The organism is Pseudomonas sp. Y5-11 (assembly GCF_022368695.1).
Taxonomy (GTDB): domain Bacteria; phylum Pseudomonadota; class Gammaproteobacteria; order Pseudomonadales; family Pseudomonadaceae; genus Aquipseudomonas; species Aquipseudomonas parakoreensis.
In genome coordinates, this window is sequence record NZ_CP058974.1 from 5,968,315 (window position 1) to 6,134,307 (window position 165,993).

General features: G+C 60.4%; 156 protein-coding genes, 2 tRNA genes, 1 other RNA gene and 1 riboswitch (1 of these 160 only partly in view). Of the genes, 74 read left to right on the forward strand and 85 right to left on the reverse strand.

The window, feature by feature from the left end; genetic code table 11:
• Both HXW87_RS26800 and HXW87_RS26805 read left to right on the forward strand, forming a co-directional pair.
• Positions 1-768: the 3' portion of an alkaline phosphatase D family protein gene (locus HXW87_RS26800; RefSeq protein ID WP_239778063.1), read on the forward strand. 1,152 nt of this gene lie to the left of the window's left edge; the window shows 768 of its 1,920 coding nt (coding positions 1,153-1,920); its start codon lies off the left edge, out of view; its stop codon occupies positions 766-768.
• Between the two features lies 1 nt (position 769).
• On the forward strand, positions 770-1,183 hold the full coding sequence (locus HXW87_RS26805) for a hypothetical protein (protein WP_239778064.1): 414 nt from the start codon (positions 770-772) through the stop codon (positions 1,181-1,183).
• A 237-nt stretch (positions 1,184-1,420) separates the two neighbouring features.
• Here the strand turns inward: HXW87_RS26805 and HXW87_RS26810 are convergent, their stop codons facing one another.
• Entirely contained in the window at positions 1,421-2,593 is a 1,173-nt protein-coding gene (locus HXW87_RS26810; RefSeq protein WP_239778066.1) for an aspartate aminotransferase family protein, read from the reverse strand.
• 102 nt (positions 2,594-2,695) lie between these two features.
• Between HXW87_RS26810 and HXW87_RS26815 the strand changes: the two genes are divergently transcribed.
• Positions 2,696-3,601, forward strand: a complete 906-nt coding sequence (locus HXW87_RS26815) for a LysR family transcriptional regulator (RefSeq protein ID WP_239778068.1) — start codon at positions 2,696-2,698, stop codon at positions 3,599-3,601.
• 54 nt (positions 3,602-3,655) lie between these two features.
• On the forward strand, positions 3,656-4,060 hold the full coding sequence (locus tag HXW87_RS26820) for a GNAT family N-acetyltransferase (RefSeq protein ID WP_121187099.1): 405 nt from the start codon (positions 3,656-3,658) through the stop codon (positions 4,058-4,060).
• 10 nt (positions 4,061-4,070) lie between these two features.
• Here the strand turns inward: HXW87_RS26820 and msrA are convergent, their stop codons facing one another.
• Genes msrA through msrB form a run of 3 tightly spaced genes read right to left on the reverse strand, consistent with a single transcriptional unit; the run spans position 4,071 to position 7,128 of the window.
• Entirely contained in the window at positions 4,071-4,775 is a 705-nt protein-coding gene (gene msrA, locus HXW87_RS26825; protein WP_047296370.1) for a peptide-methionine (S)-S-oxide reductase MsrA, read from the reverse strand.
• Between the two features lie 15 nt (positions 4,776-4,790).
• Positions 4,791-6,566, reverse strand: a complete 1,776-nt coding sequence (locus HXW87_RS26830; protein ID WP_239778069.1) for a cytochrome c biogenesis protein DipZ — start codon at positions 6,564-6,566, stop codon at positions 4,791-4,793.
• 43 nt (positions 6,567-6,609) lie between these two features.
• Entirely contained in the window at positions 6,610-7,128 is a 519-nt protein-coding gene (msrB, locus tag HXW87_RS26835; RefSeq protein ID WP_086791664.1) for a peptide-methionine (R)-S-oxide reductase MsrB, read from the reverse strand.
• Between the two features lie 151 nt (positions 7,129-7,279).
• On the opposite strand from msrB, the gene HXW87_RS26840 reads away from it, so the two are divergent.
• From HXW87_RS26840 to HXW87_RS26850, 3 genes are all read left to right on the forward strand, one after another.
• Positions 7,280-7,990 carry a response regulator transcription factor gene (locus HXW87_RS26840; RefSeq protein WP_041071765.1) on the forward strand — a complete coding sequence of 237 codons (711 nt, stop codon included), beginning with the start codon at positions 7,280-7,282 and terminating at the stop codon, positions 7,988-7,990.
• Positions 7,987-9,507 carry a HAMP domain-containing sensor histidine kinase gene (locus tag HXW87_RS26845; protein WP_239778071.1) on the forward strand — a complete coding sequence of 507 codons (1,521 nt, stop codon included), beginning with the start codon at positions 7,987-7,989 and terminating at the stop codon, positions 9,505-9,507. The genes HXW87_RS26840 and HXW87_RS26845 overlap by 4 nt, the downstream gene beginning before the upstream one ends.
• 119 nt (positions 9,508-9,626) lie before the next feature.
• Positions 9,627-10,331, forward strand: a complete 705-nt coding sequence (locus HXW87_RS26850) for a hypothetical protein (RefSeq protein ID WP_047296374.1) — start codon at positions 9,627-9,629, stop codon at positions 10,329-10,331.
• 66 nt (positions 10,332-10,397) lie between these two features.
• Here the strand turns inward: HXW87_RS26850 and HXW87_RS26855 are convergent, their stop codons facing one another.
• The 11 genes from HXW87_RS26855 to hmpA all read right to left on the reverse strand — a co-directional run bounded on the left by HXW87_RS26855 (position 10,398) and on the right by hmpA (position 20,023).
• Positions 10,398-10,889: a RidA family protein gene (locus HXW87_RS26855; RefSeq protein WP_041071759.1), complete on the reverse strand. Its 492-nt coding sequence runs from the start codon at positions 10,887-10,889 to the stop codon at positions 10,398-10,400.
• Positions 10,890-11,087: 198 nt separating this feature from the next.
• Positions 11,088-11,402 carry a helix-turn-helix domain-containing protein gene (locus HXW87_RS26860; RefSeq protein ID WP_047599259.1) on the reverse strand — a complete coding sequence of 105 codons (315 nt, stop codon included), beginning with the start codon at positions 11,400-11,402 and terminating at the stop codon, positions 11,088-11,090.
• Positions 11,399-11,743 carry a toxin gene (locus HXW87_RS26865; RefSeq protein WP_239778072.1) on the reverse strand — a complete coding sequence of 115 codons (345 nt, stop codon included), beginning with the start codon at positions 11,741-11,743 and terminating at the stop codon, positions 11,399-11,401. Before HXW87_RS26865 ends, HXW87_RS26860 begins: the two co-directional genes overlap by 4 nt.
• A gap of 126 nt (positions 11,744-11,869) precedes the next feature.
• Positions 11,870-12,757, reverse strand: coding sequence for a heme o synthase (cyoE, locus tag HXW87_RS26870; protein ID WP_003227980.1), 888 nt, complete (start codon positions 12,755-12,757; stop codon positions 11,870-11,872).
• Positions 12,758-12,767: 10 nt separating this feature from the next.
• Positions 12,768-13,103 (reverse strand): cytochrome o ubiquinol oxidase subunit IV, encoded by a 336-nt coding sequence (gene cyoD / locus HXW87_RS26875; RefSeq protein ID WP_041071757.1) that lies wholly within the window; start codon positions 13,101-13,103, stop codon positions 12,768-12,770.
• Positions 13,103-13,726 carry a cytochrome o ubiquinol oxidase subunit III gene (gene cyoC / locus HXW87_RS26880; protein WP_003227982.1) on the reverse strand — a complete coding sequence of 208 codons (624 nt, stop codon included), beginning with the start codon at positions 13,724-13,726 and terminating at the stop codon, positions 13,103-13,105. The genes cyoD and cyoC overlap by 1 nt, the downstream gene beginning before the upstream one ends.
• A 3-nt stretch (positions 13,727-13,729) precedes the next feature.
• On the reverse strand, positions 13,730-15,757 hold the full coding sequence (cyoB, locus tag HXW87_RS26885) for a cytochrome o ubiquinol oxidase subunit I (protein WP_047296376.1): 2,028 nt from the start codon (positions 15,755-15,757) through the stop codon (positions 13,730-13,732).
• A 3-nt stretch (positions 15,758-15,760) separates the two neighbouring features.
• A complete protein-coding gene (gene cyoA, locus HXW87_RS26890) occupies positions 15,761-16,702 on the reverse strand; it encodes a ubiquinol oxidase subunit II (protein ID WP_027612162.1) in 942 nt (313 codons plus the stop codon).
• 826 nt (positions 16,703-17,528) lie between these two features.
• Positions 17,529-18,038 (reverse strand): disulfide bond formation protein B, encoded by a 510-nt coding sequence (locus tag HXW87_RS26895; RefSeq protein WP_025109264.1) that lies wholly within the window; start codon positions 18,036-18,038, stop codon positions 17,529-17,531.
• Positions 18,039-18,063: 25 nt separating this feature from the next.
• Positions 18,064-18,624 (reverse strand): ester cyclase, encoded by a 561-nt coding sequence (locus HXW87_RS26900; protein WP_239778074.1) that lies wholly within the window; start codon positions 18,622-18,624, stop codon positions 18,064-18,066.
• A 217-nt stretch (positions 18,625-18,841) separates the two neighbouring features.
• On the reverse strand, positions 18,842-20,023 hold the full coding sequence (gene hmpA / locus HXW87_RS26905; RefSeq protein ID WP_239778075.1) for an NO-inducible flavohemoprotein: 1,182 nt from the start codon (positions 20,021-20,023) through the stop codon (positions 18,842-18,844).
• A gap of 162 nt (positions 20,024-20,185) precedes the next feature.
• On the opposite strand from hmpA, the gene norR reads away from it, so the two are divergent.
• The 5 genes from norR to HXW87_RS26930 all read left to right on the forward strand — a co-directional run bounded on the left by norR (position 20,186) and on the right by HXW87_RS26930 (position 24,661).
• Entirely contained in the window at positions 20,186-21,739 is a 1,554-nt protein-coding gene (gene norR, locus HXW87_RS26910; RefSeq protein WP_239778076.1) for a nitric oxide reductase transcriptional regulator NorR, read from the forward strand.
• A 243-nt stretch (positions 21,740-21,982) separates the two neighbouring features.
• Positions 21,983-22,885 carry a chemotaxis protein gene (locus HXW87_RS26915; RefSeq protein WP_239778078.1) on the forward strand — a complete coding sequence of 301 codons (903 nt, stop codon included), beginning with the start codon at positions 21,983-21,985 and terminating at the stop codon, positions 22,883-22,885.
• Positions 22,886-22,912: 27 nt separating this feature from the next.
• Complete coding sequence (locus HXW87_RS26920; RefSeq protein ID WP_095668362.1) at positions 22,913-23,374, forward strand: N-acetyltransferase; 462 nt, start codon at positions 22,913-22,915, stop codon at positions 23,372-23,374.
• A gap of 127 nt (positions 23,375-23,501) precedes the next feature.
• Positions 23,502-23,825 carry a hypothetical protein gene (locus tag HXW87_RS26925; RefSeq protein ID WP_047296388.1) on the forward strand — a complete coding sequence of 108 codons (324 nt, stop codon included), beginning with the start codon at positions 23,502-23,504 and terminating at the stop codon, positions 23,823-23,825.
• An 86-nt stretch (positions 23,826-23,911) separates the two neighbouring features.
• Positions 23,912-24,661, forward strand: a complete 750-nt coding sequence (locus HXW87_RS26930) for a YkgJ family cysteine cluster protein (protein ID WP_095668360.1) — start codon at positions 23,912-23,914, stop codon at positions 24,659-24,661.
• Between the two features lie 114 nt (positions 24,662-24,775).
• Here the strand turns inward: HXW87_RS26930 and HXW87_RS26935 are convergent, their stop codons facing one another.
• On the reverse strand, positions 24,776-26,365 hold the full coding sequence (locus tag HXW87_RS26935; protein ID WP_239778079.1) for a PAS domain-containing methyl-accepting chemotaxis protein: 1,590 nt from the start codon (positions 26,363-26,365) through the stop codon (positions 24,776-24,778).
• Positions 26,366-26,514: 149 nt separating this feature from the next.
• Positions 26,515-26,754, reverse strand: coding sequence for a hypothetical protein (locus tag HXW87_RS26940; RefSeq protein WP_047296393.1), 240 nt, complete (start codon positions 26,752-26,754; stop codon positions 26,515-26,517).
• A gap of 730 nt (positions 26,755-27,484) precedes the next feature.
• On the opposite strand from HXW87_RS26940, the gene HXW87_RS26945 reads away from it, so the two are divergent.
• The 7 genes from HXW87_RS26945 (at position 27,485) to HXW87_RS26975 (ending at position 37,530) form a co-directional block, all read left to right on the forward strand.
• A complete protein-coding gene (locus HXW87_RS26945) occupies positions 27,485-28,642 on the forward strand; it encodes an efflux RND transporter periplasmic adaptor subunit (protein ID WP_239778080.1) in 1,158 nt (385 codons plus the stop codon).
• The gene (locus tag HXW87_RS26950; RefSeq protein ID WP_095668357.1) at positions 28,639-31,740 is read left to right on the forward strand and encodes a multidrug efflux RND transporter permease subunit; all 3,102 of its coding nucleotides are present in this window, start codon (positions 28,639-28,641) and stop codon (positions 31,738-31,740) included. Before HXW87_RS26945 ends, HXW87_RS26950 begins: the two co-directional genes overlap by 4 nt.
• Before the next feature lie 7 nt (positions 31,741-31,747).
• Positions 31,748-32,425: a heavy metal response regulator transcription factor gene (locus HXW87_RS26955; protein ID WP_007916978.1), complete on the forward strand. Its 678-nt coding sequence runs from the start codon at positions 31,748-31,750 to the stop codon at positions 32,423-32,425.
• Positions 32,415-33,779, forward strand: coding sequence for a heavy metal sensor histidine kinase (locus tag HXW87_RS26960; RefSeq protein ID WP_095668356.1), 1,365 nt, complete (start codon positions 32,415-32,417; stop codon positions 33,777-33,779). Before HXW87_RS26955 ends, HXW87_RS26960 begins: the two co-directional genes overlap by 11 nt.
• Before the next feature lie 288 nt (positions 33,780-34,067).
• A complete protein-coding gene (locus HXW87_RS26965; RefSeq protein ID WP_027612176.1) occupies positions 34,068-34,289 on the forward strand; it encodes a hypothetical protein in 222 nt (73 codons plus the stop codon).
• A gap of 198 nt (positions 34,290-34,487) precedes the next feature.
• Complete coding sequence (locus HXW87_RS26970; RefSeq protein ID WP_121187122.1) at positions 34,488-35,804, forward strand: OprD family porin; 1,317 nt, start codon at positions 34,488-34,490, stop codon at positions 35,802-35,804.
• A gap of 220 nt (positions 35,805-36,024) precedes the next feature.
• Entirely contained in the window at positions 36,025-37,530 is a 1,506-nt protein-coding gene (locus tag HXW87_RS26975) for a sensor domain-containing diguanylate cyclase (RefSeq protein ID WP_239778082.1), read from the forward strand.
• A 149-nt stretch (positions 37,531-37,679) separates the two neighbouring features.
• On the opposite strand, the gene lpxC is transcribed toward HXW87_RS26975, so the two are convergent.
• The 18 genes from lpxC to rsmI form a co-directional block, all read right to left on the reverse strand.
• Complete coding sequence (gene lpxC / locus HXW87_RS26980) at positions 37,680-38,591, reverse strand: UDP-3-O-acyl-N-acetylglucosamine deacetylase (protein ID WP_007961638.1); 912 nt, start codon at positions 38,589-38,591, stop codon at positions 37,680-37,682.
• 112 nt (positions 38,592-38,703) lie between these two features.
• Entirely contained in the window at positions 38,704-39,900 is a 1,197-nt protein-coding gene (ftsZ, locus tag HXW87_RS26985) for a cell division protein FtsZ (RefSeq protein WP_025109282.1), read from the reverse strand.
• Positions 39,901-39,968: 68 nt separating this feature from the next.
• Positions 39,969-41,228, reverse strand: coding sequence for a cell division protein FtsA (ftsA, locus tag HXW87_RS26990; protein WP_003228014.1), 1,260 nt, complete (start codon positions 41,226-41,228; stop codon positions 39,969-39,971).
• A gap of 15 nt (positions 41,229-41,243) precedes the next feature.
• On the reverse strand, positions 41,244-42,110 hold the full coding sequence (locus tag HXW87_RS26995) for a cell division protein FtsQ/DivIB (protein ID WP_041073143.1): 867 nt from the start codon (positions 42,108-42,110) through the stop codon (positions 41,244-41,246).
• Between the two features lie 4 nt (positions 42,111-42,114).
• On the reverse strand, positions 42,115-43,089 hold the full coding sequence (locus HXW87_RS27000; RefSeq protein ID WP_041073145.1) for a D-alanine--D-alanine ligase: 975 nt from the start codon (positions 43,087-43,089) through the stop codon (positions 42,115-42,117).
• Entirely contained in the window at positions 43,086-44,546 is a 1,461-nt protein-coding gene (gene murC, locus HXW87_RS27005) for a UDP-N-acetylmuramate--L-alanine ligase (RefSeq protein ID WP_007961634.1), read from the reverse strand. The genes HXW87_RS27000 and murC overlap by 4 nt, the downstream gene beginning before the upstream one ends.
• Positions 44,539-45,609: an undecaprenyldiphospho-muramoylpentapeptide beta-N-acetylglucosaminyltransferase gene (gene murG, locus HXW87_RS27010; protein ID WP_145593180.1), complete on the reverse strand. Its 1,071-nt coding sequence runs from the start codon at positions 45,607-45,609 to the stop codon at positions 44,539-44,541. Before murG ends, murC begins: the two co-directional genes overlap by 8 nt.
• Complete coding sequence (ftsW, locus tag HXW87_RS27015; RefSeq protein WP_171061850.1) at positions 45,599-46,810, reverse strand: putative lipid II flippase FtsW; 1,212 nt, start codon at positions 46,808-46,810, stop codon at positions 45,599-45,601. Before ftsW ends, murG begins: the two co-directional genes overlap by 11 nt.
• Before the next feature lie 2 nt (positions 46,811-46,812).
• The gene (gene murD / locus HXW87_RS27020) at positions 46,813-48,159 is read right to left on the reverse strand and encodes a UDP-N-acetylmuramoyl-L-alanine--D-glutamate ligase (protein ID WP_095668353.1); all 1,347 of its coding nucleotides are present in this window, start codon (positions 48,157-48,159) and stop codon (positions 46,813-46,815) included.
• A gap of 5 nt (positions 48,160-48,164) precedes the next feature.
• Positions 48,165-49,247, reverse strand: coding sequence for a phospho-N-acetylmuramoyl-pentapeptide-transferase (gene mraY / locus HXW87_RS27025; RefSeq protein ID WP_025109289.1), 1,083 nt, complete (start codon positions 49,245-49,247; stop codon positions 48,165-48,167).
• Complete coding sequence (gene murF / locus HXW87_RS27030) at positions 49,247-50,614, reverse strand: UDP-N-acetylmuramoyl-tripeptide--D-alanyl-D-alanine ligase (RefSeq protein ID WP_182402417.1); 1,368 nt, start codon at positions 50,612-50,614, stop codon at positions 49,247-49,249. Before murF ends, mraY begins: the two co-directional genes overlap by 1 nt.
• Positions 50,607-52,070 carry a UDP-N-acetylmuramoyl-L-alanyl-D-glutamate--2,6-diaminopimelate ligase gene (locus tag HXW87_RS27035; protein ID WP_047296423.1) on the reverse strand — a complete coding sequence of 488 codons (1,464 nt, stop codon included), beginning with the start codon at positions 52,068-52,070 and terminating at the stop codon, positions 50,607-50,609. The genes murF and HXW87_RS27035 overlap by 8 nt, the downstream gene beginning before the upstream one ends.
• A complete protein-coding gene (locus tag HXW87_RS27040; protein ID WP_174376919.1) occupies positions 52,070-53,809 on the reverse strand; it encodes a penicillin-binding protein 2 in 1,740 nt (579 codons plus the stop codon). The genes HXW87_RS27035 and HXW87_RS27040 overlap by 1 nt, the downstream gene beginning before the upstream one ends.
• Positions 53,809-54,102 (reverse strand): cell division protein FtsL, encoded by a 294-nt coding sequence (gene ftsL, locus HXW87_RS27045; RefSeq protein ID WP_003228022.1) that lies wholly within the window; start codon positions 54,100-54,102, stop codon positions 53,809-53,811. The genes HXW87_RS27040 and ftsL overlap by 1 nt, the downstream gene beginning before the upstream one ends.
• On the reverse strand, positions 54,099-55,040 hold the full coding sequence (gene rsmH / locus HXW87_RS27050; protein WP_086791932.1) for a 16S rRNA (cytosine(1402)-N(4))-methyltransferase RsmH: 942 nt from the start codon (positions 55,038-55,040) through the stop codon (positions 54,099-54,101). The genes ftsL and rsmH overlap by 4 nt, the downstream gene beginning before the upstream one ends.
• 2 nt (positions 55,041-55,042) lie before the next feature.
• On the reverse strand, positions 55,043-55,498 hold the full coding sequence (gene mraZ, locus HXW87_RS27055; protein WP_003228026.1) for a division/cell wall cluster transcriptional repressor MraZ: 456 nt from the start codon (positions 55,496-55,498) through the stop codon (positions 55,043-55,045).
• A 399-nt stretch (positions 55,499-55,897) separates the two neighbouring features.
• Positions 55,898-56,251, reverse strand: an RNA gene (rnpB, locus tag HXW87_RS27060) — RNase P RNA component class A.
• A 73-nt stretch (positions 56,252-56,324) separates the two neighbouring features.
• Positions 56,325-57,230, reverse strand: coding sequence for a 16S rRNA (cytidine(1402)-2'-O)-methyltransferase (gene rsmI / locus HXW87_RS27065; protein WP_239778083.1), 906 nt, complete (start codon positions 57,228-57,230; stop codon positions 56,325-56,327).
• A gap of 177 nt (positions 57,231-57,407) precedes the next feature.
• Here rsmI and HXW87_RS27070 point away from each other — a divergent pair, with 177 nt between their 5' ends.
• The 4 genes from HXW87_RS27070 (at position 57,408) to HXW87_RS27085 (ending at position 60,854) form a co-directional block, all read left to right on the forward strand.
• Positions 57,408-59,219, forward strand: coding sequence for a penicillin-binding protein activator (locus HXW87_RS27070; protein WP_047296427.1), 1,812 nt, complete (start codon positions 57,408-57,410; stop codon positions 59,217-59,219).
• Positions 59,219-59,581, forward strand: coding sequence for a YraN family protein (locus HXW87_RS27075; RefSeq protein WP_007961623.1), 363 nt, complete (start codon positions 59,219-59,221; stop codon positions 59,579-59,581). Before HXW87_RS27070 ends, HXW87_RS27075 begins: the two co-directional genes overlap by 1 nt.
• A gap of 104 nt (positions 59,582-59,685) precedes the next feature.
• Complete coding sequence (locus HXW87_RS27080; RefSeq protein WP_025109297.1) at positions 59,686-60,279, forward strand: phosphoheptose isomerase; 594 nt, start codon at positions 59,686-59,688, stop codon at positions 60,277-60,279.
• Positions 60,276-60,854 (forward strand): BON domain-containing protein, encoded by a 579-nt coding sequence (locus tag HXW87_RS27085; protein ID WP_041073173.1) that lies wholly within the window; start codon positions 60,276-60,278, stop codon positions 60,852-60,854. The genes HXW87_RS27080 and HXW87_RS27085 overlap by 4 nt, the downstream gene beginning before the upstream one ends.
• A gap of 152 nt (positions 60,855-61,006) precedes the next feature.
• Here HXW87_RS27085 and HXW87_RS27090 read toward each other — a convergent pair whose 3' ends face one another.
• From HXW87_RS27090 to rplM, 7 genes are all read right to left on the reverse strand, one after another.
• The gene (locus HXW87_RS27090; protein WP_027612189.1) at positions 61,007-61,420 is read right to left on the reverse strand and encodes a ClpXP protease specificity-enhancing factor; all 414 of its coding nucleotides are present in this window, start codon (positions 61,418-61,420) and stop codon (positions 61,007-61,009) included.
• Between the two features lie 16 nt (positions 61,421-61,436).
• On the reverse strand, positions 61,437-62,054 hold the full coding sequence (locus tag HXW87_RS27095; protein WP_003228048.1) for a glutathione S-transferase N-terminal domain-containing protein: 618 nt from the start codon (positions 62,052-62,054) through the stop codon (positions 61,437-61,439).
• 146 nt (positions 62,055-62,200) lie between these two features.
• Entirely contained in the window at positions 62,201-62,983 is a 783-nt protein-coding gene (locus tag HXW87_RS27100) for a cytochrome c1 (RefSeq protein WP_007961619.1), read from the reverse strand.
• On the reverse strand, positions 62,983-64,194 hold the full coding sequence (locus HXW87_RS27105; protein ID WP_095668348.1) for a cytochrome bc complex cytochrome b subunit: 1,212 nt from the start codon (positions 64,192-64,194) through the stop codon (positions 62,983-62,985). Before HXW87_RS27105 ends, HXW87_RS27100 begins: the two co-directional genes overlap by 1 nt.
• Positions 64,194-64,787, reverse strand: a complete 594-nt coding sequence (petA, locus tag HXW87_RS27110) for a ubiquinol-cytochrome c reductase iron-sulfur subunit (RefSeq protein WP_003228055.1) — start codon at positions 64,785-64,787, stop codon at positions 64,194-64,196. Before petA ends, HXW87_RS27105 begins: the two co-directional genes overlap by 1 nt.
• A 269-nt stretch (positions 64,788-65,056) precedes the next feature.
• Positions 65,057-65,449 (reverse strand): 30S ribosomal protein S9, encoded by a 393-nt coding sequence (gene rpsI, locus HXW87_RS27115; RefSeq protein ID WP_007961615.1) that lies wholly within the window; start codon positions 65,447-65,449, stop codon positions 65,057-65,059.
• A gap of 14 nt (positions 65,450-65,463) precedes the next feature.
• Entirely contained in the window at positions 65,464-65,892 is a 429-nt protein-coding gene (gene rplM, locus HXW87_RS27120; protein ID WP_003228062.1) for a 50S ribosomal protein L13, read from the reverse strand.
• 244 nt (positions 65,893-66,136) lie between these two features.
• Here rplM and HXW87_RS27125 point away from each other — a divergent pair, with 244 nt between their 5' ends.
• Entirely contained in the window at positions 66,137-67,177 is a 1,041-nt protein-coding gene (locus tag HXW87_RS27125) for an NADP(H)-dependent aldo-keto reductase (protein WP_239778085.1), read from the forward strand.
• Between the two features lie 104 nt (positions 67,178-67,281).
• On the opposite strand, the gene HXW87_RS27130 is transcribed toward HXW87_RS27125, so the two are convergent.
• Positions 67,282-68,418, reverse strand: a complete 1,137-nt coding sequence (locus tag HXW87_RS27130) for an acyl-CoA dehydrogenase family protein (RefSeq protein WP_108183751.1) — start codon at positions 68,416-68,418, stop codon at positions 67,282-67,284.
• A 250-nt stretch (positions 68,419-68,668) separates the two neighbouring features.
• On the opposite strand from HXW87_RS27130, the gene HXW87_RS27135 reads away from it, so the two are divergent.
• Positions 68,669-69,565, forward strand: coding sequence for a GlxA family transcriptional regulator (locus HXW87_RS27135; protein ID WP_179295013.1), 897 nt, complete (start codon positions 68,669-68,671; stop codon positions 69,563-69,565).
• Positions 69,566-69,704: 139 nt separating this feature from the next.
• On the opposite strand, the gene zapE is transcribed toward HXW87_RS27135, so the two are convergent.
• The 3 genes from zapE to HXW87_RS27150 form a co-directional block, all read right to left on the reverse strand.
• Positions 69,705-70,799, reverse strand: coding sequence for a cell division protein ZapE (gene zapE, locus HXW87_RS27140; RefSeq protein ID WP_041074841.1), 1,095 nt, complete (start codon positions 70,797-70,799; stop codon positions 69,705-69,707).
• A 90-nt stretch (positions 70,800-70,889) separates the two neighbouring features.
• Positions 70,890-72,245: a tryptophan--tRNA ligase gene (locus HXW87_RS27145; protein WP_047296436.1), complete on the reverse strand. Its 1,356-nt coding sequence runs from the start codon at positions 72,243-72,245 to the stop codon at positions 70,890-70,892.
• A 24-nt stretch (positions 72,246-72,269) separates the two neighbouring features.
• Positions 72,270-72,899 (reverse strand): alpha/beta fold hydrolase, encoded by a 630-nt coding sequence (locus HXW87_RS27150; RefSeq protein WP_121187824.1) that lies wholly within the window; start codon positions 72,897-72,899, stop codon positions 72,270-72,272.
• A 144-nt stretch (positions 72,900-73,043) separates the two neighbouring features.
• On the opposite strand from HXW87_RS27150, the gene HXW87_RS27155 reads away from it, so the two are divergent.
• Positions 73,044-73,478, forward strand: a complete 435-nt coding sequence (locus HXW87_RS27155) for a DUF1043 family protein (RefSeq protein ID WP_121187138.1) — start codon at positions 73,044-73,046, stop codon at positions 73,476-73,478.
• A gap of 260 nt (positions 73,479-73,738) precedes the next feature.
• Here the strand turns inward: HXW87_RS27155 and HXW87_RS27160 are convergent, their stop codons facing one another.
• Together HXW87_RS27160 and HXW87_RS27165 are read right to left on the reverse strand one after the other, a co-directional pair.
• Positions 73,739-74,473, reverse strand: coding sequence for an OmpA family protein (locus HXW87_RS27160; protein WP_007961595.1), 735 nt, complete (start codon positions 74,471-74,473; stop codon positions 73,739-73,741).
• Positions 74,474-74,587: 114 nt separating this feature from the next.
• Positions 74,588-75,232, reverse strand: a complete 645-nt coding sequence (locus tag HXW87_RS27165; protein WP_239778087.1) for an MBL fold metallo-hydrolase — start codon at positions 75,230-75,232, stop codon at positions 74,588-74,590.
• Between the two features lie 204 nt (positions 75,233-75,436).
• On the opposite strand from HXW87_RS27165, the gene HXW87_RS27170 reads away from it, so the two are divergent.
• Complete coding sequence (locus HXW87_RS27170) at positions 75,437-77,506, forward strand: reprolysin-like metallopeptidase (protein WP_239778088.1); 2,070 nt, start codon at positions 75,437-75,439, stop codon at positions 77,504-77,506.
• Between the two features lie 95 nt (positions 77,507-77,601).
• Here the strand turns inward: HXW87_RS27170 and HXW87_RS27175 are convergent, their stop codons facing one another.
• The 5 genes from HXW87_RS27175 to HXW87_RS27195 form a co-directional block, all read right to left on the reverse strand.
• On the reverse strand, positions 77,602-80,334 hold the full coding sequence (locus HXW87_RS27175; RefSeq protein ID WP_239778090.1) for a LuxR C-terminal-related transcriptional regulator: 2,733 nt from the start codon (positions 80,332-80,334) through the stop codon (positions 77,602-77,604).
• A gap of 203 nt (positions 80,335-80,537) precedes the next feature.
• Positions 80,538-81,902: a DUF1329 domain-containing protein gene (locus HXW87_RS27180; protein WP_047296448.1), complete on the reverse strand. Its 1,365-nt coding sequence runs from the start codon at positions 81,900-81,902 to the stop codon at positions 80,538-80,540.
• A gap of 28 nt (positions 81,903-81,930) precedes the next feature.
• Positions 81,931-83,820 carry a DUF1302 domain-containing protein gene (locus HXW87_RS27185; protein ID WP_239778092.1) on the reverse strand — a complete coding sequence of 630 codons (1,890 nt, stop codon included), beginning with the start codon at positions 83,818-83,820 and terminating at the stop codon, positions 81,931-81,933.
• A gap of 338 nt (positions 83,821-84,158) precedes the next feature.
• Positions 84,159-85,841, reverse strand: a complete 1,683-nt coding sequence (locus HXW87_RS27190) for a fatty acid--CoA ligase (protein WP_239778093.1) — start codon at positions 85,839-85,841, stop codon at positions 84,159-84,161.
• Positions 85,842-85,988: 147 nt separating this feature from the next.
• Complete coding sequence (locus tag HXW87_RS27195) at positions 85,989-87,173, reverse strand: MFS transporter (protein ID WP_239778095.1); 1,185 nt, start codon at positions 87,171-87,173, stop codon at positions 85,989-85,991.
• A 100-nt stretch (positions 87,174-87,273) separates the two neighbouring features.
• Between HXW87_RS27195 and HXW87_RS27200 the strand changes: the two genes are divergently transcribed.
• The gene (locus tag HXW87_RS27200) at positions 87,274-88,038 is read left to right on the forward strand and encodes a helix-turn-helix transcriptional regulator (protein WP_095668340.1); all 765 of its coding nucleotides are present in this window, start codon (positions 87,274-87,276) and stop codon (positions 88,036-88,038) included.
• 94 nt (positions 88,039-88,132) lie between these two features.
• Here HXW87_RS27200 and HXW87_RS27205 read toward each other — a convergent pair whose 3' ends face one another.
• Complete coding sequence (locus HXW87_RS27205; protein ID WP_047296457.1) at positions 88,133-88,762, reverse strand: LysE family transporter; 630 nt, start codon at positions 88,760-88,762, stop codon at positions 88,133-88,135.
• 275 nt (positions 88,763-89,037) lie between these two features.
• Here HXW87_RS27205 and HXW87_RS27210 point away from each other — a divergent pair, with 275 nt between their 5' ends.
• From HXW87_RS27210 to HXW87_RS27220, 3 genes are all read left to right on the forward strand, one after another.
• Positions 89,038-90,003 carry a 2-hydroxyacid dehydrogenase gene (locus HXW87_RS27210; RefSeq protein ID WP_239778096.1) on the forward strand — a complete coding sequence of 322 codons (966 nt, stop codon included), beginning with the start codon at positions 89,038-89,040 and terminating at the stop codon, positions 90,001-90,003.
• 33 nt (positions 90,004-90,036) lie between these two features.
• Positions 90,037-91,035, forward strand: coding sequence for a class I SAM-dependent methyltransferase (locus HXW87_RS27215; protein ID WP_047296460.1), 999 nt, complete (start codon positions 90,037-90,039; stop codon positions 91,033-91,035).
• Positions 91,036-91,075: 40 nt separating this feature from the next.
• Positions 91,076-91,212: riboswitch (yybP-ykoY riboswitch) on the forward strand.
• Between the two features lie 75 nt (positions 91,213-91,287).
• Entirely contained in the window at positions 91,288-91,872 is a 585-nt protein-coding gene (locus HXW87_RS27220) for a TMEM165/GDT1 family protein (protein ID WP_047296462.1), read from the forward strand.
• Positions 91,873-92,061: 189 nt separating this feature from the next.
• Here the strand turns inward: HXW87_RS27220 and HXW87_RS27225 are convergent, their stop codons facing one another.
• Entirely contained in the window at positions 92,062-92,880 is an 819-nt protein-coding gene (locus HXW87_RS27225) for a M48 family metallopeptidase (RefSeq protein ID WP_025109318.1), read from the reverse strand.
• Positions 92,881-93,143: 263 nt separating this feature from the next.
• Between HXW87_RS27225 and HXW87_RS27230 the strand changes: the two genes are divergently transcribed.
• Entirely contained in the window at positions 93,144-95,285 is a 2,142-nt protein-coding gene (locus HXW87_RS27230; protein ID WP_239778098.1) for a methyl-accepting chemotaxis protein, read from the forward strand.
• An 88-nt stretch (positions 95,286-95,373) separates the two neighbouring features.
• Here HXW87_RS27230 and HXW87_RS27235 read toward each other — a convergent pair whose 3' ends face one another.
• Genes HXW87_RS27235 through HXW87_RS27245 form a run of 3 tightly spaced genes read right to left on the reverse strand, consistent with a single transcriptional unit; the run spans position 95,374 to position 96,486 of the window.
• Positions 95,374-95,997, reverse strand: coding sequence for an SOS response-associated peptidase (locus HXW87_RS27235; RefSeq protein ID WP_047599203.1), 624 nt, complete (start codon positions 95,995-95,997; stop codon positions 95,374-95,376).
• Positions 95,998-96,033: 36 nt separating this feature from the next.
• Positions 96,034-96,294 (reverse strand): DUF2007 domain-containing protein, encoded by a 261-nt coding sequence (locus tag HXW87_RS27240; protein ID WP_047296466.1) that lies wholly within the window; start codon positions 96,292-96,294, stop codon positions 96,034-96,036.
• A 9-nt stretch (positions 96,295-96,303) separates the two neighbouring features.
• Positions 96,304-96,486 (reverse strand): CPXCG motif-containing cysteine-rich protein, encoded by a 183-nt coding sequence (locus tag HXW87_RS27245; protein WP_239778100.1) that lies wholly within the window; start codon positions 96,484-96,486, stop codon positions 96,304-96,306.
• 142 nt (positions 96,487-96,628) lie between these two features.
• Here HXW87_RS27245 and HXW87_RS27250 point away from each other — a divergent pair, with 142 nt between their 5' ends.
• Complete coding sequence (locus tag HXW87_RS27250; RefSeq protein ID WP_179294961.1) at positions 96,629-97,792, forward strand: 1-acyl-sn-glycerol-3-phosphate acyltransferase; 1,164 nt, start codon at positions 96,629-96,631, stop codon at positions 97,790-97,792.
• A 144-nt stretch (positions 97,793-97,936) separates the two neighbouring features.
• Here HXW87_RS27250 and HXW87_RS27255 read toward each other — a convergent pair whose 3' ends face one another.
• Complete coding sequence (locus HXW87_RS27255; protein ID WP_007967709.1) at positions 97,937-98,215, reverse strand: hypothetical protein; 279 nt, start codon at positions 98,213-98,215, stop codon at positions 97,937-97,939.
• Positions 98,216-98,409: 194 nt separating this feature from the next.
• On the opposite strand from HXW87_RS27255, the gene HXW87_RS27260 reads away from it, so the two are divergent.
• Positions 98,410-98,616: a hypothetical protein gene (locus HXW87_RS27260; protein WP_047296561.1), complete on the forward strand. Its 207-nt coding sequence runs from the start codon at positions 98,410-98,412 to the stop codon at positions 98,614-98,616.
• Positions 98,617-98,793: 177 nt separating this feature from the next.
• Here HXW87_RS27260 and HXW87_RS27265 read toward each other — a convergent pair whose 3' ends face one another.
• Entirely contained in the window at positions 98,794-99,378 is a 585-nt protein-coding gene (locus HXW87_RS27265; RefSeq protein ID WP_025109324.1) for a YajG family lipoprotein, read from the reverse strand.
• 203 nt (positions 99,379-99,581) lie between these two features.
• Here HXW87_RS27265 and HXW87_RS27270 point away from each other — a divergent pair, with 203 nt between their 5' ends.
• Positions 99,582-99,815, forward strand: coding sequence for a hypothetical protein (locus HXW87_RS27270; RefSeq protein ID WP_041072422.1), 234 nt, complete (start codon positions 99,582-99,584; stop codon positions 99,813-99,815).
• Between the two features lie 707 nt (positions 99,816-100,522).
• On the forward strand, positions 100,523-102,031 hold the full coding sequence (mqo, locus tag HXW87_RS27275; protein ID WP_239778101.1) for a malate dehydrogenase (quinone): 1,509 nt from the start codon (positions 100,523-100,525) through the stop codon (positions 102,029-102,031).
• A 161-nt stretch (positions 102,032-102,192) separates the two neighbouring features.
• Here mqo and HXW87_RS27280 read toward each other — a convergent pair whose 3' ends face one another.
• The 3 genes from HXW87_RS27280 to HXW87_RS27290 form a co-directional block, all read right to left on the reverse strand.
• A complete protein-coding gene (locus HXW87_RS27280; RefSeq protein WP_041072426.1) occupies positions 102,193-102,480 on the reverse strand; it encodes a PA4642 family protein in 288 nt (95 codons plus the stop codon).
• Between the two features lie 63 nt (positions 102,481-102,543).
• Complete coding sequence (locus HXW87_RS27285; RefSeq protein ID WP_239778103.1) at positions 102,544-103,029, reverse strand: hypothetical protein; 486 nt, start codon at positions 103,027-103,029, stop codon at positions 102,544-102,546.
• A 134-nt stretch (positions 103,030-103,163) separates the two neighbouring features.
• Positions 103,164-103,721 carry a hypoxanthine-guanine phosphoribosyltransferase gene (locus HXW87_RS27290; RefSeq protein WP_041072430.1) on the reverse strand — a complete coding sequence of 186 codons (558 nt, stop codon included), beginning with the start codon at positions 103,719-103,721 and terminating at the stop codon, positions 103,164-103,166.
• Between the two features lie 162 nt (positions 103,722-103,883).
• Here HXW87_RS27290 and upp point away from each other — a divergent pair, with 162 nt between their 5' ends.
• Entirely contained in the window at positions 103,884-104,522 is a 639-nt protein-coding gene (gene upp, locus HXW87_RS27295; protein ID WP_041072432.1) for a uracil phosphoribosyltransferase, read from the forward strand.
• A gap of 2 nt (positions 104,523-104,524) precedes the next feature.
• Positions 104,525-105,799 (forward strand): uracil-xanthine permease family protein, encoded by a 1,275-nt coding sequence (locus HXW87_RS27300; RefSeq protein WP_007951684.1) that lies wholly within the window; start codon positions 104,525-104,527, stop codon positions 105,797-105,799.
• A 111-nt stretch (positions 105,800-105,910) separates the two neighbouring features.
• On the opposite strand, the gene hemH is transcribed toward HXW87_RS27300, so the two are convergent.
• Positions 105,911-106,936, reverse strand: coding sequence for a ferrochelatase (gene hemH, locus HXW87_RS27305; protein ID WP_182402442.1), 1,026 nt, complete (start codon positions 106,934-106,936; stop codon positions 105,911-105,913).
• 13 nt (positions 106,937-106,949) lie between these two features.
• Positions 106,950-107,852, reverse strand: coding sequence for a TIGR01777 family oxidoreductase (locus HXW87_RS27310; protein ID WP_047296476.1), 903 nt, complete (start codon positions 107,850-107,852; stop codon positions 106,950-106,952).
• Between the two features lie 197 nt (positions 107,853-108,049).
• Between HXW87_RS27310 and HXW87_RS27315 the strand changes: the two genes are divergently transcribed.
• The 12 genes from HXW87_RS27315 to HXW87_RS27370 all read left to right on the forward strand — a co-directional run bounded on the left by HXW87_RS27315 (position 108,050) and on the right by HXW87_RS27370 (position 118,120).
• On the forward strand, positions 108,050-109,036 hold the full coding sequence (locus tag HXW87_RS27315) for an FAD-dependent oxidoreductase (RefSeq protein ID WP_239778104.1): 987 nt from the start codon (positions 108,050-108,052) through the stop codon (positions 109,034-109,036).
• Complete coding sequence (locus HXW87_RS27320) at positions 109,033-109,248, forward strand: TIGR02450 family Trp-rich protein (protein WP_239778106.1); 216 nt, start codon at positions 109,033-109,035, stop codon at positions 109,246-109,248. The genes HXW87_RS27315 and HXW87_RS27320 overlap by 4 nt, the downstream gene beginning before the upstream one ends.
• Positions 109,249-109,414: 166 nt before the next feature.
• Entirely contained in the window at positions 109,415-110,377 is a 963-nt protein-coding gene (locus tag HXW87_RS27325; protein WP_041072444.1) for a DUF523 and DUF1722 domain-containing protein, read from the forward strand.
• A complete protein-coding gene (locus HXW87_RS27330) occupies positions 110,377-111,318 on the forward strand; it encodes a MerR family transcriptional regulator (RefSeq protein WP_047296481.1) in 942 nt (313 codons plus the stop codon). Before HXW87_RS27325 ends, HXW87_RS27330 begins: the two co-directional genes overlap by 1 nt.
• A gap of 11 nt (positions 111,319-111,329) precedes the next feature.
• Positions 111,330-112,775 (forward strand): deoxyribodipyrimidine photo-lyase, encoded by a 1,446-nt coding sequence (gene phrB, locus HXW87_RS27335; protein WP_239778108.1) that lies wholly within the window; start codon positions 111,330-111,332, stop codon positions 112,773-112,775.
• Entirely contained in the window at positions 112,768-113,190 is a 423-nt protein-coding gene (locus HXW87_RS27340; RefSeq protein ID WP_047296486.1) for a nuclear transport factor 2 family protein, read from the forward strand. Before phrB ends, HXW87_RS27340 begins: the two co-directional genes overlap by 8 nt.
• Complete coding sequence (locus HXW87_RS27345) at positions 113,187-113,969, forward strand: SDR family NAD(P)-dependent oxidoreductase (protein WP_182402446.1); 783 nt, start codon at positions 113,187-113,189, stop codon at positions 113,967-113,969. Before HXW87_RS27340 ends, HXW87_RS27345 begins: the two co-directional genes overlap by 4 nt.
• A complete protein-coding gene (locus HXW87_RS27350; RefSeq protein WP_239778109.1) occupies positions 113,966-115,213 on the forward strand; it encodes an FAD-dependent oxidoreductase in 1,248 nt (415 codons plus the stop codon). The genes HXW87_RS27345 and HXW87_RS27350 overlap by 4 nt, the downstream gene beginning before the upstream one ends.
• Positions 115,210-116,025 (forward strand): DUF1365 domain-containing protein, encoded by an 816-nt coding sequence (locus HXW87_RS27355; RefSeq protein ID WP_182402450.1) that lies wholly within the window; start codon positions 115,210-115,212, stop codon positions 116,023-116,025. Before HXW87_RS27350 ends, HXW87_RS27355 begins: the two co-directional genes overlap by 4 nt.
• A complete protein-coding gene (locus HXW87_RS27360; RefSeq protein ID WP_239778111.1) occupies positions 116,012-117,277 on the forward strand; it encodes a cyclopropane-fatty-acyl-phospholipid synthase family protein in 1,266 nt (421 codons plus the stop codon). Before HXW87_RS27355 ends, HXW87_RS27360 begins: the two co-directional genes overlap by 14 nt.
• Positions 117,270-117,761, forward strand: coding sequence for a DUF2878 domain-containing protein (locus HXW87_RS27365; RefSeq protein WP_239778113.1), 492 nt, complete (start codon positions 117,270-117,272; stop codon positions 117,759-117,761). The genes HXW87_RS27360 and HXW87_RS27365 overlap by 8 nt, the downstream gene beginning before the upstream one ends.
• Before the next feature lie 53 nt (positions 117,762-117,814).
• Positions 117,815-118,120: a YkgJ family cysteine cluster protein gene (locus tag HXW87_RS27370; protein ID WP_047296498.1), complete on the forward strand. Its 306-nt coding sequence runs from the start codon at positions 117,815-117,817 to the stop codon at positions 118,118-118,120.
• Between the two features lie 93 nt (positions 118,121-118,213).
• Here HXW87_RS27370 and HXW87_RS27375 read toward each other — a convergent pair whose 3' ends face one another.
• The 6 genes from HXW87_RS27375 to hemA form a co-directional block, all read right to left on the reverse strand.
• Entirely contained in the window at positions 118,214-118,732 is a 519-nt protein-coding gene (locus HXW87_RS27375) for an acyloxyacyl hydrolase (RefSeq protein ID WP_047296500.1), read from the reverse strand.
• Positions 118,733-118,844: 112 nt separating this feature from the next.
• Positions 118,845-119,636 (reverse strand): glutamate racemase, encoded by a 792-nt coding sequence (gene murI / locus HXW87_RS27380; protein WP_239778115.1) that lies wholly within the window; start codon positions 119,634-119,636, stop codon positions 118,845-118,847.
• On the reverse strand, positions 119,629-120,384 hold the full coding sequence (locus HXW87_RS27385) for a molybdopterin-synthase adenylyltransferase MoeB (RefSeq protein WP_086791597.1): 756 nt from the start codon (positions 120,382-120,384) through the stop codon (positions 119,629-119,631). Before HXW87_RS27385 ends, murI begins: the two co-directional genes overlap by 8 nt.
• Positions 120,378-121,208 carry a peptide chain release factor N(5)-glutamine methyltransferase gene (prmC, locus tag HXW87_RS27390; protein ID WP_239778116.1) on the reverse strand — a complete coding sequence of 277 codons (831 nt, stop codon included), beginning with the start codon at positions 121,206-121,208 and terminating at the stop codon, positions 120,378-120,380. Before prmC ends, HXW87_RS27385 begins: the two co-directional genes overlap by 7 nt.
• Complete coding sequence (gene prfA, locus HXW87_RS27395; RefSeq protein ID WP_027612234.1) at positions 121,209-122,291, reverse strand: peptide chain release factor 1; 1,083 nt, start codon at positions 122,289-122,291, stop codon at positions 121,209-121,211.
• Positions 122,288-123,574: a glutamyl-tRNA reductase gene (gene hemA, locus HXW87_RS27400; RefSeq protein ID WP_041072472.1), complete on the reverse strand. Its 1,287-nt coding sequence runs from the start codon at positions 123,572-123,574 to the stop codon at positions 122,288-122,290. Before hemA ends, prfA begins: the two co-directional genes overlap by 4 nt.
• Before the next feature lie 182 nt (positions 123,575-123,756).
• Here hemA and HXW87_RS27405 point away from each other — a divergent pair, with 182 nt between their 5' ends.
• The 8 genes from HXW87_RS27405 to ychF all read left to right on the forward strand — a co-directional run bounded on the left by HXW87_RS27405 (position 123,757) and on the right by ychF (position 130,677).
• Positions 123,757-125,481 carry a tetratricopeptide repeat protein gene (locus HXW87_RS27405; RefSeq protein ID WP_047296508.1) on the forward strand — a complete coding sequence of 575 codons (1,725 nt, stop codon included), beginning with the start codon at positions 123,757-123,759 and terminating at the stop codon, positions 125,479-125,481.
• Between the two features lie 3 nt (positions 125,482-125,484).
• Positions 125,485-126,102: a lipoprotein insertase outer membrane protein LolB gene (lolB, locus tag HXW87_RS27410; protein WP_095668328.1), complete on the forward strand. Its 618-nt coding sequence runs from the start codon at positions 125,485-125,487 to the stop codon at positions 126,100-126,102.
• 3 nt (positions 126,103-126,105) lie between these two features.
• Positions 126,106-126,957, forward strand: coding sequence for a 4-(cytidine 5'-diphospho)-2-C-methyl-D-erythritol kinase (gene ispE, locus HXW87_RS27415; RefSeq protein ID WP_047296513.1), 852 nt, complete (start codon positions 126,106-126,108; stop codon positions 126,955-126,957).
• 37 nt (positions 126,958-126,994) lie between these two features.
• Positions 126,995-127,069 (forward strand) — tRNA-Gln (locus HXW87_RS27420).
• A gap of 45 nt (positions 127,070-127,114) precedes the next feature.
• Complete coding sequence (locus tag HXW87_RS27425; protein ID WP_003171603.1) at positions 127,115-128,056, forward strand: ribose-phosphate pyrophosphokinase; 942 nt, start codon at positions 127,115-127,117, stop codon at positions 128,054-128,056.
• A 141-nt stretch (positions 128,057-128,197) separates the two neighbouring features.
• A complete protein-coding gene (locus HXW87_RS27430) occupies positions 128,198-128,800 on the forward strand; it encodes a 50S ribosomal protein L25/general stress protein Ctc (protein WP_007967646.1) in 603 nt (200 codons plus the stop codon).
• A gap of 169 nt (positions 128,801-128,969) precedes the next feature.
• On the forward strand, positions 128,970-129,554 hold the full coding sequence (pth, locus tag HXW87_RS27435; RefSeq protein ID WP_003228164.1) for an aminoacyl-tRNA hydrolase: 585 nt from the start codon (positions 128,970-128,972) through the stop codon (positions 129,552-129,554).
• Positions 129,555-129,576: 22 nt separating this feature from the next.
• The gene (ychF, locus tag HXW87_RS27440) at positions 129,577-130,677 is read left to right on the forward strand and encodes a redox-regulated ATPase YchF (RefSeq protein ID WP_041072487.1); all 1,101 of its coding nucleotides are present in this window, start codon (positions 129,577-129,579) and stop codon (positions 130,675-130,677) included.
• Between the two features lie 183 nt (positions 130,678-130,860).
• Here ychF and HXW87_RS27445 read toward each other — a convergent pair whose 3' ends face one another.
• Complete coding sequence (locus HXW87_RS27445) at positions 130,861-132,078, reverse strand: MFS transporter (RefSeq protein ID WP_047296514.1); 1,218 nt, start codon at positions 132,076-132,078, stop codon at positions 130,861-130,863.
• Between the two features lie 442 nt (positions 132,079-132,520).
• Between HXW87_RS27445 and HXW87_RS27450 the strand changes: the two genes are divergently transcribed.
• Positions 132,521-134,578: a methyl-accepting chemotaxis protein gene (locus HXW87_RS27450; RefSeq protein WP_239778118.1), complete on the forward strand. Its 2,058-nt coding sequence runs from the start codon at positions 132,521-132,523 to the stop codon at positions 134,576-134,578.
• Here the strand turns inward: HXW87_RS27450 and HXW87_RS27455 are convergent.
• Positions 134,571-135,473 (reverse strand): LysR substrate-binding domain-containing protein, encoded by a 903-nt coding sequence (locus HXW87_RS27455; RefSeq protein ID WP_047296518.1) that lies wholly within the window; start codon positions 135,471-135,473, stop codon positions 134,571-134,573. The genes HXW87_RS27450 and HXW87_RS27455 overlap by 8 nt on opposite strands.
• A gap of 227 nt (positions 135,474-135,700) precedes the next feature.
• On the opposite strand from HXW87_RS27455, the gene HXW87_RS27460 reads away from it, so the two are divergent.
• From HXW87_RS27460 to HXW87_RS27485, 6 genes are all read left to right on the forward strand, one after another.
• Positions 135,701-136,819 carry an ABC transporter ATP-binding protein gene (locus tag HXW87_RS27460; protein ID WP_239778119.1) on the forward strand — a complete coding sequence of 373 codons (1,119 nt, stop codon included), beginning with the start codon at positions 135,701-135,703 and terminating at the stop codon, positions 136,817-136,819.
• A gap of 15 nt (positions 136,820-136,834) precedes the next feature.
• Positions 136,835-137,755 (forward strand): ABC transporter permease, encoded by a 921-nt coding sequence (locus HXW87_RS27465; RefSeq protein ID WP_182402469.1) that lies wholly within the window; start codon positions 136,835-136,837, stop codon positions 137,753-137,755.
• Positions 137,755-138,561, forward strand: a complete 807-nt coding sequence (locus tag HXW87_RS27470) for an ABC transporter permease (protein WP_047296524.1) — start codon at positions 137,755-137,757, stop codon at positions 138,559-138,561. The genes HXW87_RS27465 and HXW87_RS27470 overlap by 1 nt, the downstream gene beginning before the upstream one ends.
• A 27-nt stretch (positions 138,562-138,588) precedes the next feature.
• Positions 138,589-139,635 (forward strand): extracellular solute-binding protein, encoded by a 1,047-nt coding sequence (locus HXW87_RS27475; RefSeq protein ID WP_239778121.1) that lies wholly within the window; start codon positions 138,589-138,591, stop codon positions 139,633-139,635.
• Positions 139,636-139,696: 61 nt separating this feature from the next.
• The gene (locus tag HXW87_RS27480; RefSeq protein WP_095669286.1) at positions 139,697-141,151 is read left to right on the forward strand and encodes an amidase; all 1,455 of its coding nucleotides are present in this window, start codon (positions 139,697-139,699) and stop codon (positions 141,149-141,151) included.
• An 86-nt stretch (positions 141,152-141,237) separates the two neighbouring features.
• Positions 141,238-141,314, forward strand: a tRNA-Met gene (locus tag HXW87_RS27485).
• A gap of 96 nt (positions 141,315-141,410) precedes the next feature.
• Here HXW87_RS27485 and HXW87_RS27490 read toward each other — a convergent pair.
• Positions 141,411-142,511: a DUF2817 domain-containing protein gene (locus HXW87_RS27490; RefSeq protein WP_121187172.1), complete on the reverse strand. Its 1,101-nt coding sequence runs from the start codon at positions 142,509-142,511 to the stop codon at positions 141,411-141,413.
• Positions 142,512-142,775: 264 nt separating this feature from the next.
• On the opposite strand from HXW87_RS27490, the gene ggt reads away from it, so the two are divergent.
• Positions 142,776-144,608: a gamma-glutamyltransferase gene (gene ggt / locus HXW87_RS27495; protein WP_239778123.1), complete on the forward strand. Its 1,833-nt coding sequence runs from the start codon at positions 142,776-142,778 to the stop codon at positions 144,606-144,608.
• 90 nt (positions 144,609-144,698) lie between these two features.
• Here the strand turns inward: ggt and HXW87_RS27500 are convergent, their stop codons facing one another.
• The 3 genes from HXW87_RS27500 to HXW87_RS27510 all read right to left on the reverse strand — a co-directional run bounded on the left by HXW87_RS27500 (position 144,699) and on the right by HXW87_RS27510 (position 148,210).
• The gene (locus tag HXW87_RS27500; RefSeq protein ID WP_239778125.1) at positions 144,699-145,298 is read right to left on the reverse strand and encodes a flavin reductase family protein; all 600 of its coding nucleotides are present in this window, start codon (positions 145,296-145,298) and stop codon (positions 144,699-144,701) included.
• A 170-nt stretch (positions 145,299-145,468) separates the two neighbouring features.
• Entirely contained in the window at positions 145,469-146,785 is a 1,317-nt protein-coding gene (locus HXW87_RS27505) for a PAS domain-containing methyl-accepting chemotaxis protein (protein WP_182402477.1), read from the reverse strand.
• Between the two features lie 111 nt (positions 146,786-146,896).
• Positions 146,897-148,210 carry an MFS transporter gene (locus HXW87_RS27510; protein WP_182402479.1) on the reverse strand — a complete coding sequence of 438 codons (1,314 nt, stop codon included), beginning with the start codon at positions 148,208-148,210 and terminating at the stop codon, positions 146,897-146,899.
• Between the two features lie 340 nt (positions 148,211-148,550).
• Here HXW87_RS27510 and HXW87_RS27515 point away from each other — a divergent pair, with 340 nt between their 5' ends.
• Entirely contained in the window at positions 148,551-149,969 is a 1,419-nt protein-coding gene (locus HXW87_RS27515; RefSeq protein ID WP_239778127.1) for a TIGR00366 family protein, read from the forward strand.
• Positions 149,970-150,011: 42 nt separating this feature from the next.
• Here HXW87_RS27515 and HXW87_RS27520 read toward each other — a convergent pair whose 3' ends face one another.
• Both HXW87_RS27520 and HXW87_RS27525 read right to left on the reverse strand, forming a co-directional pair.
• Positions 150,012-150,350, reverse strand: coding sequence for a DUF86 domain-containing protein (locus HXW87_RS27520; RefSeq protein WP_182402484.1), 339 nt, complete (start codon positions 150,348-150,350; stop codon positions 150,012-150,014).
• Positions 150,347-150,637, reverse strand: a complete 291-nt coding sequence (locus HXW87_RS27525) for a nucleotidyltransferase family protein (RefSeq protein ID WP_041074825.1) — start codon at positions 150,635-150,637, stop codon at positions 150,347-150,349. Before HXW87_RS27525 ends, HXW87_RS27520 begins: the two co-directional genes overlap by 4 nt.
• Positions 150,638-150,785: 148 nt before the next feature.
• Here HXW87_RS27525 and HXW87_RS27530 point away from each other — a divergent pair, with 148 nt between their 5' ends.
• From HXW87_RS27530 to HXW87_RS27540, 3 genes are all read left to right on the forward strand, one after another.
• The gene (locus HXW87_RS27530) at positions 150,786-152,480 is read left to right on the forward strand and encodes an acid phosphatase (protein WP_239778128.1); all 1,695 of its coding nucleotides are present in this window, start codon (positions 150,786-150,788) and stop codon (positions 152,478-152,480) included.
• Between the two features lie 116 nt (positions 152,481-152,596).
• Positions 152,597-153,763 (forward strand): hypothetical protein, encoded by a 1,167-nt coding sequence (locus HXW87_RS27535; RefSeq protein WP_239778130.1) that lies wholly within the window; start codon positions 152,597-152,599, stop codon positions 153,761-153,763.
• Positions 153,764-153,939: 176 nt separating this feature from the next.
• Entirely contained in the window at positions 153,940-154,455 is a 516-nt protein-coding gene (locus HXW87_RS27540) for an SET domain-containing protein-lysine N-methyltransferase (protein ID WP_095668319.1), read from the forward strand.
• A 1-nt stretch (position 154,456) separates the two neighbouring features.
• Here HXW87_RS27540 and can read toward each other — a convergent pair whose 3' ends face one another.
• Positions 154,457-155,101: a carbonate dehydratase gene (gene can, locus HXW87_RS27545; RefSeq protein WP_041074817.1), complete on the reverse strand. Its 645-nt coding sequence runs from the start codon at positions 155,099-155,101 to the stop codon at positions 154,457-154,459.
• Positions 155,102-155,240: 139 nt separating this feature from the next.
• Here can and HXW87_RS27550 point away from each other — a divergent pair, with 139 nt between their 5' ends.
• Complete coding sequence (locus HXW87_RS27550; RefSeq protein ID WP_047296546.1) at positions 155,241-155,645, forward strand: hypothetical protein; 405 nt, start codon at positions 155,241-155,243, stop codon at positions 155,643-155,645.
• A gap of 191 nt (positions 155,646-155,836) precedes the next feature.
• Here the strand turns inward: HXW87_RS27550 and rimI are convergent, their stop codons facing one another.
• Positions 155,837-156,289, reverse strand: a complete 453-nt coding sequence (gene rimI / locus HXW87_RS27555) for a ribosomal protein S18-alanine N-acetyltransferase (RefSeq protein WP_041074813.1) — start codon at positions 156,287-156,289, stop codon at positions 155,837-155,839.
• The gene (locus HXW87_RS27560; protein ID WP_239779190.1) at positions 156,282-157,028 is read right to left on the reverse strand and encodes an energy transducer TonB; all 747 of its coding nucleotides are present in this window, start codon (positions 157,026-157,028) and stop codon (positions 156,282-156,284) included. The genes rimI and HXW87_RS27560 overlap by 8 nt, the downstream gene beginning before the upstream one ends.
• 233 nt (positions 157,029-157,261) lie before the next feature.
• On the opposite strand from HXW87_RS27560, the gene mksB reads away from it, so the two are divergent.
• The 3 genes from mksB to mksF are packed head-to-tail and all read left to right on the forward strand — an operon-like array spanning position 157,262 to position 162,073.
• Complete coding sequence (gene mksB / locus HXW87_RS27565; protein ID WP_047296550.1) at positions 157,262-158,545, forward strand: Mks condensin complex protein MksB; 1,284 nt, start codon at positions 157,262-157,264, stop codon at positions 158,543-158,545.
• Positions 158,535-159,236, forward strand: a complete 702-nt coding sequence (gene mksE / locus HXW87_RS27570; protein WP_047296552.1) for an Mks condensin complex protein MksE — start codon at positions 158,535-158,537, stop codon at positions 159,234-159,236. Before mksB ends, mksE begins: the two co-directional genes overlap by 11 nt.
• Positions 159,233-162,073 carry an Mks condensin complex protein MksF gene (mksF, locus tag HXW87_RS27575; RefSeq protein ID WP_047296553.1) on the forward strand — a complete coding sequence of 947 codons (2,841 nt, stop codon included), beginning with the start codon at positions 159,233-159,235 and terminating at the stop codon, positions 162,071-162,073. Before mksE ends, mksF begins: the two co-directional genes overlap by 4 nt.
• 215 nt (positions 162,074-162,288) lie before the next feature.
• Here the strand turns inward: mksF and HXW87_RS27580 are convergent, their stop codons facing one another.
• From HXW87_RS27580 to HXW87_RS27590, 3 genes are read right to left on the reverse strand one after another with little or no spacing between them, the layout of a single operon-like run.
• The gene (locus tag HXW87_RS27580) at positions 162,289-164,592 is read right to left on the reverse strand and encodes an MlaD family protein (RefSeq protein WP_047296555.1); all 2,304 of its coding nucleotides are present in this window, start codon (positions 164,590-164,592) and stop codon (positions 162,289-162,291) included.
• Entirely contained in the window at positions 164,585-165,208 is a 624-nt protein-coding gene (locus HXW87_RS27585; RefSeq protein WP_239778132.1) for a paraquat-inducible protein A, read from the reverse strand. Before HXW87_RS27585 ends, HXW87_RS27580 begins: the two co-directional genes overlap by 8 nt.
• Complete coding sequence (locus HXW87_RS27590) at positions 165,195-165,854, reverse strand: paraquat-inducible protein A (RefSeq protein ID WP_239778133.1); 660 nt, start codon at positions 165,852-165,854, stop codon at positions 165,195-165,197. Before HXW87_RS27590 ends, HXW87_RS27585 begins: the two co-directional genes overlap by 14 nt.
• Positions 165,855-165,993 lie beyond the last annotated feature (139 nt).

Sequence of the window (165,993 nt, forward strand, 5' to 3'; positions counted from 1 at the left end):
GACAGCCCGGTGCAGGACGCGCTGATCGATAACTTGCTGCGTTTTCAGCATTGGCATTTCGTGTTGCCGAGCAGCCCGGCGCTGGTGGTGCTCGACACCCGCACCCGGCGCTGGCGCAGCGAGATGGCACTCAAGCAACCCTCGGGGCTTCTGGATTGGGAGGCGCTGTGCGAGCTGCAGCAGGACCTGCTGGATCATCCGTCAGCGATCATCGTGTCCCCCGCGCCGATCTTCGGTGTGAAGCTGGTCGAGACCGTGCAGAAGGTTTTCAGCTGGTGCGGTTATCCGCTGCTGGTCGACGCGGAAAACTGGATGGCCCATCGCGGTGCGGCGCAGGTGATCCTGAACATTTTCCGACACACCCGCACGCCCGGAAACTACGTGGTGCTGTCCGGTGACGTGCATTACTCCTTCGTCTACGAAGTGCTTATCCGACACCGCAAGGCCGGGCCACGGATCTGGCAGATCACCAGCAGCGGGATCAAGAACGAGTTTCCGAAAACCCTGCTGGAATGGTTCGACCGCCTCAACCGCTGGCTCTATTCGCCGCGCTCGCCGTTGAACTGGTTCACCAAACGCCGGCGCATGCGCATCGTGCCCTATACCCCGGAACATGCCGAAGCGGGTGAACGGCTGTGGAATTCAGCCGGGATCGGCCAGGTGTTTTTCAATGTGCAGGGGCAGCCGAGCGAGATCATTCAGCACAATTCGAACGGGGCGGTGAAGACGCGGATGCTGGCGCCGGAGTTGGGGGATTATCCTGATTGATATGGCCTCTTTTGCCCACAGTGAGATTGCAGTGACGATACCTTCGCGATTACTTATCACCCGCGACAGCGTACATGCCGGCGATGATTGCGAGGCTCCCCATGCGCGCTGGATCAACCTGCAAGAAATTGAAACCCTGGAGGCCGCCCTGCGCCTACTACTTCACAATGGTTATCTGCCAAGCATTGCTGGTGGATGTGCGACATGGATCGTACGCGGGCCTCAGGCCCTTGCTGTAATTGCCCAGCAATGGCAGGAGCCTCGTTGTCTGGTCAATGCCCAGTCGACACTGGTCAATTTGGAAGAGTTGAGGTTTGTATATTGGTGCCAGGTAGATCCGGAGCTTGTTTTCGACTGCCTGCTAACAGGCGCCGAACTTCCTGACAAATACAGCGGATTTAAGACGTCAAAGTAGTCGGAAGGGGACTACAGTTTTTAAGGAAACATCTCTGGAATCGCTGATTCATACTCTGCTTCCCTTACACAGGAAGCAGAGCCATGCGAAAAAGAAAGCCAGACCCTTTAGAAATCGATACAACGACTTACCTTTTAAGCTCCCCGGCCAATGCTAGAAGACTGCTGAGATCTATCGCAGAAATGCACAATGGAATTCGTGCAAATACGGACGCCTCTTCGTTCAATTTCCTGCCTCTCAGTCAGTTGAGACCGCCAGCCCCACACCTCTGACAATCATCCCCACCTCCCGCTCATCAATCGTCAGCGGCGGCAGCAGCCGTATCGTCTTGCCCCGTGTGACGTTGATCAGCAACCCATGATCCCGCGCCGCAATCAGCGTCAAATCGCGAATCGGCTGTTTCAACTCGATTCCAATCATCAAGCCCTGCCCGCGAATCGCCAGCACATTGGGGTTTTCCGCCAGCTCGGCGCGCAGACGAGTCAGCAGGCGTTCGCCCTGCACCCGGACATTCTCCAGCAGCCCCTGTTCTTCGATGATGTCCAGCACCGTGCAGCCGACCCGACAGGCCAGCGGATTACCACCAAACGTGCTGCCATGGCTGCCGGGAGTGAACAGGTCCGCCGCTCTGCCCCGTGCCAGACAGGCGCCAATCGGCACGCCGTTGCCGAGGCCTTTGGCCAGGGTCATGACGTCCGGCACGATGCCTTCATGCTGGAACGCAAACCACTGGCCGGTGCGGCCGATGCCGGTCTGGATTTCATCGAGCATCAGCAGCCAGGCGTGCCGATTGCACAGGTCACGCAGGGCTTTGAGGTAGCCGGGCGGCGCCAGTTGCACACCGCTTTCGCCCTGGATCGGCTCGACCAGAATCGCCACGATGCGCGCGCCGTGCTTTTGCTGCAGCTGATCCAGCGCCGCCAGATCACCAAAGGGCACTTTGGCGAAATCCCCCGGCAGATCATTGAAACCCAACCGCACCGCCGGGCCATCGCTGGCCGACAAAGTGCCCAACGTGCGGCCATGAAACGCGTTTGCCATGACCACCACCAGCGGCTGTTCGATACCTTTGCGCCAGCCGTATAACCGGGCCAGCTTCAGCGCGGTTTCATTGGCCTCGGCGCCGGAGTTGTTGAAGAACGCCCGCTCCATTCCCGACAGCTGCGTGAGTTTCCGCGCCAGTTGTTGCTGCCAGTCGATGCTGTACAGGTTGGAGGTGTGCAGCAGCATTGCGGCCTGTTCGCTGATGGCAGCAACGATGCGCGGATGCGAGTGCCCGACATTGGTCACCGCGACACCCGCGACGGCATCCAGGTATTCACGACCGGCCTGATCCCACAGGCGAGTGCCCAGGCCTCTGGTGAAACTCAAGGCCAGCGGTTGGTAGGTGTTCATCAGGGCGGCGGTCATGACTTCAAACTCCAGTGAAGGTCGGTGTGTTTGCAGTATGGTTAGCCACCAGAACTGGATAAACTCGGCAAAACTTCAATCATTTAACAGCAGAGCTTGATAATGGACCTGTTGCAGGCGATGGGCGTTTACGTGAAGGTCGTGGAAGCCGGAAGCATGACGGCGGCCGCGTTGCAGTGCGAAATGTCCACCACCATGGTCGGAAATCACCTGCGCGCACTGGAGCAACGGCTCGGCGTGCAGTTGCTGCAGCGCACCACTCGCCGCCAGCGGCTGACCGAATTCGGCAGCGTTTACTACCAGCGCTGCCTCGACGTTCTGGGTTTGGTGGCCGACTCCGAACGTCTCGCCGAACAGGCCCTTGATGAACCCCGTGGCCTGCTGCGCATCACCGCGCCGCTGACCTTTGGCGTCGAACGTCTGGCCCCGGCACTCAGCGAGTTTTCCCTGCAATACCCGCAGGTGAAAATGGATGTGGTGCTGACCAACAGCCGACCGGACCTGCTGGAAAGTGGCCTCGACGTGGCATTTCGGCTGGGGCATTTCGAGCAGTCGAACCTGATCGCCCGGCCGCTGATCGACTACACCCTCACCGTCTGCGCCTCGCCGGCCTATGTCGCCCGGCGCGGCATGCCGATCACCCCGAACGACCTGCAACAACACGACTGCCTGTCGTTCGCCTACCCTGCCGGCGACGACTGGCAATCGGTGGAAAAACGCTGGCGCCTCAGCGGCCCGCACGGCGAGATTCTGGTCGACGTCAGCGGCCCGATGCTGATGAACACCTCGGCCGGCCTGCATCAGGCAGCGCGCACCGGCATGGGTATCGTCATGCTGCCGGACGCGCTGGTGGAACAGGACCTGCGCGACGGCAAACTGGTGACGGTGATCCCCGATTACCAGCCACCGAGCCGTCCGTTGCATTTGCTGTACGCGCCGGATCGTTATCGTTTGCCCAAGCTGCGGCGCTTCGTCGAGTTCGCGATGAAAACCTGGGGCAGATCCTGACCCGGTTGCTATCGACTACGCTCCGATGATTGCCGACAAGGATGCTGCCACGCGATGAAGAACGACCTTACCGTACGCGATCTGTTGCCCGACGAAGTGGAGCCAGTTCGGCTGTTTCTTGGGCAAAATGGCTGGAGCCACCGAACAGGCTCCAGCGACTACTTCGCTCAACTCATCGAGAACTCGCAACGCACTGCCGTCGCACTGAGCGGCGAGCAGATCATCGGTTTCGCCCGAGGCATCACCGATGGTTTGTCCAACGGCTATCTGTCGATGGTCGTGGTCGATGACCAGCATCGACGCGCCGGCGTCGGCCGCGCGCTGGTCGAGCATGTCATGGGTGACAACCCGGAGATCACTTGGGTCCTGCGCGCCGGGCGCGAAGGTGCGGAGGCGTTTTTTGCCAGTTTGGGGTTTGAAACATCGGTGATTGCCATGGAGCGCCCGAGGCTCAAGTAACACGTGAGAATCAACTCCCGCTTTTCACCAACACCGGCTTCTCCTGATAACGCTGCGCAAACAACTGCTTCAACTGCGCGACCTTCGGCATGTCGTTGATCACGATGTACGGATAAGTTGGATGTTCGGTCAGGAAGTCCTGGTGGTAGTCCTCCGCCGGGTAGAAACCGTTGTAGGTTTCCAGTTTCGTAACGATCGGTTTGCTGTAGGCATGCGCCGCGTCGAGTTGGGCGATGTAGGCCTGCGCCACCCGTTGTTGATCGGCGTTGACCGGGAACAATGCCGAGCGATATTGCGTACCGCTGTCCGGCCCCTGGCGGTTGAGTTCGGTCGGGTTGTGAGCCACCGAGAAGTAGATCTGCAGCAGGCTGCCGTAGCTGACTTGCGTCGGATCGAAGGTGACTTGCACTGACTCGGCATGACCGGTGTCGCCTGCGCTGACCCGTTCATACTCCGCCGTATCCGCCGCGCCGCCGGCATAACCCGAGACGGCTTTCTGCACGCCTTTGACGTGCTGGAAAACCCCTTGCACGCCCCAGAAGCAACCACCGGCGAACACCGCCGTTTCGCTGTGCGCCTGAGTGGTTTCGTCGAGGGCTGGCGGCGGGATGACCACCGCGTCCTCTGCACCGAAAGAGAACGCCGAGCATTGGCCGATCACACCCGCCATGGCGACACCGAGCAACACACGGCGCCAGTTGTTTTGAGCTTTCATGTTGCGCACTCCCGATCAGCCGAAGGTGAAGGCGTAAGCCGATACGCCCGGGTCAAGAAATTCGATGGTGAAGGTCCGATCCTTCACCGCATCGGTTTGCCGCACCAATTGGTACAGGCGCTGCTCGGTCACACGGCCGCTGCCATCCGCGGCGACATCGACACCGTGGGCATCACCTGGCGCCTGACCGTCAATCGAGACTTTGAAACGCACCGGTTTGCCATCCGCGCCCGGGCCCAGCACCAGATGCAGGTCGCGGGCATGGAAGCGATAGACGATGCGGCTGGCCGGCGCGCTGGCGGTAGCGCGTTCGGCACCGACGGCCCACTGGCCACCAAGGCTCCAGTCATTCAGCGTCAGGTTGACCGGTGGGTTATAGGTCGCCACCTTGTCAGGCACCAGGCCGGTTTCCGGTACGAAATGTTCCGCACGCTGGTAGCCGACATAGGTTTCCGGTGACAGCACCTGATTCATGTCCGGCGCCTGTTGCACGCCTTGGGCGTCAGCGTTGATCAGGCCGTCGGCGACGGTTTTCGCCCCGGCTTCACGCAGTAACTGCTGGATGACCCGCTCCGATTCGGCGTAGTCGCCTTCGCCAAAATGGTGGTAACGAATCCGTCCCTGAGCATCGGCAAAATAATGCGCCGGCCAGTATTCGTTGTTGAAAGCGCGCCAGATCTTGTAGTCGTTATCGATGGCCACCGGGTAGTTGATGCCCAGCTCCTTCATGGCCTTAGTGACATTGCCCACATCGCGCTCGAAAGCGAACTCCGGGGCGTGCACGCCGATCACCACCAGGCCTTGATCGCGGTACTTCTCGGCCCACGCTTTGACGTACGGCAGCGTGCGCAGGCAGTTGATGCAGGAGTAGGTCCAGAAATCCACCAGCACCACTTTGCCCTTTAATGCCTGAGCGTCCAGCGGTGGCGAATTGAGCCATTGCACGGCGCCGTTGAGCGGCGGTAACTGGCCTTCGACTGGCAATGTACCCGGAGCCTTGTCGGCGACTTTCATGGCTGCGCCCGCCGCGGGAATCTGCGCCATCATCGTGCCGTTGCCAGCGGGAGATTTGCCGGAGAGTTGTCCCACCAGTGCCTGTTCAATGCCGCCCGTGGACGCCGTCGACAGCCGCGCCAACAGCCCGGTATCGAGGCCCAGCGCAATCGCCGCGACACCCGCGAGCATCGCCGCCCCCAACCCGCGCCGGATCCACTCCCCCGTACCGATCGAGCGCTTCATCAGCGCAAAGACCTTACCGCCCAGCAGCAGCGCCGCCGCCAGTGAAGTCGCGGCGCCCGCCGCGTAGGCGAGCAACAACAGCGTGGTGGCGATGCTTGCCCCTTGCAGCGCGGCGCCGGTCAGAATCAAACCGAGGATGGGCCCGGCGCATGGCGCCCAGAGCAGCCCCGTGGCGACGCCGATCAGAAACGAGGCGCCGGGACGCGGACGATTGTCCTGGCCGGCGGCCTCGGACAGCCGACTGCCGGCCGAGACCAGCGGTCGCGTCAGGCGCTCGGCGAGGCGCGGCAGCAGCAGCGTCAGCCCGAACAGTGCAACGAACAGCAACGCGAGACAGCGCCCGTACTGATTGACTTGCACCACCCAGCCGCCGCCCACCGCCGCCAGTGTGGCGACGAGGGCGAAAGTCAGCGCCATCCCGGTCAATAGCGGCAAGCCACTCTTGATAAACGGCTGCCCGCTGCGAGCGAAGACAAAAGGCAGAACAGGCAGGATGCACGGACTGACGATCGTCAGCACACCGCCCAGATAAGCGAGAACCAAGAGCCACATGGTGTCGTCCTGTAGAAAGTGAAGATCGAAAAAGTGCCATGGCTCATGCCGCCACGGGTTTGAACGTCATCGCCAGGCCATTCATGCAATAGCGCAGGCCGGTCGGTTTCGGGCCGTCATCGAAGACATGCCCCAAGTGCCCGCCGCAGCGCCGGCAGTGCACTTCATTGCGGACCATGCCGAAGGAACGGTCCTGACGCGTGGCCACCGCCTGTTCCAGCGGTGCCCAGAAACTCGGCCAACCGGTGTGGCTGTCGAACTTGGTTGCCGATGAAAACAGCGCCAGGTCACAGCCCGCGCAGGCGAATGTGCCGCTGCGATGTTCGTTGTTGAGCGGGCTGGTGTAGGCCCGTTCAGTGCCTTCTTCGCGCAGGATGGCGTATTGCTCATCCGAGAGCAGCGAGTGCCATTCGCTGTCGCTATGGGTCACCTCAAACGCCTCATCCGCTTGCGCCTGCTCGACCAGCGCGGTGCCCGGGGACAATTTTGGCAATACACCCGCTACCAGGGCTGCGAGCCCCAGCCCGCCGCTCGCTACGAGAATCTGTCGCCGTGAAAACATGGCCGTCTCCAAAAATTCCAGGTGCCTGTCATGGAACACAGCCTAGGCTTGGGTTGATCGCCAAATCCTCACGGGAAGTTAACGAATTCGTGATAACTCGCCCCGAGGAAAACCCGCACAATGCACTCATTGCGCCGAAGGATTGAGCTTGATGGAACCGACCAGACGCATCCTCGTGGTCGAGGATGATCAACACATCGCTGACCTGATTTGCCTGCACCTGCGCGACGAGCATTACGACGTCGTGCACAGCGCCGACGGCGATGAAGGCATGCGCCTGTTGCAGCAGGGGCAATGGGATGCGCTGATCCTCGACCTGATGCTGCCGGGCGTCGACGGCCTGGAAATCTGCCGCCGCGCCCGGGCGATGGCGCGCTATACGCCGATCATCATCACCAGCGCGCGCTCCAGCGAACTGCACCGCATTCTGGGTCTGGAACTGGGGGCCGACGATTACCTCGCCAAACCGTTTTCCATGCTGGAGCTGGTGGCCCGGGTCAAAGCCTTGCTGCGCCGGGTCGACGCCATGGCGCGCAACCTGAAGATGGACGCCGGCAGCCTCAGCCTCGATGGTCTGAACATCGACCCGATCACCCGCGACGTCACCCTCAATGGCGCACGTCTGGACCTCACTCCGCGAGAGTTCGACCTGCTGTATTTCTTCGCCCGGCAGCCGGGCAAGGTCTTCTCACGCATGGACCTGCTGAACGCGGTGTGGGGCTACAGTCATGAAGGTTACGAGCACACGGTCAACACCCACATCAATCGCCTGCGGGCGAAGATCGAAAGCGATCCGGCACAACCGACCCGCATCCTCACCGTGTGGGGTCGCGGCTATAAATTCGGCACGGAACAACCATGAGACTGAACCTGTCGCAGCGCCTGTCGCTGGTGTTCGCCGTTTTGCTGCTGGTGTGCTGCGGCACCTCGGCATGGCTGCAAGTGCGCTCGAGCAAGATGCATGAACTGGAAGTGGTGCAAGGCCTGTCGCGGGATCTGGCGCAGCACATCGCCCATGACACGGTGCTGATGGACAGCAATGGCCTGATGCCCGGCGCCGTGCGCGAACTGTTCAGCAAGCTGATGCTGGTCAACCCGAGTGTCGAGGTGTACCTGCTCGACAGCGAGGGGCGGATTGTCGGCAACGCGGCGCCGGAAGGCCATCTGCGCCGGGAAACCGTCGATCTGGCGCCGATCCGCCGCCTGCTCAATGACCAGCCGCTGCCGATCCTCGGTGATGACCCGCGCAGTGCCGACGGGCGCAAGGTGTTCAGTGCCGCGCCATTGAAGGTCAACGGCAAATCCGCCGGTTATCTGTACGTGGTGTTGCTCAGCGAAGAACACGATCGCTTCGCTGAACGGGGCGCGACCAGTGCCGCACTCAATACGGCGCTACTGTCGATCGGGCTGGTGGCGCTGTTGTGCCTGATCGCGGGGCTCACGGCGTTCAACCTGATTACCCGCCCCTTGCGCCGGTTGACCGAAACCGTCAGCCGCTTTGACATTGATGGCACGCCGCAACCGCTGCCCGCTCCTTCAGCAGTTGTGGATAAAAGCGCTGACCCGGATGAGATCGCCGTGCTTGATGGCGCCTTCCGCCAAATGCAAAAACGCCTCGGTGAGCAGTGGCGCTCATTGACCCGCCAGGATCAGGAGCGACGCGAACTGGTGGCGAATATCTCCCACGACCTGCGCACGCCACTGGCCTCGCTGCACGGTTATCTGGAAACCCTGTCACTCAAGGACGCTACGCTCACCGCCGAAGAACGCCGCCGCTATCTGGGCATCGCACTGGATCAGAGCCGCAAGGTCGGCGGGTTGGCGCAATCGCTGCTGGAGCTGGTGCGTCTGGAACACGGTTTCGTGCAACCGGTACTGGAACGCTTTTCGCTGATCGATCTGCTGCAGGACATCTTCCAGAAATTCGAACTGGCGGCCGAAGCCCGCCATGTCGAACTCAAGGCCAGCTTTGTGCCCAACCTGCCAACGGTCTGCGCCGACCTCGGATTGATCGAACGGGTGCTCACCAACCTGGTGGATAACGCCTTGCGCTATACGCCGGCGGGCGGTGAAATCGAGCTGGATGTGAAACCCCTGGGCGTCTTGGTCGAAGTCACCGTCAGCGACACCGGCCCCGGCATCGCTCCGGAGCTGCGCGAAGGTCTGTTCCTGCGTCCGTTCAATATTGGCGGGGCGCGACGTGACGGCGGACTGGGTCTGCGCATCGTCCACCGTATCCTGCAACTGCACGGGCGTGAGATTCAGTTGATCGATGTCGCCGGGCGCGGGGCGACTTTCCGCTTCACGCTGCCGACCGATCAGCAAACCGCGGAACAGTGGATGGTGCGCTCGATGAACCTGAACACGCCGGACAAATAATCCGCACCACCGGACTGTTGTTCCGTGACAACGCCGCCCCGCTCCCCTAAATTAACCGGCCTGAAAAAGACCTCGCGCTTTCTCGTTTCCACTCAAGTTAAAAAAGTAGTGAAATTTCAATGTCCGATTTCAACACCGCTGAATCCGTAGTCACCGAATCGTCCAAAGCGGAATACGAAAACTCCATCAATCTTTCACAACACCTCCCACAAGCCAAAATCATCAGCGAGATGGTGCTGGACGCTTTCCAGTCGACCCGCGAAAGCGACCAGATCCGCGAGCTGCGCGCCGCGATCCGTCAGGCACACGACAGCTTCGACGACGACAAGGCCTATGAGCTGATGGGCCAGCTCAAGGCGCTGAAAGACGCCGAAGCCGCCGACCTCGCCGCCCTTGAAGACCTGAGCAGCAAGTTCTCGATCGGCCGCATCCTGTCCTGCTTCAAGGACGATCCGGCGTTCCAGGAAATCGTCTACGGCCTGGCCCTCAAGGTGCTGAACCAGACCCATCAGGCGATCAGCAACCCGAGTGGCGGCAAGGGCAAAGCCGCTCGCGCCAAGAAAGAAGTCGAAATCTTCACCATCAGCAAGGACGGCAGCAGCGTGACCCTGCCGCTGCGCACGCCGCGCTCGCGCATGAACGTTGACCGTGAGGCGCTGGAGTTCCTCGGTTTCACTTTTGTCGGTGAAGGCGAAGAAGCCGAGCTGGAAGGCGAAACCTTTGTCGACAACGCCGGCACCGAACACGCAATCAACCGCAAGAACATCATCACCGCACTGCAACAGCAGACGGCGTTCGAGGGTTACAGCATCGCCGCGCAGTAAATCCGGCGCCGACAAAAAAGCCCCGCTCTGAGATTCAGGCGGGGCTTTTTTTGGGCGTTGCGGCGGTCAGACTTCCGGCTGTACCGCAACGATCATGTCGACCTCGATCGCAGCATTCTTCGGCAACTGATAGACACCGACCGTGGTGCGGGTGTGCCGGCCAGCATCGCCGAGCACATGGCTGAACACGTCCGATGCGCCGTTGGCCACCTCGCTCAGGTCAACAAAGTCCGGGGTCGACTTCACATACACCGTGACCCGCAACAAGGCGCGGATCTTGTCCAGCGAACCGACCGCATCGACGATCAGTGCCAGGCAGCGCATGGCACTGATGCTCGCGGCAGCCTGGGCATCCTTGAGCGTCAACTCCAACCCCACGCGACCGGGATACAGAATCCTGCCATTGACCCGCGGCACCATGCCGCTGATGTACAACTCATCGCGATGACGGATCAGCGGCGCGTAATTGCCGCCGGCAGTGTTCTCGCCATAGATGTCGTAGTTCAGCTCTTGTGCCAGGGCAATGAAGCGTTCGTCGCAGGTCATCCTCTCAGTCATTTCGCCCAGCCTTTTGATCGATGCATGAAAAATCGCGGAGTGGAACAGTTGAGCGCCGAGAGAGTGGCATGGCGCTATCACTGAAGACTGGATCCAAATCTAGGTGGTTTGCAACGATACCGCAACCTGTCGCTCTGAACGAAAAACCCCGCGACTCTATCGAATCGCGGGGCTTGATGACGTATATCAACGAACGATCTACACAGCGCCCAAGCGCTCAACCATATCAGGGAATTTCTCCACCAAGCGGATCAACAGTGCCGCCTGAGCATTGGGCTTGGACTTCTCCTGCTCCCAATTCCTCAATGTGCTCGGGCTGGTCCTGATTCGCTTGGCAAATACCGCTTGTGACATGTGCAATTTTTCACGCAGTGCAACGATCTCTTGTGCACCGACCTCGGGAACCGGTTTGTCCTCGACGACCGTATTGCGCAGCGTAATTTTACCTTCGCGATGGGCGGCCATCTCTTCAACGCCCTGCATCAATTCCGCAAACAGGTCGCGTTTTTTCATGGGGCACCTCTTTTTCTCAACTCTATCTCAATGGCTTTTTTGAGCGCCTTCTCTTGCTCGGCGGACAGATTCTCAAGCTCATCTTTGTCATAAATCGCAAACATCCAGAACTGACGATCATTCATAAGCCAATAGTAGATGACCCGCAAGCCACCTCGTCGGCCCTTGCCACGTCGTGTATCAGACCAGCGTACTTTTCGGAAGCCACCAGTCCGCGGTATTACGTCGCCCGCCGCTGGATTGCACTGCAGATAATTCTGCAACTCCCGATACTCATTGTCCGTCAGGTAACGACCAACGCTCGCAGTGAATATTGTGGTTTCAAAAAATACGGTTCGCATGGGCAAACTATAGGCAACTTGCCTATAGACAGACTATCAACAAATTCGACCATTGATAAACATCCGATCAACAAAAAACCCCGCACATCTCTCGATCTGCGGGGTTTTTCGTGAAGCCATCGAGCCTTACGGCGCGTACGTCAGCAGCAGCTCGGCCGGCACCTTGAAGTCCAGGGACATCATGACGCTCAGGGCGGTGATGGTGAAGATCGAGAACACGAACAGCTTGCGTGCCCAGACCGTGTCATCCACCGCCTTGTAGCCGGTCCAGGCCATGTACAACCAGTACATGCCCATGGCCGCGGCAACGGCGAGGTAGCTCATGCCGGCGTAACCGCTGAAAGTCAGCATCAAGGTCGCCACGAGGAACGCCAGGATGTAGAGCAGGATGTGCTTCTTGGCCACTTCGATTCCGCGCTTGACGGGCAACACCGGAATCGATGCGGCCAGGTAGTCGTTGAAACGGAAGATCGCGATGGCGTAGGAATGCGGCATCTGCCACAGGCTGAACATCACCAGCAGGGTCAGTGCGGCCATGTCGAAGCTGTTGGTCACGGCAACGTAACCGATCACTGGCGGCATGGCGCCCGACAGACTGCCCACCAGCGTGCCGTGAACCGACTTGCGCTTGAGGTACAGGCTGTAGAAGCCGACGTAGATGATGAAGCCGATTACCGCGAACAGGGCGGCCAACGGGTTGGCCACCTTGTACAACAAGGCAACGCCGAGAACACCCAGGATGGTCGCGTAGACCAGGGCCAGTTTCAGGGAGATCAAGCCCTGCACCAGCACCCGGTTCTTGGTGCGTTCCATCTTCAGGTCGATGTCGCGGTCGATGCAGTTGTTGAACACGCAACCGGAGGCCACAACCAGGGAAGTGCCGATCATGGCGGCCAGGAACACCGCCAGATCTACATGCCCTTTCGAGGCCAGGAAGAACCCGCCTGCCACAGAAAGCACGTTACCGAAAATGATCCCCGGTTTGGTGATTTGGATAAAGTGCTTGAGCGACATCGGGTCTACCTCACTTCGCCATCATGTACGTGTGGATGCTGAACATGATCCACAGCGACAGGCCAACCAGCAGCAGGATCACGATGGCCGTAAAGACAAACGCGATCACGTTGTTACGTTGTGCAATCGAACGGTCCAGGTGCAGGAAGTAGTACAGGTGAACGATCACCTGGATTACCGCGAACAGCAGGACGATTGCCAGCGTCGTGGACTTCGGCAAGGTCGGGTACATCACCAGGCCGAACGGGATGACGGTCAGGATCACCGACAGGATGAAGCCGATGGCGTACGACTTTACGCTGCCGTGGCCAGCATCATGGCTGTCATGGGAGTGTGCATTAGCCATTACAGGGTCCCCATCAGGTAAACAACGGTGAATACGCAGATCCACACCACGTCCAGGAAGTGCCAGAACAGGCTCAGGCAGCTCAGACGGGTCTTGTTGGTCGCCGTCAGGCCGTGCTTGTTGACCTGGTACATCATGATGCCCATCCAGATCAGACCCGCGGATACGTGCAGACCGTGGGTACCGACCAGGGTGAAGAACGCCGACAGGAAGCCCGAACGGCTAGGACCGAAGCCCTCGGAGATCAGCAGGTGGAACTCGTTGATCTCCATGGCGATGAAGCCTGCGCCGAGCAGGAAGGTCATGAACAACCAGCCCAGAACCTGCTGCTTCTTGCCTTTGTACAACGCCAGCATGGCGAAGCCGTAGGTGATCGAACTGAACAACAGCAGAGCGGTTTCGCCCAGCACGTATGGCAGTTCGAAGATGTCGTGGCCCGAAGGGCCACCGGCAACGTTGTTTACCAGTACTGCGTACACCGCGAAGATCGACGCAAACAGAATGCAGTCGGTCATCAGGTAGAGCCAGAAACCGTATACGGTCATCTCGCCCGAGTCGTGGTGATGGTCATCGTGCCCATGGTCACCATGGGCGTGTCCAACATTGGTCACTAAGTTCGACATGGTTTAAGCCTGTTCCAACGAGGTTACACGGGTGGCATTGGCCGGGATTTTCCCTGCCGCGACCAGACGCTTGTGCTGCTCGGCTTCGATGCGCTCGATCGTTTCAACCGGAACCATGTAGCCCTGGTCGTCACGTGCCGCGTGGATCACGAAGTAGATGACAGTGCCGGCCAGGCTGGCGATCGCCAACCACCAGATGTGCCAGATCATCGCGAAACCGAAGACGGTCAGCAGTGCGCCCATCACCACGCCAGTGGCGGTGTTGTTCGGCATGTGGATCGGCTCGTACTTGGCCGGAGCCTGGTACGCAGTACCGTTTTCCTTGGCTTCAGTGAACGGGTCGATGCAGTCAGCCTTAGGCAGCACAGCGAAGTTGTAGAACGGAGGTGGCGACGAGGTCGACCATTCCAGAGTGTGGGCATTCCACGGGTCACCGTGTTCGCACATGTTCTCTGGCTTGTTGCGGTCACGCACACTGACGTACAGCTGGATCAGCTGGCAGGCGATGCCCACGGCGATCAGGATCGCACCGAACATGGCCACGTACAGGTACGGTACCCACTCAGGGTTGGTGGTGGCGTTCAGACGACGGGTCATGCCCATGAAGCCCAGTGCATAGAGCGGCATGAACGCGACGAAGAAGCCCGAGATCCAGAACCAGAACGCTGCTTTACCCCAGCCTTCGTGCAGCTTGAAGCCGAACGCTTTCGGGAAGTAGAAGCCGAAACCTGCGATGTAGCCGAATACCGCGCCGCCGATGATCACGTTGTGGAAGTGCGCAATCACGAACAGGCTGTTGTGCAGAACGAAGTCAGCACCCGGGATGGCCAGCAGTACGCCGGTCATGCCGCCGATGGCGAAGGTCACCATGAAGCCCAGGGTCCACATGACCTGGCTGGTGAAGCGCAGACGGCCCTGGTAGATGGTGAACAGCCAGTTGAACAGTTTCACACCCGTCGGGATGGAAATCAGCATCGTCGCCAGACCGAAGAAGGCGTTGACGCTGGCACCCGAACCCATGGTGAAGAAGTGGTGCAGCCAAACCATGAAGCCCAGTACCGAGATCGCGCCCGAAGCGTAGATCATCGAGTGGTGGCCGAACAGTTTCTTGCCGGTGAACGCCGAGATCACTTCCGAGAAGATGCCGAATGCCGGCAGGATCAGGATGTAAACCTCAGGGTGGCCCCAGGCCCAGAACAGGTTGACGTACATCATTGGATTGCCACCAAGTTCATTGGTGAAAATGTGGAAATCCATGTAACGGTCGAGGGTCAGCAGTGCCAGGGTAGCGGTCAGGATCGGGAACGAAGCCACGATCAGGACGTTAGCCCAGGTGCAGGTCCAAGTGAAGATCGGCATGTCCATCAGTTTCATGCCAGGGGTACGCATTTTCAGCACGGTGGCGAGGAAGTTGACCCCCGTCAGCGTCGTACCCAACCCGGATAGCTGTAGCGCCCAGATGTAGTAGTCCATCCCCACGCCAGGGCTGTATTGCAGACCCGACAGCGGCGGATAGGCAACCCAGCCGGTCTTGGCGAATTCGCCGACGCCCAGGGACAGGTTGATCAGCACAACGCCGGACACCAGCAGCCAGAAGCTCAGGGAGTTCAGGAACGGGAAGGCAACGTCACGCGCGCCGATCTGCAGCGGCACTGCAAGGTTCATCAGGCCGGTGAAGAATGGCATCGCCATGAAGATGATCATGATCACACCGTGAGCGGTGAAGATCTGGTCATAGTGTTCAGGTGGCAGGTAGCCAGGCGAACCCTCGGTGGCCATGGCCAGCTGGGTACGCATCATGATGGCGTCGGCAAAGCCACGCAGCAGCATGACCATGGCAACGATGATGTACATCACGCCGATTTTCTTGTGGTCGACCGACGTCAGCCACTCGGTCCACAAGTAGGTCCACTTCTTGAAGTAGGTGATTGCAGCGAACAACGCCAGACCACCGAGCGCGATCATCGAGATGGTGACCATCACGATCGGCTCGTGGAAAGGGATCGCTTCCCAACTTAATTTACCAAACATCGTTTACTCCTCTGCCCCGGCAGCTGAATGCGAATTCGAGTCCATGTCCGTTGCCGCCACTTCTTTCTCTTTCTTCTCGTGCTTCAGCGGCTTGCCCGGTTTCATGCCTTCGTACTTGTCGACGATGGTCTGGAACAGGTTCGGCGTGACCGAGGAGTAGAGCTCGACTGGATTGTTCTGGCTTGGCTTGGCAAGGGCTGCGTATTCAGCTTGTTCAAGCTGTTTAGGTGCCTTTTTGACTTCACTTACCCAGGCGTCGAAATCTTCCTGAGAAGTTGCGATCGCTTTGAATTTCATACCGGTGAAACCAGCGCCGCTGTAGTTGGCGGAGATACCGTCCATTTCAGCGTTGCGGTCAGCGATCAGGTGCAGTTTGGTGGTCATGCCCGCCATCGCGTAGATCTGGCCGCCCAGGCCCGGGATGAAGAACGAGTTCATCACGGCGTCGGAGGTGATCCGGAAGTTGACCGGGGTATGCGCCGGGAACACGATCTTGTTGACCGTGGCAATGCCTTGTTCCGGGTAGATGAACAGCCACTTCCAGTCCAGCGCAACGACTTCGATGGTCACCGGCTTGACGTCGGATTCAATCGGACGGTACGGGTCCAGTTTGTGGGTCGAAATGTAGGTGATGTAACCCAGGGCGATGATGATCAGAACCGGGATGGTCCAGACCGCCACTTCGATTTTGGTCGAGTGCGACCATTTCGGGGTGTAGACGGCATCCTTGTTGGACGCGCGGTACTTCCAGGCGAACAGGAAGGTCATGACGATAACCGGCACAACGACCAACAGCATCAGCAGCGTGGCGGTGATGATCAGGTTGCGCTGTTCCAGGCCGACCTGGCCCGTTGGATTGAGCAGGGTCATGTTGCAGCCTCCCAGCAACAACGTGCCGAGCAGCGGCACTAGGCCTAGTAATCTGGGGTACCTGTTTTTACTCATCTCACGACCTCTAAAGCAGCTTGCGCAATGCAGTTGGGTTTTGATCGCCAACACTTCACCCTGCCAAGGGTTGGCATTTTCTTTGGATTGAATAAGGGCCGCCCGTCGCGCGTCAGACGCTCGACAAAACCTTGGGACAGCGGTCAGTTCTTATTCGAATTCGTGGTCAAAGGCCTTGTTACAGACCAATTCCATTTGGTGCGGAAAGTTGGAAGGCACCGACACCTGGGTGTCTCGAAAGCCTTTCGGCCGGCTCGACACCCGACTTCCTGTCCAGTTCCTTAATAAAGGTTGAACAGTGCCGGGAATTCAGTGCGGGCGATTGTAGATAGGTAGCGCCCTATACACCATGTCTTATCCCGAAATAATTTTTATCGCTCAGAGCAACAATCCATCACCGTTTTTGCAAAAGTTCCGCATGTTATCGAAATCGATTCTCAACAAAAACACCAAAAAATGTAGGCCTATACACCTCAGTTCAGACAGCTCCGAAGGCTTTTTCCCGACACCGAATTGGCGCAAAGCCCGATATTCAAAGGCCTCTGGCCATCTGCCAGAGCCTGTTAAAACTGCCTGATCTGGCACCTGCGTGCAAAACCAGAAAAATGCCGAAACAGACCAATCCTTTTTTGTAACATTACGCCAATCCGGGTTGCTGAAACGCCCTGCGACAGGATGTGTGTGACAACATGTCGCACACCTGTCGCACGCTCCATTGCCGTTCGTCACGGTGATTTCACAAACTCTCTGAAATGCAAAACGCCCCGCGCGGCTGATCCGCAAATCGGGGCGTTTTCTGTATCGGCCAATCCGTCGAAGAGTTGACTCAGCGCAGTGCTTTTCGGTTACGCGAGGTCAGCAGCGGCACCAGGATCACCACCAGTACGAAGGCCACCAGTGCCCATTGCGCCAGCGACAGGCCGAGGATCGGCGGGTACGGCGTCGAGCAGAAACCGTCGACCTGGAAGCCCAGCGGGAAGATCTTCGCCAGCGGCAGGTCGTCGACAATCGGCTGCAGCACGTCGATGCCGCAGCTCACCGCCGGATAGAACTGGGTGTACACATGATGCCCGGCGACACCGGCACCGGCGATCGCGCAGATCACCACCAGCACCTCAAACACTGTGATGCTGCGGCGGGTGCGCATCGCCGCGCCGATAAACGCGAACAGCGCAATCAGCAGCAATGCATAACGCTGCAGGATGCACAGCGGGCATGGCGCCTCGCCCAGCACGATCTGCATGTACAGCGCACCGCCGATCAGTGCCAGACAGATGATGCCCAGCAGCACCAGAAAGCGCCGCTCACGTCCCAGTCGAATCGTTTCCTCGCTCATCGCGTTTCCCTTGTATGCCCATGGTTCAGCTGGCTGGCGGCTGCGCTTGCAGTTGCGCCATCAGACTGATGTTGTCTTCGATATGCCAATTGGCCGCGATGCGACCGTTGTCGATCTGATAGATATCGGTTGCCCGGAAGTCTACACGCTGGCCCTGCCCTTTGAGAGTCTTGAACGTACCGCTGAAGTGGCCGCGAAAGTGCAGGTGCACCACCACGCGGTCACCGGCAATGATCATTTGCTCGATCTCGCAGCTCAGGTCTGGCACCGCCGTGCGAAAGAACTTCGACGCCAGCAACGGCCCGCTCGGGCCCTGCACCCGCCCTTCTGGCGGGGTCTTGTCGACAAACTGCGGCGACAAGGCTGCCGTGGCCATGGCCTCTTCCCCACTGTTCCAGAAACTGCCGTAACGCCGCGCCGTCAGTTCCATTGCGTCGCGCTGAGCCTTGGGCAGGCTCTGATCGACGATCAGGGTCTGTGGTGCGATCAACGCCGATTCGGCCGAAGCAAACGGACTGGCCAGCAAAGCAGCCGACAGGCCAAGCATTGCCAGGCTCGAACGAGAGGAGAAGATGATGTGCGACATGGGGCGATCCTGATCAGTTAAACGAACGAGCGCCTATCATCAGCATCAGGGAATAAACGATAAACCGGTTAAGAAACGATTAACCTTTAAACAGAATTTAAGAATCGAGACCGCTTAACGGCCTTCGCGAGCAGGCTCGCTCCCACACTGGACCTGCGTTGAACACAAGTCCTGTGGGAGCGAGCCTGCTCGCGAATGAGGACAACCCGGTTTCAGATCACTCCAAAGCCGCCGCCGGCCCGAAGAACTCATAACGGCTCTGCTGCTCCGGCACACCCAGCGCCTTCAAATGCCGCTTGATCGCGCCCATGAAGCCCTTCGGCCCGAGGAAGTAAGCGTCGACATCCCGTTGCGCCGGCAGCCATTCAGCCAATTGCTCTTGGCTGAGCATTCCGACCTTGTCCGCCGCCGGACTCACGCCGTCATCTTCGGCGTAGCAATAGAAGCGCTTGAGCTGCGGATGACGCGCCGCCAGCCCGTCGATCCAGTCGCGGAACGCATGCACGCTGCCGTTGCGCGCGCAGTGGATAAAGTGCACCGGGCGCTCGGTTTGCAACGCCGCTTCGAGCATCGCGAGGGTCGGGGTAATGCCGACACCGCCGCTGATCAGCACCAGCGGTTTGTCGCTGGCAGTCAGGGTGAACTCGCCCGATGGCGGGAACAGTTGAATGCTCGCGCCGACGTGCAATTGATCGTGCAAATGGTTGGACGCACGACCACCCGGTTCGCGTTTGACGCTGATGCGGTACTGACCTTTATTGGCCAGTGCCGACAGCGAGTAATTACGGCGGATTTCTTCGCCATCGAGGATCAGCTGCATGCCGATGTACTGACCCGGCTCGGCGGCAAGAATCGGCCCCTTATCCGCCGGTTCGAAGTAGAACGAGATGATTTCCGCGCTTTCCTCGACCTTGTCCACCACGATGAACTCCCGCGCCCCGCGCCAGCCGCCGAGCGCTTGTTCCTTCTGGTCGTAGATCGCCGCTTCAGCGCCAATCAGGATCTCGGCCAGTTGCCCGTACGCCGCGCCCCACGCGCTCATCACTTCCGGCGTAGCGATTTCGTCGCCAAGCACTTCGGAAATGGCGCGCAGCAGGCAGGTGCCGACAATCGGGTAGTGCTCAGGGAGGATTTGCAGGGCGACGTGCTTGTTGATGATCTTCGCCACCAGATCGCCCAACTGGTCGAGCTGGTCGATGTGTCGAGCGTACATCAACACGCCATTGGCCAAGGCACGTGGCTGGTCGCCGCTGGCCTGATGCGCCTGATTGAACAACGGGCGGACTTCAGGGTATTCGGAGAGCATCATGCGGTAGAAGTGGGTGATCAGCGCTTCACCGCCGCTTTCCAGCAGAGGCACAGTGGATTTGACAATGGCACGATCCTGAACGCTAAGCATAAGAGTGACTCCAGAGCTTTTTTGAGAATTGCCTTAGGCTTATCAGCTTTCATGCCAGATATTTTATCCTTATAAATCAAAAGCTTAATTTTTACGTAGTCATTTAGACACGAAGCACTTTATAGTCATATCGACCACATCGAGTCTCTTTGACTACATACCATGACCGCCAAATCCCTGCTCACCGCTTTACTGCCGCTGGTCTCCGACCTGTCCCGCGAACTGCCCGAAGGCGAACGCTATCGACGCCTGCTCGAAGCCCTGCGCGCCCTGCTGCCGTGCGACGCCGCCGCGTTGCTGCGCCTGGACGGCGAATGGCTGGTGCCCCTGGCGGTGGATGGCTTGAGCACCGACACCCTCGGCCGGCGCTTCAAGGTCAGTGAACATCCTCGTTTCGAGATCCTGCTGGGCGGCGCCGGGCCGACGCGGTTCGCCGCCGACAGCGACCTGCCCGATCCCTACGACGGCTTGGTCGATGGTCTGGGCGATCACCTCGAAGTGCATGACTGCCTCGGCTGCCCGCTGTTCGTCGATGAAAAACTCTGGGGCCTGATCACCCTTGATGCGCTCGATCCGGAGCGTTTCGAGCCGATCGAACTCGACGCCCTGCAAGCGTTCGCCAGCCTCGCCTCGGCCACGGTCAACGCCGCTGAACGTATCGAACGCCTGGCGCTGCGCGCCGAAGACGAGCATCAGCGCGCCGAGGTCTATCGCCAGGCCAGCGGCCAGCAGCAGCGCGAAATGATCGGCCAGAGCAAGGCGCACAAACGGCTGGTGGAGGAAATCAATCTGGTCGGTGGCAGCGACCTGACCGTGCTGATCACTGGTGAAACCGGCGTCGGCAAGGAGCTGGTGGCGCAAGCGATCCACGCCGCCTCGCCGCGATCCGACAAACCGCTCATCAGCCTCAACTGCGCGGCCCTGCCCGATACGCTGGTCGAAAGCGAACTGTTCGGCCATGTGCGCGGCGCCTTCACCGGTGCCACCAGTGACCGTCGCGGCAAGTTCGAACTGGCCAATGGCGGCACGCTGTTTCTCGATGAGGTCGGCGAACTGTCGCTGACCGTGCAGGCCAAGTTGTTGCGCGTGCTGCAAAGCGGCCAGTTACAGCGGCTTGGTTCGGACAAGGAACATCAGGTCGATGTGCGCCTGATCGCCGCAACCAACCGCGATCTGGCCGAAGAAGTGCGCAGCGGCCGTTACCGCGCCGACTTCTATCACCGCTTGAGCGTGTACCCGCTGCGAGTCCCGGCGCTGCGCGATCGCGGGCGCGATGTGTTGCTGCTCAGCGGCTTTTTTCTGGAACAGAACCGCTCGCGCATGGGCCTCAACAGCCTGCGCCTGAGCAGCGACGCCCAGGACGCGCTGCTCGCCTACACTTGGCCGGGCAACGTGCGTGAACTGGAACACTTGATCGGGCGCAGTGCGCTGAAGGCGCTGGGCAACTGCAAGGTCAGGCCGAAGATTCTCAGCCTGAGCGCGGCGGATCTGGATTTGCCGCGTGAGGTTGTGGGTAACTCGCCAGCGCCTGCCTCTGCAGTACCGGCGATACCGTTGATCAGCGGTGATTTGCGCAGCGCCACCGAGCAATATCAGCGGCAGTTGATCAGCGCTGCGCTTGAGCGTAACCAGGATAACTGGGCCAGTGCGGCGCGGGAGTTGGGGCTGGACCGGGCGAATCTGGGGCGGATGGCCAAGCGATTAGGCATGAAGTAATCACTTCATCCAGTTTGAGTGGATTCCTTGTGGCGAGGGGATTTATCCCCGATGTGCTGCGCAGCGGCACCAAGAAATGGGACTGCTGGGCAGTCCATCGGGGATAAATCCCCTCGCCACAGATGATTCTTGCCCTACCCGATAACCGACCTAAAGCCCACCCCGTTAACGCCGATAACCCGGCATCAATAGTTTCTGGCGATTTGCACCCTCGCCCATCACCTTTTTCCACAGAAGGTTTATATGTCTTCCACCAAAGCCCGCGCAGATTCACTTTCGCTTCTTCTGTTTACCTTGCGCAGCGGCAAGCTGATGGCGATCAACCTGCTGAAAGTCAGTGAAATCATCCCCTGCCCGCCGCTGACCAAAATGCCCGAGTCACATCCGCACATCAAAGGCATCGCCACCCTGCGCGGCGCGTCGCTGTCGGTGATCGACCTCAGCCGCGCCATCGGCGAGCGACCGCTGGAAGACCCGAACGGCGGCTGCCTGATCGTTACCGACGTCAGCCGTTCCAAGCAGGGACTGCACGTGCAGGCGGTGAGCAAAATCGTCCATTGCCTGACCACCGACATCAAGCCGCCACCGTTCGGCTCCGGCGGTTCGCGCGCCTACATCACCGGCGTGACCTCGGTCGACGGCACGCTGGTGCAAGTGCTCGACATCGAGAAAGTCATCCACAGCATCGCCCCGGCACAGATCGAAATGGCCCCGACCGACCTGAGCATGGAAGATGCCGAAGTGCTGGGCAATGCACGGATTCTGGTAGTCGACGACAGCCAGGTAGCGCTGCAGCAATCGGTGCACACCCTGCGCAACCTCGGCCTGCAATGCCACACCGCGCGCAGTGCCAAGGAAGCCATCGACTGCCTGCTGGATCTGCAAGGCACCGCGCAGCAGATCAACCTGATCGTCTCCGACATCGAAATGTCCGAAATGGACGGCTATGCCTTCACCCGCACCCTGCGCGAGACGCCGGACTTCGCCAACCTCTACGTGCTGCTGCACACCTCGCTCGACAGCGCGATGAACAGCGAAAAGGCCCGCCTGGCCGGGGCCAACGCGGTGCTGACCAAGTTCTCGTCGCCGGAACTGACCCAGCGCCTGATCGAAGCCGCCAAACACGTCGCTGCCAACGGTCATTGATTCTTGAGCCAGACGTACTGCTTTCTGATGCGGCGCGACCTTCGTCAAGACGTGCCGCCGCCGCACTGGCCGGAAGGCATTGAACTGAGTACTTACCGCCCGGAACTGGCGGCGGCCGTGCATCAACTGATGCAACGCGGTTACCGCGAGGGCGGCGGCCGCGTGCCAGTGCTGAAAGAGTGGCAACAGCGCTTTGAAAGCGATGCCGAATACGATCCCGAGCTGTGCTGGATTGCCACAGACGCCGAAGGCGTGATCGGTGTGGCGCAGTGCTGGACCAGTTCCTACATCAAGAATCTGGTGGTGCATCCACGCGCTCAGGGTCGTGGACTGGGTCGGGCGTTGCTGTTGAATGCATTCAAGGTGTTTCAGCAAAGGCGCGAAGGATTTGTCGATCTGAAGGTGCTGGAAGACAACCTGCGGGCGCAGCGGTTGTATGAGAGTGCCGGGATGATGGTGGTTCGCCGGGAATTGGTGCCAGCCGAATAAAAGTCAAAAGATCGCATTTCTCTGTAGGAGCTGCCGCAGGCTGCGATCTTTTAGCGGCTCATCAGGCAACAAAAGTCTTTAGGCATACTCCAACCTTTGGACTCTCAAGACCAAGGACGCCGCCCCCATGAAAACCCTCACTCTGAGCCTGCTCTGCCTCACCGCCCTCGCCTCCCAGGCCCACGCCTCCAGCCCCGATGCCTGGGCCGCTTACGACAAAACCGTGCTCGCCAGTTGCACCAAGGCCAGCGGCCTGAAAGCTGCGAAACCGGTCGGCAGCCCCGCGCAGTTCGATGACCGCGTCGGCTATACCGCCGTGCTGCTGCAAGGCCAATACCCGCAAAAACACATGAAAGGCCAACAAGGCACCGAACTGTGCCTGTACAACAAAAAGTCGAAAACCGCGTTCGTCACCGAATGGGACTCGATTCATCCGACCGCCAAGCCTTGAGGACTGGCGCACAACTTGCTTCGATCAGCCTCAGCCTGGCGACTTTACGTCGCTGTTTCACACCCTGATTGAAGATTGATCGTGCAATGAATACGACGTTTTCCTGCGTTGGCTGCGGCAAATGCTGCACCGACCACCATGTGCCCCTGACCCTCGCCGAAGCCCGCATGTGGGCGGCGGACGGTGGTCAGGTGATCGTGCTGGTGGAGGCTTTTCTCGGCAACGGCCTGGGCCTGCCGGCGCAGCAGCGTGAACACGCTGAACGACGTTCAGCGGCCGTGCGCAGCGGTACCACCGAGGCCCACGTGGCAATCACTTTCGCCGCCTACAACGTCGGTCGCTGCCGGAATCTTGACGAAGACAACCGGTGCCGCATCTACGAGCGCCGACCGTTGGTGTGCAGGATTTATCCCGCTGAGATCAATCCGCACATCCCGCTCAATCCGGCCGCCAAGGATTGCCCGCCAGAGTCGTGGCAGCAGGGGCCGCTGCTGATTGCCGGCGGGGAGTTGGTTGACCAGGAGCTGTTGGAATTGATCCAGCGCTCACGCCAGGCTGATCGCGACGACATCCGGATCAAGGACGCGATCTGTGCCGCTCTGGGAATTCGAACCACAGCGCTCAAGGGCGATGGGTTCACCGCGTATTTACCGCAGATGGACGCTTTTGCGTCTGTGATCGATCAGGTGTCTTCCCAGCCACTGAACACAGCATCCAGTGAATGGCTGTTTCATTTGTCCGGAGACGACGTGGCCGGGCAATTGCTGGCGGCTGGGGCGCAGGTGGTGACGGAGCCGGCGCAGACGTATGCGTTCATTTCGCTGCGGGCGGCTTGATCCGGAATTTCCGTCAGGGCGAATGGCCCCTTCGCGAGCAGGCTCGCTCCCACAATGGATTGCATTTCAAATGTGGGAGCGAGCCTGCTCGCGAAGAGGCTGGCCCAGGCAACCTCAATCCCGAACCTGTCGCCGCCCCCAGAACTCCCGCGCCAGCAAGCGCAAATCCCCCGCCAACCCCGCCACATCCTCAGAGTTGCGCTGACTCAGCCGCCCCTCATCCACCGTCAATTCGGACGCCGTGCGAATGCTGACGATATTGCGATGGATGTCTTCGCTCACCGCGCTCTGCTGCTCCACCGCTGCGGCAATCTGCAGGCTCATTTCGGTGATCTGCTCGACCCGCTCGCTGATCCCGTCCAGCGCCCGCGCCGCACGCTGTGCCTGTTCGACGCTGTTATCCACATGCTCACTGCTTTGCTGCATCACCAGCACCGCATCGCGCGCGCCGTTTTGCAAGGTGCTGATCATTCGTTGAATCTCGTTGGTCGATTGCTGCGTGCGCCGCGCCAACCCGCGCACTTCATCAGCCACCACTGCAAAACCGCGCCCGGCATCACCCGCGCGCGCCGCTTCGATCGCCGCGTTAAGCGCCAGCAGATTGGTCTGCTCGGCGATGCTGCGGATCACCTCCAGCACCCCGGAAATCTCGCTGCTATGGCCTTCGAGCTGATGGATCACCTCGGTCGCCCGCCGCAATTCCTCGGCCAGACGCAACACCGCACTGCGACTTTCACCGACCAGCCAATGCCCTTCACGGGTTTCCGTATCGGCCAGGTCCGCCGCCACCGACGCCTGCTGCGCATGGCTGGCGACCTGCGCGACACTCGCGGCCATTTGGTGAATCGCTGCCGCCACCTGATCGGTTTCCGCCTGCTGCGCCAGCGAACTGCTGTGGCTTATTTGCAGATGATCAACCAGTTGCGCCGCATGCCCGGCCAACTGTTGCGATGCGTCACCCATACGCCCGACCACCGCGCCGACCTGGGCTTCGAGCATCTGCAGGGCAAACTCGATCTGGCCGAACTCATCGCCGCGCCCGGTGTAAATGCCCTGGCTCAACGGATTGTCCGCAACCTGCCGCGCCCGCTCGCTCAGCCGTTCCAGCGGACGCAGAATCCAGCGCACGCCTAATGCACAAACACTGCTGCCGACGACTAATGCCGTGCCATCGATCCACGCCGACTCCGGACGCAACCAGGCCTCGATCCCCAACACCAGACCCAGCAACGCACTGGCCAACGCCGTGATCCGGCCGCGCAAACCTAACCTGAGCAGCGGCCGCCGTCCCTTCACGTCGCCACGCAACTGCGCATAAACCCGCTCCGCCGCGGCCACCCACCGCGGATCAGGCCGGGTGCGCACCGACTGATACTCCACCGCCACGCCGTTCTGCGTGACCGGCGTGACATAGGCGCTGACCCAATAATGGTCGCCATTCTTGCAACGATTCTTCACCAGCCCCATCCACGAACGACCGCTCTTGAGCGTCTGCCACATATGGGCAAACGCCTGCGCCGGCATGTCCGGGTGACGCAACAAGTTGTGTGGCGTGCCGAGCAATTCGTCGCGGCTATAACCGCTGATCTGAATGAAATCGTCGTTGGCGTAAGTGATCGCGCTGGTCAGATCGGTGGTCGAAAGAATGTTCGCATCCAGCGCCACATCGACGTTACGGCCGGTTACCGAGAGATTGATCTTCATGGAAAGCGCGCTCGTTTTATGGGAAGAGTCGGCAGGGCTGCTGACTCTAAGCGCACCAATTGGTCAAATATTGATCTGGCTCAGGGGATGAGCACTTAGCCATCACTGCGACGGAAAATCGCAGTCGATGGCTGAAGGCGGGATGAAACTCAGCGCTTGCCCATCGAACGGCGGGTACCCGGCGGGGCCATGCCCGGGGTCTTGGTGTGGCCATTCTTGGCGCCGTTCTTATACCACGGCTGATTCGAACCCTTGGCGGCCGCCAGTTCACCCGGTTTGAACGGGAACTTGAACGCCGGGATCTCGGGTTTGGTCTCGCTGGCGTCAGTCAGCTCGGCCGGGACATCGCTCACAGCGTCGTCAACCGGCGGTTGGATCGGGGAAGTCATAAAAGCTCCGCAAAGCAAAAAGTCCGGCCCGAACAGTGAGCCGTGAAGGCGCGCAGTATACCTGCGCGCCCGGACTCGGCACCTGGAGATTTGCAGCGGCTGTCAGGCCGTCTTCGCGAGCAGGCTCGCTCCCACAGGTGGACCGAGTACACCCGCCAGAGATTGGTCAGCTGGCAAGCCGCCATCGCTGGCAAGCCAGCTCCCACAAAAGAGCAAAAGCAAAAGCAAGATCGAAAGATCGCAGCCTGCGGCAGCTCCTACAGGGAAAATTAAGTACAACCCGCACGCGGCGCATGCCGCCCCACTCAACAGGATGAGCGTTAGCTCGGCTGCAGCTCTTGATCTTGATCCACGGGCGACATCGGAAGGCTGAGCGGAGGGATTGATCCGGGCGTGGGAGCGCAGCGACCGTTTGGCGCAGCCAAACACAGCGAGAGGAGGTGCAGCGAAGCAAACCGTAGGCGCTGCGCCCGGATCAATCCCGGAGCGAAGGGACCCCGAGCCCCAGCGAGCGGGCCGAACGCAGGAGCAAGCCTTTTTGGTTACTTTTTCGGCGTCTGGAAAAAGTGACTCGCCGTAAGGGCGAAACCCTAATCAGCAACACCCGCAGAAACGGATATACACCCCGGCGAAACTGACAGCGCTGACAGCCAGCCGTCACCCTCCTGACCCCCAAACAAGTTTATAAAGACCCAACCTGCCCAAACTCCAGCCCTTGGCGCCCCATTTCATGCGAATCAAGAAAAACCAAGCCCTGCTAGCCCTAGTGATCGCCCTGGCCGCCGCAGGCACATGGTGGGCAATGAAACCCACCCCGACCAAACTGGCCATCCCAACCGCCATCCCGGTCCGCGTCGTCACCGTCAGCGAAAAAGACGTCCCCCGCTACACCAGCGGTATCGGCTCGGTGCTCTCATTGCACAGCGTCGTAGTGCGCCCACAAGTCGATGGCATCCTCACCAAAATCCTCGTCAAGGAAGGCCAACTGGTCAAAGCCGGCGACCTGCTGGCCACCATCGACGACCGCTCGATCCGCGCCAGCCTCGACCAGGCCCGCGCGCAACTGGGCGAAAGCCAGGCACAACTGCAAGTCGCCCTGGTCAACCTCAAGCGCTACAAACTGCTCAGCGTCGACGACGGCGTCTCTAAGCAGACCTACGACCAGCAACAGGCACTGGTCAACCAACTCAAGGCCACCGCCCAAGGCAACCAGGCCTCGATTGACGCGGCGCAGGTACAACTTTCCTACACGCAGATCCGTTCACCAGTCACCGGCCGCGTCGGTATTCGTACAGTCGACGAAGGCAACTTCCTGCGCATGACCGACACTGCCGGCCTGTTCACCGTGACCCAGATCGACCCGATCGCCGTGGAATTCTCGCTGCCGCAGCAAATGCTGCCGACCCTGCAGGGCCTGATCAACGACCCGCAGCACGCGCAGGTCAAGGCCTATATCGGCGCCGACACCGACGGCGAAACCGGCAACCTGCTCGGCGAAGGTCACCTGACCCTGATCGATAACCAGATCAACGCCAACACCGGCACCATCCGCGCCAAGGCCGAGTTCGACAACTCCAGCCAGAAGCTTTGGCCGGGCCTGCTGGTGACGGTAAAAATTCAGACGGCGCTGGACAAGGGCGCGCTGGTGGTGCCGCCCACCGTCGTCCAGCGCGGTCTCGATCAACACTTCGTCTATCGCGTGAACGGCGACAAGGTCGAAGCCGTGCAGGTGCAGATGGTTTATCAAGGCAGCGGCCAGGACATCATCAAAGGCGTGAAGGCTGGTGATCAATTGGTCAGCGACGGCCAGTCACGGCTCAAACCCGGCTCTACCGTGCAGGTCATGAGCGAGCCGCCGCAGGTGGTGCAAGCGGAGCCCAAGCCATGAAGCAGCACACAGGCGTCTCCACCTGGTGCATCGATCACCCGGTCGCGACCATTCTGCTGACCATCGCGCTGGTGCTGGTCGGAGTGATTGCCTTCCCGCGCCTGCCGATTGCCCCACTGCCGGAAGCGGAATTTCCGACGATTCAGGTCTCGGCGCAGTTGCCTGGCGCCAGCCCCGACACCATGGCCTCGTCCGTGGCCACACCGCTGGAGGTGCAATTCAGCGCCATCCCCGGCATGACCCAGATGACCTCCAGCAGTGCGCTCGGCTCCAGTCTGCTGACCCTGCAATTCACCCTCGACAAGAGCATCGACACCGCCGCCCAGGAAGTCCAGGCGGCGATCAACACCGCCGCCGGCAAACTGCCCAAGGACATGCCGACGCTGCCGACGTGGAAGAAGGTCAACCCGGCCGACAGCCCGGTACTGATCCTCAGCGTCAGCTCGACGCAAATGCCCGGCACCGAACTCAGCGACCTGGTGGAAACCCTGCTGGCGCGTCAGATCAGTCAGATCGACGGTGTAGGCCAGATCAACATCACCGGTCAGCAACGTCCGGCGATCCGTGTGCAGGCCTCGGCGGACAAACTGGCGGCGATCGGCCTGACCCTCGCCGACATTCGTCTGGCGATCCAGCAGACCAGCCTCAACCTCGCCAAAGGTGCGTTGTACGGCGAGTCGAGCATCTCGACGCTGTCGACCAACGACCAGTTGTTCCACCCCGAGGACTACAGCCAACTCATCGTTTCCTACAAGGACGGCGCCCCGGTTCACCTGCGCGATGTCGCCAAAGTCGTCAACGGTTCGGAAGATGCCTACGTGCAGGCCTGGGCCGGTGATCAACCCGGAGTGAACCTGGTGATTTCGCGCCAGCCCGGCGCGAACATCGTCGAAACTGTCGACCGCATTCAAGCCGCCCTGCCCGGCCTCGAAGCCATGCTCCCGGCCTCGGTGCAGGTGAAAACCCTGATCGACCGCACCCAGACCATCCGCGCCTCGCTGCATGAAGTCGAGATCACCCTGTTGATCGCGATCCTGCTGGTGGTGGCGGTGATGGCGCTGTTTCTGCGCCAGTTGTCAGCGACCATGATCGTCTCGGCGGTACTCGGCGTGTCGCTGACCGCCAGTTTCGCCCTGATGTACCTCTTGGGCTTCAGCCTGAACAACCTGACGCTGGTGGCGATTGTCGTGGCCGTCGGGTTTGTCGTGGACGATGCGATTGTCGTGGTGGAGAACATCCACCGGCATCTGGAGGCCGGCGACAGCATGCGCGAGGCGGCGGTCAAAGGTGCCGGCGAAATCGGCTTCACCGTGGTCTCGATCAGTTTCTCGCTGGTGGCGGCGTTCATTCCGCTGCTGTTCATGGGCGGTGTGGTCGGGCGGTTGTTCAAAGAATTCGCCCTGACCGCAACCTCGACCATTTTGATTTCGGTGGTGGTGTCGTTGACCCTCGCACCGACGCTGGCCGCGCTATTCATGCGCAAACCGGTGCACCATGCCCACGACAAACCGGGCTTCAGCGAACGCTTGCTGGCCTGGTACGAAAAGGGTCTGCGCCGTGCCCTCGCCCACCAGAAACTGATGATTGGCGTGTTCGGCCTGTCGCTGGCACTGGCGATTGCCGGTTACATTTTTATCCCCAAGGGATTTTTCCCGGTGCAGGACACCGGTTTCGTCCTCGGTACCACTGAAGCCGCTGCGGATATCTCCTACGGCGACATGGTGAAAAAACACCTGGCGATGGCCGAAATCGTCGCCGCCGACCCGGCCGTGCAAGCGTTCTCGCACTCGGTCGGCGTGTCCGGCAGCAACCAGACCATCGCCAACGGCCGCTTCTGGATTGCCCTGAAAAAACGCGGCGACCGCGACGTCTCGGCCAGCCAGTTCATCGACCGCATTCGTCCGCAACTGATGAAAGTCCCGGGCATCGTCCTGTACCTGCGCGCCGGTCAGGACATCAACCTCAGCTCCGGCCCGAGCCGCGCGCAGTACCAATACGTGCTCAAGAGCAATGACGGCGCGACCCTCGCCACCTGGACCCAGCGTCTGACGGAAAAGCTGCGCAGCAACCCGGCGTTCCGCGACATTTCCAACGACCTGCAACTGGGCGGCAGCATCACCCACATCAGCATCGACCGCAGTGCCGCCGCGCGTTTCGGCCTGACCGCCAGTGACGTCGACGAAGCGCTGTACGATGCCTTCGGGCAGCGCCAGATCAACGAATTTCAGACCCAGGTCAATCAGTACAACGTGATTCTGGAACTGGACACCAAGCAACGCGGCAAGGCCGAAAGCCTCAATTATTTCTACCTGCGCTCGCCGTTGAGCGGCGAGATGGTGCCGCTGTCGGCGCTGGCCAAATTCGATGCGCCGACCATCGGCCCGCTGTCGATTGCTCATGACGGCATGTTCCCGGCCGCCAACCTGTCGTTCAACCTGGCGCCCGGCGTGGCGTTGGGTGATGCGGTGATTCTGCTCAATCAGGCCAAGGCCGAAATCGGCATGCCGACCGCGATCAGCGGCAACTTCCAGGGCGCGGCGCAGGCGTTCCAGAGTTCGCTGGCCAGTCAGCCGTGGCTGATTCTCGCGGCGCTGGTGGCGGTGTACATCATTCTCGGCGTGCTTTATGAGAGCTTCGTGCATCCGCTGACGATCATCTCGACCCTGCCGGCGGCCGGTCTCGGTGCGGTGATCATGCTGTGGATCTGCGGCCAGGACTTCTCGATCATGGCGTTGATCGGCCTGGTGTTGCTGATCGGTATCGTCAAAAAGAACGGCATCCTGATGATCGACTTTGCCCTCGAGGCGCAGCGCAATCGCGGCTTGCCGCCGCAGGATGCGATTTACGAGGCGTGCCTGACGCGATTCCGGCCGATCATCATGACCACTCTCGCCGCCCTGCTGGGTGCCCTGCCGCTGATGCTCGGTTATGGCACCGGCGCCGAACTGCGCCAGCCGCTGGGGATCGCGGTGGTGGGCGGCTTGCTGGTCAGCCAGATGCTGACGCTGTTTACCACGCCGGTCATATACTTGTGGCTTGAGCGGCTGTTCCACAGGCCCAAACCAATGCCCACGACGGCATTGGCGACTACAGACTGAGGCGGTCATGCGCGTTCTGATTATCGAAGACGAGGAAAAAACCGCGGACTATCTGCACCGCGGTCTGACGGAACAGGGTTACACCGTGGACCTGGCCCGCGACGGCGTCGAAGGCCTGCACCTGGCGCTGGAGAGCGACTACGCGGTGATCGTCCTCGACGTAATGCTACCGGGCCTGGATGGCTTCGGCGTGCTGCGCGCATTGCGTGCGCGCAAGCAGACCCCGGTGATCATGCTCACCGCCCGCGAGCGCGTCGAAGACCGCATCAAGGGCCTGCGCGACGGCGCCGATGATTACCTCGGCAAGCCGTTTTCCTTCCTCGAGCTGGTGGCGCGCCTGCAAGCGCTGACCCGACGCAGCGGCGGGCATGAACCGGTACAAGTGAGCATCGCCGACCTGTGGATCGATCTGATCAGCCGCAAGGCGACCCGTGCCGGCACCCGGCTGGACCTGACCGCAAAAGAGTTCTCGCTGCTCAGCGTGCTGGCGCGCCGGCAAGGCGAAATCCTCTCGAAAACCGCGATTGCCGAGATGGTCTGGGACATCAATTTCGACAGCGATGCGAACGTCGTCGAAGTCGCGATCAAACGGCTGCGGGCCAAGCTCGACGGGCCGTTCGACGAGAAACTGCTGCACACGATTCGCGGCATGGGTTATGTGCTGGAGAGCCGTGGTGTCCAGTAATTCGATTGCCCTGCGTTTAAGCGGGATGTTCACCCTGGTGGCGCTGCTGGTGTTCCTGTTGATCGGCGGCGCGCTGTATCAACAGGTCGACAAGGGCCTGGGCCTGCTCCCGGAAGCGGAGCTGGATGCGCGTTACAGCGTGCTCGAATCGGCGCTCAATCGGTATGGCACGCCTGAGCATTGGGTGAAGATCAACGCCAAGCTCAAGCTGCTCGGCGAAGAAGACAAGCGCATCCGTTTCTGGGTGGTCAGCGCTGATCCTGGTTACGAGTATGGCGAGCCGGACGCGCAAATCCGCGCCTTCGCCCAGGGCCCGACCGGCATGCATGATCTGCAGTTGCCTGAACATCCTTATCCGCTGAAAGTGCTGCTGACCGAGTTGCCGGCCAAGGATCAGCGCCCGCCGCTGCGGTTCATGATCGGCATCGACACCGAAACGTTCCACGAGACCCAACACAAGCTGTTGATCGCTCTCGTCAGCCTCGCGATTGTCGGTGTGCTGATGGCCTCGGCGCTGGGGTACTGGGTCGCGCGAATCGGCCTCAAGCCGTTGATCAAACTGTCGGATGAAGCCCAGCGCCTCGCGCCCCCCCTGCGGGCTGGACGCTTGCGGATGTCGCCATTGCCGCCGGAGCTTGAGCAGTTTGTCGATTCGTTCAACTCCACGCTGGAGCGGGTTGAACAGGCCTACTCGCGGCTGGAGTCGTTCAACGCCGACGTCGCCCATGAACTGCGCTCGCCGCTGACCAACCTGATTGGCCAGACCCAGGTCGCATTGACGCGCGGACGCTCCGCCGAGCATTACTTCGAAGTGCTGCAGTCGAATCTTGAAGAGCTCGAGCGCCTGCGTTCGATCATCAATGACATGTTGTTCCTCGCCAGCGCCGACCAGGGCAGCAAGGCGACCAAACTGACATCTACGTCGCTGGCCGATGAAGTCGCGACTACGCTCGAGTATCTGGATTTCATCCTCGAAGACGCGCAAGTGCAGGTGCACGTCAGTGGCGATGCGCAGGTGCGGATCGAGATCGCACATCTGCGCCGGGCATTGATCAATCTGCTGAGCAACGCCGTGCAGCACACCGAGCCGGGCAAGGTGATTGAGGTGCGCATCGAGGTTGAGGAACATCAGGTCAGCATCGGTGTGGCCAACCCGGGATCGCCGATTGCCAGCGAGCATTTGCCGCGACTGTTCGAGCGCTTCTACCGGGTCGATGCCTCGCGCAGCAACAGCGGCAACAACCATGGATTGGGGCTGGCGATCGTCAAGGCGATTGCGCTGATGCATGGTGGGGATGTGTTTGTGCGCAGTGATCGCGGGATGAATACCTTCGGCATCCACCTCCCCGTTTAATCGCTGATTAAAGTCCCCTGTGGCGAGGGGATTCATCCCCGATGGGTTGCGAAGCGACCCCAAAATCAGCAATCGCGATCTTCCTGACACAACCAGTACAAAGGATTGAGGGCTGCTTCGCAGCCCATCGGGGATGAACCCCCTCGCCACAAGGAATGGAGTCAACCCGTGGTTGATCTTTGCTTTTGCTGTAACAGTCATTTATGAAAATCACGCTGTTTCCCAACGCTCGGCAACCTTATCTTTGCCCGCACCAAACAGCACTTGCCAAGCAAGAAGGTTTTCAAGATGTCCAACAGTATGGGTATTGCCAGCGCTTTCGTTTTGTCCTCATTGATCCTGTCGCCAATGGCGATGGCTGAAGAATCGCAGGCGTTCGTCGCGCAGAATGCTGCTCGCGCTCACGCCTTCGAGCAATCTCAGGCAGAAGTGATGGCCAAGTCGCAAGACGCCTCGCAAGCCCCACAGGCCGCCACTTCCCAGGCTCAAGCGGCCGAGAAAGACAGCTGAGTCGCGCACCGCGAAACATTTCCCTCGACGCGGTTGTTTGGCTCTTCCCGTTCAACCGTCGTCCTTCCAGGCCGCTGCCTTTTCAGCGGCCTTTTTTCGTTGTGGTCTGAAAGCCGTTTGGTTCGTCTGTAACAACAAGAAACATCCCGCACCTCAAGACATTGAAGTGTCAGTTGACCCCAAGGAGCTCCATCGCAAGTGCGTTACCCAGTCAGCTTCACCCCGCTGTTCATTGCAATTGCCGCAACGATTGCCCCCGCCGCCCATGCCGACGAAGCCGCCAGGGAAGGTTTCGTCGACGGCTCGAGCCTCAACCTCAACGCTCGCAACTACTACATGAATCGCAACCGCCTGCAGCAGACGGACGATAACATCGAGTGGGGTCAGGGTTTTCTCGGGATATTCCAGTCGGGTTATACCGAAGGCACGGTCGGCTTCGGCATTGATGCCCACGCCATGCTCGGGCTGAAGCTCGACGGCGGTGGCGGTACCGATGGCTCGAGCATCCTGCCGATCAGCGATGGCAACGGCAAAGCGCCGGGGTCGTTCTCGACCGCAGGTGGCACGTTGAAAATGCGCGCGTTCGATACCGAGTTGAAGGCCGGTGACCTGTTCCTCACCAACCCGGTGATTGCCGGCGGTGAATCGCGCATGTTGCCGCAGACCTTTCGTGGCGTCAGCCTGACCAACCACAGCTTCGACGGCTGGATGTTCGAAGGTGGCCAGGCCAGTTTTACCAAGCCGTACAACCAGAGCGGTCGCCAGCGCATCGGCACCTCGTACGGCAAACTCGCCGAGGGCGACGAAAGCCGCCACCTGAACTGGGCCGGAGTGTCCTGGAGCGGCGTCGAGGGCCTGACCAGCAATCTGTATGCCGCTGAACTGAAGGACATCTGGAACCAGTACTACTACGACCTGGATTACACGTGGCAGTTGAACGATCTGGTCAGCCTCAACCCGGGCCTGCACTTCTATCACACGCAGGACACCGGCGACGCGCTGCTGGGCGACATCGACAACAACACCTACAGCCTGCATTTCACCGTCGGCATCGGCAACCACAGCGTCACCGCTGCGTACCAGCGCGTGAACGGCAACACACCGTTCGACTACATCAGCCAGGGTGATAGCGTTTACCTCGACAACTCGCAGCAGTACTCGGACTTCAACGGCCCCAACGAGCGCTCGTGGAAGCTCAAGTACGCCTACGACTTCGCCGGTCTCGGTCTGCCGGGTCTGACGTCGGCGGTTTCCTATTCGCGTGGCACCGTGGACCTGACCAAGGTCGATCCGGACAGCAAGGGCTATGCCTCGTGGTACAGCGCTGACGGTCGCAACGCCAAGCATTGGGAGCGCGACCTTGATCTGAAATACGTGGTGCAGAGCGGCCAGGCGAAAGATCTCGCGGTGCGCCTGCAATGGGCAACCAACCGTGGCGGCAACGGCTACGGCGCGATCGATACCGACACCGATGAATACCGTGTGATTGTCGACTACCCGATCAACGTCTTCTAAGATCACCTCTAGCTCAGTAACAACTGATCCTTTTTTGAATGGAATAGATTTTGTGGCGAGGGGATTTATCCCCGATAGGCTGCGCAGCAGACCCTTTTTTGGGGCCGCTTCGCAGCCCATCGGGGATAAATCCCCTCCCCACAGTAGATCTGTTTTAGTGTTATCCCCCGCAGTGTTTGTGCAACTAAGCTTATAAGATCCCCCAACTGATAACCCCATCATGATCGCGAGCCGTACCCCACCTCTGGCGGGCAAGCCCGGACGCCCCGAATTGCTGCTGATCTGCGGCAGTTCGCTGACCGTGATCGCGATTCTGTGCATCGTCACTTTTTTGCTGATTCGTGAGCACGCCAACGCTCAGGAATCGGCCACCCGCAGTGCCACCACCATCGCCCAGTTGATCGACGCCGACGTCCTGCGCACGGTCGAGTTGTACGACCTGACCCTGCAAGGCCTGATCGCCGCCGCCCAGCGCGATGACTTGCGCGACGTCACCCCGCAGATTCGCCATCTGGCGCTGTTCGACCGTTCGACCACCGCGCGTTTCAAGGGCGACATCCTCCTGCTGGACAAGCATGGCGATGTGGTTGCCGACTCATCGCGGATCGAACCCAAACCAGGCAACTTCGCCGATCGCGATTACTTCCTTGCCCACGCCTTCAACCGCGATACCGGCATGTTCATCAGTCGCCCGTTCAAGACCCGCTGCGATTGCGACGACGCCAATCAGTGGCGCATCAGCTTCAGTCGGCGGATCTCCTCGGAAACCGGCGAATTCGCCGGAGTGGCGGTGGCGTCGATGAAACTCGACTACTTCGATCAGTTGTTCAACAGCCTCGACATCGGCAAAGACAGCACCCTGAACATCATCAACAGCGACGGCGTGCTGCTGGCGCAGAAGCCGCATCTGCAAAACGACTCCATCGGCAAGAGCTTCGGCAACCGACCCAACGTGGTACGGATTCTCGGCGACAAGGATGGCAGCGGCAGTTTCACCAGCACTTCGAGCATGGATCACCAGCAACGGCTTTACACCTATTCGCGGGTCGGCAACTTGCCGCTGACGGTGATGGTCGCGCTCTCCAGTGATGAGGTGTTCGGCACTTGGCGGCGCACGGCGCTGTTGGTCAGTGGTGCCACCGGCGTGCTGTGTGCCGGGCTGCTGTGGCTGACCTGGCTGCTCGCTCGCGAGCTGCGCTTGCGCCAGCGCGCCGAACGCGAACTGGCGCAACTGGCTGCCACCGATGCGCTGACCGGCGTGGCCAACCGGCGGAGGCTCGATCAGTCGCTGCGCCACGAATGGTTCCGCGCCCAGCGTTCGGGCAAGCCGCTGTCGGTGATGATGATCGATGCCGACCACTTCAAGGCGTTCAACGACCGTCACGGGCATCAGGCCGGTGACCAGGCGCTACGCGAACTGGCCAAGGTGATCACGGCGAACGTGCGCCGCCCCGGCGATCTGGTCGCCCGTTACGGCGGCGAAGAGTTCTCGGTGATTCTCGCCGAGACCGACAGCAACGGTGCCCGGCAAATTGCTGAACACATTCGTCAGGCGGTGGAGCAGATGCCGAAGGTCGAGGGCGCGGACGTGGCAATGACCGTCAGTATCGGTATCAGCACCTGGACATCGGCAGTCGAGATGTCACTGGAGCAACTGCTGTTTGCGGCGGACAAGGCGCTGTATCAGGCCAAGGAGAGCGGTCGCAATCGGGTTGTCAGTTCGTAAGATCAAAAGATCGCAGCCTTCGGCAGCTCCTACAGTTGGAATATCTTTCCCTGTAGGAACTGCCGAAGGCTGTGATCTTTTGCTCTTAATAAGGGCATAAAAAAAGGCCATCCGAGGATGGCCTTCAAAAAACTAGAGAGGTTTTTTACTTACACCGCCGCAACCGGGCGCATGTAAGAGATCGGTGCAGTGCTGGCGTCTTCGAACGTCACGACTTCCCAAGCATCTGTCTGCTCAATCAACTTGCGCAGCAGCTGGTTGTTCAGTGCATGACCGGACTTGAAGCCTTTGAACTCACCAATCAGGCTGTTACCCAGCAGGTACAGGTCGCCAATCGCATCGAGGATCTTGTGCTTCACGAATTCGTCTTCGTAGCGAAGGCCGTCTTCGTTCAGTACACCATCGGAATCCACCACGATCGCGTTTTCAACGCTGCCGCCGAGTGCGAGGTTGTGCTTGCGCAGGTACTCGATGTCACTCATGAAACCGAAAGTACGGGCGCGGCTGACTTCTTTTACGAACGAAGTGCTGGAAAAATCCACGCTTGCACTCTGGGTGCGGTCCCGGAAAACCGGGTGATCGAAATCGATCTCGAAGCTCACCTTGAACCCTTCGAAAGGGACGAAAGTGGCGCGCTTGTCGCCGTCTTCCACTGTCACTTCACGCAGGATGCGGATGAACTTCTTGGCGGCGTCCTGCTCTTCCAGGCCAGCCGATTGAATCAGGAATACGAACGGTCCAGCGCTGCCATCCATGATCGGGACTTCGGACGCGGAGAGCTCGACGTAGGCGTTATCGATGCCCAGGCCAGCCATGGCCGAGAGCAAGTGCTCTACCGTGTCCACTTTGACGTCGCCATTGATCAGCGTCGTCGACATAGTGGTTTCACCGACGTTTTCCGCGCGGGCAGGAATCTGCACCACAGGGTCGAGGTCAGCGCGACAAAACACAATGCCAGTGTCGACAGGCGCAGGCTTGAGGGTCAGGTAGACCTTCTCCCCGGAATGCAGGCCTACACCTGTGGCACGGATAATATTTTTCAGTGTGCGTTGTTTAATCATGGCTTGGGCCGCTTCAGCGCAAATTGCGAACTGGTATCAACAAAGGCTGGCGATAATAGCAGACCGAGCCTTTGCTGAACACCAATCACCGTCATAGCCCTGATACATTCCATCAATCGGCCTGACGACGCAGGAATGCCGGGATGTCCAGGTAATCCAGATCGTCCTGCGGGTTCATCTTCGCGGCAGTCGCAGCACCGGCCTGAGCCTGGTTGCGCATGACGGTCGGACGGTCCAGGTCACGGTAGTTCACCGCCGGAGCTTCCTGACGCGCAGGAGCCGGTTGTTGAACCTGAGCGGCAGCCATGGAGGTGTGAACGGTGTTGTCGATGACCTTCACAGGCTTCTCGATTTTCGCGCCCAGACCGGTGGCAACCACGGTAACGTGCAGTTCGTCGCGCATGTCCGGATCGATCACGGTACCGACCTTGACCATCGCGTGTTCGGAAGCGAAGGCTTCGATAATGCTACCCACGTCGGAGTACTCACCCAGGGACAGGTCAGGACCGGCGGTGATGTTCACCAGAATGCCGCGTGCGCCTTGCAGGTTCACGTCTTCCAGCAACGGGTTGCGGATGGCCGCTTCGGTCGCTTCACGTGCACGGTTCGGACCGCTGGCGCAGCCAGTGCCCATCATCGCCATGCCCATTTCGCTCATCACGGTACGCACGTCGGCGAAGTCGACGTTGATCATGCCCGGACGCTTGATGATGTCGGAGATACCGCGCACGGCACCGGCCAGTACGTCGTCAGCCTTGGCGAAAGCCGACAGCAGGCTGGCGTCTTTGCCGAGAATGGTCAGCAGCTTCTCGTTCGGAATGGTGATCAGCGAATCGACGCTTTCGGAGAGCATGCGGATGCCTTCGTCGGCGATCTGCATACGCTTGCGGCCTTCGAACGGGAACGGACGGGTCACGACCGCAACGGTCAGGATGCCCATTTCCTTGGCCACTTCGGCGATGATCGGCGCAGCACCGGTACCGGTACCGCCGCCCATGCCAGTGGTGATGAACACCATGTTGGTGCCGGCCAGCACTTCAGCGATGCGCTCGCGATCTTCCAGCGCAGCCTGACGGCCGACTTCCGGGTTGGCGCCGGCGCCCAGGCCTTTGGTCACACCGGTGCCCAGTTGCAGAATGGTGCGCGCGCCGATGTTTTTCAGCGCTTGAGCATCAGTGTTGGCGCAGATGAATTCAACGCCTTCGATGTTGCTCTTGACCATGTGGTTGACAGCGTTGCCGCCGCCACCGCCAACACCGATAACTTTGATTACCGGGCTTGCGGGGATGTTGTCTACGAGTTCGAACATTTTCCCTCTCCTTACATTCTCTAGTTTTTTCGCCTACTGCATTTTTGTAGCGGTGTTGCGGTAAAGCTTTAGAAGTTGCCTTGAACCCACTTCTTCAATCGGTCCAGCAACGGCGCCTGTGGCTCATCGTTGCTGTAGCTGTCGCGGCTGCCGATGCCCGAGAACGAGATCCCGTCGGACTGCTTCTGCAGGCCGTACATCAGCAAGCCAACGCCAGTGGAATAAATCGGGTTGCGCACCACGTCATCCAGCCCCTTCACGCCGTGCGGCACGCCCAGGCGCACCGGCATGTGGAAGATTTCTTCGGCCAGCTCGGTGGCGCCTTCCATCTTCGAGGTACCGCCGGTCAGGACGATGCCCGCCGGGATCAGGTCTTCGTAGCCGCTGCGACGCAGTTCGGCCTGGATCAGGGTGAACAGTTCGTCGTAACGCGGCTCGACCACCTCGGCCAGGGCCTGACGCGACAGTTCGCGCGGCGGACGGTCGCCAACGCTTGGCACCTTGATGGTTTCGCCGGCACCGGCCAGTTTGGCCAGGGCACAGGCGTAGCGGATCTTGATCTCTTCGGCGTACTGGGTCGGGGTGCGCAACGCCATGGCGATGTCGTTGGTCACCTGATCACCGGCAATCGGGATCACCGCGGTGTGGCGGATCGCGCCTTCGGTGAAGATCGCGATGTCGGTGGTGCCGCCGCCGATGTCGACCAGGCACACGCCCAGCTCTTTTTCGTCGTCGGTCAGTACCGAGTAGGCCGAGGCCAGTTGCTCGAGAATGATGTCGTCGATTTCCAGACCGCAGCGACGCACGCACTTTTCAATGTTCTGTGCGGCGTTGACGGCGCAGGTGACCACATGAACCTTGGCTTCCAGACGCACACCGGACATGCCCAGAGGCTCGCGGACGCCTTCCTGGTTATCGATCACGTAATCCTGCGGCAGTGTGTGCAGCACGCGCTGGTCGGCCGGGATCGCCACGGCCTGGGCAGCGTCAAGTACACGCTCCAGGTCAGCCGAGCTCACTTCGCGGTCACGAATCGCTACGATGCCGTGGGAGTTCAGGCTGCGGATGTGATTGCCGGCCACGCCGACGAACGCCGAGTGAATGCGGCAGCCCGCCATCAGTTGGGCTTCTTCGATCGCGCGCTGGATCGATTGCACGGTCGACTCGATGTTCACCACCACGCCCTTTTTCAGGCCGCGGGACGGGTGAGTACCGATACCGACGATTTCCAGCGTGCCGTCGTCCGCGACCTCGCCTACCAGCGCCACCACCTTGGAGGTGCCGATATCCAGACCGACGATCATTTTGCCGCTTTGCACGTTTGCCATGGGTCCTGCCTCTTCTTAATTCTTTGCGACAGCGGGTTGGGCTGTCGTCGGCGCTACTGGTTCCCGCCAGCCAACAGCGAGGCCGTTGGCGTAGCGCAGATCGATGCGCGCAATGTTCGTAATCTGGTCTTTAAGCGTCTTGTCATAGATGGCAATGAAGCGGCGCATCTTTTCCACCAGGTTGCCGCGTCCCAGCAGCAACTCGATGCCGGGGCCGGAGCTGCCGGCACCGGTGGTCAGGAACCAGCTGCCACGTTCACGCAGTTCCAGGCGCGCGATCGAGAAACCCAGCGGCCGGAGCATCTGGCTCAGCACCTGATATTGCTGCATCACTTGCTGCTGGGCCCGTTGTGGGCCGAACAGCTGTGGCAGGTGTTCGTAGTTCGCCAGTTCCTTGGGCGTGAATGCCTGGCCCTGGTTGTTGAGCAGCGACTCGTCGCCCCAACGGGCCACGGGCAGTTGCTCTTCCAGGCGGATCACCACCTGGTCCGGCCACACCCGGCGTACTTCGGCGTGGGCGATCCATGGCATCTGCTCAAGCTCGGTGCGCATGCCGGCCAGATCAATGGTGAAGAAGCTCGACGCCACGTACGGGGCGATTCGCTGCTGCACCGCTTGCTGACTGATGTAGCTCAGGTCGCCCTGCACCGCGATCTTGGTGATCGGCCGGTCGGCATACGGCAGCAAACGCTGCGCGCCTTCGTAGGTACCGAACCCCAACGCCACCAGCAGCACTGGCCAGAACAGGCTTTTCAGAAAGCCGAAATTGGCTTTCGGCAGGCGCGCAGACATCGGCTCTTTGGCCACCATTCGGCTGGCACCCCGCGGCACCGGCTTGCGGCCGGGTGCGGGTGGCTGATGTCTGAGCTGAGCGCCTTGCATGGTCTTAACCTCGCGCCTCTGTGTGACCGGAGCCTTCAACACTGGCGGCCAGAATGGCCAGAACCAGTTGCTGGAAGTCCAGACCGGCAGCACGGGCCGCCATCGGCACCAGGCTGTGATCGGTCATGCCCGGTGCGGTGTTCACTTCCAGGAACCAGAACTGCCCGTCGGCGTCCTGCATCACGTCCGCCCTGCCCCAACCGGCAATCCCCAGCGCCTCACAGGCCTTGGCCGTGAGATCCATGAGTTCCTGTTCCTTGGCGGCATCCAGCCCGCACGGAATGCGGTACTGGGTATCGTTGGCGATGTACTTGGCGTCGTAGTCGTAGAACGTGTGCGGTGTACCCAGGGCGATAGGAGGCAACACCTGGTCACGCAGGGTGGCGATGGTGAACTCCGGACCTTGAATCCATTGTTCAACCAAGACTTGCGAATCGTAGGTACTGGCCGCTTTCCATGCGTCGATCAACTCGGACGCAGAACTCACTTTGGCCATCCCGATACTTGAACCTTCATGCGCCGGTTTGACGATCAAAGGGAAGCCCAGTTCCGTCGCCGCGGAAATACAATCGGCTTCGCTGCACAGCACGGCGTGACGCGGCGTCGGAATCCCGAGGCTGTGCCAGACCTGCTTGGTGCGCAGTTTGTCCATCGCCAGTGCCGAGGCAAGGATGCCGCTGCCGGTGTAGGGAATGCCGGCGCACTCGAGCAGGCCCTGCATCGAGCCATCTTCACCGCCACGACCGTGGAGAATGATGAACGCACGATCGATCTTTTCGCTCAGCAGACGCTGCAGAAAATCCTCGCCGACGTCGATCCCGAACGCGTCCACACCCGCGCTTTGCAGCGCGTCGAGCACAGCGTTACCGGACTTCAGCGAAACTTCACGCTCGGCACTCATGCCACCGAACAGCACGGCGACCCGGCCGAAGTCTTTCGGCGCGATGGTGGAGAACAGGTTGGCGTAGGCAGCAGTCATTTCAACTTCCCCTCGACCGACGCCGCCACGGCACCGGCGAACAATTCACTTTTCAACAGTTTCGGCGCGAGACCGCCGATATCCCCGGCGCCCTGGCACAGCAGGATGTCGCCGGCGCGCAGCAACGGCTTGACCAGCGGCGCGAGGTCGACACCGCGCTCGATGTAGATCGGGTCGAGCTGACCGCGCTGACGGATGCTGTTGCACAACTTGCGGCTGTCCGCGCCCGGGATCGGCTCTTCGCCGGCCGGATAGACTTCCATCAGCAGCAGCACGTTGGCATCGGCCAGTACATTGACGAAATCGTCATACAGATCACGGGTGCGGCTATAACGATGCGGCTGGTAAACCATCACCAGACGGCGCTCCGGCCAGCCACCGCGCACGGCTTTGATCACCGCCGCGACTTCGGTCGGGTGGTGACCGTAGTCATCGACCAGCATCACGTTGCCGCCGTCCACCGGCAGTTCGCCGTAGACCTGGAAGCGTCGGCCAACGCCCTGGAACCCGGACAGGCCCTGAACGATGGCTTCGTCACTGACGCCTTCGTCGGTGGCGATGCAGATGGTCGCCAGCGAGTTGAGCACGTTGTGGTTGCCCGGCATGTTCACGGAAACATCCAGCGGCTCGCGGTCAGGACGCAGCACGGTGAAGAAGGTCTGCATGCCTTGCTGGCGTACATTGATCGCGCGCACGTCGGCGTCTTCGCTGAAGCCGTAGGTCACGGTCGGACGCTTGACCAGCGGCAGGATTTCACGCACCACCGGATCGTCCAGGCACATCACGGCCAGACCGTAGAACGGCAGGTTGTGCAGGAACTCGACGAAAGTTTTCTTCAGTTTGTTGAAGTCACCGTCGTAGGTCGCCATGTGGTCGGCGTCGATGTTGGTCACCACCGCCACCAGCGGTTGCAGGTGCAGGAAGCTCGCATCGCTTTCGTCGGCTTCGGCGATCAGGTAGCGGCTGGTGCCGAGCTGGGCATTGGTGCCCGCCGCATTCAGACGGCCACCGATGACGAAGGTCGGATCCAGGCCACCGGCGGCGAACACCGAAGCGATCAGGCTGGTGGTCGTGGTTTTGCCATGAGTACCGGCGACGGCAATGCCGTGGCGGTAGCGCATCAGCTCGGCGAGCATCTCGGCACGCGGTACCACCGGGATACGACGCTCAAGGGCGGTCGCCACTTCCGGGTTGGAGGTGTTCACAGCGCTGGAGACCACCAGTACGTCGGCGGTGGCAGCGTTCTCGGCACGGTGGCCGATGTAGATGTGCGCGCCGAACGATTCCAGACGCTCGGTCACCGGCGAAGCCTTCAGGTCGGAACCGGACACTTCATAGCCCAGGTTCAACAACACTTCAGCGATGCCGCACATGCCCACGCCGCCGATACCGACGAAGTGGATGCGACGGATACGGCGCATTTCCGGTTGTGGCATGGCTTTCTGATTCTCAACCATGGGCCACCTCCAGGCAGGTATCGACCACGCTGCGGGTGGCATCGGGTTTGGCCAGACGGCGGGCCGCTTGGGCCATTTCTTCGAGTCGTTGCGGTTGCATCAAGACCTCTGTCAGGCGCGCGGCAAGGTCCGCGGCACCAGTCGTTCTTTGCGGCATCACGAAGGCAGCGCCTTCACGGGCCAAATAATCGGCGTTGCGGGTCTGGTGATCGTCGATCGCGTGGGGCAAAGGCACCAGCATCGAGGGCAGACCAACGGCGGCCAGCTCACTGATGGTCAGCGCGCCAGCGCGGCACACCACCAGGTCAGCCCAGCCATAGGCCTGGGCCATGTCTTTGATGAACGGCTGCACCTGCGCATCCACGCCGGCGGCGCGATAGCGCTCTGCAGTCACTTCATCGTGGTTTTTGCCGGCCTGATGAAACACGTCCGGACGCAAATCGGCAGGGACTTGCGCCAGGGCTTCAGGCAGCAACTTGTTCAACGGTTCTGCGCCCAGGCTTCCGCCGAGGATCAGCAAACGCGCTTTGCGCCCGGCCAGAGCCGGTCGCGATGTTTCGAGGAACAGCTCGCTGCGCACCGGGTTTCCGGTGGTACGGCGGGTGTCCGACAGAGTAAAGGTGTCGGGGAACGCTTCACACACCCGGGCGGCGAACGGCACCAGCAACCGATTGGCGGTGCCGGCCACGGCGTTCTGCTCGTGAACGATCACTGGCACACCGGCCAGTTTCGCGGCGATACCGCCAGGCCCGGTCACATAACCACCGAAGCCGACCACGCAGACTGGACGCAGCTTGCGAATCACCGCCCGCGCCTGCCACACCGACTTGAGCAGCATGAACGGTGCCTTGAGCAGCGACAGCTTGCCCTTGCCACGCAAACCCGTGGCATTGATCCGGTGCAGTTCCAGACCTGCAGCCGGTACCAGATCGTTTTCGATCCCGCGTGGCGTGCCGAGCCAGTGCACGGTGTAACCGCGTGCCTGGAATTCGCGGGCACAGGACAGCGCCGGAAACACGTGGCCGCCGGTGCCGCCGGCCATGATCAATACGTTAGCGCCCATGGTTCGGCTCCTCGGCGAAGTCGCTCTCATGGAATTCCATCTCTTCACTGCCCAGGTGGGTCCGACTCTCCCACTCGATCCTCAGCAACAGGCCAAGGCAGGCGCAGCAGATCACCAGGGAACTGCCGCCATAACTGAGGAACGGTAGCGTCAGGCCCTTGGTCGGCAACAGGCCGACGTTCACCCCGATGTTGATCAAAAACTGACCGATCCACAGGAACGACAGGCCGTAAGCCACATAAGCGGCGAAGAACTGCTTGGCTTTCTCCGCCCACAGACCGATGTACATGCCGCGAATACACACGAAGACGAACAGCGCCACGGTGCACAGCGAACCGACGGCGCCCAGCTCTTCGGCCAGCACCGAGAATACGAAGTCGGTGTGCGCTTCCGGCAGGTAGAACTGTTTCTGCACGCTGTTGCCCAGGCCAACACCCAGCCACTCACCGCGACCGAAGGCGATCAACGCCTGCGACAACTGATAACCGGCGCCGAACTGGTCGGCCCACGGGTCTGCGAAGTTGGTCAGACGCGCCATTCGATAAGGCTGCATCTGAATCAGCAAGACCACGGCCCCGACTGCCAGCACCACCATCAGCGAGAAGCGGAACAGCCCGACTCCGCCAAGGAACAGCATCGCCGCCGCAGCCCCCATCATTACCACGGTGGCACCGAAGTCCGGCTCCATCAGCAACAGGCCCGCCATCGGCAGCAGCACGATGAACGGCTTGAAGAAGCCCATCCAGCTCTCGCGCACTTCTTTCTGCCGACGTACCAGATACCCGGCGAGGTAGATCACCACGAAGACCTTGGCGATCTCGGACGGCTGTACGTTGAAGAAGCTGAAACCGATCCAGCGCATCGACCCGTTCACTTCACGGCCGATCCCGGGGACGATCACCATCACCAGCAGACCGAATGCACCGATCAGCATCATCCAGCCCAGACGCTGCCAGGTGGCAATCGGAATCATCATGGTGATGATGCAGGCACCCAGGCCCAGCGCCACATAGATCAGGTGGCGAATCATGTAGTACAGCGCGCTGCCCGACTGCGCCGCCGCCACTTCGGTGGAGGCCGAGGCAATCATGATCAGGCCCAGGCCCAGCAGCGCCAGGCAGCCGGCGAGCATCGGGAAGTCGAGGTCGATGCCACGGCCGGTGATGATCGGCGACGGGTACGGTTTGATGATATTGCGCAGGCTCATGCCAGATCCTCCACGGCGCGGACGAACTGGTGACCACGGTCTTCGTAATTCTTGAACATGTCGAAACTGGCGCAGGCTGGCGACAGCAGCACCACGTCACCCGGTTGGGCGACTGCGCGGCATTGCGCAACGGCGTCGACCAGCGAGGTCGCGCGAATCAGTGGCACGGCGTCACCGATGGCCGCGCCGATCTTGTCGGAGTCGCGGCCCATCAGGATCACGGCGCGGCAGTTGGCCGCCACCGGATCGCGCAAGTCGTTGAACTCGGCACCCTTGCCGTCGCCACCGGCGATCAGCACGACCTTGCCGTCGATGTCCGCACCGAGGCCTTCAATGGCGGCCAGCGCGGCGCCGACGTTGGTGGCCTTGGAATCGTTGTAGTAACCGACACCGTCGAGATCACGCACCCACTGGCAGCGGTGTTCGAGACCGGCGAAATTGCGCAGGGCCGACAGCATGGCGTCGAACGGCAGGCCGACCGCATGCCCCAGTGCCAGTGCCGCGAGGGCATTGGCCTGGTTATGCGCACCGCGCACTTTCAGTTCGCGCACCGGCATCAGGTTCTGGAATTCGAAGGCCAGGTATTTCTCGCCATCCTCTTCGCGCAGGCCAAAAGCCTTGAAATCGGGTTTGTTCAGGCCGAAGGTCCAGCACGGCTGGCCCTCGCCGATCAGCGGACGGCTGAGCGCGTCCTGACGGTTGACCACGAACTGCTTCGCGCCACGGAAGATCCGGTGCTTGGCCAGGTGATAGGCCGGCAGGCCGCTGTAGCGATCCATGTGGTCTTCGCTGATGTTCAACACGGTAGCCACTTCAGCGTTGAGCTGGTCGGTGGTTTCCAGCTGAAAACTCGACAGTTCCATCACGTACAGCTCGACGTCGTCGCTGAGCAGGTCCAGCGCCGGCGTGCCGAGGTTGCCGCCCACCGCGACGCGTTTGCCGGCCGCAGCCGCCATCTCGCCGACCAGGGTGGTGACGGTGCTTTTCGCGTTGGAACCGGTGATGGCCACGATCGGCGCCCGCGCGTTACGCGCGAACAGCTCGATATCGCCGGACATTTTCACGCCACGGGCGGCAGCGGCTTGCAGGGCCGGGGTCGCCAGCGCCAGACCGGGACTCACGTAGAGCTCGTCGGCGCGGCACAGGAATTCGACGTCCAGCTCGCCACAACGCACTTCCACGTGCGGATAGTCACGCTTGAGCGTGGCCAGTTCCGGTGGATTGTCCCGCGTATCGGCGACGGCAAACGACACGCCCCGGTTCGCCAGGAAGCGAACCAGGGACATGCCGCTCTTGCCGAGGCCGACAACGATGCGGAAGTGGTCAGAAGCGATCAGAGACACTCGTTCTACCTCAGCTTCAGGGTGGCAAGGCCGATCAGCACGAGAATCACGGTGATGATCCAGAAACGGACGATCACGCGTGGCTCGGGCCAGCCCTTGAGTTCAAAGTGGTGGTGAATCGGTGCCATGCGGAACACCCGGCGACCGGTCAGCTTGAAAGAGGCCACCTGGATAACCACCGACAGGGTTTCCATCACGAACACGCCGCCCATGATGAACAGGACGATTTCCTGGCGGACGATCACCGCAATGGTGCCCAGTGCCGCGCCAAGTGCCAGAGCACCGACGTCGCCCATGAACACTTGCGCCGGGTAGGTGTTGAACCAGAGAAACCCGAGCCCCGCACCGATCAACGCGCCGCAGAACACGATCAGTTCGCCCGCGCCCGGCACGTAAGGAATCAGCAGGTATTCGGCGAATTTCACGTTACCCGACAGGTAGCAGAAGATGCCCAGACCACCGCCGACCATCACGGTTGGCATGATCGCCAGACCGTCGAGGCCGTCGGTCAGGTTGACCGCGTTGCTCGAACCGACGATCACGAAGTAGGTCAGCACGATGAAACCGGCGCCCAGCGGGATGCTGTAGTCCTTGAGCATCGGCAGGATCAGCGTGGTCTCCACAGGCGTGGTGGCAGTCATATAAAGGAAGATCGCTGCGCCCAGGCCAAAGACCGACTGCCAGAAATATTTCCAGCGGCTTGGCAAGCCACGGGAGTTCTTCTCGATCACTTTGCGGTAGTCGTCGACCCAGCCAATGGCGCCGAACAGCAGAGTCACCAGCAGCACGACCCAGACGTAGCGGTTGCTCAGGTCAGCCCACAACAGGGTGCTGACACCGATGGAAGACAGAATCAGCGCGCCGCCCATGGTCGGCGTACCCGACTTGGACAGGTGCGATTGCGGGCCGTCGTTGCGAACGGACTGGCCGATCTGACGGTTCTGCAGGGTGCGGATCATCCACGGGCCGTAGCACAGCGACAAAACCAGCGCGGTCAGTACACCGAGGATCCCGCGCAGGGTCAGGTACTGGAAGACCGCGAAGCCTTTGTAGAACTGTTGCAGATACTCCGCTAGCAGCAGCAGCATTAATGTTTCTCCAGACTGGACCCGCACAGAGCCGCAACGATGTTTTCCATCGCTGCACTGCGCGAACCCTTGATCAAAATGGTGGTGTTTGTGTCCTGCTCGGCGTCGAGGGCCTGGATCAGTTCGGCTTGCGTGCCGAAGTGATGCGCCTCTTGGCCGAATGCGTTCACGGCGTGGACCATGTTCGGCCCGACCGCGTAAAGCGCGGAAACCTTGCCCCGGGCGTATTCGCCCACGTCGCGGTGCCCCTGCTCCGCCCAGTCGCCCAACTCGCCGATATCTCCGAGCACCAGGACGGTGCGGCCGGAAAAGCCGGCGAGTATATCAACGGCAGCGCACATGGAGGTGGGGTTTGCGTTGTAAGTGTCATCGATCACGCGCATGCCGTTCTTCGCCAGTTGCGCGACGGTGCGACCCTTGACCGGCTGTACCGCACCAAGCCCGGTGGCAATGCCGAACAGCGACACGCCCAGGGCGTGAGCGGCAGCGGCGGCAGCCATGGCGTTGGCGACGTTATGGCTGCCGAGCAGGTTCAGTTGAACGTGCTCCACACCTTCAGGTGTATGCAGGTTGAAGGCCGGGCAACCCCGGGCATCGGTGTTCAGGTCGCTGGCGTAGAAATCTGCCTGCGGATTGCTCAGGGAGAAGGTCAGCACCTTGCGTGCGCCGGCGCGGAGCTTCCAGATGCCAAAGGCCTTGTCGTCGAGGTTGAGCACGGCAATACCATCTGCCGCGAGACCGTCGATGATCTCGCCCTTGGCCTCGACGATTTTTTCAGGCCCGCCGAACTCGCCAACGTGGGCAGTGCCAGCGTTGTTGAGGATCGCCACGTGCGGCTTGGTCAGCCCGACGGTGTAGGCGATTTCGCCCAGACGCGAGGCGCCCAGTTCGATCACGGCGGCAGTGTGTTCCGGCGCCAGTTCGAGCAGGGTCAGCGGCGCGCCGAGGTCGTTGTTCAGATTGCCGCGCGTCGCCAGCACCGGACCGCGGGTACGCAGGATGCTCGCGAGCATTTCCTTGACCGTGGTCTTGCCGCTGGAGCCGGTAATGGCCGCCACCGGTTGCGTGAACGCGGCACGGTTCAGCGCACCCAACTGGCCGAGGGCCTGACGGGTGTCCTTGACCAGCAGTTGCGGCAAGGTGCTGTCGGCGACTTCACGCTCGACCAGTGCCGCCACCGCGCCTTTGCCGGCGACATCGTTCAGGTAGTCATGACCGTCAAAGCGCGGGCCAGTCAGGGCAATAAACAGTTGGCCAGCGGTGATCGCACGGCTGTCGATGCTGACGCCATCGAAACTGGCGTCGCTGCTGATCAGACGTGCGTCGAGCACGTTGGTCAGTTCGCTCAATGTCAGGGCCTTAAGCATGGGCCACCTCCCACGCGGTGAGAGCATGATCGGCCTCGACCAGATCGGAGAAAGCGTGCCGCTCGCCGTTGATTTCCTGATAGTCCTCGTGGCCTTTGCCGGCCAGCACGATCACGTCATCGGCCGATGCAGCAGCGATCAGCTGGGCAATCGCCTGACCACGGCCGGCGACGAAGGTGACTTTATCCACAGCGGTGAAACCGGCGCGGATGTCGTCGAAAATCTGCGCCGGATCTTCGGTGCGCGGGTTGTCATCGGTGACCAGTACGCGATCGGCCAGACGCTCGACCACTTCGGCCATCAGCGGACGCTTGCCGCGATCACGATCACCGCCACAGCCGAACAGGCACAGCAACTGGCCTTTGACGTGTGGACGCAGCGCGGTCAGAACTTTTTCCAGGGCATCCGGGGTGTGGGCGTAATCGACCACCACCAGTGGCTGAGTGCCGCCACCCAGACGCTGCATGCGCCCGGCCGGGCCTTCAAGTTTCGGCAGCACCTTGAGGATTTCGTCGAGCGCATAATCCAGACCGAGCAAAGCGCCGACCGCCGCCAGCACGTTGCTCAGGTTGAAACGACCGAGCAGCGTGCTGCGCAGGTGGTGTTCGCCCTGCGGCGTGACCAGCGTGGCGCGTACGCCGTGGTCATCGAACTGCGCTTCGCGGACATACAAATAGGCGCTGCTGTCGAGCAGGCTGTAACTGATCAAACGCGACTCGCGTTTTTCGCCGGCCAACTGCCGACCGAAATCGTCGTCGAGGTTGACCACGCGGCACTTCAGGTCATTCCAGGCGAACAGCTTGGCCTTGGCCTCGGCGTACGCCTGCATGGTGCCGTGATAATCCAGGTGGTCGCGGGACAGGTTGGTCATCACCGCGACGTCGAACGCCAATGCAGTGACCCGGCCCTGATCCAGACCGTGGGACGACACTTCCATGGCCACGGCTTTGGCCCCGGCCTTTTTCAGGTCGGCCAGAGTGGCTTGCATGGCGATCGGATTCGGCGTGGTGTGCAGGCCGCTTTCCAGCGCGCCATGGAAGCCGGAACCCAGCGTACCGACGATGCCGCAATGCTGACCAAGCAGATCGAGTGCCTGCGCGACCAGTTGGGTCACGCTGGTTTTGCCATTGGTGCCGGTAACACCGATCAGGTTCAAGTGATGGCTCGGCTCGCCATAAAAGCGCCCGGCGATGTCGGACAACTGCGCCGCCAGGCCTTTGACCGGAATCAACGGCACTTCGGTGATCGGCAGCACGGTGGCGCCTTCCACTTCATACGCAACCGCAGCCGCGCCGCGCTGCAAGGCATCGGCGATGTGCGCACGGCCATCGAACTTGCCACCGGGCACAGCGAGGAACAGGTCGCCCGCGCGCACGTTGCGGCTGTCCAGCGCCAATTCACGGATCAACAGATCATGGCCGGCGTGGGGGAATATCTTGTTCAGACTCAGAGACATCAGCCGCGCCCTCCATTGGCTTTCAGCGGAACGACCGGGGTAGCGTTGGCCTGTTGGGTAGTCGGCAGGTTGTCCGGGGTCACGTTCATCAGGCGCAGGGTGCCGGACATCACACGGCTGAACACCGGCGCCGACACCAGACCACCGAAGTAACCGGCCTTGGACGGTTCATCGATCACCACCACGATGGCGTAACGCGGATCGCTCATCGGGCCGAAACCGGCGAACAGCGAGCGGTAGGAGTTTTCGGCGTAACCCTTGGTGCCCACCGACGTTTTACGCGCAGTACCCGACTTGCCGGCCACGTGATACGCCGGCACCTGCGCACGGAACACGCCGCGCGGTGCTTCGATCACTTGCTGCAGCATGCCTTGCATGGTTTTCGCGACCGCTTCCGGCAATACCTGAGTGGTCTGCGGCGGCTTGTCGGTTTTGATCAGGGTCAGCGGCGCCAGACGCCCGTTGTTGGCCAGCGCCGAGAATGCGTGCACCAGCTGGATTGCGGTCACGGAAATACCGTAGCCATAAGACAGTGTCGCGGTTTCGGCTTTGCGCCAGTCGCGGTAGTTCGGCAGGTTGCCGACGCGCTCGCCCGGAAAGCCCAGGCCGGTGTCCTGGCCGAGTCCGACTTTCTGTGCGAGACGGTAAATGGTTTCACCGCCGATATCGAACGCGACCTTACTCATGCCGACGTTACTGGAATTGATCAGGATGCCGGTCATGTCGAGTACCGGCCCCTCGGTCTTCGACACGTCCTTGATCGTGTACTTGCCGATCTGCAGCGAGCCCGGATACACCTCGACGGTGTCGGTCGGTTTCCAGCGCCCGGATTCGATCGCGGCACTCATCGAGATCGCTTTCATGGTCGAACCCGGCTCGAACACGTCGATCATCGCGCGGTTACGCATCATCGCCGGCTGCAGGTTACGACGGTTGTTCGGGTTATAGGTCGGCTGGTTGACCATGGCGAGAATCTCGCCGGTCTTCACGTCCATGATCACCAGGCTGCCAGCCTTGGCGCCGTTCTCGATGATCGCGTTGCGCAGCTCGCGGTTCGCCAGGTATTGCAGACGCAGGTCAATCGACAACGCCAAGGGCTTGCCGGCCTTGGCGTTCTTGGTGACCTGGACATCCTTGATCAGCCGACCGCGCCGATCCTTGATGACCTGCCGCTTGCCCGGCACCCCGGCCAGCCACTCATCGTAGGCCAGCTCGACGCCTTCGCGCCCGTGATCGTCAATGTCGGTAAAGCCGACCATGTGCGCCGTGACTTCACCGGCCGGGTAGAAGCGGCGGAATTCTTCGATGCCGTAAACGCCCGGGACTTTCAGGTCGAGCACAGCCTGGCCCTGCTCGGGGGTCAGCCCGCGCACCAGGTAAATGAATTCTTTGTTGGCCTGAGCTTCGAGACGTTCGGCCAGGGCTTTCGGATCCTGCCCCAGCGCCGCGGCCAGTGCCGGCCACTTCTCTTTGGCCGTCTGCATTTCCTTGGCGTTGGCCCACAGCGTCGTCACCGGGGTACTTACGGCCAACGGCTCGCCGTTACGGTCGGTGATCAGACCACGGTGAGCAGGAATCGGGATGTGACGGAGACTGCGCGCGTCGCCCTGCCCCTTGAGGAAGTCGCGGTCAACCACTTGCAGGTCGATGATGCGCCAGCAGATCGCCGCGACCATCACGCCGAGCAGAGCCACCATCAGGCGGAAGCGCCACGGGAAGAGTGCGCCTTCGAGTTTCATCATGGCGCCACCATCTTCACGTCAGCCGCGCCCGGAATGTGCATTTTCAATTGTTCCGTGGCCAGCACTTCAATGCGGCTGTGCGCTGTCCAGGTGCTTTGCTCGAGAATCAGGCGCCCCCACTCGGCCTGCGCCTTGTCGCGCACGCTGAGTTCGTTGTAAAGGGTGTTAAGCAACTGCCGGTTCCAGTGCGCGCTGTAAGACACGCCGATGGCCGACACGAGCACGCCGATAAACAGCAGCAGCATGATAAAGCTGCCGCCCGGCAGGGGCTTGGCGAAAAGCTTGCTCACCGCAACTTCTCCGCGACACGCATGACAGCGCTACGGGAACGTGGGTTGGCTTTGAGCTCGGCGTCGGAGGCCGTCTGCGCTTTGCCATGGATTTTGATTTTCGGTTCGAACGCCACGTGGCGCACAGGCAGGTTGCGCGGCAGGTTGTCGGCTTCGCCTTTTACCAGCTTGCGCATGAACAGTTTGACGATGCGGTCTTCCAGCGAATGGAAGCTGATGACCACCAAACGGCCACCGACTTCCAGAGCATCCAGTGCGGCTTCAAGGCCGGCTTCCAGATCGCCCAGTTCGTTGTTGACGTGAATACGCAAACCCTGGAACGCACGGGTCGCCGGGTTCTTGCCCTTCTCCCACGCCGGATTGGCGACTTTCAGAACTTCGGCCAGATCAGCGGTGCGCTCGAACGGCTTGATGTCGCGGCGCTCGGCCACGGCACGAGCCATGCGCCCGGAGAAACGTTCTTCGCCGTATTCCTTGAACACCCGGGCGATTTCTTCCACCGGCGCAGTGTTGACGAACTCGGCGGCGCTGATGCCACGGGACGGATCCATGCGCATGTCCAGCGGGCCGTCATTGAGGAAACTGAAGCCGCGCTCGGCGTCATCCAGTTGCGGCGACGACACGCCGAGATCGAGCAGGATGCCGCTGACCTTGCCGCTCAACCCTTGTTCGGCAACCACCGAACCCAGTTCGGCAAAGCTGCGCTGCACAACGACAAAGCGGCCGTCTTCGGCCGCTAGCGTTTGCCCGGTGGCAATCGCTTGAGGATCCTTGTCGAATCCGATCAGTCGGCCGTCCGGCCCGAGCTGGCTGAGGATCAGCCGACTGTGCCCGCCGCGCCCGAACGTACCGTCCAGATAGCAGCCATCAGGACGTACGGCGAGAGCCTCGACGGCTTCGTCAAGCAGTACGGTGATGTGGTTAAAGCCGCTATCAATAGTCACAGGATCAAATCACGCAGTTCGTCAGGCATGGCGCCCGGTTGTTGAATAGCAGCAAGGTCAGCGGCAGACACCGCGTTCCATGCATCCTCGTCCCACAATTGGAACTTGTTCAGTTGGCCCACCAGCATCGCTTTCTTATCAAGCTTTGCGTATTCGCGCAGACGCGGTGGAACCAGAAAACGACCACTGCCGTCGAGTTCGAGGTCGACGGCATTACCAATCAATAAACGCTGCAGGCGACGGTTCTCTTCGCGAAGCGAAGGGAGTGCACGCAACTTGGTTTCAATAATTTCCCACTCGTCGAGCGGGTAGACACACAGGCACGGATCAACGGCATCAATGGTCACGATCAACTGGCCGGAACTACGCGAAACGAGCTCGTCACGGTACCGGCTCGGCATGGCGAGACGGCCCTTTGCATCGAGACTGATAGCGTTAGCTCCGCGAAACACGTCAGCGTTTCTCCAATTTTTATCGTTTTGAGCTCAAAAAACCCACTTCATGCCACTTTCCGCCACTTGCGCACACTATAGGAATGCGCCCACCACACCGTCAAGGCGCGGATTAAAGGAAAACCCTTACAGAACGGAGATTTAGGAGCTTAAAAGGAGGGGCAACGACAATTTGGCGGATACTTTTGACCAATAACTTGATGCAGCACTGAAAGCTGCGCTCGGAAGTTAAAGTGATTTGTTAAGAGTAAGATTTTTTCGGTATTACAAAAGCGCTTCTGCTGTTGATTGAAGCAAGGTGGGAAATGGCTATTACCGCATTGCCGCTGCCGGACTTTAGCTCAGGCCTGCCGATAATAACCAGCCCTGATGCCATTGATTCAAGCAGGAAAGAAAAAGGTGGAGAGTCGATCTGTAAGCCGGGTTCTGTCTTGAACAGTCATTCGTCTACGATGGCCATCACTGGACATCTTTAGCAACCTACCCGGTCCCAGCGCGGGCCACGCCTTGGGACCCTATTTGGTCTTGCTCCAAGTGGGGTTTACCTAGCCACGAACTGTTGCCAGACGTGCGGTGCGCTCTTACCGCACCTTTTCACCCTTACCGGCGCCGAAGCGCTTAGGCGGTTATTTTCTGTGGCACTTTCCGTAGGCTCACGCCTCCCAGGCATTACCTGGCACTTCGCCCTATGGAGCCCGGACTTTCCTCCCCCCCCTAATTTTCATAGAGGGCAGCGACTGTCCGATCGACTCTCCGCCGCGCAGGTTAACGGCAGAGCGCCCGAAGAACAAGCGCTAATAGCCGTGAAACCCGTCTGCGCGACGGGTTACTCGCCCTTCTGCTGTTCCAGCGCGACCTGATACAGCACATTTTTGCGCTCACCGGTGATTTGCGCGGCGAGCGCTGCGGCACGCTTGAGCGGCATCTCGTCGAGCAGCAGATTGAGGATGCGCATCGCCTCACTGCTGACCGCGTCCTCGGACTGCGGTGCAGACCAGCCCGCGACCAGCACCACGCACTCGCCGCGCTGCTGATTGCTGTCGGACTCGACAAACGCCCGCAACTCAGCCAGCGGCAAGCCTTTGAGCGTCTCGAAGGTTTTGGTGATTTCCCGGGCCAGCAACGCCTGACGCTCGCCACCGAACACCGCTTCCATGTCCTGCAGGCACTCGAGAATGCGATGCGGGGCCTCGTAGAAAATCAGCGTGCGTGGCTCTTCCTTTACGGCTTCCAGGCGCGCCTTGCGCCCTGCCGACTTGGCCGGCAGAAAGCCTTCGAAAATGAACCGGTCGGACGGCAGCCCCGCCGCCGACAACGCAGCGATCAACGCACAGGCACCCGGTACCGGCACCACATTGATCCCTGCCGCCCGCGCCTGACGCACGAGGTGATAACCCGGATCGGAAATCAGCGGTGTCCCGGCATCGGAAATCAGCGCGACGTTATCGCCTGCCAGCAAACGGGTAATAAAGCGGCTACCTTCATCACGCTCGTTATGTTCATGGCACGCGGCCAGCGGCGTGCCAATGCCGAAGTGCTGCATCAAGCGCGCCGAGTGCCGCGTGTCTTCGGCGGCGATCAGTGCCACTTCGCGGAGGATTTTCAGAGCCCGGGCGCTGATGTCGTCCAGGTTGCCGATGGGCGTCGCCACCACATAAAGCGAGCCAGCAGCGGAATTCAAAGGACCTGGAGCAGTCAAAGCGCACACCTCATGATCGGTAAAAGCCGGCATTGTAACGCGTCATGAGGCTTGCGATGCGTTCCGGCCGACGCCGGTTTTGCGCGCCTTTGTGCGATGCCGCAACATTTGCTTCAGCTAAATTGACGGTTTCACGCCAGTAACATCGCGCCCCGGCCAGCGCTTGGGTACAATTCCACGCTAATTTGATCGAGTATCAGGAACACTTACATGATCGCTTGCCTGCGGCTGTTCACTGCCCTCTGCCTCGCTGCCTTATTGGCGGCCTGCGCCAGCTCCCCTTCCTCCAGCCTTGGCGAACTTCCACGGACTCCGGATGCCAGCATCGAGCAACTGCTCGAACAGGCTACCCAGGCCAAAACGCCGGAAAAAGCCGCGTTGTTGCGCCTGAGCGCGGCAGACCTCGCTTATCGCCAGGGCAATGCCGGCCAGTCCGCGCAGATCCTGCAACAAGTGCCGATGGAGCAGTTGAAGCCAGGCCAGCAGATCTTCGCCAGCACCCTTTCCGCTGAACTGGCGATGACCCGCAATCAGCCGAAAGCTGCGCTGACCGCTCTGAGCCATCCGAGCCTGCAGCACCTGAGCGAAATGCCGGAAGATCAGCAAGTGCGCACCGGCACCGTGCACGCCCGTGCACTGGAAGCCGACGGCCAGACCCTGGCAGCCGCTCGCGAGCGCATCTTCATCGCTCCAATGCTCAAAGGCGAAGCCGCGAGCAAGAACCACGAAGCCATCTGGACCCTGATCGCTTCGCTGCCGACCGATCAACTGCAACCCAACACCGCCGACGATCTCGGCGGCTGGATGGGCCTGGCCCTGGCCGTGAAAACTGCCGGCACCCTGGAACAGCAGCAAGCGGCGATCGATGCCTGGCGCGCACAGAATCCAAAGCACCCAGCCGCAATCAACCTGCCGCTGCCACTGACCAAACTCAAGGAACTGGCCAGCCAGCCCCTGAGCAAGATTGCCCTGCTGCTGCCGCAAGACGGCCCACTGGCCTCGGTCGGTAAAGCGCTGCGTGAAGGTTTCATGGCGGCGCACTATCAAGCACAACAGGCCGGTCAGAAGCCGCCCGCCATCGAGTTTTACGACAGTTCCAAACTGACCTCGATGGACGAGTTCTACCGCAAGGCCCAGGCCGATGGCGTGCAACTGGTGGTCGGCCCGCTGGAAAAACCGTTGGTCAAACAATTGAGCACCCGTCCGCAACTGCCAATCACCACCCTCGCATTGAACTACAGCGAAGGCGATCAAGGTCCGGCGCAACTGTTCCAGTTCGGTCTGGCAGCTGAAGACGAAGCTCGCGAAGTTTCACGTCGCGCCCGCGCCGACGGCCTGCATCGCGCGGCGATCATGGTGCCGAAAGGCGAATGGGGCGACCGCGTACTGCGCGCCTTCAGCCAGGACTGGCAGGCCAATGGCGGCAGCATCGTTGCCACCGAACGCGTTGATCAACCAGTGCAGCTGGCCCAGCAGATCGCCGACATGTTCCAGCTGCGCCAAAGCGAAGCCCGCGCCAAGAGCCTGCAGAACGCTGTTGGCACCAACGTCGCCGCGCAGCCGTCGCGTCGTCAGGACATCGAGTTCATCTTCCTGGCAGCCACCCCGCAGCAAGCGCAACAGATCAAGCCGACCCTGAACTTCCAGTACGCGGGTGACGTGCCGGTGTACGCAACTTCCCACGTGTACAGCGCCAGTGGCGATGTGAACCAGTACAACGACATGAACGGCGTGCGCTTCTGCGAAACCCCATGGTTGCTGGAAGCCAATGACCCGCTGCGTCAGCAAGTCACCGCGCAATGGCCGCAAGCGGCCGGCAGCCTTGGCCGCCTTTACGCCATGGGCGTCGACGCCTACCGTCTGGCGCCGCGCCTGGGTCAATTGAAGGCGTTGCCGGACAGCCGCATCGAAGGTCAGTCGGGCAGCCTGGGCATGACCCAGACCCAACGCGTGGTGCGTCAGTTGCCATGGGCGCAGTTCGTCAACGGTCAAGTTCAACGCCTGCCGGACACCCCGCGCTGATGCCTGACGGCTCGCACCTGCAAAGCGGTAAAGATGCCGAGCGCCAGGCGCTCGAGCATCTGCAACACCAGGGTCTGCGCCTGCTGGCGCAGAACTGGTCATGCAAACGGGGCGAGCTTGATCTGGTCATGCTTGATGGCGATACAGTAGTATTCGTCGAAGTCCGCTACAGAAAAAACACTCAATGGGGTGGCGCGCTCGCTAGCATCGATGAGCGCAAACGGCAGAAGCTGATTTTCGCCGCACAGTATTTTCTTCAGCGCGAGTCGCGCTGGGCCGATTCCCCTTGCCGCTTCGACGTGGTGGCCATCGACAGGCACCCGGATCAGTTGAACTGGTTGCAGAATGCGTTCGATGGTTGATTCTCTGCACACCACCCCGGACACTTTCACCGACAATTTTTGCTCTTTGCTTTGCGGGCTGCACATTCACGTGCCGAACAGCCGCGCTACTTAAGGTCACACAGATGGACATGCAATCCCGAATTCGCCAGCTTTTCCAGGCCAGTATCGACACCAAGCAACAGGCGATGGACGTACTTGCACCGCACATCGAGCAAGCCAGCCAGATCATGGTCAACGCCCTGCTCAACGAAGGCAAAATGCTTTCGTGCGGCAACGGCGGCTCTGCCGGCGACGCCCAGCACTTCTCTTCCGAACTGCTCAACCGCTTCGAGCGCGAACGCCCGAGCCTGCCGGCCATCGCCCTGACCACCGACAGCTCGACCATCACCTCGATCGCCAACGACTACAGCTACAACGAAGTGTTCTCCAAGCAGATCCGCGCACTGGGTCAACCCGGCGACGTATTGCTGGCGATCTCGACCAGCGGCAACTCGGCAAACATCATTCAAGCAATCCAGGCCGCACATGATCGCGAAATGGTTGTCGTAGCTTTGACTGGCCGCGATGGCGGCGGCATGGCTTCACTGCTGCTGCCTGAAGATGTCGAGATTCGCGTACCGGCCCATGTCACTGCACGTATTCAGGAAGTCCATCTGCTGGCGATCCATTGCCTTTGCGATCTGATCGACAGCCAACTGTTCGGGAGTGAAGAATGACCCCTAATCGCCTTGGCCTTCTGGCCTTGACCCTGTGCCTCGGCATCAGCGGCTGCACCTCGGTGGTGAATGCCAGCCGTGAAGCGCCGATTGAAGACGACCGCGGCACCCGGACCTTCGGCAGTAAAATCGACGACTCGCTGATCGAAACCAAAGTCGGCGTCAACGTGGCCAAGGCCGACCCAGGCCTGGACAAGGATTCACATATCGTCGTCACCAGCTTCAACGGCGTGGTCCTGCTTGCCGGCCAGACGCCGCGCGAAGATCTCAAGGCCAAGGCCGAACAGGCCGCCGCCAACGTCCAGCGCGTGAAGAAGGTGCACAACGAACTGCAAGTGATTGCACCTTCAAGCTTCCTCGCTCGCCAGAACGACGCCTGGCTGACCACCAAGATCAAGACCCAGATGCTGACCGACGCCAGCATTCCCGGCTCGCGCATCAAAGTCGTGACCGAGAACGGTATCGTTTACCTGCTGGGCCTGCTGACCAAACAGGAAGCACAACAGGCGACCAATCTGGTGCAAGGCGTTGCCGGCGTGCAGAAGATCGTGAAGCTGTTCGAATACATCGACTGACCGATACCCATGTAGGAGCTGCCGCAGGCTGCGATCTTTAGATCTTGATATTGGTCTTGAAAAACAAGATCAAAAGATCGTCCGAACGCGGCCCGAGCCTGCGGCAGCTCCTACGTAATAAAAAAGGCGACCCTCTCGGGTCGCCTTTTTTATTACTTCACCACTTTCAAACTTGGCCGGCCACTTGGGCGCGGCGGTTCGCTGCCCGGTGGCGGCAAGTCGTCATCGGGCTCGATATCGTCTTCGTCATCCATCGGCGACTCGAGATCGAACACCATGCCCTGACCGTTTTCCCGGGCATAAATACCCAGAATTGCACTGATCGGCACATAGAGACTATGCGGAACGCCACCGAAGCGACCCTCAAAGGTCACCACGTCGTTGTCCATGTGCAAGTGCCGCACGGCACTGGGCGAAATGTTCAGGACAATCTGCCCGTCGCTGGCGAAACCTTGCGGCACCTGCACGGCCGGGTATTCGGAATTGACCAGCATGTGCGGGGTGCAATCGTTATCCACAATCCACTCGTAGAGCGCGCGGACCAGATAAGGTCGACTGGAGTTCATAGCGGCTCCTTAAGCCTTAGCGCATATCGCGTTCGACGCCAGACAGACTCGCCTGGAAAGCCTCACGCGCAAACTGGCGCTCCATATAATCAAGCAGCGGCTTGGCCGGCCGCGGCAGTTCAATACCCAGAATCGGCAAACGCCAGAGTATTGGCAATAGGCAGCAATCCACCAGACTTTGTTCCTCACTGAGGAAAAACGGCTTGTCGGCAAACAACGGCGACACGCCCGTCAGGCTTTCACGCAATTCCTTGCGTGCCACGACACGCGCGGCTTCCTTGGTTTTCGGATCCAGGATCAGATCCACCAGACCACACCAGTCGCGCTGAATACGGTGAATCAGCAGACGGCTGTTGGCACGCGCCACCGGGTAAACCGGCATCAGTGGCGGATGCGGGTAACGCTCATCCAGATATTCCATCACCACGGTCGACTCCCACAACGCCAGGTCGCGATCGACCAGTGTCGGGAGACTGCCGTAAGGGTTCACCTCAATCAGTTTAGGCGGCTGGCGGCCAGCTTCCACGTAAATGATTTCGGCGCTGACACCCTTCTCTGCAAGCACGATGCGCACTCGGTGGGAATAGTGGTCGGCGGGGTCGGAGTAACAGGCCAACCGATTGGTCACGCCCATGGCGATCCTCCTCGCTTGTTGAAATGATTGGAACCGGAAAAACGCGCGCGCCCAGAGGGCGCCTCCCGCAATGCCTGGCGAACCAGACATTGCGTTATCGGAGGCACCCTTGGGCGCGCGCGATTAACAGCAATGCTTGAAGCGTATCAGTGCACGTCTTTCCAGTATTCACGCTTGAGCAGGTAGGCGAACACAAAGAAGAACGCCAGGTACAGCAAGACGTAAGTACCGATGCGCTGATGTTGCAGCTTAACCGGGTTAGCCGAGTAAGCCAGGAAGGTTACCAGATTCTTGACCTTCTCATCGAACTGCTCTTCGTTCAGAGCACCGGTTTTCGGCACGATGGTCAGCTGATCGCATGCTTCATGCGTCAGCGGCGTACCGGTCAGCGGATCGTATTGCTTCTTGCCGTCCTCGACGATCTGCACTTGCTTGCAGCCCACCACCTGACGACCTTGCAGGCCGACCAGCACGTTAGGCATGCCGACGTTCGGGAAGACCTTGTTGTTCACGCCCCATGGGCGCGCCGGATCTTCGTAGAACGAGCGCAGATAACCATAGAGCCAGTCGGTGCCACGCACCCGAGCCACCAGGGTCAGGTCCGGCGGTGCCGCACCGAACCAGGTCTTGGCGTCTGCCGGCTGCATGCCGATGTTCATGTGATCGCCGATCTTGGCGCCGGTGAACACCAGCTTCTCGAGCATCATGTCGTGGGGAATGCCGAGGTCATCGGCCACCCGTTCGTAACGCTGGAACTTGGCACTGTGGCAACCCATGCAATAGTTGGCAAAGGTGCGCGCACCGTCCTGCAGGGCAGCTTTATCGGACACGTCGATGTCGACTTTTTCCAGCTCCGGACCACCGTGTTCGGCGGCAAAAGACAGCACAGGCAGCGCAGCAAAAATCAGAGCAAAAAATAACTTTTTCATCAGCCAGTCACCCTTTCCGGAACCGGTTTGGTCTTCTCGAGCCTGGTGTAGAACGGCATCAGAATGAAGTAGGCGAAGTACAGGAAGGTGCAGATCTGCGACACCAGCGTGCGCTCCGGCGTCGGGGCCAGTACGCCCAGAATGCCGAGGATCACGAAGGAAATGCAGAACACCAGCAGCCAGATTTTGCTCATCCAGCCCTTGTAGCGCATCGATTTGACCGGACTGCGGTCCAGCCACGGCAGCACGAACAGCATCGCAATCGAGGCGCCCATGGCGATCACGCCCATGAGCTTGTCCGGAATCGCACGCAAGATCGCGTAGAACGGCGTGAAGTACCAGACCGGTGCAATGTGCTCAGGCGTCTTGAACGGGTTGGCTTGCTCGAAGTTCGGCTTTTCGAGGAAGTAGCCGCCCATTTCCGGGAAGAAGAACACGATAAAGCAGAAGATAAACAGGAACACCACCACGCCGACGATGTCTTTCACGGTGTAGTACGGGTGGAAGGCAATGCCGTCCAGCGGGATACCGTTTTCGTCTTTGTGCTTCTTGATGTCGACGCCGTCCGGGTTGTTCGAACCGACTTCGTGCAGCGCCAGAATGTGCAGCACCACCAGACCGAGAATCACGATCGGCAACGCCACGACGTGCAAGGCGAAGAAGCGGTTCAGCGTGATTCCGGAGATCAGGTAGTCACCCCGAATCCACTGGGTCAGGTCGTTGCCGATGACGGGAATCGCACCGAACAGCGAGATGATCACCTGGGCACCCCAGTAGGACATCTGCCCCCAAGGCAGCAGATAACCCATGAAGGCCTCAGCCATCAGCGCCAGGTAGATCAGCATGCCGAATACCCAGACGAGCTCACGCGGTTTCTGGTACGAACCGTAGAGCAGCCCCCGGAACATGTGCAGATAAACCACGATGAAGAACGCCGAAGCGCCGGTGGAGTGCAGCAGACGCAGGATCGAGCCGTACTCGACGTCGCGCATGATGTACTCGACGGAAGCGAACGCCTCTTCTGCCGACGGGGTGTAGCTCATCGTCAGCCAGACACCGGTGACGATCTGGTTGACCAGCACCAGCAGTGCCAGCGAGCCGAAGAAATAGAAGAAGTTGAAGTTTTTTGGCGCGTAATACTTGCTGAGATGGTCTTCCCACATTTTGGTGGCAGGGAAGCGCGCATCCACCCAATCCATGAACTTGCTCATCACGCTTTCTCCGTATCGACGCCAATGACAATCAGGTCATCGGTCTCATAGGAATGCGGGGGAACTGGCAGGTTCAAAGGCGCGGGTTGCGACTTGTAGACGCGACCAGCCAGATCGTAGTGGGAACCGTGGCAAGGGCAGAAATAGCCGCCGACCCAGTCTTTACCCAAGTCCGCAGGCGCCACTTCGGGACGGAAGGTGGGTGAGCAACCCAGGTGAGTGCAGATCCCGATCAGCAGCAGGATTTCCGGCTTGATCGAGCGCACTTCAGGATCGACATAAGTAGGTTGCGTGGAGTTTTTGGAAGTCGGATCGGAGAGCTGGCCCTCGATCTTCTTGAGATTCCCCAGGATTTCCGCAGTACGGCGGACAATGAACACCGGCTGGCCGCGCCATTCGGCAATCATCTGCTGTCCTGGCTCGATCTTGCTGACATTCACTTTCACCGGTGCACCGGCGGCTTTCGCCTTGGCACTGGGAAACCATGACCCCACGAACGGGACCGCAGCCCCCACCGCTCCTGCAGCACCCACCACGGATGTGGCTGCTACCAAGAAGCGACGCCGGCCTGCATTCACGCCGTCATTGCTCATTCAGTCCTCTCCCATCAGCTTTGTGGCCTGTTAAATCAGGCATCTACTAAATAAATCAATGTTACTTATAAAAATTTTGCCGAGATGGTAATGAAAAGCCCCAATTCTGACAAGGGAATTACCGGGAGCTCCCACCCTCAAGCCTTGTAGTATAGGGGGTCTACGAATGTGGCAAGTTGTCACAGCGCAATTCTTTAATAAATCGCAGGCATAAAAAAACGCCCGGTTCCGTGAGGAATCGGGCGTTCTTTTTTGAACGTGGAAACGAATTAACGCTTCGAGTACTGCGGACGCTTACGCGCTTTACGCAGACCAACTTTCTTACGTTCAACTTCACGGGCGTCGCGAGTAACGAAGCCAGCTTTGCGCAGAGCGCTACGCAGGGTTTCGTCGTAGTCCATCAGAGCGCGAGTGATGCCGTGGCGGATTGCGCCAGCCTGACCACTTACACCACCGCCGATGACAGTGACGTAGATGTCGAATTTCTCGACAGTCTCGGTCAGTTCCAGCGGCTGACGAACTACCATGCGGGCAGTTTCGCGGCCGAAGAACGAGTCCAGGGAGCGGTTGTTGATGGAGATGTTACCAGTACCCGGACGCAGGAAAACGCGTGCGGTTGCGGTCTTGCGACGGCCAGTGCCGTAATTTTGAGTCGCCGACATAATGAACTATTCCGTTAAATCTTCAGTTCTTGGGGCTGCTGAGCAGTATGAGGGTGTGCAGCGCCCGCATAGACTTTCAGCTTACGGTACATGTCACGACCCAGCGGGTTCTTAGGCAGCATGCCTTTAACCGCGGTCTCGATCACGCGCTCAGGGGCCTTGGCGATCAGCTTTTCAAAGTTGATCGACTTGATGCCGCCCGGGAAACCGGAGTGGGAGTAGTACATTTTGTCAGTGGTTTTAGCGCCGGTTACACGGATCTGCTCGGCGTTGATGACGACGATGTAGTCGCCGGTGTCAACGTGAGGAGTGTACTCAGGCTTGTGCTTGCCACGCAGACGGCTCGCGATTTCGGTGGCCAGACGACCCAGGGTCTGACCAGCAGCGTCGACGACAAACCAGTCGCGCTTTACTGTTTCCGGTTTAGCAGTAAAAGTTTTCATTCTTTATAGCCTCAGGGGCCGCCTGTAAATAAGACGGCGGATCTTACTGAATAGTGCGTACTTTGACAAGTCAAAGGCAGCCGGATACAGACGCTTTCGGGGGCTCGGGTCGGCGCGTCCGTTCAACGGCAAGATTCTTCGGCGGCGGCGCATCACTTCCACTGCAGAAAGAGGTCGGCAATTATGCAGATTGCGAAAAAATTTTCAACCTGCTTTTATGATTGTTTTGCCCAAGGAGCACCCGATGGACTATCGCCAGCTAGGCCGTACCGACCTGAACGTGAGTGCAATCTGCCTCGGCACCATGACCTGGGGCGAGCAAAACACTGAAGCTGAAGCCTTCGCCCAGATCGAGCGGGCCAAAGAAGCCGGGATCAATTTCATCGACACCGCCGAGATGTACCCGGTGCCGCCGAAAGCCGAAACCTACGCCACCACCGAGCGCTACATCGGCAATTATTTCAAAAGCCGTGGTGATCGTGCCGACTGGATCCTCGCCAGCAAGATCGCCGGCCCGGGCAATACCATCGACTACATCCGCGACAAAAACCTGCGCCACAACCGCCAGCACATCACCGAAGCGGTGGATGCCAGCCTCAAGCGCCTGCAGACCGATTACATCGATCTGTATCAACTGCACTGGCCGGAGCGCAGCACCAACTTTTTCGGACAACTGGGCTACAAACACAAGATCGAAGCCAACCTGACGCCGCTCGAGGACACCCTCGAAGCCCTCGACGAGCAAGTGAAGGCCGGCAAGATCCGCCACATCGGCCTGTCCAACGAGACGCCATGGGGCACCATGCGCTTCCTCGCCCTGGCCGAAGCCCGTGGCTGGCCGCGCGCGGTGTCGATCCAGAACCCGTATAACCTGCTCAACCGCAGCTTTGAAATCGGCCTGGCGGAAATCGCCATCCGCGAACAGTGCGGCCTGCTCGCCTATTCGCCGCTGGCGTTCGGTTTCCTGTCCGGCAAGTACGAAGGTGGCGCTCGCCCACCGAAAGGTCGCCTGAGCCTCTACAGCCGCTTCAGCCGGTATTTCAACGCGCAATCGGAAGCGGCCTGCAGCCGTTACGTGGCCCTGGCCCGTCAACACGGTCTGGATCCGGCGCAGATGGCGCTGGCGTTCGTCACTCAGCAACCGTTCGTCACCAGCAACATCATTGGTGCGACGACGCTGGAGCAACTGGACAGCAACATTGCCAGTTTTGATCTGAAGCTTTCCGATGAAGTGCTGGCAGGGATCGAGGCGATCCACAAGGATCATCCGAACCCGGCGCCTTGATCGGCCGTTAAAAGCTTCGCGAGCAGGCTCACTCCCACAGGTACAGCGTGATCCTTGTGGGAGCGAGCCTGCTCGCGAAGGGGCCCGTCAATTCACCGCAGAACTCACAGCGACCGCGCAATGATCTCCTTCATGATTTCGTTGGTACCGGCATAGATCCGCTGCACCCGTGCATCCGCCCACGCCCGGGCCACCGGGTACTCCCACATGAAGCCGTAGCCGCCATGCAACTGCACGCACTCGTCGAGCACCTTGCATTGCAGGTCGGTGCCCCAGTATTTGGCCATCGCTGCTGTCGGAACGTCGAGCTTGCCTTGCAGATGCAATTCCAGGCACTTGTCGACAAATACTCGGCCGATCTGAATCTCCGTCGCCATTTCCGCCAGTTTGAAGCGGGTGTTCTGGAAGTCGGCAATGGCCTTGCCGAACGCCTTGCGATCACGGGTGTAATCCAGCGTCCATTGCAGCGCAGCTTCGGCTGAGGCCAGACCTCCGATGGCTACCGTCAGTCGTTCCTGTGGCAATTCCTGCATCAGGTAGGCAAACCCTGCCCCGGCCTGGCCCAGGAGGTTTTCCTTCGGCACGCGCACGTCCTGAAAGAACAATTCCGACGTGTCCTGCGCCTTCATTCCGACCTTCTCCAGGCGTTTGCCCTTCTCGAAGCCCGGCGTATTCGCCTCTACCACAAACAGGCTGGTGCCCTTGGCGCCGGCCTTCGGATCAGTCTTGGCGACCACGATCACCAAATCAGCGAGAAAGCCGTTGGTGATGAAGGTCTTGGAGCCGTTGATCACGTACTCGTCGCCGTCCAGCACTGCGGTGGTCTTGACCCCTTGCAGGTCGGAACCGGCACCCGGCTCGGTCATCGCAATCGCGCTGACCATCTCGCCCGAGACCAGTTTCGGCAGGTATTTTTGCTTAAGCGCTTCGCTGCCGTAATGCAGGATGTACGGCGCGACGATGTCCGAATGCAGCGAGAAACCGATACCGGTCAGACCCAGGCGACCGACCTCTTCGATCACCACGGCGCTGTACAGAAAGTCCGCGCCCAGGCCGCCGTATTCTTCCGGCAGGTGCGAGCAAAGCATCCCCGCCTCCCCTGCCTTGTTCCACAGCTTGCGGTCGATGTGGCCTTGTTTCTCCCATTGCGCATGGAACGGCACGGCCTCTTTTTCGAGGAAGGTTCGTACGCTGTCGCGGAACAATTCGTGCTCGGAGCTGAACAAGGTTCTGGGGATCATGCGGCACCTTTCATTGTTGTTGGAGGAATGTGACGTTCAGAGACTAAGCCTCACCTCCGACACAGGACACTGGACACATCCGACAAAAAATAAGACGATCCAGCCGTCTGGTGACCACTTTCCCTTATAAAAACAAAACAAAAGTTGAATTATGTCCAAGCAAGTCTCCACGCCCTTGCGGCGCGTCAGCATCCTGGCAATCGACCGGGTTTTCGCATCCACTCTCATGCAGGCCAAGGACTTTTTCCATCTGGCCAGCCTGCGTTACGGCAAACAACTGGGCCACGGCCTGACACCGGCGTTTGAAACCCGCCTGGTCAGCCCCGACGGCAAACCGGTGAACAGCTTCAGTGACGTGATGATGCCGGTGGACGGCGGCCTGGAAAACGCCGACGTCATCATCCTCCCGGCGTTCTGGGACGATTTCGACACCCTGTGCGGCCGTTATCCACAAATCCTGCCGTGGCTGCGCGAGCAGCACGCCCGCGGCGCCGTGCTCTGCGGCGAAGCCACCGGGGTGTTCTGGCTGGCCGAGGCCGGTCTGCTCAACGGCAAGGAAGCGACCACTTACTGGCGCTTCTTCAATGCCTTCGCCGAGCGCTTCCCCAAGGTGTACCTCAATCAGGACAAGCACCTGACCGACGCCGACAATCTGTATTGCGCCGGGGGCACCACTTCGGCCTGCGATCTCTATATCTACCTGATTGAACGCTTTTGCGGCGCCAACGTGGCGCAAGCCGTGGCCCGCGACATTCTGTATGAAGTACAGCGCAGTTATTCGCCGGGACGTATCGGTTTCGGCGGACAGAAGCTGCACCAGGACGTGATCATCCTGCAGATCCAGCACTGGCTCGAAGAGCATTTCGCCGACAAGTTCCGCTTCGAAGACGTGGCCCGCGAGCACGGCATGAGCATCCGTAATTTCATGCGCCGCTTTCAGACTGCGACTGGCGACAAGCCGCTGCACTACTTGCAACGCCTGCGCATCGAGACTGCCAAAGGTCTGTTGTCGGGCAGCCGCAAGAGCATCAAGACCATCAGTTATGAGGTCGGCTACGACGATGCGAGCTTCTTTGCGCGGCTGTTCCGCCAGCACACCGAGCTGTCGCCGAACCAGTATCGGCAGCAGTTTCAGCAGGCTGCCTAAAAGCAAAAGATCGCAGCCTGCGGCAGCTCCTACAGAATGGCGTACACCTGTAGGAGCTGGCGAAGCCTGCGATCTTTTGATCTTCAGTGCATAAAAAAGGGCCTGCAAATGCAGGCCCTTTTTTATGCACCGAATCTGTTTAAGGCTTGTGCGCCCGCGACAAGAATTCGTGCGATTGCATCTCCAGCAGACGACTCAGCGTACGCTGGAATTCGAACGTCAGGCGTCCGCCGGTGTACAAGTCTTTCAGCTCGACTTCGGCAGAAATGATCAGCTTGACGTTACGGTCGTAGAACTCGTCGACCATGTTGATGAAGCGCCGGGCGATGTCGTCGGTGGTGACACTCATCTGCTCGACGCCGCTGAGCAGCACGGCGTGGAAGATCTTGCCCAGTTCGATGTAGTCGTTCTGGCTACGCGGGCCGTCGCACAGTTCGCGGAAGTCGAACCAGGCCACGTCGTCGCAGGTGCGCAGGGCACGGATTTCGCGGTTCTCGATGATCAGCACATCATTCTCGACCGCTGCGGTGCATTCCGGCGTCAATGCCTTGAAGCTCTTGCGCAGGCTTTCGTGGGCCGCTTCGTCCAGCGGATAGTGGAACAGCTCCGCTTGTTCGAGGTGGCGCAGACGATAGTCGACGCCGCTGTCGACGTTGACGATTTCGGTGTTCTGCTTGATCAGCGCAATGGCCGGCAGGAAGCGCGCACGTTGCAGGCCATCCTTGTACAGGCCGTCCGGAACGATGTTCGAGGTCGCGACCAGGGTCACGCCGTTCTTGAACAGCTCTTCCATCAGCGTGCCGAGGATCATCGCGTCGGTGATGTCCGAGACGAAGAATTCATCGAAGCAGATCACTCGTGACTCGGTCGCAAAGCGCTTGGCGATGATGGTCAGCGGGTTTTTCTCGCCGCCGAGGGTTTTCATCTCTTCGTGCACGCGCTTCATGAAGCGGTGGAAGTGGGTGCGGGTCTTTTCCTTGAACGGCAGCGCTTCAAAGAAGGTGTCGACCAGATAAGTCTTGCCGCGCCCCACGCCACCCCAGAAGTACAGGCCTTTGACCGGCGTCTGATCCTTCTTGCCAAACAGTTTGCCCAGCAAGCCCGGCTTGTTCTGCTCGGCCGCGATCAGATCGTCGTACAGGCGCTGCAGATGACGCACAGCAGTTTCCTGCGCGGCGTCATGGAAGAAGTCCGGGCGTTTCAGATCAGCTTGGTATCGTTCTAGGGGCGTCATAATTCGTTAGCAAGGCAACAAAAACGGGCCGTCACTGTAGCGACGGCCCGTGGGAATGGCAATCAGCCCTTGGTCGGGCCGCGCCGTTGTTTAGTCCTGAACCGGGGTCAGCGCTACACGCAAAGCTTCGATGGCCGCGTCCCGCGCAGCAGCATCGGCGAACGCCGGGCTGTCACCCACGCACTCGCCTTCCAGCCATACGCTGAAGCTCAGGTCTTGATTGCGGATGTCCAGCGCCTGACCGGTTTGCAGTTGCTTGGTCACCTGGCCGGCGGTTTTGCCGTCGGCGAAGTTGCGCGACAGCAGCAGTTGCTCGCCATCGGCCGCCAGCAGACGGAAACGGAAGCTGCCGTCGTCTTCACGGAAACTGACGAAACGTGCAGCTTTCACGGCTTTCTTCTTGGTGGTCGCCGCGACTTGCACCTGATTGACGAACGAACGCAAGCCAACCGCTTCACGCAGTTCGTTGAGGAACGGCGTTGCCACCGCACGGGCCTTTTTCGCACCGTGTTGCAGGATGTCTTCCAGATCCGCCGGGCGCTCGATCAGTTGGTGATAGCGTTCGCGGGACTCGCCCAGTTCATTGTCGAGCAACTGGAACAGACGGTTCTTCGCCTCGCCCCAACCCAGACCGCCGAGCAGTTCGCTGCGAAATTCGTCAGCCTGCGCCGGTGTGGCGAACGCCTGGAACAGGGTGAACAGGTGCGAGTTGTCCGGATCCTTGGCTTCGCCCGGCGCTTTGGAGTCGGTGACGATCCGCGAGATCGCGTCCTTCATCTCTTTGGCGCTGGAGAACAGCGGGATGGTGTTGTCGTAGCTCTTCGACATCTTGCGCCCGTCGAGGCCTGGCAACGTCGCCACGCTCTCCTCGATCAGCGCTTCAGGCATGGTGAAAAACTCTTTGCCCTGGCCGAACAAGTGGTTGAAGCGCTGGCCGATGTCGCGGGCCATTTCCACGTGCTGGATCTGGTCACGACCGACCGGGACCTTGTGCGCGTTGAACATCAGAATGTCCGCCGCCATCAGCACCGGGTAGCTGTAGAGGCCCATGGTGATGCCGGCATCCGGGTCTTCACCGCTCTCGACGTTCTTGTCCACCGAGGCCTTATAGGCGTGCGCACGGTTGAGCAGACCCTTGGCGGCGACGCAGGTCAGCAGCCAGGTCAGCTCGGGAATTTCCGGAATGTCGGACTGGCGATAGAAGGTCACACGGTCGACATCCAGGCCACCGGCCAGCCAGGTCGCGGCGATTTCCAGACGCGAGCGCTGGATGCGCAGCGGGTCATCGCATTTGATCAGGGCGTGGTAGTCGGCCAGGAAATAGAACGAATCGGCATTGCTGTCGCGGCTGGCGAGGATCGCCGGGCGGATGGCGCCGGCGTAGTTGCCCAGGTGCGGCGTGCCGGTGGTGGTGATGCCGGTGAGGATACGGGTACGGTTCGTCATGGGTAATCGCTTGTCAGACTGCAATCAATTCGAGAGACGCGGCAGGATCAGATCCTTGAGATCGGTCAGCTTGCCATGAAAAAAGTGTCCGCATTCTGCCACTTTCAGCAGCTCATGGGGGCGCTGGAGTTGTTCCGACCAGTCATAGACCAGCTGCGGATCGATCACTTCGTCGGTTTCCGGCTGGATCACGGTCAGCTCGGCGTGCTGTGGCAGTTGATCCTGATCGCCCAGACGCATCACCGCCGGCGCGACCATGAACAGCTGCTTGAGCTGTACGCCTTGCGCTTCGAGACGACCGCCGAGACTTGCTGCAACAAATCCGCCGAAGGAGAAACCGAACAGGGTCAGCGGCAGATCCGGATGCTTTTCCCGCAGCCAGGCGGCAGCGGCCTGGGCGTCGTCGACTTCACCGCTGCCCATGTCGTGGGAGCCTTCGCTGGCACCGACGCCGCGATAGTTGAAGCGCAATGTAATCAGCCCGGCGTCGCGCGCAGTGCGCTGCAGGGTCGAGACGACCTTGTTGAGCATGGTGCCGCCCTGCACCGGGTTCGGATGGCAGATCAGCGCGATGCCGACTGGCTGCTCGTTATCGAGGTACAGCGCTTCGATTTGGCCGACTGGGCCGGCAATGACTACAGGGGTTTCACGCATCAGCAAGGAAGGAACTCCGTGACCTCGAATCGGGTCGACTCGTCTAGCAAATTGTCTGTGCCAATCTATTGCGAGTGAATCGCGGTATACAGCGCAGGTTCGAGCCGTTAACGTAAAGCAAAGCCGTTTATAGAGGAAGGACTCGTGGAACACTCGCTCTTAGTTTGGTTGTTACCGACTCTTGCCCTGGTTGTGGGTGTCGCCATTGGATTCCTGATCGCTCGCGTCGCACCGAATGCCGCGCCGAGCCGCACGCAGCGTCAACTGGATGATATCCAGGAGCGTTTCGACAGCTATCAAAACGAGGTGGTCACCCACTTCAACAGCACCGCGATGCTGGTCAAGAAGCTGACCCAGAGCTATCAGGAAGTGCAGGATCATCTCGCCGAGGGCGCCAACCGTCTGGCCCTGGACGAGCAGACCCGTCAACGCCTGATCGCCGCTTTGCACGCCGATGCCACCCAGGCACCGCGCGAACGTCTGACGCCACCGCGCGATCAGGAGCCGCCGCGTGATTACGCGCCAAAAGCCCCGAACTCACCGGGCATGCTCGATGAGCATTACGGTCTGAAGAAGTAATCGGGTTTCGCGCCCAACAAAAAGCCCCCGGACATTTCGCTTGTCCGGGGGCTTTTTTGTGCCTATGGAGTTTGTGGTGCTGCACAGGCCCAGCAACCCTGCAGGAGCTGTCGAGTGAAACGAGGCTGCGATCTTTTGATCGTGCTGTTGAGAGCTGAAGATCAAAAGATCGCAGCGTGCCGCAACTCCTACAGGGCGACTGCGTTCAGGCAAAAAATGCCCGGTCACAAGACCGGGCATTTCATCACTCAAGCATTCAGTTACGGATATTGCTGAACCGTACCCGGCTGTTGCTGCTGACCACCATACTGCTGACCCGGAATCGCCTTCAGGTTGACCTCGACGCGGCGGTTCTGCGCGCGACCATTGACGTCGCCGTTGCTGGCAATCGGGTTATCCGGGCCGGCGCCACGGGCCGACAGGTTGGCACCGCTGACACCTTGCGAGGTCAGGTAAGTTGCCACGCTCTGTGCACGACGCTGGGACAAATCCATGTTGTGCTGGCGACTGCCGGTGCTGTCGGTGTAGCCGACGATTTCGATCTGGTTCTGGTTGAACTCCTTCAGGGAGTTGGCCAGATTGTTCAGAGGCTGATAGAAGCTCGGGGCGATGTTCGCCGAATCGGTGGCGAAGGTGATGTTGCCCGGCATGATCAGTTTGATCTGATCGCCTTGGCGCTGCACTTCAACCCCGGTATTGGCCATGCTGGCGCGCAGCTTTTTCTCTTGCTGGTCGGCGTAGTAACCGTAACCGGCGGCCGAAGCACCGACCACCGCCGCGCCGATCAAGGCGCCCTTGCCACGGTTGTTGTGGTCGATGGCGGCACCTGCCAGGGCACCGGCCAGAGCGCCGAGTCCACCGTACTTGGCAGTTTTGCTCATGCCTTGCGAGCCACCGTCGGCCTGCCCCTGATTGTCATACGGGTTGGGCGAGGCGCAACCGGCCAACATGGCCACAGCGGTAGCAACAATAATCAAACGAGGCGTGGTGAACATGAAGTGCTCCTGGTTTTTGCATTTTGTGTGGCAGCGGCCCTAGGCAATAGACCTGTGCGGGCGTTGGATCATGACAATGCCGAAAAATTCCGCCGCATACTCGTGACAAAATGTTTAGGCGCGCACGAACGGGTTTTCGCGCATTTCATCTCCGAGACGCGTGTCCGGACCATGCCCGGCAACCACGATGGCGTCTTCGTCGAGCGTGTACAGCCGCTGCTTGATCGATCGCACGATGGTCGCCTGATCGCCGCCCCACAAATCCGTGCGCCCTACCCCGCGACGAAACAGCGTGTCGCCGGCAATCAACAGCTTAGCCTCGGAAAACCAAAAGCTCATGGAACCGGGCGTATGTCCCGGCGTATGCAGCGCGACACCGCAGCCACAGGCCAGTTCTTCATCGTCGCTCAACCAGCGATCCGGCGACGGTACCGGGGTGTACGGCACACCAAACATCTGGCATTGCATCTCGAGGTTGTCCCATAGGAACTGATCGTCCTTGTGCAGATGCAAGGTTGCGCCGGTTTTCTCTTTCATCAGCCCGGAAGCGAGGAAGTGATCGAGGTGGGCGTGGGTATGAATGATGCTGACCACTTTCAGACCGTGGGCATCAAGGCGCGCCATGATCAGGTCAGGATTGCCGCCCGGGTCGACGACGATGGCTTTTTTAGTGAGCGGGTCGCCGATGATCGTGCAGTTGCACTGGAGCGGGCCGACGGGGAAGGTTTCGCGGATGAGTGTAGAGCTGAGAGCAGTCATGAAAAATCCTGGACGAACGGTCGTGAGGCTTATTTCAGAATTCTACTGCACATGCCGATACAGATCGCCCGGTCAGTTATTTGACGCCACCAATCCGAAAAATGATGGCTCAATGATGTCAAATGTATTGTTTCTGGTGCAAAATCGCATTTTTTGTAGCGGTCGCATTCAGGAAGGGCCGCAGCGCACTCAGGAAATCCACGCATGCCTACGCCCTTGACGTACTCCTTTACGTTTCCCGCTTCACTGACTGGCAACGCGCTCGTCGACAGCCTTATCGCCGGTAAATTCTGGCTCGGATCCGACTGGAATCCTTTCGGGGCGACTAACCTCAGCTATAGCTTCATGGCTCCGGGGACTTCGTATTTCGCCACCAATTACAGCCCTAAGAATGAATACAACGCACTGTATGAACTGACGACCGCGCAGAAGACTTCGATTATCGGAGCCCTGGGGGCGTGGAGCGCCGTTGCCAACATCAATTTCACCCTCACCAGCGATAACCTGGGCACTGTGGGTGATCTGCGCTTCGGCGGCTATCGATTGATGGACAACAAAACGGCGGCTTGGGCTTACTTTCCTGACAACCTGCCTGCTGCGGGCGATGTATGGGTCGGGATGGCTACCGATGATCCGAATCCGGTCAAGGGCACCTACGACTACCTGACGTTTGTGCATGAAATCGGACATGCCCTGGGCCTCAAGCATCCTTTCGATACAAGTGCAGCCAACAAACAATTGCTCGATCCGTCGTTTGATGACGTTCACTTCACCGTGATGAGCTACAACAGCAACTACTCCTATCAGCCAACGACGCCAATGGTGCTGGACATCATTGCGATGCAAAGCCTGTATGGCGCCAACATGCTTTGGCAAACCGGCGACAACGTTTACAAATGGGATGCCAACCAGTCCGTCTTCGAGACGATCTGGGATGCAGGTGGCAATGACACCATTGATGGCAGCAACCAGCTCGCAGCCGTCAACATCAATTTGAATGAGGGCGCCTACAGTCAGATCGGCAAAGCCTTCACCGACCTCAACACCAACACTTTGATCAATGACGGACTCGGGATCGCGATTGGTGCCAAGATCGAGAACGCCATTGGCTCGGCTTTCAACGACAAGCTGACCGGCAACGATCTGAATAATACCCTCAACGGTATGGCCGGCGCCGATACCATGATCGGTGGCGCCGGCAACGACACCTACTACGTTGACAACATCGGTGACGTGGTTGTCGAGACCGGCACCTCGCTGACCGAAATCGACCGGGTCTTCGCCTCCATCGACTACACCCTCGGCGCCAATGTCGAGAACGTGCTGCTCACCGGCACTGCCAACCTCAACGGGACCGGCAACGAGCTGAACAACCGCATGACCGGCAACGATGGCAACAACACCCTCGATGGCGGCCTGGGCGCCGATACCATGATCGGCGGGCTGGGCAACGACACCTACATCGTCGACCACGCCGGCGACACGGTCATCGAATCCAGCACTCTGGCCAGTGAAATAGAGACCGTACGGTCGTCGGTGAACTGGACTCTGGGTGACAACCTGGAAAATCTCGAACTGACAGGCAGCAGCAACCTCAACGGTACCGGCAACGAGCTGAACAACCGCATGACCGGCAACGATGGCAACAACACCCTCGATGGCGGCCTGGGCGCCGATACCATGATCGGCGGTCTGGGCAACGACACCTACATCGTCGACAACGCCGGCGACACGGTCATCGAAACCAGCACTCTGGCCAGTGAAATAGATACCGTACGGTCGTCGGTGAACTGGACTCTGGGTGACAACCTGGAAAATCTCGAACTGACAGGCAGCAGCAACCTCAACGGTACCGGCAACGCCCTGAACAACGCATTGACAGGCAACGACGGCAACAACCTGCTCAACGGCGGAGCCGGCAATGACTTTCTCATCGGCGGTCTGGGCACCGATACGTTGACGGGTGGTTCAGGTGCTGACACCTTCGTGTTCAACGCCTGGAACGAAACCGGTACTGGCAATCTGCGCGACGTCATCACTGACTTCAACAGCGCGCAAGGCGACAAGATCGACCTGACGAAGTTTGATGCCAACTTGCTGACTGCTGGCTTCAACGGCTTCACCTTTATTGGTGCGGGCGATTTCACCGGCGCAGGCCAACTGCGCTTCGTCGACCACGTGCTGTCCGGTAACGTCAGCGGCAACGCCGGTGCGGACTTCGAGATCCAACTGGTGGGTGTAAACAGTTTCAGCGCCAACGATCTGGTGGCCTGATACAACCGTAACCGACCTGGTCGCAGGTCGCGATCCCCAACAAAAACGCCCCGATAATTCGGGGCGTTTTTGTTGGGGCTATCCAAGTCAGTGGGCTAGGTCAACACACCCAATGCCTTGGCCCGCGCCACCGCCTGCGTACGCCGCTCGACCCCCAGCTTGCTGTTGATATGGCTCGCATGGGTTTTCACGGTGTGCAGTGAAATGAACAGTTGCTCGCTGATTTCCTGATTGGAACAGCCTTGGGCAATCAAACGCAGTACCGCCAGCTCCCGGCTGCTGAGTTGTTCGGCTGCGGTGGACTCGACCACTGGCCGAGTCGCCACCAGCGGAAAATGCGCCAGTAACGGTTGTCCTGCCAATGCCGGCGAAGCATGCAATTGGCTGCGCAACCAGTCCGGATATTCTCGGATCAGTGCGTCAAACGGCTGTATCACGCCACCCGCCGCCGCTTCCAGCGCCTGACTCAATACTTTGCGTGCTTCCGGTTCGCGGCCAGTGCCCAGCAACAAGGCGACCTTCTGCGCCAGCGCCATCACACACAGCAACTGTCGACCGGTTTGCTGACCGCTTTCCAACAGCACATTCAACCGTCCTTCGGCGAGCATCGGCTGCCCTTGAATCACATCGAGCAGCGCTTGCTGCAGTTCGACATGCAATGGCAATTGAGGATGAAATTCCGGTGGCGCCGCTGCACGCTCGCCGGTATAGGTCTGACCAAGATGCGCCAGCCAGGCCTCGGCCAGATCGGTACGGCCCTGCACCAGCCACAGTTCGCATTTGACCAGGGTGATCATCGCCAGGTAGTAGATCGGCGGCACATCCCAGATATGCATCAGGCGCTCGACTTCGGCGAGTTCGGCAAAGGCCCTGGCAAACTCGCCTAAGCTGCCGTCCAGACGAGCGATCACGCAGTGGCCGATCAACACACTGATATCGCGGCAGGCCCGCGCTTCGGCCAGACCGCTCAGCAATCGAGCCCGGGCCTGCTGGGGTTGCAGGCGCATGGACAACAGAAAACCTTCGTACAGCGTCAGCCGCGCACGCACCGCATACAGACGTTGCGGGGACAGTCCACGCAACCGTTCCAGGCCCTGATGCACCTCATCCAGCGCGCGCAGTATTTCCCCTCGCGACTGCAGTACCCGCGCCCGGTCGTAATGCGCCAAGGCTTCGAACAACGGATTGCCGACCCGCTGCGCCAGTTCGAGGGATTCGCGATTCAGGCCCCGGGCGCGCCACAGGTCGCCGTCGGCGATCGCCAGATTGGACAAGGTCGACAGGCACATCAGACGTTGCCCGTAACGTTTTACCGGCAGGCTTTCCAGCGCTTCGCTGCAATAGCGTTGAGTCAATTCACGATGACCACGCCCACGAGCGATGATCCCGCTGAGCGCCAGCCATTGTGCAAGCATCGACTTCTGCGCAGAGGCCGAAGGCGCGGGCAGGAAGCGACTCAAATGACTGGCCAGCTCTTCAGCGGCATCCAGCTGACAGGCCAGCCCCAGCGCCCAGCTGTACAGAACGATCAAGCGGGGTGTACTGATCAACAGGCTGTCGGGCAAGTCCATCTTCCAGCGCAGCAGCATGCCGATATTCTGCTCGGCGAGCAGTTGTTCCTCGGACAGGTTCTGCACCAGGTTCGCCGCCACATCCAGATGGCCGGCGCGCAAGGCCTGCTCCACCGCTTCGTCGAGCAGCCCTTGAGCATTGAACCAGCGGCAGGCGCGCAGATGCAGGGTCGCCGCCGGCACCAGCGTCTGGGTCACGGGCCGGCTGCGCAGCAGATCGGAAAACAGATGGTGATAGCGATACCAGTGACCGTGCTCGTCCAGCGGCACCAGGAACACCTGATGCGCCAGCAGAAACCGCAGGATTTCGGCGCTGTCGTGGGCTTCACGCACCGCGTCGCACAGTTCGCTGCAAAAGCGTTCCTGAGGCGCGGTGTCGTAGAGAAATGCCTGGACCTCGGCGGGCAGGCAATCGATGACTTCCTCCAGCAGATAGTCGCGAATCAGCCCCTCCCCGCCGTTCAGCGCTTGCGGTAACGCGGCCTCACTGCCGGCTTCAGATGCCGCCAACAACCAGAAACGCAGCCCGGCCACCCAGCCTTCGCTGCGCTGGATCAAGTTTTCCAGGGCTTCACCGCGCAATGAACTGCTGTGACGATCAAGCAGGGTCAGTGCTTCGTCATGGGTCAGTCGCAGATCCTGCTCGTGCAGTTCCAGCAGTTGCCGCGACAGGCGCAGGCGCGCCAGATGCCAGTCCGGGCGCTGCCGACTGGTGACCATGACCAGCAAGCCATCGGGCAAGTGATTGAGGAAAAACTGCAGGCAGCGGTCGAGCACCGGGCCTTGGGCGAGATGGTAATCATCGAGCACCAGCAACAGTGGCGCCGTTGGCTGCAGTTGCAGCGCCAGCTCATCGAGCAAGCCGTCGAGCCATTCTTCGAAGGCAAACGGTTGATGGCGCTGGCGCATCTTCAACAGGCCCAGCGCGCGACTGCCCAGGTTCGGAAAGTAGTCCTGCAACCCTTCCAGCAAACGCTCGAGAAAACGTCCCGGATCGTTATCCCGCGGGCTCAGGCCCAACCAGAGGCTTCGCCAGTGCGCCGGCAGGCTCTGACAGAACTCCACCGCCAGCGAGCTTTTGCCGAAACCTGCCGGCGCACAGACCAGCAACAGGCGCCCCGCAAGCCCCGCACTCAGGCGCTCACACAGACGCGGTCGCAAAACGTATCCGTCGGGCAGTGGCGGGCGAAAAAAACGCCCGTCCAGTGTCGCGACGGCAGCGCTTGCAGGATCCGGAAGCGGGGACAGATCAGTCATGGCCGGCTCTTGTTTGAATGGCTGTTGGCGGCGTAGCAGATGTCCGCAGACTAGCGGTAAACGTAGAGGGTTTGAAGGTTATTGCTACAAATGGCTACAAAAAGACTACGAGCCAGCAGGCGCTCGTGCACAAAATCGCGACGAAAAAAAACGCCCCGAACCAGTCGGGGCGTTTTTTCGAGGATGCGGCCTCGGGTCAAAGCTTAGCGGATACCGTCCTGGCCCAGGTTGCCCGGCTGGAATTCGCTCTTGGTGGCAGAGAAGCCGAAGTCATACGCTGATTTCTCTTCGTTCTTCATGCCCAGTGCCAGGTAACGGCCCGATTGCAGGTCGTACAGGGCTTCCAGCGCGTACCACGGCACTTGCTTGTCGTAGTAATCCTCGGCATGCGCCTCGGCCACACGCCACAGCTGACCGCGACCGTCGTAATGGTCGATGACCGCTGCCTGCCAGGTGTCTTCGTCGATGTAGAAGTCACGTTTGGCATAGATGTGGCGCTGACCCGGTTTCAGGGTAGCGACCACGTGCCAGACCCGACGCAGCTCGTAACGGGTCAGATCCTGATTGATGTGACCGGCCTTGATGATGTCGGCGTACTTGAGGGTCGGCGAGTCGATCTTGTAGCTGTTGGAGGCGATGTACATCTCTTTCTTGCCTTCCAGCGCCCAGTCGTAGCGATCCGGCGCACCGTTGTACATGTCGAGGTTGTCGGAAGTGCGCAGACCATCCGCGGCAGTACCCGGACCGTCATAGGACACTTGCGGTGCCTGACGTACACGGCGCTGGCCAGTGGCGTAAACCCAGGCCTTGCGCGGTTCCTTCACCTGGTCGAGGGTTTCGTGCACCAGCAGCACGGTACCGGCCAGACGTGCCGGCGCGGTCACTTTCTGCTTGAAGTAGAACAGGATGTTGCCCGGGTTGGCCGGATCGTAATCCTTCATCTTGTCGCGGAACACGAACTGGTCCTGGAAATACACCAGGCTGAACGAGCCGTTGGTTTGCGGCGTGGCCTGGGTGACCAGACGGGTCACGCTGCCACCGCGATAGCGGGTGATGTGGTTCCAGATCACCTCCAGACCGCTTTTCGGAATCGGGAACGGCACGGCAGTGTCGAAGTTTTCCAGACCGTTACCGCCGGCAACCAGATTGGTGGTGGTGGCGTTCTTCTTGATCGCGGCAAACACGTCATCCGGCACGGTCGAGCCGCGATGGGACGGGTACACCGGCATCTTGAAGGTATCCGGGTAGCGCTTGAACATTGCGTACTGGCCCGGAGCAAGCTTGGCCTTGTACTGCTCGACGTTCTGCGCGGTGATGGTGAACAGCGGTTTTTCACTGCCGAACGGGTCGGACAGGAAACCCTTGCTGTCGACGGTACCGGCATTTTTCGGCAGCGGTTTCCAGGCCGGAATCGAACCGTCGGCGTTACCGGCCATTTCAGCGCCCATCGGCGTCAGGCTCTTGCCCAGTTTGTCGGCTTCGGCGGCGGGAACGGCCGCCATGACGCTGGTCGCGAGCAGCGACAGCCCCAGAACACCGGCTTGGAACAGACTCTTTGTTATTTTCATATGTGTGTTCGTCCTGAAAAAACTGTGCTTAGAAGTTCACGCCAACACTGAGGGCAACGAAGTCACGATCGTCCACGGTCGTGTAGTCGCCGCCAAAGAAGTTGGTGTAGGCCAGGCTCGCCGTGTAGGTGTTCTGGTATTCGGCATCCAGACCGAGGCTGATCGCCTTGCGACCTTCCTCGAAGTTGCCGCCAGGGCCTGGCGAGTAGCCTTTCACGTCATGCGACCAGGCCACGTTCGGCTTGAGGTTCACACCGGCGAACACGTCGCTGTAATCCCAGATCGCACGAGCGCGATAGCCCCACGAGGTCGAGGTGGTGAAACCGTCGTTGTTGCAGTTGCTGGACACGTTATCGCGCGACGCCCCCGGACCGGCACCGTTGATGGTCGAGGTGTTGAGGATCTGCGAGCAGGTGTTCAGACCGCCAGTGGCAGGCAACTCACCCGGGCCGAACACCGGGTCGCGGCCGTAGCGGGCTTCGGATCTGCTCTCCAGGCCACCGACGTGGGTCACGCCGACCTCACCCACCAGGGTCAGGCGGTTGGCGCCCATCACCTGATCGAAGAAGTGCGTCAGGGTGGTTTGCAGTTGGGTGATCTCTTTGCGGTTGTAACCGTGCAGGTCCTGGCCCGGCACGCCGTTGAGGACCGATGCATTGCTCAACGCACCACCCAGCGGACGCACGCCGGCGAACAGGATGTCGGTGGAGTTCAACTGTACCGGCGCATTCGGCCGGTAGCTGACCTCACCGCTCCACGCCGTACCGGTAGGCAGGGTGGTGGAGAAGCTCAGACCGTAGAGGCGAATGTCTTCAGGGTATTCGATGAAGTATTCCGAGTTGCCCGCGACCACCAGTGGCCCCAGCGCCCGGAATGGCCCCGGCAATGCCGCCACGCCGTTATAGATCGACTGTGGCGCGCCGGTGGCGCTGAAGATCGGCGCGCGGCTGTGATAGTTCATGAAGTAGGCACCGAACTCGGTGGCCAGTGGGTCGAACATGTACTTGGCGGAAACGCCCCACTGTCCGCTGTCACGCGCATTGCGATTAGGCGAACGGCGCACCAGCACACCCTCTTCGTTGACGTCGACACCCGCGCCTGCCAACGGGCCGAGCGCGATGGCCGGGATGGTCGAGCGCTTGTTCAATACCCGCAGGTTGTCGTCGCAACCGGTAGTGACGATGTCCGGCTGCGAGAAGAACGTGCCGCAGTTGTCGGTGACGGTCTTCTGCCAGTCGATCTGATAGAAACCTTCGGCCGAAAGGTTTTCGGTGAGGTTCTGCGACACATAGAACATGTTGACCGGGATCAGACCTTCCTTGATCTCGGCACCCGGACGACGAAACGCGGACACGTCGATCGGGTTGATCGAGTTGATGCCACCGCCGATGAAGGTACTTTCGCCCCAGTTCACTACCTGCTTGCCCAGGCGCACCGAACCTGGCTCATCGGCAATCGAGTAGTTGTGGTAAACGAAGGCGTCGAGGATCTGCCCGCCGGAAGAACGCGCCGCCACATCGCGGTTGTGGTTGCTGACGTCCTTGTATTCCAGGTCCTGGTTCTGCAGCGCGAAGTCGTACCAGTATTTGCCCCGGACGAAGACCCCGGTGTCGCCGTATTTCAATTCGAGATCATGGATGCCTTTGAAGATCTTCGAGAAGGCTTGCCCGCTCTTGAAGTTCAGGTGGCCGTTGTCGGAGGTCTGGAACAGGCCCTTGCCGCCGTTGTTGACACCAATAAGGTCCTTGTTCGGCTGCTGAGTCGAAATACTCATGCCCAGGGAGAGCGAAGAGTCGAACTGACCTTCGATTTCACCGACGTTGAAACTGACGCCGAATGCGGGCCCGGCGAGCGTAGAGGCAAGACTGACGGCCAGAGGCAGTTTAGCCCGGCGCCAGAACTGGTTTACTGATGTCATCGACGCTACTCCATGTGCATTATTGTTATGGCATTGAGTACTTTTAAAAACGCCTGGAAGACCGGGAGCCAGTAGCCGCCCGACGTCACTCCAAAGTTGCATCGCCCCGTGTCGTGCGTGTGCCCCGTTCTTAAAAATCCTTGAGCGGACTATAGCCAGCAGGCGGGTATCGCTTGATCCCTCTAAAGTGTGATTTGCAGCTGCCGGCCACTCTGGAACAGTCCTTTCGCCAGTCCGACAGATGTCGGCCCGGCAAGGATGGCTGATTTTTTCGATTTAACAAGCCAAGCGCTTGCTTGGTGGGTCTGGCGCGCCGTTTTCGGCGCGCCAGCAGACACTCAAAGTGTCGAGAGGAAGGTGCTGTTGTTGGCCTGCCATTCGGTGATGTCGAGGCGAATGCGCTTCTTGTCGAGCTTGCCGACACTGGTCTTGGGAATTTCCGTAACAAGGGCGATCTGGCTCGGAATCGCCCACTTGCTCAAGTGCCCCAATTCCACGAACGGCTTGAGGTGTTCCTTGAGCTCGCGCGCGCCGATCTCGTGCCCTTCGCGGATCACCAGCAGCGCAAACGGCCGTTCGCCCCACTGCGGATCGGCGATGCCCACCACTGCTACTTCACGTACCGCCACATGACGGCTGATCAGGTCTTCAAGGTCCAGCGAAGAGATCCACTCGCCGCCGGTCTTGATCACGTCCTTGATACGGTCACGGATGTCGATCACGCCCATGCTGTCGAGCGTTGCCACATCGCCGGTGTGCAGCCACCCGCCGGCCCACAGTTCGGCGCCTTTCTGCGGCTCGTTGAAATAGCCTTCGGTCAGCCACGGCGCGCGTAGCACCAGCTCGCCCTGGGTTTCGCCATCGGCGGGGAGAAAGTTGCCCTCGGCGTCGACGATCGCCGCTTCCACCAGCGGCCCGGGCACACCAGCCTTGATCCGGTAAGTGGTGCGCTCATCTTCGGTGCCGGCCATCAATTCATCGTTGAGGTGCGCACAAGAGACCAGCGGCCCGGTCTCCGACATGCCGTACGCCGCCGTCAACTGAATGCCCCGGGCCTTGGCGGTTTCATACAGCGTGCGATTGAGCGCACTGCCGCCGATGACGATTTTCCAGCCGCCGAAATCGGTGCCCTGCGCGCCTTTGGCGTTGAGCAGCATTTGCAGGATGGTCGGCACGCAGTGGGAGAACGTGACCTTCTCCTTGCGCCACAGCTCGACCAGGAACTCCGGGTCGTAACGCCCCGGATAAACCTGCTTGAGCCCGAGCATCGTCGCCACGTACGGCAAACCCCAGGCATGCACATGGAACATCGGCGTGATCGGCATGTACACGTCGTTGGTGCCGAGCAGGCGCACGCTGTCGATCGCGCCCATGATCGTCGACACGCCCATGGTGTGCAGCACCAGTTGCCGATGGGTGAAGTACACGCCCTTCGGATTGCCGGTAGTACCGGTGGTGTAGAACGTGGTGGCGACGGAGTTCTCGTCGAAATCCTGAAAGCCGTAGTGCGCACTGGCGGCGGCCAGCAGTTGCTCGTACTCGCCGACCAGATTCGGCAGCTCGGCGGTCTTTTCCGGCAGATCGGTCAGCAGCAGGGTTTTCTCCACCGTGGTCAGGTGCGGCGCGATGGCCTGATACAGTCCGACGAACTCGCTGTTGACCAGCACGAAGCGGTCCTCGGCATGGTTCATGGTGTAGAGGATCTGCTCCGGCGACAGCCGTACGTTGATGGTGTGAATCACCGCGCCGATCATCGGGATGGCGAACATGCATTCCAGGTAGCGATGGCTGTCCCAGTCCATCACCGCCACGGTGTCCCCCGCCTTCACCCCGGCCGCCGTCAACACGTTGGCCAGCCGCGCAACCCGCTCGATCAGGGTCGGATAGCTGTAACGCAACTGGTCACGGTAGATGATCTCGCGGGTTTTCTCGTAACGGGCGCCGGACATCAGCAACCGCTTGATCAGCAATGGATACTGGTAGGCCCCATCGGCCGGGGGAATGACGCGAGTCTGCAACATATGAATCCCTTTTCTGGCTGCACGGTGTTGGCGTAGAGAGCATTACTCTAGAGCCGTTATACCCCAGCCAAATCAGCCGAAGGAATGATTTGCACAGCCGTACAAATGCTAGCTTTGCGCCAGCATTTGCCGGTATTTCAGCGCCGATCAGGCCGTTTGCCCTACAGCCGCTTCGGAAGGCGTCCGTGGGAAAACCAGCGCAGCAAGGAAGGTCAATGCGCCGAAACCCGCCAGAATCAAGTAAAGCCCTGCGAAACCATGACGCGGCTCGACATAGGCAATCAGCGGAATCGCCGTCGCACTGGCGCCGAACGACAGGCAGTAACGCAGGGCGAAGACCCGTGACTGCCACTGCGGCGCGACAAAATTGGCGACCATCGAGTCGTTCACCGTGACCTGACCGAACACCACGAACATGAACGCCGCACCGAGCACGATCACTGCCCAGCCATCGACATACGCCATGGCGTACAACAGCGGCGCCTGAAACAGCGTCAACACAATAAACGGCCATTTCAGGCTGACTCGGTGCAACACCTGGCCGATGCTCAACTGCGCCACTGCACCAAAGGCATACGCCAGGCTGACCACCACGCCGAGGGTTTGCGGCGAGGCGAACAAGTCATGCAGACGTTCCTGAAACAGCTTCGGGTAGGTCATGGTGGTGGCGTTGAACACCACACCGCCGGTGGCCGTCGCCAGTGCCAGCACACCAAACACCATGAACATCGAAATCCGCTGCCCGGCAGCGCCCTTCAGTGCGGTGTGCGGACGCTGCGGGATCGGCTCTTCGCGCACCTGCACGGCAAAGCCGATTCCCAGCATGATCGCCACCACGCCCGGTAACACAAAGGCCGAACGCCAGCCGAACTGCGCCACCAGCAAACCGGTGACCAGCGCCGAGAACGCCACGCCGAGGTTGCCCCACATGCCATTGATGCCGATCTCCCGCCCGCGATTCTGCGCGTAGGCCACCAGCATCGCGGTGCCCACAGGGTGGTAGATCGCGGCGAAAATTCCGATCAAGGTCAACCCGATCACCAGCATCGTCGGGCTGGTGCTCAGCCCGGTGAAGATTGCCGAGGCGCCGATGCCGAAGAAAAACACCAGCATCATCTGCCGCCGGCTCCAGTGATCGCCCAGCCAGCCGGCGGGTAACGAGCAGGCGCCAAAGGCAATGAACCCACCCAGGGACAGACCGATCAGCGCGGCGTAATCGAGACCAAAGGCCTGGGTCATGCCGAGCACGGCGGCGGGGAAAATCAGCATGAACATGTGATCGATCACATGGGCAGCATTGACGTAGCGGATCACGTTTCGGGATTGGTTCATGGCGGCACGCTTTAGTTTGTTATGGGCGAATGGTTGTCAGCGGCTTTATGCTAAGTTGGCGAAAAAGCGCATACCTGCCAACCAGGTCATCGAATCCGACATGTTGATCAGCCACTTCGAACACGGCCCGGTGAGTGCCTATCCCCGGGATTATCTGGACGGCGCGCACCAGCCGCTGCACCTGCACCGCGAGGCGCAGTTGCTGTATGCCGTCAGAGGGATCATGCGGGTGGTCACCGCCCTCGGTGCCTGGGTGATTCCGCCAAGCCGCGCGGTATGGATTCCACCGCAAGTCGCGCACGAAATCTTCATGTCCGGCGATGTGCAGATGCGCTCGCTGTTCATTGCCCCCGAGCTGTCACCGGCCAGCCTGCAACAGTGCTGCGTGCTGGCGGTGACGCCGTTACTGCGCGAGCTGATCCTGCGCGCCGTACAAGGCCCGCCGCACGCGGACAATCCGCTGATCCAGCAGTTGATGCTGGAAGAGCTCGCCAGCCTGGAAAACCTGCCGCTGCACATTCCAATGCCCACCGACCGACGCCTGCAGAACATCTGTCTGGCGTTGCTGGACACCCCGGATCACCCCAACACCCTGGAAGACTGGGCGCAACAGGTCGGCGCCAGCTCACGCACTCTGGCGCGGCTGTTCCAGCGACAATTGAAGATGAGTTTCAACGCCTGGCGCCAGCAACTGCGCCTGATGGAAGCGCTGCCGCGCCTGCTAGCCGGGGACAGCGTGCAGCGCGTGGCGCGGGACCTGGGGTACGGCAGCGCGCGGGCGTTCAGCGCGATGTTTCGCCGTTTGCTCGGGGAGAATCCTCGGGATTATCTGCAAACCCTGAGCAAGCTGAGCGAACTCGTGTAGGAGCTGTCGAGTGAAACGAGGCTGCGATCTTTTGATTCTGCTTTTAGAAGATCAAAAGATCGCAGCCTGCGGCAGCTCCTACAGTGAGTGTTGATCAATGCATCTCGGTGAACGCCAGTTTCACGCCGATCGCGATCAGTACCGCACCCATGGTGCGGTCGAACCAGTGGCCCATGCGGGCGAAACCGGCGCGTACGCGTTGCTGGCTGAACAGCATCGCCACCAGACAGAACCAGGTCGCAGTCGCCACCGCCAGGTAAACCCCGTACCCGGCCTGCACTGCCAGCGGGGTGTGCGGGTTGATCACCACGGTGAACAGTGAGAGAAAAAACAGCGTGGCTTTCGGGTTCAGGCCATTGGTGACGAAGCCCGAAGTGAAGGCGCCGCGCGCGGTACGCACGCCAGCTTCCTTGTGCAGGTCATCGGTAACGGTTTTCGTCGGCTGCGCGCGCAAGGCTTTGAAACCGATGTACAGCAGGTAAGCGGCCGCGGCCCACTTCAAGGCGTTGAACAACACGATCGACTGCGACACGATCAGGCCGATGCCCAGCAGCGAATACCCCACATGCAGGAAAATCGCCGTGCCCACACCCAGCGCGGTCCAGGTGCCGGCGCGACGACCATGGGTCACGCTCTCGCGCACCACCACGGCAAAGTCCGGTCCGGGGCTGGCCACGGCCAGCAGGTGGATCAGGGCAACGGTCAAGAACTCGGTCCAGTACATGGGGGCTCCTCTTTAATGAGTAAAAACAATTCATCAGCTGGCTCAAACCCTGTGGCGAGGGAGCTTGCTCCCGCTCGGCTGCGCAGCAGCCGTAACCTGAAACACCGGTGTGCCTGACACAGTACGGTGAATGGGTCTGGGTCTGCTTCGCAGCCCAGCGGGAGCAAGCTCCCTCGCCACAGGGAAGGCGCCTGCCTCTGGCTGAGTAACCAATTGTTTCATCTGGTAGGCTCGGCAGATTACGCCTTCCGTTCCAAGCACAAAAGGTACAGTTGATGACGAACCCGCGCCGCGCCGTATTCCTCGATCACCCGTCTCTGGATCTCGGCGATCTTGACCTCAGCCCCTTGCGCACCTGCTTCAGCGACCTGCAACTGTTCGCCCAGACCGCACCGGAACAAGTCGCCGAGCGCCTGCACGGTGCCTGCGTGGCGATCACCAACAAGATCCGCATCGACGCCGCCGCGATGGCCGCGAATCCAGATCTGCAACTGATCCTGATCACCGCCACCGGCACCAACAACGTCGATCTGGACGCGGCCCGCGCCCACGGCATTACCGTGTGCAACTGTCAGGGTTACGGCACGCCGTCGGTGGCGCAACACACGATCATGTTGCTGCTCAACCTCGCCACCCGCCTGACCGATTATCAAAAAGCCGTTGGCGACGGTCGCTGGCAGCAAGCCAGACAGTTCTGCCTGCTGGACTACCCGATCGTCGAACTGGAGGGCAAAACCCTCGGTCTGCTCGGTCATGGCGAGCTCGGCGGCGCGGTCGCAAGGCTGGCGGAAGCGTTCGGCATGCGCGTATTGCTCGGGCAGATTCCCGGCCGCCCGGCACGCCCGGATCGTCTGCCCCTGGACGAACTGCTGCCGCAGATCGACGCCCTGACGTTGCACTGCCCGCTTAATGAACACACCCGACACGTCATCGGCGCCCGCGAGCTGGCGGCGATGAAACCCGGTGCCTTTGTGGTCAACACCGCTCGCGGTGGTTTGATCGACGAGCAAGCCTTGGCCGATGCCCTGCGCAACGGTCACCTCGGCGGTGCGGCGACCGATGTGCTCAGTGTCGAACCGCCGGTCAACGGCAACCCGCTGCTGGCGGGCGATATTCCACGGCTGATCGTCACTCCGCACAACGCCTGGGGCAGTCGCGAAGCACGGCAGCGTATCGTTGGCCAATTGACCGAAAACGCCCAGGCGTTCTTCAGCGGTACAGCGCTGCGGGTCGTCAGTTGATAAACTGCGGCACTTTTTTTCCAAGGAGCAGTTATGGATCCGCGCAGTGAAGTACTGCTTCGTCAGGCCGAGTTATTCCAGGGTTCGCTGTTACTGGCCGGTTTGCCCGCCGACGATTTGCTCGGGCGTTTGCCGAATGCGTTCGGCTGGTGCTGGCACGCCGGCGATCAAGCCGCACTTGATGCTCGTTTCGAAGGCCGCAGCCATTTCGGCGTAAACGTGCCGGAGCGCGCGTTCGACAGCGCGGTGGTGTTTTTGCCCAAGTCCAAGGACCTGACCGACTACATCCTCAACGCGGTGGCCGCACGTCTGCCCGGGCGCGAAGTGTTTCTGGTCGGGGAAAAACGCAGCGGAATCGAGGGTGCTTCCAAGCAGCTCAACCCGTTCGGCAAGCCGCGCAAACTCGACAGCGCGCGCCATTGCCAACTGTGGCAAGTGACCGTGGCCAATGCGCCGGAAGCCAAATCGCTGGAAAGCCTGGCGCAGACTTACGAGCTGCCACTGGCCGAAGGCCCGCTTAAAGTCATCAGCCTGCCCGGTGTATTCAGTCATGGCCGGCTGGATCGTGGCAGCGCCCTGCTGCTGGAACACCTGGACAAACTGCCGAGCGGTCATCTGCTGGATTTCGGTTGTGGCGCCGGGGTTTTGGGCGCGGCGGTCAAACGGCGTTATCCGCACAATCAGGTGACCCTGCTCGACGTCGATGCCTTCGCTGCCGCCAGCAGTCGTCTGACTTTGGCGGCCAACGGTCTGGAAGCCGAAGTGCTGACCGGTGACGGCATCGATGCTGCACCCATGGGTTTGAACGCGATTCTGAGCAACCCGCCGTTCCATGTCGGGGTGCATACGGATTATTTCGCTACTGAGAATTTGCTGCGAAAAGCAGCCAAACATCTGAAAAACGGCGGCGAACTGCGCTTGGTTGCGAACAGCTTCCTGAAGTATCAGCCATTGATCGAAGAGCATCTGGGCGTGTGCGCGATCAAGGCCGAAGGCAATGGTTTCCGGATTTACCGGGCCAAGCGCGGCTGAAAATTAGCACTTGCCGAATGGATTCTGCCTAGGCAGAATCCGCTCCGTCCTAGGGGAGTAGTCTCCCACGAGCGCCAAGCTCGTCCGGCATACGTCAACATACTTGATCCTCAGATCATGGCGTATGCGACCCCAGCGTCCGCACCAGACGGATCGCAGGGTTTGACAAGACCTATGACACGCACACCTTACCCGGGGCGGGAAGGCTGTACGTGTCATAGCCGTGTCGACCCGCCCCTTAGGAAAATCCTGATGCTGGACTCGTTACTCGTTCCCACCGCAATCGTTGCCTTGGCCGAAATCGGCGACAAGACGCAACTGCTCGCGCTGATTCTCGCCGCTCGCTTTCGCAAACCCTGGCCGATCATTGCCGGTATCGTCGCCGCGACCCTGGCCAACCACGCAGCAGCCGGTGCGGTAGGCGCCTGGTTCGGCAGCTTCTTCTCCGACTCGGTGTTGCACTGGATTCTTGCCGCGAGCTTCGCCGCCACTGCACTGTGGACGCTGGTCCCGGACAAGATGGATGACGATGAAGCCAGCACCGCGCGCAAGTTCGGGCCCTTCCTGACCACGCTGATCGCGTTCTTCCTCGCGGAAATCGGTGACAAGACGCAGATCGCCACTGTGATGCTGGCGGCGCAATACCCTGAGCTGTGGCTGGTGATTATCGGCACCACGGCAGGCATGCTGATTGCCAACGTGCCGGTGGTATTGGCGGGTAACTTTGCTGCGGAGAAATTGCCACTGACGTTGATCCGTCGCCTGGCGGCTTCGGCGTTCTTCATTCTGGCGATTGTTGCGGTGTACAAGGCGATGCAGAGCAGTGGCTGGGTTTAACCCTATCCACTGAACCCCACAAAATCTGTGGTGAGGGGATTTATCCCCGATGGGCTGCGAAGCGCCCCAAAGCTGACCACCTCGGTGTACCTGGTACACCGCAGTCATAGGTTTTGGGGCTGCTTCGCAGCCCATCGGGGGATGAATCCCCTCACTACAGCAGCAGGTTCGACTTGCCCGGAATGCCTATCAGGACTTCGGGGCTTTCTCGTACAACGGCATTACCTTCGGAATCGCCGCCTGCAACGAAGCGATCCGGCTGGACGAGGCCGGGTGAGTGCTCATGAATTCCGGCGGCGCGCCTTCCGAGGCCTTGCTCATCTTGTTCCACAAGGTGATCGCGGCATTCGGGTTGTAGCCGGCGCGGGCGGCCAGTTCGAGGCCGATCAGGTCGGCTTCGTTTTCATTGGCGCGGCTGTTGGGCAAGGTCATGCCGTAGTTGGCCACGGTGTCGGCCAGCGCCAGGCTGTCCTGGCCCAGACCGAACAGTGCACCGGCACCCTGCTTGGCCATCTCGATCCCATAAGCCTTGGACATCGCTTCACGACCGTGCTCGCGCAGGGCGTGGGCGATTTCGTGGCCCATGACTGCGGCGATTTCATCGTCGGTCAGCTTCAGGCTGTCGATCAGTCCGGTGTAGAAAATGATCTTGCCGCCAGGGCCGCAGTTGGCGTTGAGCTCATCGCTCTTGATCAGGTTGACTTCCCATTGCCACTGCGCGGCATCCGGGCGGAAATTCGGCGCCTGAGCGATCAGCCGGTTGGCAATTGCCTGAACCCGCTTGGCCTCCGGGCTGGTCTTGTCCAGCACGCCTTTGCTCGACGCCTCGCCGACGGTCTTCTGATAGGACTGGGCATACATCTGGTCGACCTCTTGCGAGGACAGCATGCTGAACATGTACTGCTTGCGCTCCACGCCCACGGCTCCGCCGCTGGTGGTGTTGACCGACTGACAACCGGCCAGCAACAACGCTGCGCTCAGTGCACTTACAACCAATGTCTTGTTCATTCAAAAGCTCCCTGAAAACCTGCCGCGTATCCTAGGGGGTGAATTGTATCGGCGCCAGATACAACAGACGTGTTGCAGCGTCTTTCGGAAGTTTCCCACCGCTGTTGTCGTAAAAAATTCACAGCAACCGGCAAGTCTGCTGCCGCTGCGTCGCGCACCGATCCATTTGCGACATCCTCCGCCCTTTGTTCCGCTCAACGCTCATGGCGCCATGCCTGCTGCCGATACAACAGCGCAGACGTCCTCTCGCGTGCGGAGCTCCCATGAAGTTCAAGTCGATCCAGTTTTCCGTCGCCGCCCTGGCCGGCGCCATCGTCCTCAGCGTGGTCGCCGCGCTGGTGCTGTACGCGCTGTTTTCCGGCGCCCGCACTCAAGACATGGTGCAACAGCGCACCCAGGCGCAATTCGAACAAGTCATCGAACAGCGCCTGACCTCGCTGGCGCAGACCCAGGTCAGCCAGATCCAGCGCGAACTCGAAGCGCCGCTGCTGATCGCCGGCGGACTGGTGCGGGTCAACACGCTGCTCGGCACACCGGGCGCCGACGGCCAGCCGCGACTGAACATCAGCCGCGAGCAATTGATCAGCCTGATCAAGGAAAACGTCGAGCAGAACCCGAAAATTCTCGGCACCTACATCGGCTGGGAAAAGAACGCACTGGACCACAATGACGCGGCCTACGTCGGCAGCGCCGTGACCGGTATCGATCCCGCCAATGGACGTTTCCTGCCGTGGTGGTTCCGCAATACCGACGGCAGTCTGGGCGTGGACAAACTGGCCGATGTCGACGATCAGAAAACCCTGTCCACCGGGGTACGCGCCAGTGAGTACTACCTCTGCTCCAAGGAGACGAAAAAGCCCTGCGTGATCGATCCGGCGCCGTACAAAGTCGGCGACAAAGTCGTCATGCTCGCCTCGTTCATTGAACCGATCATGCTCAACGGCGCGTTCCAGGGCATCGTCGGCGCCGACCTGTCAGTGAACTTCATTCAGGACATGCTTCTCGCCGCCAACCAGAAGCTGTACAGCGGCGCCGGGCAAATGGCCCTGATCGGCGGCAACGGGCGGATCGTCGCCTACACCCAGGACCCGAGCAAATTCGGTGAAAAGGTCAGCGACATTCTCGACGCCGAACAGATTGCCAACATGGCCAATCTCAAACGCGGCGAAGTCACCTACTCCGTCAACAAGGACAAGGGCCGCATCGAGTTGTACCTGCCATTCGGCATCGGCCAGACCGACGCGCGCTGGACCCTGATGCTGCAGCTGCCGCTGAACGCGGTAATGGCCGATCTGCAGAAACTTCAGGCCGATCTCGAGGCCCAGCGCAAATCCGATACCTTCGGCATGGCCATGGTCGGTCTGATCATCGCCGGCATCGGCCTGCTGGTGATCTGGCTGGTGGGCCACGGCATCGCCCGCCCCCTGAAGCAGATGGTCGCCATGCTCGACGACATTGCCAAAGGTGAAGGCGATCTGACCCGTCGCTTGAGCAGTGATCGAAGCGATGAACTCGGCTCGATTGCCAAAGGCTTCAACACCTTCCTCGCCAAATTGCAGGCGATGATCACGCAGGTGGTGACGTCGGTGCAGAGCGTCAGCGATTCCTCCGAACACACGGCCGACATCGCCATTCGCACCAACATCGGCATTCAGAAACAAATGGCCGAGATCGATCAGGTCGCCACGGCCGTGCAGGAAATGACCGCCACTGCGCAAGACGTGGCGCGCAACGCCACCCAGGCGGCGCAAGCCGCCAGCCATGCGGATCAGGCCGCAGGCCAAGGCATGCAGATCGTCCGTGATACCTCGAATTCGATTGGTGCGCTGGCGCTGGAAATCGGCAAGGCCGTGGGCGTGGTGCAAACCCTGGCCAAGGACAGTGAAAACATCAACGCGATCCTGACTGCCATACGCGGGATCGCCGAGCAGACCAACCTGCTGGCACTGAACGCCGCGATCGAAGCGGCGCGTGCCGGCGAACAGGGGCGCGGCTTTGCCGTGGTGGCGGACGAGGTGCGCAATCTGGCGCAGAAGACCCAGAAGGCCACCGAAGAAATCCAGAGCATGATCCAGCAACTGCAACAGGGCACCCGCGACGTGGTGCGGGTCATGGAGGACAGCCAGAACCGCACCGACGAAAGCGTGCAGCACGCGGCGAAAGCGGCTGAAGCGCTGGAGACGATTACTCAGGCGGTGTCGGTGATCAATGACATGAACACGCAGATCGCCAGTGCCGCTGAAGAGCAAAGCGCCGTGGCGGATGACATCAACCGCAACGTGATCAATATCGGTCAGGTAGCGAATGAGGTGGCGGGCGGTGCGGATGAGTCGAGTTCGGCGAGTGCCGGCCTGACCAAACTGGCGGAGCAGCAGCGGCGGTTGATCAATCAGTTCAAGGTTTAACAGCAAGATCAAAAGATCGCAGCCTGCGGCAGCTCCTACACCAATCCTGTAGGAGCTGCCGCAGGCTGCGATCTTTTCGCTTTTCACATCAACCCGGGGTCAGACACTCCGGCCCATTGAGCTTCGGATCATTCACCAGATTCGCCAGCACCCGCTCGCGCAACGCCGCCGGCTCACTGGCGAGCAAGCCCTGCAGCACATGCAACGGCGTCGCAGGATCGAGCCAGGCCGCCTGCCCCGCCTCATCAAGTATCAAAGGTCGGCGCTGACTGGCCGCCGGCTGGGTGATGACCGCGGTGCTCAGCCACACCTGTTCCTGCACCGGGTACGCCTCCCAGATCGCCGCGAAAAACAACGACGAACCCTCTCCGGGCGTCAGCCAGTACGGGCGCTTGCGCAGATTGCCGCGCCATTCGTAGAAACCGTTGGCCGGCAGCAGACAACGACGCAGGCGCAGTGCTTCACGGAACATCGGCTGTTCGGCGACGGTTTCCGCCCGGGCATGCGCCGGGGTTTTCGACAGATCGGTCAGCCACGGCGGCGTCAGCCCCCAACGGGCGCGGGCCAGCGTGCGCTGGCCGTCGGCCTCGGCACGCAGCATCAACACCGAATCATTGGGAGAAATATTCCACTGCGCCTGCTGATCGGCGGGAAATCCGGGCAGGGCCGCGAAGTCGCGGTTCCAGCGAAACAGGGCATAACGTCCACACATGGGGCAACACGACTCAGCAATAAAACGAACGTCAGCCTAACAGACCAGCGTCCCGGGGAAGCTCTCCGGTTCATCGCCGGGCAGCGGCAGCGCAGCATTGTACGCGGTGATCAGCTCGCGGGCGTATTCGGCATGATCGTTATCGACCGACAACCCCAGCAGGCCAAAAATCGGCAACTCCCCCGTGCCGCCGAGCAGATCCCGGCCCACCAGATGCGCCTCGATGCCTTCGCTGGCGAGCATGCCCTTGAGCATCTCGCCTTCCATCAGGTTTTCCGGCTCGTAGATTCGCTGCATGGGCGCCCCTCATTCGTTTTCACTGAACACTTCCAGAAACCAGTCCTCGCCGTGAACCTGCAAGACAAACGTGATCGGTCGACAACACACCTCACAGTCCTCGATGTAGGTCTGATCGCCTGCGGACAGGTCCACCATCGTTTCGACCTCTTCACCACAATACGGACATTCATACAGTGCGCTTTCCAGCATCGCGGTCTCCCAGGTGACTTGTGCGTATAATCGCCGGTCTATTTGCAGGGCTATTTTTGTCTGGCTACTTTTTCAGACCGTGCCCCGTTGGTTTTCGATCAAAACCTTTACTTACCCTAGCCGTTTCCAACAAGAGAGCATGATGGGCGAATTCGATGCCATCCGACCTTACGACGACAGCGAAGTACCTGTGGTACTGGCAAGACTGCTCGGCGACAAGGCGTTTCTAGATATCCTCACCCACTTCCGCTTCCCGCGTTTTGCCGGTGCCTTCGGCTGGATGCTCAAACCCCTTATAGCCCATCGGCTGCGTCGTGAGTTCGCCAGCGTGACCTCGGTGGCGACGTTGCAGGACAAGATCGAGTCCTACGTCGACCACACCATCGAGCGCGCCACCGACGGCGTGACCTACACGGGTGTCGAGCAATTCAAGTCCGGCAGCGCTTATCTGTTTATCGCCAACCACCGCGACATCGTGATGGACCCGGCCTTCGTCAACTATGCGGTGTACCACGCCGGCCTGCCGACGCCGCGCATCGCAATCGGCGACAACCTGCTGCAAAAGCCCTTTGTCAGCGATCTGATGCGCCTGAACAAGAGCTTCATCGTGCACCGTTCGATCACCGGGCGCCGCGAGAAGATGGCGGCGTATCAATTGCTGTCGGCGTACATCAACCACTCGATCCGCAACGATTGCGCCTCGATCTGGATCGCGCAGGCCGAAGGCCGGGCCAAGGACGGCGACGACCGTACCGAGTCGGCGATCCTCAAGATGTTCCACATGAGCCGCAAGGACGAGCCGTTCGGCGAAGTGATCCAGTCGCTGAACCTGACCCCGGTGTCGATCAGTTACGAATACGACCCGTGCGACCAGGCCAAGGCCCGCGAGCTGTATATCCGCGCCACCACCGGCACCTACGCCAAGGCACCGGGCGAGGATGACGTGAGCATTGCCAAGGGCATTACGGGCTACAAGGGCCGGGTGCATGTGAACTTCGCCGCGCCGATCACCGAGCTGTTCGAAGACACCAAGCAATTGGCGGTCGAGATGGACAAGCAGATTCTCGGTGGTTATCGCCTGTTCCCGGTGCATTACCTGGCATATGCGCAGTGGGCCGACGCCGATCCGCAACTGAACGTGCCGAAGGCTGCCGAGCTGTTCCCCGCCGATGAACTGGCCAAGGCGCAGGAAGAATGGCAGAGCCGTCTGGATGCCTGCCCTGAGGAGCACCGTCCGTATCTGGTGCTGCAATATGCGACGCCGGTGCGTAATCAGTACCGGGTGAAGGCTGGATTGCCGTTGTAAAAACTGTTGGCAAATCACACTGTGGCGAGGGGATTTATCTCCGATGGGTCGCGAAGCGACCCCAGGATTCTGCCTGAATAATTATGGGCCTGCTGCGCAGGCCATCGGGGATAAATCCCCTCGCCACAAGGTTTTGCATTCACTTCAGAAGCGCGTGCTGATCCAGGAGACGATCAGGGCCAGGCCGAGGCAGGCAAAACCGAAGCGGTAGAAAAAGCGGTTCATGCGCAAGGTCGCCCAATCCAGAATCGGTTCGGCGTTCGGTTGGGCCTGGCGCTGAGCGGCGATGCTGGCCATGGCGCGTTGTTCACGACGGCGGGTCGCATGCAGCAGCCAACTGCCCGGGAAAGCCAGAGCCAGCGCCAGCAGGTTGATCAATTTGGCGGGATGGGCGGTAAACAGCGTCATCAAGTGCAGCGACATCACAGACCTCGGATCTGAATCAGTGTGGCAGGCGCCCGATCGACGACCGCGGCGCGGATTCTACCGAAACACTCCGCCACCGCCCTACCCTTTGCGACAAATAACCTGACAATCGACCGATGGCTGTCCTGTGTCACGGCATCGTCATTTACATCGGCCACCATGCGCGCCTCGAAACACACATGGAACGCGACATGCTGCACGCCGAAAACCAGGATCGCCTGTACCTCATCACCCCGTCCGACGAACAACAAAGCCTCGTCGGCAGTCTCGCCTTCAATGTTCAGGATCGCCACTGGCTGGTGTATTGCGCTCTCGGCGGGCATCAACATGCGGATTTGCCGGAGACTGATCTGCTGACGGGCGTGAGCGTGCTCGACTTCTACTCCCAGGCCGCCTGACCCACATCGTCCTCTGCAGGAGCTGCCGCAGGCTGCGATCTTTTGATGTTGTTTTAAAAATCAAAGTCAAAAGATCGCAGCCTGCGGCAGCTCCTACAGGGGATTAGCGTCGTCCTGCAGGCATGAAAAAGCCCGGCGCCATCACTGGCCCGGGCTTTTTCACATCAGCCGAACAGTTTACTCGGCGAGGATCTGACCCACGGTCGGGTCCTTGAACAGGCGAGTCAAGGCGTCGCTCAACACGTCGCTGACCAGCTTGGTGTTGGTTTCCTGGTTCGGCGCCATACCGAAACGCTGGTCCAGCGAAGCGCCGTAGCGGCCGCTGTAACGACGGTTGCCGCTCTGCACGTCGGAACGGAAGGTCGCGCCGATGGTGGCCTCGGTCACGTACATGCCTTCTTTCGGCGACTGGTACTTGAGCTCGGTCAGGGTCACGGTCAGTTGCGGCGCATTCATCGCGTTGCTGGTCGGGGTGAAGCCGAGCAGCCGCACGGCGGCTTCAGCCTGGGCCTGCAACTTCGGCAGGATCTGCTCGCGTTGTACAGTGATGGCGCTGGTTTCCGGGTACAGGCCGCCACGGGTGCCGAGGGTTGGCGACGGACGACCGTCAACCACGCGCACCACCACTTGCTGGCCATGGCCGACCGGGGCCAACTGCGTGGTCAACTTCGGTTCCGGGCTCAGTTGTTGCGGGCTGTGGGCGCAGCCAACCAGGGTCAAACTGGTCACAGTGATCAAACCGAACAACAGGCGTTGCAACATGCTCTTTTCTCCAGAATCAGGCACAAACAGGCCGGCAGTATAGCGGTGGGCCACTGCGGGTAACCAGCACTCGACAGTGAATACTCAAATGTCTGACCCAGCCGAGAGAATGCGGTTCCTGTCACAGATTATTCACCGCCCATACACCTTGGCGTCACGGCCGCCTGGCAAGCTTCAAACCAGTCCCCAACAAGGTACTTGCCATGCGTTATCTGATCTCGTTGTTCGCGCCACGTCCGCTGCACCGCAGCTTCGCCCTGCTGGATCGCAACGGTCACTGCCAGGCCTTCAAACAGTGCAGCCTCAAGCCAATGGGTGACGGCTGGGTGGAAATCGAAGAAATCCGCCTCAACTGGTTGCACCAGCCGCTGCCCGCCAGCGCCCGGGTCATCGAGCAACAACCTCGCGCACGTGCCCAGGCGATGTTGAGCATCTGACCGGATGCCTAATAAAAGTCATTAAACTCGACCAACTGCCCGCATTTCTTCGATACAATCTCCCCCCGATTATAAGGACGTCTCCTGATCGGGCCCCGCAACACCGGCAATGCCCTGCATTCGCCATCAAAATCGCCCACAGAGAGCCGCCCACACAGATCGAGTGAAGTTGGCGCGCTTGCCTGTTCTTCCGGCAAAACCCCGCTTTTCGCGAATCTGCAGAGCTGTCATACGCTCGGCCACCGCGTTGTTTTGCCTTTGCGGGCACGGTGCCAGGCCTGGACAGCCCTTTTTTGAGGTTCACGTCTTCAAAAGAGCGTGAAAAAAACGGGTTTTCACAACTTCACAAGAGTGTGGCGAGCAAATGAATAGTTTTGCGTCTGAACATGCACCATTAGCGTCTGTAACAGCCCAACGACACAGGACCGGGGATATCTCGAACATCGGAGCCTGAAGCCTGTCCGCTACGGATTTGGTTGCACAAAACGGATGTCTCGACCATAAGTCGAATTGCCAGCCACGCGCTGAAATGAGTTCATGCAACTCTTGAAGCCAGGCCGCATGCATCCGTCGAAGTTGCGAAAAATTGCGAAGATTCGGACATGACGAACCTGACCATGGGTTATCCGGGGCGCAACTGACCTGCCCCGCCACTCCCTGGCAGCCATGCCGACAATTTGGTGCTGCAGATTTTGGAGACGCGTTAAATGGCGCATAACGAAGCAGTCGACGTAGTTCTGGTTGGGGCCGGCATCATGAGTGCCACCCTGGCAGTACTGCTCAAAGAACTCGACCCGACGATCAAGCTGGAAGTCGTCGAGTTGATGGATTCCGGGGCCGCGGAGAGTTCCAACCCGTGGAACAACGCCGGTACCGGCCACGCCGGCCTGTGCGAGCTGAACTACACGCCGCAGGCCGCCGACGGCAGCGTCGACATCAAGAAAGCCGTGCACATCAATACCCAGTTCGAAGTGTCCAAGCAGTTCTGGTCGTACCTGACCAAAAAAGGCACCTTCGGCTCGTGCAAGTCCTTCATCAGCCCTGTGCCGCACCTGAGCTTCGTCCAGGGTGACAAAGGCGTGTCGTTCCTCAAGGAACGCTTCAACGTGCTGCACAAGCACCACGCCTTCGCCGACATGGAATACACCGAAGACAAGGCCAAGATGGCCGAGTGGATGCCGCTGATGATGCCGGGCCGTTCGCCGGACGAAGTCCTGGCTGCGACCCGCGTGATGAACGGCACCGACGTCAACTTCGGTGCCCTGACCAATCAGTTGCTCAAGCACCTGACCAGCGCACCGGACACCCAGGTCAAATACTGCAAGCGCGTGACCGGCCTCAAGCGTAACGGCGCCGGCTGGACCGTCAGCATCAAGGACGTCAACAGCGGCAACAGCCGTGAAGTCGATGCCAAATTCGTCTTCCTCGGCGCCGGTGGCGCGGCCCTGCCGCTGCTGCAGGCTTCGGGCATCGAGGAAAGCAAAGGCTTCGGCGGCTTCCCGATCAGTGGCCAGTGGCTGCGTTGCGATAACCCGGAAGTGGTCAAGCACCACCAGGCCAAGGTTTACAGCCAGGCCGCGGTGGGTTCGCCACCCATGTCGGTGCCGCACCTGGATACCCGCGTGGTCGACGGCAAGAAATCCCTGCTGTTCGGACCATACGCCGGTTTCACCACCAAGTTCCTCAAGCACGGTTCCTTCATGGACCTGCCGCTGTCGGTTCGCGCCGGCAACATCGGGCCGATGCTGGCAGTGGCGAAAAACAACATGGACCTGACCAAGTACCTGGTCAGCGAAGTGATGCAATCGATGGAGCAGCGCCTGGAATCCCTGCGTCGCTTCTACCCTGAGGCGAAAGCCGAAGACTGGCGTTTGGAAGTGGCCGGCCAACGGGTACAGATCATCAAGAAAGACCCGAAAAAGGGCGGCATCCTGCAATTCGGTACCGAACTGGTCGCGGCGAAAGACGGCTCCCTCGCCGCCCTGCTCGGCGCTTCGCCAGGCGCTTCGGTGACTGTTTCGATCATGCTGGAACTGATCGAAAAATGCTTCCCGGCCAAGGCCAAGGGTGAGTGGGCGGCCAAACTGGCCGAGATCTTCCCGGCCCGTGAAAAGGTTCTGGAAACCGATGCTGCGCTGTATCGCAAGATCAACACGCAGAACAACATCGCCCTGGAACTGGTGGAAGAAAGCAGCGAGACCCCAAGCTTCGCTTGATCTTGCGACATGAAAAACGCCCCGTACTCAGTGAGTGCGGGGCGTTTTTTTATGGCCCTGAAAAGCAAAAGATCGCAGCCTTCGGCAGCTCCTACAGGGTAAACACAAATCCAGTGTAGGAGCTGCCGAAGGCTGCGATCTTTTGATCTTGTCTTTTGATCTTAACCGCGCGCCTTGTCGATCAGCTCAATGTACTCGGCCGCGTTACGCTGATCCTTGATCAGATCAACAAACGTCTGGCCCTGCTCATCCTTGCCATCCACGTCGTAACCGGCAGCCACGAAGAACGTCAGGAAGCGCTCGAAATCGTCGATGCGCAAACCACGATAAGCCTTGATCAGTTTGTGCAGCGACGGCGAAGTGGCGTCGACCGGTTCAAAATCGAGGAACAGCTTGATCTGCTCATCGCCGATCTCGTCACCAATCACCTGTTTCTTATCTTTACGCATTGCCGACTCCAGCTCGCAGACATTACACGGGGCGGGCAGTTTACCCCTGCCCAGCCTCAAGGCTCAACGCGCACGAACGGCTCCGGTGTGCAGATCGGCCCAGATGTGGCCGTTGGCGTAACTGAGGAACTGTACATACACGGTGTCGTTGCGCAGCAGGTCGATCACCACCCGGTACTGGGCCAGCGGGTAGAACAGGGTCAGGGTTTTGCGCGTGTCGTCATAAACCGGTTTTTTCAGGCTTTTGCTTTCGCCGTCGAAATTGACCAGCACCTGGGTGATGGTTGCGCCCTTGTTCAACGATTTGCCCTTGAGGCGGATCATCAACGGTGAGGTCACCGGAATCGGCTGCTGATTGGACTGGCGTTGCGCACCGACCACCACCGAATAATCGGTGACCTGCAGCAGTTGTTGCTGCTCGGGTTCGGCATCACGCAGGGTCAAGTCGTCCGGCGGTAGAAACTGACTGTGCATCGGCGCCGGGGCGGCGGCCAGGGGCAGGCTGAGGGTCAGCAACAGGGCGGTAAAGCTGCGGATCAGAAGGCTCATGACAGGCTCCGGGGGCGAGGCCGAGCACTCTAGCATGGGATTAAAAGCAAAAGATCGCAGCCTTCGGCAGCTCCTACAGGGTGTACATCAATCTCCTGTAGGAGCTGCCGAAGGCTGCGATCTTTTGATCTTGCTTACATGCCTTTAACGGCAAAGATCCCGTTGGCGTTACGCCAGTAGCCTTTGTAGTCCATGCCGTAACCGAAGATGTAGCGGTCAACGCATGGCAGGCCGACGAAGTCTGCCTTCAGGTCAGGACGCGCCTTGCGGTCGTGGTCCTTGTCGATCAGCACGGCGGTGTGCACTTTGCGGGCGCCGGCGTGTTTGCAGAAGTCGATGATCGCGCCCAGGGTGTGACCCTCGTCGAGGATGTCGTCGATGATCAGCACGTCGCGGTCGATGAATGAGACTTCCGGCTTGGCTTTCCAGAACAGGTCGCCGCCGCTGGTTTCGTTACGATAACGGGTGGCGTGCAGGTAGGAGGCTTCCAGCGGGAACTGCAGATGAGTCAGCAGTTTGCCGGAGAAAATCAGGCCGCCGTTCATCACGCAGAACACCACCGGGTTGCTGTCGGCCAGTTGTTCGTTGATGTGTGCACCGACGCGGGCGATGGCGGCCTCGACTTCAGCTTCGGTGTACAGGCAGTCAGCCTCTCGCATGATTTGACGGATATGCTCGAGATCAGCGGACATGGCGCTCTCCAGGGGTGGCGGAATTGGAAAAGCGGGCAAAGGTACGCATCCCGCGAGGTCGAATCAAGCGTTAATGGACTAACGTACTCAATGTCCTATAGGACATCACCCTCGGATAGATTAATCTAGGCCGGTTTTTTTGCCCGCCGCCGGAGTTTTTCCATGCCCATCCTCGAGATCCGCCATCCGCTGATCCGCCATAAACTCGGCCTGATGCGCCGCGCTGACATCAGCACCAAGAATTTTCGTGAGCTTGCTCAGGAAGTCGGCGCCCTGTTGACCTATGAAGCTACCAAAGACCTGCCCCTGGAAACCTACGATATTCCAGGTTGGTGCGGCACCGTGTCGGTGGAAAAAATCGCCGGCAAGAAGATCACCGTCGTGCCGATCCTGCGCGCCGGCATCGGCATGCTCGAAGGCGTGCTGAGTCTGATCCCGGGCGCCAAGGTTTCCGCAGTGGGCGTCGCCCGCAACGAAGAAACCCTGCAAGCGCACACCTACCTGGAAAAACTGGTTCCGGAAATCGACGAACGGTTGGCGATGATCATCGACCCGATGCTCGCCACCGGCAGCTCCATGGTCGCGACCATCGACCTGTTGAAGAAAGCCGGCTGCAAGGACATCCGCGCGATGGTGCTGGTCGCAGCGCCGGAAGGCATTGCTGCCGTAGAAAAGGCTCACCCGGACGTGACCATCTACACCGCGTCCATCGATGAGCGTTTGAACGAGCACGGTTACATCATCCCTGGGCTTGGCGACGCCGGTGACAAGATCTTCGGCACCAAGCAGAAGGACGCGTAAACATGCAGCAAGAGTTCAACGATCCGCTCTGGCGCACGGTGCTGTCCGGTGCCCAGATGCTGTTCGTGGCTTTCGGCGCCCTGGTGCTGATGCCGCTGATCACGGGTCTTGACCCGAACGTGGCACTGTTTACCGCGGGTCTGGGAACGATCCTGTTCCAGATCGTCACCGGGCGTCAGGTGCCGGTGTTCCTCGCGTCGAGCTTTGCCTTCATCACTCCGATCATTCTCGCCAAGGGCCAGTTCGGCCTCGCCGCGACCATGGGCGGCGTGATGGCGGCCGGTTTCGTCTATACCTTCCTCGGCCTTGCCGTGAAGATCAAAGGCACCGGCTTCATTGACCGTCTGCTGCCACCGGTGGTGATCGGTCCGGTGATCATCTCCATCGGCCTGGCGATGGCGCCGATTGCCGCGAACATGGCAATGGGCAAGGCGGGTGATGGTTCCGAGCTGATCCATTACCAGACCGCGATGATGATCTCGATGCCGGCGCTGCTGACCACGTTGATCGTGGCGGTGTTCGGCAAAGGCATTTTCCGCCTGGTGCCGATCATTTCCGGGGTGCTGGTCGGTTTTGCCATGTCGTTCTATTTCGGCGTGGTCGATACCGCGAAGATTGCTGCCGCGCCATGGTTCGCCCTGCCGCACTTCACGGCACCCGAGTTCAACTGGCAGGCGATCCTGTTCATCGTTCCGGTGGCGCTGGCGCCGGCCATCGAGCACATCGGCGGCGTCATTGCCGTGGGCAGCGTGACCGGTCGTGACTATCTGAAAAAGCCGGGCCTGCATCGCACCTTGCTGGGTGACGGCATCGCTACCACGGCCGCCGGCCTGTTTGGCGGCCCACCGAACACCACCTATGCCGAAGTGACCGGCGCGGTGATGCTGACCAAGAACTACAACCCGAAAATCATGACCTGGGCGGCGATCTTCGCCATCACCCTGGCGTTCATCGGCAAGTTCGGCGCGCTGCTGCAAAGCATTCCGGTGCCGGTGATGGGCGGGATTCTGTGCCTGCTGTTCGGCTCGATTGCCGCAGTGGGGATGAACACCCTGATCCGCCACAAGATCGATCTGGGCGAAGCGCGCAATCTGGTGATCGTCTCGGTGACTCTGGTGTTCGGCATCGGCGGTGTGCTGGTCGGCACTGGCACCGGCCCTGATGACTTCGGCCTCAAAGGCATCGCGTTGTGCGCGGTGGTGGCGATTGCGCTGAACCTGATCCTGCCGGGCAATGACAGCTGGAAGCACAAGAAGGCGGATGAGCCGCTGATCTAAGGCTTTAGATCTTTATTGTCTGACAGATAGCTTTCGCGAGCAGGCTCGCTCCCACATTGATCTTCGGTGCGCTGAAGATCCCCTGTGGGAGCGAGCCTGCTCGCGATGCTTTCAGAGGGCCAACGGCGCTCGTTCACACAGGGTTGCCAACGCCTTCGCCCATTGCGGGTCGTCATTCAGGCACGGCACCAGCACCAGCTCCTCGCCCCCCGCCTCGCGGAACTGTTCCTGGCCGCGATCCCCAATCTCTTCCAGCGTCTCGATGCAATCGGCGACAAACGCCGGGCACATCACCAGCATCTTTTTCACGCCGCTTTTCGCCAGCTCATCCAGCCGCGCCTCGGTGTAGGGTTCGATCCACTTCGCCCGCCCCAGACGCGACTGAAACGACACCGACCATTTGCCATCGGCAATGCCCGCACGCCTGGCGAACTCGGAGGCGGTGCGTAGGCACTGGGCGCGGTAACAGGTGGCCAGCACAGCCGGCGAGGCATTCTTGCAGCAGTCTTCGTTTTTGAAGCAGTGATTGCCGGTCGGATCGAGCTTGGTCAGGTGCCGCTCCGGCAAACCATGAAAACTCAGCAGCAAGTGATCGTAATCCTGCTGCAAGTGCGGTTGGGCGCTGGCGACCAGTGCATCGAGGTATTCCGGCTGATCGTAAAACGGTTGCAGCACCGACAGTTTCACGTCGAGCTTGTTCTCGCGAATCACCCGCTTGGCTTCTTCGAATACCGTGGTGGTGGTGCTGTCGGCGAACTGTGGATAAAGCGGCGCCAGCGTAATGCGCTTGTGCCCGGCGGCGACCAGTTCCAGCAATTTCGTTTCAATCGACGGCTCGCCGTAACGCATGGCCAGTTCCACCGGGCCATGGGTCCACTGGGTGGTCACCTGCTGTTGCAGACGACGGCTCAGCACCACCAGCGGCGAACCCTCCTCCCACCAGATCGACGCGTAGGCATGGGCCGATTGTTCGGGGCGCTTGATCAGGATCAGCGACACCAACAGTCGCCGCACCGGCCACGGCAGGTCGATCACGTACGGGTCCATCAGAAACTGATTGAGGTAGCTGCGTACATCGGCCACCGAAGTCGAGGCCGGGGAGCCCAGGTTGACCAGAAGCAAGGCGTGATCGGTCATGCATCGTCCTATTTCAAAGGCGGCCGGAGAGATCATCCAGAGCCGCGCGCAAATCCGTGAACTGGAAAGTGAAACCCGCTTCCAGCAAGCGTGCCGGCACGGCCCGTTGGCCGCCCAGCAACAGCAATGACATTTCGCCAAGCCCGACCTTCAGCGCCAGGGCCGGCATCGGCATGAACGCCGGACGGTGCAGCACGCTGCCCAGCGTCTTGGCAAACTCGCGATTGCGCACCGGTTTCGGTGCGCAGGCATTATAAGGACCGCTCGCCTGATCGCGGTGCAGAAGAAAATCAATCAGGGCGATTTGATCATCAATATGAATCCATGGCATCCACTGCCGACCATTGCCCAAAGGCCCGCCCAGGCCAAGCTTGAACGGCAGCAACAGCCGCGACAAAAAGCCGCCCTCGGCTGATAGCACCAGCCCGGTTCGTACCAGCACCACGCGCACGCCCAACGCTTCGGCACGCTGCGCGGTTTCCTCCCAGGCAATGCACAACTGGCTGGCAAAATCGTCGATCACCGGCGGTGAATCCTCGGTCAGCTCGCGCTCACCGCCGTCACCGTACCAACCGACTGCAGAACCGGAAATCAACAACGCCGGTTTCTGTTGTCGCGCTTCCAGCCACGCCAGCAGGGTTTCGGTCAGGGTGATGCGGCTGCTCCACAACAACGCTTTGCGCCGATGGGTCCATGGCCGATCTGCGATCGGTGCTCCAGCCAGATTGACGATTGCGTCCAGTGGCTCGTTGCCGAAGTCTTCGAGACGAGCAATACCACGCACCTGCGCACCGCAGATCTGCGCGACTTTCTCCGGACGCCGACTCCACACCGTCAGTTGATGGCCTTGCCTGGACCAATACTGACAGAGCTGACGTCCGATCAAACCAGTACCGCCGGTCAGCAATATGCGCATGACATCTTCCTCGCGTGGCGTTTTACCCGGATCACTAGTCTATTTTTATAAGCAGGGATCTTTTCTATCGGGCAGGCTCTATTGTTTAACCATAGGCCAAGCTGTCAGAACGAGAACGCTAGAAGTTATACCAAAAAACAAAATTGTACAGGTTTCATTGACGGCGTAGTCTGTACAGAAAGGTAAACGAGGCCCCTATGACTGTACCTATCGCAATCATCGGCACCGGCATCGCCGGACTCTCCGCCGCGCAGGCGCTGACAGAGGCCGGACACACCGTCCAGCTCTTCGACAAAAGCCGCGGCAGCGGCGGGCGCATGTCGAGCAAACGCAGCGACGCCGGCTCTCTGGACATGGGCGCGCAATATTTCACCGCCCGCGACCGACGCTTCGTCACCGAGGTGCAGCGCTGGCAAAGCCAGGGCTGGGTCGCCGAATGGCAACCGCAGCTCTACACCTGTCAGTGCGGGCAATTGAATCTGTCGCCGGACGAGCAGACCCGTTGGGTCGGCACGCCGCGCATGAGCGCCATCACCCGCGGCTTGCTCAATGGCCTGGAAGTGCACTTCGCCTGCCGCATCACCGAGGTGTTTCGCGGCGAAGAACATTGGCATTTGCAGGACGCCGAAGGCTTCACCCATGGTCCCTTCAGCCATGTGGTGATCGCCACTCCGGCGCCACAAGCCACTGCATTGCTGGCCGCTGCACCGAAACTCGCCGGCGCGGCCGCCGGGGTGAAAATGGACCCGACCTGGGCCGTCGCCCTCGCCTTCGATACGCCACTGGACACCCCGATCGAAGGTTGCTTTGTGCAGGACAGTCCGCTCGACTGGCTGGCACGCAACCGCAGCAAACCGGGACGTGACACGACGTGCGACACTTGGGTACTGCACGCCAGCAGCGCCTGGAGCCGGCAACACATCGACCTGCCCAAGGAAGCGGTGATCGAGCAACTGCACGGTGCCTTCGCCGAACTGCTGCACAGCGCCATGCCCGCGCCGACCTTCAGCCTCGCCCACCGCTGGCTCTATGCGCGCCCTGCGACCGGCCACGAATGGGGCACGCTGGCCGACGCCGATCTGGGCCTGTATGCCTGCGGCGACTGGTGTCTGTCGGGGCGCGTCGAGGGGGCCTGGCTCAGCGGCCAGGAAGCTGCACGCCGTTTGCATGAACACTTGCAATGAACCGCATCAATCCGCAAAAGCTGCTGCTCTCGAAGTGGACAGCAGCCCACCCGCAAAACCGTGAAAAGCATTTTCTGGTCACCGAGCTGTTCCGTGATGAGGAAGGTACGGTGCTGGAGATCGAGTTGCAGGCAGTCCTGACGCAGCGCAGCGAAAGGCTTGAATGGCAGCGCCTGAGAATTTCGACTGAATGGCTCCAGGGCTGGAAGTAAACACTCCCGTGATCCGACGCCTTCGCGAACTAGCTCGCTCTCACAGTTGAGAGCGTTAAACCTGGAAAAACTTATACAAATGAGTTGACTTGTACACGCATGAATCTATGCTGAGGAAAAGTTGTACAGAAATAAATACCTGTACAGGAATAGATTCGAGGTGTGCATGTCCGATCTTTCTGCTTTGCGGCCCAAAATCGCCATCAGCGCGTGCCTGATGGGCGCCGAAGTGCGCTACAACGGCGGGCACAAGGAATCGCGGCTGTGCAGCCGCACACTCGCCGAGCATTTCGAATTCGTCCCGGTTTGTCCTGAAGTCGCGATTGGCCTGGGCATTCCTCGCGAGCCGATCCGGCTGGTCGGGGATCCGGACGCTCCTGAAGCGGTCGGCACCGTCAATCCGCAGATCAATGTCACCGAACCGCTGGCAGCCTACGGGCAGAAAATGGCCGGCGAGCTCAATGACATCTGCGGCTACATCTTCATGCAACAGTCGCCTTCATGCGGTCTGGAGCGGGTCAAGGTCTATCACGCCAACGGCGCGCCGGTGAATGGCGGCGGCCGTGGCATCTATGCCCAGGCGTTCTGCGCACAGCACCCGGATCTGCCGGTGGAAGAAGCCGGACGTCTGAACGATCCGGTGTTGCGGGAGAACTTCATCACCCGCGTACTCGCCTACAGCGCCTGGCAACAAGTGCTCAAACAAGGCTTGAGCCGCCGCGCACTGACCGAATTCCACTCGCGCTACAAATACCTGTTGATGGCGCACAACCCTGAGCAATACAAAGCCTTGGGCAAATTGCTGGGCAACATGGCCCAGACCGATCCGGTCGAACTCGGCCCGCGCTATTTCAGCGAGCTGATGAGCGCGTTGAAGAAATGCGCCACCCGCCGCACCCACAGTAACGTCCTGCAGCACATCAGCGGCTATCTGAAACAGGCGATCAGCCCTGAAGACAAACAGGAAATGCAACATGTCATCGGCCAGTACCGTCACGGCATCGTGCCGCTGGTGGTGCCGCTGACCTTGCTCAAACATCATTTTCGCCAACACCCGGATCCGTACATCGCGCAACAGGTGTACCTGCAGCCGCATCCGGAAAACCTCAGCCTGCGAAACGCCATTTGATGAACGACACACTCGACAGCAGCGCCCGGGAAGACCTCGGTGCGGACTTCAAGAAAGCCCTCGACGAGGGCTGGCTGCCCATCCGCGAAGTGGCGCGGCAGACCGGCGTCAACGCCATTACCCTGCGCGCCTGGGAGCGCCGTTACGGGTTGATCGTGCCGCAGCGCACGCCCAAGGGCCATCGTCTGTACTCCAGCGAACATGTGCAACGGATCCTGACCATTCTGACCTGGCTCAACCGAGGCGTGGCGGTCAGTCAGGTCAAACCGTTGCTCGACGCGCCGCAAGCCTTCACCGAGACGGTGGAGAATGACTGGCAACGACAGCGTCAGTCCTTGCTCGGCGCCGTCATCCAGCTCAATGAGCGCAATCTCGACGACAGCATCAACCAGGCCATGGCCCTGTACCCGCCACGCACGCTGTGCGAGCAATTACTCCTGCCGCTGCTGGCCGAACTCGAACAGCGCTGGCAAGGACAGTTCGGTGCGCAGATGGAGCGTGTGTTCTTTTATTCGTGGTTGCGCAGCAAATTCGGCGCGCGCATCTACCATAACAATCGGCAATTGCACGCTGCACCGCTGCTGCTGATCAATCACTCGGACCTGGCGCTGGAACCACACCTGTGGCTCTGCGCGTGGCTGATCAGCAGTGCCGACTGTCCGGTACAAGTGTTCGACTGGCCTCTTCCGGCCGGAGAACTGGCGCTGGCGGTCGATCACCTGCAAGCGCGAGGAGTGCTGCTGTATTCCAGCAAGGCAATGAACCTGGCGCAGCTGCCGAAACTGCTGAACGGCATCAGCGCGGCAAAAATGCTCGTCGGACCAACGGTATGCATCCACCAGACCGAGTTGTCCGTAAGACCCCTTGAGATCGCTGATTTGATCCTGGCCGAAGATTCGCTCTCGGCGCATCAGGTACTCGTTCAGCGTGGGCTGATTTAATGGAAACCGCGATGCAATTGATCTGGCTGCGCAGCGACTTGCGCCAACATGACAACACCGCCCTCGCGGCTGCCGCTGCGCGCGGCCCGACGGTTGCCGTGTATCTGTTGAGCCCGCAGCAGTGGCTGGAACATGACGACGCGGCGTGCAAGATCGACTTCTGGTTGCGCAACCTGCGTGAATTGAGTGCCAGCCTTGGCGCGCTGAATATCCCGTTGCTGCTGCGCACTGCCGACCATTGGGATCAGGCACCGGCGGTGTTGCTTGAGCTTTGCCGGCAACTGAACGTGGAAACCGTGCACGCCAATGAAGAATACGGCGTCCACGAAAGCCAGCGCGACGCCGCAGTCGCCGCGACCCTGAGAACCAGAGGCATCGCGTTTCACAGCTACCTCGATCAACTGCTGTTCAGACCCGGCACGGTACTGACCAAAACCGAAACTTACTTTCAGGTGTTCAGCCAGTTTCGCAAGGTTTGCTATGAGCGCCTGCATCGTTCGGTGCCAGCGTTGGTAAAAGCCCCCGGCAAGCAAGCGAAGCTGAATGTCGACAGCGATCCGGTGCCGGCCTCAATCAAAGGTTTTGCACCACCGAGCGAGTCATTGCGCGCCCTGTGGCCGGCTGGCGAACAGGAAGCCCGACGCCGTCTCGACACCTTCGCCGATGCGCAGATCGACTACTACCAGAGCGAACGCGACTTCCCGGCCAAACCCGGTACCAGTCAACTCTCGGCCTATCTGGCCGCCGGGGTAATTTCGCCGCGCCAATGCCTGCATGCGGCCCTGCAAAGCAATCAGGGCGAGTTCGACAGCGGCAAGGTCGGAGCGGTGACCTGGATCAACGAGCTGCTGTGGCGTGAGTTCTACAAGCACATTCTGGTGGGTTATCCACGGGTGTCGCGTCACCGCGCGTTTCGCACGGAAACCGAGGCCCTGGCCTGGCGTGATGCGCCGGACGATCTGGCCGCGTGGCAAGAAGCGCGCACCGGTTTGCCGATCATTGATGCGGCCATGCGCCAATTGCTGGAAACCGGCTGGATGCACAACCGTCTGCGGATGGTGGTGGCGATGTTCCTGACCAAAAACCTGTTGATCGACTGGCGTGAAGGCGAGCGTTTTTTCATGCGGCACCTGATCGACGGCGACCTGGCAGCGAACAACGGCGGCTGGCAATGGAGCGCTTCGACCGGTACTGATTCGGCACCGTACTTCCGTATTTTCAACCCGATCAGCCAATCGGAAAAATTCGACAGCGAAGGCTTGTTCATCAAGCACTGGCTGCCTGAGCTGGCTGGCCTGAACAAGAAAGAAGTACATGACCCGGCCAGCGCCGGCGGACTGTTCGGCGTCGCCAACTATCCGGCGCCGATCGTCAATCTCGGGGCTTCGCGCGAACGCGCGCTGGCGGCTTTCAAGAACCTGCCGTCGCGCTCGTCTACAGGAGAGGTCCATGAGTGAATTCCTGCGCCGCTTCGCCCACCAGTTTGCCGGGTTGAACAAAGACAACTTGCAACGCCTGGGCGAGCTGTACAGCGATGACATTCACTTCACCGACCCGCTGCATGAAGTGCAGGGTTTGAAACAACTGCGCCATTACTTCAGCGAGTTGTATGCCAACGTCAGCGAGCTGCGCTTCGATTTCCACGGCTTCGACCAGATCGCTGACGGCGAAGGCTACTTGCGCTGGGTCATGAGTTACCGCCACCCGCGTCTGGCCGGCGGCCGTTTGATTCGCGTCGCCGGGTGTTCGCACCTGCTCTGGCGAGACAAGGTTTATCGCCACCGGGATTATTTCGATGCCGGGGCCATGCTGTATGAACATTTACCCGTATTGGGCCGGGCGATCGCCTGGTTGAAAAGGAGAATGGGATGAGTCGTACACCTCCGCGGCGGTATTGGCTGACCGGTGCCAGCAGTGGCATCGGCGCAGCACTGGCTGAAGAGATTCTGAAAAGCGGCGCGCATCTGGCCGTCAGCTCGCGGCAAGTGGCACCACTCAAAGTGTTGTCGCAACGCTATCCGGGGCAAGTGCTGGTGGTGGCGGGCGATCTGACCAACAGTCAGACCGTGCGCGAAATCGGTCAGCAGATCGAACAGGCCTGGGGGTCACTGGACAGCGTGATTCTCAATGCCGGCACCTGCGAATACGTGGACGCCCGACAGTTCGATGCCTCGATCATCGAATACGTGGTGCGTACCAACCTGCTCGCCAGCAGTTACTGCATCGAAGCCGCCCTGCCGTTGTTGCGCAAAGGTACCGCGCCGCATCTGGTCGGCATGGCCAGCTCCGTGACCTACCTGCCGCTGCCTCGGGCCGAAGCCTACGGCGCGTCGAAAGCCGGGCTGCGCTATCTGTTCGAATCGCTGCGCATCGATCTGGCCGTCGAGGGCATCGAAGTCACCATCATCAGCCCGGGTTTTGTCGAAACCCCGCTGACCGCGAAAAACGACTTCCCGATGCCGTTGAGCTGGCCTGTGGATAAAGCCGCGCGGCACATCTTCGCCAAGCTCAAGGACCGTCCGCTGGAAATCGCCTTTCCGGCACTGTTCATGGCGGCGCTGTGGCCACTGTCTAAACTGCCGGCGCGCCTGCAACTGGCGATCGGCAAGCGCATGGTGCGCAGCAACCCACCGCTGCGAGACCCGATATGAAGATTGCCATTGTCGGCAGCGGGATCGCCGGCCTGACCTGCGCCTACCTGCTCAATCGCCGACACGACGTCACGGTGTTCGAGGCCAGCGACTGGGTGGGCGGCCACACGCACACCGTGCAGGTAACCGTCGACCGCCGCGAATACCACGTGGACACCGGCTTCATCGTGTTCAACGACTGGACCTACCCGAACTTCATTCGTTTACTCGGCCAGCTCGGTGTGTCGTTCAAGCCGACCGAAATGAGCTTCTCGGTGACCGACCCGGACACCGGCCTGGAATACAACGGCAATAACCTCAACAGCCTGTTCGCCCAGCGCAGCAACCTGCTGTCACCGGGCTTCTGGGGGATGTTGCGCGACATCCTGCGCTTCAATAAAGAAGCCCAGCGCGACCTCGCCGAACAGCGGATCGCCGCCGACACCACCCTCGACGATTACCTCAAGGCTGGCGGTTACGGTGAACGTTTCATCCTGCACTACATCGTGCCGATGGGCTCGGCGATCTGGTCGATGCCGATGGCCGAAATGCTCAATTTTCCACTGCAATTTTTCGTGCGCTTTTTCAAGAATCATGGCCTGTTGTCGGTCAGCGATCGCCCGCAGTGGCAGGTGATCGAGGGCGGCTCAAGTGCTTATGTCGCGCCGCTGACCGCCGCGTTCGGGGACAAGATCCGTCTCAGTTGTCCAGTGACGCGCATCGATCGCGATGAACACGGCGTGGTTATCCACAGCCCGGCCGGCATCGAGCGTTTCGACAAGGTTGTACTCGCCTGTCACAGCGATCAGGCCCTGCAACTGCTGGGCACGCCCAACCATAATGAACGCTCGATCCTCGGCGCCCTGCCTTATGCCGATAACGAAGTCGTATTGCATACCGATACCCGTCTGCTGCCGACCCGAAAACTGGCGTGGGCCAGCTGGAACTATCGCTTGAGCGGCGCCGGCCATACTCACGCGGCAGTCACTTACGACATGAACATCCTGCAGGGCATTCAGAGTGACACCACGTTCTGCGTCAGCCTCAACCAGAGCGCCGGGATCAGCCCGTTCAAGGTACTCGCCAAATACACCTACGCCCACCCGCAATTCAGCCTTGCGGCCGTTGCGGCGCAAAACCGCTGGGCCGAAATCGACGGTCAGCAGCACACCCACTACTGCGGCGCTTACTGGGCTAACGGCTTTCATGAGGACGGCGTGGTCAGCGCATTGCGCGTGGCCGCCGCGTTCGGGGAAAGCTTATGAACAGCGCCCTGTACAGCGGCTGGATCGGTCATCGGCGCTTTGCGCCCAGACGCCACGAATTCCGCTACCGCATCGGACTGTTGTACCTCGATCTGGCCGAACAGGACGCCGTGTTCGAACTGTCGCCGTTTGCCAGCCGCAGCCGTTTTGCGCCGTTTTCGTTTCGCGAAACCGATTACCTGAAAGCCTTTACCGCCAGCGGCATGCGCCTGATCGACGCGGTACGCCAGCAGGTCGCAGGCGCCCTTGGCTATCAGCCGCAAGGTTCGGTCTGCCTGCTGACCCAGCCGCGCAGTTGGGGTCTGGCGTTCAATCCGGTGAGCTTCTTTTATTGTCACGAAGCCGACGGGCAACTGGCGGCGATTCTTTGCGAAGTGACCAACACGCCGTGGCGCGAACGTTATCACTACGTTTTGCCCGCCCGCACGCCGACCCACTTGCAAGACTTTCATCAGCATTTCGCCGTGGCCAAGGCCTTTCATGTTTCGCCGTTCCTGCCGCGCGATCTGGAGTACCGCATGAGTTTCAGCCCGGCTGCGCAAAACCTCGGCGTGCACATGGCCGACTGGCAGGGCGACCTCAAGCTGTTCGACGCCACGCTGAACTTGCAACGCGAGCCCCTTGATCGCCGCAGCCTGCACCGCTACTTGCGGCGTTTTCCGTGGATGACCGCGAAAACCTGTCTGGCCATTTATTGGCAAGCCCTGCGCCTGTTGCTCAAACGCGCGCCGATTTTTGCTCATCAGGCTGCCGACGGCAGCTTCCAAATCGCCACTGTGCCTCCCAAGGAGCACCGCCATGAAATCCTCTAGCCTGACTGTCAGTCGCTTCAGCACCAACGGCTTGACCGGCTCGCTGCTGCGGCGCGGCGTATTGCGGCAACTGAGCCGACTCAAACACGGGCAATTACTGGTGGTCGAGGACGGCGAACGCCTGATGTTCGGTACGCCGGGCAGCCACCTGCTCGGTGAAATCCATGTCCAGGATGCAGCAGTGTGGGGCATGGTCGCCGGCAACGGCTCGATCGGTGCCGGTGAAGCGTTTATCCACGGTTACTGGAGTTCGCCGGACCTGACCGCGGTGGTGCGCGTGTTCGTCAGCAACCTCGACGTACTCGACGCCATGGAACGCGGCCTGGCCCGCCTCAGCCGGCCACTGGTGCAAGGCCTGCACTGGCTCAACCGCAACACGCGCAAGGGCTCGCAGAAAAACATCGCCGCGCACTATGACCTGGGCAACGATCTGTTCGAACAGTTTCTCGACCCGACCATGATGTATTCGGCCGCGCAGTTCCTCACGCCCGAGGACAGCCTGGAACAGGCACAACTGAACAAGCTGGAGCGGATCTGCCAGAAGCTCGCGCTCCAACCCGAAGACCACCTGCTGGAGATCGGCACCGGCTGGGGCAGCATGGCGCTCTACGCCGCGCAGCATTACGGTTGCCGTGTCACCACCACGACCCTGTCGAAAGAGCAGTACGCGTTTACCGTCAAGCGCATTGAAGCCCTGGGGTTGCAGGATCGGGTGACGCTGCTGCTCAAGGATTACCGCGACCTTACCGGCGAGTACGACAAACTGGTGTCGATCGAAATGATCGAAGCGGTCGGCCATCGCTTCCTGCCGACCTACTTCAAACAATGCGCGCACCTGCTCAAGAGCAACGGCCTGATGCTGTTGCAGGCAATCACCATCCGCGAGCAGCGCTACGAGCAGGCCAAGCGCGGCGTCGACTTCATCCAGCGCTACATCTTCCCCGGCGGTGCCCTGCCCTGCGTACAAAAGATGCTTGAAGTGGTCAGCCGCGAGACCGACATGAACCTGCTGCACATGGAAGATTTCGGCCTGCACTACGCCCGTACCCTGCGCCTGTGGCACGAAAACTTTCGCCGCGCCCACGGCCGCTTGAGTGAATTGGGTTACGACGATTACTTCCTGCGGCTGTGGGAGTTTTACCTGTGCTACTGCGAAGGCGGTTTTCTGGAGCGCACCATCGGCACGGCGCAATTGCTGCTGGCGAAACCGGCGGCCATGCCGGCGCCGTTGCTCGGGCGCTTCGATGCTTGAGCGAGTGGCCAATGCCGTACTGTTTCAGGTCGGCTGGCTGGCTTGTGTCATCGGCGGCAACAGTCTGTGGCTGCTGCTGGCGCTGGCGGTGCTGGTGATTCATCTGGGCTGGATCAGCAGTTGGGCGGCGGAAGGTCGCTTGATCCTCAGCGTGGTGATTGTCGGCACGGCGGTAGACAGCCTGTTGCGGGCCACCGGGGTGTTCGAATTCCAGGATCTGTCGCCGCTGATTCCGCTATGGCTGATGCTGCTCTGGGCCTTGCTCGCCACCACGTTGCGGCATTGCCTGCAGTGGAGCGCCCGTCCCTGGTGGCTGGCCAGCGGACTCGGCGCAGTGGGCGGCGCTGTCTCCTATTACGGCGGCGGACATCTGGCCGGCGTGCGATTCCCCTACGGTGAAGTGCCGACCCTGATCGGCATCGGCCTGCTGTGGGCCCTGCTGTTTCCGTTATTGCATGCCATGGCGCGGCGCTTGAGCCACTGAGCGTCTGTCAGACCTTTCACACGACAACCGGCGGCTGCCTTACACTGCCCGGCATGAAAACCATTCCCCACCAGCAAATCACCGAGCCAGCGGTCACCTGCTCGACCTGCGCGGCGTGCTGCTGCCAGCTTGAAGTGATGCTGATCACCGACACCGGCGTGCCTGAGCGCTTTATCGATAACGATGAGTGGGGCGGTGAAGTGATGCTGCGTCTGGACGACGGCTGGTGCGCGGCGCTGGATCGCGACAGCATGATGTGCACGATCTACGAACGACGTCCGCTGATCTGTCGCGAGTTCGAGATGGGGGCACCGGAGTGCCTTGAAGAACGCAAAGGCATTGCCACGGCCTACCGTTGATTAGATGCAAAAAGATCGCAGCCTGCGGCAGCTCCTACAGGGGATTGGGTTTTCCTGTAGGAGCTGCCGCAGGCTGCGATCTTTTGATCTTGCTTACAGCGGCATCGTGTAATGCAGCGCGTAGCTTTCTACACCGTCGTTGCTGCTGGCCAGGCCGGCGTTGGAATAGTGCGTCGCACGGATCCCGACTTCATGCCCGCCATTGAAGCGCAGGCCAAAACCGATGCGGTCTTCGAACTGCAAAGAGCCGCCGATGTTGTTGCTTTCATATTTGGTGTTGGAGAACGCTGCGACACCAATGCCCGCTTCAACATACGGCTTGACCGACTGACCGGCAAACTCGTAAACGAACACCGGCGAGAACGACAGGCTGTTGTTGCTGGAAGTCTTGTCACCCTCCCAATACGTGTAGGCACCGCTCCAGTAACCGGTCAGGCGACCGACGTCACTTTGCAGCCAGCTCTTGTCCCAATCGAAATTCATGCCGAGGCGATACGTCATGGTCGAATCGCTGGTCGCACCCACTGCAAACTCAACGCCTGCCGCTTGTGCGGTAATACTTTGCCCCATCAGTGCAGCCGCAATCGCGGCCAAGCAGAATAGTCGCTTCACTTTGAAACTTCCTTTTCCGGAACGATCGTTTGGTTTTTTAGTAAACCCAGCGGTATAGAAATCAGCGCTTGAGCAGAAGTTCAGCTGACTTTTTAGATATTTCACATTTTTTTTACAAGGTGAATTTTTCGACGTCGCCGGCGGCTTGGCCCAACAGGGGCAGGATTTTGCGAAAGGACGCCGGATCCGCGCTGGTCCAGAATCTGACTGGCTGGTTCGGTCCGTGGGCGAGCAACCCGCGCTCGGCCAGCAGCCGCTGCAACTGGCGGGCGACGGCGGCACCGGTGTCGATCAGGCTGATGCTGTCGGGAATCATCGTCTTGAGCATCGGCTTGAGAAACGGATAGTGAGTGCAACCGAGAATGATCGTGTCGCAACCATTGGCCAGCAGCGGCTCGACATAGTGCTGGAGCAATGCGCGCAGCTCGGCGCTATGCAGATCACCGCTTTCAATCAGCTCAACCAGACCGGGGCACGGCTGGGTGATGACGCGAACGTCGGTAGCGAAACGATCAAGCAACGCGGCGAACTTGGCGCTCTGCAACGTGCCGGTGGTGGCAAGTACGCCAACCACACCGCTACGGGTCGCGGCAGCAGCAGGTTTGACCGCAGGCTCCATGCCGACAATCGGCCACTCGGGGAAATCCCGGCGCAGATCGGCAACAGCGGCCACCGTCGCGGTGTTGCAGGCAATCACCAGGGCCTTGGCGCCCTGCTCGCGGAAAAAACCGGCCATCACCTTGCAGCGCTGGCGGATGAACTCAGGGGATTTCTCGCCGTAGGGAATGTGCCCGCAATCGGCGAAGTACAGCAGTGACTCATGGGGCAGCAACCGCTGGACTTCGGCCAGTACCGACAAGCCGCCGACACCGGAATCGAACACCGCGATCGGTGCCTCACGCATCGTGCGATCCGCAGACGCTGCAGCCCGGATCGCGCTTGACCCGCAGCTCACGAAAGCGCGAACCCAAGGCATCGATCAGCAGCAAGCGGCCTACCAGTGGTTCGCCGAAACCGACCAGCACTTTCAAGGCTTCGAGCGCCTGAAGACTGCCGACCAGGCCCACCAGTGGCCCGACCACACCGGCCTCGCTGCACGTCAGTTCGGCTTCGCTGCCATGCCCGTACAGGCAGTGATAACACGGACTTTCCGGGCGACGCGGGTCGAACACCGCCAACTGCCCTTCCAGACGAATCGCCGCGCCGCTGACCAGTGGCTTGCGCGCGGCCACGCATGCGGCGTTGACCGCTTCGCGGGTGGAGAAATTGTCGGAACAGTCGAGCACCAGATCCACCGCCGACACGGCAGCGGCAAGGGAGTCCTCGTCCAGCGCCTGACGGTGCGGCACCAGTTGAATCTCGGGGTTGATCGCGCCGAGGCGCTTGAGCGCCGAGTCGACCTTGCTCATGCCGACACTGTCGGTGTCATGAATGATCTGGCGCTGCAGATTGGTCAGGTCGACCGTGTCGAAATCCGCCAGATGCAACTCACCGACACCGGCCGCCGCCAGATACAGCGCGACCGGCGCACCGAGGCCGCCGAGGCCGACGATCAGCACGCGGCTGTCTTTGAGCTTCAGTTGCCCATCGATGTCGATGTGTTGCAGCAGAATCTGCCGGCTGTAGCGCAGCAATTCCTGATCATTCAGCACGGCAGGCGCCCCAGGCTGATCCGTTGATGGCCGCCCAGATCGGTGCGGCTGTGGACTTGTTCAAAACCGCGGGTCAGCAACAGATCACGCACGGCCTCGGCTTGATCATAGCCGTGTTCGAGCATCAGCCAGCCGCCGGCTTCCAGATGATCCGGCGCCTGGGCGACGATCAGGCGCAGATCGTCGAGCCCGTCGACACCGGCCACCAGCGCACTGGCCGGTTCGAAGCGCACGTCGCCCTCGACCAGATGCGGGTCGGCAGCGGCGATGTAGGGCGGGTTACTGATGATCAGATGGAAGCGCTGGCCTTCGAGGGAGCTGAACCAGTGGCTGCTCAGCACCGTGGCGTTGTTCAGGCTCAAGCGCTGGCGGTTGCGTTCGGCCAGGGCCACGGCTTCCAGCACGCGATCCACCGCCGTGACTTGCCACGCCGGGCGTTCGCTGGCCAGGGCCAAGGCAATCGCGCCGCTGCCGGTGCCCAGATCGAGCACTTTCGCCGGCGTCGCCGCCAGCAACTCCAGCGCGGCTTCGACCAGCAATTCGGTGTCCGGACGTGGAATCAGCGTGTGCGGTGCAACTTCCAGATCGAGTTTCCAGAACCCCTGCTGACCGAGAATATAGGCCACCGGCTCACCGCCGCGACGTCGCTGCAGATACTCGGCGAAGAGCAGCGCCGCTTCGCTGGGCACGATGCGCTCAGGCCAGGTGTGGAGGAAGCTGCGCGGCTTGCCCAGTGCCGCCGCCAGGAGCAATTCGGCATCCAGACGCGCCGTCGGCGAATCCGGCAGTTCGGCGGCACGCAACAGACTGGCAATGATGGTCATTTATTCACCTATCGCTGCAAGCTGGTCGGCCTGGTATTCGGCCAGCAGAGGCTCGATCACCGCTTCAACGCCACCGGCGAGAATTTCATCCAGGGAGTACAGGGTCAGGTTGACGCGATGGTCGGTGACCCGGCCCTGAGCAAAGTTGTAAGTACGAATACGCTCGGAACGGTCGCCAGAACCGACCAGCAATTTACGCTCGCTGGCAATCGCATTGGCCGCTGCGGCGGTCTGCTGGTCGTTGAGCTTGGCGGACAGCCAGGCCATCGCCCGCGCGCGGTTCTTGTGCTGGGAACGTTCTTCCTGGCACTCGACGACGGTGCCGGTCGGTATGTGCGTGATGCGGATCGCCGAATCGGTGGTGTTGACGTGCTGACCACCGGCCCCGGAGGAGCGGTAAGTGTCGACACGCAGATCCGCCGGGTTGATCTCGATGGCTTCCCGCTCGTCCGGCTCGGGCAACACCGCCACGGTGCAGGCCGAGGTGTGGATACGGCCCTGGGATTCGGTGGCGGGTACACGCTGTACGCGGTGCGCGCCGGACTCGAATTTCAGCTTGCCGTAAACGTTGTCGCCTTCAATGCGGGCGATGACTTCTTTATAGCCACCGTGCTCGCCTTCGTTTTCCGAAAGGATCTCCACGCGCCAGCCACGCCGTTCGGCGTAACGCGAGTACATGCGAAACAGATCGCCGGAGAAGATCGCCGCTTCGTCGCCACCGGTACCGGCGCGAATTTCGAGAAAGACGTTACGCCCGTCATTGGGATCCTTGGGCAGCAACATGCGCTGCAGATCATCTTCCAGTCTGATCAGCAATTCCTTGGCTTCGCGGACTTCCTCCACGGCCATTTCACGCATGTCCGGGTCGCTGTCCTTGAGCAGCGCCTGGGCGCCTTCAAGATCACTTTGTACGCCGAGCAGCTTTTTATAGCCTTGTACCACCGGCTCGAGTTCGGCGTATTCCTTGGAATAAGCGCGGAATTTGGCCTGGTCGGCAATGACTTCGCCGTCGCCGAGCAGCGCGGTCAGTTCCTCGAAACGGTCCTGGAGGGTGTCCAGCTTGTTGAGCAGTGACGCTTTCATTGCGGTTTTTTATCCGAAAAACTATCCGGTGAGCCCTCGAGGGCGAAGAGTTCCTGGGCCATGGCCAGCGCATCGAGGCGGCCTTCGGCAGAAAGCTTTTTCAACTGCACGCTGGGCGCATGCAGCAGTTTATTGGTCAGGCCACGGGCCAGTTGCCCGAGCACCTCTTCGGCGTTGCCGCCGTTGGCCAGCAGACGCAGGGCCTTTTGCAGCTCCTCGTCACGCAGGCGTTCGCTCTGTTGCCGATAAGCCTTGAGCACATCGACCGCCGCCAGTTCGCGCAGACGCACCATGAAATCGTCGGCGCCGACCGAAACCATCTCTTCCGCCGCCTGGGCTGCACCCTGCCGACTCTTGAGGTTCTCGGCGACCACTTCGTGCAGATCGTCGACGCTGTACAGGTAAACGTCGTCGAGTTCGCCGACTTCCGGCTCGATGTCGCGGGGTACGGCGATGTCGACCATGAAGATCGGCTTGTGCTTGCGCTGCTTCAGCGCGCTTTCGACGGCGCCTTTACCGAGGATCGGCAACTGGCTGGCGGTCGAACTGATCACGATATCGCTGCGCACCAGTTCTGCCGGAATGTCCGAGAGCAGCACCGCATGCGCGCCGAACTGCTCGGCCAGCAGGCTGGCGCGTTCCAGCGTACGGTTGGCCACCACGATGCGCTTGACCCCCAGCTCGTGCAAATGGCGGGCGACCAGCGTGATGGTCTCGCCGGCGCCGATCAACAGGGCCTGGCTGCGCTGCAAATCACTGAAAATCTGTTTGGCCAGGCTGACGGCGGCAAACGCCACGGACACCGGGTTTTCACCGATGGCGGTGTCGGTACGCACTTGCTTGGCGGCGTTGAACGTCGCTTGAAAAAGTCGCCCCAGCAGCGGGCCGATGGTGCCCGCCTCACGCGCCACGGCGTAGGCCGATTTCATCTGGCCGAGGATCTGCGGTTCGCCCAGCACCAGCGAGTCGAGCCCGGAGGCGACGCGCATCATGTGACGAACTGCCGCATCATCTTCGTGCACATAAGCGCTCGCGCGCAGCTCATCGAGGCTTAAATGGTGATAATCCGCCAGCCAGCGCAGAACCAGATCAGCGGAAATCTGATCCTGTTCTATATAAAGCTCACTGCGATTGCAGGTGGAGAGGATCGCAGCTTCGCGGCTGTCGGTGAGTCGGCAGAGCTGCTGCAAGGCCTCAACCAGCTGCTCAGGGGTAAAGGCCACGCGCTCGCGGACGTCTACTGAAGCAGTCTTGTGGTTAATACCGAGTGCAAGGAAGGCCATTCAAGGTCGCTGATGGTGACGTGAAGCCGGCAATTGTCCTACTTCGTCAGATTCAGAACAACTACCGCTGACTATTGTCCCAATTGTCGGCCACTATAAAGGCCACATTCGAGACTCGGTTATGTTTGACCGAAGGCTTGTGTCATGATGATCCGACCGCAGGTTAGTCGTCCTTCTCCTATATGAATAGATCTTCCGCGTTGCTCCTTGCTTTTGTCTTCCTCAGCGGCTGCCAGGCCATGGCACCCGTTTCGCCGGACGGTACCCCGCCGGTCGAAGACACCACGCCCGCGCCTGAAAAACCCAAGGTTTACAGCTCGTTCAGCGAGGAAACCGTCTTCAGCCTGCTGAGCGCCGAACTCGCCGGCCAGCGCAATCGTTTCGACATTGCCCTGGACAACTACGTGACCCAGGCGATCAACACCCAGGATCCGGGGGTTTCCGAGCGCGCGTTCCGCATCGCCGAATACCTCGGTGCCGACCAGCCTGCGCTGGATACCGCACTGATCTGGGCAAAAAACGCCCCGGACGACCTCGAGGCGCAGCGCGCCGCTGCCGTGCAGCTGGCCCGCGCCGGGCGTTACGACGACTCCATGGTCTACATGGAGAAAGTTCTGCAAGGCAAGGGCGACACTCATTTCGACTTCCTCGCACTGTCGGCGGCCGATACCGATCAGGAAACCCGCAACGGTTTGATGAAAAGTTTCGACCGTCTGCTGCAGCGCCACCCGAAGAACAGTCAGCTGATTTTCGGCAAGGCCCTGTTGCTGCAACAGGACGGCGACAATAAAGCCGCACTGACCCTGCTCGAAGACAACCCGCCGGAAGAAGGCGAGATTGCTCCGATCCTGTTGCGCGCACGTCTGCTGCAAACCCTGAATCGTGGCGACGAAGCCTTGCCACTGCTGCGCAAAAGCATCAAGCAATACCCGGACGACAAGCGCCTGCGCCTGACGTATGCGCGCACCCTGGTCGAACAGGACCGGATGGACGACGCCAAAGTCGAGTTCTCCACCCTGGTTCAGCAATACCCGGAAGATGACGAACTGCGTTACTCGCTGGCATTGGTCTGCCTGGAAGCCAAGGCCTGGGACGAGGCCAAGGGCTACCTGGAAGACCTGATCGCCCGGGAAAGCCACGTCGATTCGGCACACCTGAACCTCGGCCGCATCGCTGAAGAGCGCAACGATCCACAGGGCGCGCTGATCGAATACGCCCAGGTCGGCCCGGGCAATGACTATCTGCCGGCGCAACTGCGTCAGGCGGACATTCTGATGAACAACGGCAAGACCGCCGAAGCCCAGAGCAAACTGGCGGCCGAGCGCGATGCCCAGCCGGATTACGCAATCCAGCTGTATTTGATCGAATCCGAAACCCTGTCGGCCAACAAACAGGACGACAAGGCCTGGAAGGTCCTGCAGCAAGCGCTGCTGCAATACCCGGACGATCTGAATCTGCTCTACACCCGCGCCATGCTCGCGGAAAAGCGCAATGACCTGGCGCAGATGGAAAAAGACCTGCGCCTGATCATCAAGCGCGACCCGGACAACGCCATGGCGCTCAATGCGCTGGGCTACACCCTGTCCGATCGCACTACCCGCTATGCCGAAGCCAAAGCCCTGATCGAACAGGCGCACCAGATCAATCCGGAAGACCCGGCGGTACTCGACAGCCTCGGCTGGGTGAATTTCCGCATGGGCAATCTGGACGACGCCGAGAAGTATCTGCGTCAGGCGCTCGAGCGCTTCCCGGACCACGAAGTCGCCGCGCACCTGGGCGAAGTCCTGTGGGTCAAGGGCAATCAGCGCGAAGCCAAACAAGTCTGGGGCAAATTCCTCAAGGATCAGCCCGACAGCACCATCCTGCGCAGCACCATCAAGCGCCTGACCGGATCCGAGACTCTTTAACTCATGTTTTTGCGCCACGTTATTGTTTTCAGTTTCATCGCCCTGCTCGCCGGTTGCGCGGGCTTCGGTGCTCGCGAGTCGGTCGAGGGCCACGGCAGTCCGGCTCAGTGGACCGCAAACAAACAACAGCTGACCGGCCTCGACGGCTGGCAGATCGACGGCAAGATCGGCATCCGCGCACCGAAAGATTCCGGTAGCGGCACGCTGTTCTGGCTGCAACGCCAGGACTATTACGACATTCGTCTGTCCGGCCCGCTGGGTCGTGGCGCGGCGCGTCTGACCGGGCGTCCGGGCAAGGTCTCGCTGGAAGTCGCCAATCAGGGCCGCTATGACGCCGAGTCACCGGAAGCGCTGCTCGAAGAGCAACTGGGCTGGAAGTTGCCCGTGTCGAATCTGGCCTGGTGGGTCCGTGGCTTGCCGGCACCCAGCAGCAAAAGCCGTCTGACCCTGGATAACGACAGTCGCCTGGCCAATCTGGAACAGGACGGCTGGAAGGTCGAGTACCTCAGCTACGCCGAGCAGAACGGTTACTGGCTGCCCGAGCGGATCAAACTGCATGGCACCGATCTGGACGTGACGCTGGTGATCAAGACCTGGCAACCGCGTAAATTGGGGCAATAACCCATGACCGCTCCACGTCTGACGCTGCCGTCGCCGGCCAAGCTCAATCTGATGCTGCACATTCTCGGGCGCCGTGCAGACGGTTATCACGAACTGCAGACGCTGTTTCAGTTTGTCGATTACGGCGACGAAATCACCTTCGCCGTGCGCGACGACGGCGTGATACAGCTGCACACCGAATTCGCTGGCGTGCCCCACGACAGCAACCTGATCGTGCGCGCGGCGAAAATGCTTCAGCAACAGTCCGGCTGCCCACTGGGCATCGACATCTGGATCGACAAGGTGCTGCCGATGGGTGGCGGCATCGGTGGCGGCAGCTCGAACGCGGCCACTACCCTGCTCGGTCTCAATCACCTGTGGCAACTGGGCTGGGATGAGGATCGCCTCGCGGCACTGGGCCTGTCGCTCGGCGCTGACGTGCCGGTTTTCGTCCGTGGCCACGCGGCATTTGCCGAAGGCGTGGGCGAAAAACTGACCCCGGTCGAACCCGAAGAACCGTGGTATCTGGTGCTCGTGCCGCAAGTCTCTGTAAGTACGGCAGAAATTTTTTCCGATCCTTTGTTGACACGTAACACGCCGCCCATTAAAGTGCGCCCCGTTCCCGAGGGAAACAGTCGAAATGACTGCTTGCCGGTGGTTGCAAGGCGTTATCCAGAGGTACGTAACGCATTGGATTTGTTAGGTAAATTTACCGAAGCAAAACTCACCGGAACTGGAAGTTGTGTGTTTGGGGGCTTCCCAAGCAAAGCTGAAGCTGATAAAGTCTCGGCCCTTCTTACAGAGACCCTTACAGGGTTTGTAGCAAAAGGAAGCAACGTTTCGATGTTGCATCGCAAGCTGCAAAGTCTGCTCTAAAAGGAATCAAGTGCCAGGCACTTGAAGCAACAGATACAGGGGCGTCGCCAAGCGGTAAGGCAGCAGGTTTTGATCCTGCCATGCGTTGGTTCGAATCCAGCCGCCCCTGCCATTTTCTATACTCATCCAGGTTACCCTCAGCCTCTAGGTACTGCGCGTGTCCAAGATGATGGTCTTTACGGGGAACGCTAACCCCGATCTGGCTCGGCGTGTTGTACGTCAGCTGCATATCCCTCTCGGTGACATCTCTGTCGGCAAGTTTTCCGACGGCGAAATTACTGCCGAGATCAATGAAAACGTTCGCGGTAAAGACGTTTTCATTATTCAGCCGACTTGCGCCCCGACCAACGATAACCTGATGGAACTGGTCGTGATGGCTGATGCCTTCCGCCGCTCCTCGGCTACTCGTATCACTGCTGTTATTCCTTATTTTGGTTATGCCCGTCAGGATCGCCGTCCGCGTTCCGCACGTGTGGCTATCAGCGCGAAAGTCGTTGCTGACATGCTTACCGTAGTCGGCATCGACCGTGTGCTCACGGTTGATCTGCATGCTGACCAGATTCAGGGCTTCTTCGATATTCCGGTAGATAACATCTACGGCTCCCCGGTTCTGGTGGATGACATTGAAGATCAGCGCTTCGAAAACCTGATGATCGTGTCTCCGGACATTGGTGGCGTCGTGCGTGCACGTGCCGTTGCCAAATCCCTGGGCGTGGATCTCGGGATCATCGACAAACGCCGTGAGAAAGCCAATCACTCTGAAGTGATGCATATCATCGGTGATGTCGAAGGGCGTACCTGCATTCTGGTCGATGACATGGTCGATACCGCCGGCACTCTGTGCCACGCGGCCAAGGCCTTGAAAGAGCATGGCGCAGCCAAGGTCTTTGCCTACTGCACACACCCTGTGCTGTCGGGTCGGGCCATCGAGAATATCGAAAATTCCGTGCTGGACGAGCTGGTGGTGACTAACACCATCCCGCTGTCCGCTGCAGCACAAGCCTGTGCACGTATCCGTCAACTGGATATCGCACCGGTTGTTGCCGAAGCGGTTCGCCGCATCAGCAATGAAGAATCGATCAGCGCGATGTTCCGTTAAGGGCCCTGCCCTTCTCGAAATGTCTCGTTGACGAAAAGCGCCCCGCCCCGGCATTCCTGTCGGGGCGGGGCTTTTTTGCCCATACCGTGTTTGGCGCTGGTCGCAAACGCCGCTCGGTCATGGCTATTTTGGAGATACAAAATGAACGATTTTACTCTGAATGCTGAAGTGCGTTCCGACCTGGGGAAAGGTGCGAGCCGCCGCCTGCGTCGTCTCGCCGCTCTGGTTCCAGCTGTTGTTTACGGTGGCGACAAAGCCCCTGAATCCATCAGCATGCTGGCCAAAGAAGTTGCCAAACTGCTCGAAAACGAAGCGGCTTACAGCCACATCATCGAGCTGAACGTTGGTGGCAAGAAACAAAACGTCGTGATCAAGGCACTGCAACGTCACCCGGCCAAAGGCCACGTGATGCACGCTGACTTCGTACGCGTTGTCGCTGGCCAGAAACTGACCGCTATCGTTCCTGTGCACTTCATCAACGAAGCTGCTCCAGTGAAGAAAGGCGGCGAAATCTCGCACGTTGTTGCCGAGATCGAAGTTTCCTGCCTGCCAAAAGACCTGCCTGAGTTCATCGAAGTCGACCTGGCTAACGCTGAAATCGGCACCATCGTTCACCTGTCGGACCTCAAAGCTCCTAAAGGTGTCGAGTTCGTTGCTCTGGCACACGGCGATGACAAGGCAGTAGCCAACGTCCACGCTCCACGTGTTGCTCCAGAAGCTACCGAAGAAGGCGCAGCAGAGTAATTTCACTCTGTTCGTCGGAGTGAGTGAAACATCGCGGACTGGAACGTAGCGAGAAAGCGGGCGGGAACGCGGAGTTTACATTCATGGTAAATGAGCAATTTTCGTCCACTTTCGCCGCCTTCACTGATCGCGGCGATGTCAAACACCACTCCAAGGAAGGGCCCCTATCGTGACTGCCATCAAACTGATCGTTGGCCTGGGAAATCCAGGCGCCGAATACGAACAGACCCGGCATAACGCAGGGGCCCTTTTTGTTGAGCGCATCGCCGCCGCGCAAGGTGTGAACCTTGTGGCCGATCGCAAATATTTCGGCCTGACCGGGCGCTACTCGCATCAGGGTCAGGATGTTCGTCTGCTGATTCCCACCACCTACATGAACCGCAGCGGCCAGGCCGTGGCGGCACTCGCCGGTTTCTTCCGCATCAAGCCTGAAGAAATCCTGGTGGCGCACGACGAACTCGACCTGCCTCCGGGCGTCGCCAAGCTCAAGCAGGGCGGCGGCCATGGCGGTCACAACGGGTTGCGCGACATCATCGCGCAACTGGGCAATCAGAATACGTTCTACCGCCTGCGGCTTGGCATCGGCCACCCGGGCGTTGCCAGTATGGTTTCAAATTTCGTCCTGGGTCGTGCGCCACGCGCCGAACAGGAAAAACTCGATGCCAGCATCGACTTTGCCCTCGGCGTGCTGCCGGATATCCTCGCCGGTGAATGGAACCGCGCGATGAAAAACCTGCACAGCCAGAAGGCCTGACTCTAATCCGAGGGGAAACACCATGGGATTCAATTGCGGCATCGTCGGCCTGCCTAACGTCGGCAAGTCCACCCTGTTCAACGCCCTGACCAAATCCGGGATCGCGGCCGAGAACTTCCCCTTCTGCACCATCGAGCCGAACAGCGGCATCGTGCCGATGCCGGATCCGCGTCTGGACGCTCTGGCGGCCATCGTCAATCCGAAGCGCATCCTGCCGACCACCATGGAATTCGTCGACATCGCAGGCCTGGTAGCCGGCGCCTCGAAAGGTGAAGGTCTGGGCAACAAGTTCCTGGCCAACATCCGTGAAACCGACGCCATCGCTCACGTGGTGCGCTGCTTCGAAGACGACAACGTGATCCACGTGTCCAACAGCGTCAACCCGAAGCGCGACATCGAAATCATCGACCTGGAACTGATCTTCGCCGACCTCGACAGCTGCGAGAAGCAACTGCAGAAAGTCGCGCGCAATGCCAAGGGTGGTGACAAGGACGCAGTGGCTCAGAAAGCCCTGCTGGAGCAATTGATCCCTCACTTCACCGAAGGCAAGCCTGCGCGCAGCCTGATGAAGAACATGAGCGCCGACGAGAAGGCGATCATCAAGGGTTTCCACCTGCTGACCACCAAACCGGTCATGTACATCGCCAACGTCGCTGAAGACGGTTTCGAGAACAACCCGCACCTGGACGTGGTCAAGGCCATCGCCGAAGAAGAAGGCGCCATGGTGGTTCCGGTGTGCAACAAGATCGAAGCGGAAATCGCCGAGCTCGAAGACGGCGAAGAGAAAGACATGTTCCTCGAGGCCCTGGGCCTGGAAGAGCCTGGCCTGAACCGCGTGATCCGTGCCGGCTACGAAATGCTGCACCTGCAGACTTACTTCACCGCCGGCGTCGAAGAAGTCCGCGCCTGGACCGTCCGCGTCGGTGCCACCGCACCACAAGCTGCCGGCGTGATCCACACCGACTTCGAAAAAGGCTTCATCCGCGCCGAAGTCATCGCTTACAACGACTTCATCCAGTACAAGGGCGAAGCCGGTGCCAAGGAAGCCGGTAAATGGCGCCTGGAAGGCAAGGACTACATCGTCAAGGACGGCGACGTGATGCACTTCCGCTTCAACGTGTAAGCGTTACGTCCAAGAAAAAGCCGCGTTTGATACGCGGCTTTTTTGTGCCTGAAATTTACTGCTGAACATATTTCCCCTGTGGGAGCGAGCCTGCTCGCGAAAAGGGAGTGTCAGTCACACCTCTGTGAATACCACACCGCATTCGCGAGCAGGCTCGCTCCCACAGTTGGAAATGGTGTGGGGTCAGGCCTTCTTGGTTCGTGGCAAGAAGATCGCCAGCACGCCAAACAACGGCAAAAACGAGCACAGGAAATACACGTATTCGATGCCGTGCACATCCGCCAGATGCCCGAGCAACGCCGCGCCGATCCCGCCAAAACCGAACATCAAGCCGAAGAACACGCCGGCAATCATCCCGACATTACCCGGCACCAGCTCTTGCGCGTACACCACAATCGCCGAGAACGCCGAGGCGAGGATGAAGCCGATCACCACACTGAGGACAGAGGTCCAGAACAGATCGACGTGCGGCATCAGCAAGGTGAACGGTGCCACGCCGAGAATCGAAAACCAGATCACCGCCTTACGCCCGATCTTGTCGCCAATCGGCCCGCCAAAGAACGTCCCCGCCGCCACCGCACCGAGAAACAGGAACAGATGCAACTGCGAACTGGCCACCGACAGGTCGAACTTCTCGATCAGGTAGAAGGTGAAATAGCTGGTAAGGCTGGCCATGTAGAAATACTTGGAAAACACCAGCAAGCCGAGCACCACCAGCGCACTGATCACCCTGCCCTTCGACAGCCCGTGAGTCGCCGCCTGGCCAGCCTTGAGCTTGAACAGGTTCAAGTGATGGGCGTACCAGCGACTGATGCGGTACAGCACGAACAGCGCAAACACCGCGAACAAACCGAACCACGCCACGTTGCCCTGACCGAACGGAATAATGATCGCCGCTGCCAATAACGGGCCGAACGCGGAACCGGCGTTACCGCCGACCTGGAAGGTCGATTGCGCCAGACCAAAGCGCCCGCCCGAGGCCAGCCGGGCAATTCGCGAGGCTTCGGGGTGAAAGGTCGAAGAACCGATACCGATCAATGCCGCCGCCAGCAGAATCAACGGGAAACTGCCGACCACCGACATCATCACGATGCCGATCAGCGTGCAGATCGAGCCCGCCGGCAACAGCCACGGTTTTGGATGGCGGTCCGTGTGGTAACCGACCCACGGCTGCAACAGCGATGCGGTCAACTGGAAGGTCAGCGTGATCAGCCCAACCTGAGTGAAGCTCAAGCCATAGTTGGCTTTGAGCATCGGGTAGATCGACGGCAGCACTGACTGAATCAGGTCGTTGATCAAATGCGCCAGCGCCACCGCGCCGATGATACGCATCACCAACGGGCTGCTTTGGGGAGGAACGGACGCCGAGGCAGCGGCGGTCTGAGCGTTGCTGATAGCCATGGAAGTTTCCGTACAGCAGATGGGTGCACGCAGGCAGGTGCGTCAATGTGCCATTTTTCGGTGCATCAGCGCCATCCCCTTAGCCAGCTAACTAATCAACCGAATAACAGACCAATCTCTGTAGGAGCTGCCGAAGGCTGCGATCTTTTGATCTTGATCTTAAAAACAAAGATCAAAAGATCGTCCGATCGCGGCCCGAGCCTTCGGCAGCTCCTACATGGGATAGGTGATAGCTCAACGCCATGGTCTGAATCTTGCCTTGCTTCTCCCCTCGAACGCGGCGGCCTTACAAAGGTCGTCGAGAATGGGAAGTTTCGCTACAGAGCCGGCCTACCGAGCGGGCGAGAGTGAACTTTCGAGGCCTTTTAGCAGGGCACAACATCGAGGTCGCAAGACCGCGATGCACGCCATTGGTGCGTAGTGTCCAGAGGAGTCATGGGGCATGCAGGCTTTCCTTTCACCGGGGATCAAATTGCTGGGGCGGTTTGGCTTCGCGCGTAAATTCCAGCTGTTGTTTCTGCTGTTCATTCTGCCGTTGGCCGGCAGCCTGTTGATGATCGGTCAGGACTATCGCAACAAACTCAATCTGATTGCCGGTGAGCGTGCCGGCGTGCGCCAGTTGCTCAGCCTCGATGCCCTGGACAACCTGCTCGCCGCCCAGCGTGACCGCGCCGCCCGTTGGCGCGCCACCGAAACCAATCGCCAGCCGACCCCGGCCACCCTCGCCGCCATGGCGGCATTCGATGCAGTACAACCGGCCCTCCAGCAAGCCACCAGCGATCTGGGCAATGCTCTGAACAAGGAAGGCGCCGAAGGTGAAACTTTCGCCCGCTATCAAGCCCTGCAAACTGCGCTCGGCGGTCTGGATTCGAAAAGCCTGAGCAGCGTCGGCTGGTGGCCGGACGGTTACGACCGCTTCACCAACGCCCTCAGCGCCCTGCAAGCGTTGCGCGAGCAAATCGTCATGGACAACCGCCTGACCCTGGCGCCATGGCTGGAAACCTATCTGCTGACGCAGATCTCCACGCAGCACGCACCGGATCTGATCGAGCGCGTAGGCCGCCTCGCCGCCGTCGGCCAGGCTTCGGTGGTCTCGGGACAATTCACTTTGCAGAGTCGCTTGCAACTGCGCGATCTGCGTGGCCGCATCGGCGATGCCCGCGAACAGCTTGTCAAAACCGCAGGTCTGCTCGAAGCGCGTCTGCCGAGCGATTTGCACACCTGGGCCGGTCAGTATCACGACAGCCTCAAGCGCCTTGATGCCGGGCTGAAGGTGCTGGATGACGGCGTGTTTGGCGGCAGCATTACACTCAAACCGGAAGACTTCGAACGCAGCCTCGATGCACTGTTGGGCGATCTCGCCTCATTGCGCCAGCAATCACTGCTGTCGCTGGATCAGCGCCTGGACGCTTACCACGGCTCGGCGATTCGCCAATTCATCGTGGTCGCCGCGGTGTTCGGTTGCCTGTTGCTGGCGGCGTTGTACCTGTTCGTCTGCCTGCAAGCCTCGATCCGCCGCAGCGCCAGCGGCATTACCCTGCTTGCCGAAGCCCTGCGTGACGGCAACCTGAGCCTGCAAGTACCGGTGGTGGGCCGCGACGAGCTGGCGGCGATCAGCACCGCGCTCAACGTCGCCGTGGTGCAACTGCGCGCCAGCATGCTCGGGGTCGATCGCGAAACCTCGCAACTGAGTCACGCGGTGCGCAGCCTCAACGATCATTCCAGCGGCGCGCTGAGCGAAGTCGAAGCGCAGCAGTTGCAGATCAGCCAGATCGCCGCCGCTGCGACGCAACTGGCCGCCACTTCGCAAGGTGTGGCGCAGAGTTGCGAACAGGCCTCCGGCAGCGCCCAACAGACCCGACGCATCGCTGCCGACAGCAGCCGCGACAGCCAGCGCACCACGGCGAGCATTCAGCAACTCAACCAACGCCTGAACGACACCGCAGCGGCACTCGGTCGCGTCAGCGAGCAGGGGCAGCAGATTCAACTGGTGGTCGACACCATCCGTGGCGTCGCCGAGCAGACCAACCTGCTCGCGCTCAACGCCGCCATTGAGGCCGCGCGCGCCGGCGAACAGGGACGCGGCTTTGCCGTGGTCGCCGATGAAGTGCGCAGCCTGTCGCAACGTACCCAGTCATCGACCGCGCAAATCGCCGGCACGGTCGACAGCCTGCGCGCCACGGTCAACGAGGCGGTGAGCCTGATGGAAGCCGCCTGCGGCCAGGCGCAATCGGATGCCGAAGCCGTGACCGGTCTTGGTGAACGTCTCGGCGAAATCGCCAGCGCAGTGCAGAGTGTCACTGACACCCTGGCGCAGATCGCCACCGCCGTGGAGGAACAGGCAAGCACCGCCGATGAAGTCAGCGGCAATATCCAGCAGGTCGATCAAGCCGCGGTGCGTCTGCTTGAGGGCGCCCGCGCGGTGAATCTCGCGGCGGATACCCTGAGTCAGGGCAGCAAGGCTCTGAGCGACAACACCGCACGCTTCCGGCTCAGCTGATCACGGCTTCGGGGAAGTCCGCTTCCAGCTCGGTCTTCAGCCACTGGATAAACCACGCCACATCCGCCGAGAACTCGGCGGACGGCGTGAGGACCCGATAGCTTTCCAGCTTCACCTGCGCGTCCACCGCGCGCACCAGTTTGCCGGACTTGAGCTCCTCGCGAACCAGCACTTCATTGGCCAAGGCAATGCCCTGCCCGCTCTCGGCCACCGACAGCGCGTGATCGTTGTTGACGTAAAGCATGTCGGAATTGAGGTGAATATCCAGCTCGTTGGCGGCGAACCACAGGTTCCACCACTCGCCGTCATCGACGTGGATCAGTTCATGGCGAACCAGATCTGCCGGGCCGATCACAGGCTCGATGCTGGCGAGGTATTGCGGGGTGCAGATCGGAAACACGCGCGGGCAGATCAATGCTGCACGGGAGTCGGCGTACTGCCCGTCGAGGCCATAGACGATGCCCAGATCGGCACTTTTGCCGTCGACTTCGGTGAAGGTGGAGTTTGGCTCGATCGCCAGTTTCAATCCCGGTCGCAGATGCCGCAGGGTTTCGATCCTTGGCATCAACCAGCGCTTGGCAAACCCCGGCACCACCATGATCCGCAACCAGCGCTCGGCATCTTTCGGCCGCGCCTCCTTGCCGGCTTCGATGATCAACTGCAACGCGGCGCTGATCTTGCGGTGGTACTTCTCACCCGCCGGCGTCAGGTTGACCCCGCGCGAGGTGCGCTCGAACAGCTGAATGCCCAGCCAGTCCTCCAGCAACTTCACATGCCGACCAATCGCCGGTTGGGTCACGTGCAGGGCTTTCGAGGCTTCGACGTAGCTGCCCAAGCGTGCGGCGGCATCAAACGCACGCACCGCGTTGAGCGGCGGCAAACGGTGGTCGGGCATGATTCCTGGCGCCTTTGGCTGTTAAATTAACTAACAGCTGCCATGTTTAAATTGAAGTGTCGCCTCACGCAAGCACTGGCTGATAATCGAGCCACAGCAGAACAATAAAACAGCTGGTTTCACCCCGTACGCAATCTCGATCCTGCCCAGAAAAATAATATCCATGGCCCGACGACTTCGCTGATTCACAGCGCAATCGCAGGCGATGGGGGAATCGGAGGTAACGCATGAATGCCCTGCATTCGCTGCAAACGCTGGCGGTGTCGATCCGCTCGGTGCGCAAGGTTTACGGTGATCCGGACACCGGTCCGGTGGCGTTGAAAAACATCGATCTGGACATCCGCGACAACGAATTCTTCACCCTGCTCGGCCCTTCCGGCTGCGGCAAGACCACCCTGCTGCGGATGATCGCCGGCTTCGAGTTTCCTACCGAAGGCGAGATCCTGCTGTACGGCGAAAACATCGCCGACCGACCGCCGTTCCAGCGCCCGGTCAACACGGTGTTCCAGCATTACGCGCTGTTCCCGCACATGACCATCGCCGAGAACCTGGCCTTCGGCCTCGAATCGCAGCCGATGGGCAAGGTGCTGAACAAGGCGCAAATCACCGAGCGCGTGCGGGAGATGCTCGCGCTGGTGCAAATGGAACGCTTCGCCAATCGCAAGCCGGCGCAGTTGTCCGGTGGCCAGCAACAACGCGTCGCCCTCGCCCGCGCCCTGGCACCCCACCCGAAAGTATTGCTGCTCGACGAACCCCTTTCCGCGCTCGATCTGAAGCTGCGCCAGGCCATGCGCGAAGAGCTGAAAACCATTCAGGCCAAGACCGGCATCACCTTCATCTTCGTCACCCACGACCAGGAAGAAGCGCTGACCATGTCCGACCGCATCGCCGTGTTGTCCGAGGGCGAAGTGCAGCAGGTCGGCCGTCCGGAAGATATCTACGAACGCCCGCGCAATCGCTTCGTCGCCGACTTCATCGGCGAAACCAATTTCATCCAGGGCACGGTGACGAAGATCGAGGACGGCATGGCCTGGTTCGCCGGGCCGGGCGTGCACCCGCTGCCGGCGCAAGCGTGCAGCGACGTGGCGATCGGCGCCAGCGTGACCTTGTCGGTACGCCCCGAGCGCCTGCATCTGGTGCCTGCCGCGACCGAGGCCGCGCTGCCGTGTCGGATCGAAGCGCAGATCTACCTCGGCACCGACCTGCAATATCAGGTCAGCCTCGGCGACGGCTCGCGCCTTACCGTGCGCACGCCCAACTGCGTCGACCAGAGCCTGCGCTTTGCCGTCGGTTCTCAGGCCGGTCTGCTGTTCGACCGGGGAAGCGCCAGCGTCCTGCACGATTGAGCCTGAGGAGTTGCCATGCACACCTTACCGATTACCAACACGCTGGAACGCCGCAAGGCCTTCCAGAGCTTCCTCGGAGTCAGCCCGGCGCTGGTCGCCATCGGCCTGTTTCTGCTGGTGCCGATCCTGATCGTCATCGGCTACTCGCTGATGGAAGCCAACCCCTACGGCGGGGTCAACAAAGTCTTCAGCACCGATGCCTACACCTCGTTGCTGTTCGAACGGCAAATGGACGACAGCCTGGCCTTCGCCGATTCCTACCTGATCATCGCCCTGCGTTCGGTCGGCATTGCCGGGCTGACCACACTCATCACGCTGTTGATCGGCTTCCCGGTCGCGGTGTGGCTGGCGATGCAACCGGCGCATCGGCGTGGCTTGCTGATCTTCCTGATCACCGTGCCGTTCTGGGCCAACCTGCTGATCCGCACCTACGCGTGGATTCTGCTGCTGCGCAACACCGGGGTGATCAACAACAGTCTGCTGGGCATGGGCGTCATCCATGAACCGTTGCAGCTGTTGTACACCGACGGCGCGGTGCTACTGGGGCTGGTTTATACCTACGCGCCGTTCGTGGTGCTGCCGATCTACGCCACGCTGGAAAAGATGGATATCCGCTTGCTCGAAGCCGCTCAGGATCTGTACGCCGGCCGCGTGCGCACCTTGCGCAAAGTGGTGTTGCCGATCGCCAAACCGGGAATTCTCGCTGGCGCCATCCTCACGTTCGTGCCGTGCCTGGGTGCGATGATCGCCCCGGAACTGCTCGGTGGCGGCACGCGGATGATGCTCGGCAACCTGATTTTCCGGCAGTTCAGCGATGCACGTAACTGGCCTTTCGGCGCCGCGCTGTCGCTGGTGCTGATGGCCGCCGTGATGCTGGTCTTGACCGTGTATGCCCTGCGCGCCGAGCGCCAGCGCATCGCTAAAGGAGGTGCGTGATGCTCGCGCCATTCAAACGCAAAGGGCTGGGCGTGCAGGACTTCCCCGGTTTCGGCGGCTTCAGTTTCCTGTTCTATCTGTACCTGTACGCGCCGATCGTGGTGCTGGTGGTGTTCTCGTTCAACGCCAACCAGTCGGCAACGGTGTGGACCGGCTTCAGCCTCGACTGGTATCGCGCCGCGTTCGCCAATCAGGCCTTGCGTCAGGCCGCCGGCAACAGCCTGTTGATCGCGGTCTGCGCGAGCATGATCGCCACGGCAATTGCCACCCTCGCCGCCCTCGGCACCTCACGCGGCGCCAAGTTCAAAGGGCTGCAACTGTCGATGGGCGCGATCATGTTGCCGCTGGTGCTGCCGGAAATTGTCGTCGGTGTGGCGACCCTGGCGCTGTTCTCGACCATTGGCCTGTCGCTGGGTTACGGCAACCTGATCATCGCGCATACGGTGTTCTGCATTCCGTTCGCCTACCTGCCGATTCGCGCGCGCCTCAACGACATGGACCTGTCGCTGGAGCAAGCCTCGGCCGACCTGTATGCCGGCCCGTGGCGGACCTTCCGCAAGGTGACCTTGCCGCTGCTGATGCCGGGAATTTTCTCCGGGCTGATGCTGGCCTTCATCGTCTCGCTGGATAACTTCGTGATCTCGATGATGGTCGCCCAGGCCGGTACGACAACGCTGCCGATCTTCATCTTCGGCCTGTTGCGCATGGGCGTGACACCCGACGTCAACGCCGTGTCGACCCTGATCCTCGGCGTCTCGGTGCTGTTTGTGAGCCTCTCTTACCTGCTGGGCAAAAAGAACGCCTGAACCTTCCAAGAACTGTGGGGAAATAACATGAGCAAGTGGATAAAAAGCGTCGGCACTGCGTTGTTCCTGACTGTGCCGCTGGCGATGACCGGCAGCGTTCAGGCCGCGGAAAAACTCAACGTGGTGAGCTGGAGCGGCTACTTCTCGCCGGAGATTCTCGCCAAGTTCCAGAAGCAGACCGGCATCGAAGTCACCGTCGATTCCTACGACTCCAACGAGACCCTGCTGGCCAAACTGAAACAGGGCGGCGCCGGTTACGACGTGGCGATTCCTTCGCACCAGTTCATCCCGATCCTGCTCAAGGAAAACCTGCTGGAGCGCTTCGACCCGGTCAAGGAGCCGTATTACGCCAGCGTTGTGGATAACCTGAAAAAACCGAGTTGGGACCCGGAGGGCGCGTACTCGGTGCCATTCATCTGGGGCACCACCAGCGTGGTCCTCGACACCGCGCGCTATAAAGGCCCGACTGACAGCTACAAGGTGTTATACGAGCCGCCAGCCGAGTTGCAGGGACGGATCAACATGTTCGACTCGACCAGCGAGATGGTCGACATGGCCAGCCTCTATCTGAATGTGCCGCTGTGCAGTGAAGACCCGAAACAGATGCAACAGGTGCTGACGCTGCTCAAGGCGCAGAAGCCGTTCGTAAAGACTTACAGCTCCAAGGCCGGCTCGATCCGCGAAAACCTCGCCTCGGGTGAAATCGACATGTCGATGTTCTGGGGCGGCTCATCGATGCGCGCCCGCGAGATGAAACCGAGCCTGAAATACCTGTACCCGAAAGAAGGCGTACTGGCCTGGGTCGACAACATGGTCATCCCCACCGGCAGCAAGAACCCGGCGAATGCCAAGGCGTTCATCGCCTTCCTCAGCCAGCCGGAAAACGCGGCGATGACCCAGAACTTTCTCAAACACCAGAGCCCGATCAAAGGCGTCGAACCGTTCCTCGATGCGGCGCTCAAGGATGCGCCGGAATTGCACATTCCCGAGGGCACTCACGTGGTGTTCAGCAAGACTTGCGGCGAAGGCGCGATCCGCCTCGCTGACCGTCTCTGGACCAACCTGATGCGTTGATTCCTGCCGCCTCGGCATGACGCCGGGGCGTTTCTTCAGCCGTCTGAAAGGCGCCGTTGTCATGAACTCCAATAACATCAGCGAACTGGTCCTTTTACAGGCCCACGCCCTCGCCGACCGCATCCGCCTGCGCCAAGTGTCCTGCCGCGAAGTGATGCAGACTTATCTTGCCCATATCGAACGCTTCAACCCGCAGGTCAACGCGCTGATCAGCCTGCAGGCACCGGATGTTCTGCTGGCCCAAGCCGATGCGCGCGACGCCGAACTGGCCCGTGGCGAATACCGTGGCTGGATGCACGGCCTGCCCCACGCGATCAAGGATCTGTCGCTGACCCAAGGCATCCGCACCACGCTCGGCTCACCGTTGTTCAAGGACTTTATCCCCGAGCGCGACGGCATTATGGTCGAGCGGATCAAGGCTGCCGGCGCGATCATCATCGGCAAGACCAACACCCCGGAATTCGGCCTCGGTTCGCAGAGCTACAACACGCTGTTCGGCGCTACCGGCTGCGCCTTTGACCCGAGCAAAACCGCCGGAGGCAGCAGCGGCGGCGCAGCAGCGGCGCTGGCAATGCATCTGGTGCCAGTGGCCGATGGCAGCGACATGATGGGTTCGCTGCGCAACCCGGCGGCGTTCAACAATATCTTTGGATTCCGCCCGTCTCAGGGCCGCGTGCCGTTTGATGACAGTGCCGATCTGTTTTTCGATCAACTTGGCTATGAAGGACCGATGGCCCGCAGCGTGCGCGATGCGGCGTTGCTGCTGTCGGTGCAGGCTGGGGGCGATGCGCGGGCGCCGCTGTCGATCAGCGAATCGGGAGCGGCATTCGCCGCGCCGCTGGCGCGTGACTTCAAAGGCACGCGATTGGGTTGGCTGGGAGACTTCAACGGTTATCTGCCGATGGAAAACGGCGTTCTGTCGCTGTGCGAGAGGACCTTTGCCGACTTTGAAAGCCTTGGCTGTCACGTTGAATCCGTTCAGCCGGGGTTCGCGCCTGAGCGACTGTGGAGCAGTTGGCGCACTTTGCGGCACTGGATGGTCGCGGGTTCGTTGGGCGCGGCCTACGCCGATCCGCAGAAACGCGCGCAGTTGAAACCGGAAGCCTGTTGGGAAGTGGAAAACGGTCTGAAGCTTTCGGCGAGCGAAGTGTTCGCCGCGTCGGTGGTGCGCAGCGATTGGTATCGGGCGATTTCCCGGTTGTTCGAACGCTTCGATTACCTGCTGCTGCCCAGTGCACAGCTCTTCCCGTTCGATAAAACCCAGCCTTGGCCGACGTCTATCGAGGGCGTGAGCATGGACACGTATCACCGCTGGATGGAGGTGGTGATCCCCGGCACGCTGTCGGGTTGCCCGGTGGCGAGCGTTCAGGCCGGCTTCAATGCGCAGGGGCTGCCGATGGGGCTGCAGATCATCGGCCGGCACCAGGCCGACTTCGCGGTTCTGCAACTGGCGCACGCCTATGAACAGGCCAGCCGCTGGTTCGAACGTTGTCCTTCGCCGCTACTTGGCCTGTGATTTTGATAAACGGTTGAAAGCGTAGAAAAAATTTTTAAATTTACGCTTGACGCTTTTCCGTTTCAGGGGAATAATGCGCGCCACTTGGCTACATAGCTCAGTTGGTTAGAGCATAGCATTCATAATGCTGGGGTCCGGGGTTCAAGTCCCTGTGTAGCCACCAAGTACTAAAAACGGCTTACCGAAAGGTAGGCCGTTTTTTTATGCCTCAAGAAAAGTCCGATTTTGTGATGAGGGGATTTCTCCCCTCATCTGGTTTTCAGCTTGCCAGTGCTGTCAGTCCTTTCGCCCAGATCTGCCGAGTGCGCAACCCGACCATCGCACGCCAGTCCGGATCGGCCGGATAAAACTGCTCCAGCAGATTCAACTTGATCGCCCGCCCCGTCGCATCCAGCGGATCACCATGCAGGTGCAGCCATTGGTCATCGCGCAAATAACGATGCACCTCCGGCCCCGGATACGTTCCGCACTCAATCACGAACGGCATCAGTTGCACACCCGGTAATGCGTTGAGCAACGCCTGCGAGGTGTAGCCGGTCGCCGTCGCTGCGACACCGGTTTCGCTCAACGTTTGCGCGCCGGTGTGCAAGGTGTAAAGCCACGGGCCGTAGATCGATTGCGCTTGCACCAGCGCCGGGTAAGGCGCTTGGGTAATGGTCAGCAACATCGGATGGCCGTACTCGCCAGCACCGGTGTGCAGGTCGAAGCACATCACGGTTTCAGCACCGGTCAAATGCGCGTCGATAATCTGATGCAAGGTGCGATTCGACCAGCTCGGTGCGCGGCCGCCATAGAACAAGCCATCGGGATGACTGTGCTGACCGCCCTCGACAATCGACATCACCGCCGGCCAGCCGTGTTCGGCAATCTGTGCGTCGAGCAAGGCATCGGCCTGCGCGCGCTGCGGTCCGTGCAAATCGGTGCAGGCGTATATCTCGTGCAGCGTGGCGTAGGCGCGGTTATCCGGCAACGGGGCGGTGAAATCCAGATGATTGCGGTTGAGGTCGATGTTGTCTTCGTTGACCCGGCGCAGCCACGCGGTGCCCCATGGGTTGATCAAGTGGATCATCACAACCGCGACATCCTTGGGCAGCGAGCCGGGAACGAAAGCTTGCAGCCAGTCGATCTGGCAATCCGAACCGTAATAGCCCTCTACCCCGTGAGTGCCGCTGAGTGCCACCAAACGACGTTTGGCCTGCGGATCACCGAGCACAGCGACGTCGGTACTCAAGGGTTCGCCGAAGGGGCCGCAACGCGGATGGGCGTACGAGGTGAGCGTGGCTCCGGCAGTTTGGGCGGCGGTCAGGAACTGTTCGCGCTGATCACGGTAACTGGACTCGGTGGGAAACTCGCTGTGCATGTCGGCCTCTTGTTGGTTTTGTATGTGTGGAAGCGAGCTTGCTCGCGAAGGCGATTGCGCATTCAACATTTTGATTGCCTGACACGCCACATTCGCGAGCAAGCTCGCTCCCACAAGGGCTTTGTTTCAGTTCGATCAATTTGGCATTGACCCTAGCGAACATCCGCCCCGAAAAGAAAGGCAAAAATGCCCGGCGGTTTGCGTCGCGACCGGCCGGTCGATAAAGTCCGTCAGACCTTTTACCCCACGGACGGAGAGCCCCACGTGTTCCCAGCCCTGCCCCTGAGCCGCTTTCGCCTGCCTGCCCTGACGCTGATCATCAGCGCCCTGACCCTCACCGCGTGCAACGCCCCGCCTTCCTCGACCTTGCCGCTGGCATCGGAAGCCGCTTCCGGTTACCGCACCGATCTGCAGACTCGCCACGCCAGTCAACACATGGCCGCAGCCGCAAACCCGCTGGCCGCCGAGGCCGGGCGCGAGATGCTGCGCAAGGGTGGTTCGGCGATTGATGCAGCGATTGCCATGCAAGCAGTGCTGACCCTGGTCGAGCCGCAATCTTCCGGGATCGGTGGCGGCGCGATGATCGTGTTGTGGGACGGCAAACAGGTGCGTACCTACGACGGTCGCGAAACCGCGCCGGCCGGCGCCACCGAGAAGCTGTTCCTGCAGGCCGACGGCAAACCGATGCCGTTCCCGCAGGCGCAGATCGGCGGGCGCTCGGTGGGCACGCCGGGCGTGTTGCGTGCACTGGAGATGGCGCACAAGCAACACGGTCGGCTGCCGTGGGCCACGCTGTTTGAGCCTGCGATCAAACTCGCCGAGCAGGGCTTCGCGATTTCGCCGCGCCTGCATTCGCTCTTGGCGTCCGACCCGGTGATCGGTAAATCGCCGGACATGGCCGCCTACTTCCTCAACCGCGACGGCAGCGTCAAAGCCGTCGGCACGCGCCTGCAGAATCCGGCACTGGCCGCCGTGCTCACGCGCATCGCCCACGAAGGTCCGGACGCGCTGTACAAAGGCTCGATCGCCGAAGAGATCGTCGCCAAGGTGCAGGGCCACGCCAACCCCGGCAGCTTGTCGCTGAATGATTTGCAAGGCTACAAGGCCAAAGAGCGCGCTCCGCTGTGCACCGACTATAAACGCTGGCAGGTCTGCGGCATGCCGCCGCCGTCGTCGGGCGGGATCGCCGTGGCGCAGATTCTCGGTACCCTGCAAGCGCTGGAAAGCCGCGATCCACGCCTGTCGCTGACGCCGCTCAAACCCGTGAAAACCAACAAACCGGCCGGTATCGAACCCGATCCACAAGCCGTGCACCTGATCGCCGAAGCCGAGCGCCTGGCCTATGCCGACCGCGCGCAATACGTGGCCGACACCGACTTCGTCCCGGTGCCGGTCAAGGGTCTGGTGGATCCGGGTTATCTGGCCAGCCGCGCCAGCCTGATCGGCGAACGGAGCATGAGCAGCGCCAAACCCGGCACGCCGCCGGGCGTACAGGTGGCCTACGCGCCGGATCGCTCACCGTTGCGTATCTCCACCTCGCAAGTGGTGGCGGTGGATGACCTCGGTGGCGCGGTATCGATGACCACCACCATCGAAGCGGCGTTCGGCTCGCACCTGATGGTGCAGGGCTTTTTGCTGAACAACCAGATGACCGATTTCTCGTTCATCCCCGAAGAGAACGGGCAGAAAGTCGCCAACCGCGTCGAACCCGGCAAACGCCCGCGCTCGTCGATGGCGCCAACATTGATCTTTGATCGCGACAGCGGCGAGTTCTTCGCCAGCGTCGGCTCGCCGGGCGGCTCGCAGATCATCGAATACGTGGCCAAGACCACCGTCGGCCTGCTCGACTGGAACCTCGACCCGCAAAGCGCGATCAGCCTGCCCAACTTCGGCAGCCGCAATGGCCCGACCGAACTGGAACAAGGCCAGTTCAGCCCTGCGTTGATTCAGGCGTTGAAAGACAAGGGCCACACAGTCAATGAAATCGACATGACCAGCGGCACCCAGGCCATCGTGCGGGTCAAGGATGCGCAGGGTAAAGCGTCGTTGGCGGGTGGTGCGGATCCGCGGCGTGAAGGGGAAGCGTTGGGAGATTGAGGCTACGCACGGAAAACAAAAGGCTTACTGCGAGGTAAGCCTTTTTTATGTCGGATAAATTGTGCTCATCTGCCGCAAAAGGCTCGCGAATCAAACCGGCAGGGTTTTACCGTCCACCGCATCGCCAATCGTCAGGAAATGCCCGCCGGCCACGTGGTGCAGCGTGCGCAAGCCGTCGTGCCCGTCGAAGTGCCAGCGGCCGTCGCTGAACACCCGTTCATCGGCCTGAGCGGCGATGACTTCGGCGAGGAACAGGTCGTACTGCTCGTGATTGCGCGGTTCGGGCAGCAAGCGGCATTCAAGCCAGGCCACGCAGCCTTCAAGCAACGGCGCCTCGACAGTTTCACCGGTGAAGGTTTGCAAGCCGTAAGCCTGAAACTTGTCCAGCCCCTGACTCTGCTGGATCTCCAGCCCCGAGGTATTGCCGACGGTTTGCACGATGTCAGCCTGATTGACACACGGCACGTTGAGCACAAAAGTGCCGGACGCTTCGAGCAACTGCCGGGTCCAAGTGGACTTGTCGAGGACGACGGCCACTTTCGGCGGTTCGAAATCCAGTGGCATTGCCCAAGCGGCGGCCATGATGTTGCGCTGGCCTTCATAAGCGGCGCTGACCAGCACGGTAGGCCCGTGATTGAGCAGACGGTAGGCTTTGTTCAGGGAAACCGGGCGGCGGTGGGAGGCGCTCATGGGGATCTGCTCCGGGAAAAAGGAACAGATTGTAGCGCCAGCTGCTGGTGAAAACCTGTAGGAGCTGCGGCACGCTGCGATCTTTTGATCTTGATGTTGATCCTTGAAATCAACATCAAAAGATCGCAGCCTCGTTGCACTCGGCAGCTCCTACAGGTATTGGCGGGGAATCAGTTAGAGAGTTGATTGGCAAACTGCCCGACCGCATCCACCACTTTCTGCGCGCCGTCCTGAATCTCGACGATCACCGTGCCCGCCTCCGCCGCCAGCGCCAGGCCTTGTTCTGCCTGCAGCTTGCCATCGGTCATCAGGGCCACAGCGTTACGCGCCATTTCCTGGTTCTGCCGCACCACGCCAACGATCTCTTCGGTCGCCTGACTGGTGCGCGAAGCCAGTTGTCGGACTTCGTCGGCCACCACCGCAAAGCCCCGGCCCTGCTCGCCAGCGCGGGCCGCTTCGATGGCCGCGTTGAGCGCCAGCAGGTTGGTCTGTTCGGCAATGCCACTGATGGTTTTGACGATAGTCCCGATCACCTGCGACTGCTCGTTCAGTGCCTCGATGCCCTCACCGGCCGCCTGCATGTGGCGTGACAGATCACGCATCACATTCACCGCCTCGGTGACCACCGTGGTGCCACGTTGCGCGGTGCTGTCGGTTTGCTGCGAAGTGCTGTAGGCAATGCTGGCCGCGTCGGCAACCGCTTGTTCACGGTTGACCTGATCGGTGATCACCGTGGCGAATTTCACTACCTTGTACAGTTTGTTGTTGGCATCGACCACCGGGTTGTAGGACGCCTCCAGCCAAACCGTACGACCGTGGCTGTCGACCCGTTTGAAACGGTCGGCGACAAATTCGCCATTGTTCAGGCGACGCCAGAAATTCTGGTACTCGGCGCTGTTGTACTCCTCAGGCGTGCAGAACATCCGGTGATGTTTGCCTTTGATCTGCGCCAGGCTGTAACCCATCCCATGCAGAAAACGCTCGTTGGCATTGAGCACGTTGCCGTTGAGGTCGAATTCGATCACCGCTGTCGAGCGCACCAGAGCGCCGATCAGGTTTTCGTGTTCGCGCGAGGCTTCGATGGTGCGGGTCAGGTCGCTGGAGAAGATCGAAAAATGCTTGATCCGCCCGTCCGAAGCGCGCACCGGCTGCACGATGGAGCGCAGCCAGGCTTCTTCGCCATTACCGCGCAGCAGGCGCACTGCACCAGCGAAATGTTCGCCACGGGTCAGGGCGGCCTTGAAACGATGATGAAAGTCATCGGCCTTCACATGCGCCGGAACAATGTCTTCAATGGCGCGCCCCACCAGATCCTGGCTCTTGTAGAGCATCTCGCCGAGGAAGTTGTGGTTGACCGACTGAATCCGGCCATCGGGTTCCAGGGTCAGCACCAGCATCTCGCTTTCCAGGCTTTCCTTCACCTGCAGCAGGCTGGAGAGTTCTTCACGAAGAGTGGCCAGCTCTTGCTTGAGGCGTTTGTTGAACATGGGCAGATACCGATGGAAAGAAAGCGGGATGCAGACTAGCCATCGGCCTTGAATTTCTTTTCTGAAGAGCGCTTGAGACCCGTCGGTCAAAAATAGTTCACGAGCGTGCGATCAGACAGTTCCGGCCACCTGGCATTGCCCTGTACGCGGCATCCGCGAGCCGAAATACAGCGCACTCAACAGCCCCACCACGCCCATCACCGCACAGAACATCACGCAGATCCACGGGCTCCACGGCATCAGACCGATCAGCAACAGCGGTGTCATGCTCGCCCACGCGGCGTAGGCAATGTTGTAGGTGAAGGAGATGCCTGACACGCGAATTCGCGCCGGGAACAACCCGACCATCACCGACGGCACCGCCCCCACCACACCGCAGGCCAGGCCGGCGATGGCGTATGCCAGCCCGATCCAGTGACCGCCCATGATCAAGCAGCTGTAAAGCACGCCGATTCCCAAGGGCAGCAGCAGGCTATAGAGCATGACGGTGCGCCAGGCCCCCAGACGGTCGACCAGCAGCCCGGCGATCACACAGCCGATGTTGAGGAAGACAATGCCCAGCGCACTGAGGGCGAAGGTATGGCTGGCGGTCATGCCGAAGGTTTTCTGCATCATGGTCGGCGTAATGACCACGAACACCACCACTGCCGAGGTCAGCACGCAGGTCAGCAGCATGGCCGGCAACATCGCCAGTCGATGCTCGCTCAGCACCGTACGCAGCGGCAGTTCAACCCGCGCTTCACGCTGCGCCTCCATGGCCATGAACACCGGGGTTTCGCTCAACCAACGGCGCAGGTACACACCGACCACGCCGAACACGCCACCGAGCAGGAACGGATAACGCCAGGCGTAATCGAGGATTTCCGCCGGGCTGAACACTTGTGCAAGGAAAGTCGCGGTCAGCGCACCAATCAAGTAACCGAAGGTCAGCCCGGCCTGCAAAAAGCCCAGCGCGTAACCGCGATGTCCGGCAGGCGCGTGCTCGGCGACGAACACCCAGGCACTCGGCACCTCCCCTCCAACCGCTGCGCCTTGCAGGATGCGCAGCGCCAGCAACAGCAGCGGCGCGAAATAACCGATCTGGGCATAAGTCGGCATGATCCCGATCAGCAGGCACGGCAGCGCCATCATCAGGATACTCAGGCTGAAGACCTTTTTCCGGCCCAGGCGATCGGCGAAATGCGCCATCAGGATCCCGCCCAGTGGACGCGCCAGATACCCGGTAACAAAGATCCCGAAGCTTTGCAGCAGACGCAGCCATTCGGGCATTTCCGGCGGGAAGAACAACTGGCTGAGGGTCAGGGCGAAGAACACGAAAATGATGAAATCGTAGATCTCCAGCGCCCCACCAAGGGCCGCAAGGCCGAGGGTCTTGTAATCGGAACGGCTGAACGGCGCCGGTCGGGCTGGGGATTGGGCAGTCATGGCAAAGCACTCTGGCAGGCAAAAAACCAAGGCGCTCATGGTCTACGCAAATCCGCCCGGGGACAACCCGTTAGACCATGGTCACGGTTTGGCAGAACCTGCTCACAAAATGGCGGCGGTTGATTTACTGTTGAGGCTTGTCTGGCGGGACACATCTGAATCAGGTCTACCTCTGTGGCGAGGGAGCTTGCTCCCGCTGGGTCGCGAAGCGGCCCCCCTCTGAACTTTAGAAGAAGGGGACTGCTACGCAGTCCAGCGTTAGCAAGCTCCCTCGCCACAGGGTTGTCGGGTTTGAATGTCCCAAGGACCACAATAACCATAAAAATCCGAGGTACTCCCTGTGGCCGTTGATATCGAAGATAGCCGCTCCGCGCGCTTTGCCTTGCGCTGTTCAAACTTTGCCGAACGCTGGTTCCCCGACTCCTGGGTGTTCGCCGCGTTGGCCGTAATCATTGTCGCGCTGGCCACGTTGGCCATGGGCGCGAAACCCACCGATGCCGCGATGGCCTTCGGTGACGGGTTCTGGAGCCTGATTCCGTTCACCATGCAAATGGCCTTCGTGGTGATTGGCGGCTACGTGGTCGCCAGTTCGCCGCCGGCGGTCAAACTGATCGACAAACTGGCGCGCATCCCGAAAAACGGCCGCTCCGCCGTGGCCTGGGTCGCACTGATCTCGATGATAGCTTCGCTGTTGAACTGGGGTCTGTCGCTGGTGTTCGGCGGGTTGCTGGTGCGCGCCCTCGCCCGCCGCACCGATCTGAAAATGGATTACCGCGCGGCCGGTGCGGCGGCGTATCTGGGCCTCGGTGCGGTCTGGGCCCTGGGCCTGTCATCATCGGCGGCGCAATTGCAGGCCAACCCGGCCAGCCTGCCGCCGGCGATCCTGTCGATCACCGGGGTGATTCCGTTCACGCAGACCATTTTCCTCTGGCAGTCCGGTGCGATGCTGCTGGCGCTGATCGTGATTTCGATCATCGTCGCCTACGCCACCGCGCCCGGCCCGAACTCTGCGCGCGACGCCAAGGATTGCGGCATCGACCCGGCGTTCAATCTGCCACCGCTGCAACCGCGCACCCGGCCCGGGGAATGGCTGGAGCACAGTCCACTGCTGATCATTCTGCTGGTATTGCTGGCGGCCGGCTGGCTGTTCCACGAGTTCTCGACCAAACCGGCGATCACCGCGATTTCCGGGCTCAACACCTATAATTTCCTGTTCATCATGCTCGGCGCGCTGCTGCACTGGCGCCCGCGCAGCTTCCTCGATGCGGTGGCCCGCGCGGTGCCGACCACCACTGGCGTGCTGATCCAGTTCCCGCTGTACGGCTCGATTGCTGCGCTGCTGACCACGGTCAAAGGTGCCGATGCGCAGACGCTGGCGCATCACATCTCGACCTTTTTTGTCAGCATCGCGTCCCACGACACCTACGCGCTGTTGATGGGCGTGTACTCGGCGATTCTCGGTTTCTTCATCCCGTCCGGCGGCGGCAAGTGGATCATCGAAGCGCCGTACGTGATGCAAGTGGCCAACGATCTGCAATACCACCTCGGCTGGGCGGTACAGATCTACAACGCCGCTGAAGCGCTGCCGAACCTGATCAACCCGTTCTACATGCTGCCGCTGCTGGGTGTGCTCGGCTTGAAGGCGCGGGACCTGATCGGCTTCTCGTTCGTGCAATTGCTGGTGCACACGCCGCTGGTGCTGTTCCTGCTGTGGGTGCTGGGGACGACATTGGCGTATACGCCGCCGGTGATGCCATAGATTGACGAGATAGCACCTGCCTCAGGGCAGGTGCTATCAATGTTACTCGGAGGGCAAGACTCTCAATAGCTCAGGCAGGGCAACCTGAACTGTTTCCCAAACGACATCCAGATTGATGTCGAAATAACCATGAGCGATCCGGTTACGCATCCCGCGCATGCTGCGCCAGTAAGTTTGAGTGTTCTGAGCCGCGAACTCCGGAAACCGGTCCATTATTTTGGTTGCCGCTTCGCCAATAATGACCAGGCTCATGATGACCGCTTGTTGCGTCCGTTTGTCGTCGACGAACTCTTCCTTGCTCAGACCTTCGACGAAGACCAGCGCATCGCTTGCAGCTTGACGCATATGCTCAAGGTAATCGCCAAGCCGGTTCGCGATCATACGGGACGGGCCTGTTCAAGTACCTGCTGACGAAACTTCAGCGGAAGATCTCCTGGGGTCAACAGGTCGACGGTAACGCCCAGCAAATCTTCGAGCTCAACCTGAAGCCCGCCGAGATCAAACAAGGTGGTACCGGGCAATGGATCGACCAACAGATCAAGGTCACTGCCCTCCATATCGGTACCTAGCAGCGTCGAGCCAAACACACGCGGATTGGCCACACGGAATCTGCCGACAACCTCACGAACGGCAGCTCGTTGCAGATCAAGAGCAATGGAAGGCTTCATGGTTCACTCAGGCCAGTTTCGCTATTGCAGCAGTCTAGCAGTGCGAAGGGGTCCTAGACACCGCACGATTTTGTAACCCAACCGTCACATTCCCTTGCTAGCGTCCGCCCGAAACAAACTGAAACAATTAAGCAAAACGGGCTGACAGATGAAAGACGAAACAGACAGCACTGACGCACCTGAATCCGACACCCCCACCGACACCAGTCGCCGCCGCTTCCTCGGTGGAGTTGCCGTCCTCGGTGTGGGCGCGACGTTGGCCGGTTGCGGTAACGCCAGCAACCCGCCGGGCAAACCGGCCGAGCGCCCGCTGACGTCAGCCGAGCTGGACAAGGCCCTGCGCGATAACGTGAAAACCGTGGTGGTGATCTATGCCGAAAACCGCAGCTTCAACAACCTGTTCGGTGATTTCCCCGGTGTCGAGAAGCCGCTGTCTGCGCTCAAACCTGCCAATTACCAGCAACGTGATCGCGACGGCAGCCTGCTGCAGACACTGCCTCCCGTCTGGGGCGGCGTGTTGCAGATCGGCCCGCAAACCCTCGATGGCGTGACCTACCCCGCCGCCGTGCAGTTTCAGGAAAACCTGCCCAACGCACCGTTCGCCCTCAAAGGCCCGAACGGTGAAGACCTGCCATTCGGTCTGGTCACCCGCGATTTGTGGCACGTGTTCTATCAGAACCAGATGCAGATCAACGGCGGCAAGAACGATGGCTTTGTTGCCTGGGCCGATTCCGGCGGGCTGACCATGGGCCATTACGCTCAGAGCCGTTATTCCCTGCGTCTGTGGGACGTGGCTCAGGAATTCGTGCTGTGCGATAACTTCTTCCAGGGCGCGTTCGGTGGCTCGTTCCTCAACCACCAATACCTGATCAGCGCCACCGCGCCGTTCTATCCGGACGCGGCCAATTCGGTGGCCAAGTCGCAGATCGCCGCTCTGCAAAGCGCCGACCCGGCCGATCCGCGCCTCAAGCCGCTGGAGGCATCGCCGGCCAGCGCCATGAGCGGCCCGCCGCAGTTCGGCCCGAGTGCGCTGACGCCGGACGGTTACGGTGTCAACACCCTTGCCCCGCCGTACTGGCCGACATGGATTCGCGACCCGGAGCGTCCGGCGTACTCCAAACCGGATCTGCCCAACGTGCTGGTGCCGCAGACCCACGAGCACATCGGCGACAAGCTGTCGAAGAAGAATGTCGATTGGGCCTGGTACGCCGGCGCGTGGCAGGCGACGCTGGATCAATACAAGGATTCCGGCGGGATTCCGAAGATCCCCAACTTTCAATATCACCACCAGCCGTTCAACTATTTCCAACAACAAGGCCCGGAAAACCCGCAGGAGCGCAGCAAACGCCTGCGCGATGCCGGGCTGGGGGATGAATCGAGCACCAACAAATTCTTCGCCGACGCCGAGGCCGGCAAGTTGCCAGCGGTCACGTTCTACAAACCACAAGGCAACCTGAATATGCACGCTGGATATGCCGACGTGGCCTCCGGTGACCGGCACATCGTCCGCGCCCTCAAAGTGCTGCGCGAAAGCCCGCAATGGAAAAACATGGTGGTGATCGTCACCGTCGATGAAAACGGCGGCTGGTGGGACCACGTGGCACCGCCCAAGGGCGATCGCTGGGGGCCGGGATCGCGGGTGCCGGCGCTGGTGGTGTCGCCGTTCGCCCGCAAAGGCACGGTGGATCACACGGTCTACGACACGGCGTCGATCCTGCGCCTGATCACCCGGGTGTTCCAACTGGAAACCCTCGACGGCCTCAAGCAGCGCGATGAAGCAATGATTGCCCGTGGCCAGAAACCCATGGGCGATCTGAGCAACGCCCTGCATTTTCAGGCGTGAGCCGAGTGCGGCGAGCTGACGAAAAATCCGCGAATGACAGCTTCACTGTGCAACACGGCTGATCCAATATGAAGCGCCCCAAACTCCGGGGAACCCACGCTGAAAAGGATCTGAGCATGTTCAAACTCGCAGGATTTACCCCCGCCGCGCTCACATTGAGCGCGGCGGCGCACGCCGATGTCGATCTGAAGCTGGGCAGCACCGAGCGCGTCACTCGCCTTTTTGCTTACCCCAACAACTGCAGCGTGATCTGCTATCGCAACTGGACGCGGGAGCAGACCGTCGCGCATTACCTGAGCCAGAGCGTGCAACGCGATGGCTATAGCAATGCGAAGGTGTTGGTGAAGAACGATAACGGGCAGATTTACGCCGAGATCAGCGGCGTTCCCGAAGGCTACGACAAGCCGCTGTCAGCGCTGCTCGACGCCGGTGATCTGGCCTATACCGGCGCCAGCAAGCTCAATGCCGATGGCAAATGGGCGTACAACTGGTACCTGTTCCTGCCGCTGGGCATGGCCCTGGAAAACCGCAAGAGCGTCGAGCTGCTGCACTTCCCGCCGGATTACTCGCTGACCCAGGCCCAGGATTACCTGCGCTCGAACACCACGGATCGCTGGGCCACGCTGTTGACCGCCAACGGCATTCCGGCCGACCAGACGCCGGCCTATCAGACCATCATCGACATCGCCCCCATCGCGGCGCCGTCCAATGCCGGCAGTGACCTGGAAGGTGTCTACGACTACTTCAAGGATTATCAGACCACGCTGGTCAAGCAGTTCAGCCAGACCAGCGCCGGCACCACCCTGCCGATGGTCGCGTTCGGCGCACCGGTGCGTAACTGGATCAAGCAGCAATATGGCCCGACCGTCGCCGTACTGGGGCTGGCGACCATCAGCCCGAGTGCGGGGGTGAACGTGCCGGTGCTGGGTTCGAACCATCCGAGCTACATCTGGTACGCCGCCGATCCGGCCAGCTACGACGGTGATGAAGCGAAAGCCGATGCCGCCGGCTTGAAGGTCATGGGGCAGGACTTGAGCGCGGCCTGCTGGCAGGCCGGGATGGGCAGCAAGCCCGGCACCGATGCGAAAACCCTGCTCAACAGCTGTACGCAAACCTGGCAAGTGACGCAAAAGGGCAAGACCTGCGAGTTGTTCTACACCTCGATCCGCAATCTGACCCCGGCCGAAGCTGCTGCCAAGTGCTCGACCACGCCGATCAAGGCACAACTGCAACAGCTTCAGGGCGAAATGCCGGCCACCGCCGTTCCCGCGCCACACCTCTGATGGGCTGAAAGCCTTCCCGTGTCAGTCGATGCTGACACGGGAAGCAGTCGATCACGCCTGTCAGATCTGACAGTAGACGCTTTGACGTATACGCGAGAGGATTGGATCCAAACATGTTGCAGCGCTGACAGGACGTCAGACCAGGGAAGTCGCAACATTTGCCGACAGGGATCGTTATGAACAATCAGGCTCATCAGCATCACATCCCCCGCGACGCACCCGGTATCTATCCGTTTGCCGGATTGCCCGTGCGCCTGGGTTTCCCATCCAGCGAGGATTTCGAAATCGTTCAGCAAGACGATGGCCGCGCGTCGGTGGTAGCGCGCCGGGCGTTCCTGCGGATCACCCGGATGTGTCGGGTGTCCGGGCAATTGCTGCCCTATCGCTGCCGCCAGACTCGCCAGCTACTGGTCGGCATCCATCTCTACGATCCGCGTTTTTGCGGATTGCTCGAACATGCCTGCGACCCGAATGCGTTCCTCGACATGAGCGAATTGTGGTTATGGGCGCTGCGCGATATTCAGCCGGGAGACCACCTGACCATCGACTTCGCGGCCACCGAAGACCGTTTGCTGCAACAGTTCGCCTGTACTTGCGGCTCGCCGCGCTGCCGTGGGTGGATCACCGGTTACGATGAACCACCCACGATCGAGGGTCAGCACTTTTTGCAGCGCTGGCGACATCCAGACTGAGTTACAACGCTCCGACCGGACGCAGACGGTACTGCGGCGGCAGTTGCTCGAAGCCGCTGATGGTGGTGTTCAGGCTTTTCCAGCGACCGTCCTTGATGCCGTAGATGCAACCGTGAATCGACAGGCTCTGGCCGCGATGCCAGGCGTTCTGGATGATGCTGGTATGGGCGACGTTGGCCACTTGCTGGATAACGTTCAGCTCGCAGAGGCGGTCGACCTGTTCTTCCTCGGTCGGCAGCTTGGCCAGTTCTTCACGTTTTTCGTAGTACAGGTCACGGATCGAGCGCAGCCAGCCATCAATCAGGCCGAACTGGCGATCCTGCATCGAGGCACGCACGCCGCCACAGCCATAGTGGCCGGTCACGAGAATGTGTTTGACCTTGAGCACGTCGACCGCGTACTGGATCACCGACAGGCAGTTGAGGTCGGTGTGCAGCACGACGTTGGCAACATTGCGGTGTACGAACAGATCGCCCGGCAGCATGCCGACGATCTCGTTGGCCGGCACTCGCGCGTCGGAGCAGCCGATCCACAGATATTCCGGGGTCTGCTGGCGCGCCAGTTTGGCGAAGAACTCCGGATCTTCCTTGGTGATCGCGTCAGCCCAGCGCTCGTTGTTATCAATCAGGTCTTGTAAGTCGTGCATGGTTAAGGCCTCAAGAAAGATGCGCAGGTATGACAGACGACCACCCGTCGGGGTCACGCAAGGGTCGCAAGTGTTTTCGTTGGAATTCCTGGGTGTGCGGTGAGTCCACCTAGTAAGGCCCACAGTATGAGGATTTGCCATGACTGATTCACGACGACCGTACGATGCGGTGCAACCGGAACCGATCGATGATAACGAGGACCGCATGGGCTCGGTGCATGAACTGGATTTTGATGAAGAAGAACCCAGCGCGAAAATCGGTGACGAGATTCCGGAACGTGAACGCGAGCAGTTGATGCCCAATGAGCGAGTGCGTGAGGCCGGGTTCACCGGCGCATCGACCGCTGACCATGAACCCACCGATGATGACCTGAGCCCGGAAACGCTGATTCATGAAGATGGCGCCCGGGATGCCGAGGAAGCTGGCGAAGGCAATCAGGCGGATTGGGATCTGAGCATTGTCGACGAAGATGACATCGGCGGCGGCAATGGTCTGGATGAGGCGGAGCTGGCGCAGCGCGATCCGCTGGATGGCAACCGCTAGTCACCGCCATCATGCAATCCCCTGTAGGAGCTGCCGCAGGCTGCGATCTTTTGATCTTGCTTCTAAAAACAAAATCAAAAGATCGCAGCCTGCGGCAGCGCCTACAGGTATTCAGTCAACCAGGGTGCAGGCCATGACCACGGCNAAAACAAAATCAAAAGATCGCAGCCTGCGGCAGCGCCTACAGGTATTCAGTCAACCAGGGTGCAGGCCATGACCACGGCGTCTTCACGCCCGCCCACCGCCGGATAATAATCCCGGCGCCGGCCAATTTCGTTGAAGCCATAGCGCTCATACAGCTTGAACGCTGCGGTATTGCTGTCACGCACTTCCAGAAAGCATTCCCGAGCGTCAGCCTTGTAGGCAATCGACATCAGATGCTCCAGCAACGTCAGCCCCAGCCCTCGCCCCTGATTCTCCGGTTTGACCGTGATGTTAAGCAGGTGCGCCTCATCCAGAATGATCTGCACCACGCCGTGGCCGACTTGCTGCTGGCCTTCGAACATCAGCCAGATCTGGTATTTGCCCAGCCCGTCGAGAAAAATCCCGCGCGTCCAGGGATGGCTGTACGCCGCGTATTCGATCTTCAATACCGCGTCCAGGTCCGCCTCGGTCATCGGGCGGAACGATACAGCTTCACTCATTCGATGGTTTCCAGCGCGCCATCAGCCGACGCATGGCTTGCCACACAGCGGCTTTGCGCTGTGGCTCTTCCATTAACAATTCCAGACCGGGAATGGCCCAGGCCAGGCCCAGGCCTTCGATCTGCAGCTCACTGTTGAACGCTTCAGCGTCCGCTTCACCGGCAAAGCGCACCGCCGGCAGGCCAATCAACCACAGGCAGGCGCAAGGTGCCGCTTCCATCTGTACCGAAAGAAAACCCTGAACGAAGTCGCGTGCCGCTTCCGGGCCCTGATCCATGGTGCCGCGGTTCAGCCACGGCCAGCGCACCGGCTCGCCGACGATTTGTGGCGCATCCGGCAGACCGGCGGCGCGCAACATGTCTTTAAGCAGCAGGTAGGCCGGATCGCGGCTCTGGAACGCCTCGCCTGTGGGTAACTCGACCAGCAGCAGGCAAGCCCCGGCGCGCAGCAATTGCAGGGCGAAACGCGGTGGCGGCACGGGCGCGGGTCTGGCGACAACTGGCGCCTCCTCGACCTCTTCCACCGGTTTGGCGCCATTGCGCGTACTGGCGAGCGACGGGCGTGGCACTTCGATCTTCGGCCGTTCGACCGGACGCGCGGCGGGCGGCACCGCCGCATCGGCCTGCACAACCGGCATCACCGCCACCTCTGGCTCAGGCTCGGGCATGTCCAGCAGCTCGGGCCGCGACGGGGCGGCGAAAGGTAATTCGGTGCGCGGCAGCCAGTTGACCACCTGCATGGCGTTCAAATAGGCGCGGCGGCGGGACTCGATAAGCAAAGGGTCGGCCACTTGTGGATAACTGAAGTGGGCTGATTCTACAGCCCTTCGTTCAAGATCGCTTGCTGTTGATCGATAGCCTTTACCTGGGCTCGCTCCCTTAGAAAATGCGACAGCCCGTCCCGAGAGTGAATCGCATCCCTCCTGATGCAGTACAATCGCGGCTTTTAATCGCCAACCAGCCGGCCATTCCGATGATCGAACCCAAGCGCGTCTTGCGCGCCCTCGCTGAACACTGGGCACTTCTTGAGCCACTGTGCGAGCACTTCGACCAAGGCACCCTGAGCCTCAACGAACTGCGCACGCAACTGGCCGCCCAACAACTGGACAGCACGCCGCAGGACATCACCAGCCTGCTCGACGTGTGGATTCGCCTCGACATTCTGGTCCCCGTGGCGAAAAGCCCGAACCGTTTCGAGCTCAACGCGCAAATTCACGACTTCCTTGCCTATCTGCGCCGTGAACACCGGCTGGGCCTGTGCCTGGAAATCGAAGCCTATCTGCGCCACCTCGAACGGCTGGCCGGCTACATTCAGGACGCGTTCGATGTGCGCGACGGCAACGACCTCGCCCGTCAGTTGCGCTTGCTCGACATGCGCGTGCGCGACGTATTGAAGAAACTCGACAACGACGAACAGGCGCTGGTGGCCGTCGCCGAACGGGCCAAGACCAGCGACCGGCAGATTCCGCTGCGTCAGCGTTATGCCGAAGTGTTGGCGACCTGGGACGAATACGTCGAGCCGATGATCGATCTGGTGAACGCGGACGGCGCCTTCGAACAAGGTGTGCGCAAGGTCGAAACCGTGCTGCTGAAAATGCTCAGCGAACAGCAGCGCCTCGGCCATCTGGTCGACGACGACATGCTGCTGCGCACCCACGCGCGCATCCTCGAAATGCAGACCAGTGCCCAGCTGACCCTGCGTCATGCCCGCGAACTGCTGCTGCCGCTGCGGGAAGAAGCGCGCCGACACAACGCCGTGACCCGTGGCGCGGCGCTGGCACTGGCGGCGATCCGTCGCAAAGGCATCGATGCCGTGCCGCAAGCGGCGATGCCGCTGTTCACCCGGCCGCAAAGCACCTTCCTCGGCAGCGCCAGTCAGGTCGAGGCCTACGTCTACGCCCTGGCGCGTTTCGAGCCGAAACCGGCGCGGTTCCCCAAAGCCCACAAGACCCAGAAATCCGGCGACGCCCCGCGTGCACCGCGCACCGTGCGCGAGATGGTCGAGCGTTGCGAAGAGTCCCTGCCAATGCCGGATCTGATGACCTGGCTGCTGGAACAGGAACCGGACGGCGCCACCGACGAATTGCTCTACTGGTTCTCGCGCCTGTCGCGGGAAAAACGCTTCACCCGCGAGCGTCTGGAACGCCGCGAATACCACACTCACGAGCATCAGGTCAGCCTGCGCTCCTTCGCCCTGCTCTCGGCCCGCGACCCTGCCGCCGCCGAGGATTCTGCGAGCATCCCCAATGCATCTTGATCTATCCGAACTGTCCCAACTGGCGCCGATCTTCCGCGAGCTGTTCAAGGGCTACCACGTCAGCCGCCGCGACCCGGAACTGTACGCGCAACTGTCGAACTTCCAGGATCAATACCGCACGCTGTTCAAGGCACTCGGCTTCGAACTGGTCTGCGACACCCGTGGCTTCTACTACTTTGTGCCGGATATGGCCGCTGCAGCGGTGAACAAGACCGCCCAGCGCCTGGCGCTGTTCACCTTCATCCTCGTCGAGCATCTGGCCGATCAGGGCCGCGATCCGATCGCCGTGCTCGACGGCGGCAGCCTCGGCCGTGAAGAGCTGCCGTCGTTGCTGGATAAATACCGCGACCTGTTCATCCAGGCCGAAGTTCAGACCGTTGAAGAGCTGGAAGAAAAAATCATGCGCCGCATGACCCAGCTCGGTTTCGCCAGCGAAGAAAACGGCGTGTACCGTTTCCTGCCGCCGATGCACCGTTTCCTCGACGTGTGCCTGTCGGTGCAGCAGGACCGCGATCTGGCGGCCAGCGTGCACAGCGTACTGCCGCTGCCAGCACCGGTGCTGATCGACGAAGAAGCCGAAGCCAGATTCCTCGAGACCGACGATCCGCTTGATCTGTCCGAATTCGAAGAAGAAAGCGAAGAAGACGCACTGGCCCGCGCCATTGCCGAAGAACAGGAGTCCGACGCATGAGCCAGGAACGCTACGGCATTCGCCGCTTTGCCCTTTTGAACACCGCCGGCTACAGCCTCGGCCTGTTTCCGCTGGAAGAACCGTTATCGGTTTACGGCGCGAACAACCTCGGCAAATCCGCCTCGATCAACGCCTTGCAGTTCCCGATTCTGGCGCGCATGTCGGACATGAGTTTCGGCAAGTACAGCCTGGAACAATCGCGGCGCTTCTACTTCGCCTCCGACACCAGTTACATCCTCGTCGAAGTCAATCTGCCTCACGGCCCGCACGTGATCGGCGTGGTCGGTCGCGGCCCGGGCGGTGGTTTCGGTCACCAGTTCTTCGCTTACGCCGGCAAGCTCGACCTGGCGCATTACCAGAAAAACGATACCTGCCTGCGGCAGAAAGAGCTGTTCAGCAACCTTGAGAAAGAAGGCCTGAAAGCCTACGAACTCAAGCCTGATGAATTGCGTCGTCTGCTGGTGGGCGGGCACACCTCGATCCCGCTGGACCTGACGCTGATTCCGCTGCGCTCCACCAGCGAGCAGAGCCTGAAGACCTTCCGCGCGCTGTTCATCAACCTGCTGCACATGCGCGAAATCACTGCGGCCAAGTTGAAGCAACTGTTCCTCGATGCCTTCGAGCACAGCCTGCGTTCCGGCAGCGTCGATTACATTGCTGCGTGCGAAGAAGCCTTCCGCGATGTGCGCCGGATGGAGCAGGACTACAACTCGCTGGTCGCCGCCGGCCCACTGGTCGAGGCCTTGGCCAACGGCGTGAAACAGCGCGACGTGCTGCGCGGCAAACTGCATCGCCTGTCGCCGCTGCTCGACTCGTTGCTCGGCACCTGGTCGGACTACGCCAATGCACGCAAGGAAGAACTGACGATTCAGGCCGAACACTATCGTCGCGAGCAGGACGATCTGCAAAACGATCAGCGTGGCGGCACGCAGGAGCTGATGCGTCTGGAGCGGGAAATCTCCGGTATCCAGCGCTGGCTCGGCGAGTTGTCGGTGCTGAAGAACCGCTTTGCGCTGGTCGATGACGTCAAAGTGCTGGAGCAACAACTGCTCGCAGCCAAGGACGCGCACGACGAACTGGCCGGTGCGCTGGCCCAGTCCCGGCAGTTCAGCGCCGAGGATCTGGAAGAACGTCTGCGCGATCTGGAAAAGCGTCTGAAGTCGGTGAAGCAGCAACTCGATCACGCCGACAACAACAGCTACGCCCGCCTGCGTGAAGAATTCTCGCAGCAGGACGTCGAGCGCCTGATGCGCCTGTTCAATAGCGCGCTGTTCAGCCTGCCGCTGGGCGAGCACGGCATCACCCTCGACGACGATGGCGAGTGGGTCAAATCAGTCGAATTGATCCTCGATGGCTTCAAGGGCGAGCGTTTCGAAGTGCCGGGGCTGTCGATCGACATCTCGCACATCGAGCCGCCGGCTCTGCAAGCGCTGGCCGACCGCGCCGCGCTGCGTGACCAGAAAGAGCGTCTGGAAAAAGAGCTCAAGCAGCTCAAGACTCAGCAAGCCGTAGCCGCCGACCGCGCCGCGAGCAAGACCCAGACCGAGGCGCTGTACCAGCAAGTGCTGGACGCACAGAAAGCCCTGGAAGATTTCCGTCGCACCCAAACGCTGAGCGCCGAAGAAGGCGACAAGCTCGAGCAACTGGCACAGATGGAAGCGGCGCAGGACGAACTCAAGCGCTCCAGCGATGCGTTCACCGAGCGCGTCCAGCAACTCTCGGCCAAGCTGCAACTGGTCGGCCGGCAGATCGCCGACATGGAAGCCAAGCAACGTACCCTCGACGATGCCCTGCGCCGCCGTCAGCTGCTGCCGGCGGATCTGCCATTCGGTACGCCGTTCATGGATCCGGTCGACGATTCGATGGACAACCTGCTGCCGCTGCTCAATGACTATCAGGACAGCTGGCAGGGTCTGCTGCGCGCCGACGGACAGATCGAAGCGCTGTATGCGCAAGTGCGTCTGAAAGGCGTGGCCAAGTTTGACAGCGAAGACGACATGGAGCGCCGTCTGTCGTTGCTGATCAACGCTTACGCGCACCGCACCGACGAAGCCCTGACATTGGGCAAGGCGCGGCGTGCGGCGGTCACCGACATCGCCCGGACCCTGCGCAACATTCGCAGCGACTACGACAGCCTTGAGCACCAACTGGCGCTTTTCAACCGCGAGATCAACAAGCGTCAGGTATCCAACCTGCAGAGTTTCCGCATTGTCCTGGCGCCGAACAAGGAAGCGCTCAAGCACATCGACCAGATCATCCACAGCGCCGGTCAGTACGAAGAAGGCGAAACCCTGTCGGTGTTCGATCTGAGCCAAAGCGCCGAACAGGACAACAAGAACGAAGAGGCCAAGGAATACCTCGCACGGCTGGTGGCGGCGAACCACAACCAGCTCGGCCTCAAGGACTTGTTCGAACTGGCGTTCGAGATCACCAAGGTCAACGGTCAGCCGGTGATTCACACCGACATCGACGGCGCGGCCTCCAACGGCACCACCATGACCATCAAGGCGCTGACCAACATGTACTTGTTGCTGCACTTGATGGATCGCGACCTGGCCGGTCGCGTGCGCCTGCCGTACTACCTCGATGAGGCGGCAGACATCGACGAGAAGAACCAGGCCGCATTGCTGGAAACCAGCCTGCAATTGGGCTTCGTGCCGATTCTGGCGAGTGTGAAGCCGCAGGTCTGCGCCAGTGTCGCCATCGACCTGGAAGGCGGCAGCGGCCCGGCGGGGATCTACATCGATGAGGCGGACTGGAAGTACATCCGCCGGCATGATGTGGTGAAGGCCACCGTCAACGTGCAAGCCGATGAGCCAGAGCTGGATGAGGTTTGACCGGCTTTAGCTGAAAACCAAAAAGGGCCGCGATCTGTTGGGATCGCGGCCCTTTTTTATGGCTTTGGATTTGTGCTGAATAGGAGGAACTCATCGCTGGCAAGCCAGCTCCCACAGGTTTTTGCGTTGAACACACATTCTGTATACGCCATGAAACCCTGTGGGAGCTGGCTTGCCAGCGATGGCGTCTTTGTAGACGCCACATCAATTCCGGATTACTTACCGAGCGAAATCTTCGGCGCCCAGGTCAGCCACTCATCCTCAAACTTTTCGAACAGCGGGAACGTCTGTTCCGCACGCGCCGGGTTGCCCATCCGTTCACCGTCCGGGGTAGCGAAAGCGATGCCCCCCTGAATCGCCGTCTCCAGCGACTCTGTGCGCACTGTCAGACCATTGAACAAGCCGATGTCGAAACCGACGCCGCTGGTATTCCAGAATCGGCTGCCGCTGCGCACCAACGGCGCATATTTCGGCTCGATCAGAATGTGCACCAACACCCGGTCGGCCGTCTGCCCCAGTTCATAACCGGTGACCTTGCCCACGGTGATTTCCCGGTAGGTCACGGGTACGCCCGGTTTCAGCGAGCCACGACGGGCGGCACTCAACACCAGACTCAAACCGGCCTCTTGCTTGACCACCTCCGGCGGATTCGCCAGCGCGACGAAGTTCTTCTGCGGGCCAAGATTTTTCGCCGCCGGCTGCACTTCCACGTACTGCCCGGTGACCAGGGTTTCCAGATTCTGGGTCTTGATCAGCCCCAACTCCGGCTTGACCACCCAGAACTGGCTGCCGACCCGGGCAATCTTCTCCGGCACTTCAGTGATCCGCGCGGTAATCATCACGGCTTGCAGATCGTCGGTCAGATCGACGTCTTCAATCTTGCCGACATCCAGCCCCTTGAAACGAATCGGGGTGCCCGGGCGCAAACCATCGGCGCGGTCGACCTTGATCGTCACCAGCGTGCCTTTCTGGTTGGCCTCGTCATGGTTGGCGAACAGACGGAAGCGCGGAATACGCTTCTGCAACGGCGCCTTGGCTTGCGGGGTTTCGAAAGCGATACCGCCGGCCATCAACGTCTGCAACGACTCGCTCTTCACTTGAATTCCGCCCGTCAGACCACCGGTGAGGGTGATGCCGCTGACATTCCAGAAGCGCGTCGAGGCGTTGACCAGGTTTTCGTACTCCTTCTCGATATGCACGCCAATGACGATCTGTTTTTTGGTCTTGGAGAATTGATAGCTCTGGACCGAGCCAACCTTGACCTGTTTGTACAGAATCGGACTGCCGACTTCGATCGAACCGAGAACATCGGTGAACAGCACCAGATGCAGACCGGGGGCGCGCAGATCCAGTGGCGGGGCTTTTGGCCGCGCCTCGAATTCGCGTTTCGGCGCAGCACCTTTGTCGCCCGGACGCACGGCGATGTAGTTGCCTTTTACCAACGCTTCGAGCCCGGTAATACCGGCCAGGGAAATCGACGGCTTGACCACCCAGAACTGCGTGCCATCGACCAGGTAGTCTTCGGCCAGAGGATCCAGCGTCAGTTCGGCCGTGGCGCTGTTGAGATCCGGATCGATTTTCAACGCTTTCAGGTTGCCGACCTGAATGCCCTTGTACATCACCGGCGTGCGACCGGCCTGCAGGCCTTCAAAGTCACTGAGTTTGACCTTGACCCGAATGCCGGCAGCGGCGGCGTCGAAGTCCTCATACAAACGGAACGGCAGGCTTGGATCGGTGGGTGGACTGTCCTTGCGATTCTCCGGAGTGGCGAAGGCGATACCGCCGGCGACGATGCTCGCCAGGGACTCGCTGCGCACTTTCACCCCCGACAGGTTGGCGTCGATGCTGATGCCGCTGGCATTCCAGAAACGCGTGTGTTTGCGCACCAGTTTGGCGTAGGTCGGTTCGATGAACACTTTCAGTTCAACAGTGCTCTGGTCTTCAGACAGCACGTAGCTTTTGATCTGACCGACTTTGATCTGCTTGTAGAACACCGGGCTGCCGCGATTCAGCGAACCGAGGCGATCGGCCTTGATAGTCAGGTGCAGACCGGGCTTGGAATCCGACAATGGCGGCTCTTCAGCCAGGGCCTTGAACTTGCGGGTCGGCTCGCCTTCACCGGGGCTGATGGCCACGTAGTTCCCCGAAACCAGTGTTTCCAGTCCTGTGATGCCGGCCAGGGTGACGCTTGGTTTCACCAACCAGAAGCGGGTGCTGGTCTTGAGGTATTGTTCGACGTCCTTGTTCATCTCCACAGTGGCGATCACGCCTTTGGAATTGCCTTCGTCGTCGAGCTTGAGCGTCTTCACCTTACCGACCGACATGCCTTTGTACATGACCTCGGTTTTGTTGGCCTGGATGCCTTCACCGCTTTCGAAACGAACCTGAATCTCAATACCGGTTTCGTTATAAGCACGCCAGCCAAGCCAGCCGCCGATGATCAGGGCGATCAGGGGCAGTACCCAGATGGCAGACCAGTTGGAGGCCGGTCGGGTTTTCGCTACAGGCAAATCAGTCATGGTCGTCGTCCGACTCCGTGTTATCCCAAATCAGTCGGGGATCGAAAGTTACTGCGGCAAGCATCGTCAGAATCACCACACTGGCGAAAGCGATGGCGCCAAGATTGGCTTCGACACTGGCAAGCCGGCCGAAGTTGACGACCGCCACCAGAATGGCGATCACAAAGATGTCGAGCATCGACCAGCGACCGATGAACTCGATGAAGCGATACATCCAGATCCGCTGCCGTGCAGACAATGGCTGGCGGCGCTGTACAGAAAACAGCAACAGCGCAATACCGACCAGTTTGAACGTCGGCACCAGAATACTGGCGATGAACACCACCGCGGCAATCGGGATCATGCCGTGCTGCACCAACTGGATCACGCCGGACATGATGGTGCTGGGATCGCCCTGACCCAGCGAACTGACCGTCATGATCGGCAACACATTGGCCGGGATGTAGATAATCGCAGCCGTGATTAGCAGGGCCCAGGTTCGGGCCAGACTGTTCGGACGACGAGCGTGAACCAGCGCACCGCAGCGGGTGCAGGTCTGCTCGTCGGTGTCCGCATCCAGTTTGTTCAATTCATGGCATTCGGTACAGATCAGAATGCCCGCATCAATCGCCCGCATGGGCATCCTCTCCTGATAACGCCTGCCAGATCTGATGCGGTGACATCACCACTTCCAGCCAGATCTGAACTAACAACAAACCGATGAAACACGCCAGACCGAGGCCGACGGTGATGGCCGCCATGTCCGCCAGTTTGACGATCGCCACGAGGACGCCCATGAGGTAAACCTCGAGCATTCCCCAATCTTTGAGGTGGTGATAAATGCGATACAGCAGCAAACCGTAGCTACGCTCGACGTTGAAACGGATCGTCAACAATACGAATAACTGGCAGAGCAACTTCAGCAACGGAATAGCCATACTGCACAGGAATACAACGATCGAAACGCCCTGCATGTCCGTATTGAACAAGCCGAGCACGCCACTCCAGACCGTATCCTGCGAAGATTGTCCGAGGATATTGAGTTGCATGATGGGTAAAAAGTTTGCCGGGATGTACAGCAATAATGCTGCGATCACCAGGGCAAGGCTGCGCTGCACCACGTTATGGCGGTGGGCGTACAACTCGTAACCGCAGCGAGGGCAGAGTGCTTTTTCGCCATGGGCAAGCTTGGGCTTGCGCATTAGCAGGTCGCACTCATGACAGGCCACCAAGTCTTCCAGCGGTAAATCTGACAGCCCTTGGGCGTCAACCGGATCTGACATAAAGGCTCTGGCTCCGAAAAGGATGGGGCTATTCTAGTGTTCTGATTCGAAAATAACTGTGCAAAATTGTTCGCTGCCTAAGTAAAAATACTTTCCTGCGGGCAAAACAAAACCCCAACTGCTTTCGCAATTGGGGTTT

Coding starts and splice junctions, on each gene's coding strand:
- HXW87_RS26805 (WP_239778064.1), top strand. CDS start 770: ATGGCCTCTTTTGCCCACAGTGAGATTGCAGTGACGATACCTTCGCGA.
- HXW87_RS26810 (WP_239778066.1), bottom strand. CDS start 2,593: ATGACCGCCGCCCTGATGAACACCTACCAACCGCTGGCCTTGAGTTTC.
- HXW87_RS26815 (WP_239778068.1), top strand. CDS start 2,696: ATGGACCTGTTGCAGGCGATGGGCGTTTACGTGAAGGTCGTGGAAGCC.
- HXW87_RS26820 (WP_121187099.1), top strand. CDS start 3,656: ATGAAGAACGACCTTACCGTACGCGATCTGTTGCCCGACGAAGTGGAG.
- msrA (WP_047296370.1), bottom strand. CDS start 4,775: ATGAAAGCTCAAAACAACTGGCGCCGTGTGTTGCTCGGTGTCGCCATG.
- HXW87_RS26830 (WP_239778069.1), bottom strand. CDS start 6,566: ATGTGGCTCTTGGTTCTCGCTTATCTGGGCGGTGTGCTGACGATCGTC.
- msrB (WP_086791664.1), bottom strand. CDS start 7,128: ATGTTTTCACGGCGACAGATTCTCGTAGCGAGCGGCGGGCTGGGGCTC.
- HXW87_RS26840 (WP_041071765.1), top strand. CDS start 7,280: ATGGAACCGACCAGACGCATCCTCGTGGTCGAGGATGATCAACACATC.
- HXW87_RS26845 (WP_239778071.1), top strand. CDS start 7,987: ATGAGACTGAACCTGTCGCAGCGCCTGTCGCTGGTGTTCGCCGTTTTG.
- HXW87_RS26850 (WP_047296374.1), top strand. CDS start 9,627: ATGTCCGATTTCAACACCGCTGAATCCGTAGTCACCGAATCGTCCAAA.
- HXW87_RS26855 (WP_041071759.1), bottom strand. CDS start 10,889: ATGACTGAGAGGATGACCTGCGACGAACGCTTCATTGCCCTGGCACAA.
- HXW87_RS26860 (WP_047599259.1), bottom strand. CDS start 11,402: ATGAAAAAACGCGACCTGTTTGCGGAATTGATGCAGGGCGTTGAAGAG.
- HXW87_RS26865 (WP_239778072.1), bottom strand. CDS start 11,743: ATGCGAACCGTATTTTTTGAAACCACAATATTCACTGCGAGCGTTGGT.
- cyoE (WP_003227980.1), bottom strand. CDS start 12,757: ATGTCGCTCAAGCACTTTATCCAAATCACCAAACCGGGGATCATTTTC.
- cyoD (WP_041071757.1), bottom strand. CDS start 13,103: ATGGCTAATGCACACTCCCATGACAGCCATGATGCTGGCCACGGCAGC.
- cyoC (WP_003227982.1), bottom strand. CDS start 13,726: ATGTCGAACTTAGTGACCAATGTTGGACACGCCCATGGTGACCATGGG.
- cyoB (WP_047296376.1), bottom strand. CDS start 15,757: ATGTTTGGTAAATTAAGTTGGGAAGCGATCCCTTTCCACGAGCCGATC.
- cyoA (WP_027612162.1), bottom strand. CDS start 16,702: ATGAGTAAAAACAGGTACCCCAGATTACTAGGCCTAGTGCCGCTGCTC.
- HXW87_RS26895 (WP_025109264.1), bottom strand. CDS start 18,038: ATGAGCGAGGAAACGATTCGACTGGGACGTGAGCGGCGCTTTCTGGTG.
- HXW87_RS26900 (WP_239778074.1), bottom strand. CDS start 18,624: ATGTCGCACATCATCTTCTCCTCTCGTTCGAGCCTGGCAATGCTTGGC.
- hmpA (WP_239778075.1), bottom strand. CDS start 20,023: ATGCTTAGCGTTCAGGATCGTGCCATTGTCAAATCCACTGTGCCTCTG.
- norR (WP_239778076.1), top strand. CDS start 20,186: ATGACCGCCAAATCCCTGCTCACCGCTTTACTGCCGCTGGTCTCCGAC.
- HXW87_RS26915 (WP_239778078.1), top strand. CDS start 21,983: ATGTCTTCCACCAAAGCCCGCGCAGATTCACTTTCGCTTCTTCTGTTT.
- HXW87_RS26920 (WP_095668362.1), top strand. CDS start 22,913: ATGCGGCGCGACCTTCGTCAAGACGTGCCGCCGCCGCACTGGCCGGAA.
- HXW87_RS26925 (WP_047296388.1), top strand. CDS start 23,502: ATGAAAACCCTCACTCTGAGCCTGCTCTGCCTCACCGCCCTCGCCTCC.
- HXW87_RS26930 (WP_095668360.1), top strand. CDS start 23,912: ATGAATACGACGTTTTCCTGCGTTGGCTGCGGCAAATGCTGCACCGAC.
- HXW87_RS26935 (WP_239778079.1), bottom strand. CDS start 26,365: ATGAAGATCAATCTCTCGGTAACCGGCCGTAACGTCGATGTGGCGCTG.
- HXW87_RS26940 (WP_047296393.1), bottom strand. CDS start 26,754: ATGACTTCCCCGATCCAACCGCCGGTTGACGACGCTGTGAGCGATGTC.
- HXW87_RS26945 (WP_239778080.1), top strand. CDS start 27,485: ATGCGAATCAAGAAAAACCAAGCCCTGCTAGCCCTAGTGATCGCCCTG.
- HXW87_RS26950 (WP_095668357.1), top strand. CDS start 28,639: ATGAAGCAGCACACAGGCGTCTCCACCTGGTGCATCGATCACCCGGTC.
- HXW87_RS26955 (WP_007916978.1), top strand. CDS start 31,748: ATGCGCGTTCTGATTATCGAAGACGAGGAAAAAACCGCGGACTATCTG.
- HXW87_RS26965 (WP_027612176.1), top strand. CDS start 34,068: ATGTCCAACAGTATGGGTATTGCCAGCGCTTTCGTTTTGTCCTCATTG.
- HXW87_RS26975 (WP_239778082.1), top strand. CDS start 36,025: ATGATCGCGAGCCGTACCCCACCTCTGGCGGGCAAGCCCGGACGCCCC.
- lpxC (WP_007961638.1), bottom strand. CDS start 38,591: ATGATTAAACAACGCACACTGAAAAATATTATCCGTGCCACAGGTGTA.
- ftsZ (WP_025109282.1), bottom strand. CDS start 39,900: ATGTTCGAACTCGTAGACAACATCCCCGCAAGCCCGGTAATCAAAGTT.
- ftsA (WP_003228014.1), bottom strand. CDS start 41,228: ATGGCAAACGTGCAAAGCGGCAAAATGATCGTCGGTCTGGATATCGGC.
- HXW87_RS26995 (WP_041073143.1), bottom strand. CDS start 42,110: ATGCAAGGCGCTCAGCTCAGACATCAGCCACCCGCACCCGGCCGCAAG.
- HXW87_RS27000 (WP_041073145.1), bottom strand. CDS start 43,089: ATGACTGCTGCCTACGCCAACCTGTTCTCCACCATCGCGCCGAAAGAC.
- murC (WP_007961634.1), bottom strand. CDS start 44,546: ATGGTTGAGAATCAGAAAGCCATGCCACAACCGGAAATGCGCCGTATC.
- murG (WP_145593180.1), bottom strand. CDS start 45,609: ATGGGCGCTAACGTATTGATCATGGCCGGCGGCACCGGCGGCCACGTG.
- mraY (WP_025109289.1), bottom strand. CDS start 49,247: ATGCTGCTGCTGCTAGCGGAGTATCTGCAACAGTTCTACAAAGGCTTC.
- murF (WP_182402417.1), bottom strand. CDS start 50,614: ATGCTTAAGGCCCTGACATTGAGCGAACTGACCAACGTGCTCGACGCA.
- HXW87_RS27035 (WP_047296423.1), bottom strand. CDS start 52,070: ATGTCTCTGAGTCTGAACAAGATATTCCCCCACGCCGGCCATGATCTG.
- HXW87_RS27040 (WP_174376919.1), bottom strand. CDS start 53,809: ATGAAACTCGAAGGCGCACTCTTCCCGTGGCGCTTCCGCCTGATGGTG.
- rsmI (WP_239778083.1), bottom strand. CDS start 57,230: ATGCCGGCTTTTACCGATCATGAGGTGTGCGCTTTGACTGCTCCAGGT.
- HXW87_RS27070 (WP_047296427.1), top strand. CDS start 57,408: ATGATCGCTTGCCTGCGGCTGTTCACTGCCCTCTGCCTCGCTGCCTTA.
- HXW87_RS27075 (WP_007961623.1), top strand. CDS start 59,219: ATGCCTGACGGCTCGCACCTGCAAAGCGGTAAAGATGCCGAGCGCCAG.
- HXW87_RS27080 (WP_025109297.1), top strand. CDS start 59,686: ATGGACATGCAATCCCGAATTCGCCAGCTTTTCCAGGCCAGTATCGAC.
- HXW87_RS27085 (WP_041073173.1), top strand. CDS start 60,276: ATGACCCCTAATCGCCTTGGCCTTCTGGCCTTGACCCTGTGCCTCGGC.
- HXW87_RS27090 (WP_027612189.1), bottom strand. CDS start 61,420: ATGAACTCCAGTCGACCTTATCTGGTCCGCGCGCTCTACGAGTGGATT.
- HXW87_RS27095 (WP_003228048.1), bottom strand. CDS start 62,054: ATGGGCGTGACCAATCGGTTGGCCTGTTACTCCGACCCCGCCGACCAC.
- HXW87_RS27100 (WP_007961619.1), bottom strand. CDS start 62,983: ATGAAAAAGTTATTTTTTGCTCTGATTTTTGCTGCGCTGCCTGTGCTG.
- HXW87_RS27105 (WP_095668348.1), bottom strand. CDS start 64,194: ATGAGCAAGTTCATGGATTGGGTGGATGCGCGCTTCCCTGCCACCAAA.
- petA (WP_003228055.1), bottom strand. CDS start 64,787: ATGAGCAATGACGGCGTGAATGCAGGCCGGCGTCGCTTCTTGGTAGCA.
- rpsI (WP_007961615.1), bottom strand. CDS start 65,449: ATGTCGGCGACTCAAAATTACGGCACTGGCCGTCGCAAGACCGCAACC.
- rplM (WP_003228062.1), bottom strand. CDS start 65,892: ATGAAAACTTTTACTGCTAAACCGGAAACAGTAAAGCGCGACTGGTTT.
- HXW87_RS27125 (WP_239778085.1), top strand. CDS start 66,137: ATGGACTATCGCCAGCTAGGCCGTACCGACCTGAACGTGAGTGCAATC.
- HXW87_RS27130 (WP_108183751.1), bottom strand. CDS start 68,418: ATGATCCCCAGAACCTTGTTCAGCTCCGAGCACGAATTGTTCCGCGAC.
- zapE (WP_041074841.1), bottom strand. CDS start 70,799: ATGACGCCCCTAGAACGATACCAAGCTGATCTGAAACGCCCGGACTTC.
- HXW87_RS27145 (WP_047296436.1), bottom strand. CDS start 72,245: ATGACGAACCGTACCCGTATCCTCACCGGCATCACCACCACCGGCACG.
- HXW87_RS27150 (WP_121187824.1), bottom strand. CDS start 72,899: ATGCGTGAAACCCCTGTAGTCATTGCCGGCCCAGTCGGCCAAATCGAA.
- HXW87_RS27160 (WP_007961595.1), bottom strand. CDS start 74,473: ATGTTCACCACGCCTCGTTTGATTATTGTTGCTACCGCTGTGGCCATG.
- HXW87_RS27165 (WP_239778087.1), bottom strand. CDS start 75,232: ATGACTGCTCTCAGCTCTACACTCATCCGCGAAACCTTCCCCGTCGGC.
- HXW87_RS27170 (WP_239778088.1), top strand. CDS start 75,437: ATGCCTACGCCCTTGACGTACTCCTTTACGTTTCCCGCTTCACTGACT.
- HXW87_RS27175 (WP_239778090.1), bottom strand. CDS start 80,334: ATGACTGATCTGTCCCCGCTTCCGGATCCTGCAAGCGCTGCCGTCGCG.
- HXW87_RS27180 (WP_047296448.1), bottom strand. CDS start 81,902: ATGAAAATAACAAAGAGTCTGTTCCAAGCCGGTGTTCTGGGGCTGTCG.
- HXW87_RS27185 (WP_239778092.1), bottom strand. CDS start 83,820: ATGACATCAGTAAACCAGTTCTGGCGCCGGGCTAAACTGCCTCTGGCC.
- HXW87_RS27190 (WP_239778093.1), bottom strand. CDS start 85,841: ATGTTGCAGACTCGCGTCATTCCCCCGGCCGATGGGGCCTACCAGTAT.
- HXW87_RS27195 (WP_239778095.1), bottom strand. CDS start 87,173: ATGAACCAATCCCGAAACGTGATCCGCTACGTCAATGCTGCCCATGTG.
- HXW87_RS27200 (WP_095668340.1), top strand. CDS start 87,274: ATGTTGATCAGCCACTTCGAACACGGCCCGGTGAGTGCCTATCCCCGG.
- HXW87_RS27205 (WP_047296457.1), bottom strand. CDS start 88,762: ATGTACTGGACCGAGTTCTTGACCGTTGCCCTGATCCACCTGCTGGCC.
- HXW87_RS27210 (WP_239778096.1), top strand. CDS start 89,038: ATGACGAACCCGCGCCGCGCCGTATTCCTCGATCACCCGTCTCTGGAT.
- HXW87_RS27215 (WP_047296460.1), top strand. CDS start 90,037: ATGGATCCGCGCAGTGAAGTACTGCTTCGTCAGGCCGAGTTATTCCAG.
- HXW87_RS27220 (WP_047296462.1), top strand. CDS start 91,288: ATGCTGGACTCGTTACTCGTTCCCACCGCAATCGTTGCCTTGGCCGAA.
- HXW87_RS27225 (WP_025109318.1), bottom strand. CDS start 92,880: ATGAACAAGACATTGGTTGTAAGTGCACTGAGCGCAGCGTTGTTGCTG.
- HXW87_RS27230 (WP_239778098.1), top strand. CDS start 93,144: ATGAAGTTCAAGTCGATCCAGTTTTCCGTCGCCGCCCTGGCCGGCGCC.
- HXW87_RS27235 (WP_047599203.1), bottom strand. CDS start 95,997: ATGTGTGGACGTTATGCCCTGTTTCGCTGGAACCGCGACTTCGCGGCC.
- HXW87_RS27240 (WP_047296466.1), bottom strand. CDS start 96,294: ATGCAGCGAATCTACGAGCCGGAAAACCTGATGGAAGGCGAGATGCTC.
- HXW87_RS27245 (WP_239778100.1), bottom strand. CDS start 96,486: ATGCTGGAAAGCGCACTGTATGAATGTCCGTATTGTGGTGAAGAGGTC.
- HXW87_RS27250 (WP_179294961.1), top strand. CDS start 96,629: ATGGGCGAATTCGATGCCATCCGACCTTACGACGACAGCGAAGTACCT.
- HXW87_RS27255 (WP_007967709.1), bottom strand. CDS start 98,215: ATGTCGCTGCACTTGATGACGCTGTTTACCGCCCATCCCGCCAAATTG.
- HXW87_RS27260 (WP_047296561.1), top strand. CDS start 98,410: ATGCTGCACGCCGAAAACCAGGATCGCCTGTACCTCATCACCCCGTCC.
- HXW87_RS27265 (WP_025109324.1), bottom strand. CDS start 99,378: ATGTTGCAACGCCTGTTGTTCGGTTTGATCACTGTGACCAGTTTGACC.
- HXW87_RS27270 (WP_041072422.1), top strand. CDS start 99,582: ATGCGTTATCTGATCTCGTTGTTCGCGCCACGTCCGCTGCACCGCAGC.
- mqo (WP_239778101.1), top strand. CDS start 100,523: ATGGCGCATAACGAAGCAGTCGACGTAGTTCTGGTTGGGGCCGGCATC.
- HXW87_RS27280 (WP_041072426.1), bottom strand. CDS start 102,480: ATGCGTAAAGATAAGAAACAGGTGATTGGTGACGAGATCGGCGATGAG.
- HXW87_RS27285 (WP_239778103.1), bottom strand. CDS start 103,029: ATGAGCCTTCTGATCCGCAGCTTTACCGCCCTGTTGCTGACCCTCAGC.
- HXW87_RS27290 (WP_041072430.1), bottom strand. CDS start 103,721: ATGTCCGCTGATCTCGAGCATATCCGTCAAATCATGCGAGAGGCTGAC.
- upp (WP_041072432.1), top strand. CDS start 103,884: ATGCCCATCCTCGAGATCCGCCATCCGCTGATCCGCCATAAACTCGGC.
- HXW87_RS27300 (WP_007951684.1), top strand. CDS start 104,525: ATGCAGCAAGAGTTCAACGATCCGCTCTGGCGCACGGTGCTGTCCGGT.
- hemH (WP_182402442.1), bottom strand. CDS start 106,936: ATGACCGATCACGCCTTGCTTCTGGTCAACCTGGGCTCCCCGGCCTCG.
- HXW87_RS27310 (WP_047296476.1), bottom strand. CDS start 107,852: ATGCGCATATTGCTGACCGGCGGTACTGGTTTGATCGGACGTCAGCTC.
- HXW87_RS27315 (WP_239778104.1), top strand. CDS start 108,050: ATGACTGTACCTATCGCAATCATCGGCACCGGCATCGCCGGACTCTCC.
- HXW87_RS27320 (WP_239778106.1), top strand. CDS start 109,033: ATGAACCGCATCAATCCGCAAAAGCTGCTGCTCTCGAAGTGGACAGCA.
- HXW87_RS27325 (WP_041072444.1), top strand. CDS start 109,415: ATGTCCGATCTTTCTGCTTTGCGGCCCAAAATCGCCATCAGCGCGTGC.
- HXW87_RS27330 (WP_047296481.1), top strand. CDS start 110,377: ATGAACGACACACTCGACAGCAGCGCCCGGGAAGACCTCGGTGCGGAC.
- phrB (WP_239778108.1), top strand. CDS start 111,330: ATGCAATTGATCTGGCTGCGCAGCGACTTGCGCCAACATGACAACACC.
- HXW87_RS27340 (WP_047296486.1), top strand. CDS start 112,768: ATGAGTGAATTCCTGCGCCGCTTCGCCCACCAGTTTGCCGGGTTGAAC.
- HXW87_RS27345 (WP_182402446.1), top strand. CDS start 113,187: ATGAGTCGTACACCTCCGCGGCGGTATTGGCTGACCGGTGCCAGCAGT.
- HXW87_RS27350 (WP_239778109.1), top strand. CDS start 113,966: ATGAAGATTGCCATTGTCGGCAGCGGGATCGCCGGCCTGACCTGCGCC.
- HXW87_RS27355 (WP_182402450.1), top strand. CDS start 115,210: ATGAACAGCGCCCTGTACAGCGGCTGGATCGGTCATCGGCGCTTTGCG.
- HXW87_RS27360 (WP_239778111.1), top strand. CDS start 116,012: ATGAAATCCTCTAGCCTGACTGTCAGTCGCTTCAGCACCAACGGCTTG.
- HXW87_RS27365 (WP_239778113.1), top strand. CDS start 117,270: ATGCTTGAGCGAGTGGCCAATGCCGTACTGTTTCAGGTCGGCTGGCTG.
- HXW87_RS27370 (WP_047296498.1), top strand. CDS start 117,815: ATGAAAACCATTCCCCACCAGCAAATCACCGAGCCAGCGGTCACCTGC.
- murI (WP_239778115.1), bottom strand. CDS start 119,636: ATGCGTGAGGCACCGATCGCGGTGTTCGATTCCGGTGTCGGCGGCTTG.
- prmC (WP_239778116.1), bottom strand. CDS start 121,208: ATGACCATCATTGCCAGTCTGTTGCGTGCCGCCGAACTGCCGGATTCG.
- prfA (WP_027612234.1), bottom strand. CDS start 122,291: ATGAAAGCGTCACTGCTCAACAAGCTGGACACCCTCCAGGACCGTTTC.
- hemA (WP_041072472.1), bottom strand. CDS start 123,574: ATGGCCTTCCTTGCACTCGGTATTAACCACAAGACTGCTTCAGTAGAC.
- HXW87_RS27405 (WP_047296508.1), top strand. CDS start 123,757: ATGAATAGATCTTCCGCGTTGCTCCTTGCTTTTGTCTTCCTCAGCGGC.
- lolB (WP_095668328.1), top strand. CDS start 125,485: ATGTTTTTGCGCCACGTTATTGTTTTCAGTTTCATCGCCCTGCTCGCC.
- ispE (WP_047296513.1), top strand. CDS start 126,106: ATGACCGCTCCACGTCTGACGCTGCCGTCGCCGGCCAAGCTCAATCTG.
- HXW87_RS27430 (WP_007967646.1), top strand. CDS start 128,198: ATGAACGATTTTACTCTGAATGCTGAAGTGCGTTCCGACCTGGGGAAA.
- ychF (WP_041072487.1), top strand. CDS start 129,577: ATGGGATTCAATTGCGGCATCGTCGGCCTGCCTAACGTCGGCAAGTCC.
- HXW87_RS27445 (WP_047296514.1), bottom strand. CDS start 132,078: ATGGCTATCAGCAACGCTCAGACCGCCGCTGCCTCGGCGTCCGTTCCT.
- HXW87_RS27450 (WP_239778118.1), top strand. CDS start 132,521: ATGCAGGCTTTCCTTTCACCGGGGATCAAATTGCTGGGGCGGTTTGGC.
- HXW87_RS27455 (WP_047296518.1), bottom strand. CDS start 135,473: ATGCCCGACCACCGTTTGCCGCCGCTCAACGCGGTGCGTGCGTTTGAT.
- HXW87_RS27460 (WP_239778119.1), top strand. CDS start 135,701: ATGAATGCCCTGCATTCGCTGCAAACGCTGGCGGTGTCGATCCGCTCG.
- HXW87_RS27465 (WP_182402469.1), top strand. CDS start 136,835: ATGCACACCTTACCGATTACCAACACGCTGGAACGCCGCAAGGCCTTC.
- HXW87_RS27470 (WP_047296524.1), top strand. CDS start 137,755: ATGCTCGCGCCATTCAAACGCAAAGGGCTGGGCGTGCAGGACTTCCCC.
- HXW87_RS27475 (WP_239778121.1), top strand. CDS start 138,589: ATGAGCAAGTGGATAAAAAGCGTCGGCACTGCGTTGTTCCTGACTGTG.
- HXW87_RS27480 (WP_095669286.1), top strand. CDS start 139,697: ATGAACTCCAATAACATCAGCGAACTGGTCCTTTTACAGGCCCACGCC.
- HXW87_RS27490 (WP_121187172.1), bottom strand. CDS start 142,511: ATGCACAGCGAGTTTCCCACCGAGTCCAGTTACCGTGATCAGCGCGAA.
- HXW87_RS27500 (WP_239778125.1), bottom strand. CDS start 145,298: ATGAGCGCCTCCCACCGCCGCCCGGTTTCCCTGAACAAAGCCTACCGT.
- HXW87_RS27505 (WP_182402477.1), bottom strand. CDS start 146,785: ATGTTCAACAAACGCCTCAAGCAAGAGCTGGCCACTCTTCGTGAAGAA.
- HXW87_RS27510 (WP_182402479.1), bottom strand. CDS start 148,210: ATGACTGCCCAATCCCCAGCCCGACCGGCGCCGTTCAGCCGTTCCGAT.
- HXW87_RS27520 (WP_182402484.1), bottom strand. CDS start 150,350: ATGATCGCGAACCGGCTTGGCGATTACCTTGAGCATATGCGTCAAGCT.
- HXW87_RS27525 (WP_041074825.1), bottom strand. CDS start 150,637: ATGAAGCCTTCCATTGCTCTTGATCTGCAACGAGCTGCCGTTCGTGAG.
- HXW87_RS27530 (WP_239778128.1), top strand. CDS start 150,786: ATGAAAGACGAAACAGACAGCACTGACGCACCTGAATCCGACACCCCC.
- HXW87_RS27535 (WP_239778130.1), top strand. CDS start 152,597: ATGTTCAAACTCGCAGGATTTACCCCCGCCGCGCTCACATTGAGCGCG.
- HXW87_RS27540 (WP_095668319.1), top strand. CDS start 153,940: ATGAACAATCAGGCTCATCAGCATCACATCCCCCGCGACGCACCCGGT.
- can (WP_041074817.1), bottom strand. CDS start 155,101: ATGCACGACTTACAAGACCTGATTGATAACAACGAGCGCTGGGCTGAC.
- HXW87_RS27550 (WP_047296546.1), top strand. CDS start 155,241: ATGACTGATTCACGACGACCGTACGATGCGGTGCAACCGGAACCGATC.
- rimI (WP_041074813.1), bottom strand. CDS start 156,289: ATGAGTGAAGCTGTATCGTTCCGCCCGATGACCGAGGCGGACCTGGAC.
- HXW87_RS27560 (WP_239779190.1), bottom strand. CDS start 157,028: ATGCAGGTGGTCAACTGGCTGCCGCGCACCGAATTACCTTTCGCCGCC.
- mksB (WP_047296550.1), top strand. CDS start 157,262: ATGATCGAACCCAAGCGCGTCTTGCGCGCCCTCGCTGAACACTGGGCA.
- mksE (WP_047296552.1), top strand. CDS start 158,535: ATGCATCTTGATCTATCCGAACTGTCCCAACTGGCGCCGATCTTCCGC.
- mksF (WP_047296553.1), top strand. CDS start 159,233: ATGAGCCAGGAACGCTACGGCATTCGCCGCTTTGCCCTTTTGAACACC.
- HXW87_RS27580 (WP_047296555.1), bottom strand. CDS start 164,592: ATGACTGATTTGCCTGTAGCGAAAACCCGACCGGCCTCCAACTGGTCT.
- HXW87_RS27585 (WP_239778132.1), bottom strand. CDS start 165,208: ATGCGGGCGATTGATGCGGGCATTCTGATCTGTACCGAATGCCATGAA.
- HXW87_RS27590 (WP_239778133.1), bottom strand. CDS start 165,854: ATGTCAGATCCGGTTGACGCCCAAGGGCTGTCAGATTTACCGCTGGAA.